The sequence below is a fragment of the Pseudoalteromonas sp. SCSIO 43088 genome (assembly GCF_023650795.1).
In the GTDB taxonomy this organism is placed as follows: domain Bacteria; phylum Pseudomonadota; class Gammaproteobacteria; order Enterobacterales; family Alteromonadaceae; genus Pseudoalteromonas; species Pseudoalteromonas shioyasakiensis.
In genome coordinates this window covers 1,456,544-1,687,229 of the sequence record NZ_CP072675.1, presented here as the reverse complement: position 1 = coordinate 1,687,229, position 230,686 = coordinate 1,456,544, and the positions used below count along the sequence as shown (strand labels likewise).

At 41.6% G+C, this 230,686-nt stretch carries 215 protein-coding genes, 10 tRNA genes, 3 rRNA genes and 5 pseudogenes (2 of these 233 cut by a window edge); 81 read left to right on the top strand and 152 right to left on the bottom strand.

What is annotated here, in order from left to right; genetic code table 11:
• The 45 genes from J8Z28_RS07875 to J8Z28_RS07660 all read right to left on the bottom strand — a co-directional run.
• Positions 1–280: the 5' portion of an LPD38 domain-containing protein gene (locus J8Z28_RS07875; RefSeq protein WP_250660249.1), read on the bottom strand. Its footprint begins 10,961 nt before the window's first position; only the first 280 of its 11,241 coding nucleotides appear in the window; it begins with the start codon at positions 278–280; its stop codon lies off the left edge, out of view.
• A 10-nt stretch (positions 281–290) separates the two neighbouring features.
• Positions 291–1,748 carry a hypothetical protein gene (locus J8Z28_RS07870; protein WP_250660248.1) on the bottom strand — a complete coding sequence of 486 codons (1,458 nt, stop codon included), beginning with the start codon at positions 1,746–1,748 and terminating at the stop codon, positions 291–293.
• 9 nt (positions 1,749–1,757) lie between these two features.
• Complete coding sequence (locus J8Z28_RS07865) at positions 1,758–2,015, bottom strand: hypothetical protein (RefSeq protein WP_250660247.1); 258 nt, start codon at positions 2,013–2,015, stop codon at positions 1,758–1,760.
• A complete protein-coding gene (locus J8Z28_RS07860; protein ID WP_250660246.1) occupies positions 2,015–2,464 on the bottom strand; it encodes a hypothetical protein in 450 nt (149 codons plus the stop codon). Before J8Z28_RS07860 ends, J8Z28_RS07865 begins: the two co-directional genes overlap by 1 nt.
• Positions 2,465–2,466: 2 nt before the next feature.
• Complete coding sequence (locus J8Z28_RS07855) at positions 2,467–3,108, bottom strand: hypothetical protein (protein ID WP_250660245.1); 642 nt, start codon at positions 3,106–3,108, stop codon at positions 2,467–2,469.
• Positions 3,105–3,431 (bottom strand): hypothetical protein, encoded by a 327-nt coding sequence (locus tag J8Z28_RS07850; RefSeq protein ID WP_156426434.1) that lies wholly within the window; start codon positions 3,429–3,431, stop codon positions 3,105–3,107. The genes J8Z28_RS07855 and J8Z28_RS07850 overlap by 4 nt, the downstream gene beginning before the upstream one ends.
• Before the next feature lie 137 nt (positions 3,432–3,568).
• On the bottom strand, positions 3,569–8,710 hold the full coding sequence (locus tag J8Z28_RS07845; RefSeq protein ID WP_250660244.1) for a phage tail tip fiber protein: 5,142 nt from the start codon (positions 8,708–8,710) through the stop codon (positions 3,569–3,571).
• On the bottom strand, positions 8,710–10,335 hold the full coding sequence (locus J8Z28_RS07840) for a hypothetical protein (RefSeq protein ID WP_250660243.1): 1,626 nt from the start codon (positions 10,333–10,335) through the stop codon (positions 8,710–8,712). Before J8Z28_RS07840 ends, J8Z28_RS07845 begins: the two co-directional genes overlap by 1 nt.
• Positions 10,336–10,378: 43 nt before the next feature.
• A complete protein-coding gene (locus J8Z28_RS07835) occupies positions 10,379–10,708 on the bottom strand; it encodes a hypothetical protein (RefSeq protein WP_250660242.1) in 330 nt (109 codons plus the stop codon).
• A gap of 7 nt (positions 10,709–10,715) precedes the next feature.
• Positions 10,716–11,351, bottom strand: coding sequence for a hypothetical protein (locus tag J8Z28_RS07830; RefSeq protein WP_250660241.1), 636 nt, complete (start codon positions 11,349–11,351; stop codon positions 10,716–10,718).
• 61 nt (positions 11,352–11,412) lie between these two features.
• Positions 11,413–11,808, bottom strand: a complete 396-nt coding sequence (locus J8Z28_RS07825; RefSeq protein ID WP_250660240.1) for a DUF4376 domain-containing protein — start codon at positions 11,806–11,808, stop codon at positions 11,413–11,415.
• Positions 11,801–13,078, bottom strand: coding sequence for a reverse transcriptase/maturase family protein (locus J8Z28_RS07820; protein WP_250660239.1), 1,278 nt, complete (start codon positions 13,076–13,078; stop codon positions 11,801–11,803). Before J8Z28_RS07820 ends, J8Z28_RS07825 begins: the two co-directional genes overlap by 8 nt.
• Positions 13,075–13,431 (bottom strand): diversity-generating retroelement protein Avd, encoded by a 357-nt coding sequence (gene avd / locus J8Z28_RS07815; protein ID WP_250660238.1) that lies wholly within the window; start codon positions 13,429–13,431, stop codon positions 13,075–13,077. Before avd ends, J8Z28_RS07820 begins: the two co-directional genes overlap by 4 nt.
• A 65-nt stretch (positions 13,432–13,496) precedes the next feature.
• A complete protein-coding gene (locus tag J8Z28_RS07810) occupies positions 13,497–15,047 on the bottom strand; it encodes an SUMF1/EgtB/PvdO family nonheme iron enzyme (protein WP_250660237.1) in 1,551 nt (516 codons plus the stop codon).
• 1 nt (position 15,048) lies between these two features.
• Positions 15,049–15,702: a phage adaptor protein gene (locus tag J8Z28_RS07805; protein ID WP_250660236.1), complete on the bottom strand. Its 654-nt coding sequence runs from the start codon at positions 15,700–15,702 to the stop codon at positions 15,049–15,051.
• A complete protein-coding gene (locus tag J8Z28_RS07800; protein ID WP_250660235.1) occupies positions 15,702–16,262 on the bottom strand; it encodes a hypothetical protein in 561 nt (186 codons plus the stop codon). The genes J8Z28_RS07805 and J8Z28_RS07800 overlap by 1 nt, the downstream gene beginning before the upstream one ends.
• 2 nt (positions 16,263–16,264) lie before the next feature.
• Entirely contained in the window at positions 16,265–16,714 is a 450-nt protein-coding gene (locus J8Z28_RS07795) for a hypothetical protein (RefSeq protein WP_250660234.1), read from the bottom strand.
• Between the two features lie 79 nt (positions 16,715–16,793).
• Complete coding sequence (locus tag J8Z28_RS07790; protein WP_250660233.1) at positions 16,794–17,174, bottom strand: hypothetical protein; 381 nt, start codon at positions 17,172–17,174, stop codon at positions 16,794–16,796.
• A gap of 57 nt (positions 17,175–17,231) precedes the next feature.
• A complete protein-coding gene (locus J8Z28_RS07785; RefSeq protein WP_250660232.1) occupies positions 17,232–18,446 on the bottom strand; it encodes a N4-gp56 family major capsid protein in 1,215 nt (404 codons plus the stop codon).
• Positions 18,447–18,457: 11 nt separating this feature from the next.
• Positions 18,458–19,495 carry a hypothetical protein gene (locus J8Z28_RS07780; RefSeq protein ID WP_250660231.1) on the bottom strand — a complete coding sequence of 346 codons (1,038 nt, stop codon included), beginning with the start codon at positions 19,493–19,495 and terminating at the stop codon, positions 18,458–18,460.
• 336 nt (positions 19,496–19,831) lie between these two features.
• On the bottom strand, positions 19,832–20,554 hold the full coding sequence (locus J8Z28_RS07775) for a RyR domain-containing protein (protein WP_250660230.1): 723 nt from the start codon (positions 20,552–20,554) through the stop codon (positions 19,832–19,834).
• A gap of 2 nt (positions 20,555–20,556) precedes the next feature.
• On the bottom strand, positions 20,557–22,650 hold the full coding sequence (locus J8Z28_RS07770) for a portal protein (RefSeq protein WP_250660229.1): 2,094 nt from the start codon (positions 22,648–22,650) through the stop codon (positions 20,557–20,559).
• A 3-nt stretch (positions 22,651–22,653) separates the two neighbouring features.
• Entirely contained in the window at positions 22,654–24,387 is a 1,734-nt protein-coding gene (locus J8Z28_RS07765; protein ID WP_250660228.1) for a terminase large subunit, read from the bottom strand.
• Positions 24,387–25,109: a hypothetical protein gene (locus J8Z28_RS07760; protein WP_250660227.1), complete on the bottom strand. Its 723-nt coding sequence runs from the start codon at positions 25,107–25,109 to the stop codon at positions 24,387–24,389. Before J8Z28_RS07760 ends, J8Z28_RS07765 begins: the two co-directional genes overlap by 1 nt.
• Positions 25,109–25,381 (bottom strand): HP1 family phage holin, encoded by a 273-nt coding sequence (locus tag J8Z28_RS07755; RefSeq protein ID WP_250660226.1) that lies wholly within the window; start codon positions 25,379–25,381, stop codon positions 25,109–25,111. Before J8Z28_RS07755 ends, J8Z28_RS07760 begins: the two co-directional genes overlap by 1 nt.
• Complete coding sequence (gene lysC / locus J8Z28_RS21965; protein ID WP_502934620.1) at positions 25,374–25,616, bottom strand: Rz1-like lysis system protein LysC; 243 nt, start codon at positions 25,614–25,616, stop codon at positions 25,374–25,376. The genes J8Z28_RS07755 and lysC overlap by 8 nt, the downstream gene beginning before the upstream one ends.
• The gene (locus J8Z28_RS07750) at positions 25,507–25,992 is read right to left on the bottom strand and encodes a hypothetical protein (protein ID WP_250660225.1); all 486 of its coding nucleotides are present in this window, start codon (positions 25,990–25,992) and stop codon (positions 25,507–25,509) included. The genes lysC and J8Z28_RS07750 overlap by 110 nt, the downstream gene beginning before the upstream one ends.
• A complete protein-coding gene (locus tag J8Z28_RS07745; RefSeq protein WP_250660224.1) occupies positions 25,967–26,458 on the bottom strand; it encodes a lysozyme in 492 nt (163 codons plus the stop codon). Before J8Z28_RS07745 ends, J8Z28_RS07750 begins: the two co-directional genes overlap by 26 nt.
• A complete protein-coding gene (locus J8Z28_RS07740; protein WP_250660223.1) occupies positions 26,448–26,786 on the bottom strand; it encodes a Gp49 family protein in 339 nt (112 codons plus the stop codon). Before J8Z28_RS07740 ends, J8Z28_RS07745 begins: the two co-directional genes overlap by 11 nt.
• A 439-nt stretch (positions 26,787–27,225) precedes the next feature.
• Entirely contained in the window at positions 27,226–27,498 is a 273-nt protein-coding gene (locus tag J8Z28_RS07735; protein ID WP_250660222.1) for a hypothetical protein, read from the bottom strand.
• Positions 27,495–27,716 carry a hypothetical protein gene (locus J8Z28_RS07730; RefSeq protein ID WP_250660221.1) on the bottom strand — a complete coding sequence of 74 codons (222 nt, stop codon included), beginning with the start codon at positions 27,714–27,716 and terminating at the stop codon, positions 27,495–27,497. Before J8Z28_RS07730 ends, J8Z28_RS07735 begins: the two co-directional genes overlap by 4 nt.
• 275 nt (positions 27,717–27,991) lie before the next feature.
• Positions 27,992–28,561, bottom strand: coding sequence for a hypothetical protein (locus J8Z28_RS07725; protein WP_250660220.1), 570 nt, complete (start codon positions 28,559–28,561; stop codon positions 27,992–27,994).
• Positions 28,562–28,566: 5 nt separating this feature from the next.
• Positions 28,567–29,010 carry a hypothetical protein gene (locus tag J8Z28_RS07720; protein WP_250660219.1) on the bottom strand — a complete coding sequence of 148 codons (444 nt, stop codon included), beginning with the start codon at positions 29,008–29,010 and terminating at the stop codon, positions 28,567–28,569.
• Positions 29,001–29,348, bottom strand: a complete 348-nt coding sequence (locus J8Z28_RS07715; protein ID WP_250660218.1) for a DUF1364 domain-containing protein — start codon at positions 29,346–29,348, stop codon at positions 29,001–29,003. Before J8Z28_RS07715 ends, J8Z28_RS07720 begins: the two co-directional genes overlap by 10 nt.
• A complete protein-coding gene (locus J8Z28_RS07710) occupies positions 29,341–29,943 on the bottom strand; it encodes a DUF1367 family protein (protein ID WP_250660217.1) in 603 nt (200 codons plus the stop codon). Before J8Z28_RS07710 ends, J8Z28_RS07715 begins: the two co-directional genes overlap by 8 nt.
• Position 29,944: 1 nt before the next feature.
• Positions 29,945–30,268, bottom strand: coding sequence for a hypothetical protein (locus tag J8Z28_RS07705; protein WP_250660216.1), 324 nt, complete (start codon positions 30,266–30,268; stop codon positions 29,945–29,947).
• A complete protein-coding gene (locus J8Z28_RS07700) occupies positions 30,255–30,467 on the bottom strand; it encodes a hypothetical protein (RefSeq protein WP_250660215.1) in 213 nt (70 codons plus the stop codon). Before J8Z28_RS07700 ends, J8Z28_RS07705 begins: the two co-directional genes overlap by 14 nt.
• The gene (locus tag J8Z28_RS07695) at positions 30,464–30,886 is read right to left on the bottom strand and encodes a hypothetical protein (protein ID WP_250660214.1); all 423 of its coding nucleotides are present in this window, start codon (positions 30,884–30,886) and stop codon (positions 30,464–30,466) included. Before J8Z28_RS07695 ends, J8Z28_RS07700 begins: the two co-directional genes overlap by 4 nt.
• A 4-nt stretch (positions 30,887–30,890) precedes the next feature.
• A complete protein-coding gene (locus J8Z28_RS07690; protein WP_250660213.1) occupies positions 30,891–31,460 on the bottom strand; it encodes a hypothetical protein in 570 nt (189 codons plus the stop codon).
• Positions 31,460–32,395, bottom strand: coding sequence for a replication protein (locus J8Z28_RS07685; protein WP_250660212.1), 936 nt, complete (start codon positions 32,393–32,395; stop codon positions 31,460–31,462). The genes J8Z28_RS07690 and J8Z28_RS07685 overlap by 1 nt, the downstream gene beginning before the upstream one ends.
• Positions 32,396–32,456: 61 nt before the next feature.
• Entirely contained in the window at positions 32,457–32,681 is a 225-nt protein-coding gene (locus J8Z28_RS07680; protein WP_250660211.1) for a hypothetical protein, read from the bottom strand.
• Between the two features lie 2 nt (positions 32,682–32,683).
• Positions 32,684–32,893 (bottom strand): TraR/DksA C4-type zinc finger protein, encoded by a 210-nt coding sequence (locus J8Z28_RS07675; RefSeq protein WP_217874309.1) that lies wholly within the window; start codon positions 32,891–32,893, stop codon positions 32,684–32,686.
• A gap of 513 nt (positions 32,894–33,406) precedes the next feature.
• The gene (locus tag J8Z28_RS07670; protein ID WP_250660210.1) at positions 33,407–33,691 is read right to left on the bottom strand and encodes a hypothetical protein; all 285 of its coding nucleotides are present in this window, start codon (positions 33,689–33,691) and stop codon (positions 33,407–33,409) included.
• A gap of 2 nt (positions 33,692–33,693) precedes the next feature.
• Complete coding sequence (locus tag J8Z28_RS07665; RefSeq protein ID WP_250660209.1) at positions 33,694–34,221, bottom strand: phage regulatory CII family protein; 528 nt, start codon at positions 34,219–34,221, stop codon at positions 33,694–33,696.
• A 12-nt stretch (positions 34,222–34,233) separates the two neighbouring features.
• Entirely contained in the window at positions 34,234–34,440 is a 207-nt protein-coding gene (locus tag J8Z28_RS07660; protein WP_250660208.1) for a Cro/CI family transcriptional regulator, read from the bottom strand.
• A gap of 114 nt (positions 34,441–34,554) precedes the next feature.
• Here J8Z28_RS07660 and J8Z28_RS07655 point away from each other — a divergent pair, with 114 nt between their 5' ends.
• The 18 genes from J8Z28_RS07655 (at position 34,555) to J8Z28_RS07570 (ending at position 44,391) form a co-directional block, all read left to right on the top strand.
• Complete coding sequence (locus J8Z28_RS07655; protein WP_250660207.1) at positions 34,555–35,199, top strand: LexA family protein; 645 nt, start codon at positions 34,555–34,557, stop codon at positions 35,197–35,199.
• Between the two features lie 352 nt (positions 35,200–35,551).
• Positions 35,552–35,824: a hypothetical protein gene (locus J8Z28_RS07650; RefSeq protein ID WP_250660206.1), complete on the top strand. Its 273-nt coding sequence runs from the start codon at positions 35,552–35,554 to the stop codon at positions 35,822–35,824.
• Between the two features lie 4 nt (positions 35,825–35,828).
• Positions 35,829–36,755, top strand: a complete 927-nt coding sequence (locus J8Z28_RS07645) for a Rad52/Rad22 family DNA repair protein (RefSeq protein ID WP_250660205.1) — start codon at positions 35,829–35,831, stop codon at positions 36,753–36,755.
• A gap of 15 nt (positions 36,756–36,770) precedes the next feature.
• Positions 36,771–37,940 carry a DUF1351 domain-containing protein gene (locus J8Z28_RS07640; protein ID WP_250660204.1) on the top strand — a complete coding sequence of 390 codons (1,170 nt, stop codon included), beginning with the start codon at positions 36,771–36,773 and terminating at the stop codon, positions 37,938–37,940.
• A gap of 55 nt (positions 37,941–37,995) precedes the next feature.
• Positions 37,996–38,238 (top strand): hypothetical protein, encoded by a 243-nt coding sequence (locus J8Z28_RS07635; protein WP_250660203.1) that lies wholly within the window; start codon positions 37,996–37,998, stop codon positions 38,236–38,238.
• 16 nt (positions 38,239–38,254) lie between these two features.
• Positions 38,255–39,019, top strand: a complete 765-nt coding sequence (locus J8Z28_RS07630; protein ID WP_250660202.1) for a hypothetical protein — start codon at positions 38,255–38,257, stop codon at positions 39,017–39,019.
• On the top strand, positions 39,019–39,159 hold the full coding sequence (locus J8Z28_RS07625; RefSeq protein WP_250660201.1) for a hypothetical protein: 141 nt from the start codon (positions 39,019–39,021) through the stop codon (positions 39,157–39,159). Before J8Z28_RS07630 ends, J8Z28_RS07625 begins: the two co-directional genes overlap by 1 nt.
• Positions 39,160–39,169: 10 nt before the next feature.
• Positions 39,170–39,517, top strand: a complete 348-nt coding sequence (locus J8Z28_RS07620) for a YfdP family phage-associated protein (protein WP_250660200.1) — start codon at positions 39,170–39,172, stop codon at positions 39,515–39,517.
• A gap of 41 nt (positions 39,518–39,558) precedes the next feature.
• Positions 39,559–40,374, top strand: a complete 816-nt coding sequence (locus J8Z28_RS07615; RefSeq protein WP_250660199.1) for a DUF2303 family protein — start codon at positions 39,559–39,561, stop codon at positions 40,372–40,374.
• A gap of 50 nt (positions 40,375–40,424) precedes the next feature.
• Positions 40,425–41,081, top strand: coding sequence for a single-stranded DNA-binding protein (gene ssb / locus J8Z28_RS07610; protein ID WP_250660198.1), 657 nt, complete (start codon positions 40,425–40,427; stop codon positions 41,079–41,081).
• 10 nt (positions 41,082–41,091) lie between these two features.
• Entirely contained in the window at positions 41,092–41,724 is a 633-nt protein-coding gene (locus tag J8Z28_RS07605) for an MT-A70 family methyltransferase (protein WP_250660197.1), read from the top strand.
• Positions 41,721–41,951 carry a hypothetical protein gene (locus J8Z28_RS07600; RefSeq protein ID WP_250660196.1) on the top strand — a complete coding sequence of 77 codons (231 nt, stop codon included), beginning with the start codon at positions 41,721–41,723 and terminating at the stop codon, positions 41,949–41,951. The genes J8Z28_RS07605 and J8Z28_RS07600 overlap by 4 nt, the downstream gene beginning before the upstream one ends.
• Positions 41,948–42,130, top strand: a complete 183-nt coding sequence (locus J8Z28_RS07595; protein ID WP_250660195.1) for a hypothetical protein — start codon at positions 41,948–41,950, stop codon at positions 42,128–42,130. Before J8Z28_RS07600 ends, J8Z28_RS07595 begins: the two co-directional genes overlap by 4 nt.
• A gap of 12 nt (positions 42,131–42,142) precedes the next feature.
• Positions 42,143–42,454: a DUF4406 domain-containing protein gene (locus tag J8Z28_RS07590; RefSeq protein ID WP_250660194.1), complete on the top strand. Its 312-nt coding sequence runs from the start codon at positions 42,143–42,145 to the stop codon at positions 42,452–42,454.
• Positions 42,451–42,699: a hypothetical protein gene (locus tag J8Z28_RS07585; protein WP_250660193.1), complete on the top strand. Its 249-nt coding sequence runs from the start codon at positions 42,451–42,453 to the stop codon at positions 42,697–42,699. Before J8Z28_RS07590 ends, J8Z28_RS07585 begins: the two co-directional genes overlap by 4 nt.
• Complete coding sequence (locus tag J8Z28_RS07580; protein WP_250660192.1) at positions 42,696–42,992, top strand: hypothetical protein; 297 nt, start codon at positions 42,696–42,698, stop codon at positions 42,990–42,992. Before J8Z28_RS07585 ends, J8Z28_RS07580 begins: the two co-directional genes overlap by 4 nt.
• 7 nt (positions 42,993–42,999) lie before the next feature.
• Complete coding sequence (locus tag J8Z28_RS07575) at positions 43,000–43,221, top strand: hypothetical protein (protein ID WP_250660191.1); 222 nt, start codon at positions 43,000–43,002, stop codon at positions 43,219–43,221.
• The gene (locus tag J8Z28_RS07570) at positions 43,222–44,391 is read left to right on the top strand and encodes a site-specific integrase (RefSeq protein WP_250660190.1); all 1,170 of its coding nucleotides are present in this window, start codon (positions 43,222–43,224) and stop codon (positions 44,389–44,391) included.
• 261 nt (positions 44,392–44,652) lie between these two features.
• Here J8Z28_RS07570 and J8Z28_RS07565 read toward each other — a convergent pair whose 3' ends face one another.
• From J8Z28_RS07565 to lrp, 14 genes are all read right to left on the bottom strand, one after another.
• A complete protein-coding gene (locus J8Z28_RS07565; protein ID WP_250660189.1) occupies positions 44,653–45,186 on the bottom strand; it encodes a hypothetical protein in 534 nt (177 codons plus the stop codon).
• Between the two features lie 107 nt (positions 45,187–45,293).
• Positions 45,294–45,752, bottom strand: a complete 459-nt coding sequence (locus J8Z28_RS07560; RefSeq protein ID WP_250660188.1) for a hypothetical protein — start codon at positions 45,750–45,752, stop codon at positions 45,294–45,296.
• A gap of 220 nt (positions 45,753–45,972) precedes the next feature.
• A complete protein-coding gene (locus J8Z28_RS07555) occupies positions 45,973–46,545 on the bottom strand; it encodes a hypothetical protein (protein ID WP_250660187.1) in 573 nt (190 codons plus the stop codon).
• Positions 46,546–46,611: 66 nt separating this feature from the next.
• Positions 46,612–47,301 carry a hypothetical protein gene (locus J8Z28_RS07550; protein ID WP_250660186.1) on the bottom strand — a complete coding sequence of 230 codons (690 nt, stop codon included), beginning with the start codon at positions 47,299–47,301 and terminating at the stop codon, positions 46,612–46,614.
• Positions 47,291–47,767, bottom strand: coding sequence for a hypothetical protein (locus J8Z28_RS07545; RefSeq protein WP_250660185.1), 477 nt, complete (start codon positions 47,765–47,767; stop codon positions 47,291–47,293). The genes J8Z28_RS07550 and J8Z28_RS07545 overlap by 11 nt, the downstream gene beginning before the upstream one ends.
• Before the next feature lie 495 nt (positions 47,768–48,262).
• Positions 48,263–48,532, bottom strand: coding sequence for a hypothetical protein (locus J8Z28_RS07540; protein ID WP_250660184.1), 270 nt, complete (start codon positions 48,530–48,532; stop codon positions 48,263–48,265).
• A gap of 117 nt (positions 48,533–48,649) precedes the next feature.
• A complete protein-coding gene (locus tag J8Z28_RS07535) occupies positions 48,650–49,003 on the bottom strand; it encodes a hypothetical protein (protein WP_239964236.1) in 354 nt (117 codons plus the stop codon).
• 219 nt (positions 49,004–49,222) lie between these two features.
• Positions 49,223–50,533: an ABC1 kinase family protein gene (locus J8Z28_RS07530; protein WP_250660183.1), complete on the bottom strand. Its 1,311-nt coding sequence runs from the start codon at positions 50,531–50,533 to the stop codon at positions 49,223–49,225.
• A 139-nt stretch (positions 50,534–50,672) separates the two neighbouring features.
• Positions 50,673–51,977: a serine--tRNA ligase gene (gene serS / locus J8Z28_RS07525; RefSeq protein WP_054552975.1), complete on the bottom strand. Its 1,305-nt coding sequence runs from the start codon at positions 51,975–51,977 to the stop codon at positions 50,673–50,675.
• 9 nt (positions 51,978–51,986) lie between these two features.
• Entirely contained in the window at positions 51,987–52,373 is a 387-nt protein-coding gene (gene crcB, locus J8Z28_RS07520; protein ID WP_082389253.1) for a fluoride efflux transporter CrcB, read from the bottom strand.
• On the bottom strand, positions 52,366–53,703 hold the full coding sequence (locus J8Z28_RS07515) for a replication-associated recombination protein A (protein WP_250660182.1): 1,338 nt from the start codon (positions 53,701–53,703) through the stop codon (positions 52,366–52,368). Before J8Z28_RS07515 ends, crcB begins: the two co-directional genes overlap by 8 nt.
• 3 nt (positions 53,704–53,706) lie before the next feature.
• Positions 53,707–54,333: an outer membrane lipoprotein periplasmic chaperone LolA gene (lolA, locus tag J8Z28_RS07510; RefSeq protein ID WP_054561276.1), complete on the bottom strand. Its 627-nt coding sequence runs from the start codon at positions 54,331–54,333 to the stop codon at positions 53,707–53,709.
• Complete coding sequence (locus J8Z28_RS07505) at positions 54,333–56,825, bottom strand: DNA translocase FtsK (protein WP_058584806.1); 2,493 nt, start codon at positions 56,823–56,825, stop codon at positions 54,333–54,335. Before J8Z28_RS07505 ends, lolA begins: the two co-directional genes overlap by 1 nt.
• A 141-nt stretch (positions 56,826–56,966) precedes the next feature.
• Positions 56,967–57,446 (bottom strand): leucine-responsive transcriptional regulator Lrp, encoded by a 480-nt coding sequence (gene lrp, locus J8Z28_RS07500; protein ID WP_054552971.1) that lies wholly within the window; start codon positions 57,444–57,446, stop codon positions 56,967–56,969.
• 142 nt (positions 57,447–57,588) lie between these two features.
• Here lrp and ald point away from each other — a divergent pair, with 142 nt between their 5' ends.
• Positions 57,589–58,710 (top strand): alanine dehydrogenase, encoded by a 1,122-nt coding sequence (ald, locus tag J8Z28_RS07495; RefSeq protein ID WP_054561274.1) that lies wholly within the window; start codon positions 57,589–57,591, stop codon positions 58,708–58,710.
• 100 nt (positions 58,711–58,810) lie between these two features.
• On the opposite strand, the gene rluB is transcribed toward ald, so the two are convergent.
• The 4 genes from rluB to J8Z28_RS07475 form a co-directional block, all read right to left on the bottom strand.
• Positions 58,811–59,683, bottom strand: a complete 873-nt coding sequence (rluB, locus tag J8Z28_RS07490) for a 23S rRNA pseudouridine(2605) synthase RluB (protein ID WP_054561273.1) — start codon at positions 59,681–59,683, stop codon at positions 58,811–58,813.
• Positions 59,680–60,270: an SMC-Scp complex subunit ScpB gene (scpB, locus tag J8Z28_RS07485; RefSeq protein WP_054552968.1), complete on the bottom strand. Its 591-nt coding sequence runs from the start codon at positions 60,268–60,270 to the stop codon at positions 59,680–59,682. The genes rluB and scpB overlap by 4 nt, the downstream gene beginning before the upstream one ends.
• A gap of 130 nt (positions 60,271–60,400) precedes the next feature.
• Complete coding sequence (locus tag J8Z28_RS07480; protein WP_054561272.1) at positions 60,401–60,922, bottom strand: EF-hand domain-containing protein; 522 nt, start codon at positions 60,920–60,922, stop codon at positions 60,401–60,403.
• Between the two features lie 206 nt (positions 60,923–61,128).
• The gene (locus J8Z28_RS07475) at positions 61,129–61,560 is read right to left on the bottom strand and encodes a hypothetical protein (RefSeq protein ID WP_054561271.1); all 432 of its coding nucleotides are present in this window, start codon (positions 61,558–61,560) and stop codon (positions 61,129–61,131) included.
• Positions 61,561–61,803: 243 nt separating this feature from the next.
• Between J8Z28_RS07475 and xthA the strand changes: the two genes are divergently transcribed.
• Genes xthA through J8Z28_RS07460 form a run of 3 tightly spaced genes read left to right on the top strand, consistent with a single transcriptional unit; the run spans position 61,804 to position 64,054 of the window.
• Positions 61,804–62,613 carry an exodeoxyribonuclease III gene (gene xthA, locus J8Z28_RS07470; protein ID WP_250660181.1) on the top strand — a complete coding sequence of 270 codons (810 nt, stop codon included), beginning with the start codon at positions 61,804–61,806 and terminating at the stop codon, positions 62,611–62,613.
• On the top strand, positions 62,610–63,260 hold the full coding sequence (locus J8Z28_RS07465; protein WP_095209747.1) for an energy-coupling factor ABC transporter permease: 651 nt from the start codon (positions 62,610–62,612) through the stop codon (positions 63,258–63,260). Before xthA ends, J8Z28_RS07465 begins: the two co-directional genes overlap by 4 nt.
• Positions 63,257–64,054: a putative RNA methyltransferase gene (locus J8Z28_RS07460; protein WP_250660180.1), complete on the top strand. Its 798-nt coding sequence runs from the start codon at positions 63,257–63,259 to the stop codon at positions 64,052–64,054. Before J8Z28_RS07465 ends, J8Z28_RS07460 begins: the two co-directional genes overlap by 4 nt.
• Here J8Z28_RS07460 and yfbV read toward each other — a convergent pair.
• Complete coding sequence (gene yfbV / locus J8Z28_RS07455; RefSeq protein WP_054552963.1) at positions 64,051–64,497, bottom strand: terminus macrodomain insulation protein YfbV; 447 nt, start codon at positions 64,495–64,497, stop codon at positions 64,051–64,053. The two genes, J8Z28_RS07460 and yfbV, sit on opposite strands and share 4 nt — an antisense overlap.
• A gap of 290 nt (positions 64,498–64,787) precedes the next feature.
• Between yfbV and J8Z28_RS07450 the strand changes: the two genes are divergently transcribed.
• The 7 genes from J8Z28_RS07450 (at position 64,788) to J8Z28_RS07420 (ending at position 71,423) form a co-directional block, all read left to right on the top strand.
• Positions 64,788–66,002, top strand: a complete 1,215-nt coding sequence (locus tag J8Z28_RS07450) for an acetate kinase (protein WP_250660179.1) — start codon at positions 64,788–64,790, stop codon at positions 66,000–66,002.
• Positions 66,003–66,006: 4 nt separating this feature from the next.
• A complete protein-coding gene (gene pta / locus J8Z28_RS07445) occupies positions 66,007–68,163 on the top strand; it encodes a phosphate acetyltransferase (RefSeq protein ID WP_250660178.1) in 2,157 nt (718 codons plus the stop codon).
• 209 nt (positions 68,164–68,372) lie between these two features.
• A complete protein-coding gene (locus J8Z28_RS07440) occupies positions 68,373–68,765 on the top strand; it encodes an ACT domain-containing protein (protein WP_054552960.1) in 393 nt (130 codons plus the stop codon).
• Positions 68,766–68,768: 3 nt separating this feature from the next.
• Positions 68,769–69,266, top strand: a complete 498-nt coding sequence (locus J8Z28_RS07435; protein WP_054561267.1) for a PTS glucose transporter subunit IIA — start codon at positions 68,769–68,771, stop codon at positions 69,264–69,266.
• Positions 69,267–69,271: 5 nt separating this feature from the next.
• Positions 69,272–69,616: an ArsC family reductase gene (locus J8Z28_RS07430; RefSeq protein ID WP_054561266.1), complete on the top strand. Its 345-nt coding sequence runs from the start codon at positions 69,272–69,274 to the stop codon at positions 69,614–69,616.
• Positions 69,616–70,746 carry a succinyl-diaminopimelate desuccinylase gene (gene dapE / locus J8Z28_RS07425; RefSeq protein WP_250660177.1) on the top strand — a complete coding sequence of 377 codons (1,131 nt, stop codon included), beginning with the start codon at positions 69,616–69,618 and terminating at the stop codon, positions 70,744–70,746. Before J8Z28_RS07430 ends, dapE begins: the two co-directional genes overlap by 1 nt.
• On the top strand, positions 70,743–71,423 hold the full coding sequence (locus J8Z28_RS07420) for a M15 family metallopeptidase (RefSeq protein WP_250660176.1): 681 nt from the start codon (positions 70,743–70,745) through the stop codon (positions 71,421–71,423). The genes dapE and J8Z28_RS07420 overlap by 4 nt, the downstream gene beginning before the upstream one ends.
• On the opposite strand, the gene J8Z28_RS07415 is transcribed toward J8Z28_RS07420, so the two are convergent.
• Complete coding sequence (locus J8Z28_RS07415; protein WP_054561988.1) at positions 71,410–72,279, bottom strand: DMT family transporter; 870 nt, start codon at positions 72,277–72,279, stop codon at positions 71,410–71,412. The two genes, J8Z28_RS07420 and J8Z28_RS07415, sit on opposite strands and share 14 nt — an antisense overlap.
• A gap of 137 nt (positions 72,280–72,416) precedes the next feature.
• Between J8Z28_RS07415 and J8Z28_RS07410 the strand changes: the two genes are divergently transcribed.
• Genes J8Z28_RS07410 through J8Z28_RS07395 form a run of 4 tightly spaced genes read left to right on the top strand, consistent with a single transcriptional unit; the run spans position 72,417 to position 75,317 of the window.
• Positions 72,417–73,781: a COG3014 family protein gene (locus tag J8Z28_RS07410; protein WP_250660175.1), complete on the top strand. Its 1,365-nt coding sequence runs from the start codon at positions 72,417–72,419 to the stop codon at positions 73,779–73,781.
• 8 nt (positions 73,782–73,789) lie between these two features.
• On the top strand, positions 73,790–74,215 hold the full coding sequence (locus tag J8Z28_RS07405; RefSeq protein WP_054552954.1) for a YcfL family putative periplasmic lipoprotein: 426 nt from the start codon (positions 73,790–73,792) through the stop codon (positions 74,213–74,215).
• Between the two features lie 10 nt (positions 74,216–74,225).
• Positions 74,226–74,837: a penicillin-binding protein activator LpoB gene (lpoB, locus tag J8Z28_RS07400; RefSeq protein WP_055021126.1), complete on the top strand. Its 612-nt coding sequence runs from the start codon at positions 74,226–74,228 to the stop codon at positions 74,835–74,837.
• A 12-nt stretch (positions 74,838–74,849) separates the two neighbouring features.
• Positions 74,850–75,317, top strand: coding sequence for an outer membrane lipoprotein (locus tag J8Z28_RS07395; RefSeq protein ID WP_055021127.1), 468 nt, complete (start codon positions 74,850–74,852; stop codon positions 75,315–75,317).
• A 25-nt stretch (positions 75,318–75,342) separates the two neighbouring features.
• Here J8Z28_RS07395 and J8Z28_RS07390 read toward each other — a convergent pair whose 3' ends face one another.
• Complete coding sequence (locus tag J8Z28_RS07390) at positions 75,343–76,560, bottom strand: pyridoxal phosphate-dependent aminotransferase (protein WP_054552951.1); 1,218 nt, start codon at positions 76,558–76,560, stop codon at positions 75,343–75,345.
• A 93-nt stretch (positions 76,561–76,653) separates the two neighbouring features.
• Complete coding sequence (locus J8Z28_RS07385; RefSeq protein ID WP_058584795.1) at positions 76,654–76,998, bottom strand: Hpt domain-containing protein; 345 nt, start codon at positions 76,996–76,998, stop codon at positions 76,654–76,656.
• A gap of 129 nt (positions 76,999–77,127) precedes the next feature.
• Here J8Z28_RS07385 and J8Z28_RS07380 point away from each other — a divergent pair, with 129 nt between their 5' ends.
• Both J8Z28_RS07380 and J8Z28_RS07375 read left to right on the top strand, forming a co-directional pair.
• Positions 77,128–77,727, top strand: coding sequence for a tRNA-uridine aminocarboxypropyltransferase (locus tag J8Z28_RS07380; protein WP_250660174.1), 600 nt, complete (start codon positions 77,128–77,130; stop codon positions 77,725–77,727).
• Positions 77,727–78,503 (top strand): CLCA_X family protein, encoded by a 777-nt coding sequence (locus tag J8Z28_RS07375; protein ID WP_250660173.1) that lies wholly within the window; start codon positions 77,727–77,729, stop codon positions 78,501–78,503. The genes J8Z28_RS07380 and J8Z28_RS07375 overlap by 1 nt, the downstream gene beginning before the upstream one ends.
• Here J8Z28_RS07375 and J8Z28_RS07370 read toward each other — a convergent pair.
• Together J8Z28_RS07370 and dcd are read right to left on the bottom strand one after the other, a co-directional pair.
• A complete protein-coding gene (locus tag J8Z28_RS07370) occupies positions 78,469–80,964 on the bottom strand; it encodes an EAL domain-containing protein (RefSeq protein ID WP_250660172.1) in 2,496 nt (831 codons plus the stop codon). The two genes, J8Z28_RS07375 and J8Z28_RS07370, sit on opposite strands and share 35 nt — an antisense overlap.
• A 133-nt stretch (positions 80,965–81,097) precedes the next feature.
• Positions 81,098–81,685: a dCTP deaminase gene (gene dcd / locus J8Z28_RS07365; protein ID WP_055021131.1), complete on the bottom strand. Its 588-nt coding sequence runs from the start codon at positions 81,683–81,685 to the stop codon at positions 81,098–81,100.
• A gap of 281 nt (positions 81,686–81,966) precedes the next feature.
• Here dcd and J8Z28_RS07360 point away from each other — a divergent pair, with 281 nt between their 5' ends.
• The gene (locus tag J8Z28_RS07360) at positions 81,967–82,293 is read left to right on the top strand and encodes a hypothetical protein (RefSeq protein WP_055198712.1); all 327 of its coding nucleotides are present in this window, start codon (positions 81,967–81,969) and stop codon (positions 82,291–82,293) included.
• Between the two features lie 92 nt (positions 82,294–82,385).
• Here the strand turns inward: J8Z28_RS07360 and J8Z28_RS07355 are convergent, their stop codons facing one another.
• From J8Z28_RS07355 to apbC, 3 genes are all read right to left on the bottom strand, one after another.
• Positions 82,386–85,337: a TonB-dependent receptor gene (locus J8Z28_RS07355; RefSeq protein WP_250660171.1), complete on the bottom strand. Its 2,952-nt coding sequence runs from the start codon at positions 85,335–85,337 to the stop codon at positions 82,386–82,388.
• A 78-nt stretch (positions 85,338–85,415) separates the two neighbouring features.
• Positions 85,416–88,067, bottom strand: coding sequence for a glycoside hydrolase family 16 protein (locus J8Z28_RS07350; protein WP_250660170.1), 2,652 nt, complete (start codon positions 88,065–88,067; stop codon positions 85,416–85,418).
• Positions 88,068–88,388: 321 nt separating this feature from the next.
• Positions 88,389–89,468: an iron-sulfur cluster carrier protein ApbC gene (gene apbC, locus J8Z28_RS07345; RefSeq protein ID WP_250660169.1), complete on the bottom strand. Its 1,080-nt coding sequence runs from the start codon at positions 89,466–89,468 to the stop codon at positions 88,389–88,391.
• Between the two features lie 178 nt (positions 89,469–89,646).
• On the opposite strand from apbC, the gene metG reads away from it, so the two are divergent.
• Positions 89,647–91,671, top strand: coding sequence for a methionine--tRNA ligase (gene metG / locus J8Z28_RS07340; protein ID WP_054561252.1), 2,025 nt, complete (start codon positions 89,647–89,649; stop codon positions 91,669–91,671).
• A gap of 108 nt (positions 91,672–91,779) precedes the next feature.
• Here the strand turns inward: metG and J8Z28_RS07335 are convergent, their stop codons facing one another.
• Positions 91,780–92,595 (bottom strand): hypothetical protein, encoded by an 816-nt coding sequence (locus tag J8Z28_RS07335; RefSeq protein WP_250660168.1) that lies wholly within the window; start codon positions 92,593–92,595, stop codon positions 91,780–91,782.
• Between the two features lie 82 nt (positions 92,596–92,677).
• Positions 92,678–93,337 (bottom strand): signal peptidase I, encoded by a 660-nt coding sequence (gene lepB, locus J8Z28_RS07330; RefSeq protein WP_055021135.1) that lies wholly within the window; start codon positions 93,335–93,337, stop codon positions 92,678–92,680.
• 186 nt (positions 93,338–93,523) lie between these two features.
• Here lepB and J8Z28_RS07325 point away from each other — a divergent pair, with 186 nt between their 5' ends.
• Together J8Z28_RS07325 and J8Z28_RS07320 are read left to right on the top strand one after the other, a co-directional pair.
• The gene (locus J8Z28_RS07325; protein WP_250660167.1) at positions 93,524–93,982 is read left to right on the top strand and encodes a hypothetical protein; all 459 of its coding nucleotides are present in this window, start codon (positions 93,524–93,526) and stop codon (positions 93,980–93,982) included.
• Entirely contained in the window at positions 93,983–94,189 is a 207-nt protein-coding gene (locus J8Z28_RS07320; protein ID WP_054552938.1) for a helix-turn-helix transcriptional regulator, read from the top strand. It begins immediately after the preceding gene.
• 56 nt (positions 94,190–94,245) lie between these two features.
• On the opposite strand, the gene J8Z28_RS07315 is transcribed toward J8Z28_RS07320, so the two are convergent.
• The 4 genes from J8Z28_RS07315 to aceK are packed head-to-tail and all read right to left on the bottom strand — an operon-like array spanning position 94,246 to position 97,805.
• Positions 94,246–94,506, bottom strand: a complete 261-nt coding sequence (locus J8Z28_RS07315) for a DUF2999 family protein (protein WP_054561248.1) — start codon at positions 94,504–94,506, stop codon at positions 94,246–94,248.
• 53 nt (positions 94,507–94,559) lie between these two features.
• Positions 94,560–95,522, bottom strand: a complete 963-nt coding sequence (locus tag J8Z28_RS07310; protein WP_054561247.1) for a zinc-binding dehydrogenase — start codon at positions 95,520–95,522, stop codon at positions 94,560–94,562.
• A gap of 8 nt (positions 95,523–95,530) precedes the next feature.
• A complete protein-coding gene (locus tag J8Z28_RS07305; RefSeq protein WP_250660166.1) occupies positions 95,531–95,923 on the bottom strand; it encodes a hypothetical protein in 393 nt (130 codons plus the stop codon).
• Between the two features lie 52 nt (positions 95,924–95,975).
• The gene (gene aceK / locus J8Z28_RS07300) at positions 95,976–97,805 is read right to left on the bottom strand and encodes a bifunctional isocitrate dehydrogenase kinase/phosphatase (protein ID WP_250660165.1); all 1,830 of its coding nucleotides are present in this window, start codon (positions 97,803–97,805) and stop codon (positions 95,976–95,978) included.
• Between the two features lie 105 nt (positions 97,806–97,910).
• Here aceK and J8Z28_RS07295 point away from each other — a divergent pair, with 105 nt between their 5' ends.
• Entirely contained in the window at positions 97,911–98,858 is a 948-nt protein-coding gene (locus tag J8Z28_RS07295) for a LysR family transcriptional regulator (protein WP_250660164.1), read from the top strand.
• A 111-nt stretch (positions 98,859–98,969) separates the two neighbouring features.
• Positions 98,970–99,413: a hypothetical protein gene (locus tag J8Z28_RS07290; RefSeq protein ID WP_054561244.1), complete on the top strand. Its 444-nt coding sequence runs from the start codon at positions 98,970–98,972 to the stop codon at positions 99,411–99,413.
• On the opposite strand, the gene icd is transcribed toward J8Z28_RS07290, so the two are convergent.
• The 6 genes from icd to J8Z28_RS07260 form a co-directional block, all read right to left on the bottom strand.
• Positions 99,410–100,684 (bottom strand): NADP-dependent isocitrate dehydrogenase, encoded by a 1,275-nt coding sequence (gene icd / locus J8Z28_RS07285; RefSeq protein ID WP_250660381.1) that lies wholly within the window; start codon positions 100,682–100,684, stop codon positions 99,410–99,412. The two genes, J8Z28_RS07290 and icd, sit on opposite strands and share 4 nt — an antisense overlap.
• Positions 100,685–100,776: 92 nt before the next feature.
• Positions 100,777–103,458, bottom strand: coding sequence for a 7TM diverse intracellular signaling domain-containing protein (locus tag J8Z28_RS07280; protein ID WP_250660163.1), 2,682 nt, complete (start codon positions 103,456–103,458; stop codon positions 100,777–100,779).
• A 37-nt stretch (positions 103,459–103,495) separates the two neighbouring features.
• A complete protein-coding gene (locus tag J8Z28_RS07275; protein WP_250660162.1) occupies positions 103,496–105,760 on the bottom strand; it encodes a TonB-dependent receptor in 2,265 nt (754 codons plus the stop codon).
• Positions 105,761–105,902: 142 nt separating this feature from the next.
• A complete protein-coding gene (locus tag J8Z28_RS07270; protein ID WP_250660161.1) occupies positions 105,903–108,134 on the bottom strand; it encodes an NAD(P)-binding protein in 2,232 nt (743 codons plus the stop codon).
• A 2-nt stretch (positions 108,135–108,136) separates the two neighbouring features.
• Positions 108,137–109,084 (bottom strand): acetoacetate decarboxylase, encoded by a 948-nt coding sequence (locus J8Z28_RS07265; RefSeq protein ID WP_152968920.1) that lies wholly within the window; start codon positions 109,082–109,084, stop codon positions 108,137–108,139.
• Positions 109,085–109,130: 46 nt separating this feature from the next.
• Positions 109,131–109,628, bottom strand: coding sequence for a dienelactone hydrolase family protein (locus J8Z28_RS07260; RefSeq protein ID WP_250660160.1), 498 nt, complete (start codon positions 109,626–109,628; stop codon positions 109,131–109,133).
• Between the two features lie 723 nt (positions 109,629–110,351).
• Here J8Z28_RS07260 and J8Z28_RS07255 point away from each other — a divergent pair.
• Positions 110,352–111,212 carry a TIGR02285 family protein gene (locus J8Z28_RS07255; protein ID WP_250660159.1) on the top strand — a complete coding sequence of 287 codons (861 nt, stop codon included), beginning with the start codon at positions 110,352–110,354 and terminating at the stop codon, positions 111,210–111,212.
• Positions 111,213–111,272: 60 nt separating this feature from the next.
• Here the strand turns inward: J8Z28_RS07255 and J8Z28_RS07250 are convergent, their stop codons facing one another.
• The 6 genes and pseudogenes from J8Z28_RS07250 to rnm all read right to left on the bottom strand — a co-directional run bounded on the left by J8Z28_RS07250 (position 111,273) and on the right by rnm (position 116,106).
• Positions 111,273–111,851, bottom strand: a complete 579-nt coding sequence (locus J8Z28_RS07250; protein ID WP_054561236.1) for a YceI family protein — start codon at positions 111,849–111,851, stop codon at positions 111,273–111,275.
• Between the two features lies 1 nt (position 111,852).
• Positions 111,853–112,407, bottom strand: a complete 555-nt coding sequence (locus tag J8Z28_RS07245; protein ID WP_054552924.1) for a cytochrome b — start codon at positions 112,405–112,407, stop codon at positions 111,853–111,855.
• A gap of 286 nt (positions 112,408–112,693) precedes the next feature.
• Positions 112,694–113,545: a GNAT family N-acetyltransferase gene (locus J8Z28_RS07240; protein WP_250660158.1), complete on the bottom strand. Its 852-nt coding sequence runs from the start codon at positions 113,543–113,545 to the stop codon at positions 112,694–112,696.
• Between the two features lie 243 nt (positions 113,546–113,788).
• Positions 113,789–114,625 (bottom strand): segregation and condensation protein A, encoded by an 837-nt coding sequence (locus J8Z28_RS07235; protein WP_250660157.1) that lies wholly within the window; start codon positions 114,623–114,625, stop codon positions 113,789–113,791.
• Positions 114,626–114,633: 8 nt separating this feature from the next.
• Positions 114,634–115,238 (bottom strand): annotated as a pseudogene (locus tag J8Z28_RS07230) (L-threonylcarbamoyladenylate synthase).
• A gap of 28 nt (positions 115,239–115,266) precedes the next feature.
• Positions 115,267–116,106 (bottom strand): RNase RNM, encoded by an 840-nt coding sequence (rnm, locus tag J8Z28_RS07225; RefSeq protein WP_055021150.1) that lies wholly within the window; start codon positions 116,104–116,106, stop codon positions 115,267–115,269.
• Positions 116,107–116,630: 524 nt separating this feature from the next.
• Between rnm and J8Z28_RS07220 the strand changes: the two are divergent.
• From J8Z28_RS07220 to trpA, 6 genes and pseudogenes are all read left to right on the top strand, one after another.
• Positions 116,631–118,200 (top strand): annotated as a pseudogene (locus J8Z28_RS07220) (anthranilate synthase component 1).
• Entirely contained in the window at positions 118,200–118,805 is a 606-nt protein-coding gene (locus J8Z28_RS07215) for an aminodeoxychorismate/anthranilate synthase component II (RefSeq protein WP_250660156.1), read from the top strand. The pseudogene J8Z28_RS07220 and the gene J8Z28_RS07215 overlap by 1 nt, the downstream one beginning before the upstream one ends.
• Positions 118,806–118,814: 9 nt before the next feature.
• Complete coding sequence (trpD, locus tag J8Z28_RS07210; protein WP_054561229.1) at positions 118,815–119,834, top strand: anthranilate phosphoribosyltransferase; 1,020 nt, start codon at positions 118,815–118,817, stop codon at positions 119,832–119,834.
• The gene (gene trpCF, locus J8Z28_RS07205; protein WP_250660155.1) at positions 119,827–121,191 is read left to right on the top strand and encodes a bifunctional indole-3-glycerol-phosphate synthase TrpC/phosphoribosylanthranilate isomerase TrpF; all 1,365 of its coding nucleotides are present in this window, start codon (positions 119,827–119,829) and stop codon (positions 121,189–121,191) included. Before trpD ends, trpCF begins: the two co-directional genes overlap by 8 nt.
• 7 nt (positions 121,192–121,198) lie before the next feature.
• Entirely contained in the window at positions 121,199–122,383 is a 1,185-nt protein-coding gene (gene trpB, locus J8Z28_RS07200; RefSeq protein ID WP_058584825.1) for a tryptophan synthase subunit beta, read from the top strand.
• The gene (trpA, locus tag J8Z28_RS07195; RefSeq protein ID WP_250660154.1) at positions 122,380–123,192 is read left to right on the top strand and encodes a tryptophan synthase subunit alpha; all 813 of its coding nucleotides are present in this window, start codon (positions 122,380–122,382) and stop codon (positions 123,190–123,192) included. Before trpB ends, trpA begins: the two co-directional genes overlap by 4 nt.
• Before the next feature lie 61 nt (positions 123,193–123,253).
• On the opposite strand, the gene J8Z28_RS07190 is transcribed toward trpA, so the two are convergent.
• Both J8Z28_RS07190 and J8Z28_RS07185 read right to left on the bottom strand, forming a co-directional pair.
• Complete coding sequence (locus J8Z28_RS07190; protein WP_054561226.1) at positions 123,254–123,826, bottom strand: type 1 glutamine amidotransferase domain-containing protein; 573 nt, start codon at positions 123,824–123,826, stop codon at positions 123,254–123,256.
• A gap of 137 nt (positions 123,827–123,963) precedes the next feature.
• Positions 123,964–124,233 carry an HU family DNA-binding protein gene (locus tag J8Z28_RS07185; protein ID WP_054561225.1) on the bottom strand — a complete coding sequence of 90 codons (270 nt, stop codon included), beginning with the start codon at positions 124,231–124,233 and terminating at the stop codon, positions 123,964–123,966.
• A gap of 194 nt (positions 124,234–124,427) precedes the next feature.
• Here J8Z28_RS07185 and J8Z28_RS07180 point away from each other — a divergent pair, with 194 nt between their 5' ends.
• Both J8Z28_RS07180 and J8Z28_RS07175 read left to right on the top strand, forming a co-directional pair.
• Entirely contained in the window at positions 124,428–125,015 is a 588-nt protein-coding gene (locus tag J8Z28_RS07180) for an inner membrane-spanning protein YciB (protein ID WP_250660153.1), read from the top strand.
• 58 nt (positions 125,016–125,073) lie between these two features.
• Positions 125,074–125,712, top strand: a complete 639-nt coding sequence (locus tag J8Z28_RS07175; protein ID WP_250660152.1) for a CPBP family glutamic-type intramembrane protease — start codon at positions 125,074–125,076, stop codon at positions 125,710–125,712.
• Between the two features lie 60 nt (positions 125,713–125,772).
• On the opposite strand, the pseudogene J8Z28_RS07170 reads toward J8Z28_RS07175, so the two are convergent.
• Positions 125,773–127,199 (bottom strand): annotated as a pseudogene (locus J8Z28_RS07170) (sodium-dependent transporter).
• 175 nt (positions 127,200–127,374) lie between these two features.
• Between J8Z28_RS07170 and J8Z28_RS07165 the strand changes: the two are divergent.
• From J8Z28_RS07165 to J8Z28_RS07145, 5 genes are all read left to right on the top strand, one after another.
• A complete protein-coding gene (locus J8Z28_RS07165) occupies positions 127,375–127,674 on the top strand; it encodes a YciI family protein (RefSeq protein ID WP_054552909.1) in 300 nt (99 codons plus the stop codon).
• Positions 127,675–127,825: 151 nt separating this feature from the next.
• Complete coding sequence (locus J8Z28_RS07160; protein ID WP_054552908.1) at positions 127,826–128,077, top strand: PepSY domain-containing protein; 252 nt, start codon at positions 127,826–127,828, stop codon at positions 128,075–128,077.
• A gap of 2 nt (positions 128,078–128,079) precedes the next feature.
• Positions 128,080–128,754: a response regulator transcription factor gene (locus J8Z28_RS07155; RefSeq protein ID WP_054552907.1), complete on the top strand. Its 675-nt coding sequence runs from the start codon at positions 128,080–128,082 to the stop codon at positions 128,752–128,754.
• Positions 128,748–130,103: an ATP-binding protein gene (locus tag J8Z28_RS07150; RefSeq protein WP_250660151.1), complete on the top strand. Its 1,356-nt coding sequence runs from the start codon at positions 128,748–128,750 to the stop codon at positions 130,101–130,103. The genes J8Z28_RS07155 and J8Z28_RS07150 overlap by 7 nt, the downstream gene beginning before the upstream one ends.
• 146 nt (positions 130,104–130,249) lie before the next feature.
• Entirely contained in the window at positions 130,250–130,489 is a 240-nt protein-coding gene (locus J8Z28_RS07145; protein WP_250660150.1) for a hypothetical protein, read from the top strand.
• 47 nt (positions 130,490–130,536) lie between these two features.
• Here J8Z28_RS07145 and J8Z28_RS07140 read toward each other — a convergent pair.
• Positions 130,537–131,575 (bottom strand): annotated as a pseudogene (locus tag J8Z28_RS07140) (AI-2E family transporter).
• 152 nt (positions 131,576–131,727) lie between these two features.
• Between J8Z28_RS07140 and J8Z28_RS07135 the strand changes: the two are divergent.
• The 3 genes from J8Z28_RS07135 to J8Z28_RS07125 all read left to right on the top strand — a co-directional run bounded on the left by J8Z28_RS07135 (position 131,728) and on the right by J8Z28_RS07125 (position 133,889).
• Entirely contained in the window at positions 131,728–132,318 is a 591-nt protein-coding gene (locus J8Z28_RS07135) for a hypothetical protein (protein WP_250660149.1), read from the top strand.
• Between the two features lie 63 nt (positions 132,319–132,381).
• Entirely contained in the window at positions 132,382–133,287 is a 906-nt protein-coding gene (locus J8Z28_RS07130; protein ID WP_250660148.1) for a M14 family metallopeptidase, read from the top strand.
• Positions 133,288–133,472: 185 nt separating this feature from the next.
• The gene (locus J8Z28_RS07125) at positions 133,473–133,889 is read left to right on the top strand and encodes a hypothetical protein (protein WP_054561218.1); all 417 of its coding nucleotides are present in this window, start codon (positions 133,473–133,475) and stop codon (positions 133,887–133,889) included.
• A 37-nt stretch (positions 133,890–133,926) separates the two neighbouring features.
• On the opposite strand, the gene ccoG is transcribed toward J8Z28_RS07125, so the two are convergent.
• The 9 genes from ccoG to J8Z28_RS07080 all read right to left on the bottom strand — a co-directional run bounded on the left by ccoG (position 133,927) and on the right by J8Z28_RS07080 (position 145,583).
• The gene (gene ccoG / locus J8Z28_RS07120) at positions 133,927–135,309 is read right to left on the bottom strand and encodes a cytochrome c oxidase accessory protein CcoG (protein ID WP_250660147.1); all 1,383 of its coding nucleotides are present in this window, start codon (positions 135,307–135,309) and stop codon (positions 133,927–133,929) included.
• Between the two features lie 151 nt (positions 135,310–135,460).
• Positions 135,461–136,867, bottom strand: a complete 1,407-nt coding sequence (locus J8Z28_RS07115) for a sigma-54 interaction domain-containing protein (protein WP_054561216.1) — start codon at positions 136,865–136,867, stop codon at positions 135,461–135,463.
• A 111-nt stretch (positions 136,868–136,978) separates the two neighbouring features.
• Positions 136,979–137,536, bottom strand: coding sequence for a YceB family lipoprotein (locus J8Z28_RS07110; RefSeq protein WP_054561215.1), 558 nt, complete (start codon positions 137,534–137,536; stop codon positions 136,979–136,981).
• Between the two features lie 54 nt (positions 137,537–137,590).
• Positions 137,591–140,272, bottom strand: a complete 2,682-nt coding sequence (locus J8Z28_RS07105) for a DUF349 domain-containing protein (protein ID WP_250660146.1) — start codon at positions 140,270–140,272, stop codon at positions 137,591–137,593.
• The gene (locus J8Z28_RS07100; RefSeq protein WP_054561213.1) at positions 140,262–140,543 is read right to left on the bottom strand and encodes a YeaC family protein; all 282 of its coding nucleotides are present in this window, start codon (positions 140,541–140,543) and stop codon (positions 140,262–140,264) included. Before J8Z28_RS07100 ends, J8Z28_RS07105 begins: the two co-directional genes overlap by 11 nt.
• A gap of 1 nt (position 140,544) precedes the next feature.
• Entirely contained in the window at positions 140,545–140,871 is a 327-nt protein-coding gene (locus J8Z28_RS07095) for a hypothetical protein (RefSeq protein WP_054553080.1), read from the bottom strand.
• Between the two features lie 151 nt (positions 140,872–141,022).
• Positions 141,023–142,525 (bottom strand): alanine/glycine:cation symporter family protein, encoded by a 1,503-nt coding sequence (locus J8Z28_RS07090; protein WP_054561212.1) that lies wholly within the window; start codon positions 142,523–142,525, stop codon positions 141,023–141,025.
• A 285-nt stretch (positions 142,526–142,810) separates the two neighbouring features.
• A complete protein-coding gene (locus J8Z28_RS07085) occupies positions 142,811–143,938 on the bottom strand; it encodes a M14 family metallopeptidase (protein ID WP_054561211.1) in 1,128 nt (375 codons plus the stop codon).
• Positions 143,939–144,140: 202 nt separating this feature from the next.
• Entirely contained in the window at positions 144,141–145,583 is a 1,443-nt protein-coding gene (locus J8Z28_RS07080) for a glyceraldehyde-3-phosphate dehydrogenase (RefSeq protein ID WP_054561210.1), read from the bottom strand.
• Positions 145,584–145,757: 174 nt separating this feature from the next.
• Between J8Z28_RS07080 and J8Z28_RS07075 the strand changes: the two genes are divergently transcribed.
• Positions 145,758–146,564 carry a DUF2989 domain-containing protein gene (locus J8Z28_RS07075; RefSeq protein WP_055021158.1) on the top strand — a complete coding sequence of 269 codons (807 nt, stop codon included), beginning with the start codon at positions 145,758–145,760 and terminating at the stop codon, positions 146,562–146,564.
• Positions 146,565–146,628: 64 nt separating this feature from the next.
• On the opposite strand, the gene ihfA is transcribed toward J8Z28_RS07075, so the two are convergent.
• The 8 genes from ihfA to J8Z28_RS07035 form a co-directional block, all read right to left on the bottom strand.
• Positions 146,629–146,928, bottom strand: coding sequence for an integration host factor subunit alpha (ihfA, locus tag J8Z28_RS07070; protein WP_002960690.1), 300 nt, complete (start codon positions 146,926–146,928; stop codon positions 146,629–146,631).
• A 2-nt stretch (positions 146,929–146,930) separates the two neighbouring features.
• Positions 146,931–149,318 carry a phenylalanine--tRNA ligase subunit beta gene (pheT, locus tag J8Z28_RS07065; protein ID WP_250660145.1) on the bottom strand — a complete coding sequence of 796 codons (2,388 nt, stop codon included), beginning with the start codon at positions 149,316–149,318 and terminating at the stop codon, positions 146,931–146,933.
• 15 nt (positions 149,319–149,333) lie between these two features.
• Complete coding sequence (gene pheS / locus J8Z28_RS07060; protein WP_054552893.1) at positions 149,334–150,314, bottom strand: phenylalanine--tRNA ligase subunit alpha; 981 nt, start codon at positions 150,312–150,314, stop codon at positions 149,334–149,336.
• A 77-nt stretch (positions 150,315–150,391) separates the two neighbouring features.
• Positions 150,392–151,102: a DnaA regulatory inactivator Hda gene (gene hda / locus J8Z28_RS07055; RefSeq protein WP_250660380.1), complete on the bottom strand. Its 711-nt coding sequence runs from the start codon at positions 151,100–151,102 to the stop codon at positions 150,392–150,394.
• Entirely contained in the window at positions 151,102–152,157 is a 1,056-nt protein-coding gene (locus J8Z28_RS07050; protein WP_054561206.1) for a DUF2066 domain-containing protein, read from the bottom strand. The genes hda and J8Z28_RS07050 overlap by 1 nt, the downstream gene beginning before the upstream one ends.
• A 548-nt stretch (positions 152,158–152,705) precedes the next feature.
• Positions 152,706–152,820: ribosomal RNA gene (gene rrf / locus J8Z28_RS07045) — 5S ribosomal RNA — on the bottom strand.
• A gap of 188 nt (positions 152,821–153,008) precedes the next feature.
• Positions 153,009–155,891, bottom strand: a 23S ribosomal RNA gene (locus J8Z28_RS07040).
• 281 nt (positions 155,892–156,172) lie between these two features.
• A 16S ribosomal RNA gene (locus tag J8Z28_RS07035) occupies positions 156,173–157,713 on the bottom strand.
• Together the 16S, 23S and 5S rRNA genes form the textbook arrangement of a ribosomal RNA operon.
• A gap of 591 nt (positions 157,714–158,304) precedes the next feature.
• Between J8Z28_RS07035 and J8Z28_RS07030 the strand changes: the two genes are divergently transcribed.
• Positions 158,305–159,723, top strand: coding sequence for an alanine/glycine:cation symporter family protein (locus tag J8Z28_RS07030; protein ID WP_250660144.1), 1,419 nt, complete (start codon positions 158,305–158,307; stop codon positions 159,721–159,723).
• A 17-nt stretch (positions 159,724–159,740) separates the two neighbouring features.
• Here the strand turns inward: J8Z28_RS07030 and J8Z28_RS07025 are convergent, their stop codons facing one another.
• From J8Z28_RS07025 to J8Z28_RS06965, 13 genes are all read right to left on the bottom strand, one after another.
• On the bottom strand, positions 159,741–160,187 hold the full coding sequence (locus J8Z28_RS07025; RefSeq protein ID WP_250660143.1) for a hypothetical protein: 447 nt from the start codon (positions 160,185–160,187) through the stop codon (positions 159,741–159,743).
• 159 nt (positions 160,188–160,346) lie between these two features.
• Positions 160,347–160,433: transfer RNA gene (locus J8Z28_RS07020), tRNA-Leu, on the bottom strand.
• A gap of 35 nt (positions 160,434–160,468) precedes the next feature.
• Positions 160,469–160,542: transfer RNA gene (locus J8Z28_RS07015), tRNA-Cys, on the bottom strand.
• Positions 160,543–160,560: 18 nt separating this feature from the next.
• Positions 160,561–160,636 (bottom strand) — tRNA-Gly (locus tag J8Z28_RS07010).
• Between the two features lie 112 nt (positions 160,637–160,748).
• A tRNA-Leu gene (locus J8Z28_RS07005) sits at positions 160,749–160,835 on the bottom strand.
• 39 nt (positions 160,836–160,874) lie between these two features.
• Positions 160,875–160,950, bottom strand: a tRNA-Gly gene (locus J8Z28_RS07000).
• A 59-nt stretch (positions 160,951–161,009) separates the two neighbouring features.
• Positions 161,010–161,096: transfer RNA gene (locus tag J8Z28_RS06995), tRNA-Leu, on the bottom strand.
• Positions 161,097–161,130: 34 nt separating this feature from the next.
• Positions 161,131–161,204 (bottom strand) — tRNA-Cys (locus J8Z28_RS06990).
• 12 nt (positions 161,205–161,216) lie between these two features.
• Positions 161,217–161,292 (bottom strand) — tRNA-Gly (locus J8Z28_RS06985).
• 139 nt (positions 161,293–161,431) lie between these two features.
• On the bottom strand, positions 161,432–161,977 hold the full coding sequence (gene pgsA, locus J8Z28_RS06980) for a CDP-diacylglycerol--glycerol-3-phosphate 3-phosphatidyltransferase (protein ID WP_054564017.1): 546 nt from the start codon (positions 161,975–161,977) through the stop codon (positions 161,432–161,434).
• Positions 161,978–162,020: 43 nt separating this feature from the next.
• A complete protein-coding gene (uvrC, locus tag J8Z28_RS06975) occupies positions 162,021–163,844 on the bottom strand; it encodes an excinuclease ABC subunit UvrC (RefSeq protein ID WP_055022410.1) in 1,824 nt (607 codons plus the stop codon).
• An 8-nt stretch (positions 163,845–163,852) separates the two neighbouring features.
• The gene (gene uvrY / locus J8Z28_RS06970) at positions 163,853–164,503 is read right to left on the bottom strand and encodes a UvrY/SirA/GacA family response regulator transcription factor (RefSeq protein ID WP_250660142.1); all 651 of its coding nucleotides are present in this window, start codon (positions 164,501–164,503) and stop codon (positions 163,853–163,855) included.
• A 108-nt stretch (positions 164,504–164,611) separates the two neighbouring features.
• Positions 164,612–165,763 carry a dicarboxylate/amino acid:cation symporter gene (locus tag J8Z28_RS06965; protein ID WP_054553767.1) on the bottom strand — a complete coding sequence of 384 codons (1,152 nt, stop codon included), beginning with the start codon at positions 165,761–165,763 and terminating at the stop codon, positions 164,612–164,614.
• Between the two features lie 215 nt (positions 165,764–165,978).
• On the opposite strand from J8Z28_RS06965, the gene J8Z28_RS06960 reads away from it, so the two are divergent.
• The 3 genes from J8Z28_RS06960 to J8Z28_RS06950 all read left to right on the top strand — a co-directional run bounded on the left by J8Z28_RS06960 (position 165,979) and on the right by J8Z28_RS06950 (position 170,075).
• Positions 165,979–168,312 carry a carbohydrate binding family 9 domain-containing protein gene (locus J8Z28_RS06960; RefSeq protein ID WP_250660141.1) on the top strand — a complete coding sequence of 778 codons (2,334 nt, stop codon included), beginning with the start codon at positions 165,979–165,981 and terminating at the stop codon, positions 168,310–168,312.
• Between the two features lie 198 nt (positions 168,313–168,510).
• On the top strand, positions 168,511–169,479 hold the full coding sequence (cysK, locus tag J8Z28_RS06955) for a cysteine synthase A (RefSeq protein WP_058583732.1): 969 nt from the start codon (positions 168,511–168,513) through the stop codon (positions 169,477–169,479).
• Between the two features lie 155 nt (positions 169,480–169,634).
• Positions 169,635–170,075, top strand: coding sequence for a hypothetical protein (locus tag J8Z28_RS06950; RefSeq protein WP_055022408.1), 441 nt, complete (start codon positions 169,635–169,637; stop codon positions 170,073–170,075).
• Between the two features lie 74 nt (positions 170,076–170,149).
• Here the strand turns inward: J8Z28_RS06950 and J8Z28_RS06945 are convergent, their stop codons facing one another.
• On the bottom strand, positions 170,150–170,449 hold the full coding sequence (locus tag J8Z28_RS06945; RefSeq protein ID WP_054564021.1) for a DUF6172 family protein: 300 nt from the start codon (positions 170,447–170,449) through the stop codon (positions 170,150–170,152).
• 173 nt (positions 170,450–170,622) lie between these two features.
• The gene (locus J8Z28_RS06940; RefSeq protein WP_250660140.1) at positions 170,623–171,138 is read right to left on the bottom strand and encodes a VC2046/SO_2500 family protein; all 516 of its coding nucleotides are present in this window, start codon (positions 171,136–171,138) and stop codon (positions 170,623–170,625) included.
• A 112-nt stretch (positions 171,139–171,250) separates the two neighbouring features.
• Here J8Z28_RS06940 and J8Z28_RS06935 point away from each other — a divergent pair.
• Together J8Z28_RS06935 and J8Z28_RS06930 are read left to right on the top strand one after the other, a co-directional pair.
• Positions 171,251–171,335: transfer RNA gene (locus J8Z28_RS06935), tRNA-Tyr, on the top strand.
• 49 nt (positions 171,336–171,384) lie between these two features.
• Positions 171,385–171,469 (top strand) — tRNA-Tyr (locus J8Z28_RS06930).
• On the opposite strand, the pseudogene J8Z28_RS21910 reads toward J8Z28_RS06930, so the two are convergent.
• Both J8Z28_RS21910 and J8Z28_RS06925 read right to left on the bottom strand, forming a co-directional pair.
• Positions 171,433–171,654 (bottom strand): annotated as a pseudogene (locus tag J8Z28_RS21910) (pentapeptide repeat-containing protein); the annotation flags it as partial. The gene J8Z28_RS06930 and the pseudogene J8Z28_RS21910 overlap by 37 nt on opposite strands.
• A gap of 18 nt (positions 171,655–171,672) precedes the next feature.
• The gene (locus tag J8Z28_RS06925) at positions 171,673–172,353 is read right to left on the bottom strand and encodes a M48 family metallopeptidase (RefSeq protein ID WP_250660139.1); all 681 of its coding nucleotides are present in this window, start codon (positions 172,351–172,353) and stop codon (positions 171,673–171,675) included.
• A 102-nt stretch (positions 172,354–172,455) separates the two neighbouring features.
• Here J8Z28_RS06925 and J8Z28_RS06920 point away from each other — a divergent pair, with 102 nt between their 5' ends.
• Positions 172,456–173,436 (top strand): ion channel, encoded by a 981-nt coding sequence (locus tag J8Z28_RS06920; protein WP_062566990.1) that lies wholly within the window; start codon positions 172,456–172,458, stop codon positions 173,434–173,436.
• Here J8Z28_RS06920 and J8Z28_RS06915 read toward each other — a convergent pair.
• On the bottom strand, positions 173,433–174,503 hold the full coding sequence (locus J8Z28_RS06915) for a GGDEF domain-containing protein (RefSeq protein WP_054564025.1): 1,071 nt from the start codon (positions 174,501–174,503) through the stop codon (positions 173,433–173,435). The two genes, J8Z28_RS06920 and J8Z28_RS06915, sit on opposite strands and share 4 nt — an antisense overlap.
• Positions 174,504–174,640: 137 nt before the next feature.
• Here J8Z28_RS06915 and J8Z28_RS06910 point away from each other — a divergent pair, with 137 nt between their 5' ends.
• Positions 174,641–177,970: a PAS domain S-box protein gene (locus J8Z28_RS06910; protein WP_250660138.1), complete on the top strand. Its 3,330-nt coding sequence runs from the start codon at positions 174,641–174,643 to the stop codon at positions 177,968–177,970.
• Complete coding sequence (locus J8Z28_RS06905; RefSeq protein WP_054564026.1) at positions 177,967–178,956, top strand: response regulator; 990 nt, start codon at positions 177,967–177,969, stop codon at positions 178,954–178,956. The genes J8Z28_RS06910 and J8Z28_RS06905 overlap by 4 nt, the downstream gene beginning before the upstream one ends.
• 12 nt (positions 178,957–178,968) lie before the next feature.
• On the opposite strand, the gene J8Z28_RS06900 is transcribed toward J8Z28_RS06905, so the two are convergent.
• Positions 178,969–179,370 (bottom strand): VOC family protein, encoded by a 402-nt coding sequence (locus tag J8Z28_RS06900; protein ID WP_250660137.1) that lies wholly within the window; start codon positions 179,368–179,370, stop codon positions 178,969–178,971.
• Entirely contained in the window at positions 179,363–180,010 is a 648-nt protein-coding gene (locus J8Z28_RS06895; protein WP_250660136.1) for an HD domain-containing protein, read from the bottom strand. The genes J8Z28_RS06900 and J8Z28_RS06895 overlap by 8 nt, the downstream gene beginning before the upstream one ends.
• A gap of 135 nt (positions 180,011–180,145) precedes the next feature.
• On the opposite strand from J8Z28_RS06895, the gene J8Z28_RS06890 reads away from it, so the two are divergent.
• Positions 180,146–181,336, top strand: coding sequence for a class I SAM-dependent methyltransferase (locus tag J8Z28_RS06890; RefSeq protein ID WP_250660135.1), 1,191 nt, complete (start codon positions 180,146–180,148; stop codon positions 181,334–181,336).
• Here J8Z28_RS06890 and J8Z28_RS06885 read toward each other — a convergent pair.
• The 6 genes from J8Z28_RS06885 to J8Z28_RS06860 all read right to left on the bottom strand — a co-directional run bounded on the left by J8Z28_RS06885 (position 181,333) and on the right by J8Z28_RS06860 (position 192,624).
• Positions 181,333–181,629, bottom strand: coding sequence for a PilZ domain-containing protein (locus tag J8Z28_RS06885; RefSeq protein ID WP_054564030.1), 297 nt, complete (start codon positions 181,627–181,629; stop codon positions 181,333–181,335). The two genes, J8Z28_RS06890 and J8Z28_RS06885, sit on opposite strands and share 4 nt — an antisense overlap.
• 8 nt (positions 181,630–181,637) lie before the next feature.
• The gene (locus J8Z28_RS06880) at positions 181,638–182,051 is read right to left on the bottom strand and encodes a response regulator (protein ID WP_284693434.1); all 414 of its coding nucleotides are present in this window, start codon (positions 182,049–182,051) and stop codon (positions 181,638–181,640) included.
• A gap of 73 nt (positions 182,052–182,124) precedes the next feature.
• Positions 182,125–186,015 carry an ATP-dependent RNA helicase HrpA gene (gene hrpA, locus J8Z28_RS06875; protein ID WP_055199449.1) on the bottom strand — a complete coding sequence of 1,297 codons (3,891 nt, stop codon included), beginning with the start codon at positions 186,013–186,015 and terminating at the stop codon, positions 182,125–182,127.
• A 213-nt stretch (positions 186,016–186,228) separates the two neighbouring features.
• Positions 186,229–187,119: a peptidylprolyl isomerase gene (locus tag J8Z28_RS06870; protein ID WP_250660134.1), complete on the bottom strand. Its 891-nt coding sequence runs from the start codon at positions 187,117–187,119 to the stop codon at positions 186,229–186,231.
• Positions 187,120–187,210: 91 nt separating this feature from the next.
• Positions 187,211–190,897 (bottom strand): autotransporter assembly complex protein TamB, encoded by a 3,687-nt coding sequence (tamB, locus tag J8Z28_RS06865; RefSeq protein WP_250660133.1) that lies wholly within the window; start codon positions 190,895–190,897, stop codon positions 187,211–187,213.
• Positions 190,897–192,624, bottom strand: coding sequence for an autotransporter assembly complex protein TamA (locus tag J8Z28_RS06860; protein WP_055021503.1), 1,728 nt, complete (start codon positions 192,622–192,624; stop codon positions 190,897–190,899). The genes tamB and J8Z28_RS06860 overlap by 1 nt, the downstream gene beginning before the upstream one ends.
• Before the next feature lie 171 nt (positions 192,625–192,795).
• Here J8Z28_RS06860 and J8Z28_RS06855 point away from each other — a divergent pair, with 171 nt between their 5' ends.
• Positions 192,796–193,128, top strand: coding sequence for a ribonuclease E inhibitor RraB (locus tag J8Z28_RS06855; RefSeq protein WP_054564034.1), 333 nt, complete (start codon positions 192,796–192,798; stop codon positions 193,126–193,128).
• Between the two features lie 25 nt (positions 193,129–193,153).
• On the opposite strand, the gene radD is transcribed toward J8Z28_RS06855, so the two are convergent.
• The 8 genes from radD to J8Z28_RS06815 form a co-directional block, all read right to left on the bottom strand.
• Positions 193,154–194,899 (bottom strand): DNA repair helicase RadD, encoded by a 1,746-nt coding sequence (radD, locus tag J8Z28_RS06850; RefSeq protein WP_250660132.1) that lies wholly within the window; start codon positions 194,897–194,899, stop codon positions 193,154–193,156.
• Positions 194,900–194,967: 68 nt separating this feature from the next.
• Positions 194,968–195,273: an H-NS histone family protein gene (locus tag J8Z28_RS06845; RefSeq protein ID WP_054564036.1), complete on the bottom strand. Its 306-nt coding sequence runs from the start codon at positions 195,271–195,273 to the stop codon at positions 194,968–194,970.
• Positions 195,274–195,383: 110 nt separating this feature from the next.
• Positions 195,384–197,807, bottom strand: a complete 2,424-nt coding sequence (locus J8Z28_RS06840) for a PAS domain-containing hybrid sensor histidine kinase/response regulator (protein ID WP_250660131.1) — start codon at positions 197,805–197,807, stop codon at positions 195,384–195,386.
• 8 nt (positions 197,808–197,815) lie between these two features.
• A complete protein-coding gene (locus J8Z28_RS06835; RefSeq protein ID WP_250659387.1) occupies positions 197,816–198,766 on the bottom strand; it encodes an IS30 family transposase in 951 nt (316 codons plus the stop codon).
• A gap of 68 nt (positions 198,767–198,834) precedes the next feature.
• Positions 198,835–200,631, bottom strand: coding sequence for a transporter substrate-binding domain-containing protein (locus J8Z28_RS06830; RefSeq protein WP_250660130.1), 1,797 nt, complete (start codon positions 200,629–200,631; stop codon positions 198,835–198,837).
• 243 nt (positions 200,632–200,874) lie between these two features.
• Positions 200,875–203,541: a TonB-dependent receptor plug domain-containing protein gene (locus J8Z28_RS06825; RefSeq protein WP_054564038.1), complete on the bottom strand. Its 2,667-nt coding sequence runs from the start codon at positions 203,539–203,541 to the stop codon at positions 200,875–200,877.
• A 291-nt stretch (positions 203,542–203,832) separates the two neighbouring features.
• The gene (locus J8Z28_RS06820) at positions 203,833–205,773 is read right to left on the bottom strand and encodes a S9 family peptidase (protein ID WP_054564039.1); all 1,941 of its coding nucleotides are present in this window, start codon (positions 205,771–205,773) and stop codon (positions 203,833–203,835) included.
• Positions 205,774–205,888: 115 nt separating this feature from the next.
• Entirely contained in the window at positions 205,889–208,552 is a 2,664-nt protein-coding gene (locus J8Z28_RS06815; RefSeq protein ID WP_055021501.1) for a TonB-dependent receptor, read from the bottom strand.
• Between the two features lie 641 nt (positions 208,553–209,193).
• Between J8Z28_RS06815 and J8Z28_RS06810 the strand changes: the two genes are divergently transcribed.
• The 3 genes from J8Z28_RS06810 to J8Z28_RS06800 all read left to right on the top strand — a co-directional run bounded on the left by J8Z28_RS06810 (position 209,194) and on the right by J8Z28_RS06800 (position 213,427).
• Complete coding sequence (locus J8Z28_RS06810; protein WP_055021500.1) at positions 209,194–210,369, top strand: DUF547 domain-containing protein; 1,176 nt, start codon at positions 209,194–209,196, stop codon at positions 210,367–210,369.
• 68 nt (positions 210,370–210,437) lie between these two features.
• Complete coding sequence (locus tag J8Z28_RS06805) at positions 210,438–211,583, top strand: DUF547 domain-containing protein (RefSeq protein WP_055021499.1); 1,146 nt, start codon at positions 210,438–210,440, stop codon at positions 211,581–211,583.
• A gap of 53 nt (positions 211,584–211,636) precedes the next feature.
• Positions 211,637–213,427 carry a 2OG-Fe(II) oxygenase family protein gene (locus J8Z28_RS06800; protein WP_250660129.1) on the top strand — a complete coding sequence of 597 codons (1,791 nt, stop codon included), beginning with the start codon at positions 211,637–211,639 and terminating at the stop codon, positions 213,425–213,427.
• Between the two features lie 40 nt (positions 213,428–213,467).
• Here J8Z28_RS06800 and J8Z28_RS06795 read toward each other — a convergent pair whose 3' ends face one another.
• From J8Z28_RS06795 to J8Z28_RS06785, 3 genes are all read right to left on the bottom strand, one after another.
• Positions 213,468–215,114 (bottom strand): tetratricopeptide repeat-containing sulfotransferase family protein, encoded by a 1,647-nt coding sequence (locus J8Z28_RS06795; RefSeq protein WP_250660128.1) that lies wholly within the window; start codon positions 215,112–215,114, stop codon positions 213,468–213,470.
• Between the two features lie 76 nt (positions 215,115–215,190).
• Entirely contained in the window at positions 215,191–218,049 is a 2,859-nt protein-coding gene (locus tag J8Z28_RS06790; RefSeq protein ID WP_250660127.1) for a TonB-dependent receptor domain-containing protein, read from the bottom strand.
• A gap of 255 nt (positions 218,050–218,304) precedes the next feature.
• Positions 218,305–220,653: a DNA polymerase II gene (locus J8Z28_RS06785; protein ID WP_055021495.1), complete on the bottom strand. Its 2,349-nt coding sequence runs from the start codon at positions 220,651–220,653 to the stop codon at positions 218,305–218,307.
• Positions 220,654–220,803: 150 nt separating this feature from the next.
• On the opposite strand from J8Z28_RS06785, the gene dinG reads away from it, so the two are divergent.
• From dinG to J8Z28_RS06745, 8 genes are all read left to right on the top strand, one after another.
• On the top strand, positions 220,804–222,879 hold the full coding sequence (gene dinG, locus J8Z28_RS06780; RefSeq protein ID WP_054563655.1) for an ATP-dependent DNA helicase DinG: 2,076 nt from the start codon (positions 220,804–220,806) through the stop codon (positions 222,877–222,879).
• On the top strand, positions 222,879–223,655 hold the full coding sequence (locus tag J8Z28_RS06775; protein ID WP_055021493.1) for a TSUP family transporter: 777 nt from the start codon (positions 222,879–222,881) through the stop codon (positions 223,653–223,655). The genes dinG and J8Z28_RS06775 overlap by 1 nt, the downstream gene beginning before the upstream one ends.
• Entirely contained in the window at positions 223,656–224,264 is a 609-nt protein-coding gene (locus tag J8Z28_RS06770; RefSeq protein WP_054563653.1) for a primosomal replication protein, read from the top strand. It abuts the gene before it with no gap.
• On the top strand, positions 224,261–225,154 hold the full coding sequence (locus J8Z28_RS06765) for a histone deacetylase family protein (RefSeq protein WP_250660378.1): 894 nt from the start codon (positions 224,261–224,263) through the stop codon (positions 225,152–225,154). The genes J8Z28_RS06770 and J8Z28_RS06765 overlap by 4 nt, the downstream gene beginning before the upstream one ends.
• A gap of 46 nt (positions 225,155–225,200) precedes the next feature.
• Positions 225,201–225,473, top strand: a complete 273-nt coding sequence (locus J8Z28_RS06760) for a late competence development ComFB family protein (RefSeq protein ID WP_055199425.1) — start codon at positions 225,201–225,203, stop codon at positions 225,471–225,473.
• A complete protein-coding gene (locus J8Z28_RS06755) occupies positions 225,470–225,628 on the top strand; it encodes a YbaM family protein (RefSeq protein ID WP_082401733.1) in 159 nt (52 codons plus the stop codon). Before J8Z28_RS06760 ends, J8Z28_RS06755 begins: the two co-directional genes overlap by 4 nt.
• A 72-nt stretch (positions 225,629–225,700) precedes the next feature.
• Positions 225,701–226,588: a DMT family transporter gene (locus J8Z28_RS06750; protein WP_250660126.1), complete on the top strand. Its 888-nt coding sequence runs from the start codon at positions 225,701–225,703 to the stop codon at positions 226,586–226,588.
• 69 nt (positions 226,589–226,657) lie between these two features.
• Positions 226,658–226,900, top strand: a complete 243-nt coding sequence (locus tag J8Z28_RS06745; RefSeq protein ID WP_054563649.1) for a hypothetical protein — start codon at positions 226,658–226,660, stop codon at positions 226,898–226,900.
• 15 nt (positions 226,901–226,915) lie between these two features.
• On the opposite strand, the gene J8Z28_RS06740 is transcribed toward J8Z28_RS06745, so the two are convergent.
• The 4 genes in view from J8Z28_RS06740 to J8Z28_RS06725 are tightly spaced (at most 5 nt apart) and all read right to left on the bottom strand, a layout consistent with a single transcriptional unit that may run on beyond the window.
• A complete protein-coding gene (locus J8Z28_RS06740) occupies positions 226,916–227,572 on the bottom strand; it encodes a tRNA (adenine(22)-N(1))-methyltransferase (protein ID WP_054563648.1) in 657 nt (218 codons plus the stop codon).
• Entirely contained in the window at positions 227,572–228,501 is a 930-nt protein-coding gene (locus tag J8Z28_RS06735; RefSeq protein WP_250660377.1) for a class I SAM-dependent methyltransferase, read from the bottom strand. Before J8Z28_RS06735 ends, J8Z28_RS06740 begins: the two co-directional genes overlap by 1 nt.
• A 5-nt stretch (positions 228,502–228,506) precedes the next feature.
• Positions 228,507–230,501, bottom strand: a complete 1,995-nt coding sequence (uvrB, locus tag J8Z28_RS06730; protein WP_054563646.1) for an excinuclease ABC subunit UvrB — start codon at positions 230,499–230,501, stop codon at positions 228,507–228,509.
• A protein-coding gene (locus J8Z28_RS06725; RefSeq protein ID WP_250660125.1) for an MATE family efflux transporter crosses the window boundary here: on the bottom strand, positions 230,498–230,686 show its final stretch. The gene runs 1,191 nt beyond the window's last position; only the last 189 of its 1,380 coding nucleotides appear in the window; the start codon falls outside the window, past its right edge; its stop codon occupies positions 230,498–230,500. The genes uvrB and J8Z28_RS06725 overlap by 4 nt, the downstream gene beginning before the upstream one ends.

Sequence of the window (230,686 nt, the reverse complement as noted above, 5' to 3'; positions counted from 1 at the left end):
TATCGCCATTAGCATCTTCGGTTATGAATTGTTTGTTTAGCGACTCTCTACCGCTTTCTGACATTGTTTTTTGCTGTTCGTCAGACCAATCATAAAGTGATTTAGCTATCCCCTCTGCACCAACAAAATCAAATATACCGCCCATGCCGCTAAGCGCACCAGCTTGGAATGAGTCTGCGGCATCACCTAAAAGTCCATCGTTAAGGGTAGCGTTTTGCTTTTCCTTTTCAATTGCTGGGACTGATTCTACAGGTGTTTTTTCAAAATAATTATAGGCCATTTCGTTCTCTTTATTTTTTCTCAGAAGGTTTCTTGGTTAGCCAATCTAGCGTAGGTGTAATAGCTTTATCGCCTATATACTCGCCAATATCGCCAAGTGTGCCAGGCAATGAGCCAACAGTTTGACCGGTCTGCGTTAATACGCTATCTAGGTGAGACATATCTGAATAATCAATTCGCTTTGCTTCATTTTTATACATGCCGCCGAGTCCATCTCTAAACCCATTGATAAAGCCGGGTTCCGCCAATCCATTATCTGGCTGTCTTGGGCCCGCTGATGAAGGGCTTGCTGATCCATTTAAAATTGAGTTTGCAAGACTTTCTTTTTTTGCTTTTGCTTTTTCCGCATCGTCATTATTGCCGCTTGATGAACCTGTTTTGGGGTTCTTTTCTTTTGGCGCGTCTTTGCTCTTAATTCCGTAAGCTTTATTAAGCTGTTCTATTCTTTGTAGATATATGTTTTTAACTCTCTCTACAGCTTGCTGCCTTTCATCATCGCTTGCGCCCAGGCTGCTATCAGACTGTATTTTTGCAAATGCCTTGGTCATATCATCTTGAATTGCACTAAGCTTTTTTTGATAGTTCGCTTTAGACAATTCGCCTCTGCTGCCAAAGCTAACGCCCATTTGTGAACCCATCTTGTCCCAATATTCTGGCCTTTCCATCATATCTGCCATTGTCGCTGCTGAGTTGACAGTTCCAACAAGCTCTTTAGGTGTAAAAGTCAATACAGGATCATCGCTCTGCGACGTGCGCCCTTTAGTCATCGGCTTTTGTTCTTTTGCGCCGTTTTCATACGTCACTTGTAAAAGAAGTGCCACGCTGCCATCCTTGCGCTCTGTTGGAACAAAGCCTGCAAAATTAACGTCAGCGATTTTTGAGCCAACGACTTCATCATACTGACCTACTGACGCGCTTATTTTCTCTTTAAATGCTGTATTGAAAAGGTTTACGAATGTGGGGTCGTTTACTTTTGATAGCTGGCCTGTTTTAATTGCTTCGCCCAGCATGCCATGCAGTTGCTTAACGTTTGCGCGTAAATCGGGATCTGTATATCGTCTTGGATCTTTCGTTGGGTTTCGCTTAAACACTTCTTCTAATGTTTCTGGTATTTCCCCGTATTCACGAAAAGCTTGCCAACCTAGCGCTATATCACCTTGATCTTTTTTATATTGCTGTTGTTGAATTTGGTAATTTTGCTGCCATTCGCGCTCTCCTTGTGTGTTTTTTAGTGTTTTATCACGATAGTCCATTAAAGAATTTAGCTCTTTATCTTCTCGCGCTGACTTCTCTTCATAGCGCTGCTGCTCTATCTTGTCTTGTTTGGCTTGCCGTTCTAACTTATCTTGATAGCGACGTTCGTCTCTTTCGTCTAGCTGGCTCAGTCTATTTCGCTCGAACTCGTTATTTTCATAACGCTCAACCATGTCAAAGCCACGTAATAGGCCGTCTGAAAATGCACCTGCCATAACTCCCCCTTATAATGATGCGGCTGCAAAACCGATTACAGCACCAATAGCAGCACCCCATGGCCCGCCAGCCGAACCGTAAGTAGCCCCAGCATACGCCCCCGCCATAGCCCCAGTTCCAGCAGCACTAAGTTGAGCATTTTTCTTTGACTGCTTTGCCTGATCATTTGCAAGCTCTCTATCCTGCTCCATATCTGCAAGTGTTTTAAGAGACTCTGTTGATTTGGCCTTAGTGCTTTGGCCTGCGTTCATAATTGAGTAAGACATTAGACGTTTCCTATATCTGCAAGTGATTTGGGCGCACCACCTTGCCCGGTTAGTATTTTGTTTTGCAGATCATCAACTGAACTGCGCGTTTCATTGTTCACAGATGCCGTTGTGAGGCTTTTGAGCAGGTTGTTATTGTTATTATCTTGCTTGCTGTCTGCTGCGCTAACACCAAAACGTGCTAGCTGCCGATCCTCGCTTTCTTTAGCAATCTTGAAGTTGCTATCAATGTTCTGCTGATTTCGTTCAAGCTGTTCTGTTAATAGCGAATCATCCGTTGCTAACGAAAATAATTTTTCTTGCACAGGGAGGTAACGCTTTTTGTAATCTTCGAATTGTTGGCGAGTTAAATCTGCTAACGCATCTTGATAGCGCCCCGTTCGAATTTGGCTTGAATCAACTGCATAAAGATCAAATGGGTCATCTGTTGTTGCTGGTGTGTCTGCCATATTTAGCCGCCCCCAATTATTGATTTATGTATATCGCTGACGCTCGCAGCGTTTTTGTTTTGAGAAGATTCGCTCCCGCCTTCAAGTGGAGAGCCTTTGTAATATCTAACACCCGCCCCTATCGCAGTACCTGCAGCGCCAATCACATTATCTCTTTGCTGTTGTGCGATGCTTGCATCATTGAAGGCTTTACGCTGTGAGCTTTGTGCAATGTCAGTTAATGTTGCTGTCGCTTCTTGAGATTGTCCTTGGCCCATCGCCATTACATTGCTCATTTTGTCTATATATCGTTCTTGTCCTGCTACCTGTGATCGTGCTGTGGTGTCACTTGATACAACTGATTGCTTGTCGCTTAAGTCGCTCAAAGTGCCTTTAAATTTACCTGAATTTGGATTAACACCACTCGCAGCTAAATTCGTGGCGGTATTCGTTCTTGCACTAGTAAATGCTTTTTGACTGCCAAGGTTTGCACTTTCAGCAATATCTGAATAAACAGTGTCATCGTTCGCTTCTTTAGCGTCATCAATAACCATGTTTTCAAATGGGACTATGCTATCTTGGTAATAAGCCCATTCTTCTGCATAGACTTTTGCGAGCTCTTTCTCGTATTCAGTCTCTTTAATATCCCCGCCTGATTTACTCATGCTTTACAAACCTCTAAAAAATGCCGCCAGACAACTAAACCGTCACGCACACAAAATCGACGCCAACCATAAGCCGGTGCGACTTTATTAAAACCTTTACGTGCTGTTGAAAACTCTATGAAGGATGCCCGGCCACACTTGGCAAGGCGAATGATGTGGTAGAGATACCGGTTGATTGCATCGCCCCCATGACAGGAAGCAACGCACACTTGGATATACTCATGTTTCATTTGTGAGCGCGGCCTCAAAACAACGAAGCCATCGGGTGCCACAAACAAAAAAGCCCACTCATTTGAGCAGGCTTTATCTATTTCATTGAACAAGTTGGGTTCGTTCGCCGTGTTACCTATTCGCGTTATTGGCTCTTTAAGCCGGTCACGGTGGTTGGCCCATGACGCACACTGCAGATACGATTTGTCCATTATGTAAAAATACTAACCTATATTGGGGGGTTTTGCCATTAACTAATCGTTGAGCCATCTTTGAAGGTTTGGCAGATAATACTTTGCGCCGGCGCGTTAACTGTCTGCGTTCCTTCAGTTGATGTTTTCTTGATTTTCAATGTTACTGTTCTGCTAGAGTTCGCTGGTATTGTTGCCGCTAATGTTTTAGTTACCGCAGTTCGCGTTCCATCACTTCCGCTGAAAGCATGCGTATATGAGTCTTGTGCGCCGCTGAAACCTGATACATATAGCAACACCTCTGCTCTTGGTGGAACGCTGTAACCATGACTACCAATAATCTTAATTCCACTTACTGTAACACTTCGGGCAAATGGCAAGCTTGCTATCGTAAAACTGATCACCGTGTATTCTTGGCTATGAGTTGTAGCGTTAACATTAGATGATGTCTTAACCCTTAGATCAGTTACATCACCTTCTATGTTAGCAGCGTAAACAGTTCCATAGAAACTGGCATTATTACCAAACAAAGTGTTGATATAAGCCTGATCTATTTGAGCACTGCCAATCGCACCATTTGCAATATATGTACTAACATTTGAGCTCAGGATTTTACTAAGTCCTGCAAACGGACCTAGTACGGGTTTCCCCGTTATTTCGTCATAGTCAAGGTAGCCTGTTAGCTCATTGAAAGAGAGTGAGTTTTTTGCAGCTAGAGTTCCAAGTGTGGGCTTCCCTCCTAACTCACTGTAATTTAGTGAGCTTTTACTCGCAAATGTCCCTAGTCCTGTCACTTTAGATGATGGTATAGCCCCTGTAGACGACATAACTACATTGCCACTACTATCTTTTATAGTGACTGATTCAAGAGTTGCGCTTTTAGCTAGCATATTACCATTAGGATCAATCGAGAAATTGTTACTTCTTGCTCCCGTACTTGGATTATAGTTTATAGATGGAGAGCTTAACTGAGAGCCTACAACTACACGGTTTGATAGCAACTCATCGGTAACTAAGCTTTGAATAAATGCTTGGTCAATTACTGCCGTATTTATAACTGTTTTGCCGTCAGAAACAGCAAATACAGGAGTTAAGTTAGTAGGATCTTGATCTGTTATAACAGCAAACTTCGCGCCCTTCACCGCAAATATAGGTTCCACACCATCATTTACAAGGCCAATACTAGACTGCAAGCCGTTAACATTCGTTTTAACTCCCCAAAGCGATGAAAAAACACCTTCGTTTGTCGCGACTGTTTGACTAAGTGTTTGCAGGCTAGCGCCAACGCTTGAACCGTTAGTATCTTCAATTTGTGATTTTAACGTTGTTGTTGCAGTGCTAATAGCGTTGTTTGCTGCTGTTTTTGTGTAGTAGTTGTTATATAAATCCGCGCCTATGCTGCTACCAGCCTGATCTTCTATGGTGCTTTTTAATTGCGTTGTCGCTGAGCTAATGGCGCTATCAGCTGCGGCTTTCGTATAGTAGTTCGTTTGTAAATCAGCGCCGATACTATCACCGTCAGGATCTTCCATCGCTGCACGCAACGCAAGATCAGCACTTGCAATTGCTTCGTTTACACTAGCGCTTGTAAGGTAGTTGTTTATTAAATCTGCTTTAACGTCACCTACATCACTATCAAGCTTTAATAAGTCTTGTGCTGTGGCTTGCGCCTTTGTAGCAAACGCTGTTTGCAGTTGGTATAAGCCTGCGTTGCTTTCATCTATAGCCGTATTCAAAGCAAAAACACTTTCAGACAGAGCTGTTTGCTCATTAGCAAGCACACGCTGATTGAGGATTAAGTCAGCCTCGGCAAATATCCGTCTTTCACCTTCTAAGTCATTAGCAAGCGCGTTTTCGATAATCGCTTGTGCACTTGGTTCAAACTCGGCTCTTAACTGTTGGCTGGTGCTTGCACTGGCTTCTACTGCGTCCGCTTTTGTTTGAAAATTATTAAAGAGCGTTGCGCCTAAGCTATCCCCGTCTGGATCTTCGATTAAGCTTCTTAACGCAGTTGTTGCACTTGTTATCGCTTCAGCTGTCGTTACCGATGTGTCGTAGCTGTTCAATAATGTTGCTGATACGTCGTCTATGGATGACTCTAGTCTGGTAACTTCTTTAGCTGTCGCTAGAACGGTTCCAGCAAACGTTTCCTCTAACCTATATAGCTCTGCTTGGCTGTCTCCAAATTCAGATCTCAATGCAAAAATAGATTCAGCAATAGCCCCCTGCTCATCAACAAGAGCTTGTTGTTTTGATATTATTTCTGCTTCAAAAAGAAGTCTTTGACTGTTTGATTCATCATTCGCCAGCGCGTTTTCAATGGCTGCATGGCTTAATGGGTCCATTTCAGCCCTGATTTGTGTATTTAACTCAGCAAGCGCGCCGTCTGTATCAGTCTTGGTGTAATACTTAGTAAATAATTCAGCACCTAGACTCTCACCGTTAGGATCTTCGATGTCACTTTTTAACGTTGTTGTAGCTTGAGCAATCGCGCTATCTACAGCCACGTTCGTATAGTAATTATTTTGCAAATCAGCTGTGACCGCCTTCAGTGTTTCGTTATCTCCTTCCTCAATGGTTTGGTTTAGTTCAGATCTTAACGCTGTAACACTATTTGCAATCGCTTCATTAGCCCCAGCAATAGTGTAAACACTATCAAAAATATTAGCTTCTAAATCATCAATACTGCTACTCAGTTGAAGGGACGCTTCGCTTATGGCGTTGTCTATTTCTGTTTTTGTCGAATAGTCGCTTAATAATATGGCGCCAATGCTATTTCCATCAGGATCTTCTATTTCACTTTTTAAAAGCTGTGTCGCTTGACTTATAGCGCTATCTGTTTCGATGCTCGTATAATAATTGTTTTGTAAATCTGCGGAAACTTCACCTATATCGCTATCTATTGATGATCCCAGCGCTGTAACAGCCGTGCTAATAGCGCTTTCTGCTTGCGATTTTGTATAAAAGTTTTGATAAATGTCAGAACTTGTGCCGTTTATGCTTGATTGTAATCGCGTTTCAGCTTGGCTTATGGCTTCTTCAGTATCAACCTTTGTAAGATAATTTGTTTCTAAGAATGCTTTGTTTTCATTTATCGTACTAAGTAGTTGGAACGTGCTTTGTGCACTTGCTGCCAAGCTATCTGAAAATGACTTGGTTAACTCTGTTATGCGAGCGCTACTGTCATTGAATTGCGACTCAATAACAGTTAATGACTCTGCAAGCGCTTTTGTCTCATCCGTAGTAACTTGCTGTTGCTGTAGAATGTTGGCCGTTATAACTTGTTGTTTGCTGTGTGCTTCATCATTAGCTAGCGCATTATCAATAACAGCTTGTGCCAGCGGGTCAAACCGGCTGTTCAATTCAAAAATAGAGCGCGATATAGCTGCTTCGGTATCTGCCTTCGTAAAATAGTCAGTGAAAAGTGTTGCGCCTAAGCTGTTGCCTTCTGGATCTTCAATTTCTGACTTTAACAATTGCGACGCTATAGTGATTGCTTGGTTGGTTTCAGTTTTTGTAAAGTAATCGCTAGTTAATGTCGCACTTATCTCACCGTCGATTTGTGATTTTAGCTGTGTAGTTGCTTGGCTTATCGCACTATCAGTCTCAGTGATGGTGTAATACTGAGTGTCTAATGTCGCAAGTATGGCACTCTCAGTCTCTTGCCCTGCTAACTCAATAGCAGACTCAAGATTTGTTGTTACCTGGCTTAACGCGCTATCTGTGTCGGTTTTGGTGTAGTAGTTCGTCTGTAGCGTAGCCCCTAGCCCGTCACCTTCAGGATCTTCAATCAATGACTTAAGCTGAACGCCATAAGCGGCTATCGCGGTATCAGTTTCAGTGCCTGTGTAATAGTCGCTGTTTATTAGTGCACCAAGGCTGTTGCCTTGAGGATCTTCTATGTTTGCCTTGATTTGCTGTGCTGACAGGCTTATCGCGCTATCAGTGTCGGCTGCCGTGTAATATTGAGTATCTAATAAAGCGCCTACACTGGTACCGTTAGGATCTTCGATTTCTGCCTTGAGCTCATTTCTTGATGTTGCTATGGCTTGATCAGCGGTTGCTTTTGTGTAGTACGTATTTGATATGTCAGCGCTTAATGATGTGCCATGCTCTTCTATTTCTACACGTATTGTTTCAGCCGCTGCCGCTATCGCTTCATTGGCTTCTGTCTTAGTTAAAAACTCGGCCTCTATGCGAGCGTTCATGTTATCAAGTTCAGATTCGAACAAAACAAACTTAATAGCATTGTTTTGCCAATTCTCGTCGTTAATAAGCGCAGCATCGATTAACTGTCTTGCTAAATCATCGTTGCTTATTTCAATTGACTCAACTCTACCTTTAGCTTCTTCAGCGGTTTGTTTAGCGCTTTCTGCTTCTTGGCTTAGCGCGTTAATAGAGTCGTTTATGCTAGGTATTTCAACTTGTATATCACTAATAGCATCTTGAATATTAGGTATATCAATTAAAAACTGATCGACGTTAGTGCGTAAATCAGCAATATCAATTTCAAATTGGTCAATATCAACTTTTAGTGCAGGTATCTCTTCTAAATATATATCGCTAATGGACTGTTCTATTGCAGGTATAGAATCGATAGCTGAGGTAAGGAAGCCTCCCAAGTGAGACTTTTCAATCAAACCGCCTATTTCATCTAGGATCATTTCGGCTGATTCTTGCGTTACAACTTTTAAACCTGCAGCGCCTTGTGTTGGCCCTTTCATATCAGCGACGTTTACAAAGCGGACCCAGTAAAAATACTCAGCTCCCATGCTAACAGAATCACTAAATACGTCAGCCACTTCTGTTGCTATTAACGTGGCGCTGCTAAATGAATCTGTCTCACTACGCCATATTTCTGCATAAGCATGCCCGCGATAGGTTGGGTGATCCCAAGTAAGCGCTATAAATGTAAAGCCGCCGGTCCCAGTTAAATTCACAGGTTTATGAGGACGCTCAACCCCGCCGGCTGTAATAGGCAAGCCGCCATCATTAGTATTTCCATTTTTAGCACTTTGACGTAACGCCGCCATTTTCATCTGATCAAGGTTAACCAGATCCTTTACTAGCAGTGCTCTATTCTCACCACTGCCACGTTGCCCTGTAAGCAACTCTATATTTTCAGCCAGCGCACTTTGAGTTTGCTTGTCATTTTGGCGACCAATACCTGGGAAATCACTTCTCTTCAACTTCTTTGCCATTAAACAGCAACCTCGCGCATTGTTGTTGCAATTGATACGCTGTGTATAGTGCCACTTCCATAAGCCTCAAACGCCCATGAGTCGCCGCGTGTTGGGGGCAACCTAAATGCTGTGTTAGGGATTTGGCCGGGCTCAAGGTGTAGCACCTCAGTCTCGTCTGCAAAGACGCGTAGACCAGACTGACTAAGATCTACTCCTTTTACCATGCCGCAAGCAAAGCTAATATCTTGCGCCTCAAAGTCCTTAGACCGCCATTGATAATCCATTAGCGCAGGGCTTGACTCCCACTTACTAAGGTTTCCACCTTGGCATGTGTATAACGCATCATCAATTAAGCTGTTAAACCCACAATCGGCGGTTGCTGTAAAATGCCTAAAATCGCCAGTGTTTGGGTCAAATATAAAGCCTTTGTCTAAATCCTCTCCATAAAAAGCTAGATATCGCCCCTCTTGCTGGTACGCTTCAATTGTCTGAGGATCATACTCTTGCCATTGCTCTCGAGTAATAACTTGATTGGTTAGCATGCTAAGGCCACTTGTTGACAGTGAAATTAAACCGTCTGGACTCGCGTAAATAAGTGAACCATTAACAATGACCGCTGATCGCCCACTTACACAAGCTTGGTTAAACTCAAGTTTTTGACCTGCCATTGCGCTGGGTGTAATACCACTAAACAAATAAGGGTAACCTTTAGTAAGTACTGCTAATGTATTTCCAAGCGCTGCTACAGTCACAATTTCATGTTCTGTTGTTTGCTGATAGTCACTCGGCCAAGCGTAAGGTAAATAGGCCTCGCTAAAGCAAACGGTGCTGTCAAAAAAGCCAGCTAAAATACCGTTAGCCATTGAAGTTAATCCGATCATATCTTCGTTTGGCATTTCAAAGTCATATGTATCAAGCGATGCGCCTAACTGATCGCCTTGAATATCATCGGTGAAAACGTTTTGTGAGATAGGTATTTCAGCTACAAATAGATAGTCAGCTGAACCGCCGCCAGTTGCTGTTCTGTAAATGCGCCTATGTGTGATGTTTGATACGTTTACGTTTGGTGGGGAGAATACCAGTGATACATATGTTCCTTCTTCATCTGGGTATTTAATTTCAATCCTTTGCGATGCTTCACCAGGTGGACCTTCTTCACCTGCTGCAGTGACATAGGTGTGCGTGTAATAGCGAGTTTCGTCATCATTAGGGTCTATAGTTGAACCATCTTCATTCTCGTCAATCCCCTCAGTTACAGATGCAATGATAACGACTTCTGGTGCTTGCACCCCAAGCCTGTATGCTGATGCAGGCATGTTTGCACCTTCAAATATTTCATTCGTTGTCACTTTGGGATATCCATCGCCAGTAAAGTACACTCGCTGCCAAGGGTCATCAGTAATGGGACTTGGTACCGCGTGAACCTCTTTATCCCATGCAAACCAATATTGATTTAAGTGCTGGTAAATAGTTTTAGCAGTATTTATAACGGCAATACCACTTAAGGCTGGACGTTTTAGCGGTGATAGGTTGCCATTATCAAAATGGCAACCAAATGCTTTTGAGGCTGATTCGTTAGGAAGTAAACGCGGATCGAGCTTAGGCCGTTCACCGGCAAAAGTTTTTACAGTGATTGCAGGCATAGTATTCGCTTATGAAAGTTGAAACTTGGTAGAGGTTGGTGAGTTACTGGTTTAATTTGATAACTTTACTTTCCCATTTATGAGCACGTTGACAGTGGTTATCACCATCAAAAGGTTTTGCTAGCACATCAATTATCCGCATCTGTAAGTAATACCGTTTATCGTTCCTTAGCCGGTAACTTCGTGCCGAAATAGACTCTAAATTAGTGCCATGGCAAATATTGCAGATAGTGATATCAATCCCATATAAGCCATTAAAAGCCCAGCGGCAACCAATCACTGTAAATACCGTTAGCAATATAAACGGCACGATAAAAAAAAGGCCACATAAAATGTAGCCTAATAACGTTCTTACTGTTTTAAGGAAATCCATATTTCACCTATTCAAAGAAAGCCTTTCTAGCCATAACAAACTGCAAGCCAAAGTTTTTAAACTCAGCTTCATCGACCAACGTTAAAACCTTAACGCCCTGTCGCGTTTCTGCATTAAAATTTACAGGGAAGAACTCGTTTTCCGATCCAAGCTCTTTAGCAAGCTCTAAGGCGCTTTTTAAAGCCGACAACCCATTTTGATTTGACTCGTTTAATGACACTTGGACACCTTTGAACTCAATACCTATTAGCTTATTTATGTGCTTCTGATATGGCTCTAACACTTCTGTAGGCGTCATTAATGGCGGCCTTTCGGGTGCTTCTGGTAGCGGTAATGGCTGAACGCTAATCACCTCACCTTCTTCATTTTCATAGGGTACAGGTAAGTTCTCGTTATGATCTTCAATCTCAATCAGATCAATTAAATAATTAAGATAAAGTTCAGCCCAGTCCCATTGCAGAATTTGTGCATGTAACTCAGCAAACATATCTAAGTTATCTATTTTGCCTTTAGATATAAGGTCTGGAATATTTTTAGCGATCGGACGCTGGAGCAAGGTTGGCAGACCTTGCTCGTTAAGAACGGGCTCTTGTTCGTCATCGAGGACTATAAAATCAAGTATTGGTTCAAGGTTATTTGTCATTTTTAATCCATCCAATTGACTCAAGATAACGTTCTAAGTGTTTTTAATGTTGTTAGCATAGCTATTCCTGCTCACCTTGCGCCCAAAACTCGGCTTGTCTCGCTCCCGCTAAGCGCAAGGCTTTTGCAAGCTGCTCTTTTGTTACCATGACTTCCTCATTATTCGCCAGCACCCAGCCAATTGTTTCACCTTCTTGCATAGAGAATGACGCGCGATTCATTCGGCCTTGGCTTGCTTCGTCACCGTCAAACACCATGCCATCAACTTCTACTGTTAAGTTGTCCAATTGCTTTTGACGTTGGTGCTTAAATAAAACTCTTTCCACCGTTTCTTTGTTTTGTTCATACTCCTTCATTGTCCGTATGCTTTCTTGAGCTTCTTCGCTTAACCCTAATTCACTCATGTAGCTTGTTGTTGTGTCTGTGTGGTACCGATTATTGTGCAAGTATTTAAACATTTTCACCTCTTTTAAATGATTGGCTGAGTAGCTTTTTGCGCAAGTTGTAGCTGCTGGCGTGGCTTGCGTGGCCTATCCATGATTGAATTGATTGGTTTATTTCGGGTAAATTTATTTGGTAACTTGCATACTGCCAATGAAATTTTTTAAGCTTGGCTTTGATGCTTTTCACGCTGCTTTTGCGGAGCAGTCGGTGCGTTGAGTAAATTCTATAACCTAAAAAATCAAGCGGCCTGCCGCCCTTGTTGGCGATTGGAAAGACCTGTGTTTTATTGTTTGTTTTTAGCCTTAAAGCGCTTTGTAAAAAGCTTTGCATAGCCACTCTCTGGGCGTGCAAGTAGCGCTTGCAGTGGTGCATAACCACGAAATCATCCATATATCTTATGTAGTTTTTGATTTTTAGTGTGTGCTTGGCAAACCAGTCAAGCTCATGCAGGTACACGTTAGCAAATATCTGGCTGGTTAAATTGCCCAGCGGCATGCCAACACCTGGGCTGTCGCTTGGGCTTGCGTCAATAATGTAATGCAGTAGCGTTAATGTCATCTGGCATTTAATTTTATTGCTCAATAACTGCTTTAATATTTCATGATCAACGCTTGAAAAATACTTGCTTATATCAGCTTTTAGCGCGTAGGCCACGCCATGCTTGCGCTCTATTTTTTGAATCTGCCTTTGCGCTACATCAGCGCCTCTGTGCGCGCCTTTGTTGTTTCGGCACGCATATGAGTGATGAATAAATGTTTTATCGAATAGTGGCTCTATAACATTAAAGATAGCGCGATGAACGACGCGATCGCGAAAATTAGGTGCTGATATTAGTCGGCGCTTGGGCTCAAAAACATAAAAGTGGTGGTAGCTAGATAGCTCGTACGTTCCCCAGTTGAGTTCGTTATATAGATTGATAACGTTTTCTTCTAGGTTATTAAAAAAGTTGAGAGTGGCCGGAGAGTTGGCCTTGCCTTTTCGGCATTGATACGCTGAGTTTAATATATTCTCATAGCTGACGATTTTACTAAAAGTGCAGCCGGTTGACGCATCAACCGGCTTGTTCAGTGTTTCAGCAAGCGCTGAGGTTGCAGCATCCTTTTCAAAGTTGCACTGGCACAACCCCGTGAGGTCGGTACTTCTGGCGTTATCAAGAGCTGGACGGAAACCAATATTGCTATTCGCATTCGTGCGATCGTTGTTGAAGTTGAGTGCTCCAAGCCCGGCATTGGACGTGTTGTTCCAATTGCCACCGCGATACGGCATACGCTCCCGCGTAATCATAATGCTGCATCCTTGTTTTTCATCTTAACAGATTTTACCCATCCGCCAAGCATCTTGCCTATTTCAATGAGCTTTTCGCTCCATATTTTATATTTTTTAGTGTCTAGGTAGCGCATATCCTTGGCTGTGCGTATCATTCTTTTGAGCATGGTTAGCTCTATATCCATATCGGTTAACGTGGTCTTTTTGTGGTATCGCTTAAATGCAGTAATAATAAGGCGCTGCAGTGCAAGCATGCTGCGGCGTATTTCTGCGCCCATAACGTGCGTTTCATGCTTTGGGAATTGCTTTAGTGCTAAGTAGCCGTAAACCATCATTTCGCGTGTTTTTTCTTCTATTGATAATGCGTACATTTACCTAATCTTAAAAGTGAAGTTGATTGTGCTGCGCTATCGCGCAGCGTTCAAAGTTGCGAGTATCAAGACTCAAATAAAGCTGGACGGAAACCAAAAGAGCTACCCGCACGCGCGCGATCGTTGTGGAAGTAGAGTGCCCCAAGCCCGGCAGCGGACGTGTTGCGCCAACGGCCACCGCGAGACGGCACACGCTCCCCAAAGTTTCGACTGTAGAGTGTGCCGTTAAACAGTGCGCCGTCGGCAGGCTCGATACCCATTTGACGCATTAGCAGATTTTCAACGTAAGAAGAGCCCTTGCTCATAGTGCGCCAAGTGTTTGAGTTTGAAAAGTTGCCGCTGCCATTATCGCCAATGTCACCCCCTTGATTTGTTATTTGACTATTTAAAACTACACTACCACCCGATGAGCCACTCGAGTCAAAATAACACTCGTGCGCAGGCCAGTCGCTCTCAGGCATGTCGGGGTTGTTATCGAGCGGTGCAAATATTTGACCCTCCTGTAATTTAAGCTGATCTTGCCATTCCCACACGTTGCCGACCATATCGAACACGCCAAATTGCGTGCCGTCGTGGCTCCATGATGCAGGGCCTGTGCCTGTGTAGCTGGGCGCTGAGTGGCCGGTGTCGCCTGGTGCGTAAGCTGCCGAGGCTCGAGTGGCAACTTCGTGCTTTGCATCGTATGCTCGACCGTAATTTGTATCGCCGCGCGGCTGATCGCCAAATGCTAAGCCCAGATACGCCACTGCAAGCCATTCAATATTTGCAGATAAATGCCAGCCTGTGCCTTTGTTTGTGCACAGTGATTTTGCGGTGTCGTAATTTACATATGTTCTTGGCTGCACGCCTGATATAACACTGCACCCGCCATTCTCGCCAGCGCTGGCAATGTATTTTGCATACCAAAAACCACGCATTTGCACACCGTTTTTAATAAACGCAGGAAACACGCCTGTTCCTAGCTGTAAATCAACACCGTGACGGTCAATAATGGCTTGGTTAACGTCCTCGCTGTTAAACTTGGGTATCCAAACCATGACATTTGGGTTGCCCTGGGCATCATATTTTACCGTGTTTTTACCGCTGCTCGCCGCCTCCACGGCCTCACGGTAAGCGGTTTGAGCGCGAGTTTCTACAGCATCTCGCGCTGCGTTCCATTCCGATCTTGCAGTGCTGGCAGCCTGCTCTGCATCATCAATCATTTGGTGCGGAGTTTTTATTGCTTGCTTTAAGCCGTGACTATCGGTTAATTCTTCGGTTGCATTGTTAGAGTTAAGCCAAGTGCGTAATTCATCTAAAAACAATTGCTTTTGATTAAACTGTACTGATATTTGACCCGCTATGCGCGTGAGTATAGTGCCGGAAGTATTTCGAACAATTGCGTAATTTGCAGCATTCTCTGTACCGCCCTCATAATCACGATCTAAAGTAATACTTGTATCGCTGTTTACCGCTGTTACTTCATACCAAGTTTTTGCGTCACGCGTAAAAATATCGCCAACCGCAATTGAAATAACATCATTTTGCCAATTAGTGCCAACACCTGTAACTGCTTGCTGACTGTTTGTTACATTTACTGTTCCAACGCGATACCACGCGCCTGCGCTTGCTGTCATCTTACTGCCCCTTCTGTTGACCCATCATCGCACTATCAGCTTGGTTCTTTTGCCCCAGCTGATTTTCAAACGCATTTAAATGCATAGTGCTCTTGTTAGGATCTGCGGCATATTCAGCGTCTTTCATATAAGAGCGATATAAAATCCATTCAATAATGGCGTTAACATAAATATCATCGAGCGCTATTACTTCGCTTGCATTGTGAGCAGTCATATTAATTGACGCCGGCGCCTTTGAATAAGCGAGTGTTAATTCAACACCAGCTGTTACACCAGGATAAACATAAAAGGTTTTTGGCACTCGTTCGTCATAAATATAGAGCTGGACTTCTGCGGCATCAGTTCCTGCGTACCAGTTCTCATGATTATCATCTAATACTTGTCGATTGTATGGGCCGCGAATTGCTTTACCCGTGGCATTGCGCGTAATATCGATTAGTCTCAATGCGTCAGCTGGTAACGATTGCTTAGTGCCTTCTACGCATGCGAAATCATCAATATCAACACTATATGAGTCAGGTCGGCGTAATACGATTGCACGTTGAGCATCATTCAAGTAGTTCAATAGCTCGTCTTCAGGCCATCGAACAAAGCCCGGATCATTTAGCAGCTTATTAACTCGCGTTATAATTTCTTTTGAAGTGACAATAGCCATTAGTAAAACTCTCTTGGTTTAGTTGGTCGCTGTTCGTCCAGAGCATTTATAGCTTCTCGGTAGGCAAGACGATAACCGTCTATAAAATTCCGGCGGTAGTGCTCTGAAAAATTTATATCAGTCCATTGGGTGTTAGGCATTTTCATAAGCGTTGACGCTGCGCCATCGGCAAGATAATCAGCGTACTTGCTGATAAGCGTTTCATTTGCGTTAAAATCATCAGGCAGTGAAAATAGCGGTGTTATGTAATAAAACACACGAAAAGCAGGCGTATTTGTTGTTAAATGAACTTCACCACCAACTGATACGTTGTAATCAATACCGCGCTCTAGCTCATGGCCCTGTGCATCTAAAACAAAATTAACGCCGCCAAACGAATGATCATCATCAATGGCTAGTGTTGCAGCGTCACCTTGATTGAATTGTTGTGAACGGGCCAAATACAAAGACTCTGCACAAAACTTTTGATATGCACGCTTAAGGTGATCAAGCGCAAACTTTTCAAGAACGCCACCGCAACGCTCTCTTACAAGTGGGATCAAGGTAGACAGCTGAGCCATGATTATTCCTCGTTACCTTCTTCGCTTGTTAAAGCACGGAAAGCATCACGAACATTTTTGCGATAGTCATTTACTGGCTTTTTAGGGCCTTCTACTTCTAACTCATGCGCAACAACAAATGTATCAAGTTGTTTAGAGCTGTACTTGCCTAGATCAACTTCTTCACCATCAACAATAACAACCATGTTTGCGTCAGCTTCTGCGCGCTTAGCCGCTTCTTCTGCTTCAAGGCGCTCTTTTTCTTCAAGCTTAGCAATCGCTTCTTGTCGAGCTTTAACACCTTCTAATTGAGCTTCCTTAACCCACACTTCGGGAAAATCAAGAAATCGACTTGCAATATCCGACTCTACAGATACAGGCTCGAAACGTTTGAACTTTAATCGCGTACCGCAAACCGTGTCTTTTTTTTCGGCTTTTGGACCGATATAAACAATGCTAATTTTTTCAGCCATGATAATAACCTTAATAAAAAGCCCTGATATTTCAGGGCTTTAGTTGTCTTTAGTGATTGTATTTAATGTGAGTTGTGTATTAGTAACCTTTAAATCGGTACTCTAACTGCACAATCACTTCACCTGTTGCGGCACCTGTGCCTGTGTTTTCGATTACTAAATCACTTGGTCCAGTATCACCAATATAAACAGGCTTAACAGGTGTCATATCAGTACCTGCAGCAACCGCATCTACAACTGACAATTCAGTTTCCGTACCTTTCGCATCAACAAGCTTTGTGGTTAGCTCTGTGTTAGCGCCAAGCGCGCCATTGATAACGCGAACGCCTGTTACTTGCGTGCCAATTGGCAGCTGATCTGCTGCGATGACTGTTGAACCAGCTGCTAACGATGCAAGTGATAGCGTCATTACATGCAAAGACAAATTGCCTTGCGCACCTTTATAAAATGTTTCTTTCATGATCTTGTTCACTTATTCAAGTTAAAAATAAAGCGGACCATAGTCCGCTAAAGTTGATTAAGATAACGATACAGCTGTATCAAGTACCATTGTGCCGTAGTCATTGACTCGACCGTTACGGTCAGCAAAGCGCACTTTCTTACAGCCATTCATCCATACAATCGCCGTTTCATTAGCGTTGTCGTGGTCTGTTTTCTTCGTGCTCATGTGGAAGTGAGTGCCAGACTCAGCTTTACCGTAAGCATTAGCAAGCGCTTGACCACCAAGCAAAATCGCGCGATCAATGTCAGTGCCCGCTGTTACTTGTTTGGTTGTCGCTAACTTGTCATTGTTTGAAACAGTGACAGTATCGCCTGCATAGAAACGCACCGGTTTACGATATTGGCGAACTAGAATGTTACGCCACATGATCACATCACCTTTAAACACCGGGTGATTGAAGCCGCGACCACGAGCCATAGCGCGAGCCATAAGCTCTTGCATTTTCTTCTCTGTCGCACTCGCCCATAAGTCACGCCATTGGCGCGGGGTTACGAACAAGAGAAAGAAAGGAGACTCATTTGCCATTTCATCTTTTTCAAACTCAATGTGCTTCATTGGGTTTTGCTGTTCTTCTAAGATCAGCGCAATATCATCCAGCTTTTCAATTGTCATAATGTCGGCTGAATCGATGCCTTCAAACGTTGACGCATCACCACCAAAGATATGGCGGTCATACGTTGGCGCTTGAATGTCGTTAACCATGATTTCGTTAAATTCTTCGTGATCGTCCAGCGGAACAATAATATCGCTAGGATTGAAAGAACCACGCGCACCTGCCAGGTGATACATTGCAACTTCGTCTTTTAGGTCATTGTAGTAATTACCTAAAAGTGTTTTAGCAGTGCTTAGCAAGTCGTGCTTGGTACGCTTCTGGCTCATTTTGCCGCCAGAATCAACCATCTTACGGCCTTGATCAATGCGCAACTCAAACACTGTCTTGCTTAAGCTTTCGCCTCGGCCTTCCAGTTTCTTGTCGCCCATTGTCGGTAGGCCGTTAAGGTTGTGGAATAAATCCATTTCAACCGTATCGCCGGCTTGTGACTCTAAATCACGGATCATGACAATTGGCGCGCCTTTTTCGGTTTGCTTCTTGCCGTGATTGGCATCTTTCTTAGCTGATTGTGGAGCGGCACCGGTCAACATATTTACAAATGTATTTTGACGGCGGGTGTGCGTGAATAGAGCTGCGCCAAACGCTTTTGCAGCTTGTGCTCTAGTGATCGTACTCATTGTTTAATTTCCTAATATAGAAATTCCGACGCTTCGGATAGCAAGTCCGCGATCTGCGCTTCTGTCATATTTGACATTTCATCAGTCATCGTTGCTGCGTCTTTATCGAGCAAACCTGCGTTTGCGCTTAAGTCGCTTGCTTGTGATCCTAAGTCAGTCGGAGAATTGGGGATTGCAGCAGTTGGCACACCGCTTGGCTTCGGTTTATATTGTTCGCCAAACGCTGATTGCACGCGCTTTTCTACTTCTGCAAAGCGCTCTGCTACTGATTTGTTTTTAAACGATGGGTCATTTGCCAGTTTTTCGTCGATAACCTGGGCCATTTCCCACTTATCGGCATCGCTATCGCGCCAAGACTTTAAATGCTGTGAGCTTTCAAACGCTGTTGTTAACTCATTTCCTGCATTTGCTGTCACTTGTGCTTGTTGCTGGCTGGCGTTGTGGCTTCGTACTTGCTCAGCAAGCGCGCTTACCATTTCGCCTAGTTCTGGATATTCCTCTTTGATACGCTCCATGAGCTCAGGATCTTCAAGCATTTGCTTAGGTAATTTGCGTGCGTCGATACCCGCATCTTTTAACTGGCTACTGTGTAATTCAGCTAATTGCTTGGTTTCTTCGTACTTGCTTTCAAGCTCTGCTTTTTCGTCGGCTAATCGCTGGCGTTCCGCTTCCGCATCTGCCGCACGTTTACGCGCCTGCGCTAAAACATCATAAGGCAAGCTGTGTTGCCCGTTCTTGCTTTTAACATCAGTCGCTTCAACGTAATACTTGCCGTCGATTTCAACATAGCCCTCTGGCGCATCACCTTTTTGCTCGCTTGCTTCGGTTGACGATTCCGGTTTTACGTCTGTTTCAGCTTGCGCTTTGCTTTCGTCCTGCTCGGCTTCTGCTTCCGCTGCAGGTGCTTCTTTAGTGTCTACTACAGGCTCGCTTTTTTCGCTGCCATCTTCACCACCAAAAAGCGTATCACCATCAATATCTACTTCGGCCAATGCCGCTTCGATTTCTTCTGGTGTGCCGTTTTCTAAAATATCGTCGAGATTATCCACTTATGACTCCATCACTATTTGACACATAGCTGCGAAAATTAAAGTTGTAGGCTGTACGCTGCCTTTGCGAGTTGTTGTGCATCGCACAAAAAAGCCGCCTTGGGTTTCCCTAAAGCGGCTTAATCTCTGCGTAGTACATACTTAATTGGATTTATTACCGATAAGGTTTCCGTAACCTCACATCAACACTTCCCCAGCTAATTACATAAACTGGTTTACGTTGCTTAATGCTTTGATTTAATGATTCTGGCTTGAGTTGTTTTGCTTGATGGCTTTCCACTGGCTTGAAAGCCGGCATTATGAACTTTAAAAATAAGTGTTTTAATAAGTTCATATTTAGCCCTGAATAGCTTGTTTAACTATGGTGCTAAAAATAAAGTCTTTCGCTTGCTGTTCTACCGGTAGATGATGGAACGGGACCATACAAGGGTGCTCTTTTTTATCGGCATCTTTAACCTTGCCATATTTCCAACCTTGAATAGCTTTTTCTGCCATCCAGCTATCATGTGAAGCACTAGCCGGTGCGTCAGGGTTAAGGATATGAAAAGCAACACCTTTGATTGCTGAATCAATCTGCCATTGTGGTGCCATTTCCCAACTTGGCTGCTCTTCACGAAGCGCTTTGCAATAAGCTCGGTTTACTTCATGGCACATTTTAGCGATTGCTGTCACCTGGCCCATATGCTCTTTTGGAATGCCCAGCTCTTCCGCGCCTTCAAAATCAGCAAACTCAATTTTGCTATATCCATCTTCAAAAGCTTCTTTAGGGCTAATTGAAACATAATCATTTTCATAAAGTACTAGATAATCACCTGCTACTGGCTTGTATCTAGCAGTCAGTTCCGTGCTTGCTAAATACGGCAGTTCAACATCAGTACCAGGTATACCGATAATTAAAGAGAGTTCTGGTTGTTCCTCTAACTTAGCTACTGATTTAATTTCAGCTGCCTGTACCACTTTGAAGCATTGAAACTCGGCCATTACTTCACGAATATGTACTGTTGCGCCATCATTACCGCACACTAAAACATTAATTAAATCTTCGGTTTGCTCGCTCATTATTACACCTGTATTGCGTCTAGTTGCTGTTGTAAGTTTGTTTGAATAGATGACTTGAGCGCTGCCACTTCTGCACGTTTCTTTTGTACCTCTGCAATAATATTTTGCGTTTCGGCTTGGATCTTCTCGTCTTTCACGCTCTCAGTTTCAGCTTTCTTCTGAATTTCATTGATGCGCGCTTCAAGCTGTTTGTTTTCAAGTACGATTTTTTGTACTTTCTGCTGAATTTCTTGCTGCTGTAGCTGCTCCACTGCCTGTTGCTTTTCTGCTTGTGCTTGCGCCTGTGCTAATTCTTCCTCGCTCATATCTTCTTTGGCTTTTGGAATGTTTAACGCTTGGCGTAGGGTTGAAAGAAATTCCTCTTTGTTTGGCAGATCCATTAGCTCTACAAGCATTGGTAAAGTTGCCGCTTGCGCTTCTGGTGGTAACTGGCTAATGGTGTTAGTTAGCAATGTAGCCTGCTGCTGTCTGTATGTAGGCGTAGCTTTCACTGGTGCCAGTGCCATGTGACCGCGCCAGCGTGCTACATCATTGTTGCGCTTGCCGTCCATGTTCGGCTCATTGATCACAATTGCTCGGCGCTTTGCTTTATCTTCACGATTGACAGTAACTTCAACATTATTCTGTGGCTTAAGATCTTCAATGATATAAGCAAGTAATAACTCGCCTACTTTGTTTCGTGAGTAATGGAAATTATCGTTTATTTCAGCAAGTGTTGTTGTGCCTTGCTCTACCAAGTTGGCAATAGCTACACCACTTGTTGCGTTACTGTCTTGGCCCAACATAGAGTTATACACGCCAGCACAATCTTGTATCAGCTTCATATCATGCTGCATCAAGTTAAACTGTTGCGCTGCTATGCCTACGTCGTTTTGAATACTTAGCGCATCACTGGCCTTGCCTTTGTTCTTTCGCTCAGGATTAAGCTTGATGTAGCCATCTGGTTTTTCGACCTCTTCTTTTAATCGGCTATCTGATAACTGTGTCGCATCTTCGTCGGCAATTACCCGCCTTGCTTGTAACAAGTAATTCAAGCGTATCACTCGCGCATTAATACCGTCTTGCGCAGGCATCATGCGACTGACTAAACCATAAGGTTCGCCGCTTGCATCTTTTTGGTAGCCGATGAATGGAACAAGGTTAAACATGCCGCCAGGCGCTTCACTCGGTCTATCAATAATACGATGTGGACCAATAAACCATGCCTCGCGTACATTAGGGAACGCCGCATATTCAAGCTGTACTTTGCCACTTTGTACTGCTGCTACATGCGCTGTGTTGTTTTTATCAAACTCAATAACGCGACCATCAGGCAGTCTAATGATGTGAGCACGTTTCCATACTTTGTAGTAAATAACCTGAAGCAATACACGCTTGCGGGTTGTATCTAACCATTCGCTTGTTGCTCTGTTCCACCCTTGCGCATCACTCCATGCTGATTGTAAGTCGTGGCTTTCAGTGTGTTCTTCGTCTAGCGTGCGTAAAAAGTCATCCCAATGATTAACAGAGTGCTTTAATATCTCTTTGTGCTCAGGGAATGTTGCAATCGCTTCGTCTAAATCAAGCCATTTGCGACGCATGATCCAGCGTGCATCGCTCCTATCTGCTTCAACTGAATGAAAGTCCCACCAAACCTCACGACGATGAATAAACTTAATACGATATGGCGCAGCAAAAGGAATAGGGTTCTTTGTTACTTCTACCCAACCAATGCCCGCTTTTAATTGGCTTGCATACGCATCAGAACAAGCACGATCGCCATTCGCCAAACGCCAATAGTCTTTAAACTTCTCATTAAGCGCTTTTGCTAGTTCTTCGCCTTGCTCGTCATCAGCTGAAACCATCAAGTCAGAACGTGATCGCGCTTCAAGCCCAAGTACACCGTCAATAGTTGGACCAATCATGTTGTGAACAATGTCTGGCTGGTTTCGCTTGCGCAATACGTCTTTTACTGCCGAGCTTAGTTGATCACCGTCATAGTACGCGCACGCTTTAGTAGCAGGTGTTCGCCAGTCCGGTTGTGAGTCAATATCGCCAAGGATCGACAAAAGCTTATCAAGCGTAAAGCCGTCTTTTGTTTTCGCGTAATCAGCCATTAATTATACTGCCATCCAATGATTAGGGTTGTGTGGTGCGGGTCTGTTATCTTTAACTAGTTTCTTAGGCATACGTACCAGCATTTCTTGCGCAATCATGTAACTCATAACTTGGTCATCAAATCCGCCTGGTTGCGCGCCCATTCGTCCTTTTTTATCGTAAACAAAGGTGTTTAGTTCGTTGGCTGTTCCTCGCCAAACAATACCGTCTTTGTCGTGAGTAAGTAGTTCATCTAGGCCACTTGTGAGTATTGGCTTTGATTGTGCGCTGGTATGCCAGCCTACTTTTTTGGTTTCTTCGTCCGTATCTTCACGATCAATATGTTCTTCCGTGTAAATCCTGCTGGTTGGGTAAATTTCAACTAACTCTTGCAGTGTTGCGTGACCGTGGTTGTTTCGCTCAACCCCTATAAACGCCTTGTTATACATCAGGCCAATATGTTTGTTGATATGAGCAAAGCGCTTAGGATCTATATGACCAAACCAGTGCGCCACTTGTCGGCCGTCTGATTTTGCGCATACATCTAATGAGCTGCGATCGCCATGTTCAAGTCCTTCTGCAACATCGCTTCCGATCGCATATTCTTCGTCATCGTCTGGCAGTTCCCAAACGAGCAAGTAACCTAATGTTGATTGTGCTAGCTTGTCAGCTGCTTTAGATGATAGGTCCACTTTGCCATTCATCTTTTTGAGCTTGCCTGTATAGGGCTCAATCTCATAAACAATAAGAGGCTTTTTGCAACGGCCTTCAACACGCATTAAGTCATCACTAGCAAATACTTTGCGGCCTGAAGTCAAAAACGCTTCCATTGGCGTAGATGGAAACTCTTGCTTCATTTTGTCTTTCATCGTGCGTTCCTTGCCGATATACCAGCTTTTTTGCTCGTCGCTTAGCGTAATACCGTTAGCGAGCTCGACGGATGCAAAATACTTATCTTGTGATTTTGTTAGCTTTAAGCCGCCGGTTGGTACAGGAGCGATATATTTTGGATCTTCAAACCATGGAAAAAAATGAAACTTAAAATTTTGCCTGGTTAACGCAATGCCCGACTCAAGCAACTCCATTGCCTCGCATGACATATCGAAAAAGTTACCTGCTGCGCCCTCTGCTGTAGACTCAACGAATATCAATGAGCCATCGTGCACAGCGTTAAATGAGCCGCTTTTAACTTCCTCTGCCCGTAATGGGTATTGAGCACATATCTTGCCGTATTCTGATACGTGTAACACCTGAAGCGTACCGGAGCGAAACGACACCGCGACACGTACCCAGCTATCATTATTAAACCAAATGCCAGTGCCCGTTTTACTTTTAATCGAGCGCTTGCCTGTTTTTAGCCAGCTAGGTAGCCGTTCGTATGGGTAAAGTATCTTGGACGCAAATATTGCGCTTGCTTCGTCTTTACCTTGAGCAATAACGCCACACTGCCTGTTATCGTTAAACATAGCGTGATCAAGAATAAAAACTTGAATAGCTGTACTAAAGCCCAGCTGACGTGCTTTTAAGATGATGTTTAAAAACCACATCGTCATAAACAACATGGTTTGTGCTAACCGACAACGAAATAAAACCTCTTGGCCCTTTTCGTTAGCGATAATGTAGAGATTGTTTAGTCGCCACCACCAACAGTCTAAATAAGGCTCACAACGCTCTAAGAGTTCTACATCATCTAAGGTGAAGCGTTCTTCTTCAGTTAACCAGGTGCTTTTAGGGTATTTAGCAAGCTTTGGTTGCATTATTCACTTACCACCTGATCTAAGCCGTCAGTACGACTATCAATGAAGTTATCAAGCTTACTTGTTCCGCCCGCTTCTTTACGTGCTTTGGTCGCTTCGTGCTCTGCAATTTCTGCTTGATGCTTGCCACGCTTGGTAGCATTAACAAGCGCTTTTGTTTGCTGTGATATTCTCGCAGTTTCAACAACCAGCTTGCCGCGCGTCAGTGAATCAGTTTCGAGCGCTGATAGCGTTCTAACAATCGACTCAACACGGCCTACATTTTTATCTAACGCTTGCTCTGCTTTAAAAAGAGACTCATACATGCGGACTTTTAAGTCAGGATCGTCTAAATCAGGATCGTCGAGCGTCTTATTTATGCCATCAACTGCTTGCATAACCATGTGTATGCGAGCACGACACAAGTCAAGCTCATGATCCAGCGTTGTCGCTTCGACTAGATTGTTTATCTCGTCCTTGTAATATTTTGTGTAACCGCCATGCCTGTAGTTCGGCGCATCTTTACCAGACGCAACTTTTCGTTTTTGTTTTTTTGGCGTTTGTTTCGGCTTGGTTGGCTTTGGGTCTGCTTGTCGCTTCCGCTCTACAGCGACTCTTGCTCTTATGTGTTTGCGTGCCGTGTTATACGTTAATCCGTGTTTTTCGCAAAACTCAGTAACAGATATGCCAGTTTTAACGTGCTCATCTTGAAATAATGCGTTTAAATCCGACCATTTTGACACTACTGATCACCGCTGTTTACCTTGCACTCAGCTAATGCTTGTTCATCGTCACGCACCAGTTCTCTCATACGTGCCTTATGGTACTCAGCATCTTCACGGCGCTTTTGAAGCTCAAGCTCGTGCTTTTTGCTCTGATAGCGCCAGTTCATCAGGAATGTAATCACAGTAAATAAAATACCAAGCGCCAGCGCCATGTTGTTAAGTGACAATAAACCGCCGACACCAGTGCCGATACTTGCAGTGTAGCTTGCTGCTGCTGTTGATCTATCCATTATTAACTTCGCTGGCCCATTGTTTAATTCGTTTAATGTTTTCATTGCATTTGTCTATGACATACTCTAAATACTGCGCATACGCTAACAACGTCGCATTACCTGCTATTTGTTTGTGGTCAACGCTACAGTTTGATAGATATTCTTCCGGCGGTGCTAGGTACACGTACTCTGTCTGTACCACCGTCCTTGTCACACTCACTGGCTCTTGCGTACTTGAGCAAGCGAACAGCATCACAAGGAACGCTATCATTAGCCCATGTTTTAATTGCTTCATCGCTCGACTCTCGTAGTTTGTTAATTTCAGTTTGAGTTTTGTGCAAGCTGCTAGTTAAAGAGCTTACTTCCAACTGATAAGCATTATTTAAGCGCGATAATGTATTGCGCTCGCTTATCAACTTGGCATTTTGTTTTTCGGTAAGTTTGACGCTTTGAGTTAAAAACTCGGCTTGCATCGTGAGATTGTCTATCTCTAGGCTTTTTGTTGTTATTTTTTTGTTTGCTTCTTTTAATTCGTTTTCAATAATAACAATCTGATATGTTGCGTAAGCGAGTGCCGCCAATAGAGCGACGATAGTCACCCTTTCAATGCTGCTGAACAGTTTTAACATTAGTGACTCCATCCAGGCACATTGCGCGCTCTTTTTCTCTGCGAGTGATTAAGCCTGGTAACTTTTGACCTTTAGCATAAATCCAGCGCGCCAACTCATTACAAGCGCCAATGCGATCACCGCGATTTAGCTTGCTTAGCAATGTGCTGCTGCGGAAATTGCCTGGACCAACATTGTAATGAAATGACAAGTAAGCAATGTGCTCGCCTTGGCTTAGATTGACGCTTACCACGCTCATTAACTGCGAGTTGTGCTTAGCTAAGTCGCCTGCGAGTAAATTTAAACACTCGTCCTCTGTGTACTCTTTGCCAACTACTGCTGTTTGTGTGTGTCCGTAACAAGTGGTTGCAATGCCAACAGGATCAACATAGCCGGTTAACTCTTGGCCCTCAAATGTCGCAACTGTTACACCAGCTGCCGCAAGAACCGCAGTTAAGCCCAGCGCTGTTAGTTTGCTAGCTTTCATTACTGCTTACCTTTTTCGCTAGCAAGTAACCTTCCAGTTCCCACAGTTTATCTTTGCACATAGCTGCACATTTCTCAGTGCAATACTTAGCGCCAAGCTTTTTGTTAAAGTTGCGTTTATCAACACAAGCCATAGTTGCTGTGGCTAAAGTAAAGTCAACCGCTCCCATAGTAATGTAACCAGTGACAATAGTTGTTGTCGTGTCTGCTACTAGCTGAACATCATACTTAACTTGATTCATCAGACTTTCAATATGATCGGGCGAGACTTTGGGATAAATAGATCCATTGCTTTCAAAGTCATTGCACATTTCTTTATCGCTAGTCATAACTCAACCTTTCGCCCACAAAAAAGCCCGACCAAATGATCGGGCAAAACGGAACAACACATTTTAAGCAAAAAAAATCCGCTCAGTCATAAACTAAGCGGATTTCTTCAACATGGAAAATACTATATCAGGATTGGGGGGTTTGCAAGTTATCCATGGCTTGTAGTTTTGCTATCCCAAATTGAGCCAGTACACGGAAAATATAAAATAAAATGGATCAAAGGAGTTAAAAGATCAAATTTTCCCTGATCCCATCTCTAAAAATAGACCGCTTCAACTTGTTAACTTATAAAAATCAACAACTTAAACAAGGTCGGTACATTTATTTTTACTGCCGAATAGACCAAAAAAAAGCGCGAAAACATTAAATTATCGCGCTAAATCGGTCTTTTTGGTGGTCAATTGGTCGGTTTTCGTTTTCAGATTAATAGATAGACCGTTATTTTTGATCTATATCTTCGTCTAGCTGAATAATGAGCTTTTTTATCTTGGTGCTTAACACAGAGTTATCGCCTTTACTTTCAATGACTGCTACTTTTAGATGGCAAACCATTTCTACAAATGCTGATTTTCTTATTTCAGCATGATCACTCATATACTGATTGCAGAACGCATCAAGCACTGCTTCAATTTCTGATAGTGCTGATTCAGCGTTATGTCGTTTCAAAATATGTAAAATGCCGTATTCATCTACTAGCTTTGCTTCTGTCATACTAACTCCCACTTAAAAGTGTGCGGCCCTGTCATTACCCTTTTAAAAGTTAACCTAGTTATAGCTAGCTTAGATATATCTTCATTAGGGTTAAATGACTCTAATTGATTCGGTTCGTAATCTACCTCGTAAAAGTCAGGTTGTTCATCAGTCCAATGCTTAGGGAGTTTGTCTTTTATCGCCTTAAGCTCTTCGTTACTTAAAATTATATTGCTCATGCTTATCCCTCTTGACCTGAATGCTATTAAGAGCCCATACATCTATGCCGTATTTTTGATCTCTACGCTCTCTAATGTCCATGTGTTAACGCCAAAAATATTACGTCTAACAAAAGTCACCGTACTCTGTTGCATATATGTTGTTTTAACATTGGCGTTCTTACTGTTGACTGATGGCTCCAAAACGTTATGCAGTATTATTTGAATAGAGTCATAACTAAACGTATCAGGATCCGGCAATCGATTAACTGCGTTTGCCAATTCTGCTGCTGTTATCATGCTGCGTTGTCGTCCTCTGCCATTTTTTCGTGAATATTTTTAAATATGTCTCGCTCCCACTCGCTTATTAGCCTTAAAAGCTCCTTGGTCACTTCATCATGAGCACAGCTGTAGCTTTTGTGGTTGATACCGATTATTTGGCACCGGCTTCTTTTTGATATTGGTTTGCGTCCTCTGCCATGGCAATGTGTGCAAATTTCTGGATTTAAACTTGTTGCTTTCTCACCTGGCGCTAACCCACTGCCATCACATTCACCACATACCGGCTGTACGTGCTCATACACTGCTGACATTACCAGGCCGTTTAATGTGTCTGGCTTTATCTTGTACTGCCGTATCTTGATAAAAAGCGTTGCATGCATAGTTAAAGAACGCACTACACGCTTTAGCCTTGTTTCTTCACCAACATATCTAAAGTAGGCCCAGCTAGTCTGACAAGGCGGTAAGCCCGCTAGTGCGTGGGCTGCCGATCTCCAATCTATGACGTCTTGACCACTGCCGCCAAACGTACCAGTTAGATTAAGTGTTTTAGTTGTTAGTTTTGCTAGTAGTTTGATCGGCTGCATTCTATTTACCCCCAAAGCGCAATCATTGCTGCGTCACGTTTATCTTCGTTTGTGCGGCCTTTCCAGCCTGTGATCTTGTTGAAATAATTGCCGTCATTTTTAGCTTGGCGTTTTATTGGCCCCTTTAGCGGTCTTACTTTGATTACTTTGTAGTTGTGGCTTTCTAGCAGTTCGCATATAAGTCGGGCCACAGCTTTACAGCCGCCAACGTCTTGGCATATTTTTTCGCGTATCGCTCGTTTGTTCTTAGCCTTCTCGCCAAACAGCGGTTTTATCATGTTTGGATCTTCGACTTTTACGACAATTGTGTCTTTTGGTCCTGCTGCGTCTAAATACTCGATTAAATCAAAAAGCTTTACCGTTGCTAGGTCGATAATCTGTTTATTAACTACTATGGCTATGCCGCTTTTATCTGTGTCTGGATCTATGCCTACGGTTATTATTTGCATGCGCTTGGAACCTCTATTAAGCCTTCTTCCAGCAAGATGACTTGCGTTCTTAGCATGCCCTCGTATGCGTTTAGCCGAATTAAACGCTGATCGCCTAATGATGTCCGTCCGTCTATTGCGTCATGGCAATGTGAGCAAGCATAAGTCGCATGAATATCATCACATTTTTGCGATATGCCCGAACCACGACCAACATGGGCTAATACTGTTGTTGATGGATCAAAGTTACATACGCCTGGTATGCGAACTTGACACTCTTGGCCCTTGGCGCTTTCGCGTATTTTCTTACTAAAAACTGGTTTTCTTTTTATAAAGCTCATGTTGTTCTCGTTATCCAAGTGCTATTAGTTGATGTGCTGCATATTCTGCTTCTTCTGGATCATCGAATGTTTTTGATAAAACAAAATTCCAGCAAACAGTGAACGCCTTTTTGTAAAACTCTCTAAATTCTTCGTCGCTCATTGAATTAAAATTGATTGATCTAGTTACTCGCTTTGCTCCTTTCGGTGTCATAACTAAATCAAACAAGCCAGCTTCTTCTTTTATCCATTCGTGCAGTGCTTCCTTGCTTTTGTGTGGCACTTCTACTGTGCTAGCACGCTTGGTTTTAAGGTTAGATAGATACGCATTGAAAAATGTTTTAAGGCCGCTTGTCTCTGCGCCTTGTAACTCTGCGTATCGAATAACGCTAGTTAACACCGCTTTTTCACTGCTTCCTATCAAGCCGCCAGTTGGTTGCCAATAGTCAAGCGTTAAAGCGATAAGTCCGGCCCAATAGCGACGATGATAACCAAGAGCGCGATCGCTCAACCTAACGGCGTTCACTTTATAGCCTCGGCCCGGTCGCCAATTACTCAGAGTGTCAAAGTCAGCTTGTGTTGCTGCTTCCATCAATCCGTCTTGGCGCTTAACTAGCGTTAATTCGGCTGGCATTTTAAGCGGCCTTTTCTTTTTGCGGCTGCGTTTCAGCTTCTTGCTTTTGAACTTCTTGCTTCTGAACTTCCTCTCTATGAGCAAGTTTTAAAACCTCTGCCGTTACAGATAACAATGCGTCGCGCTCTTCTAGGGACAAATTATGGCGCTCTATGAACACGGTTGAAAAGTGAATCATTAACCCTGCGGCCTTGTTAGTATTGGGCTGTACGCCATCTTGAATATCTTTTGCTGCAATCCCCTTGGCCGCTGATGAAAAACCATCGCTGATCAGTTCGCCGGTTGGTGATAGTTGCTGTAATGTGCTTTTCTTAGTTGCTGGCATTAGTTGTTTCCTCTTTGTTTAAAATTTCAATTTCACAGCCGCCGTGTAAATTAAATTTACGGCCAGCTTTTCTGCTTAAGACTTCTGTGCAAACGTACAAGTCAAAGCCTGGTGATTTGTATGAAACGCTTTTCTTGTACGCTTTACCGTTTCGCTTCAATATAAATTCAGTGCCACCCTCAATATCACGTAACTTCATGCTCTCACCGCCTTGAATATTTGCTCTAACGAGTCATTGAGCGAATAACCTTGCGTTGGCGGCACCTTGCTTGATGTAAAATTGCCTGGTGTTGCTTTTACGTTTTCAATACGTCGAGCTGCTTGTCTGTTTTGGCTGTGTGTTTTATTGCGCTGTGCGTGTTTGGCCTTAGCCGCTTCTTTCTGATCCTTGATGTATTGCGTAACACTAGGTACTCCAACCTGCTTTGCAGCCTCGGTCATAACTCTGTTACCTGCTGCCGTAGCTAAATTGATTTGTCTCGGTGTTGGATTGCGAACACCGTCTAACATCGCTGCTTTAGCTTTTCGTGCATCGTTAACCACTGACCAGTAGCTATCCCCTAAAATCTCTTTTAGTGCTCGAATAAATTGCTTTTGGTCTTGTTCGTAGGATTTCATTGCTCTATCCCACGTACTTTAGGTAAGCCGGCGGCGCGTTATGCTCAATCTTTAACGGTATCGGACTTAATTCATTTTTGCCGTAAAGATCAGCAAGGATTGTGTACTGTTCCTTAGCCATTTTTTGCCATGCGCTATCAGCAATGTTGGCTCTAGCTGCAGCGATTTTTTGGTTTAACCAGTAAACTAAAGGCTCAGACCATTCTTTGTCCTTTCCGTAGTTTTTAATTCGCTGCTCGTTTATCTCAGCCATACACTGCGCAAGTGTTGGCATGCCGCGAGATTGCAAGCATAAGATTTTGAACTCGATAGGATTAGGCGCGTACCGCTCACTTGTCGAAAGTAAGCGGGCCATTTCAAGCGCTGCACGAACATGCTTAGCAATGATCCCCATACCGTACAGCTGTTTGGCATATTCGTTTGCAAACATCACCAGGTTTCCGCGCCAGTTAAAATCGCTGTTTGGGTAGTATGCTTTAAGCGATGGCAACACTTCGTCGCTGATCAGTTTTACAAGAACGTCATTGGCTTGTCGTTTGTCGGTCTGGTTTATTTTTGATATTTGAGTATTCATCAAAGAACCTCGTCATCGTGTGGTGTTGGTATGTGCGCGACTGATTGCTGAAGCGCTGCCAGTTGATCGCCAACGTTCCCGTTTTGCCGCTGGCTGAAATGGCTTGGCGCATAGTTATTTTGATTTGAATTCGCTATCCAGTTGTATTTGAAACCCTGCCAATTTCTAGTTATGCACTCAGACAAACAATCATCAACGCTAATGCCGTTATCAAAAGCTATTGTGAGTTGGTTGCCAAAAGTGTTTATCACTGTCTGGCTTAGTGGCGCCTTCTTTGCTTTTCGCATTGCAACCCAATCATCAAAAATTTGTTGTGATGGCATTTGTGGCCACAGAGAAAAATCAAATAATTCGAGCGGGCTTTTTTTGGTACTTTTTTTATTATTATCTTTTGTATTAGTTTCTTTTCTTATGTGGCAGTCATTTTCGACTAGTTTTTTAGTCGTTTTTGACGAGTCTGCTAGTCGTTTTTGACTAGTTTTAGAGTCGTTTTTAACTAGTCGTTTTTGACTAGTTTTTAGTTGTTTCTGACTAGTCTCAATTTCAACCCAGTCACTCACAACAGGATTCACACCTGTACTTTTACCATCGCGGACCAGCACTTTTTTTGACACCAAACCTTTTATAATTTTTCCAATGTTTGTACTGTCAATACCAGTCAAATTACTAAGCTGAGTATTCGTGATCCAATCTACTTTTTTCTGCCAACGAAACGTTTTACCAATAACAGCAAAAATTATTTGATACTCACGCGCACTTAGCTTCACTGGCGGATTAGCAAGCGTGTCCGTTAGTTTTTGCGCAAGCCTGTCGTAGCCGTTTTCAATATCAGCTTTCACATACCCACCATCTTTATGTTCATGCCGTACCACTTGATTGCATGTTGGTTCATCCTGCGATACAGGGAACTTGTAAATTTCTGCTAAATTAGCCATACTTACTCCTGTTATTACTGAACCCGCTATCCTGCCTGTCAAAGCTGATGCGGGTTTTGTTTTATCTGCGAGTTACATCAGCCTTTGTTGTAGCTCGCGCCTTGAATTCTTTTGCTTTATTCAGTTTTCTTCTTCCAATAACCACGCAACCAATTAAGTTAATTACAAAAGCCATCACAGCTAACATGGCTAATAAATCAGAAATTGTTTCATGTTTACTGGCGAGAGTACTTATCACCATCAGCAGCACCCCAATGCTTATAGAATGACGAACTATAAAGCTCATACTCAACGCCTAAATTGGCGTCTTTGTATTTCTTGAAGTTCAGCGCATCCAATACACAAATTCGTTTTAACTGCCTTTCTACGCTCTTCAGGAATATCAGCACCGCACTCAACACAATCTAATGACTCTTGAATATCTTCTTGTTTTAAGTTCGCTAACTGTCTTTCTTGTTCTCGCTCTATTTCAATTTGAGCACTATCAGCTGCATCCATTACGACTCCATTAACTTCTTGAATAAGTTTTAAAAAACACACATTCTGTATGTTCGCTATAGGCGGTAGCGACAGGGAGAGTTAGTCTATTGGCTTGCACAGGCCGTTGCCCTAGACGTGATTAGGGACTAATAGACTCCCCCTCCCTTGCCTCCGAGTTTGCAAGGCTCGGAACTCGTCGGCCAAATTTTCATTGGTCGCTGAGCGCTCGGCGACTTGTGATGGAGTGAGATTTCTCATGAAGTTTCAAGTCTCTGTTAAGATCACTGTAGATATCTCTAAAATTATCTATGCATTAGCATCGATGGTTTTAGCGCTATACACTGCAGGGCTCTTATAAGAAAGTCCTAGCCACCCACTAACGGTGGCTAGGCACCCTCACCATTGCTAACCTTTCACAGTTAACACATCACAAACTGCCAATTTTAAAGCGCCCTTTTGTCTGCTAGCATGCAAGTGCGAATCACAAAAACCCAACACACAAAAGGACTAAACATGTCAAATATTGATCACTTACCACCTGTGCTCTGCCCGGTGTGCAAAGCAAAATTCAATAAACCGCCTAGTTGGTTTCATGACCAGTCGGTGTACATTTGCCCCTGTGGGTATGAAGTCCCAATAGATAATGCGATCAAGGCGCACTTCGCCATGCTCGCAAAACAAATCTCTGAATTCCCTAAGTTTTGATTCAGGCCATTCAGCCCATTTAAGCTCCGTTGCAAAAATGGGTTTATCAACCAGATGCAACCAAGGTGGCGGCGTATCTTCATTAATAAAACTCATGAGCTCGTCACTCATATTCAAGCCACCTTCAATGATGTAGCTTTCACTGAATCCGGTTCATTTGGATCAGGACGAACCATTTGCTCGAGCTCAGCTGTTACATGCAAAATAGCTGTAATAGCTTGTTGTGCTCGCTTTTGAATAACATCGAAATTTGATTCGGTAATAACGCCGTCAGAACGTGAAATGTGAACAGCTCTGGCAAAGTCACCACACCCAGCTTGTAACTGAAGTATTTGGTCTGCTAGCTCTTCATCTGATAAGCCAACATCAGGCAAATCCACAACTGTTTTACCTACGCTAAATGCCCAGGCTTCTAGTGAACGGTAGTCTTGTGTTAGGTCTGACATTGCAATAATTTGTCGATACCCAAGAATGTGTGTATCGCAACTATCATCTAGCTTACTTCTTAAAACGGTTGGGTTTACGCCCATCTGCCTAGCAAGCTCAGCAATGTTGTAATCATTTTTAAAACTTTCTGCTGCTGCCATTGGGCATCGTGTAACAGGCGCATGAGCACACGTACCTTTCTTTGATAAAAGCATTTATATTCTTCCTTATGCTGCGGTATCAGGTTGTTCATCTTCGTACAGAGACAGATCGACTTTTAATTGGCCGCCTGTAATAAGTTGAAGCTCACATGCTCTGCCTTTTGGCAATCGCCCTGCCTCTACCCAGGGTGTGATCGCGCCGCGAGTTAATTTTAAAGCTCTGGCTAATGCCGCTTTAGTTTTGTAGTAATCGATAGCGTCTTGAGTTTTCATAAAGCGCTCCTTGTGTTTCGTCTTTGTATAATAGGTTATACAAAAGAATTGTTCAACACAAACAAACGAACTTTAAATACAATGTATAGATAACTAAACATTTTCAGGTCACAAATGAGCTTTTCAGAAAGATTAATTTCTCGCATGAATACTTTAGGGGTCAAAGGTAGTGACCTTGCTCGACAGCTTGGCACTGGCAGAGCATCTGTTAGCCACTGGAGGACAGGACAGGCCGTACCTTCAGGTGAAAATTTATTGAAGCTATCCAAAGCTCTTCGTTGCAATGCAAGGTGGCTGTCTACTGGCGTTGGGACACCTGAAGGGGCCGTTGAATTAGAACTTGGCCCTGATTTAAGAGGAAGAGCTCCTCTTATCTCATGGGTTCAAGCTGGAAAGTGGAAAGAAATAGACATGGAAAGCTTGCGACAAGCATCTGATATCAGTTTTTATCAGCATACTGCCAATGTTAGTGATGATGCCTTTGCACTTCGTGTTAAAGGTGACAGCATGACCAGCTTTACAGGCGGAAAATCAATACCCGAAGGCTCTGTTATTATTGTCGATCCAAATATGCAAGCGGAGCATGGAAAAGTAGTAGTTGCTAGATTAGAAGAAAGTGACGAAGCAACTTTAAAGCAGCTTGTTGTAGACGGTGGCACAAAGTATTTAAAACCCTTTAATAATAGCTACCCTACTATGCCCATTAACGGAAACTGCACAATTATTGGTGTAGTCAAACAAGTGATACAAGATTTTTAAAGGTGATACATGAAAAAAGGACTTACCATAAACACATTGATAATTTTAACTGCCTCATTTATGTGATTCATCTAGTGACACTGTATATATAAAACCTTGCAAATATAAGTGATTGCACTTCAAAACTATTTTCTATAAATGACCTGTGTGCACTAAGCTTACAGGTTAGCCAATACCCTCATTACGTTTTCTCCCTTTAAAGAAAAGCTTTTAACAAAGCAATCTCGATCAGTGGCTTTTTAAGTATCTTCCGGCTATCTTGTATAAATAATTAAACAAACATCTTGACTGAAACGTATAATTACCTATACTGAACTTAATTATTTAATAGTTTATACAAAAAGGTATCAACATGGATAGCAACACTAAACAACATAAACAGTCTGTTGAATTGGCATTACACCGCTTAATTTCAGCATCACTTACTTTCGCACTAGCTAAGCACACAGCTTGCGTGAATATTTCACCAGCTAATGATGTGGTTTCAATATTCATAAAAGACGAGTCAAAAGAGACTGTTGCCTTAGAAACCATCTTGCTAAATGCGAAAGATTCAGCTCAAAAAATCAATACAGTAACTGACGAGCTTAATCAGCTTAACTGCCCTCTAGATCTAGTGAGCTAAGACCATGGACGCTAAGCAAATATTCCAACGACTAGCCGACCCTTTCGAGCCTGAGCATTTAGAGTGGCGCGTACAAGCCAGTGGCATTTCATTTCAAGGTAATCCTTGGGTTCGTGCCATTGCTTATGTTGATAACCGCGCCATTCAAGCGCGACTTGATGAAGTTCTAGGCCCAATGAATTGGCGCAACGAATACGAAAAAACAGAAAGCGGCTATTTATGTGGCTTATCTATTCGTGTTGATAACGAGTGGATCACTAAGTACGACGGCGCTGAGTTTACATCGATTGAAAAACTAAAAGGCGCGTTGTCTGGTTCAATGAAGCGCGCAGCTGTTCAGTTCGGAATTGGACGCTACTTATATGCGCTAGAAGCGGATTACGTGACTGTAATTGCAAAAAACGATGCCGGCCAAGATGCGCGAGAAGATGGTTTTTACGCTCGCGTCTACAAAGATAACCGCAACAAGCGCAAACAAGATTCAATCGAGTGTTATTGGTTCCCGCCTGCCTTGCCAACATGGGCTTTACCGAGGGCGGACCTTAACCCTTATCTGGAAGCAATTAAAGAATCTAACTCGCTTAGTGAGCTTAAAAAAGTTTACGAAACTGCGCGTCGAGCAGCAGAGGCGTTTAATAAAATAGAATTGCGCAACAAAGTGAACGCACTAACAAAAGCTAAAAAAGCAGAACTTGAAAAGCAAGCAGAGCAGCAAGCAATCGAAAAAAGCAAAGAGTTTCATTCGTGGCTTATTCAGCGAATCAGTGATCTGATTATCAACGCTGAAAACGAATCAATTTTAAACCTTAACCATAAAAAATTGCTTCAAGAGGTTAAGGGCCATTGTAGAGCTAACAAAATTGACGCAACCAATTTTGTTAGCCAGGTAAACGAAGCGCATCAACAAGCACTAATCAACCTAAGAAACTAAATGGAGCATAGCACCATGACTACATCAAAGCAAAGCACTGCAACAAACCTAGTAGAAGTTGTTTTTCAGCAGGACCTAACAAAGCAAGGTTTAGCAGATTTACGCAAGAAGTACCCTAAATCATTCACGTTAAACATGAAAGATGATGGCGACTTTAAAGAAGCTCGTAAAATCCGCACTGAACGTAACAAGCTAACCAAGGCAATCAATGATCGTCGTATTAGCTTTACAAGCGAGCTAAAAGGCCACGGCGACGATTTAATTTCTAAAGTTAACGAGATTTATGATCCTATCGTCATCGCATTTGAAGAAGAAGATAAGCACCGCAAAGAAGAAGCGGCCAGAATCAAAGCTGAGCATGACGCAATGCTTGAAAAGCAACGATTGGAAATTGCCGACATTAAAGGCTTTATTCAGCAATGCAAAGGTAAAGACTCACAATACATTGCTGACGCACTTGAATCTGTGGATTTAATTGAAACAGACGTTTTCCATAAGGACGTTATTCACGAAGCTATCGACACTAAAAAAGAAGTGATCGACACGCTTAATGAAATGTATCAAACAGCAAAAGCGAATGAAAAAGTTGAAGCTGAACGCGAAGAGCTACGCGCACAACAAGCGCAACTCGAAAAAGAGCGCACCATTGAAAACCGCATTAACAACCTGCGCAACAATCCAATGGAATATTTAGGCAAACCAAGCCAAATGATCCAAGACCGCATTACTCAACTTGAGAACTACACGCCAAGCGCTAATGATTTTGGTCCACGTTTAGATGAAGTTATCCAGCTTCAAGCACAGGTAATTCAGCAATTGCGCATGATGCTTACACAAGCCAAGCTGGTTGAAGCCGCGCAAGTTCAAACACAAGCAGAAAATGCTCCACAAGAAACCACTCACGAAGCAGCGCCGACCTACGAAAACGAGCCAGTTAGCGATACGCAAACAACGGCTATTCATACTGAGCTGGACGAAAACGCCCCGCTACTCGGCAGCACTATTCACTCTGACGTTTTTGAAAGCTCGAAAGAAATCACTGGCTATCAACCGTTGCAAGTATGGCCTAGTGATCAAGAGCGTGCAGAAAGCGACGTATTAGACAGTGTATGTGATCAGCTAGAAGTAGCGGAAAGTCACATTCTTTTCTTAGAAGCAGAATTAAACAAAGCGCTAGCAGCTTAATACATTCTCCAACCACGGCAGCGCCTACGGGCGCGCCTTTATCAAAGGTATCAACATGGGTTCAGTAACAAGAATAGCGCAGCACAGAATGAACGAGCACTTACGCACAAAAGACATTGTGATCGGCGCTGCATGCGTAAAAGCATCAAAAGTCGATGATGTGGAAGTATGGGTTTTACCTGGCTGCAAAGTCACTCGTAATCGAGCAGAAGCGGTAAGTGTATGTAAGAAAATGCACGCGATGATCTTAGAGTTTGGCGGTATCAAACCAACAGAAAAAGCTAGCCGAGCGGCTTAAACAATAAGGAATAAAAATGAGTAACGAAACAAAAGAAGAATTTACACCAACAATCGATCCAAGTAGTACAACAGTACAAGAAATGTTCGGTCGTATTTTAAATGAAAAAATTCAAGCCGGAGCGCTTGAAGTAGCCATCAGCAAAAAGGTCGATTCTCTTATAGAGTCAACCGCAGATGATGTTTTTCGTAGTTACAGCGATTTAGGCAAAGCTCTAAGAGAAAAAATGACCAAGGCCATCATGCCTCAGTTAGAAAGTATAGGTGACTTGCCGACGTATCACGACTTTGTAATAAACCGTTTAAAAGTTGCAGCACAAGGTTTTTATGACTCAAGACTCACCGAGGTTCTTGATAAAGAATTTGCAGAAATATTGGCGGAAGTACCAGAAAGCATAACGCTTTCTTACATCGTTAATTCGCTACTTGAAGAAGCACAAGAAGATAATGAAGCAGAAGGAGAAATAACCCTAATTATAAACGACGCCAATTACTCATGGTCTGAGCCGGGTAACTCGCTATCAATCTACATTGATAAACAAGAACACCAAAGTGAACATGATTGCTCGTTTTATCTGTACTTAAGCAAAGATAAAGAGACGGGTAAATACGATATTTTAAGAGTTAAAGTTGATGATAAAAAGCCAGGTGAAACTCTATCAATGGGCCGCTTATATCGAATGGAAAAAATATTATTTAACGTGTATGCAATGAAAGGCCAAATAGAGCTTGATCGAGGACTTGATCCCGATGACTACGATACTTCTTGGAGTCACTACTAATGCACGATTACATGGCATTAATTGGTAATTCTTCTCGTGCTTGTGATGCGAGAAAGAAAAAAGACTTTTTAAAAATGGCGATAGTAAACGGCGCTCGCGTAGTTGCTGTTGCTGTAGTTGTAATTTTAACGACAAAGTAAGGTGACGAAAATGGCACAAATCAAAACAGACGTAGATGCGTTTTTCTCTGAACTTGAAGCAGGCGCTTTTAAAGCAAAGCTACAACACATGCTAAGCGAAGTGGCTTTAGGGCAAGTTATTCACGGCGGAAAAAACCGCAAAGGAAAAGTAAATATTGAACTTTCATTTCAACAGGTCGGTGACAACAACCAGGTAATGCTATCAAGCAAGGTGTCATTTACAGCATTAACAAAGCGTGGGGCAAAAGCGGAGACAGCTACCAATGAAACACCTTTTTATGTTGGCAAAGGTGGTGTTCTAACAATTGAGCAGCCGAAAGAAGAATACAACGGCCAATTTTCACTGGTTCAACAGTAATCAGCAATCAATTTCAAAACAAACCAAAAGGTAATTAAGTTATGTCATTAGACAAATCAGCTATTCAACTAATCCAAGAGTCTGCAAATATTCCGTCGTTATTAGCGCAAATTAGTGCAACAAAAGTCCCCGTTGCTTTAGTGCCTGACAGCTTCAGAGTTCAGGACTTAGAAAAATACATGCCATTTAGAGCAAGCTATCGCTTGAATTTTAACACGGCCCTACCATCCGACTTCTTTGATTACGCGCAAGAGTACGATAACGATAACGCAAAGTGCTTTATTGATCCCGAAAGCATGAGCGCGTCATTAATATTCGACCTCGGCAACGAAGATCAGCCAGAGCATCAAAATCACACAGCGAATTTGAACTTGAAAAGAACAGAAGCTTACCGAGCGTTGTTAAGCATAGCTGGCGCAAAGTTAAGCCAGAAAGAAGCCGGTGATTTTATAGAAGATTGGGCCGACCATCTAAATATTACAAGTACGGCTGGTGAAGTTATGACACCAGCTCAAGCCAGCAAAAAACTGCGTGACTTAACAATCGAAGCAGCAAGAAGTATCAATTCTAAAGTTGATGACTTTGGCTACCAAGCCAGCGCGCTAGATAGTGTCGAAGCAAAAAACAGTGACGCATTGCCAAGCTTCATTGACTTTAAATGTATTCCCTACCAAGGCTTAGGCGAAACAACTTTCCAGCTACGTTTATCAATACTTACAGGCAGTGACAAGCCTCTCGTTTCCCTGCGCGTTATCAAACTCGAATCCAAAAAAGAGGATATGGCAAACGAGTTTAAGGCATTGGTTGTTGATGGCTTCAAAGATAACCTGCTTCAAACATTCATCGGCACTATTTAAACCTTTATTTTAACTGGCCCTTATGCGAGGGCCATAACAGGAGAATAACAATGGCTCGCGGAGTTAACAAAGTCATCTTGGTTGGCAATTTAGGACAAGATCCAGAAGTACGTTATATGCCTAATGGCAATGGCGTGGCAAATATCAGTTTGGCTACAACTGATAGTTGGAAGGATAAAAATACAGGTCAATTGCAAGAGCGCACAGAATGGCATCGCGTCATTTTGTTCGGGAAACTTGCTGAAGTAGCTGGTGAATACTTGCGTAAAGGTTCACAGGTTTACATTGAAGGCCGCTTGCAAACTCGCAAATGGACCGACCAATCAGGCCAAGAAAAATACACAACAGAAATCGTTGTTGATATGGGCGGACAGATGCAAATGCTAGGCGCTCGCGGCGGAGATCAGCAACAAGGCGGCTACAACAACCAGCAACAAGGCGGTTATAACAACCAGCAACAAGGCGGTTATAAAAACCAACAGCAAGGTGGTTACAACAATCAACGCCAGCAATCAGCACCAAGGCAGGGCCAGCAGAACTCGCAGCGTACTCAGCAAGGCGGTTATAACAACCAGCAACAAGGCGGTTATAACAACCAGCAACAAGGTGGGCCACAAAACCCAATGGAGCCACCTATTGATTTTGATGATGATATCCCGTTCGCGCCAATCGGCTTGCAGTACCCTGCTCTATTGATGTGTATGTAAGGAAGGCCCCATGTTTGAACAATTTAAAGGCAATAAATTCAACCTTATATACGCTGATCCCGCTTGGTCATTCAGCAATAAAAAGACAGGCGGAAGCATGAAAAGCGGAGCTGAACACCATTATAAATCGACTATGACGGTTAATGAGCTGAAAGCAATGCCTATCAATGATATTGCGGCAGATGATTGCATATTAGTTATGTGGTGGGTTGGCTCAATGCCACAGGAAGCTTTAGACGTTGTTAAGGCATGGGGCTTTACTCTAAAAACAATGAGCGGCTTTGTCTGGAACAAACTTACTGTAAATAACAATCCAATGTTTGGCATGGGTTTTTGGACTCGCCAAGGCAGCGAGTCAGCAATTATCGCGATCAAAGGCAAGCCCAAAGTAGCTAGTCGGTCTGTTCGAGCGGTAGGCAACTATGATGCTGCAAGCCTAGATGAATTATTAGGTTTTACGGTTTTTAGTGGTGCGTACCCTGTCGGTTTACACAGCGAAAAACCTAACGAGTTTAGAGACGCATGCGTTGAGCTAGCCGGTGATGTTCCTCGCATAGAGTTGTTTTCTCGTAAGCGTATTAAAGGCTGGTCTGTTTGGGGTAATGAAGTGGGCAAATTAAATAAAAAGGCGAAAGCGGCATGAAGCCAAACATTAAACGCCGAGCGCATAACTGGTTTGCGCTCAATAACAAAGAGGGCTTGTCCATGGCAAAGAATCAGTATAAATGCCAAGTTGATGGCGTGCTAGGCAAAGTAGGAAAAGCTTTTGCCCTGTGCGGCAAGTCTGGTGTGAATGGCAAGTGTTCAGCGCATGGCAATTATAAATGCGAACACAAAATGAAGGTAGCAAAGAAAAAGGTGAAAGCATGAAAAAAGTAAAAGTAAAGTATGTTGTCGAGGCTGAACAAGAAATCGAGTGGCCAGAAGATGAGCTAGATCTTCTTACTGAAGACAACCTTATTTGGAACTGTGATGTTGAAGAAGCTCGCTCCACAAGTATCACTGAAATATTAAGCGTAACCATTGACGGTGAAGCGCATCAGTTTTAGCAAGGTGAAAGCATGAAAAAAGTTTATATCGCAGGACCAATGACGGGCATTAAAGATTTTAACCGCCCTGCCTTTTTTGAAATGGCAAAAGAAATAGAGTGCACAGATGCTATTGCTTTAAATCCAGCCATATTACCTGGCGGACTAGAACAGTCCGAATATATGGATATATGTTTTGCAATGGTACGTGCAGCCGATGCGGTTGTATTTCTTGATGGATGGGAGGGCAGCGAGGGTGCGCAGGCTGAGTATGCCTATGCTAAAAAGCTTGGGTTGCCATTATATCAATCAGACTTAAACCCTATGGTTAAGGCGGTAGCATGAGTAACGGTGAAACGCCGGCTATGCCTGTTAAGGTAGTTACAGGTGCCGGCACAAAAACAAGCAAAGGCTTAACCAAGCGTGAAATGTTCGCTATGCATGCAATGCAAGGCATCTTGTCAAATTCAGGCGGTGTTATTCAGGCTAACTCAAGAAGCGGCACAAGTTGGTGTAATTGTGATGCGTCAGGGTTGGCGCAATGGTCACTAGAATGTGCTGATGCACTTTTAGCAGAGTTAGAAAAATGAAAAAGCGCCCAACTTGCAAGCAGTACCTAACGCACTTATTCCAACAAATGCGAATAGCAATGCCTGATAAACCAGGCGAACCAGTAAAGCTATTTCAGCTTTACATGAATGATGTGATGACAGAGCCAAAGATACGTATTTACTACAGCACTGTTAATGGCCGGACTTATTACGATATGGAAATACCAGAACAAGACGAAGATTTTGCAGAGCGTTTAGAGATAGTGGCAGGACATATAAACAGTGCCATCTATTTGGCTGCAAACCCGATTGATAACAAGAAAACAGCATAGGTGATTTATGAGTAAAGCAAAACTGATGAAAGCCCGTAAGTGGGCTGAACAACACTTTTCGCCCGAGTCGATGCCTAATCAGCGTTGCTTGCGCAATTGGGTAATTGAAGGCACAGTGAAAGGCGAACTAATTGGCCCTGGTCAACATGCCTATATCTATGATGACCAAGTACCGGGTTCAATCAGTAAGGCACATTCGAAAGCACTTGAGTTAGCGGCGAACAGTTAAATGGCACCAAGGAAACGAAATAACAATAACAGGGATCTCCCTCCCTACTTATACTTTGAAAGCGGTAAAGGCTACCGCTTAACGCTTACTAATGGTGAGCGCAAAGTTATCAGTAAGAATAGAACGGAAGCTATAATAATAGCAACTGAGTACAACCGCTTAAAACGTGCTTCAATGCTTGATGTGATTTTGTCTAGTGATAGTAAATCGTCACCGCTTGCTGAGCACTGCGATGCGATCCTTGAACGCATGATCACAGACAAAGAGCCAGGCAAAAGCCTACTTTCAACATGGAATAACGATATGGCGCGCGTTAAAGGCTTCTTTAACATGCCTGGCAACCAGATTGATCTTGGCACAGTAACCGACTATATGGACGAATTTCACGGCAAGGCCAGCAACAACGTATATAATCGAAAGCTAGGCTTTCTGGAATTAGTCTTTGACTATGCTAAAGACATAGGAGAAATGAAAGAAAATCCAGCCAAGCTTAAAATTAAACGGCCAAAAGAAGCTAAAAAGCGTAAGGCGCTTGATGTTAAGTCTTTTTCATTGATCCGTGAAGCTGCCCCGCTCTGGCTTAAAACCGCAATGGATTTAACACTGCAAACAACACATGCAGTTTTAGAAATATCACGAATCGAGTACAAGATAAAAAAAGCCGAGCAAGGCCGATGCGGTTGTATATGGTATGACGAACCAACTATCGTTGCTGGTGATGTTATTTATGGTGAAATAGCAATTCACCGCCAAAAAACCCATAAGGCCGAAGCCTCGCATGTAGTTATACCAATAGGCCAAACCATCAAAGACATTATCGACGCCAGTCGAGATAATATAGCTTCACCTTATGTTGTTCATAAGCTGCCTAAGAGCAGGTCCAACCCAATGAGCAAAGAGGTAAAACATATCACTCAAATTGTTAGTCACAACATAAGTAGAGAATTTTCAAATGTTCGAGATCAGCTTGGCTTGTTTTCTAATTTGCCAAAAGAAGAACGTCCAACTTACCATGAAATTAGAGGCATGGCCGCACGCTTAATTGAAGCGCAAGGCATCAGCCCTCAAGAAAGAATGGGTCATTCAGATAGTAAATCTACAAAGATTTATACAAGCTTTGGAAAGGGCATTGAGTGGGTTCAAGTGCCTCACATCAAAGTTCAGATCTAACAGTGTTTATAGATAAAAAGCCTGTGGTAAAATAGATCCTAAGTTATTGATTTAATTAAATGCGCCAAATGCGTTTTTTGCACTTTATACACTGTTTAAAAATACAGTTAAATCAATATAAATACTTTTAATACAATGACTTAGTTAGTTTCAGCTTGTTAACATGGGGTGTCAGGGGTCGCAGGTTCAAATCCTGCTATGCCGACCATTTTTCCTTATCCCTATCAAAAACTTACATACTATTCTTAGTTTCTATAAAATCTAAAACGTCAATAACGTTGAAAAGCTATACACTAATTTACCATCAACAGCCTCATGATCTTTAGCTACAAATTGTGCTGTCCAGCCTTTGTTATCACTTGAAACTAAACCTGAAGAATGCAACTGACAAAAGAGTTGCTCTAAAAATAATGATTGGTAACTAATTAAGAAATCTTCTAACTCAGGTTTACTTTTTGAAACTGGAATATTTATTTTTGCGTTGTAAATAGCGTCAATGGGTTTTGGTTTATAAGCATTGAATTTAGTATATAAATAAGGATTTTGATTGATAAATGAATCGAGTTCATCTCGCTCGGCTTGTTGTAAATGATAAACAAATGTTGAATCACAGCATTCTGTTGCAAAGGATCGCTTATAAGAGTCGTTTACAAAGCGTGAAGAGAAAACCACAGTTCTAGGTTTGTTAGTTTGACTTTGAATATCAAAATCATTGAGTTCTAGAATTCGATGAACTCTCCATATCCCTGAACCATAGCTTCTGACCCAATCTCCGACCTTTATATTATCGCCCATACTTTCCTTGATGCCTAACGCCGTGATAAACGGAACAAAATAGCAGGCTACAATTTGGAGCAGACACTGCCTGATGTTTTGTGTTCGATTTAATTACCTTGTTAAGGTTATAAAGCACCTTTTTTGATTGAGTGTGCTTCAAGTTCTTTTGCTATTAAATCTCGATCTATATCTTTAGGTAATAAAAATGTAATATCACTATCATCTGTAAACTTAAAAACTATGCCGTCAACAATAAAACTATACGAAGATATTAGCTCCCAAGGTATCGAAGTTATATTATCTGCTTTGATTCTAATAATACCTTTGGGGCCGGAATCAATTTTAACTGGTGACAGCCACCTGATCGTATACATGCCCCAAGCTAAAATGAAACCTCCTACAGGCGCAATCCAAATTGTTTTAACAAGATGATTGATAAAGTCATCTTTAGTCAACAGACTTACAACTGCCAAAAAAACGAAAAACAACGTCCAAATAAGGTAGCTGATTAAGATCCCTTTTGAAATGAGGCTATATTTTTCTTGATTTTGGATTGATTTAACCCAAGGTTCAGTCCACTTCATTGCCTGATTGTAACCCTAACGCCGCATAGAGGGCGGATAAAGCTGGCTATGCAAGCACTTTACTTTTATGAAATAAAAAAGCAATTGTGAACAGACGAAGGACGGCTCTATAAAAGAAAGGCCTTGGTAACACCCAGTTAGGGGCTGATTAATGTTTGGCTAAAATGCATAGGTAGCGAAACCGAACCAAGCTTTAGCAGCCCCATGCTTAAACAGCTTGTTAGGTTTTACACTTCTTTCGAATTACATTTACGCCTTTATTTTCCAACTGTAAATTTGTAGCTTTGTCTAAAACTTGTAAACCGTTAATAGGTAAAACTTGATTACCGTTTGAGATAACTCCTACCTTAGTTGGACACTCAGACCAACTAACGGAATTAACCATTGAATACGTTTTACCTCTCTCAGGTGTAAATATATATTTTGATGTACATTCATAGCCATTAACGGGGTGTATTAAACCAAAAGCTACAAAAATAGGTTTTCCAGATGCTACTTTTACAGTTGCAGGGTTTCCTAACTTTAACTCTGTAGATACCTTAATATCTCCAGCGTAACCAAAGGTGCTATTTGCACCTTCGCGTGAACACAGCTCGTAAATAATTGCGGTATGGGGATAAGGAGCAAGCCCAAAACCATCTGTTTTTTCATCAGTTTCCAGCTGTAAATAGGCAATATCAGAACCTATTGGTTCAATATATTCAAACAAGGCTCCTGAAAAACTAGCACCTTGTTCAGTGCTTGCACACCCTACAGTAATAATACAAAAAGTGGAGAGAATAAATTTTTTCATGTTGGGTCCTTTCTTTCCGTAAAACCTAACGCCCAATGAGAGCCAGCGTACGACTTTAGTTGCTTGTTAGGTACACTTAGCATTTTTACATTGCATTAAATACTCATGCTTCAACTGTGGTAACGCTTGCACACCATAACCTTGTAGCCAACTAGGGAAAGCTAACGCGCTATTTGTTGGCAATTCTACTTCTATCAGATTGCCTTCGGTGTTAATCAAATCTGCTCTAATAGCCCAATAATAACCGTTAGTACCCCAAGGGTACTGAACTAATTTAGTAATTTTAATAACAGTACCTTTTGATAAGGCCGAAATTATTGAGCGCTGTTTCTCAAAAGCTAACTTAGTAAATAGCTTGGTATCCCACTCTTCTTGAGCTGATTTATATGCCTGATAGTTGGTAGGTGTTTTAGAGTATTCGCTGCCCGAATCAAAAGCTTGTATTCCAGTACACCATTCTGTTGATTGGATAGACGCATTGATGTCCGCGCACCTTGCTTCGTATAAAAAGCCATCTTTAACTGTTTGGTAATAACTTCCTATAAAGGAAAGCGCTATTGGATCATTAGTCTTATCGTGTACAACGACGCTACAGCCAGAAAGTATTGATAGCAAAAAAAGAGCTAGAAATTTCAAATTCACCCCCTTTGTACCTAACGCCGTATAGAGGGCGGATAAATCTTGGCTAAAATTAGCGACGAAAAGGCGCAAGTCAAACTTTTTGTGCCCACCCTTAGTGCGATTGTTATATTGCATTGTAAACCATTGGCTCACAAGGCTTTGATTTATATTCACAATACCGATATTCAATGGTTACAATGTGAGCGACAGATTGCTCTTTAGATACTTGAGTAAATAAACCATTCTTTAATACATAAAATAGCTCATTTTTATTAGCTACTACTTTAAGTTGATTCCATTGACCAGCACCAACCAAGTTTGAATTGTGATTAAAGCGATATTGTATAGTTGCATCTTCGGCTAATGTAATTGAACTGTAGGCTCCAAAATATAGCTTACTATTAATGCCGTTAACTTTTACTTGTTGGTAAGCACTCGGTTCTTGGTATGCAACAGGAGATATTAGATATACGATTGTACTTTCGGTACTAGCCAGAATAGGAAATTGATACTCAGCTGATTTGGATTTTAAAATTTCAGCAGGAATTCCAACGCAAGATATTAGTGCCGAAGCGACTAAAATAATAATTAGATTACGCATAGCCCCCCTTGCAATATAACGCTTGCCGTAAACGGCACAAAATAGCAGGCTAAAATTGGCGACGAAGAAGCACAAGCCTGCTGTTTTGTGCCCACGGTTTAACGGCCTTGTTAAGTGTATATTACATTCTGTTTTTAAATACTACGGGTGTGATCAACATAGTTATCAAAACAATAAAACCAGCGACTAACCCAATATTTTGAAGGTAACTGACACCAGAAAAGAATAATATTATTGCTATAGCGAAAATGCCTATTTGAGAGAAACCTATAGCACGCCTCTTTCTAGCATTACCTTGCCCATGAAAAAGCCAAATCAAGGTGACAGGTAGAGATACTAATAACAAAATAAGTAGTAGGTATAATGCCCCACCTCCTCCGTGTGTCACCTCAACCTCCTATACACATATCGTTTGCTTAGCAGGCTAAAATTAGCGACGAAGGAGCGCAAGCCTGCTGTTTTGCGTCCTTTGGTTTGGGCACTTGTTATGTGTTTTTATTCAGATTTTAAACCAGACAACTTAACACTTTCACCTTTTGAAATTGACTTTGCTTGGTCTAAAGTAAACTGAAACCAAAATTCAGTGCGATGCTCATCGAAATAACTAAAGCAGAACTCCAATTCATCAGCGTCAAAGCCACCAACAAACGATGGAGACTGAAACATATCGCTCGACTCTATTTCAAGCCATTGATGAGTTGAGTAGTCTTGGTTAACTATCTCAATACAAATAGATTTTAATTCATCTTCAATTGGTATATCCATCACTGACCTATTAGAGCCAAAGCCCGCATAATGAGCGGATTAAGCTTGCTAAAATTAGCGAGGAATGAGCGCCAGCCAAGCTTTAGACGTCCATTCATTGATGCGTTTTTATGTGCTTTATTTATACCTACATACTTGAGTAGCACTAATTTTATGACTTACCACTTGGGATGAATCAGTCACTGCAAAGCGCAAAAACAAACTGGTATAGCAATTAGGGTCTATCTTGCTTTTTAATCTCTCTAATTCGGCTGAATTTGAATCACCACCAAAGTTTTTTTGCATATCATTTTTCATAGCATGAGCATTTAGCCAAACTTCTAAATCAGAATAGTCAGTAGATGCTTGAAGTTGGGCGCCAATTTTTACATTCCACGCGTCTTTCGCCTCTTTGATTGCTTGAATATCAATATTTTGTTGCTCTGAGCATCCGAAAAGAATAATCAATATCAAAAGCAAAGCGACACGCAACGGAAACCTCCTAGCACATAACAATTTTATAGTGCGCTCGTCCCGTATCTTTCTGCCGATGTTACGCGCATGTATAAATAAGTCTATTAGTAACAAATAACTTAAGGCATCGCCAACCCTAATTTTTTTTATTAGTACTTAAAGATATTCAGAAAATACGCTCGTCACTCATCTTGGGGCAGAAAAAGTTACCCAAACCCCGTTCAATTACTTATCACTCTATGCTTCAAAATCCTTAAAAATACTGTTCACATTCACTTTTGCGCCTAGCTTTGCAGCGATTAAATAGAGGCCTGCTAGTTTTCTGTGTACGAACAAGGCATCTACGGGTGGTGCGTGCCAATGTTCTGAGGCGGTGCTCATTTTAAGGCCGAGTTCTTTTATGCGTTTTGGTAAGTCGCTGTTTGCAAAATCATACTCACCTTGGTGGCGCAGTGGCTCGCAGGCGAGTAGAAATATATCGACGACATTATCTATATATTCTTGAGCAAGCCCTTGTTGAAAATAGCCAATTTGCTGTGCAGCTGTTGCCACACCTGCCCTATCATTATTAATCGCACCTGATAATAACTGTAAGTAACCAGCACTAATATGCTGAGGTAGTTCGCGAGTGGCACCAAAATCTAAAAGCACTAAGCGTTGATTGTCGATTTGATATTGATAATTGGCAAAGTTTGGATCTGTTTGAACTAGTTTAAAGCTAAATAATTCACGTAAAAATAGGCTGAGTAACTGTTCAACCGCTTTATTACGTAGCGCTTGCTCGGTGTTTGCCAGTTCATCTAGCTCTTGTCCTTCAACAAAACTCATGACTAATACTTGAGAAGAACTAAGCGAATCTACTACATTAGGAATAAGGTAATTGTCATCACCCTTTAAACACTCGCTGTAGCGTTTTAAATAATTAGCTTCTAATTCGTAGTCAGCTTCGTTTATAAGCTGTTGTTTTGCTTCATCGATAAGAGGCTGTATTTCTACCTCTTTGGGTAATAAGCCACTGAGTTTCAGAAGGTAAGCTAAGTTATCAACATCACTGGAAATGCCTTTTGCAATACCGGAGTATTGCACTTTAACTGCTAACTTTTCGCCCGATTCTCGATAAGCAATGTGCACTTGCCCTATTGATGCCGCAGCAAATGGTCTGAGTTCAAAGTGCGATAATTGTTCTAGCCACGCATCACCCCAATGCTCTCGCATTACTTTAACAAGCTGCTTTTGTGGCATGGGCGTCGCTTCTGCACGCAGTCTTGCTAAAATTGCAGATAGCTCAGGAGTGAGTAATTCACCACTATCCATGGATAACAGCTGCCCCAATTTCATTGCAGCCCCACGCAGATTTGCAAGCTGCTCTGCAAAGCGCTGAATATTTTTTGGCTGTAACAGTAACTCTTGTCGTGATGTTTGCTTGCCCGTCGCCCAAGCTTTTGTGCCTTCAAACAACATATTACCTGCGACTTTACCAGCTAAAGAGCCAAGCCGAGCAGCGCGTGAAAATCGTGATGTTGGCACAGACTTTTGTTTATTACTCATATTGCTTCACACTATTAACTTTATGCTTTGAATACGTTAATTGTTCAGGTTTAGATCCACTTTATATTTTAATAGATTTTAGGCAACAAAAAGGCCGCATAGTTTCCCGATGCGGCCTATAAACTCAATAGCATTAAAATTATTTAATAACTTCTAAGCCACCCATGTAAGGGCGTAATACTTCTGGTACCACAATCGAGCCGTCTGCTTGTTGGTAGTTCTCTAAAATTGCTACCAGTGTACGACCAACCGCTAAACCTGAACCATTTAGTGTATGAAGTAGCTCTGGCTTTTTCTCGCCTTGACGACGGAAACGCGCTTGCATACGACGCGCTTGGAAATCAACCATGTTTGAACATGATGAGATTTCACGATAGGTGTTTTGTGCAGGTAACCATACTTCTAAATCGTAAGTTTTTGCTGCGCCAAAGCCCATATCACCCGTACATAAAATTACTTTACGGTATGGAAGTTCTAATGCTTGTAAGATTTGCTCAGCATGGCCTGTTAGCTCTTCTAACGCTTGCATTGAATCTTCTGGTTTTACTAGTTGTACTAATTCAACTTTGTCGAATTGGTGCTGACGAATAAGACCACGTGTATCACGGCCATAGCTACCTGCTTCACTACGGAAACAAGGCGTATGCGCTGTTAAACGAATTGGTAAGTCGCTTTCGTCGTAAATTTCGTCGCGAGCACTGTTCGTAAGCGGTACTTCAGCTGTAGGAATTAAGCTAAAACCTGGTTGTTGCTGACCGTCGTCATCCACTAAACCTAAGGTGTGGAATAAGTCACCAGCAAACTTAGGTAATTGGCTAGTGCCGTATAAGCTTGCGCTATTAACAAGGTAAGGCACATACATTTCTGTATAGCCGTTTTGCTCTGTGTGCGTATCAAGCATGAACTGCGTAAGAGCACGGTGCATACGTGCAACTTGACCGCGCATAACAGTAAAACGCGCGCCACTGATTTTAACGCCCATTTCAAAGTCTAGGCCGTTTACGTCTTGACCAACATCAACGTGATCTTTTACTTCAAAGTCGTATGACTTAGGCGTACCCCAGGTTGAAATTTCAACGTTTTGATCTTCGTCTTCACCTACTGGAACAGACTCATCAGGTAGGTTTGGAATAGCAAGCGCAATTTGCTTAAGCTCTTCAAGTACTGCGTCTTGCTCTGCTTTAACGCTGTCTAGTTGGTCGCCAAGATTACTTACTGAATCAAGCAGCTGTTGTGCTTTTTCGTGCTCGCCTTTCGCTTTTGCTTGGCCGATAGCTTTGGAACTTGCATTACGCTCGCTTTGAAGTTCTTGCGTTTTTACTTGTAATGTTTTGCGTTTTTCTTCAAGTGCAGTTACCGCTGCAGTATCAAGTTCGTAACCGCGTGATGCTAAACGTGCAGCCGCTTGTTCGATATCTTGACGTAAATATTTAGAATCTAACATGTTCGATTTTTAACCTTTTTGCATTACCAGCTGAAGGCCCAGCCAAGCCATAAATATACACACCACCACGTTTAAGGTGATATTGAGGGCCATTTTAAAAAAGTGACCTTGTTGCAAGAGCAACAACGAATCCATTGAGAATGTTGAAAAGGTGGTCAATGCACCTAAAAAGCCAATACCAATTAAGGTTTTAGCGGGGCTAACAGCGATTATTTCTTTTTCAATCAAGCCGTATAAAATGCCCATTAACAATGAACCAAGAATATTAACTGTCAACGTGCCAAAAGGGAATCCCCTACCGAGCAGTTTTAGCATGGTTTCGCTAAGAAAATAGCGTAAACATGCCCCTGAAGCGCCACCCATTGCAATCATCATGTAAAGTTTCAAACTATTCATAACGTTTAATATCACTTTGCTCGTTGCGCTGAGTTAAATAGTCCAGCTTTTGTTTTATTTTTTGTTCAAGCCCACGGTCAGTTGGGAAGTAATACTGGCGATCATTAATTGCCTCTGGGAAATACTTTTCACCTGCAGCAAATGCCCCCTCTTCATTGTGTGCATAACGATATTCAGCGCCATAACCCAAATCTTTCATTAAGCTAGTTGGTGCATTGCGTAAATGCTCTGGCACCGGATGGCTCGGCTCATTTTTAGCATCTTGCAGTGCTTGATTAAACGCCATATACACAGCGTTACTTTTCGGAGCACTGGCTAAATAAATGGTGGCTTGTGCAATAGCGCGCTCACCTTCACTAGGGCCAACACGTTGAAAAATATCCCACGCGTTGAGTGCCACTTCCATTGCTCGCGGATCTGCATTGCCAATATCTTCTGTAGCAATCGCTAATAAACGCCTAGCCACATAAAGCGGGTCGCCGCCCCCTGCTAAAATACGGCAGTACCAATATAAAGCGCCATCAGGTGAACTACCCCGTACAGACTTATGAAACGCTGAAATCAAGTCGTAAAACTCATCGCCGCCTTTGTCGTACTTAGCTAAGTGAGTTGGTAGAACTTGGCTTAAAACATGTTGATCAACTAGGTATTTACCCTGCTGCTCCGTGGTTAAATCAACCGCTTGTTCTAACAGGTTAAGCACTTTACGCGCATCGCCATCACTTGCTTGGCAAAGCGCTTGCTTAGCGTTTTCGGCAATTTCAATGTGTTTTTGGCTAAGCTCTACGTCTTCACGTAAGGCGCGTTCAATTACGTTAAATAAATCGGCTTGCTCAAGTGCTTTTAAAACATACACACGGGCACGAGACAGTATCGCGTTATTAAGTGCAAATGATGGGTTTTCGGTGGTCGCGCCAACAAAAATAAAAGTGCCGTCTTCAATATGTGGTAAAAATGCATCTTGCTGGGATTTATTAAAACGATGCACTTCGTCTACGAATAATAAGGTTCGTTGCCCTCGCCCGGCAAGGTTTGCTTTTGCTTCGCTTACGGCCTCACGAATGTCTTTTACACCCGCTGTGACTGCCGACATTTGAATAAGACTGGCATCGGCATGATTTGCAATAATCTGCGCTAAGGTGGTTTTACCAACGCCTGGCGGCCCCCACAAAATGAGGCTGTGGCATCGACCTGCAAGAATCGCTTGGTAAAGAGGTTTATCGGGGCTTAAAAGGTGCTGCTGACCTATGTAGTCATTGAGTGTTTCGGGTCGCATGCGCGCCGCAAGTGGGCGCACATCAGGACCAAAATTAAATCCGAGATTACTCAAGCCTTAATCACCTTGGCTTTGGTCGTCAACTTCAACGCCTTCAGGAATGGTAAATTCAAAGGTTTGAGTTGCAAGTGCTTCGTTTACTTTGGCATCTTTAAAGGTAAATAAAGACTGTTGACCAGAGGTATCTAATACTGTCAGTGATGCTAGACCTTGCTCTTGAGCATTAAAGCGAATGTCTAACTTTTCAACTTGGCTCTCAACGCCTTTATTTGGCGTGACGCTGAAACCTGCATCGGTTGCCACAACTTGGTATTTAGCCCATTGCTCTGGATCTTTTGAAGTCAACAATACAAACGGAGTTGAATCAATCAGGCTGTGGGTATTCATAATCGTTACTTGCTCAGCAAAGCTGTCGAAGTAATACGTTTTGTCGCCATTTGATACAAACAAGGTATCGTCTGGGCTTTGCTGTTGCCAGCGAATCATCATAGGTTGCTGAAGGGCTATATTCCCCTCACCTTGCATAATAGCTTCGCCTTGCGAATCGGTAACCTGCTGTGAAAACTCTGCTTTAAAACTTTTAATCGCAGCCAGTTGTTGTTGCAACGCTTCGCTGTCGTCTGCAAAACTTTGACCGCTTAATAAACAACCCATAATTAGGGCTAGGTATTTAATTTTTTTCATTAATTTGCTCCACCATTTGGCACTAAGACTTCGCGGGCACCGTTGTGTCCTGGTGCGCTAACAATGCCTGATGTTTCCATTTGTTCAACTAAGCGTGCTGCGCGGTTATAACCTACACGAAGCTTACGCTGTACACTCGATACCGACACTTTGCCGGTTTCAATTACAAATGATACTGCTTCATCGTAAAGCGGATCTGACTCTTCATCACCGTCTTCACTGGTTTCTCCTGGTAGTAAAATTTCTTCTGTGGCATCGCCACTTAAAATTTCATCAATATAATTTGGTTTGCCACGTTTTTTCCAATCGTCTACAACCGCATGTACTTCGTGGTCGTCAACAAACGCGCCATGCACACGCACTGGTACACTGGTACCCGGCGGTAAGTAAAGCATGTCACCCATACCAAGTAAGTTTTCAGCACCTTGCTGATCTAAAATGGTACGCGAGTCAATTTTACTTGAAACTTGGAACGCCATACGGGTTGGAATATTCGCTTTAATCAAACCGGTAATTACGTCAACCGATGGGCGCTGTGTTGCTAGCACTAAGTGAATGCCTGCAGCACGGGCTTTTTGCGCGATACGTGCAATCAGCTCTTCCACTTTTTTACCCACGATCATCATCATGTCGGCAAATTCGTCAATAACCACCACAATACTTGGTAGTTTATCTAGCTCTTCAGGGCCATCGGCCATGCCGTCGGTGTCTTTAAACAGTGGATCTAGAATCGGTTGACCCGCTTCTTTGGCATCCAACACTTTCTGGTTGTAACCTTTTAAATTACGCACACCAAGTGCCGACATAAGCTTATAACGACGTTCCATTTCGCCTACACACCAACGCAATGCATTGGCTGCTTCTTTCATGTCGGTAACAACTTCACATAATAAATGAGGGATGCCTTCGTACACAGAAAGTTCAAGCATTTTCGGGTCGATCATGATCATACGAACATCATCAGGGCCCGATTTGTACAGTAAGCTTAATATCATTACATTAACGCCCACTGACTTACCTGAACCTGTGGTACCCGCAACAAGTAAATGTGGCATTTTGCCAAGGTCAGCGCATACCGGCTCGCCAGCAATGTCTTTACCTAACACCATAGTCAGTGGTGATGGATTTGATTCGAACTTAGGCGCATTAATAACTTCGCTTAAACGCACTATTTCACGGTGTTTGTTTGGTAGTTCTAAACCTACATAGGTTTTACCTGGAATAACTTCTACTACACGTACGCTTACAGCAGACAGTGAACGTGCTAAATCTTTCGCTAAGCCAGTGATTTTAGCTACTTTAATACCCGGCGCTAAATCAAGCTCAAAACGCGTTACAACCGGACCTGGGTAAACACCCACAACCGCAGCTTGGATGTTAAAATCAAGTAATTTGGTTTCAACTAGACGCGAAATACCATCAAGCTCTTCTTGAGATAATGGGTTTTTCGCTTTATCTGGGCGGTCTAATAAATCAAGTGATGGTAACGGGTTTGTAGGCGGCTGCTCTTCAAGCAGTGCTTCAAACTTTTCTTTTGCCGTTGGCGGTGGCTCATATGCAGGTTTTGGCTTAGGCATAGGGCGTGCAGGTGAAACAACCGTTGTGACAGGTTTTTCTGGCTCAACAACTGGGCTCTGATCAAGCGCATTCAGTGCCGATACGGTATCGAATGATTCATCATCAAGGGCACTGAAACCAATTTCTTGGTCAAGAATATCGTCTAGTTCATCAAAGCCTTTAAAGTCATCATCGGCTTTTTCAGCAGGCTTTTGCTTAGGCTTAGTAGGCTTTGGTTCTTCTTCATCCGCATCATTAAAACTAATAGCAGGCTCGTTTTCTGGCTCTACAAAGTTAGCGTCAGGCTCTGTAGTGGCAATATCTTTAACGGCTTCTTTTTCACGATGTAGCCACGCAGAAAATTGCTCACGTAAAAAGTAGAATGCTTTCATTACCCACTTGCCGACAAAATCGACAAATTGCACCCACGAAATACCGGTTAATAGGGTTAAACCAGCAAAGAAAAAACAAAGTAGTAAAATTGAGGTGCCGGTAAAATTAAAGGTAGGCATCATTGCTGTAGCAATAACATCCCCCACTACCCCACCAGATGAGAAGTTATAAATATCATCAAAATTAATGCTGCTGATAGCTGTCGCTGAAGTAATAAACAGCGCAAAACCAATAACACGTAAGGCAAGCGTGGTGTAATCTAGCTGGAAAATACGGTGTGGCTGTTTAAACAATAAATAACCGAACAATTGAATGGCAACAGGCACTAAATAAGCAAGCCAGCCAAAAGTGAGTAATAGGATATCTGCAACCCAAGCTCCCGCTGTGCCGGTAATATTCTTAACATTAACAAATTCACCGGTTTGCGACCATGAAGGGTCCGCAGGATCAAAACTGATTAATGCACATAAAATAAATACTGCAGCAAAGGTGCTGATGATTAGCCCCGTTTCTAACAGTCTTTGAACACCATTTAGGCGCATAGCTCCCTATTCCTTATTATTCTTTACTGATCGATTAGCAGTGAAATACCTTAGCAGGAAATGCCGTTTGATGCACTTTATCTTAGCCTTGATGGACTGATAATGAACAAGTTTTTGTTACTCAATATGTATTTTAACAGTTTAGGCAATATATGGGCGAATAATGACCCCTTCTTCACCTTTTACTTCTTCCATTACCACATAAGTTCGGCTTTCACTGACATTTGGTAGTTTTAGTAGAATATCACCCAGTACATTTCGATATTCCGACATATCATTTACACGTGTTTTTAATAAAAAGTCGAAATTACCCGATACTAGATGGCACTCGATTATTTCGTCGTGCTTTTTAACTGCAGCATTAAACTCTTCGAAAACATCTGGTGAGGTTTTAGTGATGGTTACTTCTACATAAACCGACAAACCTTGGCCAAGTTTAGCAGGATCCACTACTGCTTTATATCCGAGTATATACCCCTCTCTTTCGAGCTTTTTTACCCGCTCCAAACAAGGGGTGGCACTTAGCCCTACACGCCTTGCCAGCTCTACGTTAGAGATCCGACCATCGAGCTGTAATTCCATTAAAATTTTACGGTCTATTCTGTCGAGTAATTGATGCATAAGCCAAACCAGAGTTTTGCACTGTTTAAAATGTATTTTTAGATTATATCACTAGATTGGCACTTAAAAAAGGTGAGACACACTGGCTGGTCATGAATATAATAGTCAAAAATTTTATCCCGTTCTATTAAGGCGAAAAACTATGATTATTGGTGTACCTAAAGAAATCAAAAACCATGAATACCGTGTAGGTATGGTTCCTGCGAGTGTTCGTGAACTAGTAAACCATGGCCACCAAGTGTTTGTTGAAACTGATGCTGGTATGGGCATTGGCTTCACTAACGAAGATTATGTTGCAGCTGGTGCTGAAATTTTACCAACAGCAGCAGACGTTTTTGCTAAAGCTGAAATGATCGTTAAAGTAAAAGAGCCACAAGCTGTTGAGCGTGCAATGTTACGCGAAGACCAAATTCTATTTACTTACCTTCACTTAGCACCGGATCTTCCACAAACTGAAGACCTAGTTAAAAGTGGCGCAGTGTGTATCGCTTACGAAACAGTAACTGATTCACGTGGCGGTTTACCTCTTCTTGCTCCTATGAGTGAAGTTGCTGGTCGTATGTCTATCCAAGCTGGTGCACAAGCGCTTGAAAAATCAAACCACGGCCGTGGTATGTTACTTGGTGGTGTACCAGGTGTTGAGCCAGCTAAAGTTGTTGTTATCGGCGGCGGCATGGTTGGTCGTAGCGCAGCGCAAATGGCTGTTGGTCTAGGTGCTGACGTTGTTGTTCTTGACCGTAACATCGACGTACTACGTGCATTAGACGCACAGTTCGGTAATAAAGTTAAAGCTATCTACTCTACTGCTGACGCACTAGAAAAACACGTACTAGAAGCTGACCTTGTGATCGGTGGCGTACTAATCCCAGGTGCAGCAGCGCCTAAACTAGTAACAGCTGAGCACATCAAAGCAATGAAGCCTGGTTCTGCAATCGTTGACGTTGCAATCGACCAAGGTGGTTGTATCGCAACTTCTAAAGCGACAACTCACGCTGATCCTACTTACATCGTTGATGACGTTGTTCACTACTGTGTTGCTAACATGCCAGGTGCTGTTCCACGTACTTCTACGTTTGCACTTAACAACGCAACATTACCGTTCATCATCAACCTTGCTAACAAAGGCTATAAGAAAGCGCTTCTTGACGATGCAAACTTCTTAAAAGGCTTAAACGTGATCAAAGGTAAAGTTACATATAAAGAAGTAGCTGAAGCTTTCAACATGGAATATGTTGACCCACGTACAGCTGTTGAAAATGCTTAATTAGCATTGTGAAACAAAAAAAGCAGCGATATCGCTGCTTTTTTTATGCCTGTTTGCAAGTGTGAAGTGTTCTACTTGCAAACAAGTTTGAAAATAGTTTTTAACGACGCTTAGTTTGTTTAGCGCGTTGATTGTGCTTTTTAACCGCCTTACGGATTTGGTTAATTTTAGCACGCTTGTCTTTACGCTTTTCAGGAATAACCGACAGCTTAGTTTGCGTTTCGCGGCCTAGTTGTACTGTTTTACGTAAATAGTTAACCGTGTCTAAATCAAGCTCAGCCCAACCACCTTGTGGCAAGCGCTTATCAAGCTCTAACTTACCGTAACGAATACGGATAAGACGCGATACTTCAACATCTTGTGATTGCCATAAACGACGTACTTCGCGGTTACGACCTTCTGTTAAAGTCACATTGAACCAACGGTTGATACCTTCACCACCCATAGGTTTGATGTTTAAGAATTTTGCAGGACCATCTTCAAGCTCAACGCCTTTTGTTAAATTGCGTAGCGTTTCGTTAGTCACTTCACCAAACACACGAGCTGAGTACTCACGCTCTACTTCGTAGCTTGGGTGCATTAAACGGTTAGCAAGTTCACCATCGTTAGTAAACAGCATTAAACCAGCGGTATTAATATCTAGTCGGCCAACTGCAATCCAACGTTCGCCATCAACACGTGGTAGGCGATCAAATACCGTACGACGGCCTTCAGGGTCTTTACGTGTACATAACTCGCCTTCTGGTTTGTTATACATAAGCACACGACAAATACGGTCGGCTTTGTCTTCAATTTTTACCACGTGACCATCAACACGAATTACATCGGTTGCTTCAACACGGTCGCCTAAACGTGCCACTTTACCATTCACGCTCACACGGTTAGCATCGATGTATTTTTCCATTTCACGACGTGAACCCACGCCAGCACGGGCTAATACTTTTTGTAACTTTTCAGTTTCTACATTACTCATTCAGATAGTTCTCTCACAGAAGGATCGCTCAATAACTGGTTGATTTTACTCTCCTGAAGTTCAGGTAACGGCGGTAATTCATCTAAACCAGCTAATGAAAAATAATCTAAGAAAGCGGATGTTGTGGCATACAACGCTGGGCGCCCGGGCACCTCTTTATGGCCAACAACTCTAACCCACTCTCTTTCTAATAAGGTTTTAATAATTCCTGAGCCAACAGCGACTCCCCGTACTTGTTCAATTTCACCACGGGTAATGGGTTGTCTATAGGCAATCAAGGATAAAGTTTCTAGTAGTGCTCGTGAGTATTTAGGTGCGCGCTCTTGCCATAAGTTTGCCAGCCAAGGCGCTAAACTAGCGCAGGCTTGAAACCTGTAACCGCTGCCTACTGCAACAAGCTTAATGCCTCGGGTTTGATAATGCGTTTGAATTTGTTCAATTGCATTATTAATGCGCGGCATAGATACGCTTAAATCAGCTAATACTGTCTCTTTTAAATGACGTTTAGACACAGGTTTTCCAGCAACAAAAATCGCGGCTTCTATGATTTCGACTAACTGTTCATCACTGATACGTTTTGTGGCCATCGCTACTAAAGGTCATTTTAAATCACTAACGCTCTATTATGACAGAAGTCGGCCAAGGTTGGAAAAATTATTGTAAAAAAGCCAGTGTAAAACACTGGCTTTGGGGGATATTTATGAATGAATGTTGAAATTAGCTATTTTTAACCATTTCAAGGGCATCATCTTCGGCAACGTCGCTACCATATTTGCTAATGTAATTAACAAACTCAGTGCGGCTTACACGCTTATCTTTGTTGCTATCCATATAGCCAAAGTGATTTGCGATATCGTCGTCATCGGCTTCTTCAATAGAAACATAACCATTTTTGTCGTTATCTAACGATTTAAAGTCATTTTCGATTGGGTCAAATTTAGCGATTTCAGCTTTAAATGCTGATTCAGATACCTCACTATCAGTTGCTACCTTGCCTGTATTTAACTGCATATATGCATTAAACTCAGTACGGCTGATTTGCTCATCCATATTAGTATCGATATTTGAAAAATGATCCCAAATTGCATCATCGTCAGCTTCTACCTTAGAGATATAACCGTCATTGTCATTATCTAGGCTGCCAAAATCGCTGTCGATTTTTGCTAAAGAGTTACTTGCAGAACATGCTGAAAGGCTTAAAGCTGCTAAAATTGTTGATGCTAAAGTTAACTTGTTCATAAGACATTTCCTTGTAGTCGATTAGATTCACTTCGACTGTTACAAATTGAATGCCAAAATGCCTTATTGGCTAAAATCAAGCACTTACAGCCTGGTTAAGTTGGGATTAAGCCTATTATTTAGCAAGCTTTTCATAGAGTGCTGTAATTTTTTCATAAAAAAAGCGCTCCGAAGAGCGCTTTTTACAAATAACAAAAATGCCGCTATTAGATAGCTGCGTTTTGGTAACGCTTAACGAAGTCTGTTACTGCTTCACCATTACATTTTAACGTATTTAAGTTACCAATTTTTTCACGCACAGGTGTTAAACCTTTTTTAAGTGCAGTGATGCAAAGTTGAGTTTCTTTTTGCTCATTTTTAGCAAACACTTCAACAGCTGCTTTTGCTGCTTCTTGTGATTGTGCTTTTTTAGCAATTTCACGGATGTCAGTGCCGTTACATAAAATGCTTTTTGAAAAACGTGACATTGAAATGCCATGCTTTGCTGCTTCTTTACGTGCAGCGGTAAACCCTTCGTTCGCACTTAAGCTACATAACTTTGATTCAATACGGTTATCAGCTGAAAAGTAGTGCGGGTTGCTTGCTAATGAGCCAAATGAGATACATGCAAGAGAAAGCATCACTAATTGTTTTTTCATGGTTTACCTTTAAATAGTACATAATATGAACGGATGGTTTGCGCGCATTATATAAACAAAAATCAGTAGATCAACTGAATTATTTATTTAATTTAATAATTAATAGTGAGTTAACAATGTTTTTAAATTAAGCAGCAATTGATCAACATTTACCCAATTTGATTTTCGTAATTAGCTCATGAATAAGCCCTAGTTTGATGATAGAATTGCGCTAAACACTGAAACAAAAATAATAGGTGCACCATGAAGGTAATCTCATTTAACATTAACGGCCTGCGCGCTCGTTTACACCAATTGCAAGCCGTAATTGATAAACATCAACCAGATATTATTGGCTTACAAGAAATCAAAGTACATGATGAGGCCTTCCCTCTCGAAGATGTGCAAAAAATGGGTTATCACGTTTATTTTCACGGTCAAAAAGCGCATTACGGCGTGGCTATGTTATGTAAACAAGAGCCGAAATCAGTAGTTAAAGGCTTTGCAACCGATACCGACGAATCACAGCGTCGTATGATCAGTGTTACCGTGACACAAGAAAATGGTCGTGACCTAACGGTGATGAATGGCTACTTCCCGCAAGGGGATAATATTGCCCACGAAACCAAATTCCCTTATAAGCGTCAATTCTATAAAGATTTAATGACTCACTTAGAAGATAACCACACGCCAGAGCAAGATGTTATTGTGATGGGCGACATTAATATTTCACCGACCGATCTCGACATTGGTATTGGTGAACCAAACCGTAAGCGCTGGTTAAAAACAGGTAAGTGTTCGTTCCAACCTGAAGAGCGTGAATGGTTAAGCAATTTATTAAACTGGGGCTTTAAAGATACCTTCCGTGAACTTTACCCAGAAAAAACTGAGCAATACTCGTGGTTTGATTACCGCTCAAAAGGTTTTGATGACAACCGCGGTCTACGTATTGATGTGATCTTAGCAACCCATGCTCTTGCTGAACGTTGTGTTGAGTCTGGTATCGATTACGAATTACGTGGTATCGAAAAACCATCTGATCATGCGCCAATTTGGTCAACATTTAACGCATGATAGACACACTGCAATGGCAGCTCCCTTTGTGGAGCTGTGTGGCTCTAATACTTTGGCTCAGCTTTGATAAGCAAAGCGCATCACAATTATTGGCAACGCCAATAAGACAAGTTGGTGTGCTCGCATGTGCTTTAGTACTTGCGGTACTGTGGCGCATTAAAGCGGGGATATTGCCAGGTCTCGAATTGCATATTTTAGGGCTCACTGCAGTGACCCTAATTTTAGGTTGGCGACTGGCTATTTTTGCAAGCCTTCTTGCAAGTTTACTCTTGGTATTAGTCGCTCAGTTGCCAGTATCAATACTGCCAGTGCATTTATTGTTTACTGCTTTTTTACCAATTACATTGAGCTATTTGTGTTTTGTGCTTTGCTATAGCTACCTGCCGAGACACTTTTTTATTTATATCTTTTTATGCGCGTTTTTAACCGCTGCTGTTATCGCCTGTATTAAAATACTTACCAGCGGTGTGTTTTATTACTTGCTTGGTGATTACAGTTTTATTGAGATTTCAGAAAACTATCTGATTCTGTGTGCCATAATTTGGTTTCCTGAAGCAATGCTCAATGGCATGGCCATTACCTTGATGATCACATATCGCCCTCATTGGGTTAAAACCTTTTATGATAAGGACTATTTAGACTCATGAGTCTTCACTATCACTGCCCGCTTTGCAAACTTGAACTTACTCTAAACGACAAAACTTACCGTTGTGACAACAACCACAGTTTTGATATCGCCAAAGAGGGTTATGTCAATTTACTTCCCGTGCAAAATAAAAAGTCTAAACAACCAGGGGATAATCTTGAAATGGTGCAAGCTCGCCGCACTTTTTTAAGTGCCGGACACTATTTGTTTTTACAGCAAGCTTTAGCAGAGCTAGTGGCATCTCTCGAACCAAGTTCAGTGATTGATTTAGGCTGTGGTGAAGGCTTTTACACTCAAGCAATTGCAGCGCAGTCGAGTGCTGATGTATATGGTGTTGATATTTCTAAACCCGCGGTAAAATACGCCGCTAAGCGTTACGAAAATGCGCATTTTAGTGTCGCGTCGATTAGCCAAGCCCCTTTTGCAGATGCGCAGGCTGATGTGCTTGTTAGTGTGTTTGCCCCTTTATTTGCACAAGAACTTGCTCGCCTTGCCAAACCGCAAGCTAGTTTAATTGTTGCAAGCCCTGGCCCTTGGCACCTTAAAGAGTTAAAAGCGTTTATTTATGCTGATGTGAAACCACATACAGAGATAGAACCACCAGCAGGCTTCAGCAAAGAGTCGATAAACTTGTTAGAACAACAGGTGCTGTTGTCGGTCGATGAGGTTAAACATTTAATTATGATGACGCCGTTTGCGTGGAAGTTTCGCCCAGAACATTGGCAACAGATAGAGCAACAAGGCCCACAAAAAGTAACGTTATCGTTTTATGTGAGCCAGTTTATTCGCGATTAGAAGTGTTCTTTAGTGAAGGCTTTATCCATTTTTTCGAACATATCTTTTAATAATTGAGCTAAGTCAGTGTAGCGTGGTTTTTCAGTCGTTAATTGTGACTGATAACCATGCGCTTTCATTTTACTGTGCAACTCGGTATACCAGCTTAACATTGCTGGTTCTAAACGCGTTTCTGCACGGCGGCCTAGCCACAACAAACCTTGAAGTGGTAGTGATAAAAAGAAAAGCGCGATAGTGATAGCTTGTGGAAAATAATCACTACCTAAGTAATTCACTTGCATAAATACGGTCAGCATTGCCAATATTGGCATCACTGTAATTGCCAGATCAGTGGCCTTGATCACTCTAAATTCGGCAAACAATGGAGCGAGCTCTTGTCGCATCGGCCATTTTTTAGCGTACTGACGACCTGTTTGCACTTGTGACATGACACCTTTTTGCATCATCACTCCTAGGGTTTTCAACTTGTTTCACAACCGAGTGTAACACACTCCCGGATACAATCCCTGCAAAACCTGTCCTAGTTTTAATACCAAATTAATGGTTAGGAGACTAACGTTTAAAGTCTAAATGAGATAAAATGTTATCGGCTTAAGTCAACCAGACTTTAGTATAATTACAGCCTAGCTTTGTTAAGTGTAGCAACAAAATACTTATTTACTATACTGGCAAAGAATTCTAATTATCAAGCCTTAATATACACTGACTGATATCGTACTTTTAGGACCTAGCTATGTCGACGCCCCTTTGCTCACCACAACATGTTTTAGTACTGAACTGTGGTAGTTCAAGTTTAAAATTTGCCATTTTAGATGCCGCCACTTCTGACGAAGTTATTTCTGGTTTAGCTGAGCGCCTTGGCTCAGACACCCCTTCAATCAAATATAAATATAATGGTGAAAAACAACTTATTGAGCTTGCAAAGGGCCAAGCCCACGATGCAGCAATTGCTGAGCTTGTGAAGCTAGTTAATGAGCTAGGCCTTGCAGATAATTTAATTGCTGTGGGTCATCGTGTTGTGCACGGTGGTGAGCATTTCACCGAATCTGTGCTTATTGACGATGATGTACTTGCAGCTATCGAAAAAACAGCCGCACTTGCTCCACTTCATAACCCAGCCAACTTACTGGGCATTCGCACTGCACAGCAAGCGTTCTCAGCGCTGCCACAAATTGCTGTATTTGATACGGCATTTCACCAAAGCATGCCAAATATTGCTTACTTATACGCCCTACCTTACTCGCTTTATAAAGAGCACGGCGTAAGACGTTATGGGTTCCATGGCACGAGCCATTATTATGTTGCAGGTGAAGCGGCAAAAATGCTCGGCAAAGAGCGCGAACAAACCAATGTGATCAGTGCACATTTAGGTAATGGTTGTTCGGTATGTGCGATTAAAGATGGTAAGAGTGTTGATACCAGTATGGGCCTTACACCGCTTGAAGGCTTAGTGATGGGTACCCGCAGTGGTAGTATCGACCCTGGTTTATTCACGTTTTTAACCCAGCAACTAAATTATTCAGTACAAGAAATTGATGACTTACTTAATAAGCAAAGTGGCTTATTAGGTATTAGTGAACTATCAAATGATTGTCGCACTATTGAAGAAGCCGCCGTTGAGGGCCACCCGCAAGCGAACCTTGCACTCGATATTTTCTGCTACCGCTTAGCAAAGCAAATCGCCGCATTCTTAGTACCTGTACAACGCCTTGATGCACTTATTTTCACCGGTGGTATTGGTGAAAACTCAGACATCATTCGTGACAAAGTAATAACTCAATTAGGCTTTTTAGGCCTTGAGTGTGACGAAGCTGCAAACTTAGCGGCACGTTTTGGTAAAGAAGGCTTAATTTCAAAAGGCCAAGCGCATGCTAAAGCGTTTGTGATCCCGACTAACGAAGAATGGGTTATTGCTAACGATGCAGCCCGCATTGCAAAGGAGGGTTAAGTATATGGCACGTAGAATTATGTTGATCCCTATTTCGACTGGGGTTGGTTTAACATCTGTTTCTGTTGGTTTAGTGCGTGCACTTGAGCAAAAAGCGCTTAAAGTGAACTTTTTCAAACCAATTGCACAGCCACGCTCTGGCGATACAGGTCCTGAAAAGTCGACGCAAATTGTCACCCATGGCTCGCCAATTAATCCGCCGACACCATTTGAGCTTAGCTATGCAGAGCAAATGATTGGTGATGGTAAAGGCGACGATTTACTAGAAGAAATCGTAGAGCGCTTTGAAAGCACCATTAAAGAAGACGAAATTGCTATTATCGAAGGTATGGTTCCAACACGTCGTCAGCCTTATGCTGGCCGTGTAAACCGTGAAATCGCGCAAACACTGGGTGCTGATATTGTTTTTGTTTTAACACCTAGTAACGATAGCAACGACCAAATTGAAGACCGTTTAGAAATTGCCTCAGGCAACTATGGCGGTGTTAACCACCCTCGCGTGCTAGGTTGTATTTTCAATAAAGTTAATGCACCTTTAGATGACGAAGGTCGCGCCCGTGCAGACCTTGTTGAAGCCCATGAGCCTGAGCAACTTGAAAACGAATTAAACCGTTTAGCATCACTGCCTATTTTCAGAAAACACCCATTTAAGTTATTAGGTTCAATCCCGTGGGATTTCGACCTAGTAGCGCCGCGTGTGCGTGATTTATGTGAATACCTAAAGGCCGAAGTTATTAACGAAGGCGACATGGCTCATCGTCGTTTACGTCGCGTTACTTTCTGTGCTCGTACTGTATCGAATATTTTAAGCCACTTTACCCCGGGTGCATTACTAGTTACTCCGGGCGATCGCTCTGATGTACTCGTTGCCGCTTGTTTATCAGCCATGAATGGTACCAAGCTTGGGGCTATTTTATTAACCGGTGGCTTTAAACCTGAAGATCGCATCATGAAATTATGCGAACAAGCTATGAATACCGGCCTACCAATCCTGGCAACACAAGAAGATACGTGGCGCACGTCTTTATTACTGCACAACTTCAATATGGAAGTACCGTGCGATGATGACCAACGTATCGACAAAGTAAAAGATCACAACGCTAGTAACATTGACTCTGACTGGTTAGACAGCCTGGCACAAAGTGTTGGCCGAACTCGTAAAATGTCTCCGCCAGCGTTTCGCTTCTTACTAACAGATAAAGCCCGTCAAGCGAAGAAAACGGTTGTTTTACCTGAAGGTAATGAGCCGCGCACGATTAAAGCCGCAGCAATTTGTGGTCAACGTGGCATTGCAAAAACAATCCTACTTGGTGACAAAGAAGAGATTTTACGAATTGCTGAGCAACAGGGTGTTGATCTTAACGATAACGTAACCATTGTTGAGCCAGGTGATGTGATCAACGACTACGTTGCGCCTATGGTCGAAATTCGTAAAAACAAAGGTTTAACAGAAGTGGTTGCTCAAGAACAACTACTTGATAATGTTGTACTCGGCACGATGATGCTTGAGCAAGGCAAAGTAGATGGCCTTGTGTCGGGTGCTGTTAACACTACAGCGAATACGATTCGCCCACCGCTACAGTTAATTAAAACTGCACCGGGTTCATCGTTGGTATCATCAGTGTTCTTTATGTTGTTACCTGATCAAGTTCTGGTATACGGTGACTGTGCTATCAACCCTGATCCAACGGCAGAGCAACTGGCCGATATCGCGATTCAATCAGCGGATTCAGCGGCCGCGTTTGGTATTGAACCTCGTGTTGCAATGATAAGCTACAGTACGGGTACCTCGGGTTCAGGTGCTGACGTAGAAAAAGTGCGTGAAGCCACTAAGCTTGCCCAGCAAAAGCGCCCTGATTTAGTAATTGATGGCCCGCTTCAGTACGACGCTGCAATTATGGAAAACGTAGCACTTAAGAAAGCACCAGACAGCCCGGTTGCAGGTAAAGCAACAGTGTTTGTATTCCCTGATTTAAATACGGGTAATACAACTTATAAAGCCGTACAACGTAGTGCCGATTTAATTAGTATTGGCCCAATGCTTCAAGGTATGCGTAAGCCGGTAAATGATTTGAGCCGTGGTGCATTAGTAGACGACATTGTTTACACCATTGCCCTTACAGCGATTCAAGCTAAGCAAGTTGAAAGCTTAGAAAATTAACCCTTCAAAATTTAGGCTAATTTATAAAACCTTTATAAATTAGCCTATTAGCTTCTTTATACGTACCTATTCCCATATTTATCCACAGATTCTGTGGACAACCTCAATAGCGATATTGAGTAAAACCTCAGCAATCAAAATTATTGCGCTTTATCTTAACTTTGTTTACCTATACTATAAATTCAAAGGCTTCAAAGATAGGATCGCAGATGTCAAAACAAACGTTACAACTTCATAGTGAAGAACTTACCATTCATAGTTTAGATGTCGATGCGACGATTGATCCTGCCTTACTCCAACAAGCTATTTTCTTTATTGCAAAAACGGCTGATGAGCTGTCTATTGTTTGCCCTAGTAGTTTTCAGCTCGACAGTCTTGATCAAGAAACCGACTGGCAAGCACTTGAAGTTATTGGCCCACTTGGTTTTTCGTTAACTGGTATTATGGCGAATATTTCTGGCGTGTTAGCAAAAGCGTCGATCTCGATTTTTGCTTTATCAACCTACGATACAGATTATGTATTGGTGAAAAAGCAAAGTATGGCAAAAGCCATTACAGCTCTGAAAAAAGACGGTTACCATGTGCTAGGTGATGTTAAATAAGCCATGACTAACGAAGTTCAATACTTACCCGAACGCAGCCTCAGAAAAGCACGCTGCATGGCCATTAAAAGCCCATTTACTGGGCGTGTAAAAAGCATTAGCGAACACCCTGAGCCATTTTTTCGTTTTGCCACCCTTGGCCCAGGGATTAGTGTTGAACTAACTAGCCACAACATCATCGCGCCATTCGATGGCACCCTATTACAAGTTAAAAATGCCGGTAAAGAATACATTTTACAAGCAAAAAACGGTTTAAAAGTTTTATTAAACTTATCGTTTTCATCGGTTGAAGAACATATCAACCACACCAATATTGCTAAATTAAACGGCAGTAAAATTAGCAAAGGTGAACGATTAGCCTATTTTGATTTACGCGAGCTGAGCAGCCCTATGCTTGGCACACTGTGCGTTCTCAATAGCCAACACCTTGGACCCCTATATTATTCACTATCTCAGGTCACTGCTGGGGTAGACACATTACTCACTGTAACTAAAAAGTAGAATTTATGACTATCATGTACGGTATCAGCAATTGCGATACAATCAAAAAAGCCAAGAAATATTTAACTGATAACAATCAAGAATTTACTTTCCATGATTACCGTAAAGACGGCATTAGTGCTGAGCTAGTTAACGAATTTGCAGCGCACATTGATTGGCAAGATTTAGTTAATAAACGCGGCACAACTTACCGTCAATTATCTGATGAGCAAAAGCAAAACCTAGATAAAGAATCTGCATTAGCATTGCTGGTTGAGCAACCTGCGATGATCAAGCGCCCGGTACTTGTGCATAACGGCCAATACCACTTAGGTTTTAAAGCAGCTCAATACGATGAGATCTTTGCCTAATGACTCACCCTGTTATTGAACTTGCTCAAGCGCTTATTCAGCGTGAATCAGTAACGCCTGAAGATGCTGGTTGCCAAGCGTTAATGAACGAACGCCTTAAAAAACTAGGCTTTAATATTGAATCACTGTTTTTCACTGATACCTTGAATACTTGGGCTCGTAAGGGAGATGCGTCACCGCATTTTTGTTTTGCTGGTCACACTGATGTTGTACCAACAGGTCCTGAAAAAAATTGGCAGCACCCGCCTTTTTCTGCACTGGTAAAAGACGGTATGTTACATGGTCGCGGCGCAGCCGATATGAAAGGTTCACTGGCTGCCATGGTGGTTGCCACCGAGCGTTTTGTGGCTAAGCACCCAGATCATAAAGGGTCAATTTCGTTTTTAATTACGTCTGATGAAGAAGGCCCGTTTATCAACGGCACAACCCGTGTTATCGATACTCTTGAAGCACGTGGTGAGAAGATTGATTTATGCCTAGTTGGCGAACCATCTTCACGTGATGTACTTGGCGATGTGGTAAAAAATGGACGTCGCGGTTCATTAACTGGCTTTTTAACCGTGAAAGGTGTGCAAGGCCATGTTGCTTACCCGCATTTAGCGCAAAACCCGATTCATTTAGCTGCTCCTGCGTTAACTGAGCTGAGTCAAACCGAATGGGATCAAGGTAACGAATTTTTCCCTGCAACCAGCTTTCAAGTTTCGAATATTAACGGCGGCACCGGTGCCGGTAACGTGATCCCTGGTGAGCTTGAAATTCAATTTAACTTTCGCTTTAGCACTGAAGTGACTCACCAAGAACTACAACAGCGAGTCGTAGAAATTGTTGAGAAACACAACCTGAATTACGAGCTAAATTGGATTGTTAATGGACTGCCGTTTTTAACCGATCATGGTCCGTTAGTTGATGCCACCGTGCACGCTATTAAGCAGGTGACTGGACGCGACACCGCGCTTGAAACCACCGGCGGTACTTCTGATGGCCGTTTTATTGCGCAAACGGGTGCCAAAGTCATTGAGCTTGGTCCACGTAATGAAACCATTCATAAAGTAGATGAATGTGTTAGCACGGATGATTTAATTCAACTAGCTGATATTTACGAAGTCATTTTAGAGCAACTGCTTACATGAACCAAACCGAGCTTAAACAATGTGCCACGGGGTTAAGTAGCTCACATTTAGTTGAGCTACAAAATCATCGCTTGCATCGTGATATTGTCGATGATTTTGTAGCTCTGCAGCAAGGAGCAAAACAAGCAGGTATTGATCTGACAATTGCCTCAAGCTTTCGAGACTTTCATCGTCAAAGTGCTATTTGGAATGCTAAATTTCAGGGCCTTCGATCGGTTTACACCCTAAAGCAACAAACGGTAGATTTAGAAAGCCTAAGTGATACTGAAAAGTGCCACGCTATTATGCTTTACTCAGCACTTCCGGGGGCAAGCAGGCACCACTTTGGTACCGACCTCGACATTTACGATACCCGCCCTATTGACGATGATTACGAGCTACAATTAACGCCTGATGAGTATTCGCCCACAGGGCCCTTTGCCAAGCTTGCTGCATGGCTTGACGATAACCTAGAAAAGTATGGTTTTTATCGCCCTTACCAAGAATACAAAGGTGGAGTTGCCCCTGAGCCTTGGCATATCAGCCATATCGGTGTATCAGCTAAGATGATAGAGTATTTGTCAGTTGCAACATTACAGCAATGTATTGAACAAAGTGAGCTTAGCGGCAAGCAAGCAATACTAGCCGAACTAAACACCCTATATGAACGCTACGTATTAAATATTAATACGCCCTAATTTTAGCCATTAAAAACACCAGTACAGCGCCAAGAATTAAGGCGCTGGCTACAACTAAACGCGCTGTTAATTGCTCATCTAAAACCACCACCCCAGCTAATGTGGCAAGCACAGGCACGGTTAGCTGCACCACCCCTGCTTGGCTACTTTTAAGCCTAGGTAGTGCAATGTACCAAATGCTATAGCCAAGCCCAGATGCAAGCGCTCCTGAAGCTATCGCCAAATAAACCCCACTCGCAGTAATACCTTGCCAATCAACCATGGCTAGTAAGACTAAAATTGGCACAAGTATTAAACTTCTTAGAAAGTTAAAGCTGGTTGCTTGCAAAGGTGAGCTGCATGATTTTCCGCGAATACTGTAAACACCCCATGCCACGCCACTTAACGCCATGAGCATTGCTGGCATGAAAGAAGGCACTGTGGCTGAGGGCAGCATTAAGTAAATAAAACCCGCAAAAGCAACAAACAAAGCCCCCCACTGTACTTTACTGAGTGGCTCTTTATTTAAAACACTATGGCCTATCATGGTTAATTGTACTGCCGAAAATAAGATAAGTGCGCCTGTGCCTGTGTTTAAATCAACATAGGCAACTGAAAAGCACAGCGCGTAAACAAATAAACTAAGGGCACTGATATTGTTACCTTTATCGGTTAAAGGTTTAGCTGATTGTGATTTTGTTTGCTTTAGCTTTGTTTGCCATAAAAGTAAGCCTAGTAACATAAACGCTCCACTTGCTAAGCGAATGGCAGTAAAACTTAACGGATCTATATCACCACTTTGTAATGCCATTCGGCACAGCAAAGAGTTGGCTGCAAACGCACAAAGTGCAATCAAGGTATACAGTATGGTGCTCAACAAATGAGTTATCCTTTTGGTTTTAAAAAAGATAAGACCTAAAATTAGACAATTAACTTACGATTTTTTACATAATTTATCATAGAAGGTTAAGCCGCGTATGCTAATCTCAGTACATTGTTTAAAAGGAGTGTTCAGTGCATCGACGTTTATTTATTGGAGCTGCTTTACTGTTATCTGGTTGCAGTACCATAGGTATTACTGATCTATTCCAAGATTATGCGACGCAGCTAAGACCTGTGCGCCAAGCTGTTTCTCAAAATAACATAGCAAGTGCTCAGCAGCTTTTGCCAAGTAACAGCCGAGGCCATAGTAACTATTTATTGAATCAGCTTGAAACGGCCCGTCTTGAGTTTTTGGCTAAACAAAATTCCGAGGCCAATGAGACCTTTGAAGCTGTTTATCAAAATATGGAAAAAAAGCGTCAAGCAGCCAAAGTACAACTAAGTTCAGGCCTTGAGCAAACAAATTCATTATTAACCAATGACTCAGTGATTGGTTATGAGCCAGCAGCTTATGAAATGACCATGCTGCATAGCTACAAAGCACTGAGTTATGTATTTAATAAACAACTTGAATCTGCATTAGTTGAAGTTAGGCGTGCTAATAAAGTGCAAGAAGATGCACTTAAAGACAATCAAGCCGCACTTGATGAACAAGCAGAAAAGGCAGCCGAAGGCTACCCTGATATGGCCGAGCTAATTGGCAATGTTAAAAATGGCTTTCAAAATGCCTTTACGTTTTATTTGTCTGGCCTACTTTATGAGGCAGATAAACAGTTTGATGATGCCTATATCGATTATAAGAAAGCACTCGAAATAAATAGCGAAAATAGTTACTTACAGCAAACAGTGTTACGCCTTGCCAATAAACAAGGGTTTGATCAGGACTTTGAAGAATTTAGCAAACGCTTTGGCAAGCTAAAGCAGACTCAAGCAAACACGGGCCAAGTAATTGTAATTGCAGAGCAAGGTTTGATACCAGCAAGGCAAGAGTTTCATTTACGGTTACCCATTTATACCTCCCGTGGTGATGCACGCTTTTACAGTATTGCGATGCCAGTTTATCGCGATGCGCCCTATGCGGGCAGTGATAAAACCGTGAGTCTTGGTGGCGAAAATTTGCCACTGACGCCCATTGTTAGGCTTGAAGCGTTGGCAGCAAAGACGTTAAAAGATCAAAGTGCTGGCAGAATAACCCGCCAAATTATGCGTTTGGTTGCGAAAGAAAAGATGCGTGCAGAATTGGCAAGAAGCGGCGGCGATGTCGGTAATATTTTAGCGAATATTTATAACATTGCATCAGAGCAGGCTGATACGCGAAGCTGGTCGACTTTACCTAGTCAACTGAGTATTGCGCAGCACGCGATGCCAGCAGGTCAGCACGCTTTAACCGTGCCAGGGCATGGCGAAATAGACTTTACGGTTAGTAAGCAAGGGTTAACCTTGATTTTTCTAACCTCTATAAATAACTACTACGACACACATGTTGTACAACTCTAGGAGCAATGATGAAATACTTAGTGCCACTATTAACCATTTTACTTGTTGCGGCTTGCTCCTCACGCCCTACCACTTCTGGCATTGGTGTTGAGCAGGCATCACAACAGTATAACCAACAACTGATTGTTAATAACCCTGAACTTGGCAAGAAATTAGCCATTACAGATGTAAAAACACGCCAAACAAATGGCTTAACAGATGTTGTTGTGACACTGGCAAGCCAGTACAAAAAGTCTCAATACTTACAGTATCAATTTACTTGGTATGACGCTGATGGCTTTGTTATTCGCGGCAATCACTCACCTTGGCAACCTATTACATTATTTGGATTTGCTAAGACCCAATTACCGGGCCTAGCCCCAACAGCAAATGCTGTCACCTTCTCGCTTGCAGTGCGTGAAGTGTCAACAGAAGCACAAGAATTTGAAGATTAAGGATACTACAATGAAATTACTTTCTGTTAAGTCGGCTGCGGCCGTTGCAATAACAAGCGCTTTGTTGCTGTCTGGTTGTGCTAACAAAGCCGTTGTTAGCTATGGTGATGCGCAAGCCGTAGAAACCACAGATATCAACTTTGGTTCAACGGATCTACAAAAAGTAGCAAGCCAAATGACAGACTCGTTACTTGCTTCACCTGTGGTTGGTACCATGACAGCAAATACCCGCCCTATCGTGTTTGTTGAGCGTATTAAAAACAAAACGAGCGAGCACATTGATACTGAATCAATTACTGATTCAATCTCAACACAGTTATTACGCAGTGGTAAGTTCCGCTTTGTTGATATGACCCGCGTTGAAGCTGTGCGCGAACAACTTAACTTCCAAAACGTTGACCCACTTGTAAATCCAAATACCGCTATTGCCTTTGGACAGCAAGTGGGTGCGCAATACATGTTATACGGTAACTTATCGAGCATTGTTAAATCAAATGCTGACAAGGCTGATGTGTATTATAAATTCACTATGCGTTTAATGGATTTAAAAAGCGGCCTAGTTGAATGGGCTGATGAAACTGAAATCCGTAAAACACGTGAGAAATCAACTTTTGGCTGGTAGTCAGGAGGGTTTATGAAATACCTAGTAGCAATCCTAGCAAGCTGTTTATTACTGAGCTCGCCAAGTTATGCTGACTATCAGCGTAACAAAGCAGTACCTGTACAACAGGTGTTGTTTGGCTCAGTACAGTCAGTGCGAACCATTACTGAACAAGAACTGGTCAGAGATAAAACCAACGGCTGGGAAACGTTTGGTGGTGCGCTTATTGGCGGCGTTATCGGTAACCAGTTTGGTGGCGGCAGTGGCCGTACTGTAGCAACCATTTTAGGCTCAATGATTGGTGGCTCTGTTGCCCACAACCGCCAACAAAACAGTCGCGTTATACAGTATCAGCTCGTTGAATTGATGATCAAAGTAGAAAGCGGCGAACAATTTATGGTTGTGCAAGATAAAGACAACCAAATGCTGTTCAACCAAGGTGATAAAGTACGTTTGGTGTACCTCACCGATAACACGGTGCGTGTTGATAAAGCTTATTAAAAAAGCGAGCCTCGGCTCGCTTTTTTTAGCTTTGTCGATAATCAGCAAAGAATCGCTGCATCTTGCTCATGGCTTCTGTTAAATCATCTTTGTTTGGTAAAAATACCAATCTGAAATGATCAGGATCAGGCCAATTAAATGCGCGACCATGCACTAATAAGATTTTCTCAGCTTTGAGTAAATCTAAAATCATGCGCTCATCATCTTTAATATTAAAGTGCGCCGTATCCACTTTCGCAAAAGCGTAAAGCGCCCCTTTAGGCTTTTTACAGCTAATACCATCAATGGCATTTAAGCCACGCCATGCAATATCACGCTGCACATACAATCGACCACCAGGGTTTATCAAGTTATCGATTGACTGCACACCGCCTAAAGCTTGTTGAATAGCATACTGAGCAGGCACATTGGCACATAAGCGCATTGATGCCAGCATATCTAGGCCACGGCTTAAGTCGTCCATCATGCTAGTACGACCGCTTAACACCATCCAGCCCATACGCAATCCCGCAGCGCGGTACGTTTTTGCTAGGCCATTAAAGGTGATAATTGGCACATCATCACACAGCGCACCAATCGAGCTGTGGCTGACACCGTCATACAAGATTTTCTCGTAAATTTCATCGCTCAGTAACAATAACTTGTGCTCGCGAGCAATATTGATAAGTTCCATCAACAGATCATCACTATACACCGCCCCTGTTGGGTTATTCGGGTTTATAAGCACCAACGCTTTGGTTTTTGAGGTGATCTTCGATTTAATATCAGCAATATCAGGGAACCAATCTTGTTCTTCATCACATAGATAATGCACAGGGTTACCTCCTGCTAATTTAACCGATGCAGTCCATAGCGGATAATCCGGTGCAGGAATAAGCACTTCATCGTCATTATCAAGTAATGCTTGTGTGGTCATTTGAATTAATTCGCTGACCCCATTGCCGATATAAATATTATCGACATCAAGATTAAATAATCCGCGTTGCTGATAGTGTTGATAGACAGCCACACGGGCTGAGTAGAGGCCTTTAGAGTCACAGTAGCCTTGGGCTGAATATAAGTTACGAATGATATCTTTGTGCATATCTTCAGGCATATCAAAGCCAAAGGCAGCTGGGTTGCCAATGTTTAGCTTTAATACTTTTTGCCCTTCGTCTTCCATTTTTCGAGCTTGTGCAAGCACAGGCCCACGTATGTCATAACAGACACCGTCTAGTTTGTGACTCTTTTTGATTTGTGACATGGTTACCTCTACTAATTAGCCTTAAGACTAACCCAGTAAGGGGCCACCACGCCAGAGGATTATTGCGGTTATAACTGAAATAAATTCAAGTTTTTAGCGAGTAGCGAACCAAGCTTGTAATTTTTCTACAGAACCTGAAACTTGTTCATCAAGGGTTTGTGATTTTTCTTGTGCAGTGGCTACATCACCTTGGTTCAAGGTCAGTTCAATTTCTTGCGCAAGCGATGATAAACTTGCAGCACCAAATTGAGCTGCATTTGATTTTAAACTGTGTGCATGCCTTGCAGCTGCTTCGTTATCTGAACCAAGATTTGCAAGTACTTCAGAGCCTAAACGCTGAAATTCACTACAACAAAAGGTCAAGGTGTCGGCAAATTGGTCACCTAAAAGTGATTCCATCCCTTCCAGTGCACTCTCATCAATTGTGATTGTCGTCATCTTTATCCCTTAATCAAAAACGTAATTATATAAATCGCAACTTTAGCCGTTCATAGCTAAAAAGCAAACCTGCTTTGCGAGTTAAGCTCATGTATACTAGGCATAGTTTTGATTTACACCTGAGTTCGTATGGCTAGAGAATTGTGCTCACATTGTGGCTTTTCAGTTAAAACCTGTTTATGTGATTCAATAAGCATAATCAATAATAAACTAAAAATCATTATATTACGCCACCCTAGTGAGGAAAAAGTTACTAAGAACACCGCTAATTTACTGAATTTAGGCTTAGATAACTGCCAAATCATTGCAGGTGAGTCAGAACAAGACTTTTTACAGCTCGCAACATTGCCAAAAGCAACAACTGCGGTACTCTATCCTGCTGATAATGCATTATGTTTAGATGAACACACTGCCACTACAGATGCTTTCAAACAGTCTTTAACTCATTTAATTGTGATTGATGGTACGTGGAAAAAAGCCTACAAAATGCTGCAATTAACTCCAAGCCTTCAGGGGTTTCAGGCTGTGAGTTTTAAGCAAATACCACAAAACAAATACGTCATTCGTAAAGCACCACGCGCAGATAGCTTATCAACTTTAGAAGCAGTGGCTCATAGCCTTAAACTGATTGAAGGCCTTGATGTAACACCGCTATACAGATTATTAGCAGCACTGGTCGATAAGCAAACCCAACATATGCCAGATGATGTTATGGCACGCTATTTATAATGCGTGTATCAAAACGGCTTAGTGCCGGTTTTCACCGTCAGGGACCAGATTATCGCTTTGATGATCAGGTCGATTTTGACGATATTCGCGATACCTTTGGTTTTCGTACCATGGTGGTTGGCAATTGGGTTAATAAGCAAGAGCGGCTATTAGCGGCGAATTTAATTTACGATGCCTTAGCTGATCTAGCGCAAATACTGACTTTACCCCCAACGGCAATAGGCCTTAGGGGAAAGCTTAATTTTGCCTTTGGTCATAGTGGCCAAAAAGGTGTGCAGGCTCATTATAATGCTCACAGTCAAACCCTTGCGCTAGCAAAAAATGCCGGTGGTGGCGCTCTGGCACATGAATGGTTTCATGCGTTTGATCACCATATTTGTCAGCATTTATTTAAGAGCAGAAAGAGTATGCAATTTTGCTCAGCACTGTGGCTCGAACAGTCACCAGATTTGAGTCATCCACTTAATCAACACTTAAATGAGTTTTACCATCAGGTATTTTTAGACACCTCAGGTGAAAATCCAAATGCGTTCGTGAAGCAATCTATCGCTTTTGATAGGCAAGTAAAGCAACTTTATATGAGTATGCCTGAAGAACTAGCGGCTCGCTGTTTTGAAAAGTGTATTGCCATGCACCCTGATATAAAAAATAGCTTTTTAGTGAGTGGGTTATCGACAAGTGGCTTAATCTACCCAGATGAGCAGCATACAATGCGCTGCTTTTCAGCACTGCTGAATTACTTTAATCAGTTAGGTTCGCTGTTGCATCAAGGCTAATTTCAACTTTCTGCACCTCGCTTATCCAAGTTAAGTAATCATCTGCACAAAGCGGTTTTGAAAAATAATACCCTTGTCCAAATTGGCAGCCATAACTTTGCAGCATTGCTAGGCTTTGCTCATCTTCAATACCCTCAGCAACAACATGTGCACCCAAAGTAGTGGCGATGTCACAGGTTGCCCGGCAAATACTCTGATCGTTCACTGAAAATGGCAGGTTTAACACAAATTGTTTATCTATTTTCACCTCATCAAAGCCTAGCTGGCTCAGATAAGCAAGCGATGAGTAGCCGGTACCAAAATCATCAATTGCTAGCTTTAAACCGATTAAACGATAGTCATCAAGTGTCGCTTTGATCTTTTTACTTTCCTCCAAAGTTGCAGATTCTGTAAGCTCCAGCATCACAGATTCGGCACGCACTTTTTGCTCATTTAAAATAGTGATTAAAAGCACGGGTAAGTCTTTATTTAATAAATCTTTTGCTGAAATATTAATAGAAATAACGTGATCGGGTATTAGTTTGCAAAACTTCGCTTGCCATTCAATGCCCCTTTCAACGACCCACTCTGTAAGCTGATTGATCACCCCTGCTGACTCTGCAATTGGAATAAATACATCTGGGCTTACTTCACCAAATACAGGATGCTGCCATCGCAGCAATGCTTCACAGCCCACTACTTTGCCTGTTTTCAAACATATCTGCGGCTGAAAGTGTAAGCTGAGTTGGTTCTCATCAATCGCAATTTTAAGTGCAGCAGCAATCGATAACCTTTGCTCAGAAAGGCGTGCAGTTTCTGAATCGAACATGCGCCAACGTTCACCTTGTAAACGCTTTTCAGACATAGCTTGTATCGCACATTGCAAGATTTGTTTCGCGGTATTGCCATGCATCGGGTAATAGGCAACCCCAATATCAACACTATCAACTAAATTAATATCTTCATGGGTGAGCCCTTCTTCAAAGACCCCATGGATCAAACATGCAAACTGCTCTATGTGACTTAGCTCAAGCTCGCCCATAATTAAACAGCCAAACGTACTGTCATCAACGTGAGCAAGCCACGCGCTTCTGCTTGCTTGAATTTCAAGCTTTAGTGCACTCATACTCTGTAGCTGAGTATTTAAGATACTTAATCTTTCATTGATACAAATATTGGCTTGCTCAAAACCAAATGTAGAGCGGGCATTTGAAAGTACATGAGGTTTAAATAATAAAACTGAAAAGTGTTGTTTCTGCGATACTTTCTTCACCATTTGCGCGAGTAAAAACTGCTTATTTGGTAGCTTAGTATCTGCATCATGTAACATGGAGTAGCTAAACGCTGAGATTTGCTGGCGATCTTTTAATAACAGTACGGAACATATCGCAAGTGATGCCATAAGTAAGATTGTGTTATGAACACCATGGTAACCAATGCCAAAGCCATTCCAGATAAATAGACTCAGCACTTGAATAACAATAGTTAAAAGCATAAAAACACGCAGGTGAGTACGGTTGTTTTTACGCTTAATCAAACTATAAAAGATTACAGAAGCAAAGCACAAAAAGCCCAAACAGCTGACTATAAAAAGCCACTGACGATTAAACTGAGGCAATAGTGATGACAACACGGCTGCGCTGAGTAAACAAACCATCATAGCTTGCCAAGCCTTTTTAAACGTAACTGTATAGGTATGGATCGCTAGAAAGTGATATAAAAAATAGCTTACAAAACATAATGCAAACTCATTAACAGGCCATTTTGCTTCCCAATCTAAACCATCAACAAGATAGTTTATTAACCCGTTATCAATCAAAAATCCGATACAAACCAACACGAAGTACGCATCCAACACCAAGTATTTTGGTTGCTGCGATACAAAAAAATAGACAGCACATACAAACATACATAAAACTAGCACACCTAAAATTGCGCCATAGCTTAAAATTATTTGATGTAAATTGGTTTCAAATATTTTGGCTGAAACCACCCCAACTTCTATCGTCAGTGCCCTATCGTGCTCAAAGTTAACCAATGCCCAGCGATGGCCCTGGCTATGCTCTATTAACCAGTGCGGTCGAACATTTGATAAGCTTTCGAGTGAAGCGAGTCGCTGATTATTGGTAGCCTGATAGTTTTCATCTAAAAGATAAAATTTAGCCCAGGTTAAATTAGGCTCACCAAGATAAACAACGTAATTATTATTGTCGGGTAGTTGGAATAAATCGATTATTAACCAATGAGATGTTTGCGGGGCAAGGCGAATAGAACTGCTTTCGAGTGCATTCAGCTTTTTAGCATTTTGTAGTGATTGTTCCAAGGATTCACTTAATTTGGCAAGTGGCTCAGCGGAGTCAAGCAGCCAAACTGACGCACTATCACTGGCAGCAAAAGTACTTACGCTGTGTAACAACACACAACACAGAAATACGAGCAATTTTTTTATAACCCGATGGACTTGCTTTCCAATAAAGTGCATTTTAGCTCCGTGCTTTAAACACCAGCTAAAAGTATGGGAGGAATACGCTTAAATTGCCAATTATGAAGGCTTTAATTAGGTAAAAAGTTCAGTAACAAAATGTTATGTGGCCCGAAAGCCACACAAACTCTAATTATTTATTATCATCACTGATACGACTTGCAACCGCCGAATTTTGATCTTTATATTTTGCGTCTTTACGAACGTTGTATGGGTTTTCAGCAGGGCTTGTCATGGTTTCAAAGCTCATGGCACCAATTTTCATCATTGGGCGAAGCGCCAGTGGCAATTTGCCTGAATTATAAAACTCTAACACGATATTACCAGACCAACCCGGATCAATACGATGTGCTGTAACATGAACCATCAAACCAAGACGTGCTAACGATGAACGACCATCTAACCAACCAACAATATCTGCTGGTAATGTGACTTTTTCATGGGTGATAGCCAGTGCCAGTTCACCTGGGTGGAGGAAAAATGCTTCTTCTTCAGCAAGCACAATCTCATCACTCATGATTGATTCCATCGCCTTATTTAACTGATCTTTTGGACCACTTAAGTCAACATAGGCTGCGGTATGATCTTGGAAAACTCGAAACTTGTTGCCCAACCGCAAGTCTACCGTCACACCTGAAATCATTTCTTTACTCGGTGTAGGCTCTATAACAATGCGGCCTTCGTCAATATACTGCTGAATATGGGTATCTGATAATCTCATTTATTATTCTACCTAATACAACTTAAACATATGATTTTAAGTTGAAAAAACACGCTAAGCTCTAGTTGAAACACAACAAAAATCGAGTGTGTATCAGTAAAGCCAAATGGGGTGGCTATAGTGTGCCATATATTACACAAATCATCAGCGTGTTGCGCGAATAATTCTCAACAAAATAAGATAAGCCATCTCAGGTAATAAGATCAGTGTTTTCTGATTTATCTGAAGTACTGAGTTTTGTTTTAATGCCCCGACTATAAGGAGAATGAGGATAAGTTGTTATGGATTACGTCATTTTATCCGTAATAACATTGCCAGCATGCGTTGCCGCTATTTTAATTGCCAAACATTACGCTAAAAAGCACGATTTATGGCATGGCTTTCTCGTTTTTATCGGTTCATTACTTTTAACTAGCTGGTCGGTGGTTGGCTTAGTTGCAAACGAAACGTTCTTTTTCCCACTGCCTTCATTACTCACTATTGTCTTTTACTTCTATTGTTTCGGTGAAACCGATATTGTGTTTATGCCTAATTTATTAATTAATCCTGGCATTGCCTTTTTTTGCTATTTTTCGAGTTACTTCTTTTCTCGCAAGAAACCTTTCTAAACCCGTGTTATTAATTGTCACTTTTTGAAAATCACGTTTTTAATAAAAAAAGCCGCTCATTGAGCGGCTTTTGTTCCTTTGGGGATCACATATTAAAAGCTATAACGGGCACCGATTGTGTAACGTGGTCCGTATTGACGAGCAAATAAGAACTGCTCTTCGTAACGACCGTAGCCACGCTCAGTTTCGTTATTAAGGTTTATACCTTCAAAGAAAACAGTCATGTTTTCGTTGATGTCGTAGTTAACACTTAAGTCCCATTGACCGTAGGTATCGCCAAATTGTGGGGGCGCATCAGATGAACCTTGCGCTTGACCAACACCAATTAAGTATGAGTCACGCCATGCGTAAGTCACTTTTACTGATAAGCCATCTTTATCATAGAAGGCTTGGAAGTTCGCTGAATCACTTAAACCCGATAGTGGAGCTTGCTGAGTTAAACTTGCTACATCAAATTCAACATCACCATCTACAAATGTTGCGTTGACACCTAAACCAAAGCCACTTTCACCAAATAAGTGTTGAACAGCAAGTTCAAAGCCATCAACTGATTTGCTATCAGTATTTTGTGGCTGAGAAATGTTCCATACCATCAGTGGATCTGAACTCGTTGGCTCAATGGCACCGTCCGCATTACCATAACCTAATGCCAGCATTTCATTGAACACAGCGTCACTCGTTGCCTGCTCGCCACGTGCTTCTACAGATGCCACAGCTTCAAGGTAACGAGGACCATTTAAGATATCGTATAGACCTTCAATGGTTGTTTCAGTGATTTGCGTTTGAATAAAGTTATCTACGTCTTTTTTGAAGTAACCAACTGACGCATAACTGCCTTCGCCGTAGTAGTACTCAAGTGATAAATCGAGGTTAGTTGATTCAAATGGCAATAGGTTAGTATTACCTTGGCTACCTGTACGCGAACCTGGTTTAGGGCTACCCGTTAAGCTACGACCACCAGCCAAATTACCCAGCGGCGCACGTGCCATGGTTTTACCCCACGAAACACGACCAACAAGCTCGTCTGTAATTTCAACTTTTACGTCAATGTTCGGCAACCAAATATCGTAGTTACCTTCTTCTTGATAAAAGTTATCTGTACCGCCAGTTTCGTACTGCATGATCCACTCAGATGCACTTACCCAATTAACTTGACTTTCAACACGTTGACGAACCGTACTGGTCACATCAGTTTCTTCATAACGAAGACCTGCGTTAATCTGTATGAAGTAATTAGCTACATCGAACTCCCATAAGCTATTCACATAAAAGCTTTGCGTTTTCTCTTCTACGTAGCTTTCACTGTCGATACCATCATAAAATGGGTCAATTGAGTATTGATTATCGCCCAATAAGTCTTCATTTAAATAAGCAAGTTGACGAGCTAACGCTTCTTCAAAGCTATAGGTGTAGTAATAATTAGGCTCAAGGGCACTACCACCACCAGCGAACTGGTCTAGCATGTCGCCAGTATCATTATAAGTGAACATGCCATCTGGGAAGATTTCTGTGAATGAAGGGTTAAAACCAGGGCCCCCACGTAAGCCACTCCAAGCGGTAAATCCACCCATAGTTTGCTTAGTATTTGCAGCACCGAATTTCACTTTAACAAGCGGAATTTCAAAGCTTTCATTGAACCAGGTTGCATGAAGCTGAGCTTGCTCAACATTAGACTCACCTGGTGAGTAAATAAACTGACTGAAGTTTGAATCTATCTCACTTGGGTCTAGTACTGTAGTACCATTGTTCCAATTAACGTAGGCATGCGGAACCTCACCAGTGCGATAGTCATATACTTTGCTCTGTAACTGGTCAGAGCCAAGAATGATTTGACCATCAGAACCTAAGCCATCATCTGCGCCGTTATCTGTTTCGTTTTTCGAATCATGATAATCGAACTCAACTTCCCACTGGTCATTGATTTGCCATTCTAGGTTTAAACCAATTGAACGTGCTTTAACTTCTGTAGTGGCACGGCTTGCGGTGAATGAACCATCATTACCACTGATATCGGCATAAAGCGCTGTGCCATTTTCATCAAGCTCATAACTATTGATGTTACTGCCAAACTCATTCCAAATACCCCAACCTGCAGTTTCAACACCGGTGATTGCACGACTTGCTGTGTAATCAACCGTTGCAGTAAAGCTTTCAATTGGCGAGTACTGTAAAGTTACTTGGCCATTAGTACGCTCACGTTCAACATCAGCAATACTGTAGTTCATGTCTTTCGGGAAGAAATGATTACCGACACGGTTGCCTTCGCTATCTACTGCACGTGGGTCAATGTAGTCACCTTCATCAAGAGTTGGTAAGTCAACATTGGCCTGCCAACCTTGAATATTGGCACTTTGCTGTTGAAAATCACGTTCTTGATGAGAGAATGATGCCGCAAAACCAAATGTATCATCAGCATAGGTATTGCTGTACATCGCTGAAAACTCTGGCGTTAGATCATCACCTTTTTCATTTGACGAGTCATGAATAGCTTTAATAGACGAGCTAAACTTTTCGCCTGGGCTATTTAATGGGCGAGTTGTAATAATATTTACAGTAGCGCCTAGACCACCACTTGGAACATCAGCTTGACCTGATTTCGCTACTTCAAGTGCACTTACACCATCAGCGGCAATATTCTCAAGGGCGTATGAACGTGTATAACCCGTGCCTGGCATTTGACGGCCATTCAACATTACTAGGTTAAACTCAGGGCCAAAACCACGTACCGTAATTTCGCTACCTTCGCCGTTTGAACGGCTCACTGATACACCGGTAATACGCTGTAATGATTCAGCTAAGTTAGTATCTGGGAATTTACCCATCTCTTCTGCTGAAATCGCATCAACAACACCTGTTGCATCACGTTTCATATCCATGGCGCGGATCATACTGCCACGAATACCTTTAATTTCGATAACTTCAATATCGTTATCAGCTTTCTCTTGCTCATCCTGTGCATAAGCCGACATAGTGCCTAGCCCTGCGGTTAAAATCATCGCAACTGACGCTGCAAGAGGTGTTTTAATAAATTTTGTGCTTTTCATGATATACCTGCTTTTGCAATATGTTGTCATGGATACTGGGTGCTGTAATCAGCACCCATCACTTGTTGCCAATCTTAATTACGGGTTTGCAATAACTGCATTATCAATACGGTAAACCGCACCTTCACCCATACCCCATGACGGGAACACCATAACAACGTCGATTGCACTAATATCAAGACCTGCACTTAGTAAATCGGCAAGTGTATAAGTATAGGTTTGCCACTCACCAACCACAGGCTCGACACCTTCTTGGCTTGCACTCAACGCAAGCTCCACAGCTTGACCTGCATCGTTTGATTCAATTTTGAATAACCACTGAGCATCTTGGTCGCTGGCGTTTGAAACTATCTTCATCTCAAAACGAACCACACCTTCAGATAATAAGTGTGATGCATCAAAGCTCACGCCATCATCAGCTAAAAACCCCATTACCGTAGCGGTAGAACCAATTTGAAACTCTGCCACAGAGCCATGAGTTTCATCGTCAGTTTCGACTGTTGGCGTGCTACCAGCACAACAATCCCAAATGCTCCAGTGATCAGCCACGTTTTCGGCAAACAGCGTCAGCTCTGATGCTGCCGATTCTTGCTCTGGTGCATAAATGCGAGCATTGTCGACACGGTAAACTGCACCTTCACCTTGGCCCCAAGCAGGGAAAATCATGATTACATCAATAGCACTTACATCTAAACCTGCGTTTAATAAAGTACTGATTGGGAACGTGTATGTTTGCCATTCACCAGCAACAGGGTCAACACCTTCTGAGCTTGTGTTAAGGTTAACTTCTACTGCTGTTGCACCTTCATTAGACTCAACTTTTAATAGCCAAGGCGCATCTGGTGTTGATGATAAAGAGGTGATCTTCATCTCAAACTGCAGCATGCCGTCATCAACCAATGCTGATGCATCAAACTGCGTACCACTACCACCTGATGAAGTACGGTTAATAAAGCCCATTACCGTAGGAGTTGCACCAATAGAGAACTCTGCAGTAACACCGTGTTCTTCGTCGTCGACTACTTCAACAGGTGTTGAACCACCACAACAATCCCACAGCGGCCAATCAAGATTAGTTTCATCGGTGAATAAAGTTAATGAAGGTAATGTTGTTGTGCCGCCATTGGTAATTTCAACATTATCAACACGGTAAACAGCACCCTCACCTTGACCCCATGCAGGGAAAATCATGATTACATCAATTAGTGATACGTTTAAGCCCGCATCAGCTAATGTTTGCAGTGGGAAGGTATAAGTTTGCCATTCACCGGCAACTGGGCTAACACCTTCTGTACTTGCACTTAGGTTTAGCTCAACGGCTGTCGCGCCTTCATCACTTTCGATTTTAAATAACCAAGGTGCGTCTGGCGTTGATGGTAAAGACGTTACTTGCATATCAAAAGTCACATAGCCGTCTTCTAACATTGCACTGGCATCATAAGGTGACGCTTCACCGTTTTCATCGGTAATAAAGGCATCACGGCTAATAAAGCCATTTACAGTAGGTTCCGCACCCACACTAAATTCAACCACATTACCACGGTCTTCATCTTCAACTAACCCTGGCGTTGTGCCACCACAACAGTCCCATGCAGGCCAGTTAGGGTTAAAACTGCTATCAAAAATAGTCAGCGGCGTAACAGTGCCATCACTTGGTGGCGTTGGAGCAGGAGCTGCGCCTTGCACTAGTGCATCTTCTAAATTGTCATAACCTGGGCGAACTGTTTCACAGCCTTTACCTGTGTCTGGATCTTGAGCACATTCATAAACACGTACATAGTCAACTTCAAAAGTTTGACCATTTTCGAATGCAGTTGCATCAATACCAAGGGCATTAACATTTTCAGGCCAATCACCGCCAACAGCAAAGTTTAAGATTAAATAAAACTCTTGGTTAAATGGCGCAGCGTCCCAGAAAGTTGTTAACTCACCAGTTGTTTGATCAAAGTACTCTGTGTACCAACCCTTATGTTTAAGAGCCAGAGCTTCACCGTCAGCGTTATAAAGTAATTCTGACTGGCGCTGTGTTGCATATAAATAATCATCTACGTACCAACGAATTTCACCCTCTTGCCATTCAATAGCATAAGTATGAAAATCATCGGCTGGATTTGAATCTTGCGCGAAGGTGTACGCTTGACCACTACTGTCGTTATTTGGCCACGCTTGACCATAATGTAACGTGCCGTAGATATTTGACTCTAAGCCATCATCATTTTCGACTTTTAAATTCACTGATTCTAAAATGTCGATTTCACCTGAACGAGGCCACTCACCGTAAACTTCGTCGGTTGGCATCATCCAAAACGCCGGCCAAGAACCTTGACCGCTAGGTAGTTTTGCTCTTACTTCAAAACGGCCATATTTAAAATCGGCTTTGTAGCGAGTATTGATACGTGCAGATGTATAAGGCTTTGCAGCACCGTCTTCTGCAGGCAATGCAACGATATTAAGAATACCGTCTGCAACAAAGGCGTTTTCTTCACTGTCGGTATAACATTGTTTTTCGTTATTACCGCCACCTGCACAGTCTATTTCGAAATTCCATTTGTTGTCATCAATGGCATCGCCGTCAAAGTTATCTTCCCAAACCATCACCCAATCTGAAACTGGTTCAGTTGGATCGACAGTATCTATTTTTGTATCTGTGGCAGAGCCACCGCAGCCAGCTAAAGTCGCTACAGAAAACGCCATTGCTAGTTGTGTTAAGTGTGTTTTGAATTTGTTCATTGCATTGAACCCTAACATTATGTGTTTGTTAGTACTCAACTGATATATATAGAGTATAGTTTTAATCAGTCAATTGTAAGCGCTTACATTGACAGGCAAATAAAAAGACCTAACAATGTAAGCGCTTTCATTAGAGTATGTCACGGTTATTAAAACGTCAATAAAATATTAACATTTACTGCAACTTTGTTTTTCGACATATTTCACGAAAATGCAGGCTATATGCGACTAAAAGTGGGGTTAGATAGCAAAATTTAGTACAAAATAATCAATCTGGATTTTGTTAACAAGAAAAACCCACTAACAAAATCTTTGCAACAATCAATCTTCAGTAATGACAATTTCAACTGCGCTTGTGTGCGCCTGTTGATAATACAAGCTACTAGCAAGCACGCGTGCTGCAGTTTTGTAGGTTTCACTTATTTGAGCCTCGTTGTCTTTGGCAATTAAATCGCCCTGCTCCGAGCTTTCACGAATTTCAATGGCCAGCGGAATATTAGCCAGCACTGGTACACCGTGACGATGTGCTAATTTTACGGCACCATCTTTACCAAACACATGATTAGGCTTACCACAATGACCACATAAGAAGTAGCTCATGTTTTCAATTAAACCAAGCACAGGTACGTTCACTTTATTGAACATAGCAATGCCCTTTTGCGCATCGGCTAGCGCTAAATCTTGAGGCGTGGTAATGATCACTGCACCACTGGCTGGCACTTTTTGGCTCATGGTTAATTGAATATCGCCCGTACCTGGAGGCATATCAACAATTAGATAATCAAGCTCACCCCAAGCGGTTTCGTTCATTAACTGATTAAGTGCTCCCGATGCCATTGGTCCGCGCCAAACGGTCGCGTCATCACTTGGCACTAAAAAGCCGATCGATTGCGCCTTGAGGTTATGCGCTTCAAAAGGAAGTAAATTTTTATTATCTGCTGTTTTCGGCTCTGCCCCTTGTAGACCTAGAAGCAAAGGAATAGACGGGCCATAAATATCAGCATCGAGAATACCCACTTTGGCACCCTCTTGTTCTAAAGCCGAGGCAAGATTCACCGCCGTAGTTGACTTTCCTACGCCGCCCTTACCTGAAGCAACGAGCACAATATGTTTAATTTGCTTAAAACTATATGTGCTAGGTAATTTCACTTTAGCACTAATTGACACAGGCACTGATAGTTTATCAGCGACAAATTTTTCAATCTCAGTGATTTCGCCCACGCCAGCAAAAGGTAGGCTTAGTTTTACCTGCCAGCTTTTATCGCTGTTTTGATTAAGCTCTTCGAGCCAATCTTGCTCAATACCAATGGCAAATGCGCTACTACGGTAGGCGGCTAAGGCTGCAATGATAGGTGCTTTTTCAGCCGATTTACTTGAGAATAGTTTTGACAGTCCAAACATAGCAATAAATTAGCGTTTCTTTGATGAAAAGTGCTGCGGAATTATGTAACATTCAAGGCATTAAAACCAGACAATTAGATAATATCATTGCTTTGAGTTGTCTATGAGCAACTCACAATGAATTAAATAATGATATTCGAGCATATTTGCATCGAACTAATCTCAATTCGGAATGATTATGGCACAGCGAAAGATCCTGATTACTAGCGCATTACCTTATGCCAATGGCCCGACTCACTTAGGTCATTTACTAGAATATATCCAAACTGATATTTGGGCGCGTTTCCAAAAACAACAAGGTCATGAAACCTATTACGTTTGCGCGGATGATGCTCACGGCACACCAATTATGCTTAATGCGCAAAAGCAAGGGATCACGCCAGAAGAGATGGTTAAAAACGTGAGTGTTGAACGTCAACGCGATTTTGCTGATTTCAACATTGAATTTGATAACTATCACAGCACGCACAGTGAAGAAAACCGTCATTTCAGCGAGTTAATCTACAACCGTTTGAATGAAGCGGGTCACATTAAAAAGCATACTATTTCTCAACTTTTCGACCCAGAGAAAGGTATCTTCTTACCAGACCGCTTTGTAACGGGTACTTGCCCAACGTGTAAGTCAGAAGATCAAAACGGTGACAGCTGTGATTCTTGTGGTGCTACATACAGCCCAACTGAGCTTATCAACCCACGCTCTGTAATGTCGGGTGCTGAGCCAATCTTAAAAGATTCTGAGCATTACTTCTTCGACCTACCTGCTTTTGAAGACATGCTTAAAGAGTGGTTACACTCAGGTACGATTCAACAAGAAATGGCGAACAAGCTTGATGAATGGTTTGCAGATGGCCTACAGCAGTGGGATATCAGCCGTGACGCACCTTACTTTGGTTTTGAAATCCCAGGTGCACCGGGTAAATACTTTTACGTGTGGTTAGACGCACCTATTGGCTACATGGCGAGCTTTAAAAACCTGTGTGATAAAAAAGGGATTGATTTTGATGCATTCTGGAGCGAAGACTCAGATGCAGAGCTTTACCACTTCATTGGTAAAGACATCATCTACTTCCACAGCTTATTCTGGCCGGCAATGTTAGATGGTGCAAAATTCAGAAAGCCAACAAACGTTTTTGCTCATGGTTTTGTGACTGTGAATGGCGCGAAGATGTCTAAATCAAAAGGCACTTTTGTTAAGGCGCGTACTTACCTTGATAACCTAGATCCTGAATATCTTCGTTATTACTACGCGGCAAAATTAAACAACGGCATCACTGACCTTGATTTAAACCTTGAAGACTTTGCACTACGTGTTAACTCAGACTTAGTAGGTAAAGTAGTTAACATCGCAAGCCGTTGTGCAAGCTTCATCACCAAGAAGTTTGACGGTAAGCTTAGCGACACCGTAATGGACGAAGCACTATTAAGTGAGTTCCAAGCAGCCTCTGCAAGCATCGCAAATCACTATGAAAACCGTGATTACAGCCGTGCAATTCGTGAAATCATGGCACTTGCTGATAAAGCAAACCAATTTATCGACGCTAAAGCGCCTTGGGTATTGATTAAAGACGAAACAAAACAACAAGAAACACACGATGTTTGTTCACTTGGCTTAAATATGTTCCGTATACTTATCACTTACTTAAAACCTGTTCTTCCAGGTATGGCTGCAAACGTTGAAGCCTTCTTAAACGACGGTTTAACATGGCAAGGCGCGCAAACAGCGCTTGTTGGTCACGCAATTAATAAGTTCAAACCGTTAATGCAACGTGTTGAAATGGATAAAGTAAATAAAATGATTGAAGAATCAAAAGAAAGCCTAGTTGCTGAAAAAGACAAGATTGATCCAAACAGCCCACTAGCAAAAGAGCCAATCAGCCCAGAAATCGAATTTGATGATTTTGCGAAAGTTGATTTACGCGTAGCAAAAATTGCTAAAGCAGAACACGTTGAAGGCGCAGATAAGCTATTAAAACTAACCTTAGATTTAGGTGGCGAAACGCGCCAAGTATTCGCAGGTATTAAATCGGCGTATGCACCAGAAGACATTGAAGGCAAGCTAACGGTAATGGTCGCGAACCTTAAGCCTCGTAAGATGCGTTTCGGTATGTCTGAAGGCATGGTATTAGCTGCAGGCCCTGGCGGTAAAGAAATTTATATTCTTAACCCAGATGAAGGCTCAGAGCCTGGCATGCGTGTAATGTAATTACACAATTACTAGCTAATATAAATACTAGTTGATATAAAAAACCGTTGTGTTTCAGACACAACGGTTTTTTGTATTTAATGAATGCTTTAGATTAATGGTGTTAGCTTATGAGCTTGGGCATGCAGGATACTCAGTCAGTACTTGAGTAATTATTTGCCCAAACTGCTGGTGTTGTTGTTCGGTAATAGCAAAAGCAGCATTGTAAGCTAGGGTATCTGCAAGCTCACCTGTTATGACTTCATAAAAAGTCATCGCGGTCAGTAAGTGCCCTGCATCTGAAGCATGATTGCCATCTGTACTGTAAAAATTAAGCTCAGGTAATGCAGCGATTGCTTTATCCCAAACTAAGCCGATTGGTGCAACACAGCTTACCTCTTTTTCGCTAATCGACAAATGCAATTGATAGACAAGCTCCCCTTCTTTGCCATCACCTCTTTGCGGATGCTCAGGAAACAAAATAGGTGTAATTTCCAGCTCTTTTGCACTGGCAATTAAACGCTCAGCCTCACTTGTAGAATAATTAACAGAGCCAGACTGAGAATACTTTTGACCTTGAAAAATAGCATGGCTCCAATTGGCTTGCTGCAGCTTTTCAACATTGCCCGATGTGCTCACTATCTCATCTAAAAAGCGACCACTGACGGTAAGAGTTGAAACTTGAGCATTGGTTAACTCACTGGAAATAAGCTGTTCAAGCAAATCCCCTAATCTAGCACTATGGCTATTGCCATAAATAATAATTTTATAGTCAGCACTACCACTGTTATCGACAAGCTCAACACCTGTATCCGGTGTTGAGCTGTTAGTGTCATCAACTTTTGTAGGTTCGTTTTTTGAGCTCGAACCACATGCAACCAGACTGATCGAAAAGACGAGTAAAAAATAACATCGAATTAATCTCGCAAACTTATCATTTATCATACTTTACCTTTGGCTTATTATTTTTATGTCGTTAATATTGAAACATAAAATTATAAATTGCCAATTTTTGTACGATTTTTATCTAGGGTGCTAAGTACAAATCATGTAAAACTCGCTCTTTTCGAGGTAAGTAATAATCATCATAATCAAGTGACACTATGACTCTTTTAGCTTTGCCTAATAACTCACTGCGAGGCACTAAACCAATCACTCGTGAGTCTGCACTATTATCACGGTTATCACCCATCGCTAGATACATATCCTTTGGAATTACGACAGGGGCAAAATGCTGCATCACCGAGGGCGTTTTTGATACCACAATAGCGTGCTGAACACCGGCAAGATTTTCAATCAGTGTTTGCTGCTCATGCTCATCATCAGTTAATGCGTAATCAAGTGCTTTACCGTTAATGATCAATTTATTATCGACTAAAGTCACTGTATCGCCCGGCACACCAATAACCCGCTTTATTAAGCGATTATTTGCAGCCTTAGAATCAAATACAATAATATCACCGGCTTTTGGCTCATCTGTGCGCATTAGCGAAATATGACTAAATGGCACACGCAGATCATAAGCCATTTTATCCGTTAAAATACGGTCCCCTTCAATGATGGTCGGATTCATAGAACCTGTTGGCACTTCATACCAATCAGCCACTGCACTTCTGAACACACTCATCAAGCAGATAAATAAAATCAATGAGCGGTTATTTTTCCATACCTTTAAAAGCCAGTTCATATTCGTTCCTAATTTGTTGTTTGATTCATTAGGAGTCTGTGCGGTAGGAATTAGTTCTCAACTAAATGTAACGAAATACGTCAATGATAAAAATACCATACATGGTGTTAAAAATATTTGACATATCGAGCAATGAGTAGTTTACTTAACACCAAGTCAAATATTTTTTACATGGGGTGGAAGAAAATGAGCTACAAAGAAATGACAATTTGGGGCACCTTGGTGGTAACCATAGGCCTTTTAAGCTATTACCTGTTAGGCATTAATTCACTACAAGCTGCAGGTGAGCTTAGCCAAGATACTATGGTGTCTTATTTGTATAAGGTTGTCGTGGTTGCGGTGATCTTAGAGATCATTATGCAATCTGTGCTTGCAGGCATTAAACACAAAGAAGCAGACTTAGGGGATGATGAGCGTGATAAGCTCATTGAGCTAAAAAGCACCAAACTTGGTCACTGGTTCTGCTCTGCAACTATCTTAATGTGTGTATTTTTAGCGACGCAAATTGAGCGCGTATCTGGACGCATGCTGTTACCTGAGGTCTCTGATCTATATAATATTATGCACTTTCTTATTATTGGTTTTTTAGCCAGTGAAATTATTACTATTGCCAGCAAAGCGTATTTATATCGAAGAGACAGCTAGATGACAAAACAGCTCAGTAATACCATTCGGGAACTTCGATTTCATCACAACGAAATGACTCAGCAAGCATTGGCAGAGGCAGTTGGCGTTTCAAGGCAAACTATAGTAGCAATTGAAAAAGGTAAATATTCACCCTCGCTCGAGGTGGCTTTTAAGATTGCTCAACTGTTTGATAAGAAACTAGACGACGTGTTTTCGTATCAGTAATTAACAAAAAAGGTTAGCCAAAGAGCTAACCTTTTTTAAATTCGTATCATTTAATTTTATGACTGCTGATTTTTGAACTGTGCTTTGGCTTGCTCAACTTCATCATCACTGATACCCACTGATTCAGCCGCTTCTTTAATAAGGTGTGGCTGCGTCATCACTAATGCCATCAATTGTTGAAGCTTTTCTGGTGGGATACCTAACTGTTGGACTAGACCCATTGCCATCATTGGGTTTTCCATAAACGCTTGAAACAGCTCACGCACTTTCTCGTCACTTACATTGTGCTCTTTGAGCATTGCAATAATAGGGTTCATATTAACCTTTACTTTTAACTACTAATAAAACCAATAATATGGGCAAATTGATGTTATTCAACTAACATCACCACTTTTCCCGAGTTTTCGTTGTTATCTAAAATACGGTGAGCCTCATTCGCTTCTTGCCAATTTAAGGTTTTATAGATATTGCAATCGAACAGCCCGTTGGCCAAGTCATCATAAAAGCGCGAAATAAACTGCTCTTTTAAATGACGTTTAAACTCAATTGAACGATTACGCAAAGTTGATGCATGAAAGGAAATACGTTTGCTAAGCAGCCTTGCAAAGTCAACCTCAGCAAAGCGCGCATCTAAAAAGGCTAACATCACAATTTGGCAATCCATTGCTGCAACGGCAGCATTTTTATTTAAATAGCTTCCTGAGACAGGATCAACAATGGTATTGGCCTGTAAATTATTGGCTTTGAAGTACTCTACAAAATCAGTGGTTTTATAATTAATGGTGTGATCTGCACCAAGCTGTTTGGCATGCTCACACTTTTCATCACTACCTGCGGTGATCACCACTTGAGCGCCTGCGCGTTTTGCCATTTGAATTGCCGCCCCACCGACACCACTAGCTCCCGCATGGATCAGTGCCGTCTGCCCCGCTTTGAGCTGACCAAATTGAAATAAGGCAGAAAAAGCCGTTAAGTATACTTCACTGATAGCAGCGCCTTGAGCCATTGTCATTTCATCTGGTAACGGCATTACTTGTGCAGCATCAACTGCAACATACTCGCTGTAAGCACCGCCCGCACACAAGGCAAAAACGCGTTTATTAAGCCAATCTCCCGATACTGCACTGCCTTGCTCAACAATGGTACCGGCGCATTCTAACCCTAGAATTTCACTGTCACCTTTGGGCGCAGGATATTTACCTTGTCGCTGTAAACAATCTGCCCGATTAACGCCGATTGCTGCAACAGCAATAAGAACTTCGTTATCTTTTAGGGCTGGTTTATCTGTTTGCGCAAAATGTAACTGTGAGTCTTCGTGCTTAATATAACGCATATCACCTTCTATTTAATTCGTTGCCAGATCTCAGCTTCGACTAATTTGCCATTTTCATACAAGGTGTGGTGCCACAAGTCACCTTTTATTTTGTAATCAAATGCCATGGTCTTACCAAGTAGTGAAGGTACATTACCATAGGAAAAAGTTTCGATAAATTGCTGGTCTTGCAAAACATATTTGCCGCCACCAGCATAATGAAAGTTGCCTTGCTTTTGGGTGATATAGCTAAAATGACTGGGTGTAATCAGTTTAACAGAGGTAATTTCTGGCGCTTTTGCCGTCACATAGCCGTCATTGGTTGCATATTTGCCTTCAACAAATTGCCAGCTACCTAATAACGGATTGGCGCATACCATAGACGAAATAAATAAACTCGATAATAACAGTGTGTTTTTCATAGTGCGTTCCTTAGCAATTTTTTCAATAGCATACGCTAACACTATGTTCCTATTAAACAGTTATAGGTTGAGATTTTTTCATTTGAGCTCTCATCGATGAAAAGCGCCAAGACTGCTTATAAGGATAAACATCAAGCAATTGCCCATCGTTTATCGCAGTTTGTAATTGCTGCCACATCGTGGCAGTGAAAATATCTTGATGTGCAGCATTGAAGTGATCAAACGCTCGCTTATTAGCGCTAAAAAATACTTTAAACTGGCTCGGAAATACGTCGTTTTCTGCGATATCAAAGTAGCTTTCGCTGCTGAGCTCATCTAATGAGTCATCGGTTTTTGGCAGCTCTCTAAATTGACACTCTGTCATCGGACAAATTTCATCGTAGTCATAAAACACCACTCTTCCCCAACGGGTTACACCAAAGTTTTTCATCAGCATATCACCGGGGAAAATATTAGCCCCCGCAAGCTCTTTTATCGCTTTACCGTAATCAACCATTACTTGCTGCAGTTTTCGCTCATCACAGTCGTTTATATACAAATTAAGCGGCGTCATTTTTCGCTCTACATAAACATGGCGCAAAATAAGTGCATTACCCGAAATCACAAGGCTGTCACCAATTTGCTGTTGCATTGTTTGTATGAGCTCTTCACTAAATCGGCTTAAATCAAACGCTAAATAACGAAATTCGTGTGTATCAACTAGCCGGCCTACTCGGTCGGCTTGTTTAACAAAGTCGTACTTGGCCATTACTTGTTGTTTGGTGGCTGTTTTTGGTGCACTAAATTTATCCTTTATTACCTTGTACACATAATCTGAGCCTGGGGTGGTAAATACCAACATCACCATGCCCGGCGTACCCGGCGCAAGTGTGTACTTATCGTCAACGGGGCTATTACGGGTGGTATCAACTTTATAACGATAAAACTCGGTTTTCGCGTGTTTGATAAAGCCAATGGCATTAAACAGCTCAAAACGTTGCTTATGAGGCATTAAAACACTGAGGTAATCAACATATCGGGCGGGTTGGTCAGTGTCGACCATAAAATAAGTACGCGCAAAGCCAAACAACAAGCTGAGTTGATCAGCTCCCATCATCACAGCATCAATGTGAAGACCTTTTTCACTGTTTAATAGCGCAATCGCAAATGGCATGTTATCGCCATTTTTAGCAATACAACGACCTATGATGTAGCACGCTTTATTTCTGAAAAACAATGAATTAGCGTATTCAATATAGCCATCGTTGAGAGCAAGCAGCTCATAAACTTGTGGGCATTGCTGTTTCGCTCCAGCAATCAAGGTGCGCTGTAACATAGCAACATCATTAGTAAAATCAGCGTATTGTGATCGAAACACATGGCGCTTGATCAAGCTACTAATCGCACTTTCAAAGCCATTTTGCAGGGAAATGCGGCTAACCAATGAATCAAAGGGTCTTGGCCCCAGTTGATAGCGCGCTTTTAGTACAAACAAGTGCACATTGCGAATTTTTCGTGAGTCCCAAATTGCACCGAAGGTTGAGTTAAAAAAGGTATGAGCAATGGGCTGGTTTTCGTGGCTTTGCACCATGTCTGCGTATATTTGTTTGGCTTGTAACCAAAGCGCAGGGTCGTCTACTTCGCTATAAGCAATAATTTTTACCGCTTGACTTACCTTTTTGACTTGCCCTTCGTAAACTTGCAATCGCGATTTCATAGCCCCTTGAACTTGATGCCACTGGCGCTGTTCAAAACGACTTTGGGCGCCGAGAGTAATATTTAAAAACTCTGCAAACATAGCCTCAAAGCCAGCATACACCGCACGGGCAAGCTTAGTCGCTACGACCTGATTTAATTGTTCGCTGTGTGATTTAACAGCCAAATGTGAACTTTGCTGTGGCATTATTTTTATCGCTTATGCTGATTATTTTAGTCGCCTTGTTTACACACAATAGCAAGCGCGCTTTAATTTAGGTAATTAATAAAGATAATAAATAAGATTGATCAAATGAATATTAGGCACGTCGACCTCAACCTATTAGTGTATTTAAATGTCCTCATTGACGAACAAAGTGTGTCTAAAGCCGCCAATAAACTAGCTTTGACTCAACCTGCAATGAGTAATGCCCTTAAACGTTTGCGTGATTTATTTGATGATCCATTATTAGTGAGAGCCGCTGGCACAATGACGCCAACGGCAAAAGCGCTCAGCCTTAAACCTGAAATAGAATCACTGTTAAAAATGGCTGAGGAAATTACTCAGCCAAGTGAGGTATTCGACCCGAACACAGCGAATATTACGTTTCGGATCATGGCAAATGACTATCTTGAATCAACCCTTATTGCGCCGTTTATCACCCAGCAGCTAGCAAAAAATCCGGGGCTTAATTTTGATATTTTGAGCCCAAGCGATGTTAACCTTCAAGATATGGAAAAAGGCACCATCGACCTTGCCATTAATCGCTTTAACGGCCTGCCCCGCTCATTCCACCAGGCAAGCGTGTGGCGCGACAATTACTGCTGCTTAACACACCCAGACAACCCTTACTTACAACAGCAAAACCTCGAAGGCTACCTTGCTCAAGAACACATTTGGGTGAATCGGGCTGGTTGGGGCGTAGAAGCGGCCGTAACGAATAAATCAGGCAGCCAAAAACTCGGCTGGGTCGATGAGGCATTATGGCAACTAGAACAAACCCGCAATATTCGCGTATTCACCCGCCATTACATGGTGGCGAGCCTACTTTGCCAATCACCTCAACTCATAGCAACATTGCCCCGTCGCCAAGCGATGTTATTAGCAAAACACACTGATTTGGTAATAAGTCCAGTGCCATTTCAAATCGTGCCTATTGAAGTAAAAATGTTATGGAGCCCTTTGCTACACCACGCAAACCCGCACCAATGGCTGCGTAGAGAGCTACTTGCCTTTGCCAGTACCGTGGCTGATCGTTAAAAACAGTATAATATTGATAAAATCAATATCAGTTATTGAAAACAACAATTTCATTAATAATGAGTGAAGGGCTAGAGTGAAGTTAAGCACATAAACAAAGAGAAAATGATTATGGAAACTTCAGCGCAATTCACTCAACAGGACGGCCTTTACATCAATGGTCAATTACACTCATTCATCGAGCAGCAGCTTTGTAAAAAAAGCGATTTAGCCTGCGATGAGATTTACCAAACACTGGCAACAATGGTTGATGAGTTTGGTTGCCAATGCCGTAAAACCAAACATCAAGATGATGATGTTCTACAAGCAGAGACACTGTTAAAAGCGTATAGCACAGTACGTACTCACCCGCACTGTCATGTTGATGCACAAACAACAACTGCAGTGTTAGATGAATACTGCTGCCAAGTACCAGCTATTTTAGTGGTTGCGTTAATGGATACATTAACAGGCATGACAAGCAATGAGCCAGGTGCAGAGCACATTTACCAACGTGCAGCACAGTTAACAGGTAAACCATGTGTCTACGCAGTTAAAAGCGCCAATGCCGCTTAATATGGTTCATAATTTGAGTTACTTATTCGCGCGATGATGCTTGTTGCAAAATCACTGCAACTAAGCATCGTCGCATCGGCTACTAGGTTAGCCAAATCAAACGTCATTTCATTTGCGCTAAGCGTCTGCTCTAGGGCTTTTTCTATTTTATTCGCCGCTTCGTGCCAGCCCATAAAACGTAGCATCATAACCGCACTTAAAATACTGCTTGTTGGATTTGCAGTGTCTTCCCCGGCAATGCGATTAAATGTGCCATGAGTCGGTTCAAAAAAAGCCACTTCATTATTTAAGTTTGCCGCAGGCATTATACCCACCCCACCAACCTGTGCGGTTAGCATATCAGCTAAGTAATCGCCATTTTGATTGGTTGTTACCACCACATCAAATTGCTCTGGGGTGAGCAGCGCTTGTTGTAGCATGTTATCGGCAATGACTTCTTTGATAATTAAATCATCTTGCTCGTCACGTTTGATCACTAACCAACGACCATTTTCATGAGCTACAGCGTTAAACTCTTGCTCAGCAAGGGCAAATGCCCAGCGTTTAAAGGCGCCATCGGTAAATTTAAGTACATTGCCTTTGTGCACCACAGTCAGTGATTCACAGTGCTCTTTAAGGGCAAAGTTGAGGGCGTAACGCATTAGTCGCTCTGCCGCCTCTTTCGAGCTATTTTTAATACCAATACCGCATTGGTTATCAAAACGAAGTCGGGTGACACCCATTTCTTGGCACAAAAAATCAAGCATACGTTCGTTATCAATACTGCCAGCCTGCCACTCAATGCCTGAGTAAACGTCTTCTGAGCTGTCGCGTATTACGGTGATTTGAGTTTTTTCAGGCTCTTTTAAGGGCGATGGTAAATGCGGATAACTGCGAATAGGCCGCATGTTAACGAATAAATCCATCTCATGACGAAGAGCCACATTTAAAGAGCGAAAACCACCGCCGAGGGGGGTTGTTAATGGCCCTTTTATGGCAATTTTATACTGTCTAACGGCATGTAGGGTTTCTTGCGGGAACCAGTCGCCATCGTAAAGCGCAGCTGCTTTTTCGCCATTGAACACTTCCATCCAATGTATTTGTTTATCGCCTTGATAAGCCTGATTCACTGCAGCATCAACAATATCTCGCATTACCGGGCTGATATCTTGACCAACACCATCGCCTTCAATGTAAGCAATAACCGGGTTATCAGGAATATGCCATTGACCCTTACTATCGATAGTAATTTGCGCGCCATTCGAGGGTACTGAAATGTGTTGATACTGCATCATGCCTTCCCAGCAAGGTGTTTTAATAATATTAATATCAAGAAATAGCTAATTTGTCTGTGCTTACAAAGAAATAGCCGCTATTCAAGCAATCAATGTGTTACCTTGGTAAATTCATTTTCCATTGCATTAAATAATGAGCCAATTAACTGGGTATCCAAGGTTACAGTATCCTCTTTTAAAGCCGTATCGACAGCCACTGCTTTTACATACAGCATTTCACACTCAAACATATTAGCCGCACCTTTGAGCATATGAACATTTCTGCTTAAGCCATCAATATCCATGTTTTTATATTGCTCGCGCATTTCTCGATATTGTTCTTCAAGGCCCTTTATATAATCATCTTTAAGCGCCTGAAACTCTTTTTCTGGTAATTTAATATCAGCTAATTCATCGCAATCTAAGTAACTGGCAATTTTATGACTAAACGCATTTCTATCAATTGGTTTGGCTATTAAATCATTAAACCCTTGCTTCATATAACGGGCAATTTCATGCTTCATGTTATTAGCTGTAAGTGCAACGATAGGAACGCTCACTCCTGTAGCTTGCATCATCTTTAATGCTTCTTGACCGTCCATAATCGGCATTTGAATATCAAGCAGAATAAGATCAAAACTCTCTTCTAGGGTTGCTTGGACTGCGTCTTTGCCATTTTCAACGGTTGTTACAGTCAGTCCCATACGCTCTAATATTCGCGCAATTAAACGTCGGTTGTCTGGGTGGTCTTCGGCGAGCAATACCCTGCCCTTTAAGTTCTCTGGTGCATCAAGCTTACTAAACGGTGAGGTTTCAACAAGTTTCACTTCACTCATGTCATTGAGCCAACGTGTATTATCTGTGGTGTACACCGACATAGTGAAAATAAACTCACTGCCAGAACCTACATTACTTTTAACGCTGATATCCCCATCCAATTTTTTGGCGAGGCTCTTTGAAATATTAAGGCCAAGACCAGTGCCGCCATATTGCCTAGAAATACTTGAATCCGCCTGATAAAAGGCACTAAATAAAGCTTGTTGCTCTTTGTCTGTCATGCCAATACCGGTGTCTTTTACGCTTATCGACAACTTATCGTTATGACAGCTTACCGTTAAAGTTATACGCCCAACTTGAGTAAACTTAAGGGCGTTGGTTGTTAAGTTTAATAAGATTTGCCTTAACCGACTCGGATCGGTAATTAGGTAGTCTGGCAACGGGAACTGATAATCAACACTGAACTTTAAGCCCTTATCACGAATTTGCTTACCAATGAGTGATTCAATATTGGCAATCGTTGCAAACAGGTCTGTTTCGACTAAATCTATTTCTAGCTTGTTGGCTTCAATCTTCGACATATCGAGTATATCGTTAATTAACCCAAGAACATGGCGACTATTTTGCAAAATAACCCCAATACCATGGTTGCGCTCATGAGGCTTAATGTCCCCGAGCATAATGCCATCTGCATAGCCAATAATTGATGTCATTGGGGTGCGAATCTCATGACTAATATTCGCTAAAAAGCGACTTTTAGCTTCATTCGCATCGCGAAGCTCAGAGGCAAGCTCTTCAAGCTCCAAGGTTCTTAAATGTACTTTTTCTTCTAGATTTTTATTGAGCTCTACGTTGTCATCGTGAAGCAGCCTAAACTTATCGGCCACAGCAAACGCCAGCAACATGGCGTCCATGGCTGTGCCTATCAACCCCAATAAATATAAATTAATGGAAGTAGCTGGCAGCAAGCCTAAATTAGTTAAATTACCGACCATATTCGGTAGCATCATGGCAATGTAAGCCAGCACAAAATAGCGTGCAGGCTTAAAGCCAATGAGCATACAGCGAATACCTATGTATAAGCCTAAACATAAAGCTACACCCGTTACTAACGTTGACCAATAAAAACCAAAGCTTGGCCATAAAATACAAAACGGAATACCCAGAGTAGCGATTACACCCACCGTCAGGGATAATTGCGCCAGTTTGGGAAATGTCTCTTTAAGTTTGAGTAAGTTGTTGTAAAACAGAATATTGGTTAAGGGGGTGAGGGCAAAGCCGAGCCAATGAAGATGAGGATTATAGTAACCAAACAGCTGATCAGAAATATGGAAAAAATGGCTCCAAGCAAACACCCAGGATGCAGTAAATAGCGCGTAGTAAAGGTGTGTGACATCACGGGAAACCATGTAAATTAATAAGTTATATAAACCAAGTGCAATCCCCACCCCAAAGCACAGCATCATGATCATATTTTCGACGGTTATGTTCTGAAAATAATCTTGATATGGGGTTAATACCAGCTTTGCGGGAGTATAAAAGTAGTCACTCTCAAAATAAGTGATAAGCGTATATTGCTTACCTTTTTCAAGAGATAAGCGATTACCATAGTGAAAAGCAAACTGATTCGGCTCGACCCCACCGGTTACAAAGTGCTGTATCGGGGCACTTGGATCAGTTATATCGTAAATGCGGCTTTCTATTTTCGAAACCAAGGTGTTATACGGGTAGAGCACTAAATCTTCGATATCACTTAGATTTTCAATTTCAACAATTAACCAATAGCTACCGCCAACCGAGCTTATTCGAGATTGCGGTTTTTTGCTTGCTCGCCAAGCATCAATCGCAGCCACCGATTGCGGAAACATATTATCGTTTGCCGTAAACACTTCACCAACATCATGAAGGTTTTGCTCAGCTACAGCGTCGGTGTAGACAAACGTATCTTGTGCATTCGCCGAAACACTTAATAAAACCACAAACAGCAGAGTGCTAAAATACAGCTTTAACCGCATTCACAAAACCCCTGTACCAGTGTGGAGGTGGCAACGACTAGAATTGCAGTGAAACATCAAAGCCATAGCGACGCCCTTCCCCTTTAAAGTCTTCAAGCATGCCTAGGAACGAACTTAAATCGAACTTTAACTGACTGTATTCAGTATCAAATAAATTTTTGCCCCATAAAGTAAATGACCAATTATCAACATCATATTTTAGATGCGCATTAACAATGCTAAAGCCGTCTTGGCGGGCATAAGGGTTCATGTTCTGATCAAAATAAAACTCAGACTGATAATCGTAAATAATGTTGGCCGATAACGGATATGACGCCAAGCTGGTATCATATTTTAATCCCGCTGATACATTCCATTTAGAAGTAAATGGTAGTTGGTTATCGGTAATACTATTGCCAAGTGGGTCAACATATTCTTCAAACTCAGCATGAGGGATATAGCCAACTGAAAGTAGCATGGCTAATTGCTTAGTTGCTTGGTAATTGATTTCAGTTTCAAGACCGTAAATAGTTGAATCAGCGACATTTTCAAGCAACTGCACAGGAGGCATTTGCGGTGTTTCTGACGCTTGGTTCATAAACACTTGTTGGTCGTTATAGTCATAGTAAAACGCCGCCCAATTCATTCTAAGTTGCTTGCCAGGCCAGAACGACTTTAAGCCAATTTCATGGGCATTTAAGCGCTCTTTGCCATAGTTTGCCAAGATTGCTTGTTCTTCAGATGACAAAAAGCCGCCGTTGTAGCCACCACTTTTACTACCATTAGCAAAACGATAATAAAGATTGCTTGCATCTGAATAGCGATAATTAACGGCAAATTGACCAGTAAAGCCATTGTCTGATTGCTCATCGGTAACGCGATAAAATGGTACAAGCACTCCGTCTAAGTCATTCACATCAACCACCGCATTTAACGTGGCGATTGAGTCATATTCAAGTGACTCATAGTCATATCTAAGACCGGCTGTGATCATCCATCTATCTGCGACAGGCACTTCAATTTGGCTAAATACAGCCAAATTTTGCATCTTGATTTCGTTATCGTAGATAAAGGTCGCGGTTAAATTTGTCGGTAAAATACCCCGGAAATCACGCAAAATATCATTTAGATTATCTTGCTCAATCGTCTCATCGGCAAAATAAACACCACTGGTGAGTGTGTAATCAGCAAATTCGTTTAATAACCTGAATTCTTGGCTTAATAGTTGGGTATCTAGCCCTAATACTCCTTCGCACAAACGAGCTGGCGAGCCATCGCAGTTAAAAGCATGGCTTCTTTCTAAATCGTTAAAGCTCGAGAGAGAAGTGAATGTACTTTGCTCGTTTAAATGCCAATTCACTTCGGCGATAAAACCGTAGCCATCAGATTTATGAGGTGAGTCGTTATTGACACTCACAGCAAAGAAGTCATCACTGCCATCATTAAAACCAAAGTTATCAAAACAGCGTGTTGAGCCCGCATCTGCTGGTGAACACAGCTCACCCGTTAAAGGGTTCGCGACAATACCAATACTACCAACTGGCTGGGCAATACCATCCCAATCTTCAATATGCGCTTGCAGGTAAAGATCAACGTCATCCCACTCAGACAAAAAAGACACTCGTGCATTTTTTTGCTCCATGCCTGCTGTTGGTGAGTCTGCATAGGTATTTTTTGTTGAATATTCGTAGTCTTGATAGTTAACAGCAATACGCATTGCGCTGGAATCTGAGAGTTGCTGGTTCCACATACCATCGACGCTGGTGGCATTGTTATTGGCAACACCTAATGTTAGCGAGCCATAGCTATCAAACTCAGGGCGATTTGAGCGTATAAGTATTGCACCACCGGTAGAATTACGACCAAACAAGGTACCCTGCGGGCCGCGTAAAATATCGAGTTGTTCAATATCGTACAAGTTAACAATTTGATTATTAGCAGACCCCACCGCAACGCCGTCAAGATACATGGCAACAGGTGAAGTATTCGCCGTATTATAATCAAGTAACCCCACCCCACGGATGCTGACAGCGGGAGGCGTCCCCTCTGCAGCGTTTTGGGTAATTTTAACGTTTGGCGCAAACAAACCAATTTCAGTTGAATCTTTAAAATGCTGAGCTTTTAAAATTTCGCCATTCACTTGGCTTACCGCCACACTTACGTCTTCAATTGCTTGAGGACGCTTTTGTGCATAAACGCTAATAACTTCCATGTCTTTTTCAGTCTCAGCTCCTTGTGCAACAGCGCTTGCCATTACACATGCCGCCAAGCTGGTGCTCGACAACATCATAAACTTAGGATCTTTAAGAAAAGGACGCTTCATTGGCTTTTAGACCTTAAAAGAGGGAAACTTGTTAAATTGTTGTAATTTAGTGGTAAGTATAGACCAAACAATAGATTAAAGTCGCATATAAATCATGTAATTTCATGACTTATACGCATACTTTTTTACAGCTTTATTCACACTAACCTTTTTCGAATGCATGCTCTCCGCTGATTTCGCTTGGCCAACCACATATTGCCCGCGCTGTTTGCATACCGGCCATCACAGCAGCCTCAACACAGCCTGCATTAACCCCGGTTTTTATCCAGTCGCCAGTGATGCGCAAATTAACAAACTGACTGCCATCTGTAGCCAGGCGGTATTTACTCGAATCAACCACAGATAAGACATAGCGCTCACTGGGATCGACATTGACGCGCCAATATTGCTGCTCAAGAACAGGTAAAATGCTATGCGGATCACTGTAAAATACCTGCCAATCAAACTTGTTATCAATATAGGCTTCAGGCCAAAGTGCCCGCATATCTGCGCTAAACAAATTATGCATATTCAATTTTACTTCGGCTTTCATTTGCTCAGGGAATTGATGTGCACTGGCAGGTGGGTAGTTTTCGCAGCTAAACGCACTGCAAAAATAGGCAATGTTCACTGGCGCATTTTCACTTGGCCAATCTTCTTTATCGAGTAAGTTACCCATTGCCGCCCAGGTATCAAACGGCTCGACAAAGCCACTTAAAATAGGCCCTTCGTGAGCAGCATTAGTTTGCGTAAAGCCAAGTTGTGGGTCGGTTTTATTCAACCATACTTGGCAAGCCTGAGTCGCCACACTTTGAACTTTTGTTGCTTGTTGAGAAAGCGCGTAATCTACAGCTAAAAGTTCAGAGGCAACGTGTTCAAGAGAGGCAACCGATACACCTAAAATCAGTGTATCAAAATCAATACCATGGCGAAGCGTCACTGTTGGCAAGGGGGTGCTAAAGTGTTCTTGATACACCTCGGGCCAATTGCTCCAAAATGACTCTAAATTAATTTGATATTCTTGCAATAAGTGCGCTTGTTCAGGGCTGATTTGCTCATACAGTGGCTCACTTGGCCAGCATGGCAGCTGTTTTACATCAATGAGCGGGTCATAATCTTGGCCAACTAAACTCACCTGTTGGCAAAGCTCAATTTCACTCACCAGCGGCTCACCTTGGGCAGTTTGCCCAGCAGATAAGTTAGTTAACTGATGGAAAAACTTAAACTTAACACCGCGCTGCTTTAAAAGTTCATAAATTGGTCCGAAAATAACATCGCCCATGCCTGCTTGCATTTTCCACATCACGCCGCCTTTATAGCAAAGACCTATACGTAGCATAGCAAGGGCGGCAACGCCGGCTTCAACATTGGGTTTACTAAAGTCACCTTTAGGGTAAGCGAACACCAAATCATAAAAGCCGCGCACTGGCGCTGAATCGACGCTGTAAGTTTTATTCGCACCATTTTTTTCGAGCCACTGACGAAAATCGTAGCAATTAATGACACCAAAACCGTCGCGATATACTTTGTCTTTAATCAGTCCTGTGAGCATTGCAATCGCAAGATCGGCACAAATATAAAGTCTGCGCAGCTCTGGGTTGTCATCTAGTAGATCAATAACTTGGTCTTTAAACCAACGTTTTAACTTTCTGACGATGTACCAAATCACCAGCCGATCGGCCTGCTTATCTGTATGGGTAGCCTGCTTTTCGGTGAACTGCAGCAAATGAGTTATCAATGTTCGTGGGTTCGAGGCAATTTCAGTTGCACCTGCTTCAATATCATCAATAAACTGCTTTGCACCATCCAAATGGGTATCAATGTCTGCTTTGATTTCTTGATACATGTGTTTGAGTAACGATTGATCCCGTGATTTTTTAGTCACTAAAATGGTTTTAGCATCTTGCTGCTGACAAACATGCTCAATGCCTTCGGTCCACTTTTTTAGCCATGCTAATGTCATGGTAACAAAGTCCCACACTGTTATATCTAGGCTGCCATCAGCGGGGTTGCCTTCAACGGTAGGAAAATCTATCGGCCAAGTTTGCCATTCATTATCAATAAACTCTTGTAAGGCAATAAAACTGTGTGGTTTAAATGCCTGCTGCCAAGTAGCTAATGAACAACTTGCAGGTCGATTGAGTGAGTTATACACCCCTTCTAAGGTGCGAAAGCTATTCACATAGGCGCCAAACCAAACATGTAAACCATGCTCTTCGATGCGCTGTCCAAAATGGACGTTTCGGCCACTCGCCCCTTTACCGCCAAGGCGCCAACCCTGTTGATAAACGGTAATTTCGCGCTGGCTTTGCCAATTAGCTTGCTCGGTTAAATACACTGCCGCAGTCATCGCTGCAACACCGCCACCAACAATGGTGATTTTTTCTTTTTCCATGGTTACCCCTGTGCTGGTAACAGTTGTGTTGCGCCAAGCTGGTCAAAATCCATATTGACGTAAAAAGGTAAATGAACTGCTTGTTTGCCAAGTGCGATGCCAAACATGTCATTCAAAGGAAAGCTCGCAAGAGCTTTTACATCCAAACTAAAATCATTGTGTAAAAGTTTTAATTGGTGAATTTTTTTGATTAACGATGGTGAGTGAACCACGCTTTGATAAACGGCTTTATCTCCTTGGCCATCGGGAAATTGTTTAAACAAAATCTGATCCATCTGCGGATGAATAAACCCGTCTAACAATTGTTTAAGAAGCGATAAATCAATGCCTTTAATTTGCGCATCAAACAAATCGGTAACGTGTTTAGAAAAATGCGATAAGTTATCGAGTAGGTTTTCCTTGGTACTTGCCTGTGTTTGCTCAATGGTTAATAGCTCATGCATTGCTAATTTAGAGTCTGGGTTAAACACATCAAAACATTCTAAAGAAATACTAAAGGCGCCCGCATCACTCACAGTCGCAGGCATTTGATATTCACAGAGGTATTTATTGTAGCCCCAGGCTTCTCGGCCATTAATCAAAGCATAAATGTTATTGACGCTAATAAATGCCGGATACCAATATAAATGGCTAATATCACCATCTTGCATTTTTGCTACCGGCAGCCAAATAATAATATCGGTTTCTTGCATCCAGCCATGCTCTGAAAACGGTGGCGTTAATGAAGAAATTTTTTCGATATCAGTGAAGGTAAGTAAACAAGTACTCCCTAACACATTAAACGAGGTTGATTCGGTTGCTAGTAGATTTAAAGTTGCATCAACATAGTACTGCATTTTTTGCTCGCAGCCAGACACAAAAAAACCATACATTTGCGCGTTGATCATTCGACAAGGTGGTTTAGCAACCGGGTTAGATAAGAAGTGGCTGTAATTTGTTTGGTCCGTCATAGTCATTACTTATATTGTTGTTTAGTAATGACTATAGACCAGTTTTTTAATCGTTGGGGACAAGTTCTGAGTTACAACACTCTTTTAATAGCTGTTCGGTAAATTGCTGATAACCGAGCTGATTAAAATTCTCAGATAGCGGGTTCATAAACCCATGACCATAGTCGGCTATTTCACAGCTCACCTTGGCTTTACTTTTTAATGAAGCAATCACTGGCTTAATATCAAAATGCTCTTCACTGTGAGGAAAAATAAATCGACAAGGAACGTTAGCCTCAAGCTCTAGGTGATGTCTAACTTGTGATGGATAAAAGGCAATAATTTTTTTAATAAATGAATTTTTTAACTCTGCTTGAGCTCGCCAAACGGCAGCTGCGCCTGCACTAAATGCAATAATCGTGGTTGGCTGACGAATAGTAGCCATTTTTAAATGTACTAGCTCAAAATAACTGTCATGGCCGCATTGAGTCATAAAATGTTGATATTGAAACTGCTCATTTATGGGGAGCTGAATTTCCCCCATGTAAGGGTCACTAAGACTCACTTTACCACGAAGCTGCTGAGCAAGCAGCGATAAATGCGCGCTGTTTTACCGAATATATCTGATACCAAAAGGTAATTCATAAGCATACTTCTTATTGTTATTTTGTGCCTAATCACAATACGCCTGTTTCTGTTAAACATCCAGAGATTATTTTTGATGTTTAAAAAATAAACCTTGCGCTTAATTGATTCTTACAGTACTCTGATTGTCTGGTTTTTAGAAACCACGCGGTTAACCCCTTACCTTGATCCAGTAATTCCCGCATATTCGTATAAATACTTGCAGCTTGTTCACTAAATGACATTTTGATGAATTTTCAAATCATCACCAAACTGTCACAAACTTAGTCGACACTGTTAGCAAGACAACAAATGTCGGTCTGTATTTTTTTAAATGCCTATTAAAGCTCTACAGACACAGACAAAAGAAAAAGTGAGTTTTATTATGTCATATAAATACAACGGATCTTTGATCCAGATCGCACATCCAGTGCAATCAATCTCGGTAAATAAACAGCGTGTAATTTTTAGTGACACGCAGGGCTTAAAAAATGCCATCTTCCAAAAGGCTAGTGATGCACGCCAATTTGTGAAGTGGTTAAAAGCCAACTAAACCCTACCGATAAACGCCAGCCAACAAGCTGGCGTTTTAGTTTTCACCACCAGCCACATAAGCCTATATTCCTGCTACACTTATATTTTAGTTCCTAAATAGGTAGTAACTATGCGTAGTTTGTGGTCTATTTTACTATTACTTTTTTGCTTGCCAGCTTATGCAAATAAGCAACCTAAAGCCATTGAGTGGATCATGGTTGATTTTGCCCCCTACTACATCATGCATGATAAATATGAAGGCACAGGTCGTGATGAAAGTGTGATCAAATTATTAGAAAAAGCACTGCCTGAGGTTTCATTTAAACGCACTTTATTGCCAGCCAGTCGTGCTGTGCATGAACTATCAAACCCACAAAATAATTACTGTATGCTGTCGTTATATCAAAGCGAGCACCGCAAGCAGCATATTCAGTTTACTGAACATTCATCAACTGTTGGTTTGTCGCCGTCTATTGCAATACGTAAAGAGTTAGCAACAAAACTTAAGCTAGACTCAACAAAACCTGTGTCACTTAAATCATTACTAGCCGAAAACCTTGCTTTAGGGGTCTCTATGAGCCGCTCTTTTGGAGCAAATATCGACAAAGTTATTAACGAAAGTCATGACGCTAATATTATCTCACGCCCCGGCAGAGACACCCTCGCAAGCCTAACTTATATGCTACAAAAAAAGCGTATTGATATATTACTTGGCTACCCTAGCGAACATTATTACTTGGCTCATTCCATGGGCTTTGAAGATGACTTAACTCAACTATCACTTACTGAAGCTCCGGCGTTAAGCATTGGCTATATAGGCTGCACTAAAAACAAGCAAGGTGAAGTAACGGTAAAATTATTAGATGAAGCTCTTGAGAAAATCGCTCATACAGATGCTTTTCATGATGTTTTAGTTCGCTGGCTACCGGATAATTTGCAGCCCATTTTAGAAAAGAGATTAAAAGATAGAAACGAAAGTGCCGCTCATTAAGCGGCACTTTTAATTTTACCAACCCACAGTTATGCGAATTGGCGGTCGTATTAACGGTGCTTACTTACGTACACCTTCAATGAATAAACCAATATCAACATGGGTTGAAGCCGGACCAAGGTTGTAGTCAATACCATAGTCAGTCAATTTAAGACTTGTTTCGCCTTCAAAACCAACACGGTAACCACCCCACGGATCTTTACCTTCACCAATTTTGTCAATTTCAAAAGTAATGGTTTTGGTTACACCATTTAAGGTAAATTCACCTGTAACATCTGCTTCGTCACCGTCTTCATCAAACTTGATTGAGGTACTTTTAAATGTTGCAGTTGGGTATTTATCAACATTTAAGAAGTCTTTACCGCGTAAGTGCTTGTCACGCTCAGCATGGTTTGAGTCGATGCTTTTAGTATCAATCGTTACATTGATTTTAGATGCATTAGGCGCTTTATCGTCATAGCTAAAATCACCTGAGAAAGTATTAAAACGACCATGTAACCAGCTGTAACCTAAGTGCTTAATTTTAAAAGTTACAAATGCGTGTGCACCGTCTGTATCAATAACGTAGTCAGCTGCATTTGCGTTTGCTGTTGAGAAAAGTGCAGCACTGAGTGCTGTGCCTAATAGTAATTTTTTCATTTTAATCATCCTTCAATGGTTTGATCATTCTAATTAAGGTTTTATCTTTATCGATAAAATGATGTTTTAGTGCCCCTAAAGCATGTAAAACAACCACAGCTATTAGCCCATACGCGGCATAAAAGTGAATTTTACCTGCAATATCTTCTTGGTTTGCGACCGACTCGGGTAATGCCGGTACAGCAAATAAATTAAATACTTCAATTGCACGGCCATCAGCCGTAGAGATTAAATAGCCAGATGTCACAATGACAATTAAAGCTAAATAAATTAGTTTATGGACTGAGTGTGCAACTCGATTCATTGCTTTTGAACTACCTGCAACAGGCTCAGGTTGGGTGCCTAATAAGCGCCAACCAAAACGAAACAACAATAATGCCGCTAAGGTAATACCCACGCTTTTATGCAAGTCCAAAGAGCCTTTGTACCATGCGTCGTAATAAGTTAGCTCAACCATATAAACGCCTAAGCCAAACAAACCAAACACCCCAAGTGCCATTAACCAGTGCACTAAGATGGCCACCCAGCCATAACTTGACTTTGAATTCTTTAACATACTCATTTCCCATGAGAATCGTGAAACTAGATACATCTTAAATGACGGCTTATATAATGAAAATAGCGTAAAACGAACAGCTTCTGTGCATATATGCACACCTTAGGGGAAAGGGTAAAGTTGTAAGGGGAAAGGAAAAAGACAAAAAGGTGCTAGGTGCTAGGTGCTAGGTGCTAGGTGCTAGGTGCTAGCAGTAGTATGAATACTCGTTGATAAAAGCGTCTAATTCTTAACGTGATAAATTTTTAGTTTTCTCACAACCGATTAATCGCTCACCCCAATAAACTCAGCCGATTTCAAAAGAAGTAACACCGAAAATACGGTTTAATGGCAAACTCGGAGAGTCGTTGGTATACATTCTGGCAGTTTCAAATGACACCTGCATATTGTACTTCTGTGCTAAAGCGACAGCAGCTTGATTGATTTCTGGCGTATCAAGGAAAATAGCGTCAGATGCACTCACTTTAGATTTTAAAGCAAGGAACAAAGGTTCGGCCAATTCTGGTGAGTCGGCAAATAAAGGGCCAATTTTAAAGCCATTCTGACATTTGCGAATTACCCCGTATCCTGCCAATTTCCCATTGCTCATTACGCCCAACGCGTCGCTCTGGGGTTGGTTTAACCATGCTTTAGTAAAGTTTGCTCTATTAGCAGGGAAAAAAGCCTGTTCGTATGCGTCAATAATTTCGAATGGCACGGCATTAAGATCAACAATATCTGAATTTTGTGGTGAACTACCACCACCTACTCCTGCAAAACGGATATTGCGATAGGCCAGATTAAAACCAGACTTTTTGTAGTTCTCTTGCTGTTCCACCACGCCATCAAGGCCAATATTCAACCCTTTAAGACGCTTTAACGCGGCATTCCAAATTTGTATGCCGTAACCTTTGCCACGGTAATCAGGTTTAACAATGTAAAAGCCGATAAAGCCAAATGCATCGTGGTAATTAATGGCAGAAATTGTAGCGATAGGCTCATCGTCTAGAAAACCAACCAGAAACCCTTCAGGATCAGCTGCAAAGTAACACTCTGCATCATTAAGGCCTGGATTCCAACCTTCTGCTGCAGCCCAATCAATCATGAGTTCGACTTCCTTCTTGGTCATGGTTTTGATTGTAAAGTGTTTACTATGCATCTGCTTTCCTTATATTTTCAGTTTATACCAATTCGCTTAATTAAGTGATCTATTTTGAGGCAATAAAACCTCGTTGATAGCAAGGCAAAAATTTCGTTATTTAGTTGTTCTAAATCAGAAATTTTTAACGCAGATAGCGACAGGTTTAATCCCTCAAAATGATTAAGTATTATTGCGGATTGGTATTACTATGACAGCTAACTTAAGACTTACCGCTTAAAGCTTAAAGCTATTAACCTCCAGCTATTCGCCTTCTTCCACCAAACCAACATAAATCTGGCTATTGGCATCTACCTGAAAGCAGCTGATCAGGTTTTCTTTCACCAGCTCTAACATTGCGATAAAGCTAACGACAACACCACTTCTGCCCTCTTCTACCGTAAAAAGACTACTAAAAGGTAGCTGTGATTGAGCTTCTGAGAGTTTATCTAAGATTAAGCTCATCCGTTCACGGGTCGATAAGGCTTCTGCGGTAATATGATGGTGTTCAAATGTTTTGGCTCGGGCCATAACGTCGCTTAGCGCAACTAACAGGTCTTTCATGTCAACGTCAGGTAACAGTACCTCACGTTCACTGAATTCTGGCACAAGTGCTTCAGCAACAAAGATATCGCGGCCTTCGCGAGGGATCTCATCAAGATTTTCTGCGGCTTTTTTAAATTGTTCGTATTCTTGTAAACGTCTTACAAGCTCAGCTCGAGGGTCTTCTTCCTCTTCAAGCTCTTCATGTTTTGGTAGTAATAATCGTGATTTAATTTGTGCTAATAACGCCGCCATCACAAGGTATTCACCAGCCAGTTCAAGCTGAAACTCGCTCATCATTTCAACATAACTAACGTATTGCTCTGTAATACTAAAAATAGAGAGCTCTAATACATCGAGTTTATGTTTTTTTATTAAATACAGAAGTAAATCGAGAGGACCTTCAAAGGTTTCTAAAATGATCTCTAACGCATCGGGTGGAATGTATAAGTCTTCAGGTTTATCAACCACCGCTTTGCCATGCAAAAAAGCCAGTGGCAGCTTTTGCTGTACTGGCTCTTGTAAATTATCTGGCGCGTCAAGCTCTGGGCTAGTCAATGAAGTCTCTACTCAAATGGTTTAGTATCACCACAACCCACACGTAAGATTTCGATATCATCATCCGACAAGTCAATTACTGTGGTTGCCTGTTCAGGAAGATAACCACCATGAATAATTAAATCAACTTGCTTTTCAATGCGATCGCGAATTTCATCAGGATCAGCCTCGGTATATTGCTCACCCGGTAAAATTAAAGAGCACGACATTAACGGCTCACCTAATTCAGCCAATAAAGCACAGGTGATTGGGTGTTCGATAACACGAATACCAATGGTTTTTTTTCTTTTTCGTTTAATAAACGCTTTGGTACTTCTTTAGTGCCTTTAAAGATGAAAGTATAAGGCCCAGGGGTGTTATTTTTAATTAATCTAAATAACTGATTATCAACACGAGCATAGGTAGATAGCTCTGATAAGTCACGACAGACCAAAGTAAAGTTATGGTGTTTTTCAATACCACGAATACGTTCGATGCGCTCTTTTGCTTGCTTATTACCAATGTTACAGCCAAGTGCATAACCCGAATCGGTTGGGTATACGATAACACCGCCCTGCTTGATAATATCAACCGCTTGGCTGATTAAGCGTGGTTGCGGATTATCTGGATGAATATGAAAAAAACTGACTCATTACACGCTCCTATTGCCCTTCCCATGCTTGCCAAACCCCTTGGCAATCTTTTGGTAAGTATAAATTTTTACCTAACTCCAACCAACTGGTCGGAAAATGAAAATCTGACCCTTGTGACGCAAGTAAGCCATATTCACGACTCAGTTCACCTAAAAACTGGCGCTCACTGGGTGCTTGCTGTGGTTGTGCAACTTCCATCGCATCGCCACCTGCGTCTTTAAACTCAATAATTAACTTACGTAGCCACTTGTTAGACATTTGATAACGCCCAGGATGAGCAAGAACGGCAACCCCACCGGCTTGGTGAATGGCAGCAATTGCGGTTTGCATATCACACCAACTACTTGGTACATAGCCTGTTTTTCCTCGCCCTAAGTACTTTTTAAATACCCCAGGAAAGTTTTTAGCAACACCACGCTCAATCAGCGCTCGGGCAAAATGCGCTCGTGTGATCTGTGCGTTTTCAGCAAATGTTTTTGCTTGGTCGTAAATGCCTTCAAAACCATTTTTAGCAAGGCGACGACCGATCTCTAAAGCGCGCTCTTCACGCTTGGCTTGTTGCGCCTGTAACAATGACAACAGTGCGTCATTTTCATCATCAACATTTAAACCAACAATATGAATTTCAAAGCTTTCCCATTTTGTTGATACTTCAACGCCAGCAATTAATTTAAGCGGTAAATTATCATCTGCAATGACTTGGCGAGCTGGTTTTATCGCATTTAATGTGTCGTGATCGGTAATTGCAAACACATCAATGTTTTTCTCAACCGCGCGGTGTAACAATTGCTCGACTGATAGCTGACCATCTGAGTATGTGGTGTGGCTATGTAAATCGTATTTTATCAAAGGGAAAGACTGCTTTACGTAAGTTCTTGAATCAATGATGTGAGTATAACAAAAATTTAGTGCCAAGGCGTGATTATCTTTTTAGGTTAGACATATATACCCTCATAAATGGGCAATTGCGATGGGTAAATGCCGAACTCGTACTAATATGTAAATTAATGCTTGACAGTATCGGCTCAGGTACGCTTTACTGTATGCACTTTCAGACACGTTAAATAAGCAATAACAATGAACAAAACAATTCAAATCACAATTTGGTGGTGGCACTCGTAACTAGCGGGTGACGAATTGTCGTGTCTAACGATTTCAAAACCCGCTCATGTAGCGGGTTTTTTTATATCTAAATTTTAAGGTTTTATTATGAATTACATAGCAACTCTTACACATCATTGGTGGTGGCGCCTGGCTTAGCGGGACGGTAAGGGTCTATCTAATTTATAGGCATTTTTATACGAACCCCGCCAAGCATAGCTTCGCGGGGTTTTGTTTTTTAAAGAGTTTTTGGGAATGAGGGAGAATGAGGTTTGATTTTTAGTCATATAACAACGACACCGGGTGAAGTAACCAGTATCACTCAAGTGCGCGACTACATCAGTAGCCCACTTGCGTTATACAGTTTACTCGATAAGCCTAATTCACTGCTGTTAGAGTCTGCTGAAATTGATTCTAAAGACAGTGTAAAAAGTCTAATTTTGGTTGACTCAGCGCTACGTATTGTTTGCCAAGGCAAACAGGTCATACTCACTGCACAGTCAAATAACGGCAAACAATTACTGCCTTATTTACAAACTCATGTGCAAAACTGCTCTGCTGAGCTTGTAGAAGACACATTAACGTTAACCTACAACGAAGTCGCAAGCGACATTGATGAAGCCAGTAAATTAGTAGCAGATAACGCATTTAGCGCGCTACGTAGCTGTATTAATAGTATTAAAAGCACCACAGATAACCCATTTTCTGTGTTCTTAGGCGGTGTATTTGCCTACGATATGGTTGCTAATTTCGAAACTCTTTCTGATGTGCCTGACGGCGAAAACAGCTGCCCAGATTATGTTTTCTACCTAGCCGAAACGTTAGTTGTCATCGACCATCAAGCAAAAACAACCGAGCTAATTGGCAATGTATTTAACGGCCCTGAAGTTCATGCTAATTGCTTTGAGGTTGGTCAACAATTAGAGCGTTTAAATGCCGTATGTGACAACGCACAAAGCTACCAAGGGCAAAAGCAAACCGGCTCAAACCCAATTTCTGTTGATGTTAGCGACGAGCAATACTGCGAACATGTCATCAAGTTAAAAAACAACATCGTTGATGGCGATATTTTCCAAGTTGTTCCATCACGTACTTTTTCTCTCGCCTGCCCTGACTCACTTCATGCTTACAGCCAACTAAAACAACAAAACCCAAGCCCATATATGTTTTACATGCGCGATGAAGAGTTCGTGTTATTCGGCGCATCACCCGAGTCAGCCCTCAAATATTGCGCAGAGAGTAAACAAGTTGAGGTATACCCAATTGCTGGTACTCGCCCTCGTGGCAAGTTTGCTAACGGGCAAATTAATCCAGACCTAGACAGCCGCATTGAGCTTGAACTTCGCAACGACCAAAAAGAACGTGCCGAGCACCTTATGTTAGTTGATTTAGCACGAAATGATGTAGCCCGTATTAGCGTACCAGGCACACGTCACGCTAAAGAGTTATTAAAAGTAGACCGCTACTCACAAGTGATGCATTTAGTTTCACGCGTGGTGGGTACTTTAAAACCTGAACTCGATGCGCTGCATGCTTACCAAGCTTGTATGAACATGGGCACCTTAGTGGGTGCACCTAAAGTACGCGCTGCTGAGTTAGTTCGTCAAACCGAACAAAAACGCCGCGGCAGCTATGGAGGTGCAGTGGGTTATTTAACGGGCGATGGCGCCATGGATAGCTGTATTGTTATTCGCTCTGCGTTTGTTAAAAACGGCACGGCCTACGTACAAGCAGGTGCAGGTGTAGTGTTTTGATTCAGACCCACAATCAGAAGCCAATGAAACCCGCGCTAAAGCACAAGCTGTGATCACTGCGATTCAATCGACTTACGAGGCACAATAATGACGACAACATCAGCCTATAAAATCTACTTTTTAGATAACTTTGATTCATTTAGTTATAACTTAGTCGATGAACTTTCTATGTTAGGGTGCCAGTTAGTGGTATACCGTAATAACATCAGTGCACATAGCATCTTTGACAAAATGTGCCAAGAAACCGTACCTGTGTTATTAGTACTTTCACCCGGCCCTGGCGCACCATCTGATGCGGGTTGTTTAATGGAACTCATTGAACTGTGTAAAGGCCGCTTCCCTATGCTGGGCATCTGTTTAGGGCAGCAAGCACTAACACAAAGCTACGGTGGGATTATTGGTCATGCAGGTGAAACAGTGCATGGCAAGTCATCAATTATTGAGTTGACTGAGCACCCTGTATTTGCAGGTATGGGCGATAAAATGCCGGTTGCTCGTTATCATTCATTAATGGCAACCAAAGTCCCTGATGACGTTGAAGTAATTGCTTGTTATGAAAATATTCCAATGGCAATTTACCATCAACAAGATAATGCCCTTGGCTATCAGTTTCATCCTGAGTCAATTTTAACGCCAAATGGCGCATTGCTATTACAGCAAAGCATTGAATTTTTAACCGCACGCGTGCAGTAGAGGAATAACATGGAAGCAACAACTCAAACCCAGTTAAACCAATTATTAGCAAAGCAAGATTTATCGTTTTCGCAAGCAACTGCATTGTTTGACGCCATCATGAATGGCAAGCTTAATGATATTGAATTAACTGCAGCACTTATCGCCCTAAAACTAAAAGGCGAAACAAGTGATGAAATCGCCGGTGCTGCAGCATCAATGCGCGCCAATGCAGTGCCATTTCAAACCAGCAAAACCTTGCTTGCCGATAGCTGTGGTACCGGTGGCGATGGCTCAAACACAATTAATATTAGTACCACGGCTGCTATTGTTGCCGCCGCTGCGGGCATCAACATGGTCAAACATGGTAATCGCAGTGTGTCGAGTAATTCGGGCTCTGCGGATTTACTAAAAGCCTTGGGTATCAATATTGATATGAGCCCTGAGCAAGCTGCCCGTTGTTTAGAAAATACTGGCTTTACATTTTTATTTGCACCGCATTATCACAGTGGTGTACGCCATGCGATGGGCGTGCGTACGGCCCTTAAAAGCCGCACAATTTTTAATATTTTAGGGCCACTGGCCAATCCTTCTGCCCCTGAGGTGCAATTACTTGGTGTTTATGACCCTTCGCTGTGTTTACCAATGGCCGAAACCTTAAAAACCCTTGGCACAAAACGCGCTATGGTGGTTCATGGTGCAGGCACTGACGAAATTGCCTTACACGGGACAACCAAAGTGGTTGAACTTAATAACGGTGAACTGAGCGAATACACGCTAATAGCGAGCGATTTTGGTCTTGCAAACTATTCACTTGAACAACTAGCAGGCCAAGGCCCAGAATATAACGCAAAAGCAAGCTTAGCGATTTTACAAGGTCAAGGTGAAATGGCGCATAACGCAGCCATTATAGCCAACGTTGCCGCTCTTCTTTATTTAACTGATAAAGCAAGTGATTTAAAAGTAGCCGCAGACCAAGTAAGCGAATTATTAGCATCAGGCAAAGCGATGGACACATTGAACGCAATTATTGAGGTAAGTCATGGCTAACGTGTTAGACAAAATTGTTGCCGACAAACGTATTGAATTAGAACAAAGAAAAGCACAGCGCCCGCTTGAGTCATTCATTAGCGAGGTTGTGCCAACCAAGCGAGACTTTGAAGGCGCATTAGCAGCAACCGGCACGCAGTTTATTTTAGAATGTAAAAAGGCCTCACCGTCAAAAGGGCTTATTCGTGAACCATTCAATTTAGAGGAAATTACATCGGTTTATAAAAAGTACGCAACCTGTATGAGCGTACTAACGGATGAAAAATATTTCCAAGGCAGCTATCAGTACCTTGAGTATGTGCGCAGCCAAGTTGAACAGCCGCTTATTTGTAAAGATTTCTTTATTGATGAGTACCAAGTTTATTTAGCACGCTTATCTGGTGGTGATGCCATTTTATTAATGCTCTCAGTCCTTGATGACGAGCAATATTTAGCGCTTCACAAAGTGGCTGATTCTTTAAATATGTCGGTACTCACTGAAGTTAGTAATGAGCAAGAAGTCAGTCGTGCTCTTGCACTGAATGCCAGCCTTATCGGTATTAATAACCGCGACCTTCGTGATTTAAGTACTGACCTTGCAACAACAGAGCGTTTACGTCAGCTTATCCCAAATGACAAAGTAGTGATCTCAGAGTCGGGCATTTATACCCATAAAGATGTAAAACGCCTTGCACCATTGTGCGATGGCTTTTTAATTGGCAGCTCTCTGATGGCTGAGCGCGACTTAGAGGCCGCATGCCGAAAAGTCATTTTAGGTGAGAACAAAGTGTGCGGTTTAACCCGTTCACAAGATGCGATGGCAGCCTACGCAAGTGGAGCTGTGTATGGTGGCTTAATTTTTTATCCTAAGTCACCGCGCTATGTTGATATCGACTGTGCCAAGCAAGTTACGCAAAGTGCCCCACTCGCGTATGTGGGTGTGTTTGTCAATGCACCGCTTGAACAAGTGGTCGATTATGCACAAAGCTTAAAATTAGCTGCAGTGCAATTACATGGCGATGAGAATAGCGAATATATTCAAAGTCTCAGAAAGCAATTACCGCTTGGCTGTGAAATTTGGAAAGCCCAAGCCGTTAAAGGTGAATTACCTAAACCGCTTGAAGGGGTTGATCGCCATTTATACGATACTTACAGCAAAAGCCAAAAAGGCGGCACAGGCGAAGCATTTGATTGGTCAGTGCTAGAGGCGGCAACCGTGCCGTTTATGTTAGCCGGGGGTTTAAACCCAGAAAATATCCATGCAGCGCTTTATCGCGGTGCTAACGGCCTTGACCTAAATTCTGGCGTTGAAGCGTCAGCGGGTAAAAAGTGCCAAACAAAATTACAAAATGCGTTTTCGCATATCAGAAATTATTGAGGTTAGAATGCAAAATCCAGCTTATTTCGGTGAATTCGGTGGTATGTTTGTACCACAGCTGCTTGTGCCAGCACTCAAGCAACTAGAAGCAGAGTTTAATAAATCACAAAACGATCCAGCTTTTCAGGCTGAGTTTGAAAAACTATTAAATGAATACGCAGGTCGCCCTACACCATTAACACTGACACGTAACTTAGTTAAAAACCCTAAGGTAAAACTGTATTTAAAGCGTGAAGATTTACTGCACGGCGGTGCGCACAAAACCAATCAAGTACTTGGTCAAGCACTCCTTACCAAACGTATGGGTAAAAAAGAAGTGATTGCAGAAACAGGTGCCGGCCAACACGGTGTTGCAACGGCCCTAGCCTGTGCCCTACTTGGCTTAAAATGCCGTATTTACATGGGTGCAAAAGATGTTGAACGTCAGCAACCAAATGTATTTCGTATGAAACTAATGGGCGCAGAGGTTATTCCTGTCACAGCGGGCTCTGGCACCTTAAAAGATGCCGTAAATGAAGCCCTGCGTGACTGGTCAGCAAATTATAAAGATGCTCACTACTTACTAGGCACTGCAGCAGGCCCTCACCCATTCCCAACCATGGTACGTGAGTTCCAAAAAATGATTGGTGAAGAAGCAAAACAACAAGTGCTTAAAGCTGAAGGTCGCTTACCGGATGCGGTGCTGGCTTGTGTAGGTGGGGGTTCTAACGCCATTGGTATGTTTACAGACTTTATTGATGAGCCAAGCGTTAAACTAATTGGTGTAGAGCCTGCTGGTAAAGGCTTAGATACCCACCAGCATGGTGCAACCTTATGTAAAGGCACCAAAGGCATTTTACACGGTACCTATACCTACATTATGCAAGATGATGATGGTCAAATTGAAGAGTCTTACTCTGTATCAGCAGGTCTTGATTACCCTGCTGTTGGCCCACAACATGCTCACTTGCATGAAACTGGCCGTGCTGAGTACGTTGGAATTAGCGATACTGAAGCGCTTGAAGCATTCCAACTACTGGCTAAGAACGAAGGGATCATTCCAGCACTTGAATCAAGCCATGCCCTAGCATATGCCCTTAAATATGCCGAGCAACAAACCGAAGACACTATTTTAGTGGTTAACCTAAGCGGCCGAGGCGATAAAGATTTGGCTCACGTACACAGTGTTTTATCAGAAGGAGGCGCACTATGAGCCAGACTAACCGTTACGGACAACTGTTCGCCACATTAAATGAAACCAACCAAGGTGCTTTTGTACCCTTTGTTACGATTGGCGATCCTAATAAAGCACTGAGCGTAGAAATCATCAAAAGCTTAATTGATGGCGGCGCCGATGCCCTTGAGCTAGGTATTCCATTTTCTGATCCGATTGCAGATGGCCCGGTGATCCAAGCGGCCAACATTCGTGCACTTGATGAAAACATCAATACCCAAGATTGCTTTGATATCATCAAACAAGTGCGCCAGTATAATGCTGATATTCCAATTGGCCTGTTATTGTATTCAAACTTAGTGTTTAAACGTGGCATTGAGAAGTTTTATCAAGATGCTAAAGAGGCCGGTGTCGATTCAATTTTAGTGGCTGACGTGCCGCTACATGAATCAAAGCTATTTCGCCAAACAGCAATGAAAAATGGCATCGACCCAATTTTTATTGCTACACCGAATGCTGATGATGACACTTTACGAGAGTGTGCGTCATATGGTCGTGGTTACACATACCTTCTTTCACGCGCAGGTGTAACAGGCACAGAAACCAAGGCACAAATGCCAGCAGATTCATTAGTTAAAAAACTAAAAGATTACCATGCTTCACCGGCATTACTTGGTTTTGGTGTATCAACACCAGAAGATGTTAAATCAGCTCTTGAGTCAGGAGCTGCTGGTGCGATTTCAGGCTCTGCGGTTGTTAAAATCATCGAGGCAAATCTTGATGATCAAGCAGCAATGCTAACTGGTTTAAAAGAGTTTGTAGCTAGTATGAAAGCAGCTACAAAGTAAGTTTGTTTTATTACTTAAAAAAGGGCCATAAAGGCCCTTTTTTGTACTTAACAATTTATGATTAATGATGGCGGTGCACACCCTCTTTAATCTCTTCTATGAATTTTCGATTAAAGGCTTCCAGGTCGGCTGGGCTTCGGCTTGTGACTATACCCTCATCAACACATACTTCTTGATCAACCCAATTAGCTCCTGCATTGATCAAATCTGTTTTGATACTTGGGTATGAGGTTACTTTGCGCTCCCGTAGTTTGTTAATTTCAGCTAATAACCATGGACCGTGGCAAATCGCGGCGATAGGTTTGTTTTTACCGGCACTGAAAAAACCATCAACAAAGGCTTTTGCTTCGCTATCTTGACGTAACGTATCTGGGTTGAATAAGCCACCAGGCAGAAGTAACGCGTCATACTCTGCAGAGTCTGCTTCGCTGACTACACGGTCAACACTGACTCGCTCACCCCATTGGTTTTCATCCCATGCGGTGATATCGCCACGCTCAAGTGACACAACTTCGACAAGTGCACCAGCTTCTAATAATGCGCTTCGTGGTGACAATAGTTCGCTTTGCTCAAAACCATTGGTTGCAAGAATGGCAATCTTTTTACCATTCAGTTGGCTATTTAAATTTGACATGTTATCTCCTTATTTAGGTAAACCTAAATGATTAACAGCAGACAACATGCCAAACTTAATGCATTGAAAATGTTGAATAAATTTTCAGGTGTTCTATTTATGCTCTGTAAATACTACAACAGATTTGCAAATCCTGCTTATAAACCGTCTTTGAGTGCTTTAGCAGGTTTAAAAACTGGCTTGTTAGCGCCTTCTATTTCAATTTCTTCACCGGTTTGTGGGTTGCGTCCTTTGCGTGCTGGGTAATAACTTAGAGCAAACGTACCAAAGCCATTAATTTGCACTTGGTCACCCTCAGAAAGAGACTTTTCGATAGCATTTAACATGCTGGTTAAGGCAGCTTGAGTGTCTTTTTTTGTTAATTCACTGTGGGCAGCCATTTGCGATACTAACGCGGCTTTATTCATAAAAAGTGCTCCAAAATACGCCGCTTAATCATCTGAGGTTAAGCGGAAAAAGATAAGGTAAAACAACCTAAACGCAGGTTTAGGCCAGATTGGCTCGGGAGGCTAAGCTTTCAGGGCTGTTAAGTCAACCTTGTATCTTGCGTGATAACTTGATACAACCCAGTATCTTTTTAAATTAGAGCATTTATAAATTTATGCATGCGATTATTGAATACATCCCGCTGATTTTATTTTTTGCGGTTTTCAAGTTAGTTGATATTTATTGGGCAACAGCCTTGCTGATGCTAACCACCTTAATTCAAGTTGCTTACTGTTATTTTAAAGATGGTAAAGTGCCGACCCGTCACTGGGTGTTTTTTGCCATAGCGGTGGTGTTGGGTACCCTCACCTTAGTGTTCCACGATGAGCAGTTTGTTAAATGGAAAGCCACCATTGTGTATGCCATTTTCAGTGTTACTTTATTAGTAAGTCGCTATGTACTTGGCAAAAACCTAGTGAAAAAAGCACTTAGCTCGATTTTAGAAAATGCCTCTGAGAGTAAACAAGAAATCAACGTACCTGAAGCGCTCTGGAATAAGCTTAACCTATTTTGGGTTGCCGTGACTGCAGGTATCTCGGCGCTGAATATCTACATTGCCTATAACTTCTCGCTCGATTTTTGGGTTAACTTTAAAGTGTTTGGCTTAATGGGCATTACCTTTGTTTGCGTGTTAGCAACGATCATCACCCTATTCAAATACTTACCTGATGATGACGAAGAGAAAGATCCAAAGCAATCTTAATGTCATAAATCTGTCGTCTTAGCTTGTTAGCGTAAACAAAAAACACGCTGAGACGACATTGAACGCTAACCAATACCGCTGGCTTGAATTTACCCTCATATTTGTTTCTATGCCGCTATTAGGCTTCTTTCTTCGTGCCTACCTCGCTAACTGGCTTATTCCTGCCCTTATTATTTTAATGGCCGTGTGCGGCATGTTGCTTTTATCTGATCCCCATTTTAAACGCTTTCGTTTAACAAGCCTTGGGCAATTTAGTGCGGTAAAACGTCGCTTATTTAGTTTCTTCTTTTTAGGGGCGCTATTCTCTGGAATGTTTTACGGCATTATGAATCAAGAAAACTGGTTTTCACTGCCACGAAACTCATTTAACGATTGGCTAATGTTGTTATTGCTCTACCCCATTTTATCGGTGATGCCACAAGAGCTTATTTTTAGAACCTATTTTTTCCATCGTTATAAACGCATTATGCCAAGTAAAACAGTGCGTATTATTGTCAGCGCATCAGTGTTTGCGTTGGCGCATATTGTCTATGCAAATGTATTGGCCGTACTGTTGGCATTTTTAGGAGGGCTGTTGTTTTCTTATACGTACGCGCAAAGCCGCTCAACCTTCGTGTGTGTGATTGAACACAGTTTATGGGGACTGTGGATGTTTACCCTAGGCTTGGGTGATGTGCTTGATGCCGGGGCCTTTTAAAATAAAAAGGTAGGTATAAAAAAGCCGCGCAAAGTGCGCGGCTAAGTATTGAACTGGTTTTTAAAATCCGAAAATACTAAATGCAAAAAACTTAGTGGCCACCGTATTTACAAAGATTAGTAATAAAATGGCAGGGATAAACGTTGATAGCGAGAAGTTCACATACTTCTCTGTGAAGCTGCCAATATAACCTTCACAGCCTTGGCTTAGCTCTGCTGATAAGTTCGCTTTTTTCCAACGATACATAACGAATAAACACACCATTAAACCATTAAGCGGTAAAATTGTGTCGTAAAACACATCATAAACGATATCAAATAAGCTCTTATCTGCACCGCCATAGCTAACAAACTTTGTAAGCGAGTCAACCATACCAAATGACATGGTACATAGCACAGTCAATACACCTGTAGATAAAGTTAAGATAGCCAGTGCTTTTTTACGGCTGATACCTTTGCGGTCACTTAATGTTGCAGTTGGCACCTCTACAATTGATACAAGTGACGTAATTGCAGCAAAAAAGACAAGTAAAAAGAATACAAACGCAACAATTGATGCACCCACGTAGCCAATATCAGCTTGTAACGCTAATAAAATTTTTGGTAGGTAGACAAAAATCATCGATACTGACGAGTCAGATAAAGTACTTGGGTCAGTATCTGGGTTAAAACTGAAAATAGCTGGAAGCACCATTAGACCAGCAATAAATGCCACCATCGAATCAGTGACAGCAACCATTTTTGCACTACCAACAATATCGTCTTTCTTAGAGATATACGATGCATAGGTCATTAAGATACCCATACCTAGTGACAACGAGAAAAACGCTTGAGCTAATGCACCATTTAATACGCTGGCATCCATTTTTGAAAAGTCAGGCACAACATAGTACTTAACACCTGCCATTGCGTTATCAAGAGTTAGTACGTAAACAACCAATGCGGTGAGTAGTACAAATAAAGCTGGCATCATAAACTTAGCCGCTTTTTCAATACCTTCTTTAACACCGCCCACTAAAATCAAGTTAACGATGATGGCAACCACGGCCATATAACCAAACACGGTGTAGCTATTGATAAAGGTGCCAAAATTATCTGGCTGGGCCAAGGCATCTAGATTACCAAAAGCGGTTTGCGATAAATAACCGAAAATCCATACAGTGATCACCATATAAAAAACAGCAATCATAAATGGCGTTAATACGGCTAAAAAGCCAGCAAAGTTCCATTTTGGATCATTGCCCGCTAAAAAATTTGTATGAACCAAGTGGATCTTTTTGCGCTTTTCGACCCATGGCCATTTCAGCCATCATCACTGGCAAAACAGATGAAAATGACAAACAATGCATAGACTAAAAGGAAAGCACCACCGCCGTTTTTTGTAGCTGAAACAGGAAAACCCACTAAGTTTCCGATACCTACAGCAGAACCGGCTGCCGCTAAAATAAAACCGAGGCGGGAGCTAAAATGCTCGCGTTTTTCGCTCATTTAAAAACCTTATTATTATTTTCTCAACCCAGCGACTCTACCAGTGTTACACCGCGTATTTCAAGCTTTATAAGTTAAAGTTATATGGGTTTGTGTAAAGATTATTACGCGAATAATCTCTCGTCTATTGCTAAGAATATGCTACTATTTTTTAAAATAACATTGAGAACACACCATGCTGTATATGATTTATTCAACTGATGTTGAAAATAGTTTAGAAGCTCGCAAATCTGCACGCCCTGCTCACTTAGCACGCCTTCAAGAATTAGACGATCAAAACCGTTTATTTACGGCAGGCCCATTGCCAGCCATTGATAGTGAAGATCCGGCTGACGCTGGTTTTACTGGTTCATTAGTGGTTGCTGAGTTTGAGTCGTTAGAAGCAGCACGCGAATGGGCTGCAAACGATCCGTATATTGCGGCGGGTGTTTACGACAACTCGGTCGTAAAACCATTTAAAAAAGTATTTGGTTAACCTCTGAACTTAACTGAATCAATAATTCAGTGTTTGTTCACGGCTTATTAACTAAGATTTGGCTATTGAATTACAGAATTTAACGTAATTACTTGAATTTTAGTTAATTGGTTAATTAAACTAAATGGGTCTGGTTTAGGAGTTCCCCGTCATGCGCATATTATTAGCCTTCAGTTTTAGTCTTTTATTTGCATTATCAAGCTTTCATGCTGATGCCAATAAGAAACAAGCCCAAGAGGTGACTAAAAAGCAGGCTGTAACGATCGCCAAAAAATCTGAAGACGGCCGAACCCTAAAAATCACAGAGCAAGATAAAGTATTTACCGTAAGAATTTTAAAAACGAACGGCCACGTGGTTGATGTCCATGTGAACAAAAAGACTGGCGAAGTGAAAAAGGATTAAGAATGCGAATTTTAGTAATTGAAGATGATTTACACTTAGCAGATAACCTTCGTAATGCCCTAGAAAAAGAGCGTTACAGCGTTGACCTTTGTCACGATGGTGAAGCTGGTTTATTCCATATTACCGAATACCCGCTAGATATGGCGGTAGTCGATTTAGGCTTACCAAAAGTAGATGGTATTGAATTAATTACCAAAGCACGTGCACAAGGTATTACCATTCCTATTTTGATTTTAACGGCACGTGACCGTTGGCAAGATAAAGTAGAAGGCTTAGATGCAGGTGCAGATGACTACCTAACTAAACCTTTCCACGTTGAAGAGCTAATTGCCCGCTGTAATGCGCTTATCCGCCGTAGCGCAGGTAAAGCAAACCCAGAAATGACAGCTGGCCCAATTAAAATTCATACTCGCTCACAACAAGTATGGGTTAACGATAAAGAACTTAGCTTAACGGCGTACGAATACAAAGTTTTAGAGTACCTAATGGTTAATCCACAAAAGGTAATTTCTAAATCTGAACTAACAGAGCACATTTACGACCAAGACTTCGACCTTGATTCAAACGTAATTGAAGTTTTCGTATTGCGTTTACGTAAGAAGCTTGACCCTGATGGTACCCTTAACCCAGTTGAAACATTACGCGGCCGTGGTTATAGGCTAAAAAGTCAGTGGTAGCATCGCAAATACCGCTTAAAGTAAGGCAAGGATTTATCCTTGTCTTTGTTTTATTAGTCGCCCTACCAATTCTGTTTTTCTCAATTGGTAAGGCTTACTACGCCTCTTTGGTCGAAGCGACCGAAAAAACCCTCGAAGCTCACTTATATTCATTAATTTCTGAAGTTGATTTCACTGAACGCGGCATCGTTATGCCAAGTACTATCTTAACGCCAGAACTAAACCGACTAAATTCAGACACCTACGCGATGATTTACCGCGGTGACTTACCGGTTTGGTATTCTGAATCGGCGACCAATATCAATTTTATTCCTGATAACTTTGAAGCCCCTGCAGGCTCTGCTGATTTTCGCCGTGTTGAATACAACAATACCGTGTACTGGCAGTTAACGCTTACTGTTATTTTAGAGAACATTGACCAATCAGAGCATGCACGTTTTATTTTATTAAAGCGTAATGATGCCCTACTGAGGCTGATGGATGGCTTTAAGCAAACACTCGTAAATTGGATGTATGTCATGGGTGTGGCCATTGCTGCGCTAATGGCAATTGGTTTTGTTTGGAGTGCAAGGCCACTGCAACGACTCGATAAAGAAATTAAAGCCATTGAGTCGGGTGATAACCAACAAATTAAAGGTCTTTACCCGGTTGAACTACAAACCATTAAAGCCGATTTAAACTTATTGCTTGAATCGCAGCAGCGCCAAAAAGAACGTTATCGCGCGTCATTAAGCGACCTTGCTCATGCATTAAAAACACCTTTGGCAGTGCTTAAATCTAGCCCATTGGCCAATGATGCGGATGCACAAGAGCAGCTAGACCGTATTAATGTGATGATCGAGCACCAGTTAAAGCGTGCTGCAACAGGTGCGTCTGACACCTGGAAGAAACAAACCCATATCAAGCCTGTTATTGATTCAATCTTAAGCGCGATGAGCAAGGTTTATCGCGACAAAGATATTATATTTACCTCAGAGGTTAGTGAAAAAGACTATTTCTTGGGTGATAAAACAGATTTGATGGAACTACTTGGTAATTTAATCGATAATGCCTGTAAAGCTTGCCGTTCACAGGTCGATATAAAGGTTAAGCAGAACAAAAAGTTATCGCTCAGTATAAGTGATGATGGCCCAGGTGTTCCTGAGCACAAGCGTGAATCATTACTAACTCGCGGTACCAGACTCGATACCTACGAAAGCGGCCATGGTGTCGGCATGGCTATCGTGTCGGATTTAGTCAACTCGTATAATGGCACATTAACCATTAAAGATGCAGAGAAACTAGCCGGCGCTGAGTTTATATTAGAGTTTAATTACCATGATAAAAAAATAAAACATCAATACTCGTAAAAGGCAGCTTTTTAGCTTTAATTGCAAGTGCATCGCAGGCTCAAGCAGAACAAACGTGTGAGCTTGCGAGCAACAATACCGATGACACAAAACGCTATATTCAATGTCTAGATCAAGTTATCGCCGATATTCAGCGTGACCAAAAGATGTGGATTAATAAGCTCACTATGGATCTTGAGAAAATTAAAGAAGATACCGGTAACAGCCAATTGCTACCGATTTTTAATCGCAGCATCAAGAACCAAGAACGTTATTTAGAAGACAGCTGTCGTTGGCGTTATTTACAAAAAATGCCAAATGGTACGAGAGCCGCTATTGCCTACAAGCAATGTGAAATTGAGATCCTAAAAAACCATGTGCAGGTTTTACAGCGACCTCTAAAGTGATAACACATAAACATATTGAAAAGTAAAAAGGCGCTTAAGCGCCTTTTTTAATCTTCAAGTTTTAGCTCTTCGCCATTGCCAAGCAAGGTAGCAAGCCATCGCCCTTCTTGACTAGTCTCTAAGGCTATTTTAACTATCATGGTCAATGGAACTGATAACAGCATACCCACGGTCCCCATCAGCCAGCCCCAAAAAATCAAGGATAAAAACACCACCAGCGTCGATAAACCCAGCCCTTTTCCCCATAAAACGCGGCTCGACGATATTACCCATCACCGTGTTTATAACTAAATAACCACCAGCAATAAACCCTGCAACCAGTGGGCCTTGAGTGATCAAAGCAAGTAACACAGGAGGCACCGCAGCAATGATAGAGCCAATGTTAGGGATATAATTAAGCATGAACGCCACTACACCCCAAAGTACAAAGTAATCAACATCAAGTGCCCAAAGCATAAAGCCTGCAAGCATACCTGTGCCTAAGCTAACCAGCGTTTTAATAGCCAGATAAGAATTAATTGAATCTAAGAATCGGTCAACCTGCTGCATTTTCATTTCAGGATCATCCAGTGCTAAATGCACTTTTTTACTCAGCATAGGTCCTTCAAACAACATGAACACCACGGTTAGGATGATCAAAAACAGGTTAGCCATCACGCCACCGAGGCCTGTGAGCATGTTGGTTGCAACATCAATCATTTTGCCCGGATCGAATAAAGAAATAATCTGTTCTTTATCAATCAGGATGTTATAACTCGCTGCAACATTAACCACCCAGACAAATTCTTCTTTTAGTTGTGCTTTGTACTCAGGCAGCTTTTCAGAGAAATCGGTCATCGATTGCCCAACCAATCCGGCAAGGCTTATCCCTACACCAACAATCATCAACATAACAAACACAACAGCAATCCCTTTAGGGATACCGTATTTGGCAAAGAAACGAATTAAGGGATTACAAATAATGGCAATAAAGGCTGCCAACACAAATGGGATAACAATCACACTTGCGGCTTTAATACCCGCTAAAACAACGACTAAAGCGGCAAATATCACTAAACTTTTATTTACACCAGTCAGGCTCGACAAAATAAAATCCTTGTTAGTTTTTTTATCAGTGTAAGTGAAATACGCCGCAAAAGAAATCACAAAGCAGCTGGCACAATTAATGCTCATTATACGTGCATAATTTGAACAATTTATGATACATATAAGTAAGCGTGCTTTAAAAGGAGCTTTATATGGCACATTTATCCGAACAAGAAATCTCTTTTTTCAACCGTTTATTCGAGGCTGAACGGACTGATGGCGATCCAACCGATACAAAAATGTCTGTTAGGCTTAATTTGCCTGATAAATTAAATGGTTTACTTACCAATGCCAAACTGACACTACTGGCTGAAGTAGGGATTTATCAGTTGTGGTTTCCGCTTGAATTTAGCAAGGACGAGAATGGCCAACTGATCCCTGTACTTAGCGCACCAGAAGTAATAGATACCAAAGGCATCGAACGCAGCTGGCGTACGCCAGATCTTGAAATACACACCGAACAATTTCAAATATTGTCTTTATCAAGTACGGGCGTGTTACTCAAGCCGAAGCGTCAATCACCCGATCTTAATAAAGAGATACTGTTGGCATTTAATTTACCTAGTGAAGAACACGTTATCCTTAGCGTAAAGCTAATACGAACGACCAGTAAAGGGATTGCCGGAAAAATAGTGAAAGTGTGTCAGGGTGAAGATGCACTGCGTAAATACTTATTTGAGACCCATAAGCACCATCATGCAAAGCTGTACGAGCAAGGTAACTTTACTACTGAGCTTATCTAGTTGCAGTAGCTTAACAGCTTAGCTAAGCTTGGCGTTTTGCAGCAAGTCACAACAAGGTATTTTATGAGTTACCCTATTGGAACCCCAGGTAAACCGTGGAACGACGCAGATAAGAAAGCATGGTTTGAATTACAGTCAGTAAAGCGTAGCTATTTAGATGATGTTGTATCGCAACTAAACTCTTTATCAAGCGATTTCAATATTGAGCAATATGGCGCATTGAGTTACGACAGCGACAAATACCCACTTTACATTTTAAAGAGCAAGCAATGGCAAGCTAATAAACCGGTTGTGCTGGTTACCGGTGGTGTTCATGGTTATGAAACAAGTGGTGTGCATGGTGCTTTAGCGTTTGCTAAGAGAAGTGCCAAAGACTACTTTGCTGACTTTAATATTTTAGTGGCTCCGTGTATCAGCCCTTGGGGTTATGAAACGATTAACCGCTGGAATCCAAATGCCACGGATCCAAATCGCTCATTCTATGCAGATAGCCCAGCTGAAGAGTCTGCAGCAATTATGCAGTATTTAGCCGACAACGCTATTGCACCTTATGTGCATATTGACCTACATGAAACGACAGACACTGATAATAGTGAGTTTCGCCCTGCTCTAGCAGCACGTGATGCAACGACCCATGATAACTGGAACATTCCTGATGGCTTTTATCTTGTCGCTGATAGTGAGCGTCCGCATGATGCATTTCAAACAGCGATTATAAAATCAGTTGAGAAAGTAACCCACATCGCACCAAGTGATGAGAATAACCAGTTGATTGGTGTGCCACAAACTCAATTTGGTGTGATTAATTACCAAGCGAAAAAACTGGGGTTATGTATGGGCTTAACCGATGCAGAATATGTCACAACAACAGAGGTTTACCCTGATAGCCCACAGGCAAATGACGACATTTGTATTGATGCACAAGTAGCCTCAATTACCGGTGCTTTGAACTATACTGTTAACAAATAGTTAGTTATATTTTAAATCTGGGGTGAATGATTTATCCACCCCAACCTTAAATAACTAGATAAAATTTACACATATATAAATTTAATGAAAAAGTTATGTTTTTTGAAATTTGTATACTAAATAACTAGACACATACATAGAATTGTATAAAATTCGCGCTCTTTTTAATTCAAAAGGGAAGCAAATTGGAATTTAAGAATCACTATGGCAGTGTCAGTATCATCACTGATGGTCCAATTATTATTGGGCAATTTTCTGGTAATATTAACGCACGTTTGGTCAATGACTTTGCAGTCGATTTAAAAAAGCATATTTCTGCTTTAGCTGGAAAGCCGTGGGCATATATTAGTCATTCTACCCAATTACTTGCTACCACCCCTGATGCTGAACGTGGTTTCACGCATTTATTTCGTGCTCTGCAAGGCACTAACTGTATAGCCACCGCTTATATGTTTAGCTCGTCTATTGTGCTTAATCAGATGAAACGCATCATTGCACAAGCGCAATCACCGATTCAAATAATGGACTGTTTATTTGATGATTTAGACAGCGCTAAGGCTTATGTGCTTAAGCAGCTCGAATTTGCAGAAATGGCTTGTTAAAAACAAGCCATTTTCGTTTCTGGAGCCGTGATTGAGGTTAATCTCGGTAAAACTTAGTTTCTTTAGTTATTGCGATATCAGCATCTTCTAATGCTTGAATGTGAAAACTGATAGGCGTTACTTTTGATTTCAGCTCGTAGCCATCTGCAACCACAGTGACAGGCACACGCTTCATCTGACCTGCCTCAACAGTTATCGTTTCAGGCACTTGTAAGCTTGCTTCTTCAATACCACTGATGCCAATTGAATAGCTCAAGCTATGCTGTGTTTTGTTGATAATTGATAAGGTATATGGGTTTTCTACTAAGCCTTCAAAATTTACACGGTACAGGGCATTACGGTCACGAATGACAGAAGCCTCAATAGGTGTACGTATTGCCATCCACACAACCATGCCAACGACAAACAGCGCTGTTAAACCACCATAGCCAAGCAGTTTTAACCTAAATGGATTGGTCGTTTTGCCTTCCATTTGTTTTTCAGAGGCGTACCTGATCAGGCCTTTTTGATAGTTGAATTTTTCCATCGTGCTATCGCACGCATCAATACATAAGCCACAGTTTATGCATTCATACTGCAAGCCATTACGAATATCGATACCGGCTGGGCATACTTCAACACATAGGTTACAGTCTACGCAGTCACCTAAGCCTAACTCTTTAGGATCGGCTTTACGTTTACGCGCACCACGAGACTCCCCTCGCGCTTGATCGTAGGTAACAACTAACGTGTCTTTATCAAACATTACTGATTGAAAACGTGAATAAGGGCATGCGACAGTACACATTTTTTCACGTAAGAATCCCGCATTGCCATAGGTACAAAAAGCAAACAGGAATACCCAAAAGCTGACGATCCCAGACATTTCTAAGGTAAATAAGCTCATGTATAGAGACTTAGCAGGGATGAAATAAGCCATAAATGACATAGATGTAAGCAAAGAGATCAACAGCCAAGCTGCATGCTTAGTGATTTTCTTTTGCCATTTACTCACTGACCAATCAGCTTTATCAAGTTTAATACGCTGATTACGGTTACCTTCCACTTTATGTTCGACCCAAGTAAACATCAGCATCCAAATTGTTTGTGGGCAAGTGTAACCACACCAGACACGACCTAACCAGTTAGTGACGAAAAACAAAGCAAACGCCCCTGTCATAAATAACATGGCTAAGATCATAAAATCTTGTGGTAATAACGTTAAGCCAAATAAAGTAAATTTTTGGCTGGCTACGTCGAGTAAAACAGCTTGACGGCCATCATAGGGGATCCACGGAATGGCGATGAACGTCAGCATTAGCACCCAGCCTAAGTAACGGCGGATACGTTGGAAATACCCCTTTTGCTCACGAATATAAATTGGCCCTTCTTGGTTGTAGGGCTTGATGATTAAGTCTTGCTCTTTAATATCAAATTTCATTTTGCTACTTACTTTTGTGTCGGTAATAACCTGACAGAGCAACAATCAGGCCAACACAAATTAAAAGTAAGTCATTGATATTAAATGGTTAAATTTATATTTTTACATTCAAAAGCACGATATATCGCGAATGCTCGCGGTATATCACGAATCAACGCTTTATCGCTAGCTTTTTCATCTTTGATCTAAGGGTACTTTCTGGCAGGCCCAGCAAGGTTGCAGCACCATTTTCACCTGATATTTGCCCGTTACAGCGTTTTAGCACCTCACAAATATGCTGCTTTTGTACAGCATCAAGAGAAACCACCTGCTCATTTGATTGCTCGTTACTCAAAGGTGCAGACAGCTGTAATACAGCTTGCTTAGACAAAATAGCTTCACGCTCAAGGATATTTTGTAGCTCACGAATATTACCTGGCCAATCATAATTAGCCAATTTAGTGAGTGTTGCTTTGCTTAGCCCTTTTAACTGTTTACCTAAGCGCTTGTTTAACTGCGTAATAATATTTGCTGCAAGTAGTGGAATATCTTCCTTGCGTTCACGAAGCGCAGGCACACGAATAGGAAACACATTTAGGCGATAATACAAGTCCATTCGAAAGCTACCCTGCTCAACCATTTGCCACAAGTTACGATTTGTTGCAGCTAACACTCGGATATCGACTTTTAAAGTCTGACTACCACCGACACGCTCAAACTCTTGCTCTTGTAGGACCCGCAGTAATTTACTTTGCGCCTCTAATGGCAGCTCTGCCACTTCATCTAAAAATAAAGTGCCTTTATCAGCCAGTTCAAAACGCCCTTTTCTGCGTTCATTAGCGCCAGTAAACGCCCCTTTCTCATGACCAAATAACTCAGACTCAATTAAGTTGGCGGAAAACGCCGCGCAGTTTACTTTTATGAAAGGTTGCTCAGCACGATTGCTCAAGCGGTGAAGGTTTCGTGCCACCAGCTCTTTACCCGTGCCGTTTTCACCTAAAATCAAAACCGTACTATTGGTTTGGCTTACCAAGGTAATTTGCTCGAGCATACTTTGAAATGAATGACTTTGCCCAACTAAGCCAGAGTCTTGCCAATCTTCATTTAACTCTGAAATCAGGTAAGCATTTTCAGCTTGTAGCTGCTCAGATAAGTGCTGAACTTGTGCTAAGGCATCACGCAACGCCACTTCTGTTTGCTGTTGTTTGGATACATCGCGAAAAATCGCGACTGCCCCAATCAAGGCACCATTTTTATAAACTGGCGTTGAAGTATACTCAACAGCAAAATAGCTTCCATCTTTACGCCAGAATACTTCATCGTTTACATGACGGTGTTTGCCATCGAACATAGTGCAATATATTTGGCATTCATCCGCCGGGTATGGTGAGCCATCTTTACGAGTGTGATGATGATATTGATGTATTTTTTTGCCAAGGAGTTCGTCTGCTTTCCAGCCTGTCATGCGCTCCGCAGCAGGGTTTACAAAAACTGCATTACCCGATAAATCGAAGCCATAAATACCTTCACCTACGGCATTTAGCAGTAATGTGGGGTCGTTTAAAAATTCCTTGATCATAGCTACCACTCAATTCGCGAAATATCACGAGCAATTATGACAAGGTTGAACATGCTTAACAAGCAATTACAAAAAAAGCGGCTAGAAGCCGCTTTAAAATATCAAATAGTTTTACAGTGTGGGCACTAAAATAATTTCACCCTGAGATACTTTCATATCTAATGGTAGTTTGCTCAACAGTGCGACTTTAGGGTCGTTCATATTTAGCTTATAGACAGGGTTAACCGCTAAAAAGCCGTTAATCACTTGCATTGCTTGGTCATCTAATAAGTTTAAGCTGCCCTTAAAACCCGCGGTGTCGATTGTTGTATCAACCAGTTTTACATTACGTAAAAAGACCGCTTTTTTCTCGCTGTCATAAAATGGGCTGCCTTCAATTTGTAGTTTTAAGCGTACTGGATACTTAAGCGCAAACGCTTTGATAACAGCACTAGAATCAGCTCCTAAAACCACCACATCACGCTTATCTGGGCCAACATTGACACTCAGGTCGTTTACTGCAAAATCAACTGGTAAGCCCATCAGCTTAATCTGTTCACTTAGTTTTGGTAATTGATTAGCAAGTGCTGCTTCAATCTCAGAATTGGTAAACGAGTAAACAGACATCCCTTGGTCTGTACTTTTACATGCTCCTAAAAATAAACAGGTAAGTAGTAATAAAATTCTCATTGTTTTCCTCAAAAACACACGGAAAAAAACCGCTTTAAAAAGCGGTTTTATTCGTTAAATTGCAAATATTGCTTTAAGCCTTGCTAGTGTGTCAGCTGAAACTGAACCCTCACTGACTGCAAGTAATTGCTTTAAGTAATAATAAACATCTGCGTGCTCACCACGGTGTTTATCATCTAACATCGCAACTTGCTCTGTCATACGTAACTGACTATCGGCCGATTCTACGCCTGCCAGAATTTCGATACGAGTTAACAGCTGCGCAGCGTTTAGCCTAGTTGTTAATGAAGCTTGAAACTGTGAAGGCAGTTCACTGTGGCTCTCAAGAGCAGCAAATAAAGCCGTTAACTTAGACTGCTCTGCTTGCTTACTGATCTGCGCTGTTTTTGCGCTAATCGCTGCCTCTAACTGAGTCACGCGTGCCGATAATGCTTTTGAGTACTCAAGCTCTGCAAGCTTCACTGTTAAATCTTTAAGCTGTGCAAGGTGCACCACGGTCTCAAGTGCAGACTCAAGCTCACTTAATTGCTCTGCGGCAACTTCGTCATTTTGTTGCTGAACTTGCTTTTGCTGTTCAAACTCGGCACTGCGCTTAGCAAAGGTGTCGTCATTAACTCGTCTGAATTGCTGCCATAAAGTGTTTTCAGCTTTCATTCCAGCAAAGCCAATAGTCTGCCATGTTTGTTGAAGTGCTTTTAGCTCTTGGCACGCAGCAGCTAAATCATCGCTTTGCGATAACTGTGTTGCTTGCTCAACAAGTACAGCTTTTTGCTCAGCATTTGCTTTATGAAATGCAGCAAGTTGACCTTGAACTTGTGATTGCACAGCTTTAAATTGCGCTTGTAGTTCACGATATGTTTTAGGATCGACGTTACCTGCAGAGCGCCACGCTTTAGCGGTACGGTTAAACTTGCTTTCAAACTGCTTCCAATCAAACTCATCAGAAGAGGTATCAAGATCTGTTAACTGCTGCATTTGCGAGATTATTTCAACGCGCTGTGCTTTAGCTTGCTCACGTTGTTGCTCTTGCTCTGCGAAATACTCACGACACGGCGCAAACAGTAATTCAATTTGTTGATCGAATAACTCACCTTGTTGCTTTTCTGCATCAGTATCTAAACGCCCTAACTCATTCCAACGACGACGTAACTGTTTAACTTGCTCTGCGCGTTGTTTAGGGTCAGTGCACTCGGTTGCAACAAGTTCATTTACTTCAACAAGTAATGCCTCACGCTTTGGCGCTGATGCGTATTTTTGCCAATCTTTTGCTTCTGCTAATTGCGCTTCTAAATCAGCTTTCAAGCTATTTAATGGCTGCTTGTAATAGTCTGTAAGTGTTGCGTATAGCTCTTCAAAACCTTTAAACACACCAAAGGCAACATTAAAGCGACCTTGGTCAATTAAGCGTTTTACATCACGAGCTTTACGCTTCGCTGTTTGTTGATTTTTCTCAAACTTATTCGTCAGCGGTGCCATCGCTTGCTGCCAGCTGTTTACTACTTCAGCTAAATTGGCTTTAAAGCGACCCTGTAAACGACTAGGAATACTTGCCAGCTTTTTGCGTGCTAATTTTTGCTGTTGCTCAAACTGCTGTTTTAGCCCGTCAAACTCGCTTTCGTCTTCGGTTGTCGCAACGATATTTAATTGATCAAATGCCTCTTTAAACTCAGCAATAGCACTAACCAGTTGCGGTAACTGTTCGACTTGGTTAAATAAATTTGTTAAGTGCAGTTTTACATCACTAACATGTTTGTTCTCAGATAAGTTCGCCTCTGCTAACGCATCTTTTGCCTCTGCAACTTTTGCCTCGAGCCAATCTTGCTGAATTTGCTCTGGCGTTTCTAAGCCTAATTGCAATGCATTTTCAATTTCTTCGCCAATTGCTTCAAGACTTGCCAGTGCTAATACCTGACGTTGTTGTTCAGCTAACGCTTGCTGCGTTGCTTCATGCTCTTTACTTAAAACTGCAATATGAGATTCAAGCTTTTGCGTAATCGCTGAATATTTCTTATCTAACGTGCTTACTTGCTCATCGCTCAGCCATTTTAGTTCGATAGCTTGCCACTGCTGTAATAACTCAGCATGTTGCATCGACACTAACTGAAAGTCATTTTTATCACGAAGCGCATTAAGCTTTGCTAATACTACACGTGTATCAGCTTCTACTTTGGCAGGCATTTCTATCGCTAAGCGTTCATTGTCAAGATGAGTCGCCAGTTGTGTGTGTGCCTCACCTTTTGCATGTTTTAATAGTGATTTAGCAAGTTGATGATTAATCACAAGCTCAACAAGTTGCAATTGCAGCTCTTCACGGCCTTCTTTAAAAGCTTTATCAATTAAGCTTGGGTTTGCTAAACGCTTTAATAACTTAACGCGAACTTGAAGTTCTTTTTCTGCAAAGGCGAGTTTCTCAAGAGTTTTGACTGGTGCATAACGCTCAATAAATTCATTTTTGATATTTGCATCTAGCTGGCTATCGGTATTTAAAACCGCTTGGTTAATATGCTGTTCTGCAACGTCTTTAAGTGCTTGGTCTTGCTTGTATGCTTGCCACCATAAAACAATATCGTTCACTTTGTTTAATGCTTTTTTGCGGATCTCAGCTGAGCTGTCTTCAAGGGCAATGCTATTTAAGATGCTAAGGTCACGCTCTGTATCAAGACGTTCTACCGCAGCTAAACGCACTTGGTTTTTAGGATGCTTCCACTTTGGAGTAAACAGGTGTTTAAAGATCATTTTCACTAAACCTAGCTATTTCATTTTCTGATGCGAATTCTTTTTGCAATTGAGCTTTGCTCTTTTGCACCATTTCACCATTTGCGCCAATGGTAAACTGCTCATTGCTTTGCGAAACTTTAGCTTGATAAAGCATCACGAGTTGAACGGTTTGTTGTTTTTGTTCTTCAGACAAAGGAGTGCCGTCAGGCCACTTACCCGTTGAGGCACCATACTGAAGACGTTCAAATACTTCTGGGGTGATATTTTTAACGATGTGATCAATATTCATGTTACTTTTTCTTTTTTAAAACAACTAAATAGATGCGGCTTACAAGATACCACACAAAACCTACTGCCATTGCCGATGTATAGGCATACCACTCAAGAGACTTTGCTTCGGGGTGCATAAAGTAATAACAGAAAAAGCCCCCTAAAAATAAAATCAGTGCGAGGAAAGACTGATTCATAAACTTTTGTTGTCTACGAATGCGCGTTTCTTTTTGCATTTGCTGCAATTGCTCATTGCTTAGATCGGTGACTTGGCATTCACAATGCGGGCATTGCTTATGTTTGTCAGATATTGATTTTGCACACTGCGGGCAACTAATAATCGCCATATCTTTCTCCATACTACGCATAAAAAAGGCGCCTTTAGGCGCCCTTTATTGTACTTGTTTTATGAGTCGATGTCTTATTTGAATTTCATTCATTTGTGAAGATTCGAAAACCTGCACAACTAAATTCACTACAAAAACTCAAAAACCTGATTTATTGTTTCTGTTTCGCCTTTTCAGCTAGACGCTTTTCCCAGAAAGTCGCATTTTTAATGCCTAATTTAACTGGATCAAAAGTGATTTCGCCACCGGCTTTCTTTTGATCTTCGTAATCACGTAAGCAGTTAAGGGCAGGTTTTGCGACAAAGAAAATAGCCAAAATACCGACAATGTTGATCCAGGCCATTAAGCCTACGCCAATATCACCAATATTCCAGATATAACCAGAGCTGTTTACCATGCCGTAAGCAACCATAAACATGATGACTAGCTTAACAATAACCAGTGGAATATTGCCTTTGAAATAACGGTTTAAGTAAGCAACGTTCGTTTCAGCAATATAGTAATAAGCAAGAATTGTGGTAAATGCGAAGAAGAATAAAGCAATACCAACGAATGCTTCACCAAAGCCACCAAATACACTAAATAATGCCATTTGTGTGAAAGCAGCAGAGCCTACTTCTGTTGCAGCATCAACGTTTTGCACAATGAATTGACCTGCAGGTAACTCACCCACAATGTTGTATTGTTTAGTGATTAGAATCATTAACGCCGTTGCTGTACAAACAAAAATGGTATCAACATAAACAGAAAATGCTTGCACTAAACCTTGTTGAGCTGGGTGATCAACTTCAGCAGCTGATGCTGCATGTGGACCCGTACCTTGACCTGCTTCGTTTGAGTAAATACCACGTTTAACACCCCAACCAATAGCAGCACCAAAGCCTGCTTGCGCGGTGAATGCATCAGATAAGATCATTGAGAAGATACCTGGCACTTTATCTAGGTTTAAGAACACCACGATTAAAGCTAACACGATGTAACCTAGTGCCATAAATGGCACCACGATTTGTGTGAAGTTTGCGATACGTTTAATGCCACCAAAGATGATAAATGCAAGCACAATTAAGATGATTGCAAGAGCAACAAGCTTAAAGCTACCTACTTCACCAAAGCTGGTGCTAACCAATGTGCCTTCACCAAAAACTTGTGTGAATGCATTACCTACCGCATTCGCTTGAACGCCCGGAAGGAACACACCACAAGCAATAATCGCCGATACTGCAAATAATACGGCTAACCACTTTTGCTGTAAGCAGCGGTCGAAGTAAAATGCTGGACCACCGCGATATTGACCATCTTCTTCTGATTTATAAATCTGACCAAGAGTTGACTCGGCATACGCAGTACTTGCGCCAAGGAACGCAACTATCCACATCCAAAAAATCGCCCCTGGACCACCAAAGCCGATTGCTGCAGCAACCCCGGCAATATTACCGACACCTACACGGCCTGATAACGATACAGCAAGTGCTTGGAAGGAAGAAATACCCGTATCTGAATTATTAGAGCTAAGCAATAATTTACACATTTCTTTAAAATGTCTAACTTGTGCGAATCGGGTTAAAACGGAATAAAACAGACCTGCACCTAGACATAAATAAATGAGTGCACTACTCCAAATTATGTCATTAACGGCGCTTACTAAAGCTTCCATGGATATCCTCTATGATTATATTTTTTATTGTTAGTTACGATACTCAGCGTGAGCTTGTGAGAATGCGCGACACGATGACTGTGAGAAATAAAAATGAGATTTTGTTACTTCACAGCTGAACATATTGAATATTAACTTAAACCCACCAAGTTTGTTAACAGTTAATTTTCAATATGCTAAATGTACCTACCTCGTTTACATTTGATGCATCCTGCTCTACACCGTCATTTTTCAGTCAACAGATACAATTACGGGCATCAGTTTTGCTGATGCCCGTAAGGTTCGTTATCTTAATTTATCAACCACGTTAACGATAGCCGCTAACGTATCTTGACCAAATTGATACGAGCGACGGTCTGACCAGCCGTAATCTGGATCTGGTAAATCATCGTTATCTTTAAATGGCATCTCTACCGTGTAAGCTAATGCATTAAATTCATGCGCGACAGCAGAAGAACCGACAGTTAGGTTAGCCTGGCCCGGCTCATCTTTTGGATAACCATGTTCGTCTTGGAACTCAGGCGTCACAGTTAAAAGCGCAGCTTTAAAACTATCTTCTAACTCTTTTAAGCGATCATCGTAGCCTGGGATACCTTCACTACCCGCAACAAAGTTATAAGGAATTGCTTCGTCACCATGAATATCTAAGTGCATATCAAGGCCCGTTTCACGCATTTTGTTAAGCACTAAGAAAACTTCAGGGCTATTTTCCATGCTCGGTGTTTGCCATTCACGGTTCAAGTTAACGCCTTTAGCGTTAGTACGAAGGTGACCACGCACACTGCCATCTGGGTTCATATTTGGCACGATGTAGAATACCGCTTTAGATAATAGTGCCGCTGCATGTGGGTCTTCATCATCAAGTAATTTATGAAGTAAACCTTCAACGTACCACTCAGCCATAGTTTCGCCTGGGTGCTGGCGCGCCGTGATCCAGATTTTTTTCTTCTCACTGCTAGGAATACCCACACGTAAAACACTCATGTCACGACCATCAAGGGTTTCGCCTAATGTTTCTAATTCACAAGCATGCTGGCTTTGTGCCCATGCAAGTAAATCTAAGTGACGGTCATAGCTGTATGGCGCAAAGTAAGCAAAGTACATGCTGCTACACTCAGGCTCTACTTCAAATGATAGTGTGCCGTTTGCGTACTCTGATGGTACACGGAACCAAGTTTGACGGTCGTATGATGCAACCGCATGATAACCTTCCCAGCCATCAGGGTATGCTGAGTTCTCTAGGTTATTAATGTGTAATTTATGGTTTTGAAACGCAGTTGTTTCAAGACGAAAGTGAAACCACTGGAAAAAATCAGACTGATTGTCTTTATTGATTTCTAATTGAATATTCAGTGGATCAACGGCTTCAATAACCTTGATATTACCACTGTCAAAATTGCTGGTGATTTTCATTCTATAAACCTATTGGTTAAAAATAATTCTTAGCTATTCGCTTGTTAGTTAAGAATTAAGTCAACGCTCTGTAGTTAGAACGTTTTGTTAGTAATATGGTGTAGACCCTTAACAGCCTATCACATGCTGAAAATTTGCAAAAACTTTCACGACTAAAAAAGCCAGCATAATGCTGGCTTCTAGATTCTTTATAACTTAGGTATTAGCGAGGTAAGCTTGGGAAAGTTACTTCAGCCATATCACGCATACAGCGTACTACCTGACAGCTATAACCAAACTCATTATCGTACCAAACGTAAAGTACAACGCGGTTGTCATCTACGATTGTCGCTTGTGAATCAACAACACCTGCGTAACGGCTACCTACTAAGTCAGTCGATACGATTTCAGTAGACGCTGTGTAATCGATTTGATCACGAAGGTCTGAATGAAGTGCTGTTTCACGTAAGAACGCATTTAGTTCTTCAACAGTTGTACCTTTTTCAAGATTTAAGTTCAAGATAGCCATTGATACGTTTGGCGTAGGAACACGGATAGCGTTACCAGTTAGTTTACCTTCAAGCTCAGGTAAAGCTTTAGAAACCGCTTTTGCAGCACCTGTTGAAGTGATAACCATGTTAAGTGCAGCAGCACGGCCACGACGCTCAGCTTTGTGGTAGTTATCAATTAAGTTTTGGTCATTTGTGTAAGAGTGAACTGTTTCAACGTGACCGTTTTTGATACCAAACTTATCGTTAAGTGCTTTTAACGTAGGGGTAATAGCATTGGTTGTACAGCTTGCTGCACAGACAATCTTATCTTCAGATTTGATATCTTGGTTGTTTACACCGTATACGATGTTTTTGATGTTACCTTTAGCTGGTGCAGTTAATAATACTTTTGCTGCGCCTTTTGCTTCTAAGTGCTGGCCAAGGCCTGCTTCGTCTTTCCAGATACCTGTGTTATCAACAACAAGTGCATTCTCGATGCCGTAAGCTGTGTAATCAACTTCGCTAGGAGAGTTAGCATAGATAACTTGAATGTAGCTACCGTTAGCTTTAATTGCATTGCGCTCTTTATCAATTGTGATTGAGCCATTGAATGGACCGTGGATAGAGTCACGGCGAAGTAAGCTTGCACGCTTTTCTAAGTCGCCGTCTTTACCGCCACGTACAACGATTGCACGTAAACGTAGGTCTGCATAAGGACCTGACTTTTCGATTAATAGACGAGCTAATAAACGACCGATACGACCGAAACCGTATAACACAACATCACGTGGCTCTTTGCGCTCTGAGTTTGCGATTTCTGCTAGTTCGTCAGTTAAGTATTCTTCAACTGAGCGACCTTTCGCAGCATCGTTAAACAAATAACCATACGCTAGTTTACCAATATCGATACGTGCTGAGTTTAAGTCCATTTTGCTAATTGCTTCTAAGAAAGGGAAGCTTTCACGTAAACGTAGTTTTGTACCTTCAAACTGAGCAACTGTTTTGTGTGCTTTGATGATATCGATTGTACTGGCATTAACGAGAGGACGGCCATATACAGCGATTTCGATACCACGATTACGGTAAAGTCTACCAATAATAGGTTGCATACTTTCTGCGTAATCTTGACGTTCTTGCCAGCTGCTTGTGTATTCTAACTCGTGAGATGAGGTCATTTTTTTTACCTAATTAAACAATTTTGAACGGATAGCCTTAAAAAATGTGTTGTGATTTGAGAGCAACACATCTCAGGCAGGGGTATTCTAATTTAAACTCGAACGATTCTCCACTGTTACAGAACAAATCATTGCGCTAGAATAAAGTAGTACAAATTAAGTAGAGGTTAAGGAATGTTATTAAGAGCAAGCGTGTTGCTTGGTTTATTGGCATTAGCAGGCTGTGAAGATCCGCTTACACTAGCGAAAGTGTGCGACGAAACACCTGGCTTCTGCAGTGATTTAAATAAAGACAGTCACTGTAAAGAGCAACGTGCCGAGGTCATCATTCAACGTTATGTTGAATATAAGTCACCAACAGACGAAAACAAATACCAGTTATTAAAAGACTTTGAGAAATACGATCAATGTGTATCGCTTGCCGCCAAGATTGAGCACATAAAACTAAAAGAAAAAACCACGTCTCGTGTTGAAGGTCATTTAACAAGCATCAAAGAAATGACTCGAATTTTTCAAGATACCAAAAATACTGACCACCCAGGTTTATTGTATTACCATTGGTCGCGTAATAACGACCAATCTGCGTTAACTAAATTGCTCGCCCTGGAAGAAAAGCAAGATAAACGGGTGACTGAAGATGCCGAAATGCAGTTTTTCTTGGCAAGCTACTACGTGAAGTTTGATGATGAAAAAACCATTGATTTGCTCTACAAAACGCTAGAGTTAAATAAAGCAGGTGAAGCACCCAATCCTGAGATCTACCCTACTCTTGTGAGCTTATTCTACAAACACGAAAAGTATAAACATGCCTACACCTTTGCACGTGTAGCACAATTATCAGGGTATGAAGATGTCGATATTTTACCTATTGAGCATCAACTCGCTGCCGCAGGCAAAAGCCTAGACAGCTTAGATGATTTAGCACAAAAAACCTACGACAGTATCCAAGAAGGAAGCTTCGTATCACCACGCGGGTTTTGATAATTCCAACTCGCTAATGTGCAGTGCTCAGACAAATAAAAAAGGCAGCTAACGCTGCCTTTTCTTATTTTGCTTTGCTTGTGCCAACTTCTACACGAGTTTTTAGCTTTTGACCTGGTCTAAAAGTCACAACTCTGCGCGCCGAAATAGGAATATCTTCACCTGTTTTCGGATTGCGGCCTGGACGTTCTTTCTTGTCTCGAAGATCAAAGTTACCAAATCCAGAGAGCTTAACCTGCTCGCCTTTTTCTAGCGCTGAGCGGATTTCTTCAAAAAACGCTTCAACTAAATCTTTGGCATCTTTTTTATTGATCCCGAGTTTTTCAAATAGGTGTTCAGCTATGTCGGCTTTAGTAAGCGCCATATCTAGTCCCTCAACGATGCGTTAAATTGTTCGGCCAGTGCGGCCACCACATTATCAACTACTTGATTGATATCTTTCTCTTCGAGCGTTCTATCAACCGCTTGCAGTGTTAGAGCAATCGCCAAACTCTTATAATTTGGCTCAATACCTTTGCCCTTATACACATCGAATAAGTTTAGGTCAACCAATTGATTTCCGCCAACTTTTTCTATGACATTTAAAATATCGCCAGATTTTACGTGATCTTCCACTAAAATCGCGATATCACGGCGGTTTGACGGGAATTTCGACACTGCCACTGCTTCTGGTAATTTTCTTTTTTCTAGTGCAGACATTTCGATTTCAAACACAAATGCTGTGTTGTTGATATCTAGTGACTTTTGCACCTGTGGGTGCACTGCACCAAAGAAACCTACTTTTTTACCATCAACATAAATAACGGCTGATTGGCCTGGGTGTAAGCCATCAGACTGCTCTGCTTTTATCTCAAAACGTGATGAATCATTGCTAATCGCTAAAAGTGCTTCAACATCACCTTTTAAATCATAGAAATCAACGCTACGCTTCTCTTGAACCCAATGTTCACCGTGTGCAAGACCTGAGATTACACCACCAATGACAGCAACTTGGTTTACACCGTTTTCAGCATTTTCGTCACGTAAGAATTTTAAGCCGTGCTCAAATAAGCGTACACGTGGTTGCTGACGGTTTTGATTATAAACTAGAGACGCTAATAGACCCGGCATCAAGCTCACGCGCATTGCCGACATTTCAACCGAAATTGGGTGTGGCAATACAAGCGCATCACTTTGCGGGTGTAAAATTGCTTGTGCTTTTGGATCAACGAAGCTGTAAGTAATTGCTTCTTGGTAACCACGAGTAACAAGCGTATTGCGGAATTTAGTAACCGCAACATGTGACTCGTCATGGTTAGTCATTTTTAATTTGGCAGTTGGTGCAACGTTAGGAATACTGTTATAGCCGTAAACACGCGCAACTTCTTCAATTAAATCTTCTTCGATACGAATATCAAAGCGATAGCTAGGTACGTCAGCACTCCATACACCATCAACAATTTTCACGTCTAAACCTAAACGCGTTAGGATGTCAGTTACTTTTGCATCATCAATGTGGTGGCCAATAACACGGTCTAAACGCTCTCGACGTAAACGTACTTCTGTTACTTTTGGTAATTTGTCAGTTGCGACTGCTTCAACAACTGGGCCTGCTTCACCGCCAACAATCTCAAGAAGTAATGCTGTCGCACGTTCCATTGCATCTTTTTGCAGTGCAAAATCGACACCACGCTCGTAACGGTGTGACGCATCAGTGTGTAAACCGTAGCTACGTGCTTGACCAGCAATAGCGACAGGGTTAAAGAACGCACTTTCTAATAAAATATCTGATGTTGCTTCAGTTACACCTGATTTTTCACCACCAAAAATACCTGCAATAGCAAGCGCTTTGTTGTGATCAGCAATAACAAGCGTAGACTCGTTTAGTTTAGCTGTGTTGCCATCTAACAGAACTAACTCTTCACCCGCGTTTGCGCTACGTACTTTAATACCAGCTTCAATTGCATTTAAATCAAATGCGTGCATTGGGTGACCTAGCTCTAATAACACGTAGTTTGTTACATCAACAACTGGGTCAATTGAGCGAATACCACTGCGACGAAGCTTCTCTACCATCCAAAGTGGTGTTTCTGCATCAAGGTTAATACCTTTAATTACACGACCTAAATAACGAGGACAGGCTTCATCATTCACAAGCTCAATCGATACTTTGTCATCAATCGTTGCAGCAACTGGTGCGATTTCAAGTGTGTTTACATCAACACTGTTAAGTACGCCTACTTCACGCGCTAGGCCTTTAATACCTAGGCAATCACCACGGTTAGGTGTTAAGTCAACATCAATAATGTTGTCGTCTAGGCTTAAGTACTCACGTAAATCTGTACCGATTGGTGCATCACTTGGTAATTCCATGATGCCATCACCTTCTTCGCTGATACCTAACTCAACGAATGCGCACAGCATACCGTGTGAAGGTTGACCACGAAGTTTGGCTTTTTTAATTTTGAAGTCGCCAGGTAATACAGCGCCAACTGTCGCAACAGCTACTTTTAAACCTTGACGACAGTTAGGTGCACCACACACGATATCAAGTAGCTCATCACCACCTACGTTTACTTTAGTTACACGTAATTTATCAGCATCTGGGTGTTGACCACACTCAACAACTTCACCAACAACAACGCCTGTGAACTCTGCTGCTGCAGGCTCAACACCGTCAACTTCAAGACCAGCCATTGATAACTGTTCCGAAAGAGCCTGTGTGTCGATTGCTGGGTTAACCCACTCTCTTAACCACTTTTCACTAAATTTCATTTTATATCTTCACTCTTAACGGAACTGGTTTAGGAATTTTAAATCGTTTTCGAAAAATGCACGTAAGTCATTTACGCCGTAACGCAACATAGTCAAGCGCTCTACACCCATACCGAATGCGAAGCCTGTGTATTTTTCTGGATCAATACCCACTGATTTAAGAACGTTAGGGTGAACCATGCCACAGCCTAATACCTCTAACCACTTGCCGTTTTTACCCATAACATCAACCTCAGCTGATGGTTCAGTAAATGGGAAGTAAGAAGGACGGAAACGAATTTCCATATCTTCTTCAAAGAAGTTACGTAAAAAGTCGTGCAGAATACCTTTTAACTCAGTGAAGCTTACATCTGTATCAACCATTAAGCCTTCCACTTGGTGGAACATTGGCGTGTGTGTTTGGTCATAATCGTTACGATAAACACGACCTGGTGAAATGATACGTAGTGGTGGCTGCTCGGTTTCCATAGTACGGATTTGTACGCCACTAGTTTGTGTACGTAACACAAGCTTAGGGTTGAAATAGAAAGTATCGTGATCAGCTCGCGCTGGGTGGTGCTCAGGAATATTTAGCGCATCGAAGTTATGAAAATCATCTTCAACTTCAGGACCTGATTTAACCGCAAAACCTAACTCACCAAAAAAGCTTTCAATACGTTCAATAGTACGAGTTACTGGGTGTAAGCCACCTGTTGGCATAACACGACCCGGTAAAGTTACGTCGATCGTTTCTGCAGCTAGTTTCTCTTCAAGAGCCTTACTTGCTAGTAACTCACGCTTTTCGTTAATGGCTGTTTGTACTTCTTGTTTTGCTTGGTTAATCACTTGACCCGCTTCTTTACGCTCTTCAGGGGCAATCTTGCCTAGCGTTTTAAGTAAGCTGGTGATTTCACCTTTTTTACCAAGGTAATTAACCCTGATATCTTCTAGTTGCGCGATTTCATTCGCACTGGCGACTGCCTCAAGTGCTTGCGCTAAAATATTTTCTAAGTTCATTGAGTACCTGGTCTTTCACAGAAGGATTTTTGTAATAGCTAATGATAACTGAAAGCAAGGACTAGATTCTAGCCCTACTAAAGCTTTAACGTTGATTTTATAAAAGGAATTGTTAATTTTCTTTGTGCAGCCATTGAGGCATGGTCTAGTTTGTCTAAAACGTCTAATAATGCACGCATATCGCGGCTTAATCGCGTTAATAAAAAGCGCGCACATTCATCAGTTAGTTCAAGACCGCGCATATGAGCACGGCGTACGAGGGCTTCCGCTTTATCATCATCGCTCATAGAGCGAATTTGTAATGTTGTGCCCCACTTCAAACGCGATACTAAATCAGGAAGATTGATATGCAGCATGTCAGGTAATAAATCAGCTGTGACCACAAGGTATTTACCCGGCTCATTAAAGCGATTAAAAAAGTTAAATAATCCTTTCTCCCATGCATCGTTGCCTGCCACTAAGTGCACGTCATCGATACATAACACATCAAGATTTTCCAGACCTTCAAGCACAACAGGACCATAATCAATCACTTCACGCATTGAAAGTAACATGGTTGATAAACCATGCTCTTGGGCATGAATACAGGTCGCGTACAATAGGTGGGATTTACCAGAATCACCTAAACCGCATAAGTAGGTATATTGAAATTTATTACTGAGCTTTGTGAACGCATCTTTAAGATGACTCACTTCAAGAGAGTTTTCGCCACCAAAATAAGAAGTAAATGTTTCATCATCAGGCAAAGTAACTGGCAATGCCATTTGCATTGGTTCTTGCACTGCGATTAAAGCCCCTGCCACTGATATTCAAGTTCGTCGCTATTCACCACTTGATAAAAATCTCGCGGGTCTTGATAGGCTTTAAAGGCACTATCAAGTTCTAACGCTTTTCTAAAGTCGTTCATGCTGCCAGTATGATTAACTATAAATTGTACGGTATCAGGCGTACGTACAGATATCACAGCGCGAGTAACAACACTTAAGCTCTCTAAACGGCGTTTAGCAAATTCAATATCAACAAAGTTATTAATACCTTTAAGATAGAAAGTTGCTGTTGCAAGTTGGCCAATCATTGTTGGATCAATGGCATATTCTGCTGCTAAGCCACCTGCTAAACTGTCAATCATATCTGCAACAATTTGCTGCTTATCACCCATCAAGCGATTAGTATCGAATAATTCTGCATTAGTGAAACGCCAATCTAGGATCCAGGTTTCTGAATCAGCTTGTTGATACATTCTTGCAGTAATACTGCGCTCTGCACTATAACGACTCGATGCCCGCTCTACGGGTTCAGAGAAATTACCCCATACTTCTGGTATACCAACAATAGCGCGGTCTTGTAAATCAAGTAATGGCACAACCACAGGTAAACCACGACGACCTGCTTTGTCGTATATAAGCTGTTCAAGCTGCGGATAAGACTCTTGAGTCACCAGTTCACGGCGCCAGTTATCTTCAATGCCTAACCAGATAGCCACTAAAGGACGACGTGTCCCCCACAATGGCAAGCCAAGATCTTTGATTAATGCATTAATCTTATTGGCTTCAAACTTAACAACCAGATTTAAACTGCCATCAGCTTTTTCGTCATATTCGAATTTGAGCATGTAATCTGAAATGTCACGCGTGCGCTGTTTAGCAACAGGGTTTTGATCTGCTGATGTATCACCACTCACTTTCACCAGCACATTTAGCAGTGCTTCACGGCTTGCTGCCAAACGAGCATCACGTGATTTGTCTGCAACTTTAAGGGTATCTTGATATAAGTTAGTCACCTCAACAGCGAAAGTTGAAGCACTCGAAAATAATAATAATAAACAAATAAGTAATCTAGACACAGGCCATTAGTTCTTGCTTTTAAACTGATTTGATCCTAAATCAAAGCCATAAACAAAGCAAAGTTAATTTAATGAACAGTAGCTGAGCAAGTTCGTGAGTCACAAGTTGGGAGTTAGCGAGGGGAAAGTTAGCGAGGGGAAAGTTTTAATGTCTGGCGTAGTTGGGTATAGCGGAGCGAAAACAAAAACATCACAGAGCTATCAGCTTTCAACCGTCAGCGATCAGCCGCGAGGTGGAGGTGTTTGGTGCTGCGTCTCCCTCTGACGGAGGCTCTAGGCTCTAGGCTCTAGGCTCTAGGCTCTAGGCTCTAGGCTCTAGGCAAAGTGTACTTGTAGGAATGGCTTTAGCCATTAATGTGTTTGTTCTGGTCTAGATTCGGCACTGAAGTGCCTCCTACGCGGGTTGTTGCTGAGGGAGTATCTGCACTAAACAACCCCACAGTTCAACTGATGGCTGACAGCTGACCGCTGATGGCTGATGGCTGATAGCTGACAGCTAAAACGCAAAAAAGCCCGACTCTTTCGAATCGGGCTTTCTTTAATTTGGAGCCTGGCGATGACCTACTTTCACATAGCAGCTGCTACACTATCATCGGCGCTGTTTCGTTTCACTACTGAGTTCGGCATGGGGTCAGGTGGGTCCAAAACGCTATTGTCACCAAGCAAAAGGCGTGGAAAGGATTCTCGACAAAGCGCGTAGCGCTTACGAGTCCTTTGCGCAAGGTGAACTGATTTCGCATTAAGCGTTGCGGTTCACCCTACATAAATCTGGAATTCTGATATCAAGTAAAATCTACTTTAGTGTCTTAACTTCTGTCTGTTACGCTGTCATAAAACGCGTTTGGCGTTGTATGGTTAAGCCTCACGGGTAATTAGTACAGGTTAGCTTAATGGCTCACACCACTTCCACATCCTGCCTATCAACGTTGTAGTCTTCAACGGCCCTTCAGAGACTTTAAAAGTCTAGTGAGAACTCATCTCGAGGCCTGCTTCGCGCTTAGATGCTTTCAGCGCTTATCAGTTCCGAACGTAGCTACCGGGCAGTGCCATTGGCATGACAACCCGAACACCAGCGGTTCGTTCACTCCGGTCCTCTCGTACTAGGAGCAACCCCTCTCAATTCTCAAACGCCCACGGCAGATAGGGACCGAACTGTCTCACGACGTTCTAAACCCAGCTCGCGTACCACTTTAAATGGCGAACAGCCATACCCTTGGGACCGACTTCAGCCCCAGGATGTGATGAGCCGACATCGAGGTGCCAAACACCGCCGTCGATATGAACTCTTGGGCGGTATCAGCCTGTTATCCCCGGAGTACCTTTTATCCGTTGAGCGATGGCCCTTCCATTCAGAACCACCGGATCACTATGACCTACTTTCGTACCTGCTCGACGTGTCTGTCTCGCAGTTAAGCTGGCTTCTACCATTACACTAACCGTACGATGTCCGACCGTACTTAGCCAACCTTCGTGCTCCTCCGTTACTCTTTGGGAGGAGACCGCCCCAGTCAAACTACCCACCAGGCACTGTCCGTAACCCCGATTAGGGGCCAACGTTAGAACATCAACACTACAAGGGTGGTATTTCAAGGACGGCTCCACAAAAACTAGCGTTTCTGCTTCAAAGCCTCCCACCTATCCTACACATGTAGGGTCAATGTTCAGTGCCAAGCTGTAGTAAAGGTTCACGGGGTCTTTCCGTCTAGCCGCGGGTACACAGCATCTTCACTGCGATTTCAATTTCACTGAGTCTCGGGTGGAGACAGCGTGGCCATGGTTACACCATTCGTGCAGGTCGGAACTTACCCGACAAGGAATTTCGCTACCTTAGGACCGTTATAGTTACGGCCGCCGTTTACCGGGGCTTCGATCAAGAGCTTCGTCCGAAAACTAACCCCATCAATTAACCTTCCGGCACCGGGCAGGTGTCACACCGTATACGTCATCTTGCGATTTTGCACAGTGCTGTGTTTTTAATAAACAGTCCCAGCCACCTGGTCACTGCGGCTCCCGTCCGCTTAAAGAGCAAGTCTCATCACAGATAGGAGCGTACCTTCTCCCGAAGTTACGGTACAATTTTGCCTAGTTCCTTCACCCGAGTTCTCTCAAGCGCCTTAGTATTCTCTACCTGACCACCTGTGTCGGTTTGGGGTACGATTCGGTATAATCTGAAGCTTAGAGGCTTTTCCTGGAAGTATGGCATCAACAACTTCACACCCGTAGGTGCTCGTCTCGTGTCTCAGTCTTAAGAGTCCGGATTTTCCTAAACTCTCAACCTACTCACTTTCACATGGACAACCAACGCCATGCTTGTTTAGCCTGCTCCGTCCCCCCATCGCAATTATACCAAGTACGGGAATATTAACCCGTTTCCCATCGACTACGCCTTTCGGCCTCGCCTTAGGGGTCGACTTACCCTACCCTGATTAACATGGGATAGGAACCCTTGGTCTTCCGGCGTGCGGGTTTTTCACCCGCATTATCGTTACTCATGTCAGCATTCGCACTTCTGATACCTCCAGCATACCTCCCGGTACACCTTCAACGGCTTACAGAACGCTCCCCTACCACTCAAACATAGTTTGAATCCGCAGCTTCGGTGCATAGTTTAGCCCCGTTACATCTTCCGCGCAGACCGACTCGACCAGTGAGCTATTACGCTTTCTTTAAAGGATGGCTGCTTCTAAGCCAACCTCCTGGCTGTCTGGGCCTTTCCACATCGTTTCCCACTTAACTATGACTTTGGGACCTTAGCTGGCGGTCTGGGTTGTTTCCCTCTTCACGACGGACGTTAGCACCCGCCGTGTGTCTCCCGGATAGTACTTTACGGTATTCGGAGTTTGCAAAGGGTTGGTAAGTCGGGATGACCCCCTAGCCTTAACAGTGCTCTACCCCCGTAAGTATTCGTCCGAGGCTCTACCTAAATAGATTTCGGGGAGAACCAGCTATCTCCCGGTTTGATTAGCCTTTCACTCCTAGCCACAGGTCATCCCCTAACTTTTCAACGTTAGTGGGTTCGGTCCTCCAGTTGATGTTACTCAACCTTCAACCTGCCCATGGCTAGATCACCGGGTTTCGGGTCTATACCTTGCAACTATACGCCCAGTTAAGACTCGGTTTCCCTACGGCTACCCTAATCGGTTAACCTCGCTACAAAATATAAGTCGCTGACCCATTATACAAAAGGTACGCAGTCACCCTCGAAGGGCTCCTACTGCTTGTACGTACACGGTTTCAGGTTCTATTTCACTCCCCTCACAGGGGTTCTTTTCGCCTTTCCCTCACGGTACTGGTTCACTATCGGTCAGTTGGGAGTATTTAGCCTTAGATGATGGTCCACCTATATTCAGTCAAAGTTTCACGTGCTTCGACCTACTCGATTTCACTTAAGATGCATTTTCGTGTACGGGACTATCACCCTGTATCGTCAAACTTTCCAGAATGTTCCACTAACACATAATAAGCTTAAGGGCTGGTCCGGTTTCGCTCGCCGCTACTTCCGGAATCTCGGTTGATTTCTGTTCCTACGGGTACTTAGATGTTTCAGTTCTCCGCGTTCGCCTCTTACACCTATGTATTCAGTGCAAGATACCTGCAAGCAGGTGGGTTTCCCCATTCGGAAATCCTAGTCTCAAGCGCTTTTTACTAGCTTGACTAGGCTTATCGCAAGTTAATACGTCCTTCATCGCCTCCAACTGCCAAGGCATCCACCGTGTACGCTTAGTCACTTAACCATACAACCCAAACGGGTCTTTGTTAGTGACAGCTGTTAACTTCGCCAGAAGTTAATTCATCAAATAATGATGAGAATACTAAAGTAGATACCAATTAATCTTTCGATTAATGGCATATTTTTACTTTTGAAAACTCTTTATAAATAACAATGTTATCTATAAGAATTTTAATATCAGCTTTCCAAATTTTTAAAGAGCATATTAATTAGTTAAACCAAAGCGGCTTAGCTAACTAACAATCATCTGTGTGGACACTACGAACAAATAAGTTCTAAATCGTATAAGGAGGTGATCCAGCCCCAGGTTCCCCTAGGGCTACCTTGTTACGACTTCACCCCAGTCATGAATCACTCCGTGGTGAACGTCCTCCCGAAGGTTAGACTATCCACTTCTGGAGCAACCCACTCCCATGGTGTGACGGGCGGTGTGTACAAGGCCCGGGAACGTATTCACCGCATCATTCTGATATGCGATTACTAGCGATTCCGACTTCATGGAGTCGAGTTGCAGACTCCAATCCGGACTACGACGCACTTTAAGTGATTCGCTTACCCTCGCAGGTTCGCAGCACTCTGTATGCGCCATTGTAACACGTGTGTAGCCCTACACGTAAGGGCCATGATGACTTGACGTCGTCCCCACCTTCCTCCGGTTTATCACCGGCAGTCTCCTTAGAGTTCCCGACCGAATCGCTGGCAACTAAGGATAGGGGTTGCGCTCGTTGCGGGACTTAACCCAACATCTCACAACACGAGCTGACGACAGCCATGCAGCACCTGTATCAGAGTTCCCGAAGGCACCAAACCATCTCTGGTAAGTTCTCTGTATGTCAAGTGTAGGTAAGGTTCTTCGCGTTGCATCGAATTAAACCACATGCTCCACCGCTTGTGCGGGCCCCCGTCAATTCATTTGAGTTTTAACCTTGCGGCCGTACTCCCCAGGCGGTCTACTTAATGCGTTAGCTTTGAAAAACAAGCCCGAAGACCCGAGCTTCTAGTAGACATCGTTTACGGCGTGGACTACCAGGGTATCTAATCCTGTTTGCTCCCCACGCTTTCGTACATGAGCGTCAGTGTTGACCCAGGTGGCTGCCTTCGCCATCGGTATTCCTTCAGATCTCTACGCATTTCACCGCTACACCTGAAATTCTACCACCCTCTATCACACTCTAGTTTGCCAGTTCGAAATGCAGTTCCCAGGTTGAGCCCGGGGCTTTCACATCTCGCTTAACAAACCGCCTGCGTACGCTTTACGCCCAGTAATTCCGATTAACGCTCGCACCCTCCGTATTACCGCGGCTGCTGGCACGGAGTTAGCCGGTGCTTCTTCTGTAAGTAACGTCACAGCTAAGCGCTATTAACACTTAACCTTTCCTCCTTACTGAAAGTGCTTTACAACCCGAAGGCCTTCTTCACACACGCGGCATGGCTGCATCAGGCTTGCGCCCATTGTGCAATATTCCCCACTGCTGCCTCCCGTAGGAGTCTGGGCCGTGTCTCAGTCCCAGTGTGGCTGATCATCCTCTCAAACCAGCTAGGGATCGTCGCCTTGGTGAGCCATTACCTCACCAACTAGCTAATCCCACTTGGGCTAATCTTATGGCGTGAGGCCCGAAGGTCCCCCACTTTGGTCCGTAGACATCATGCGGTATTAGCAGTCGTTTCCAACTGTTGTCCCCCACCATAAGGCATATTCCCAAGCATTACTCACCCGTCCGCCGCTCGACGCCAGAGGTGCAAGCACCTCTTCGTTTCCGCTCGACTTGCATGTGTTAGGCCTGCCGCCAGCGTTCAATCTGAGCCATGATCAAACTCTTCAATTAAAAGTTTTTTGAAACCGAAGTTTCGTGCTCAATGAATTCTGAATTTTGATTCTTTCGAATCGAATTGACTGTGCTGAAACAAGTAAACTTGTTTCCGTTGGTCACTCAGTTCAATTGAGACTCTAAATTTGTTTGCGTCATCTAGCGAACTAGAATCTGCTGTTAGAACTCAATCTGTACGAGTGCCCACACAGATGATTGCTTTATATTGTTAAAGAACGTTGCGACGCTGTCGCTAGGGATGCGTATAATACATCCTTAATTTTTCGAGTCAACACTTAATTTTAAACTTTCTTTTTAGACCGTTTTAAACCGAAGTTTTACTTAACTCTGTGTCACTTTGTTCAGCGCTTTTCATTGCTGCCCGCCGTGTCAGTGGACGCGCATTATAGGGATGCGAGGAATTAACGCAAGCACTTTTTGAAGGTTTTTTTGATTATTTTCAACTTAACCAGATACCCACCAAGTGCAAACAAGTTACCCACAAACAACTGTGGATAACTGATGTTTTTTAGCAGAATAACTAAACTCTCCTCGCTTGTTATGGTAACTTGCGCCGCAGATTTTCCACTCGCTCACAAGGCAAGAAAAATGACAGACATTATAAATAGTATAAGTGGTCTCCTTTGGGGTCACATTCTGGTTTACCTTTTAATAGCTGCGGGGCTATTTTTCACTCTTCGACTCGGTTTTATTCAATTCACTCAATTCCCACATATGATCAAAGTGATGTTTCAGAGCCGCCAAGGTTCTGGCGATGGCATTTCTTCATTCCAAGCATTTTGTACTTCTTTAGCTGCGAGAGTAGGTACGGGTAATATGGCAGGTGTTGCCGTTGCACTTTATTTAGGCGGTGCCGGGGCAATTTTCTGGATGTGGCTTATTGCTTTAATAGGTATGGCGACAAGTTTTGCCGAGAGTACTCTTGCTCAGGCATATAAAACCGTCGATGAAGATGGCAACTTTCGCGGTGGCCCTGCTTATTATATGGAATATGGTTTGGGCAAACGTTGGATGGGTGTGATCTTTTCTCTTTGCCTTATTCTTGCTTTTGGCTTGGTATTTAATGCTGTTCAATCAAACTCTATTGCTGCTGCATTTAATGTTGCGTTTGGTATTCCAAACTATGTTGTAGGTATCGGGTTAGTATTAGGGTCAGGCATTATTATTTTTGGTGGCTTAAAAACTATTTCACGTTTTGCAGAAATGGTTGTGCCATTTATGGCGCTGGCTTATTTGTTAGTTGCACTTTATGTGTGTGCCATGAACTACGATTTATTACCGGACGTATTTATGCATGTTATTAATAGTGCCTTTGGTATCGAGCAAGCGGGTGCGGGTGCAATAGGTTATGGTGTAATGCAGGCCATGATCCAGGGTATTAAACGTGGCCTATTCTCTAATGAAGCTGGTATGGGTAGCGCTGCAAATGCTGCTGCAACGGCAACACCTAACCCACCGCACCCTGCCTCACAAGGTTATGTACAAATGCTCGGCGTATTTGTAGATACAATTATTATATGTACTGCAACTGCAGCCCTTATTTTATTATCACAACAGCTTATACCTAATTCAGGTGTAACTGGCATTGCGTTAACACAAGCTGCCCTTGAAGAACACGTTGGTAGTTGGGGTGCGATATTTGTTGCGATTGCAATTTTGTTTTTTGCATTTACCTCGATAGTTGCTAATTATTCTTATGCCGAAACCAATTTATTGTTCTTAGAGCATAACCATGCTTCGGGTATGTTGATATTCCGATTATTGGTACTTGGTATGGTGATGTTTGGTGCGCTTGGGGAATTGCCACTCGTATGGACCCTTGCGGATGTTTCGATGGGTTTAATGGCTATTGTTAACGTCATCGCTTTATTTATGTTATCGGGCGTCGTTATTTGGCTCGCGAAGGATTACAACACACAACGTAAGGCAGGTAAATTACCTAGTTTTGATCCTTCGCAAAACAAAAAACTAGATCAAACCATTCCTAAAGGCGCATGGCGTAAATAATCTAGTTAAGTAAATTCTTATTTAGGGAGCGTTTGTGCTCCCTTTTTTGTATTTGCTAACTTTTCAAAAACAGACAATATGAATGTAATTTGTTGCTCGTTAAGTTTGGACTCAAGCTCAGTAACAAGCTGATCTTTAATTTGCGCTTTTAATGCTTGTTTTTGTTCTGCGGTTAGTAATGGCTGCGATTGTTGCTGATAAGATTGCACAGCAGTGAGCATATCCATCAGCACGTCATTATCAAAATCGGTTAGCGCTGCTTTGGCATTACTAATGGCTTGTTCTGATTTATCGAAGACAGTCGATACTTTATCGACAAGCACGCTCACCTCATGAATTTTCAGTACATCGTTAATGTTCGACATAATAATCGCAACAGGAATGAGTACTAATGAGATCGCTAGACAAAGCCCAAATACGGCGCCTACCCAAAACTGATTTAAGCCACGTTTAAATTGCTCCATTATCTTTCCTTGATCCTATTTATTGATTAAAACTTGAAACGCGTTAGCTGTTTTAAAAAGACTAAGGAAACTATAAAGCTATTTTGGCAATAAAAAAATAATTTGATGAGATTATAAAAAGAAATATAAATGAAATAGAGAAGAGGTATTTTATGTAAATGGTGCCCGGGGCCGGACTTGAACCGGCACGCTGTTACCAGCGAGGGATTTTAAATCCCTTGTGTCTACCAATTCCACCACCCGGGCATCGGGCCGCTCGTAAGAGCATGTGGAGTATTATATGGAGGCGGAACCCGGAGTCGAACCGAGGTAGACGGATTTGCAATCCGCTGCATGGCCACTCTGCCATTCCGCCTTATCGCTTCCAAATAATTGGAGCGGCACACGAGGCTCGAACTCGTGACCTCAACCTTGGCAAGGTTGCGCTCTACCAACTGAGCTAGTGCCGCAAATTTAATTCTGTCAGTATTTTTACCGTTGGTACACAACCTTGAGGTTGCGATGATAACGTTCTGGCAACTGAACTAGTGCCGCAAATTTTTAATTAGTTACCACTAAAAATGGTGCCCGGGGCCGGACTTGAACCGGCACGCTGTTACCAGCGAGGGATTTTAAATCCCTTGTGTCTACCAATTCCACCACCCGGGCATCGGGTTTGCTATTTAAAGCAAGTGGATAAAGCTAATATGGAGCGGCACACGAGGCTCGAACTCGTGACCTCAACCTTGGCAAGGTTGCGCTCTACCAACTGAGCTAGTGCCGCATCATATTAACTCTAATATTATTTTTATAACTACATTTGGTATTGTAGTTAACCACAAATGGTGCCCGGGGCCGGACTTGAACCGGCACGCTGTTACCAGCGAGGGATTTTAAATCCCTTGTGTCTACCAATTCCACCACCCGGGCATCGGGTTGCTCATAGAGCGCGTGGAGTGTTGAATGGAGGCGGAACCCGGAGTCGAACCGAGGTAGACGGATTTGCAATCCGCTGCATGGCCACTCTGCCATTCCGCCAAATTAGATAATTGGAGCGGCACACGAGGCTCGAACTCGTGACCTCAACCTTGGCAAGGTTGCGCTCTACCAACTGAGCTAGTGCCGCTTTCTTTATCTTGGGGGCTATGCCCTCTCAACACGGACGCATTCTACAGAGATTATTAAACGCGTCAATATAAAAAATGCTAGTTTTGAACTGTTTGCTTATTTTTTATCTAAAACGGTGTGTAATTAAACGTTTAGGATCAATTTTTGGTCAATTCTGACCATGCCGCTATTAAATACTGCAACATAGAACTAAGCGTTAAGAATGTTGCGACGTACAAAAGGCCATAACTTAAGTAGATCATCCATGTATCAAACTGCCAGATCAAACCAATAATGGCTAGCATCTGTGCTGCAGTTTTAAACTTACCCATGTTTGATACAGCTACGTTGTCACGTTTACCCTGCTCTGCCATCCATTCGCGTAAAGCAGAGATAACAATTTCACGGCTAATAATAACTAATGCTGGAATAGTCATATACAAACTTTGGTAGTGGCTTGATAAAGCAACCAGTGCTGCACACACCATTACTTTGTCGGCAACCGGATCTAAGAACGCACCGAAAGGCGTTGACTGATTTAAACGACGCGCTAGATAGCCATCAAGGATATCTGTGATTGACGCAAGCCAGAAAACAAACGCAGCTGCGAAAAACGCCCATGAGAAAGGCAAATAAAATATCACCAAAAAAATGGGGATAAGAAAAAGTCTAAAGGTTGTGAGTGTGTTTGGAATATTCCACATAACTACTTGGAGATGTCTTTTTTTTACTATATTCGCACGAAGGCTACGCCTTGTCATGCAAATGATTAAATATCTTTTCAGCCATTTCAGGGCTGATCCCAGGAACTTGTTTTAATTGGTCTATATTAGCAGCTTTTACCCCTTGCATGCCCCCTAAATATTTTAATAATGCTTGTCGGCGCTTTTGTCCTACACCGGTAATCTCTTCTAACAATGATTGTGTACGTTGTTTTTGTCGTTTATTACGATGCCCTGCAATGGCAAAACGGTGCGACTCATCACGAATATGCTGAATTAAATGCAGCGCTGGTGCATCTGAATCAAGTGGTATTGTTTTACGTCCGCCATCAATTAATAGCGTTTCTAAACCTGGTTTCCGACTGGTACCTTTTGCAACACCCACCAGCAATGGTATTTTATTATGCGGCCAGTTTTCAAAATATTGCTCAGCACGAGATAATTGACCTTTACCACCATCGATAAAGATGACATCTGGAATTTTGTCTTCATCGACCACTTTGTTGTAGCGTTTATTAAGTGCGAATTCCATCGCAGCATAATCATCACCACCGGTGATGCCGGTAACATTAAATCGACGATATTCTTTATTATTAGGCCCTTGCGAATCAAACACCACACAACTTGCTACCGTGTTTTCACCCATTGTATGGCTGATATCAAAACATTCCATGCGATTAATATCATCTAGGCGTAATGTTTCTTTTAATTGTGCGTAGCGTTTGTTGATTGAATCCTGCGTGCTTTGCTTAACACTAATGCTGTTAAGTGCATTTTTATTAGCAAGCTTTAAATACTGTGCCCGCTCACCGCGATTAGCAACTTTTAAACTCACTTTACGTTCAGAGATTGCCGTAAGCGCTTCGCTTAATGGCTCACTTTCTTCAATATTAAACGGTAATATAATTTCTTTAGCAATACGCCCTGTTGCACCGGGAGCTAGATAATATTGGCCTAAAAAAGAAGTTAGAATTTCTTCTTCACCTGAGTCTTTTGGCACTTTAGGAAAATAAGTTTTACTGCCTAGCACTTTGTGGTCGCGGATCATTAATAAGTGAACCGCATTCAAACCATTTAAATGCGCAAAGCCTACTACATCCATTTCGGCATGGTTACCTGAAATAGATTGTTGCTCCTGCATTTTTCGAAGCAACATGATTTGGTCACGCACTTTGGCCGCAAGCTCAAATTTAAGTTCTTTACTTGCTTGCTCCATTTTAGTAACTAAATCGGCAATGACTTCATGAGATTTGCCCAACAAAAACTTGCGAACAAAATCAACTTCTTGTTGATATTCTTCATCGGAGATTTTATTAACACACGGCGCTGAGCAGCGTTTTAACTGATATTGTAAACATGGACGGCTTCTAGCTCGGTAATAAGCATCTTCACATTGGCGAACTGGAAAGATTTTTTGCATTAAACGCAAACTTTCAGATACCGCTCCCGCACTTGGGAATGGGCCAAAATATTCGCCTTTAATTTTTCGGCTACCACGATGAAAAGCAAGTCGCGGGTGCTTATGATCAGTTAAAAGAATATACGGATATGACTTATCATCTCGCAGCAAAATATTGTAACGAGGCTGATATTTTTTAATTAGGTTATTTTCGAGTAATAAGGCTTCGGTTTCAGTGTTGGTCAGGGTGACTTCAATACCGCAAATATTACTTACTAATACACGCGTTTTGCTATCAGTTACATTACTACGGAAGTAGCTACTTACGCGCTTTTTTAGATTTTTAGCCTTACCAACATAGATAACTTGCCCTTCACTATCAAGCATTCGGTAGACACCGGGCTCACTTGATAGTGTTTTTAGAAAACGGGCTGGTTCGAAATCAGACATTGAGCAAATTAATGCGAGCTATCAATGTCGATCATTTTATGACGAATTGCTAAATGGGTAAGTTCAACATCACCCCCTACATTTAGCTTTTCAAACATGCGATAGCGATAGCTATTCACTGTTTTTGAACTCAGGTTCAAGCGATCCGCAATATCTTGCGCTTTCTCACCTTTAGTGATCATCAGCATGATTTGCAGCTCACGCTCAGACAAGCTCTGGAATGGGTTTTCATCTGTGCGACCGCTTACCTGGGCAAGGGCAATTTGTTGTGCAATTTCAGGTGCAATATAACGTTGCCCTGCATTAACCGCACGAATGGCGTTAACCATTTCATCAGAGCCGGCACCTTTTGTTAGATAACCGTGAGCACCAATTTGCATTACTTTGCTTGGGAATGGATCTTCACAATGCACAGTAAGCACAATAATTTTTACATCTGGGCAATAACGACAGATTTTTTTTGTCGCTTCTAAACCGCCAATACCTGGCATATTCATGTCCATCAACACGATATCAGGTGAATGTTGACGGCAAAATTGCACCGCTTCTTCACCGGTTTTAGCTTCACCCACCACTTTAAAACCACGAACATCATCAAGTATACGTCTGATCCCTGTCCGTAAAAGTTCATGGTCATCAACTAAAAGTACATTAATCAATGGAACACCCTCAAATAACCCAAATAGCTGCTTTCGCACAGTTTAATGTGCCACATTAGCACAGAAAAAGTGAAACGATAAATCAAAATATCGTTTCACTAATTAATTTTAAGCTGATGCTTTCTCGCTGAAACGATCAACCCATAGGGCAATGATACCATCACCTGTTACATTACAGGCAGTACCAAAGCTATCTTGTGCTAAATAAAGTGCAATCATTAATGCAACTGCACCTTCATTAAAACCAAGCATACTTGTTAAAAGACCCAATGCCGACATAACAGCCCCACCTGGTGCGCCAGGGGCAGCAATCATTACAACGCCTAGCATCATAATAAATGGCAACATACCAAATAACGATGGTACATCCATATTCGGTGATAAGAACATGACAGCCATTGCACATGTCACAATCGTAATTGTTGAGCCCGATAAATGGATAGTTGCACATAAAGGTACTGTAAAGTTAGCAACATCTTCTTTTACGTTATTTGCTTTGCTTGAGCGAAGTGAAACTGGAATTGTTGCTGCACTCGACATTGTACCTAAAGCAGTAAAATAAGCGGGTAGCATATTTTTTACAAGCTCTAAAGGATTACGCTTTAGTAAAAGGCCTGTAGATACATATAAAACAGTAAGCCATAGCCAATGCATAATTAATGCAGCTAGCAAAACAATACCAAATGTTTGCAGCGTATCAACCACGGTGCCAGCAACTGTCATTTCCGCGAAAACACCGGCAATGTAGAAAGGTAACGCAGGAATAATTACTTTTGCTAATAAGCCATCAATCACATCACGGCCCTGATCAGATACTTTCTTTAACGTATCAAGCTGTAACTGGCTCATACCAATACCAAAAATGAATGCCGCAGCAAGTGCTGTCATTACACTCATAAGAGGTGGAATTTCTAGATCAATAAAGCTGCCCACTTCGGTAGCAACTTCTGCTTCAAACGTTAAACCGCCATCAAACAATGGGATCATAGCGCTGACAAGTAAAAAAGCTAAGGTTCCAGCAATAACGGTTGAACCATATGCAAAGCCAACAGTTTTTCCTAACAAGTGGCCTGACCCTTTTGGTAAACCAGCAATACCTGATGCGATAAAAAATAAAATAATTAACGGGATGGTAAAGGTGATCAACTGACCTATTATTTCTTTTACTGTGTAAAGGAGTTCAACACCTGTTAGTGGCACATATAAGCCCACTAAAATACCGGCAACAATACCAGCAATTAATTTTAGAATTAAATTCATAACGATCACTTCAATTTTTAGGTGGTAATCTTTTACCACGTTTTAGTTTACTTTTGTTATAAAACAGCCAAATTAACGTTTAACTGCGCAAATTACCACCACAGCTTGTTAGAATCTAATTTGAACGTAAATATATGCGCCCTGTCGCGTTGCATTTGTTAACAAAGTTGCAAATTAATAACATGCTCGCAGTTTTGAATACCCGTATAGTGCTTATGTATAAATCAATGTTAAGTGCCGCTCTATTAAGCGTGCCTTTTACCAGCTTGGCCACCAGCCAACCCGTCACCCTTCCTTTTATTGCAGAGCAGGCAACAATTGACGGCCAGCTCAATGAGCCAAGTTGGCAACGTGCCAAAAAAATTACCATAGACAACATTACTTGGCCTTATGAAAACAGTAAAAGCCCAGTTACCACCCACGCTTATGTTTATGAAGATGGCGAAACACTTTTTATTGGCTTTGAAGCGAATGATCCAAACCCAGAACTTATTCGTGCTTTTTACCGTGACCGTGACGCAGCCTGGGATGATGACCTAGTCGGGCTAAAAATTGATTCATACAATAATTCTCAATTAGCCTATCAATTTTTTATTAACCCACTTGGTGTACAACAAGATTCAATAGAAAACGAACTGACTAAACATGAAAGCTCATCATGGGACGGTATTTGGGATAGCGTCGGTGTTATTCATGATAAAGGCTACACAGTTGAAGTTGCCATTCCATTACGCGTATTGAATTTTGACGACAGCGTAGCAAGTAAGACTATGGCGATGGAGTTTTTACGCTTTTTACCGCGCAGTGAACGATTACGTATCTCAAATATGCAAATTGACCATGGTAACAACTGTTGGATTTGCCAAATGCCAAGTTACCAAGGCTTTGAACAAGCAAAGCAAGGCAATAACGTGGCGATTATTCCATCTGTGGTGCTTGGCAAAAATGAGACTCGTGAAATTGATGGCGCACAAGTTGATGACTGGGAGTCAGAGAACAACACTGAAGCCAGCCTCGATGTTAAATGGGGGATCACCCCAGATATCACCTTAAATGCGACGATTAATCCTGATTTTTCTCAGGTTGAAGCGGATGTAGCACAATTGAGTGTGAACAATAATTTCAGTTTATTCTTCCCAGAAAAGCGTGCCTTCTTTTTAGATAACGCTGACTACTTTGCCTCAACACTTAACCTCATTCATACCCGTAATATTGCCCAGCCAGATTACGGCACGAAAATCACCGGCAGCAAAAATGGCCATACATTTGCCGGCTTCATTGCCAATGATACGCAAACCAATGTGCTGATCCCGGGCAATTTAGGCTCATCTCTTGTCGCCCTTGACGAGAAAAGTGAAAACGGTGCCCTGCGTTATCGATACGATTTTGAATCTGGGTTATCACTCGGTTCAACAGCAACACACAGACAAAGTGATGATTATAAAAACACGGTTTACAGTATTGATAGTAAATACAAACCAACAGTGAACGATGTTTTCTTAGTGCAAGTATTAAAATCACAAACACAATACAGCCAAGATTTTATCGATGAGTTATGTGATGGTGATAACTGCTTACAACCCGAGCAAGTAATTTGTGAATTAAATAGTGACTGCGACTATAACGAAGGCGTACTTCGTGTTTTAAGTAAAGAACAGCAATCGGGTACTGGCTACTACCTAAAGTATCAACACGACGAGAAGTACTGGCGTGCCTTCGCAGATTATAATTACCGTGATGCTGATTTAAGAGCTGACTTGGGCTTTATCTCACAAGTTGATTTTAAAAAGTTTACGACTGGTGGCGAATACCGCTGGTATGGCGATAAAGGCAATTGGTGGAATCGCGCTAACCTTTACGCCGATTGGGATATTACCCATAACGAAAATAACGAACTTCTTGAGAAAGAAGCACAAACTAGTTTTTCAGTCAGCGGCCCGTTACAGAGCTTTTTTGAGGTTTCTGTTGAGCACCGTAACCGCACTGGCCTTCGCCACGATAAATCACGTTTAGATATTGACGGCAACACAGACTTGTTTAGCGAAAATGGCGTTGGTTTTTACAGTGACTTTAAACCAAAAGCAGGGGTATTTGCTTCTTTATATATGTACACAGGTAATGCCGTTGATTTAGCGAATAACCGCGTTGGTGATAAGTTCCATATACGCCCTGTGCTGAATATGAACCTTGGTAAGCATTTTGAAGTGCGTTTACGTCATACTTATGAGCAGCTTGAAGCCGATGGCAGTGAAGTATTTACCGCCAACTTAAGTGATGTACGTTTTACTTACCAATTCAACGTGAATAGCTTTTTACGCCTTGCAGTCATTTATACTGACTTAGAACGCAATCAGGCTAATTACATTGATGATGTAGATAGCCAATATAAAAAGTTAGCCACTCAGCTGTTGTATTCTTACAAGCTGAACCCGCAAACGGTATTCTTTGCTGGTTACTCAGATAATGGCTATCAAGATGATGAGCTATCATCAATTACTAAAGAGCAGCGTACGTTATTTGCCAAGTTTAGCTACGCTTGGTTACTCTAAGAGCCTATTAGCGCACCTTTTGGTGCGCCCTCCCCTTTCTTTGTTTGCTTATTCCTAAATGCTATAAGCCTATTCGCTATATGTTATAGCCAAACTTTACTTTCGTTTTTTATTCACCACAGTAAAGTGTGACTATTACAGATCACTAGCCATAGCTAGTTGATCAACGATTGAATAAATTGCTTCCAAGGGAACACTATGTCTAACATTTTTGAAGATAATTCATTAACGATTGGTAATACACCAATTGTAAAGCTTAACCGCGTAACCTCAGGTAATGTTTTTGCTAAAGTAGAATCACGTAACCCAAGCTTCAGTGTTAAATGCCGTATTGGCGCTTCAATGATCTGGGAAGCAGAAAAGTCAGGTGTATTAACTAAAGAAAAAGAGTTAATCGAGCCGACTTCAGGTAACACAGGTATCGCCCTTGCTTTTGTAGCTGCTTCTCGTGGCTATAAGTTAACCCTGACTATGCCTAACACAATGAGCTTAGAGCGTCGTAAATTATTAAAAGCCTTAGGTGCTAACCTAGTTTTAACTGATGGCGCTAAGGGTATGAATGGCGCGATTGAAAAAGCAAAAGAAATTCAAGCCAGTGAGCCTGAGAAATACATTCTTTTACAACAGTTCGAAAACCCAGCTAACCCTAAAATTCACTTTGAAACAACGGGCCCTGAAATCTATGAAGCAATGGACGGTAAAATTGATATCTTCGTAGCAGGTGTTGGTACTGGTGGTACTATTACGGGTGTTAGCCGTTACCTTAAACTAGAAAAAGGTTTAAATGTACAATCGGTTGCTGTTGAACCAACTAACTCTCCAGTTATTAGCCAAACCTTAGCTGGTGAAGAAGTTAAACCAGGCCCTCATAAAATCCAAGGTATCGGTGCAGGCTTCATTCCTGGCAACCTTGATTTAGAAGTTGTAGACGCTGCAGAGCAAGTATCAAATGAAGATGCGATTGCTATGGCTCATGAACTGATGAAAAACGAAGGTATTTTAGTGGGTATTTCTTCTGGTGCAGCAGTAGTTGCGGCAAAACGCCTTGCTGAAAAACCTGAGAACGCAGACAAGAACATTGTGGTAATTTTACCAAGTGCGACTGAGCGTTACTTATCTAGCCCATTATTTGCTGAAGAGTTCAGCGATAAAGAGCTAGTTCAGTAGCCACTAAGAATCACTTAGTTGTTAAAAAAGGATGCAGACATGCGTCCTTTTTTATTACCTAAAATAAATAAAACCAATAATTTTACCGAGTTAACTTTACATCATGCTCATTTAGTCACACACTTAATTTTAAGTTCACTCGAAAAACTACAACAATGAAAAATATACTTTTAACTATTATCCTTCTAAGTAGCAGCATTCTTTTCGGTTGCGGTTCTGAAGACGCACCAAAGGGCGAAAAAAACACCCCAGGTAATGTAGCGACTCTCTATTTTGATGCTTTATACAACCAAAACGATTTAAATCTTGCTATGGAATATGCCACGCCTAAAATGGCGCGAATTATGAAATCTTATGGCACCGCTGGGCAGTTCGCTCGTAACCTGGTTAATATGCAATACGATGAAGTGGTGATTGAAGTCGATATGACTAACATGAGTCTACGCGAACAATATGGCGATAAAGCTAACATCAATTTGATTTTTACGGGTTATTTTAATGGTAAGAAAATTGATGATATGCGCAGTGTGAAAATGATGCGTAAAAAAGGCAAGTGGTACATTGAAAAAATTAATGCCGATCCATTTGCGCGATAATTAATTACGAAAACTAAAAAAGGGCCTAAAGGGCCCTTTTTTTGAAAGAGTATTACTGCAGAACAGTATGGATATTACTCTTCGTCAAACTCTTGATGTTGACGCTGTGCAGGACGCGCTAAGATTTCAACGTAAAACGATGTAAGCTGTTTTGCTTCGATATCGCTAATACATTTATTAATCTCTGCCACGTGAACGACATTGGCCTCATCCGCTGATTCACCAAACTTACAGTCAAACGCCCAATAGTCGGCGCCTGCTGGGAGTGTTTTATTACGCTCACGTTTTAAGTATTTTTTTACTTCGTGCTTGGCTGCATCAACCATACGAGGATATTTAATTTTCTCGTGGTTTAGCGTGAATGTTTTCTTCATTATAGTCCTAGTAACTTGGTTCAATGACAATGGCATTAAGCCATAGGCTGCTATTATAACAAGCACATCTTAATTTAGCTGTACTTTTTGCAGTTTTACTTAAATATAAGTCTATTCTTAGCTTATTCTTAGTGTATTCGAAGTCTATGACATTTCGATTAAGCCACTTATACCTAAGCTGTAGCTAAATGAAGAGGTTGATGTATCACCTCGTCAGTAAGGCTATCATAAAATGCAGCTGCATCGATTTGTTGGCGCTCAACGGGTGTATTTTTTTCATAAAAGCGTTTTCTTACTGCAGGCTCACAGTTATCAATCACTTCTAGCGGCACATGCTGCTTATCATCACGAACATTCAGTGGCTCTGGATTTAAACAATGACGTAATCTGATGTCTGATAAACCACCTTGCAATAGTCTAAGTGCATTTTCTTGCCCAATCAGGATATCAAACTGTTCGGGAGCTAATGGTTGTGTGGGGCCTGCACCTAACTCGGTGCGCAAAGCAGATTCAGATATTTCAGGATTGCTTAATTCAGTTTTTGGCAGGTGAAACTGACTAAAATCGAGCGCATCATGAGAAAGCATTGCTAGTAATAAAGCAAATTCTCCAGAGCGGTGCTCGTGAACACTTTTATTTAGACGATTATCGAGTTGGCTCTCTGTGAGCAACAAACCATCAATTTGCATAGTCTTTAGCCAAATAGTTTCTTGATTAACCAGTTATCGGCATTTATGCATTTTTCTTTAGTTTTTTTCTTTACTTAAATAATAAGTTTGCTATTATCAGCGCCGTTGCATTGGAGGGGTTCCCGAGCGGCCAAAGGGATCAGACTGTAAATCTGACGGCTCAGCCTTCGCTGGTTCGAATCCAGCTCCCTCCACCACTTTCCTTCTTAGAAAAGTGGGGCCAAATGCAATAGTAAAAATTTGTGTGGAGGGGTTCCCGAGCGGCCAAAGGGATCAGACTGTAAATCTGACGGCTCAGCCTTCGCTGGTTCGAATCCAGCTCCCTCCACCACTCTTTACTCTTTCTAGCTTTACTCTTTCTAGCTTTACTCTTTCTAGCTTTACTCTTTCTAGCTTTACTCTTTCTAGCTTTACTCTTTCTAGCTTTACTCTTTCTAGCTTTACTCTTTCTAACTTTACTCTTTCTAACTTTACTCTTTCTAACTTTACTCTTTCTAACTTTACTCTCGCTAACTTTACTCTCGCTAACTTAAGCTACCAACTCAAACTACTTCCATTTGCTTTTAACCATTGCTCGGCTTTTTTATAATTTGGATAAAACTGGTTCACACGTTGCCAAAACTTAGCGCTATGGTTCATATGTAAAAGATGCGCAAGCTCATGTACAACCACATAATCAATCACCCAGGTTGGCGCACTTGCTAAATGTAAATTAAAAGTCAGCTCGCGGCGTTTATTACAACTGCCCCAACGACGTTTATAATGTTGAATTTTAAGCTTTGTCGGTAATGTTTCTGACATCTGCAAACAATAATCATGAACACGCATTTCAATATAGCTCTCAAGCTTTTCATGTAAAAACTGCTCAAGCAAAGCTAGGTAGTTAGCTTCTTGATGTTTGACGCGTGATGATATTGATAAGGTAAGCTGAGACTGTGCATCTTGTTGCCACATGCTTTTCGGGCCTTTAGCGAATACTATCGGCACGTTTTGCCCAAACAACTTAATAGTGGCGTTTACTAATGGTAGTTGACGGCGTTCAGCATGAATGGATTGTTTTGCTATTTGTTCAGCGACCCAATCTTGCTTGGTCTTTAACCAAGCATCTATTTCAGTTTGTGGAACATAAAAAGGCGCATAAACGGTCAATTTCTGCTTGGCAACTTTAATTGCGACGGTTGTTCTGCGCTTACTACGCTTTAGGGTGTAATCCAACAAAGGTCAGCCAATTCGATTAATAAAAATAAGAGATTCCATTTTACCCTGCTAAATAGCTGCTAATCTATAAAGATGACTCAAAAATAAGTTTTCACCTTTATGCCTGACAAACCATGTTGTAGTTATACCTCACCAACAGGTAACAAGTGCCAAGAAACAGATATGGGCTCTGGATTTTGCTTTTGGCATGATAGTAAATTTGATAAATCAGGGCTAGATCTAACCCAAAAATTAGAGCGCTATGCAAAAAAAGGTGGCTTATTAGAAGGCCTGCAATTGCAAAGAGCGAACCTTTCAGGACTTAACTTAATAAAGCAGGATGACGAAGAAGGTTATGATCTCTCCTATTGTAATTTTTATCGTGCGAATTTAACGGGCGCTCACCTATTTAATAATAAAATCGCCAATGCTTCATTAATGAAAGCTAATTTACATAGCGCGAGTTTGCATTACTGTGATTTAAAAAATACCAACTTACTAGGTATTAAGCTCAACGACAGCAGAATTGATAATATCGAATTGGGTAACCAATTATTACAAGAAGCGGCTGCATTTAAAGCTCGTAAAAATAAGCAGCATGATGAAGCACGAGACTTATTTGAGCAATCTGAAGAAATATATCGCAATTTAAGAAAAGCCTCTGAACATCAAGGGCTTTTTGAGCTCGCCGGTAACTTCACCTACAAAGAATTAAGAATGCGTCATGCGCAATACCGAAAAGGCTCAACCAAGCAAATTACTTCTAGCTTTATAGATATGTTATGTGGTTATGGCGAAAAGCCCGAAAATGTCATTCGCTTTAGTCTGTCACTCATTATTTGCTGTGCATTTTGTTATTTCTTATTCGGGGTTAGTTATCAAGATTCTGTGATGCAACTGAGCTTTGAAAACTCATTTCAAAGCAATTTGTCGGCCTTACTGAATAGTTTTTATTTCAGCGTGGTGACTTTTACAACGCTTGGCTATGGTGACATTACGCCAATAGGTTTTTCGAGGTTAATCGCAGCCATAGAAGCATTTTGTGGTAGCTTCTCGCTCGCTTTATTCGTCGTTGTTTTTGTAAAGCGCATGACTCGCTAACGCATGATGTATGAACCCTTATGCTCTTTTGCCTGATACATTTTTTTGTCGGCACGATTAATTAACTCTTCAGCATCTACTGTGCTATCAAGCGGTGCTGCAATAAGACCAAAGCTTAAATGCAGCTCAGGGTATTGTTGTTCAAATGCGGCTATAAGTTTTTCGCAAATACTAAAAGCGCTATCTAACTCGCAATCAGGTAAAATGATACAAAACTCATCCCCTCCATAGCGGCACGGTATATCAATCTCGCGAATATTTTCAAGTAAGTATTGCCCTATATATTTAAGGACTTCGTCGCCTTTTAAATGCCCTTGTGTGTCATTCACTGACTTAAAGTCATCAAGATCAAAATAAACAACCGTTAATGGTGATTTGTGACGTCTGGCTCTGGCAAGGTCGCGTTGTAATAGCTCTTGCATGACACGCCGGTTGTAGAGGTTGGTGAGTGGGTCGAGTTTAGCGAGTTTCTCTAGTTCTTGAGTGCGCTGAGCAACTTTTTCTTCAAGGCCTTTTGCATACACTTCGGTGCGGCGTTTCGCATTTTCAATTTCGCCCACTAAGCTGTCGATATAAGTATCAAAGACCAAGGTCGTATCAAAGTAAATTAATTTATCAATGATGTTAAGGGTATGATTTAATTCTTCTTGATCGCTTATTGTGGTGCGAAGTACATTAAATATGAGCTCTTTTAAAGTACAGACAGCCGATAAGTAAAGCTTAGGTTCAACACCAATACGCTTATGCACCATACCAATCCGTAAGCGGTTATTAACATACTCATGTTCGTAACGACCGCAAAATAAATCGATTATATACTGCCTTTGCGCATCTCTGAGTCGTGTTAAAGTATCCGCATCACCAATTAATAACGAAATTTCATCTACTTCAGTTTGTTTTTTATAAAACTCATTAACCACATTTTCAATGGCTGATTCTATAATGGGCTTGTAGTTTAATAATGATGAGAGACTGTTTGAAGTCAGCCCTAATAAACTCATTCTGTGCTGAATTTCTACATCATTAATTTGCATTTGTTCAACTAAAGTTTGCTCGGTTCTTCTCATCTACCCACCTCGAACTACTCCTTTTTAATTAAATATAGCCAAGGTTTTGAATCCTACGTACTTAAGTGATAGGTTTTTCTCTAAATTCAGAACAATTTGTATTAGACTGCTATTACAAGCCGTTTCAAAAAAATATTATGCTCGCGAAATTTTTTATCACCGATCAAGACCCCAGCTTAATAGTGAGTGGCGTTTACGATCCAAGCTTAGTTGCTCTTTCTATTGCTACGGCTATTTTTGCTGCTTATTTTTCACTTCATATCATTGATTTAGCAAATAGAACCCAATTTGATTCGTACCGTAAATTAGGCAGTGCAACAGGTGCTTTGGTGATGTCAGGTGGGATTTGGAGTATGCACTTTATCGGCATGCTGGCTTTTTCATTATGCACCACCGTAGAGTACGACCCTACACTGACATTTTTTTCATTTATTCCTGCATTTTTAGCCTGCTATACCGCATTTTCATTTTTGAAACGCAAAGATTTAAAGCAAATACCAACAACAATAAAACTACTCATTGGCTCTGTATTACTTGGCTCTGGCATTGGTGCGATGCACTACTCGGGCATGGCCGCCATGCAAATGAGTCCGCTGCTTCGCTACGACCCGGCTTGGTTTGCAGCATCAATTGTGGTGGCTGTTGCATTATCTTTTGTCGGCTTATATGCGCGATTTCACTTAGGCGAGCACTTTAAAAAGCTTACGGTGTTACAAACCCGCATCATTTGCGCCATTATCTTTGGCTTTGCTGTAGCGGGTATGCACTATATGGGAATGGCCGCCACCCGCTTTGTTGCAACCTCACCTTTGTTATCTGAAAACGTTCAAACGTCGCAACTTACTTTTATCGCCATTAGCGTTTCATTTGCTACCGTATTATTGACTGCTCTGGTTGGGATTATTAACGGCATGGTGCGTTTTCGCTTATTACTGGCAGAAAAATCAGCAGAAGAGTCGCGCTTGGATGCCATTTTAGGCACTGCAATAGATGGCATCGTAACAATTAATATTCATGGCATTATTTTAAGCTTTAATAAATCAGCAGAAACTATTTTTGGTTGGCGCCAAGACGAAGTGCTGGGCAAAAACGTAAAACTATTAATGAACGACGATATAGCCGCGCAACATGATGGTTACTTAGCTGATAGTAGCAGGCATGAAGTTAAAAAAGTGATTGGCGTTAACCGTAATGTGTTTGCGAAGCACAAAGATGGTCATTTATTTCCTATTCGACTTGGCCTTGGTGAAGTAAAACAGCCTAACGCAGAAACACTGTTTGTTGGCTTTATAACCGATTTAACAGAGCAACGTGCACTACAGCAAAGTCTCGAAGAAAAAGAGAAACAATATCGTACCTTAATGAACAATACCCCAGGCGCTGTATTTCGTTGTTTGTTAGATGAACACTGGACGATGAAGTTTATAAGCCCCAGTGTTTCTGACTTAACAGGTTACAGCCCTGAAGAGTTTACCGATGGCACAGTTACATTTGCTCAAATCATTAATAACGATGATGTAGCGCATATTGATGAAGTTATGGAAAAAGCCATAGCTGAAAAAAACCAATATGCGGTTGAGTACCGCATTCGCCACCGAAATGGCAAAGTTGTGTGGGTTTTAGACCAAGGAACAATTAACGAAAATAGTGATTCTGAACAAAAGTGGATCGATGGTGTACTTATCGATATCACCGCTCGTCACGAATATGAAGAATCACTCAAAAAAGCAAAACAAGAAGCTGAAGCCGCAGCACAAGCAAAACAATCATTTATGGCAAACATGAGCCATGAAATACGCACGCCAATGAATGCAATAATCGGCTTTAGCGACATATTAATGGATAGTCCTCTTAGTAAAGAGCAACAAAAACATATTATTACCGTCAATAAATCAGCTCGCTCACTGCTGCATTTGCTTAATGAAGTACTAGATTCTGCAAAGTTAGAAAAAGGCAAACTCGATATTCAGGCAGAGCACTTTAACTTACAAGCCTTGCTCGACAATATCGTCTCGACTTTTTGGCTTGAAGCGAAGCGTAAAGATATTCTGCTTGATTTGATTATCGCTGATAGTGTTGCGCCTATTTATATTGGCGATGAGTCTCGCATTCGCCAAGTGATGAATAATCTCATCGGGAATGCAATTAAATTTACCGAGCAAGGGTCTGTCACAATTACGGTGAGTCAAACTCAAAATAAACAATTGTTTTTCGAAGTACAAGACAGCGGTATTGGCATAGCCAAGCACCGCTTAGATGCTATTTTCCAGCCATTTGAACAAGCCGACGGCACCATGACACGCCGATTTGGTGGCACAGGTCTTGGCACCACTATTAGTAAGCAGCTTGTTGAGTTAATGGGTGGTTCAATTGGTGCTATTAGTGAAGAAGGTAAAGGCAGCTGCTTCTACTTTAGCCTTCCTTTACAGGAAGGTGATATCAGCCAAGTCGATACCCTAACTTGTAATCAATTAAACTTACCAAAACTTCGCATATTAGTGGTTGATGACATTGAGCAAAATGTTGAGCTACTGAACATTTTATTATCGCAAGCTGGGCACACCATCAGTACGGCTCACAATGGTCTTGAAGCCATTGCAGCATTTGAACAGCAAAGCTTTGATGTGATTTTGATGGATATACATATGCCGGAATGTGATGGCATTACGGCCTGTAAAGAAATCCGCGAAATAGAGAAAATCAGATGCTTAAAAATTACACCTATCATCGCGTTGACGGCGAGTGTTTTACAACAAGATAAAATTACTACAAAGCAGGCCGGTATGAATGGCTTTGCAAATAAACCCGTTGATATTAACCAGCTGAACCATGAAATTGCGAAAGTGCTTGGTTTAGAAGTAAATAAAATCACTAACAATAAAGTCGGTGATGAGAAAAAGCACATCAACTACGACAAAGGTGTTTTGATGTGGGGAAGCAAAGAGAAATTAAATACGGAAATTGGCTTATTCCTAAGCAATCATCAACAGAGTATTCTACGACTGAAGGATCAGAAACTCAGTGAAGACGAACAAAAAGCAATTTTGCATACTCTTAAAGGAGTCGCGGGTAATTTAGCACTAGCAAAATTATTATACTTGTTATCAAACGCTGAGAAAGAACGTGAAAAGGAAAGCTTCCCTACACTCATTGCCGAGTGCGAACACGAATGGCAAACGCTGATTGCATTACTTGCAGAACAGCCGCAGTGTAGTTCACAACAGCAACCCATACACGAAACGTCGCTGGGCGCATTTATTAGCCAAATTGAGGCACTGCAAGCGCAAGCTGAGCATGCAGAGATAGACGATGATTTATTAAGCCAAGTGCAATCCCAAGCACCGGCAACCTACCAAGATCAGGTTGTTGAAATTTGTGCGCATTTTGAAAACTTTGACTTTGATGCAGCAAGCACTGCTTTATCAGCTTTAAAGCACACTCTCCAAGCTGCTAAGGAACACCTATGACGCAAATCTCAGAACGTGCAAGAATTTTGGTCGTCGATGATGAACCAGCCAATTTAAAAGTGATCCGTGAAGTACTCGCTAACGATTATCGCTTATCGTTTGCAAAATCTGGCGAGCTTGCTCTTCAGCTTATTGAGAATGAACCTCCTAAGTTGATTTTGCTCGATATTATGATGCCAGATATGAGCGGTTTCGAAGTCTGTAAAGTGTTAAAAGCAAACCCTAAAACTGCTCATATTCCTGTTATCTTTGTTACCGCACTTTCTCATGAGCAGGATGAGTCTGAAGGCTTTGCTCTAGGTGCAGTCGATTATATTACCAAACCAATTAGCCCTGCGATTGTCAGGGCGCGGGTTAAAAATCATTTATCATTAGTGCAAGCTGAGCAACTGCAATTAGCCCACATTGATTTGATCCAACGTTTAGGCCGCGCCGCAGAATATAAAGACACCGACACCGGTGAGCACATTGCAAGAATGAGCCGCTACAGTAAAGTACTCGCCCTTGCCTATGGCATGAGTGAGTACGAGGCCGAGCAGCTTAAACAGGCAGCGCCTATGCATGACGTTGGTAAGATAGGCATTCCTGATTCAGTACTATTAAAGCCTGGGCGCTTAAACGAAAACGAATACGAGCACATGAAACAACATGCCTTAATCGGTGCGAAGATTTTAGAGAACTCAACTTCGCCGCTATTACAACTTGCGCATAAGCTTGCCCTTGAACACCATGAAAAATGGGATGGTACGGGTTATCCGTATGGCCTGAAAGGCGAAGAAATCAGTATTGAAGGGCGTATTGTCACCATTGCAGATGTGTTTGATGCTTTAACCTCAAAACGCCCTTATAAAAAAGCCTGGTCGGTTGAAGAAGCGCTCGACTTATTGAAAGACGAAGCTGGTAAGCATTTTGACCCGCAACTAGTTGATTTATTTATTGGTCAAATAGATAGCATCATAGAAATCAAAAACACTTATACGAGCTGAGATATTAAGGCCTCATTTGAGGCCTTTTTTAATTGCATCGTAATCATGCGAAGTAATTTCATGGCTATTACCAGCACAATCTTTAAAATACATTGAATAAGTAACACCGTGGTCAGCAACAAATGTTTTAACATCAAACTGAGCGAGATGCTCAAGCCATGCTAAAAACTGTGCTGCACTTGCGCCAAAAGCAATACCTTTGCTTCTACCGTCTGCTTCAAAGAGTGCTAAACGAATTGTCTTTGCTTGGTCCTCTAAGGTTAAAGGCCCTTTTCCTTCATCCCAAAAAGCAAGCTCTGGTACAACATTAAAGCCAAGTACTTGCTCATACCACTTTAGCGCAGCCGCTAAATCATCAACATTTAAGTGGCAATGATCAACACCACATAAAGATGGAATAGCCATGTTACTCACCAATTTCGGTTTTTAACTGCTCTAAAAATTCGAGCATGTAAGCTGTGCGTCGTTTAGCTTCATCTTTTGCCGATGGCGTGTTCATACTCTCGCTAATGTTTAACAGCTTAATGAAGAAATGATCGAGGGTGTATTTTGTATCGTCAGGTTCGCGATTTAAACAAAATGGATCGTCTTTATGATACAGATAACGACCAATTGAGCCCCCTACTTTCATGCAGCGACTCACACCAATTGCACCTAATGCATCCATTCGATCCGCGTCTTGCACAATTTGCGCTTCGACACTTTGGACTTTGATATTGGCACTAAAGCTATGTGCCGCAATAGCATGATGAATAGCACTAAAATACTGCTCAGGATAATTAATTGAGGCTAAAAAACTTAACGCCTTATCTGCAGCCATGGTCGATGCTTTTGCCCTGTCTGGGTGGTTTTTAGCAACTGCAACACAATCATGTAACCAAGCTGCGGGTAACACCACAGCCATTTCTGCCTGCTCGGCAATACATAATTGTTTTGCAACCCTCACTACTCGCTCAATATGACTAATATCATGTGCGACATCGGCATGGAGTAAAGACAAAATAAAGTCTCGACACTGAGTTTCTAAAGCTGCAAAGTCTATTTCTGGCTGCATATACTGGCTATCACCATTAACTGATTGAAATTATGCTTACTTTAGCGTGCTTACTGGATTTGTTCAAAACATTCATTGTATGTTTGCCAGTGCTTCATTAAACTATGCCCCCTTTTGTTTGACGCGAGAATCCCTATGTCATCTGCTATTTACCTGCAAGCTGGACGAGAAAAATCATTAAAAAGAAAACACCCTTGGGTGTTCTCAAAAGCCATTAAAAAAGTAAAAGGTAAGCCAGGACTAGGTGATACTGTCACTATCTATGACAATGACGGTAAGTTTTTAGCGATTGCAGCTTACAGCCCGCAATCACAAATACGTGCTCGCGTATGGAGCTTCGATCAAAACGAAATCATTGACCAAGCATTTTTTGAAAAGCGTTTGCGCCGTGCCTATGCTGCGCGCGAACAGGTGGTCAGCGAAGGCGGCTTAACGGGTTTTCGTTTAAGCGCTGCAGAGTCTGACTACTTACCAGGCATCACTATCGATAAATTTGATAATGTACTTGTGTGCCAACTGCTTAGTGCCGGTGCAGAGCGCCATAAAGGTGAAATTGTTGCTGCACTTATGGCCATTTTCCCTGGTTGCGATATTTATGAGCGATCAGATGTTGATGTTCGTACTAAAGAAGGCCTTGAGCCAATCAAGGGCGTACTTTGGGGTAAAGAACCAACAGAGCCAGTCGTCATTGAAGAAAATGGCTTAAAACTCGAAGTAGACATTCTTGAAGGCCACAAAACTGGCTTTTACTTAGACCAACGTGATAGTCGTGCAGCTCTTGAGCGCTTTGTTAAAGACAAAACAGTATTAAACTGCTTTAGCTACACAGGTACTTTTTCGCTTTATGCTTTGCGTGGTGGTTGTAAACACGTTACTAACGTCGATGTATCACAGCCAGCACTTGATACGGCTAAGCGTAACGTTGAGCATAACAACCTTGATTTGTCTAAAGTTGATTTCGTTAAACAAGATGTCTTTAAGTTGTTGCGCCAATACCGTGATGAAGGTGTGCAATTTGATACTATCGTTATGGATCCACCAAAATTTGCTGACAACAAAGCGCAATTAACCGGTGCTTGCCGTGGTTATAAAGATATTAATATGATTGCGATGCAAATCTTAAAACCAGGTGGCACTTTACTCACTTTCTCGTGCTCTGGATTAATGGAACAAAATTTATTTCAAAAAGTGGTTGCGGATGCAGCCCTTGATGCAGGTAAAGACTTGTTGATCATGGAGCGACTAAACCAAGCTGCCGACCACCCAATTGCTGGCAGCTACCCAGAAGGCTTTTATCTTAAAGGCCTGATCTGTAAGGTTTACTAGTTAAAACTTACAATTTCTAAACCGGCACTCAAGGAGCCATCTTGCTCCTTGGTTGCTCGTATCACACGGGCTGTTGCATCAAATGAGGTAATAGCCGTGCTAGTCGAAGCAATTAACACCCGATACAGACTGCCTATTTCTAAAACTTCATCAAGGTGAATTGCCAGCCCTGTTGCACTTAAATCAGTGCACATAGCCTGAATTTCTTCGCCATTAACAACATCTAATGGGATTAGTTTTGCAGGGGTATGAATTTGCATGCGGCGAAAGTCGCGTTTTTCCTCATGAAACATATGGCCTCCTATACCAGTGTTTTTATTTTCTCTATTAATGTTTTAACAGAAAAAGGCTTCACTACATAGGCGTCACACCCGGCATCAAACCCCGCTTTTTGTTCAAGCTCGGTTTCAAGGCCAGACACCATGACAACAGGAATTTGCTCTGTTTCTGGGGTGTTTTTTAGTAATCGGCAGGTATCATAACCATCTAAGCCCGGCATACAAACATCTAGTAGTATAGCATCTGGCGGCTCTGCAATGGCTGAAGTTAAAAACGATGCGCCTGAGTTTGCATAACTTAATGAGAACTCATCCCCAAGGCTTGCTTTGAGCATTTCAAAATTAAAATATTCATCATCGACGACCAAAATAGTTGGTCGCGGTCGATTTACCGTACGCTCAGGAACTGAGATCGGTTTTTCCTTTTCAATGCCCACATAATCTCCTTTTAGCATCTGTGTTTGTAACTTAAAGCAAGGAGGCGCTAACCTCATTGCTCATTCCTTAGTATTATAACTCACATTCTTTGATTGCGTTTAAAACACGTTTAGCAGATACAGGATAAGGTGTCCCTAGTGTTTGTGCAAATAAAGAAACACGTAACTCCTGTTGCATCCAAAATATCGCACTGATCTCTTCAGGAATTGGCATACCCTTAGGAATTTTATTAGCTAATTTTTGATATTGCTCAGCTACTTTTTCAAGCTCAAGCACACACAACCTATCACGATTAGGATCAACAGGGAGCTTTTCTAGGCGGCGTTCAATGGCTTTTAAGTAACGAATTAAATCCGTCATTTTTGCTGCGCCGTGCTGGCTAACAAAGCCTTTGAAAACTAAACTTTGTAACTGTGATTTAATATCACCGTGCGCTGTTATCATGGTTAAATCAACGCGTCCTTTCATACGTTTATTTAAGCCATGAGCAATACTTAGCACTTGCTCTACTTGGGTAGCGATCTCAACAACCGTATCACCAAGCTCACCGCGAATTTGCTCTTTCGCTTTTTCAAATGCATCTGCTGTGCGAATGTTGCCGTATTTAGTTAATAGGCTATCGACGGCTGCAGCGATACAGTCATCAATTAAGTCATTGACCTTACCAAACGGATTAAAGTACAAACCTAATTTAGATTTGTTTGGTAAGTTTTGTTGTAAATACTTAATTGGTGATGGCACATTTAATAACACTAAGCGGCGTAAACCTTGTTGGTGCGCTTGCTGTGCTTTGTGTTCATTATCAAATAGCTCAACCGCAGCTGAGTCTTTTTTATCCACCAGCGCTGGAAACGCCTTGATTTCATATTGACCTTGTTTTTTCACGTAAGAGCTTGGTAACTCGCCAAAGCTCCACTCAGTCAAATCAGCTTTTTCTATACCCTTGTCGGCTACTTTCGATAAGGTATCCGTTACCTTACCTTGTAACTGGGCTTTTAGTTTAGATAAATTTAAACCGCGAGCGAGTAACTTATCGTGTTCATCGCGCACTTCAAACTGTAAGCGTAAATGCGGAGCAAGGGTTGATAAATCCCATGCATCAGGCTCAACACGCACACCTGTCATACGTAATAAGCGAGTGCTAATTGCATCAATTAAGTTGCCTTGCATCGGCTCGATTGCAGCAAGTACCGCATCGGCGTAGTTTGGCGCAGGCACAAAGTTGCGACGAATCGTTTTTGGTAGCGACTTGATAAGCGCACAAATTAATTCATGTCTAAATGCAGGAATATGCCAATCAAAGCCAGTTTCTTGAACTTGATTTAACAGCGCTACCGGAATTTGTACCGCAACACCATCGACGGCTTGCCCTGGATCAAAGTGATATGCCAGTGGTAATAATAAGTTCTCTTGCTGCCAAGTATCTGGGTAATCAAACTCGGTAACATGATCAGCACCATGCTGCATTAATTCTTCTCGAGACATATGCAAAAAGCGTTTATCTTTTTGTTTTTGTCCTTTCCACCACTTATTAAACGCGGCACGATTATTTACATCTTGTGGAATTTTCTTGTCGTAGAATTCAAACAGGGTTTGTTCATCAACTAAAATATCACGGCGGCGAGATTTATTTTCAAGAACCTGAATATCTTCAATTAACTCTTGGTTATATTGTAAAAAGCCTTCATTTTGACCCAGTTCTTGCTCTACTAAAGCGGTGCGAATAAACAACTCGCGACTTACTTTTGGATCAATATTGCTGTATACACAGCGGCGCTTATTAACAATTAATAGGCCATACAAGGTTTGCTGCTCAAACGCGATAACTGCACCCGGCTTTTTCTCCCAATGCGGTTCACTGTAGCTGCGCTTTACTAAATGCTGTGCAAAGCCTTCAACCCATTTCAAGTCTATGCGCGCGTTGATGCGAGCATAAAGCTTACTGGTCTCAACAAGCTCTGCCGACATAATCCATTTTGGACTCTTTTTAAATAATCCTGAACCTGGGAAAATATGGAATTGGCTGTTGCGGGCGCCTTTATAAATTTGTTTTTCATCTTTAAAACCAATATGACTTAACATACCGCTTAATAAAGATTGATGAATTCGCTCGCTATCAGCAACATTTGTAGTGGCCTTCATGCCCATTTCATTACATACCGTTGATAGCTGATAAACAATATCTTGCCATTCGCGAATACGCATATAGGCTAAAAAGTCCTTTTGGCATAACTTTCTAAACTGGCTATTGCTCAATTCAGATTGCTGCTCTTCAAGGTAATTCCACAGATTTAAAAAGGCGATAAAATCTGAATCAGGGTCATCAAAACGGCCATGCTTTTCATCCGCTGCACCACGTTTTTCTTGTGGTCGCTCTCTTGGGTCTTGAATCGACAATGCCGCAACTATAATAATCACTTCACGCAGTGCACCTAAGCCATCGGCAGTCAGCACCATTTTAGCTAACCGTGGATCAACCGGTAAACGGCTTAAGCTTCTGCCTGATTTCGTAAGCTCAGTCTTTTTATGGCGTTTAGCTGGCTTAATTGCTTCGAGTTCTTCAAGTAGCGTTAAACCATCGTTGATATTACGGCTATCTGGCGCTTGCACAAACGGGAACTGCTGCATGTCGCCAAGCCCCAAACCAAGCATTTGCAAAATAACAGAAGCTAAGTTAGTGCGTAAAATTTCAGGATCAGTAAACTCAGGGCGCGAGTTAAAGTCTTCTTCACTGTATAAGCGAATACAGATACCCGCTTCGATACGACCACAGCGACCTTTACGCTGATTCGCACTGGCTTGTGAAATTGGCTCAATTGGTAATCGTTGTACCTTAGTACGGTAGCTATAACGGCTGATGCGCGCAGTACCTGGATCGATAACATAGCGAATACCCGGCACCGTTAGTGATGTTTCAGCCACGTTGGTGGCTAAAATAATATGACGACGGCTGTGCGGCGCAAAAATTCGGTTTTGTTCTGCGTTTGATAAACGCGAATAGAGCGGTAAAACATCCGTGCCTTTGAGGTTTCGCTTTGATAACGCATCAGCGGTATCGCGAATTTCTCGTTCACCATTCATAAAAATCAGAATATCGCCAGGGCCTTCATCGCACAGCTCATCAACGGCATCAAAAATACCCTGTAATTGGTCACCATCCGCTTCCATCTCATCTTTGTTGATTTCAGTGGTTGGTCTATAACGAACCTCTACTGGGAAAGTTCGACCGGATACTTCGATGATGGGTGCATCATCAAAATGTTTAGAAAAACGCTCTGGGTCAATCGTCGCTGAGGTAATAATAACTTTTAAGTCAGGACGTTTTGGCAGTAAATTTTTTAAATAGCCTAAAATGAAATCGATATTCAGGCTACGTTCGTGGGCTTCATCGATGATGATAGTATCGTACTGATTTAGGTATCTGTCTTGTTGAATTTCAGCCAGCAGAATACCGTCTGTCATCAATTTAATATAGCTATTGTCAGAAACTTGGTCACTAAAACGAATTTTAAAACCCACTTGTTGACCTAGCTCGCATTGCATTTCTTCTGCAATACGATTCGCGACACTTCGAGCCGCGAGTCGGCGTGGCTGGGTGTGGCCAATGTATCCATCAACACCGCGGCCAAGCTCTAAACACATTTTTGGGATCTGCGTCGTTTTACCAGAGCCAGTTTCACCGGCAATGATCACCACTTGGTTATTGGCAATCGCCTGTTTAATGTCATCTTTCTTTTGGCTAACAGGAAGTTGCTCTGGGTAGGTCACTTTAGGCAAGGCAGCCAAACGTTGCTCGCGCAATTGCTGCGAACGACTAATATCTTCTGCTATTTTTTGCGCTATGTTTGCTTGCTTAGTTTCATCGTTGATTTTTTTAATACCATGAAGGCGTTTTTTGAAGATGAATTGATCTTTGCGTAAACACGTTTTTAATTCGCCGAACAGCGGACCTAGGTTAACCACCCGATACCCTTATATTTCTTAACCAATAGACTGATATTGTATCAAATAATCTATCAGGTGGTCATGGCTTTATTTATGCCAATTCGCTTAATTAAGTGAACAGTTTTGAGGCAATAAAATCTCGTTGATAACAAGGCAAAAATTTCGTTATTTAGTTGTTCTAAATGAGAGATTTTTAACGCAGTTAGCGACAGATTTAATCCCTCAAAATGATTAAGTATTATTGCGAGTTGGCATAATCCTCTCGGTTGGAATTGGCATTGCACAAACATCGATGTAATCAGGGCTTTCAACAAACCACGCTTCTACTCGATTTTTACGCGCTTCGATGAGGTCTTTAAAGGCATTTGAGTCTGTTTTCATCACCCGAAATTCACTGTTATCTGTATCTTTAATATCTGCTAATACTTGCATATCTGTGATGAGGTTAAATGGCTGACCTTCAGTGGCTTTACGCTGCAATAGGTTAAAGTGCTCCATGCCTTCTAAAACACGACCAAACACGGTGATATTACGGTCTAAATAGCGCTGGCTATTACCGATGGTGACATAAAATTCGGTACCACCGGAATTAATATCATTACCGCGGGCCATAGCAAAAATTCCTGGGCAATGTACTTGCCATGTTTCGGTTTGGCCTTGGTTTTGTGCCACTGCAAAGCCGTTTAAAAAACCTGCTTTAGCGGCATAGCCATCAGGCCCTTTAAGCTCTGTAATCGCTAAAGGAGCCTCGGTGCGTAGATAAAACTCAGCAGGTAACCCTTTTTTGGCATTTTTAACAGGTTTACTTTCGCTGGCATCCCCGCCCTGCGCAACAAATCCTTCAACAAAGCGATACATACTCAGGCCTTGATAAAACCCTTCTTTGGCAAGCTGTCGCATGTTATTTGCGTGAATAGGCGCTAGTTTATCGTTTAGTTCGATATAAGCAGCACCCGTAGGTAAGGTTAATTTAATGACGTTTTCGGCACTGACTTTTCGCCACTCACTGCTATTTGCGGTTTTAATGATTTCGCCAGCGGAACGTTTTTGGCTTGTTTCTTTTGCAGTAATTGGTGCAGCTAAAACTACGCCAAGACACAGAGTTAATAGACTTAATTTCATTGTTATTATCTTTTAAGTAATTGACAATTCAGCCTATTAACTTATGCCCTAATAAGCAAGTAAAAGCGATGTTTGATCACAAGTAGAGCTATTAGTCCCAATCAAATTTATAAAGAATATCAACATTTTGATAAAGGCCGCTGGTGACCTCAATATACAATTGCGACAACAATTGATAACGAACTGCCACTTCACTTAGTGAATCAAAAATACCGACACTGTATTTTACTTGAATACCTGGTGTAACATAGCCAGATATTTCAACTTTGGTGTCATCCCCGCTACCGCTTGAACTTAAGCTAACATCAGACAAACCAAAGCTTTCACCAATTTTAGATACCACACCTTCACTACGGTTTACACCTTGGGCAAGCAATAACTGGGTGAGCATCGCATCGGTTGAACTATCTCCTTCATCAAGAGGTTGACCATTTAATAAATAAGCCAATGCTTGGGCTTGGTCCATCGCTGGCTCTGAGAATACTTTTAATGAAGGCTGTTCAACATTACCAGTTAAGGTAATACCCGCAATCACGCCATTCGAGGTGTTGTCTGGATTACGAATTGCCTTAATGTTCAAGTACGGTTTATCAATTGAGCCACTAAAGCCCACCTGACCGGTACGAATTTGCAAGTCTTGACCAAAAGCACGATAGGTACCTTGAACTAGGTTCAACTCACCCGTTGCTATCATCGGCGTAACTTGGTCCATGCTGATGTTTATGTCACCTTCAACTTTCGACTGTAAGCCAAACGAGTCAACGCGCACATCATTTTCAACCAACACCTTTAAGTTAATAGCATAATCAAAGGGAACTTTTTCTGACTGTTGCTGCTCAATATCAACAATGACTTCATCATCGCTGACTTGCACAGCACCTTCTGGTAGCTCTTCAATCGCAATACGTCCCCATGGCACGACGACTTGGCCATCAAGATTAAACGCATTATTTTTTAACGACATAGTTAAGTCTGGAGACACTTTAAAGGTGACATCTTGCTGAGCACGCACAAAAAACTCTTTACCGTTTAATCTCACGTCAACGTCCGGTAAATCTTGCTGCCAATCAACACCGCCAGATAAATTAAGCGCGCCCCCTTCCGTGTCTTTGAGCTCGCCAGTGAGCTTTGCACTTTGGTTATTAAAGGCAATGTTCACATAAGAGTTTTGCAGCGATACCGGTAAGGTTGCCCCTTCTAGATTGATATTTTCAACATCAAAATCACCATTGAGTAATGGCTCTTTTAAAGTACCTGCGATTGCTAACCGACCTTTTATGTCGCCTGTTAATTGCTCAAGTGAAGCTATAAAAGGGCGTAGGTTTGTTAACTCAATTTTCTCAATAACCAAGTCGCCCGCTAAGGTCTGTTGATTTTGAATATCATCAATGTTGAGCTCTGACGTCACTTTACCTAATACAGATGAATCAACTGTGGCATTAAGTTTACCCGTTTGCGCATCGCTCATTGCCGAGATATCTAAAACCTCTATCGGTAATTTATAAACATTTGCGTCATCAATTAAAGATGCTTCCAGCTGCTGAGTTTTGATATTGGCACGAATCGTTTTCAATGCACCATTATTCCAATTAGCAACAAACTCCCCATTTGCATCGCCTGTTACTTTCAAGTTATCAGGTAAGAAGTGTTTAAATTCAGCAATAGATAGCGCTGCAAGCTGTGCATTTAACTGGCCTAATTGCTCAGTTTGCTGCAAGGTCTCAAAGCATAGTTTTGAGTTATCACTTTGCCAGCAATGCGCGCCTACATTAAAGTCAAAGGTTTTGGTATTTACTTGGATATTAACCGGTTTATCAGTGCCAAAGCGTACCTGATTATCGGTAACAAGAATTTGGCTTAGCGCACCTTGCCAGGTCTCTTTATTAAATTTACCGTCTACATCAAATGATGCCTTGCCTTGATCTGCATCGAGTAAAAAAGTTAAATGATGATCTGTTTTATCGCCACTGGCGTCTAACTCAATTTGATTAATTTTATGCTCTGCGATCGATGCAGAATCGAGCACCAGTGACACATCCGTTTGCCAATCTGCTGCGTAATCAAATTGCCCTTTTAATGTTAAACCATCAACCTGAATATCTTGATAGCTCAATGTATTAAGGACTAGATTTAAATCAACCGTTGGCGCAAGACGCTCACCACGTAAGCTCAAATCAGCAAAACCCTTGCCTTGCATAGGCAAGATATCTTGACCACTTGCATCTAGACGCAATTTACCGTCTACACGCCATACGTCATCAACCTGTCCCGATAGCGCAATTTCATTTTTACCGCTTTTCACTTCAAGTTTTTTAAAACTCGCATGCAGGCTGCTATCAAGTTCAAAATCCGACAATAAGGTCACTGGCACTTCATTAACTGAACCATTTAATTGCGTGTTATCTAAGGCAAGCTGCCACTCACCTGCCTGTAAATTAAATGAACCATTAAATTCACCAGATAAATCACTGCTTAATGCATCCGTTAAGTATTGGGCTTTTAAGTGGCTTAAAACCCCTTTAAACTCGCTTTTTACCCCGTTCGACCAATCAACTGATGCGTTAATGTCTGCTTTACTGTCATTCGCATTGAGGCTTAACTGCTCAAGTTTTGCGTTTGTTAAACTACCGTGTAATTGCGATTTCACAGTCATTGCAGGTAATGCGTCTAACTGCGTTACTAGGCTCAAATCGACAGCATAAGCATCGGCGTGGCCTTTGGCTTTTAAATCAAAGTCCGATAATTGCAGCTGTTGTGTATCTGTCGTAATTTGCCACTTTGCTATCTGGCCTGTTAAATCAAATGGGTAATTTGTTTGTTTTAGGTTAACAGCCCCTTTTAACTCTGCTGGGTACGCTCCTTGCGTTACTAAATCTAACGTTAAATCCTCAAGCGGGCCTGAAAGCGATAACTTCGCTTGATGCTCAGTGCTTTTTACAGACACTGCTCCCTCAATTGTATTTTCACCAGAAAGCTCTGCCATTAAATTAGAGTGCAATTGCCATTGCTGATAACTTGCAGCAAGCTTTTCAAGATTAATATCGCTGCCCTTAGCAGACGCAACTAATTCAATATTTTCTACAAGCTGAGCCTCTTCAACACCATAAGGGGTTACAGCAACTTTACTGATTTGAAATTGCTTTAACTCAATATTAATCGGTAGCGTAATATCGAGTGATGGTAATGCTGGCAGCTCTGTTAATGGCGTTGATTTAGGCTGCTCTTTTGCTTCGTGTAGCATCACAGCAACATCAGCAATGGTCAGTGTATCCACTGTAATATCCGATTCTTCGCCGCGACCACTTAAGTTTAATTTGTTGACTGTTACATCGGCGCTCGGGTGCGCAAGATTAAAGCGATTAATTGCAACTCGCTTAACAGCAACTTTCATTGGTAAGTTGATTTGACCAGCTTGCTCAGCTTCAGGCTCAGCTTCAGTGCTCTGCTCAGTTGATGCAGCTTGGCTTTTAATGCTTAGATCAATCGACTGGGCGCTTAAATTATCTAGGCAGATACCATCACAACGCCACCAGAATAAATCAATTTTTAGCTGCTTTGCCTCAAGCTTGATGCCTTGATTTTCAAAGTGAACATCAAACGCATCGTTATATAAAAAACGACCAGATGGCAGGTTGATTTTTAAACCATCAACTAACTTATTCGCTGTGTATGCAATAAAGTGATTACCGGGCGCGGTGAATAGCGAACAAAACACAATAACTAGCAGACTTGCCAACGTGATTGATAGAACCTTGGTTATCTTTTTTAACATCTTCATTAGATTTCAGGCCCTATGGTAATACTTAATCGGGTACTTTTGCTTTCTTTTGTTAAACCCCAAGCATGGTCGATACGTACAGGGCCAACCGGTGTTAAATAGCGAAAACCAAAACCGGCACCAACTTCGACGCGATCACTAAAATCATTAGTCGCAGTACCACTATCGACAAATAAGGCTGCGCGCCAATGTTCAGCAAATTGATAGTTATATTCAACAGTGCCACTCATTAAATATTTACCACCAATTAGGCGCCCTTTTTCATCTTCAGGGGAGATAGATTCATAGGCAAAACCACGTACACTCTGATCACCACCGGCATAAAAACGCAGTGATAACGGCACATCATTTATATTATCGACCAACATGGCACCTAGATTGGCTCTTAAAAACAGCATATGGCGTTCTGCAAAAGTAGTTAACCAGGCATTTTGCAGTTGTAAGCGCAAAATATTGGTTGAAGACATCATATCTTTTAAACCAAACTCTACTGACATCATCCATTGATAGCCTTCATAAGGCGTTGTGCCCCCCTCGGTGTCTTTTTTGGCATAACTAATACCAGGCATCAGCATTTTTGCGCTTTGTTCTTCATCCCCTATTCGATAGGTCTCGTAATCGCGTCTTAGAAAAGCAGTACGTACCCAATCGTCATCAGTGAGCCACTGCCGCTGAAGCTGTCCCGTGAATATACGACTGTATAAATCATTGGTTAATTCATCTTCAAGCTTGTAACCCACAGAAAAGCGCCAAAGATCATCATTAGGGTCGTCAACTGGCACCGTATAGCCAAGTGAAATATCTTGCTGGCGCTCAGATACATTGAGGTTACTTTCTAAATAATGACCATCTTCGGTGATCCAAGGCTTGGTCCATTTGAAACGGACTTTTGGTCCAAGGTCAGTGCTATAACCGCCACCCACTTCATAACTATTGGCAGGTTTGTGTAATACATCAACGTTGACAGGCACTTGATTATTTTTACGTTTTGCAATATCTGCATACACACGAACACTGGCAAAGTAAGGGGTGCTCGACAATGCTAAGTTGTAATCAGAAATCTCGGTCGCATTATAAGGCTGACCTTGTTTAAATTCAGCCAGCGAACGAATGTATTTTTCGGCTGGAGTCTCACTACCAATTGTGATGTCACCAAACTGATAACGGGGCCCAGTATCGACATTGAAAATGACTTTTGCGCTATTATTTTTTAGCGAAACTGCCAATTTATGCTCATGCCATTTTGCATCAAAATAGCCTAAGTCTAATAGTTGGCTTTCAATACGTTTTCTTGCGGCTTCATATTTACCGTGATTTAAAAAGTCACCTTGTTTGATTTTGATGCTGTTGACGGCAGACATAAATTCAGCGTCATCTTTACCGGCACCCGTGATAGTCACGTTAATATCTGCAATACGGGTAGCAGGACCACGTTGAACATCAACAATTAAAAGCTGCTGAGCATCATCGAAACTAATTTTGATTACCGGCTTATAATAACCAAGCGCCTTTAAACTCATTTCAACTTGGCTTTTAGCGTGACGCCTTAATGCCTTAGAAGTTTTTTCATTGACCAGTTGCTTAATGTAAAGCTCAACGTTTTTTTCGAGATCATCACTGATCCCTTGAATTTTATAATCTTTAATAACAGTTGAGGCACTAATTGCGTGCTGGCTGTATGAAAAGCAGATAAACACAAAGACAAAAAAGAAATGCCGAGTATACAAAAAATATCCTTACTTTTTTGGAAGAGTCATAATCTAAAATGAGTACAAAAAGATACTAGCACAGTGCAATAGCCACTGACATAATTGAAATGTTAAAATTAGTACGCGTTAAACAATTATTTTCGCTACAATAGCGGATAATACCTAGATTTATAATGAATGAGCGACTAAATGCACTTCCCTGATGACGAAAACGGTCAATTATTAGCTGAAATTGCTGACGCTGGTGTCGATTTAACCAGTATGCAAACTATCGATTTCTATATTCTTTTTGAACAAAAGCCTGAAGCAGAAAAATTTGCTGAAGCAATTACAAGTGATGAACTTGCCCCTTCAACAGAGTTAGCCAAATGCCCAGATACAGGGGTGTGGGAAGTAATAACTCGTGTGAAGATGGTGCCAGATCACACCTTACTTAGCCAAACAGAACAATACTTAGAAAGCATTGCTAATAGCCATAATGGTTATGGCGATGGTTGGGGGTTGATGGCCGAAGAAGAATAAGCCATTCCACAATCTCGTAAGGGGATCAATTTAATTGATTCGCCTTACGAAAATTGCCCTGATAATCAAATAGCTTTTCAGCCACTTTCCAACCGTATTTTTTATTTTTACGCGCAATCACAAAATCGGGGGCAAGTAGTTGCTGTTGTAAATTGACAACCTGCTCAGCGCTTTGCCATTCAATTGGGGTAAAACCAAGTGCTGCTCGCTTACCAAACTGCTTATTAAAAATAAATCGTCCGGTGTCATTTGCTAAGTTAAATACCTCATCACAACTGGCTCCATCTTCATCATAATAGCTAATTTTAAGTAAACCTTTTGCGATCACCTGAGCTGACAAACCACTACACCTTAATACCAAGGCATCTTTTAAATTTAGTGCTTCTCGTAGTTTATCATCAGGGTCTGCCATCATGGCACCACAGGACTGACACTGCCTTGCAGCAATATCATTTTGTTCACCACACTGCTCACATTCTTTAAACCGAAAACGATAATCGCACTGTACTTGTTCTTCACCATCGTCCAGCAAGCCTTGGCAACGCCTACCAAAATGCTCAACTACTTTGCCTTCGCTGTCTGTTTTACCCCAAAAAATATTCGCAAATCCACAGCCTGGACACAGCACTTGAACAGGCTCATTATCACTTTGCGCTTTTTTACTGCCGACCTCAGGGTAAAACAAATCAAAGCCGTTACCTGCATAATCAATCACTAAGCAGTCTTTTTTTCCTTCGCTTAAACGAAGGCCTCGACCAACAATCTGTTGGTATAAACTGACCGACTCGGTGGGACGTAAAATCGCAATATAATCGACATGAGGCGCATCAAAACCCGTCGTGAGTACAGATACATTTACTAAATACTTTATTTTTTTTGCTTTAAATTGATTAATAATTCGGTCACGCTCGTTATTATCAGTATCACCCGTGATAAGTGCCGTACTATCCTCAGGTAAGTAACTGGTAATTTCTTTGGCATGCATTACGGTTGCTGCGAAGATCATCACGCCATGACGCTGTTCACTGTATTCTATAACTTGCTTGATAATCGCTTTTGTTGCGCGTGTATTATCTTTCAATAACGCATTCATATTCTCAATACTATACCGACCAAATGAATCACTCGGTAATGATGAAAAGTCATAATGGCTAATGGCTGCATCGACTTCATGGGGCGGCGTTAAATAGCCGTTCTTGATCATATAGCGCAGTGGTAACTCAAAAATACACTTTTTAAACGGTGCATCTTTATCACCTCTAACAAAACCATGATAGTGATGATGGTAAACCCAACCCATCCCCATACGAAATGGTGTTGCGGTTAAGCCAAGTACTTTAAGATTGGGATTTTGTTTTTTTAGACTCGCTATCACCAGCCCGTACTGGCTTTGTTCATCACCGCTTACACGGTGGCATTCATCAATGATCAACAAAGAGTAAGCATCAGTGAGCTTTTCTATATTGCGTGCCAGTGATTGCACACTCGCAAAGGTGACTTGCTCTGTTAAAGACTTTTGCTTTAACCCCGCAGAAAAAATACTCGCCTTAAAACCAAAGCTAATATATTTCTCGGCGTTTTGCTCTACTAACTCTTTAACATGCGCGAGCACCATAATCTTTTGTTTAGCAATGCGCGCAAGTTCAGCAATAACAAGGCTTTTTCCAGCCCCTGTTGGTAAAACAATCAGTGCGGCGTCATCTGTTTGTCGAAAGTGAGCAACCGTGCGTGCTACGGCCTCTTGTTGGTAGGGTCTAAGTACGTACTTCATGTTATCGGACTATAATCGACATAAAAAAGGGAAACATACGCTTCCCTTGATATTCTTTAAAGCAAAAATTAAGCGAGGTGTTTTGTTAAATCGACACCTTGGAATGCTTTAGGACGTTTGCCACGGCCTGTCCATTCAACAATTTCGCCATTAAATTCGATGCGGTACTTTGGTTTTACCTTAGTACGCTTATCTGTTGAAGCAACATCTTGTAAATCTTCTAATGTAAGTCCTTTTTCTTTTAGTAGATCGAGTACTTCTTTTTTAGCTTCTTGCTGTTGAGTATATTTCTCGATTGCTGTGTCAATTAGCTGTTTTGCTTTTTCTAATTCAGATAATGACGCAGATTTCACAAAAGATCGGATTTCTTTCATTGAGAGCTCTCTTAAGTATTAAAAGTTAAGTTAAATGTTCAACAGTAGCTAGTATATGTGGATTTAATGAAATAATCTATTCCATGTTTATTTTTTATCCTATCTATTTATTATAGCCATAGCTTTATTTTATCTATTACATCCCTTAACTCAGTAATTAATTGTTCCACTATTAATGTATCTTGCTGTTGATTAAAGGTATTTTCCGTTGTCACTATTAGCTCAGATAAAGGTGGGTATTGCAGCATAACAATAGCGCCTTTAAGTTTATGTATTGCAGCAGAAACCCTTTCTAAATTTTGAGCTTCCAAGTGCTCTTGTAGAGTATTTAAATCACTTTGCAAACTGTTAATAAATACGTCGGCAAGCATTTTCGCATCACTCTCATTACCAAAAACAGTTAACCAATGCTGCTTATCTTTTATACCTTGTAAACTGATATCAACGCCTTCACTGCTATTAGGCAAATCATTAGAGCTTAAATCTATAAACTCAGCTAGACGATTATATAATTCATTAAGTTTATAAGGCTTAAATAAAACACTATTCATTCCTGACTTTAATGCTTTGTTAAAACATTCTTTTGAATCATCAGCGGTAAAGCCAATAATTGGCAAATGTTTAAATTTTTCTTGGTTGCGTAATTGCTCCGTTAATTTAAACCCATCTAAGTCAGGCATATGACAGTCGGTTAGTAATAAATCAAACTGTCCTGTTTCAAGTGCTCTGAGTGCAGCAATACCATCATCAACCATCACTGCTTTGATACCGAGCTTCTGGCATTGTTTTTCGAGTAATAATTGATTTGTTTTATTATCTTCAGCAATTAATATTTGCCCATGTAACTGAGCATTTTGCGCAGCCAACCCCTCATCATTGCTGGTATGTACATTATCTAAAAGCTCTCTTAGAGTATCTGGATATAATGGCTCTGTAGGTAAAATATGACAGCTACAATTAGCCGGCCTATGCTCTTTTTTTGCACTTGCGACTAAAATGTAGTTGTTGTTTGCAGTACTGATTGATTGCAGCCAATTAGCGCCCCACAGCGTTTTAATATAGCTTTCATCAATAAGAATATTATCTTCCTGCGTAAATGCCTCTTTATCTATTGGCCAACTTAATTGGTGATGCTTTACACCCATATTAGCTAGATTATTTAATAACTGATGGTCTTGAGAACACACAGCCCAATTCACTGATACAGCCTGCAGTTTTTGTTTGCTGACGCTTTTAAGTGGCACAGCAATGTAAACATTGGTACCTTTACCAAAAGTACTTGAAATGGATATTTCACCTTGCATGGCTTCAACAAGTTGCTTTGCCAAGCTCAAGCCTAAGCCTGTACCTCCATGGCGACGTTGAATTGAGTTGTCAGCTTGCTCAAAAGGGGTAAATGTATGCGCCAACTGCTCAGCCGTCATACCTTTACCCGTATCTGATATTTCAACTTTTAAAGACTGCTTCTCAAATAACACATCGCAGCTTATTGAACCATTTTCAGTAAACTTCACAGCGTTATTTAAAACATTAGAGAGAACCTGCATCAAGTGGCTTATGTCAACAGAAGCTAAGGTATAAGCAGCTGTGCGCCATATCACGTTAAACTCAAGCCCTTTTTGCTTAGCTAGATATTCATGGGCACGCAAAACACGACATAAATGTGCTTCTAGGTCGACCTCACGTAATTCAACTTCAATATTGCCTGTCGTGGTATTAGCAAAATATAAAATATCATCCACTAATGTGCGAAGCTTGGTTACAGAGCTGTCAATGTGCTCAACGAGGTAATGCTGCTCTTCATCAAGCGGTGATGATTTTAACAACTCTATAAAGCCATTTACCCCAGACATTGGCGTTCTTAATTCATGACTCATAGTGGCAATAAAGCGGCTTTTTGCTAGATCAGCTTGATGTGCAAGCTGAGTAGCTTTACTTAAGTCTGCTTGTTGGCGTTTAAGTAAGCTGATGTCCAGCAAGATCCCGTTCCAACGCACACCTTGCTTATCGTCTCGTTTATTAATTTCAGCATTAGCAATATAACGACACCAAATTTGCTGGCCGAGATTATTTATCCGAAACTCAATATCAATCAGTTTGTTAAATTTTGTCGCTGCTTTAAAACTCTTGGCGATTTGCACGCGGTCTTCATCAACAATAAATGGCGAGATACATCCCGTCATACCGCGCTGGTTAATCATTCGTGAAGTGACACCTAATAAGCTCTGCGCGCCCTTACTTATATAGGTATAACACCCCTCACCATTGTCATAATACTCATACTGGAATACGCCGCCGGGTATGGTATCTGTGATGGTTTGTAGAAGCTGTTGAACTGACTGATTCTCACGTTGTAAATGGCGGTGCTCAGTAACATCAGTAAGTACTGTCATGATGCCAGCTAGTTCACCATCTAACCCCACATACGGCTTTTTAGTGTAAAGCAGCTCCAGTTCTTTGCCAGCTTTGTTAGTGTAATTAATATGCTGATTAATGACTTTGCCTGACGCGAATTCAACTCCGAAGTGCACCACTCGCTAAATTAAGCCGCCTTGCGTAATTCTTCGAATACGACTGCTGGCTGTTTATACCCCAGACATTTTCTCGGTCTGGCATTTAACGCTCGTTCAATCTCAGCAATTTGCTTGTCTGTTACCGTGCGTAAGTCAGTGCCTTTGCGTATGTATTGGCGCAGCAAGCCGTTAAAGTTTTCATTTAATCCACGTTCCCATGATGAGTATGGATTAGCGAAATAGATATCCGTTTTCAGTTTCTTTGCAACCTGTTCGTGGTCACAGAATTCACACCCATTATCTGCCGTTATGGTATGAACGTGACGGCGATAACGCCACAGCATGCCGACCATAGCTCGGCTCACATCAGCCGCGCACTTTGCTGGTACTTTACGTATCAGATACAGCTTACTTTTGCGCTCAACCAGGCTGACTATGGCTCCTGTCCCTTGCTTACCGAGAACGGTATCGACTTCCCAGTCCCCAAACCGCTTTTTCTTGTCAACAATCGCTGGACGGTGCTCAATGCCCACCCGATTCGGGATAATGACACGCTTCGCACGACGACCTTTGCGATATCGTCGATGACCTTGGCGTAAGTGCCTAAACAACTTGCCACCGCTCAATTTATCCCGTTGCACATAGCCGTAAATCCACGCATGACTCACTGAAAGCCCAATAATTCGACCCACGCCTGCAATTTGCTCGGGACTCCACTTTTGTTCTAATCCGAACTCAACAAAGGTGATGGTCTGCTTAGATAGACACGACTTTGCGGCTTGAACGCGCCTTTTGAGTGTCTTAGCCTGGGCGACTTCGGGTAGATAGTGATTTTCCCGGACCCTATTTCGTCTGACTTCTCGGCTGATAGTGCTATGACTGACTTTCAGGCGTTTGCCTATTTCACGATAACTAAAACCCTCGCGTAAGTAGGCTTCTATCTGGTATCTTTGTCCTTCGATCAACTGCTTGTAACTCATGGTAAATACTTCTGTTTGTTTGGCGACGATAGAGTACCACCAACAGGCAGTTGATCTCTTCTCACCGTTTAACCATGAGTGGTGCACTTATTATCTGAATTCGGGGAATTTAAACTTTGTTCATTTTGTGAAATTAGTTTTTTTACGACTTTAATATCGCCGCGCAGATATTGGTTATTTTCATCCCATAAGTGAGCAAAATTTTCTTTGTAGGCACGATTCCACATAACGCGTTTTTGATGCTGATCTTGAATCACCACCATAGTGGGTAAGTCATCAATGAGTTTTTGAGTAAAGTTAAGCTTAATCAATGCCACTTCTTCAGCTTCTTTACGCTTTGCAATTTCGCGATTAATAGTTAACCGCCAGCTAATAAAATAAATCACCGACACAGCGATTAAAATTAAAATAAGAATTGCCGTGGTATTCACTGTTTTGCGGTCGTAGCCACGTTCAATACTAAAAATGCCATGTCGGTTCACAACATGGCTAAAATCGTTGCTGGTCAATGTTTTAAATAAGCTGTCTAGCAAAGTCGCAAACTCTGAAAAGTGCTTATTCACTAAAAAATAAATAGGCTGGGTATACCGGTATTTTGGATTAATATAAAACTCACCAATATAGAATTGGTTTAACTGGTATGCCGCAATACTTTGCGGCAGTATCACAGCATCAATATTGTCATTTCTCAGTGCATAAAATAGCGTTTTAATTGAGTCAAATGATACCGTTTCAACGAGGTCATTCGTTACAAGCTTTTGCTTAGGGTCAGCAAACGCTTCTAAATAACCAATTCGTTTAGTTTTGCTTGCTCGTTTAGAGATTAACACCATCTCTAAACTGTAATGAGCTGGCAATGCTATCAACACCCCCTCATCAATTTTCGTGGGGTTCATGGTCGGAATTAAATCAATTTTATTGGCCAAAAAAAGTCGTTCCAACTCTTTCGAATTAGCCGCAGGTATATACTTAAACTGAAAGTCACTGCGCTGAGCTAAAAGCTCAAGAGTATCGTTTAAATAGCCGTCAGCTTCACCTAAATTACTTGTCGCATGAATTGGATAGAGACCATCGACAAAAGAAAATGTCAGTAAGTAATTATTTTCTTCTTTTTTATCAATACGGTTAAAATCACGCTTAAATTGACTATACGCTTTAGCGGCTAAATATTCTTCACTAGCAGAACTTTCCCATAGTTGTTTCGTGGTTGGTGAAATAGCGGCTAATACCGAATTAACTTGATTGCGTAATGCTGTTTTGTTTTTATTAAACATTACATGCAAGGTTTCGCTCGATAGCCAAACTGGGCTCACAACTTTCAGGTTTTCTTGAGAGCGATTTTTTAGTTGATGAGATAATACTGAGTAATCACCCATAAAGGCATCAAACGAGCCATCTGCTACTTTTTTAAAGGCGTCTTCGGGTTTTATAAAACGATTAATAAATAGCGCGCCATTTTCAACTAAATATTCACAATGTGAGCTACCCGTAATGCACACCCAACGTAAGCTCGCTAAGTTTTTCAAAGCATCATTTGCGATAGACTGATTTGCGACAATACCTCTTGGCGCTTCCATGAAGGGTGTTGAAAATAAGAAATGCTTTTTACGCTGTGCGGTTTTATTTAGGCCTACAGCAAAATCGATCTCACCAACTTTAAGCGCATCTAATAACTCATCTAAACTGTCGTAAACACGGTATTCAAGATCGGCTTCAGCCAAGCGAGCGATTTCATTACTATAACCAACAATAACACCCGAAAACTGCCCATCAGCATCCCGGGTATGGTAAGGAAAAAAATTATAGTTAACGATACCCGCTTTGAGTTGTGTGGCTAAGACATCGAATGAAAGACACAGCGTCAAAAACAACACTATGATTTTATGGAAATAACTCAACTGAAACATCGCTTTTATTAAGGTTTTTTAAGTATAAGAGCATAAATTGATTTAAACAACTGCACATAAATCTTACACAAGAGCTTAAGTAAATAATTAAACCTTAAAAATTAATTATTTTATAACTGTAAAACCTATAGTGAATTTGTTTATAAAAAAAAAAACCCTGCAAGCGCAGGGTTTTAATATACAAGTATTTAAATCGTTCGTTTAGAACTTAAATTTGAAACCTGCATAGTACAGACGACCAACTTGGCTATAAAGAGTATCGTCGTAGTCTAATTCAGAGTTCAATACTGGATCTTTATCAGCTAAGTTATTAACACCTAGTGTTAGATCAAGATTCCAAGGCGTTGCGTAAGTATAGTTAATATCGATAATGTTATACGAAGATAACTCACCAACTGCTTTGAACTTAGTACCTTCATCATTTGCATCTTCAGTTTCTTCAGCTGTAGAAGCAATATGGTTCCAATTTACGTTTAACATGTGAGCTTCGATATCCCATGTTAAGCCCCAGCTGATTCTTCTTTCTGGTAAGCCAGCACGGCCAATTTTATCAACGTTAGGGTAACCGATGATATCTGGCTCTTCATAGCTAAGTACTTCTGACCAAGCAAATTTAGAGCGAAGTAGACCTGCGCCACCTAAGTCAAATACTGCGTTAAGTTTGAAATCTAAGCCATCTGTAGAGAAACCAGGGATGTTAGCCATTGGTGCAGTAACAAGTAACGAACGACCAGTTGGATTACCACCACGGTCTACAGATACTTGGTCATAACCAGCAGCGTTATCATTTGGATCTTCAGGGTCACCTAAAAGACCAGCTAACTCAAGGTCAAATACGTCTTGTGTAGATAACGAGCTAACTTGGTTAGTGATTTCGATATCATAGTAATCAACTGACATATCGATATTATCAGTGATGTTATAAACCATACCGAAACTTACACTTTCTGATTCTTCAGGTTTTAATGAATCAGTGCCGATGAAGTAAGTTGTATGTTGTTGAGTACGACAATCAGAACGTGATGTACCTGCTGATGTACATACCACAACATCTTTAGCTGATGAAGCTGACTCTTGTGGTGCTTTATATAGATCTTCCAGCGTTGGAGCACGGAAACCTTCACCCCAAGCAGCACGTAAAACTAACTCATCAAATGGCTGGTATTTAAGTGAAACTTTAGGAACAAATGATGAACCTACATCGCTGTAATCATCATATCGAGCAGCTAAGTTTAACTCTAATGTGTCTACTACAGGGATTAACATTTCAGCAAAAACAGCTGATTCTGTACGGTCACCTGCCGCTGAACCACCAGCAGTACCAATGATGTTTTTCGCTTCGTTTTGAGCTTCCGCTTGGTCAAAGTAATCGGTTTCACGGTAGCTAGCACCAACATATAGGCCTAGTTCACCTGCAGGTAAAGTAGCTAACTCATTAAAGCTTACGCCTGCAGTTACTTCACGTAATGTACTACCAGAACGACGGTTACTATTTGCGGCGATATTAGCTAATTGAGTAGCATACGCAGATTGATCTGGGTCACGTGGATCCCAACCATCAATGATCGCATTTTCTACGCTTGGGCGATGAACATAGCCTTGACCCCACTCGTTCATTTCATAACGGTTATAGTGTGCATCTACATGCCAATCAAACACTTCACCCATACCATTTAGAGATGCACTCCAATCAGCCATGTTGCTAACTTGCCAAGTGTCACGTGAAGTACCTACGTTATTAAAGCGGTAATAACCACGGTCGCCTTCATTAACAGCCATTAAGCCTTTTTCTGTGTCTTCAGCAAGCGCAATAGGGAATGTAAACCAGCCTGCTGCAGGTGCGAAACGACCAAAGCTTTCATTACGCGAATGTAATGAACGGAAGTTAAAGATTAAATCATCATTGATGTCATAATCAAAGTTAACAAATACTGAGTCACGCTTTGTTGAAGCAGCGTCAGCAGCAACAGCAGTATAATCATAGTGACAGCCGTCGTCAGCAGGGAAATCTGGTGCATCATTATGATAAGCAAATGAATCACCGTACTGCGAACAGTCTTGACCAGTGATCATTGGGTTAAACTCAAATGTTTGCATATCTAGAATGTTACGGCCATACCAGCTTTGACCTGTTGTACCAGCGAATGTACCTGAGCCATCGTCTGTTGCACGTGAGAACCAACGATCACGAGCAAAAATAATATCACGCTCATCATGCTCATAGCTGAATACTAGGTTAGAGTTTTCTGATTTAAGACCTGTGATAATTGAGAATGATGACTCATCACCACCGCCATCACGGCTCGGAGTACCCATACGACCCTGAACTTGAACACCTTCAAAATCTTTTCTTAAAATAATGTTAACTACACCGGCGATCGCATCAGAACCATATACCGCAGATGCGCCATCACCCATAACTTCAATGCGCTCTACAGCAGCAAAAGGAATGGTATTTAAGTCAGCTGCACCACCACCCATAACAGGTGAACCTGGCATTTTCTTACCGTTAATTAAAACAAGTGTTCTTGAAGAACCTAAACCACGTAAGTTTACTGTTGCCTGACTTTGCGCAGTACTACCTGATGATGGTTGAATCGAACCAAATGAGTTAAATGTTGAACGGTTTAATACGTCTGCAACACTTAATTGACCTGAATTATCTAAAGATGCACGGTCGATTACAACAACAGGGTTTGCACCCTCAATGTCAGTTCGTTTAATACGTGAACCTGTAACTTCGATTCGCTCAACTTTTTCTACACCTTCTTCTTCAGCAGCAAAAGACGAAGCTGAAAATGCAGCAGTTGACGCTGCACCAAAAGCAATCGCTAAGCGAACTGCTTTTGAAACTTGATTATTTAACATTTGATTCTCCCTGGTCATATCCATGTTATGACTTTATTAATTTATTTTACCCCTCAAAGAGGTACTAGTACCTCATAAGGGAATTAAATACTAATATTAGGGACAACTTTTGGTCAACAGTTTTTTAACCATTGTTTTTCAATGTAAATTTTAAGTTTCAGGTGTATATAAGATTAAAGAAAAGTTTGATTACATATATTTCACATTAGTTTATATATTCGAAACAATAAAAAACCCAGAATAAGGTTTGAGCCTTAATTTCTGGGTTTTTTGTATTTTTTTGATAATTTATTATTTCAAATATCTAGCCAAAAACTTTTCCATTTTTGTGTAAAGCTCAACTTTATTTTCTTGCTTCTGAAAGCCATGACCTTCATTTTCTTTCATTATCCATTCATCATCTGACAAAATTACTCCTTTTTTTGCCAGTGCATCGCGTAAATCAGTTGCGTGTTGCTTAACTACACGCGGGTCTTTCGCACCTTGCACTATCATTAGTGGCGCTTTAATTTTATCAACATGTTGCAACGGTGACATTCGTTTCATTAGGGCTTCATCAGATGGATCACCAATCTGCATTTCAAGCACTTCACGTTGTGACTCCCAATGCTTTGGTAATGTATCAAATAATAAAGACACATCTGTTACGCCAACGTAATCTATTCCGCATTTATAAAGTTCAGGTGTAAACGCAAGGCCTGCTACTGTGGCATAGCCACCGTAACTCGCGCCATAAATACAGACCTTATTCGCATCTGCGATACCTTCTGAAACCAAATATTTAACGGTATCTGTAATATCATTTTGCATTTCAGCGCCCCATTTACCACCATAGCCCGCTTGCTGGAATTTGCGACCATAACCGCCAGACCCCCTAAAGTTAACTTGGACTGTGGCATAGCCTCTACTTGCAAAAAACTGGGCTTCAGGATTGAATCCCCAATAATCTCGAATTCCAAAGGGACCACCATGTGGATTTACGATAAGAGGTAGCTGTTTACCCGACGAGTTTTTAGGAATTGTGATATAACCATTTAATGTTAAACCATCTCTACTTTTGAATTCGATAGGCTGCATCGGCGACATCGCTTTAGGATCTATCCATGACATTGGGCTTAATAATGCTTTTAAGCTATTGTCATTTTTATTGAATAAATAATATTGGCCGGGATCAGTGTCACTCGCTGCATAGACAATATTGAGCACTTCATCATCAGAGCGACTAGTAATTGTCACAACTTTATCGGGAAATGCCTGCTTTAATGAGGTCATCATTTTTGCAGTCTGTTCATCGAAGTATACTTCTTCAGGGTATTTGTCATAAAAACTAATTGAAGTAAGCTTTTTACGCTTTCTCGAAAAGCTAAGCGATGTAACATCAACGTTATCATGGGCAAAAATTTGTTCGCCTAACTTATTCGTTTCTGGATCGAAATAAAAAACAGCTTTGGTATCACGACCTAAATCAGAAGCGACGAACAACCTTTTATTATCGAAATCAAATGCCAAAGGTTCAATATTTGCCTCTTCGGCATTGTACTCTCGTAATACTCTGAATTTTTCTTCGCCTTTTCCTTTATATAGTAAAGTACCTTTTAAACCTTCAATCGTTAAAGCGCCACGTACCTCACCATCATGATCAAGCATCCACCCCTGAACGTTACCAGGGTTCTTTGCAAGTAAGTCCATCTTGTAATTACGTTCGTGTTTACGATCCCAACGGCTGTCGATTGGCAGTTTATATAAATCTGGAGCAACAATGTTTCGGCCATTATATTGCACCAGAATATGCTTCGGATCATCTGGTAATAAATGCACAACTGATGCAGAGCGGATACCTGATGCGCCAACTTTTGATCCGACTAACTGCACGACCTTTGCACGTTTCTTATGGGCATCAATTGTATAAATACTGAATGCTTCATTACCATTACTGTCTAGTGTAAAAATAATGTCATCATTATTCGCCCAAGAGAAACTATTGATATCTTGCTCATCAAACTTTGTTATTGGCCTCGCATTTTTAAAACCATCAACTTCCATTACAACAATATTTCTACGCTCGTTAATTGGCGATAAAACCGCAAGGTACTTACCATTTGGAGAAAGTTGCAAATTAGAAAATTTAGGTGTTTTAAAGAAGTCCTCAATTGGGATGTCTTGCGTTTTGGAGCCGACACTCATAGATAAACTGAGCAAACTACTCAAAAGTAAAAACCATATTATTTTCATTTTAATATTCCCTTTAATTATGACGATAAATGTTTGGGTTATTTATAACTTAGTACTTTGCATAAAAAAACCCTGCTGTAGCAGGGTTTTAAGAGCTTATACTAATTATTTTAGCTTAGAATTTTTGTTCTAAACGAAGGTACATTGAACGACCTGTTTGATCGTATAATGACCAGCTTGAATCACGGTAATCACGGAAGCCGTCATACCAAGAAGGTGCTTTCTTATCAAATACGTTGTTAACACCTACAGAAATTTTAGTATTTGTTGGTGCAGTGTATGTGAACTGAGCATTATGCTTGAAGTATGAAGGAACGTCAGCAAGGTAATCAACACCCCACTCTTCGTTACCTGACTCTTGAGCGCCTACGTAGAACATAGTCCAAGAAGCACTGTAATCTTCATAAGAATAGCTAACACCTAAATCAGCTTTCCAATCTGGGTAATCTTGAAGACCAGCATAATCAAACGGTTCTGCATCTTTGTCTGCTTTCTCTTCAAATTCCATAACTTTTGAAACGTTTAGCATTACGCCAAAGTCACCGAAGCTAGTTTCATGCTTGTAGCGAGTTGAGAAATCGAAACCAGACGTTTGTAGTGATGCTTTATTGATATATCCTGTGTAGATGTAATCAATTTGGCCAGTACCATTAGCACGGTCGATAGCATCTGGTGTAGAACCTAAACCACCTTCTTCCTGTTCAATACGTAGAAGTTCAGTTGTGCTTACGTCATCGATACGGTTTTCGTAGCTGATATCGTAGTAAGTTAATTCTACTGCTAAGCCATCAACGATATCCCATACGAAACCAAGCGTCGTAGAGTCACCCGTTTCTTCAGTAAGGTTTGCATTACCACCGAACCATGTCGCTACTTGCTCACCAGCGTCAGAACAATAACCTTCTAATGATTGACCAGGGTTAGCATCACACCATGCTGTATCACGAACAGTTGGGAAGCTTAATGCATAAGACTGGAACATTTCGCCCATGTTAGGAGCACGGAAAGACTCACCCCAAGAACCACGGATTAATAATGTGTCAGTTGGGCGCCAAGTAACACCTACTTTTGGAACAACCTTATCAAATGTAGTGCTCTTTTCACCAAGGTTAGTCATACCTGACTGTTCGTATTTCTCATAACGACCAGCAACAGTTACATCAATTTCGTAAGGTAAGCTTGCTTGAATTTCCATGTATGCAGCAGTACGGTCACGAGTTGCATATACGTCATCGCCGCCTGAACCGCCTGAGATGAAACCATTTGCAGACTCAGGGTCAGATACTTGAGTGAAATCAATTTCTTCAAATTCAGCACCAACAACACCAGCAATAACGAAATCACCGTTATCAACGAATGTAGTAGACACTAAACCATCAATTTGTTGGCTTTCGTAACGACCTTCATAAGTACCTGTATGCGCTGCATATTGGTATAAGTCTGTAAGTTGAGTATTCCACTCTTCGTAACTCATGCCTGTAGTGTTAAGAATATCATATTCACCAGAGTCAATTGCGCTTTGTAACATTACGTCATTAACTAGGTTGCTACCAAAAACATTTGTTTTAGAGATGCTGTTTTGGTAGTTGATTTCCCAATCAAAACCATTACCGATATCAGTGAAGCCTTCAAGACCTAATACGATGTCTGTAGTTACAACTTCTGTTTTTGTGTCACGGTTACCAATTGGCACTGAACGCATGTAAAGACGGATATCTTCATCTTCAGGGTTATATTGGTTGTCAGCATCCATCCAAACTGCACCTGTAGATACCGGCGTACCTGCGTAACGTGAGTTTGTTTCGTTGAAACTTGCCATAGCACGACCAACTAGGCGAATGTTGTCAGTCAATTCATAGTTAAAGTTAGTTAAGAATGAGTTGTTTTCTACGTCTGGATAGAATTTTGTAACGTTACCGTAGTTATATAAACAACCACCAACGCCGTTCTCATCCATAGCATTTACTACGTCAGCTGTTTGGTCACAAAGCTCAGGGTTAGAGATATAGCTACCTGCACCACCGATTCGGTAGTTTGGAACATGGCTATAACCGCTGTACGCACCGTACGTAGGATCATCCATCGCCCAAATTTCTTTGTCGAAGATTGCATTGTCACGTGAGTTTTCATACGTGAAGATGATGTTACCTTTTTCAGATGTGTAACCTGAAGTAATTGAGAAAGTTTTGCTTTCGCCACCTTCAACTTTAGGTACTTCGTAATCGTATTTAACGCTTACGCCATCAAAGTCTTTCTTAGTAATGATGTTGATTACACCAGCAACAGCAGATGAACCATAAACAGCTGATGCACCATCGCGAAGGATTTCAACACGCTCAACAACAGCCATTGGAATGATTGATGTATCAGCCGATGAACCAGAAGATGAACTTGTACCAGGCATACGACGACCGTCTAATAATACAAGTGTCGCGTCAGAGCCAAGGCCACGTAAGTTAATGTTAGAAGAAGCTGCACCACCAGCACCATAACCAGATACACCTTTCCAAGAACCGAAAGAGTTAGAAGCAAGGTTATTTAAAACGTCAGCAACTGTAGGCTCACCTGAAAGGCTGATTTCTGCCGCTGATAAAACAGTAACTGGAGAGCTATTCTCTAGATCTACCTGCTTGATACGTGAACCAGTAACCTGGATACGTTCAACTTTTTCTGCGTTTTCTTCATCTGCAGCAAATGTGCTTGCAGAAAATGCAGCTGTAGAAGCTGCGCCAAAAGCGACCGCTAAGCGAACAGCTTTTGAAACTTTATTATTTAACATTTGATTCTCCCTGGACCATGTTATTCATGGAATATTTATAGTTATTCAAAAAAAATGCATATTAGGCAGTAATTTTGAGCTTTGATAATAATAATCGCCACTCTTAAAGGTCAACACTTCGCTAACTCAAAAGTTCAATTTTTAACAATAAATAAAACACTAACCAAAATAATAAAACATAATTAACACCTTCAAACCCCTTTAAATACAATAGACACAGCAACATTTACAACAGGTTACAAAGGTCAAAAAGAATTTAACTTTTTAGTATTAATATGGGTACTAAAGCAAAACCTGCCAATAGTTGCAATTTGCGCAATAAAACTCAGTACTGTTAAATGGCATTTTTTATCTTTAAAAATAAAAAAATAAAATTTTAAGACCTTACAGTTAAGATTAATCCACAACAATCATGGTCAAAATGGTTAACACGTAGAAGAAATGGACTTAATGATGCAAAAGTTAATAGAATGAACATTCTATTAACTAGCAACAACTAAGGGAAAGTTTAGAAAAACATTTAAACCCCTTATATTTTCTTAAGATAAACAAGTAAAGACAGAACAAATTCGGTACATATAAACTTGAAAAAATTGTAACAATCACTGATAGTAAGATTGTTAAAACAACAAGGAAAAATCATGTTTAAACAATTATTACTAATTGCATTTACTTTTTGCTCACTTTCATCGTATGCAAAAATAAATGAACTACCGGAAGAATTTTCAGACTTTAGCCTTAATCGAGATATTAAAATTTCGTATGAGGACCTTGATAACTTACTTGAAATGACAGTAATTGACATGGGAAAGTCGGACCGAAGTTCTCGTAAATCTCAATCCTCCATTGGCACGCGCATGAAATCACACAAAAACAACGACACTGCGCTTGAGGCCAATCGCTTTTTCTTCGAAGGTGTTTCTAAATCAGAGATAAAGGATGGCTTTCACAAAATTAGAGTTAGCTTGGAGAAGGTACCTAGCGAAGTGTCGCTGAATGATTTAAGCCTAGACGAGCAGTTAGCTTACTGGCTTAACCTATATAACACAGCCATGGTAGAAAAATTAATTGAGCACTACCCTATTCGCGATACAGAAGACCTTCTATTTGGTGATGATTCGATTCTAGAAGATGAGTTTTTAACCGTTGCCGGTTACAAACTTTCACTCAATGATATTCAACATAAAATTGTTTTTGAAAAATTTGGTAAAAAAAAGCCGATAGTTATGTATGGCTTTTATCAAGGTAACATTGGTAGCCCAAACCTTCGAGATGAAGCGTATAAAGGTAGCAAAGTTTACCATCAACTTGTTGAAAATGGAGAGGAATTTGTAAACTCAAATAGAGGCATGCAAATTAAGCGTAAAAATCGCCTTTATGTATCTAAATATTATGAGCAAGCTGAGTCTTTATTTTCAGATTTCGAAAGTGACTTACGTGAGCACTTAGAAGACTACGCTGAAGGTCAAATGAAAAGCGATGTTAAATACGCCAAACGCTTCAAAGTTGATATCGAAGATTGGAGTATTACTGATTTATATGGTACCGACCGTGACTATGGCGGATCTACATCAACTAACCCTGCAGCAATGCTTAATGCTGTTGTAAGCAACTCAGCTGTACCAATCGGTCCTGAAGGTAGTGGCTCGGGTATTGGAGCGGTTAATGTGAGTCATATTACAGATTCAATTATGATGCGCACCATGGATTTTGGTCGTTTTTCTCCTGAAATGTTAGAGAAAATCAAAAAACTTAACTTAAAGCGCCAAGACAACAGTGGCTCTGTTGAGATTAAAGATCTTGATTCAAACAATTAAAATTAAAACTAAAAGGCCGCTCGTCAAAAGAATGTGACGGGTGGCTTTTTCTGAACAGGGAGTTCGCTATGCTTAAACCACTCTTATTAATAACCGCAATTTTCTTTACTGCACACTCGTCAGCAAAACTAGACACTCTACCTGAGGAATTTGCCGATTTCGGCTTAGATAGTGATTTAACAATATCTTATGGTGATTTAGATCAGTTACTTAAAATCACGGTTATTGACTTAGGCCGCTCAGACCGAGGCTTTCGAAAAGGCCAATCAGGCATTGGCACACGTACGAGAGCACACAAAAATAACGATACAGCTTTAGAAGCAAATCGTTTTTATTATGAAGAAGTTGTAAAGGCAGACCTGAAAACTGGTTTTAAAAAAATACGTCTGAGCCTTGAACAAGTTCCTGAACAAATCCCACTTAATGAGCTCGTTTTATCTGAGCAACTTGCTTACTGGCTAAATTTATATACCACAGCATTATTAGAGAAACTCATTGAGCACTACCCTATCTTCAGTACTGAAGATTTATTATTTGGTGATAATTCATTACTTGATGAGGAATTTATTACTGTTATGGGACATAGCCTGTCTTTGAATGACATACAACACAACATTGTCTTTAAAAAGTTTGGCAAAAGTAAACCGATTGTAATGTACGGCTTTCATCAAGGGAATATCGGCAGCCCAAATCTTCGCCCAGAGGCCTATGTAGGAAGCAAAGTGTATTACCAACTAGCAGACAATGGTGAGGAATTTGTTAATTCTAACCGAGGTATGCAAATTAAAGGGAAAGATAGACTTTACCTATCCGTCTACTACCAGCAAACAGAAGCCTTGTTTGACGACTTTGAGCAAGATTTAAAGTCTCATATTGAACACTATACTAATGGCTCTTTAAAAGATGCTGTAGAGTCATCTAAAGGGTTTAAGCTTACAATAGATGATTGGCATATCGTGGATTTATATCGCACGCATAGAGCCTATGGCGCCTCTTCTGCTATTAACAGGGCTCCCCTAGAAGGTATAGGGGGAATGACATATGGATATCGTGCAGCAGACGGAAGCTATATCACCGATCCCTTAACGAAGCGGCTAGCTCAATTTGGTCGATACCCACCACAAGTTTGGAAGAAAATTCGTAAGCTTTATAAACAAAGAGAACGCATTAAAGGCACTGTAGAAATCAAAGACCTTGATGTAAATCAAGAGTAATATTTTACTTTACTGTACGCCCTGTTAACATAAAGCAAAAACAGGGTGTACGAGTGAATAATTCATTGCAAAGAGCTTTGCACGCATTCAATCAACAACAATATGTGCAGGCATTACAACTCCTTTCTTTACATACAAATAAAACCGCTGATTGGTATACATTAAATAGCTTATGTTTATCAGCTGTAAACAAAACCATAGAAGCTGAGCAGTGCTATTTACAAGGCCTTAGCCAATTTAGTAATCATGTTGGCCTTTTAGACAACTACACCAATTTACTTTGTAAACAAAAAAAGTATGCAGAGTGTATTCAGTTTTGTGAATATAACACAGCTTCTTTATCACTCGAAAAGCCACGACTTAATTACATTGAAAGCCTAATTAATCAAGATGAATTATTAAAATCCGAACATTTATTGAGCAAAACATCACCCTCGCAGAACACATTCGTTCGTTACCATTGGCTCACTTTAGAACTTTTCGAGCGCTTTGGTGACTTACAACGTATCGAAGAGTATTTTCAAACAAAATTGCCAGATCAATTAAAGGAGCAATTTCATTTCGTTTATAAACATGCTTGTAATTATCGAAATTTAGGTCAATTTGCCGAGGCCTTAGCGCTTTTGCAAATGCTTTTAAAACAGCAACCAAGTCCCGAGTTGCATTACATAGTTGGTTGTACATACTATGATTTACAGCAATATGAACAAGCACAAGCTCACCTTAAGGCATGCTTAGAACTTGCTCCTAACTATGTACCAGCGCATGAAAGCCTTAACAAGCTCTACTGGGAACACTCGCAGAGCCAATTAATGAGTTCATATGCTCAAACTTTCAAAAATTATGATGCAAACCCTGTTCTGATCCACTCTCAAATTGGCCAACTACTGCAACTAGATAAGCTGGAAGAAGCATTATTAGTAAGCAGTGATGCAACACGAAACCATCCACAAAATTTAGATTTACATCATGCACACAGTATAATTCTAGATAGAACAGGTGACGAAGAAAAAGCATTTTCACTCCTTCAGCAACTCGTTAAAGCAGCCCCACAAAATGCTCGTTACTGTATTGATTTAGCAAACTTTTACATACAACAAGGCGATTACAGCTCAGCGATCTCTCATTTAGAAACCGCAGTAAAATTTAACCCTCACAACCAAGAGCTTTGGGCATATTTAAGTATTGCTTGGCGACTATCAAATAATGATAAATATCACTGGTTAACTGACCTAGACAAATTCGTTAAAGTGATGGAGCTGCCTGCTCCGCCTGGTTTTAAGACCTTTGCTGATTTTAATAAGCAGTTGCAGGAGCTAATGATCAGCCTTCACACAAATAAACTACAACCATTAGATCAAAGTGTGCGCAGTGGCAGCCAAACACAAGGTCACTTGTTACACCGTTCAAACCAACTTATTGATTTATTTAAGTCATCTATGAATGAATGCATTAATCAATACCTGATGCAGCTGCCAGAGGATGCTAACCACCCTCTATTAGCGCGTAATCATAAACGCTTTGTTGCCAGAGGTAGTTGGTCGGTGAAACTAGAAGAAGGCGGTTTTCATGCTAATCATATCCACCCTCAAGGTTGGTTATCAGCGCCGAGCTATATTTCTATTCCTAATGAGATGAGTAAAGATGATGAAACTAAAAATGGCTGGCTTAAGCTAGGAGAAACCAGTCTTAACTTAGGTGAGCGTGAGTCTATAGCTCGTGAAATATGCCCTGAGGAAGGTCAAATTATTATATTTCCAAGCTATATTTGGCATGGTACATACCAACTAAAAAGTACTAGCCCTCGGCTAACTATTCCATGTGATATCATGCCCTTAAAATAATAAAAAAGACCATCTAAATGATGGTCTTTTTTATTACCAATTACTTATTTAACAGCGCTTTGGCATCTTGGTAGGATTTTTCATCGGCCTGTATGTGTTCAAGGTAATTTGCAAATCGTCCTGAGGATGACTTATAAAGTGGCTTTCTAACCTGCCATACACTCGCTGTACTTACAGTGCCAGATTTATTGTGAAATCGCTGGGCTTCATCAGTATATTCAAGCCCTAGAAAGCTAAACAGCTGTTCTAAAATCTGCTCGGGTGAGCAAACGAGCTGATCGTAATTCAGGGTAAAAATATCATTACTGAAACACGACTGCCAATGTGACTTAATACGTTGCTGCTGCTCATAGTGGTGTAGAGTATCACCTAGGGATACAGCATAGTTTAAGCTTGGACCCAAATGCTGGAAAAAAGCTGACAAGCTATTGTCTTTAATATCTCGCTCTGTCCAGATAATCTTAGCTTTTGGATAGAGCTGCTTGATAATATCTAAGTAAAGGTAATTTTCTGGGCGTTTATCTGTAACGTAAATAGCACCTTCGGCTCGAAGAGTTAGTTGCTCGTTATAACCATTTATAAACTCAGGATCTTTAGCCTTATTTGCAAGCGCCTTTTCATCACTAATTAAATTGAATAACGATGAATGTAAATAGGCAATCTCACCACCTGCTGCTATTTGCTCGTTAGAACTGATAATTTGTTCAATCAGTGTTGAGCCAGAACGAAACATACCGCAAATTATAATGGGTGTTATTGAGCTATTCGCTTCTTGCAGAGCAATATTACGCGCTAAGGTGTAGTCGGTTACCGCTTCAATAGACTGGCGATCATAAACTGGTAAATACTTTTTATTGTATTGATTAGCCTTTACATAATAATACCAAGCTTTCTGATAGTTTTTACAATCATTAAATACTTTACCAAGTGCATAATAAAGATCAGCACAGGCAATATCATCTGACTCTCGTTGTAATATAGCTAGGCATGCTTGTTCGTAGTTAGTCGCATCTTGTTCAGAAAATGTCTCGATGTCAGCCAGCCTTGCTTGTGCCATCGCGTTAAATGCATCTATTTTTAAAACCTGTTGAAAGCCTTTTTTCGCTTTCTCTTTATCACCAAGCTGTTCGTAAATATTTGCCAATGAAAAGTGAGCTTGAAGATTATTTTGATCATGACCAATCGCTTGTTGTAAGTAATGTACGGCATCATCAGGTTGATGTAATTGCTCATTATGCATAAAAGCAATTTCTATTAAAGCGGGTGCTTTAAACTGCTCAGATAATGTTAGAGCTTGTTCAAAGAAGCGCATCGCTGAATCGTGGTTATCAAGCTTTCTTTCTATTTTTCCTAGCTGAAAGCAAATATCAGCTTGCTGCGGATTTGCTGTGTATAAAGGTAACAGCGCGTTTTTCGCAATTTTGAACTCACCACAACTTATACTTAATTGTACTAAGGTCAGTACATAATCAAACTTTTTTGGAGCTATCGATACCAGTTTTTGGCAATAGGCAATGGCTGTTTCAGTATCTTGTTGCTGCATAGCAACTTTGAAAAGGATCTGTAACGCTTTTTCAGCAAACTCATTGTTATGTGTTAACGGTTTTAATAACTCAACCCCTTGGCTAACTTTACCTTGCTGAAGTAAAGCAACAGCTTGGGTAAACGCGTGTTGTTCTGATGTCATTGTTTCCCCATAATAAATGCTTCCCCATAAAAAAAGCGAGCCGAAGCTCGCTTTATCATACATTAATTAATTCAAATTAGAATTTTAATGAAACGCTTGCGTGGAAGTAACGACCTAATGTGTCGTAGTAACCAGCAACTGCGTTACCATTTGTAGATAATGTACCGCCAACTAGTGGTGGCTCTCTATCTAATACGTTGTTCACACCAACAAGTACACGAGTGTAGTCATTGATAGTGAATGAACCTTTAAGGTCAAGATAGCTTTGTGAGCTGATACCGTCTTGAACTAGTTCATCAGCACCAGTGTAGTCGTTAACACCACTGAAGAAACGCCATTTAGCAGTTGCTTTCCACCAGCTACCAGTGTCATAGCTTGCAGTTAGAACATGACGCCATTCTGGTTGTGGGAAACAGCCATTGTCTAGTGTATCAACACAGTCATACGGTTTACTTACACCTGGAATATCTTCATATTCTTTAGTCATCATGTAAGTACCGATTAGGCTTGTAGAAAGTGTACCACCGCCAATTTCCATGTCGTAGTTAGCACTTAAGTCGATACCTTCAAAGTGAATGTTACCTAAGTTAGTGTTTGTTGCTACAACTTGACCAGAACCAACCCATAAGCTGCCGCTACCAGGTGTACGTTCAATCTTGTCACAGAATTGTGCATCGCCTGTAAGACCACACTGACGAACGATTAACTCAGGGTCAATTGCACCGATTGCATCTTCAAGGTCGATATCCCAGTAATCGATTGAGAAGTTAAAGTCTTCAAATGGGTTACCAACAACACCTAAAGTGATTGTATCTGCGATTTCAGGGCGAAGCTCTGGGTTACCACCGAAGAAACCGTTGTACTGATCTGCAGGGCTCTTACCAACATTACCGTATTGTGACGCTGTTACACCTGTGTTAGCACAAGCTGCTTGACTAAGCTCTGGAGTTGCAGTCGCACATGGATCTACACCACCCCATAAGCCTTGGCTTTGTTGAGCGAATAGCTCACCGTTGTTTGCAGAACGAACAGCACGGTTGTAGCTTGAACGGATTTTCCAGTTCTCAGTTACGTCCCAGTTCATTGCTACTTTATAAGTAGGCTCTGAACCTGAAGTGCTGTAATCAGACCAACGATAACCTAAGTCAATTAATAGACTTTCAACACCTGTGATACCTTCAACGATAGGAACACTTAACTCACCGAAGAATTCAGTTACATCGTACTCACCGTTAAGGCTCTTAGTAGGACCACCTTGACCAAGTAATAGACCTTGCGCGTAAACTTCATCCGCCGTACGGCCGAATGTTTCTTCACGGTATTCAGCACCAAATACTGCAGCAAGTGGGTAATCTGAAGAAGGAAGACCAAACTCAAATTCACCTGTTACGAAACCACTTACGATGAATTGCTCTGTAACACCGTTAAGGATTGCAGTACCAGTTAGTGTGCCAGCTGCTTCAGCAGAAACACCTTGGTAAGTGAATACTTCGTAAGGAATACAGCCGTCAGTTGCCGCACAATCTTCACCATTTGCAGAAAGCGCAGTACTGATACGTGGACCGAAGAAGTCATTTTCGTATGCAGAAGATGAAGAAGTTGAACCATATTGCATGAACGCTTCATATGACCAAAGGTCACTGACTTCACCTTTACTACCTAATACTAGGCGGAATGAGCTGTGCTCAAGTTGGTTAACACGAGGACCACCTTCAACGTTACGCTTACCGATGTAAGTTGCAAATTGGTCACCAGAAGTTAGACCGAAACGGTCAGTTAGGTTTTGACGCTGTGCATCTGTAAGAAGCGGGCTATCATAATCGATAACATAGTTTTCATTGAAGAACGTACCTGATTCTGCGATTTGAGCAGAAGTACGGTCACGCATGAACATAGCTTCAATGAATGGGTGGAAGTTATCATTAACTTCATAGTTAGCAAATAAACCTAACGTGTGACGCTCATCCGGACGCATGAAGTGGTTTACTGGTGCGTAGTTATATAAGTTACCGCTTGAAGGAATGAAGCTGCTATCTGTACCAAGTGTCCAGTAATCGTAATCATCCCAATCGAAACCACCGTCGTCTGTTACGCCAGCGATGTAGAAGTTAGGAACTACCGCGTTACCAGAACCACCACAAGATGTACCAGTAGAAGATAATGCACATGACGAGTAATCACGTGAACCTTGGCGTAATTCATTTTGTTTGTTGTAAGTGAAGTAACCTACAGCATGACCTTTACCGCTATCGAATGAACCACCTAAAGTAGCAGAGAAATCAAACGATGAACCGTCAAAACCAGTGTTACCACTTTCGTATTCGAAACCTTTATCATCCATTAAACCTTGGATGTACTCGTTGTCATTATCGTGTTGATAAGCTGTTGAACCAAGGTTTACTTCGAAACCTTCGAACTGATCGTCCATCACGAAGTTTACAACACCCGCTACCGCGTCAGCACCGTAAGTTGATGAACCACCACCTGTCATAACGTCAACGCGTTTGATAAGTGCAGCTGGAATTTGGTTGATATCAGCAGATTGGCTGTAGATACCACCTGCTTGCATACGACGACCGTTGATAAGTACTAGGGTACGTTGTGAACCCATACCACGTAAATCAAGAGTAGCAGTACCAGAAGCACCATTTGATTGGAATGCAGTGCTTGAAGCTTCAAGTTGAGGCAAGCTGTTCATCATGTCTTCAACACGAGTGAAACCAGCTACTTCAATTTCTTCAGCTGTTGTAACTTGTACTGGGCTTGCAGTTTCAATATCAGTACGTTTGATACGTGAACCTGTAACTTCAATACGTTCAACTTTTTCTACTGCTTCTTCTTCGGCAGCATAAGAGTTTACAGAAAACGCAGCTGTTGAAGCTGTACCAAAAGCAAGCGCTAAGCGAACTGCTTTTGAAACTTTATTATTTAACATTTGATTCTCCCTGGACCACTATATTGTGGCTATATTTAGCATAAGCTTGTTTATTATTTGTATCGCATCAGGACTGCGACAAACAAATAATAAACAAATAAAACAAAATATCCAGCCCTTTATTTATAATTTTTTAATGAAGCAGCAAAAAGTTTACTTTTTCTTATTTTATGAACAAAAAACACACAAATAAGCGTTTAAACTGAGCTGAACAATCATTCATCGCAACAAAGAGTCAAAAAAATGTTAATTTTTCTAAAAAAGCTGTATCTGACGGTCACTTAGAGATGAAATTTTAGTACCCAAATCAACAACAATCATCTCAGCTATTGGCAACAATTGTTTATTAACATAAATGCCATAATCATATTTATGTTTACCTGTGTAGTACTCAGCGCCGTTAGCGGTGTAAACATATTCAATTATTTGACCACGTTGAAACGTTAGGTGGGGATTGTCAGCTAAATGCTGTTTCGCTGCTTTTACATGAGGAGGGATGTTTTTTTGATAATCAGTGAGATGCTGACCCAGTCGCTTGCGATAGGTTAGCTTAGAATCGAATTCACCTGCATAAAGTTTTTTAACATACCTATCAAAGGCTTGAAAAATAAATTCTTGTCTGTAATTTTCAGAAAATAATATTTCAAATAATTCCGTCTGAAATTCATGAGCAAGTTCTGTCCAATCACTTCTTACGGTTTCCATACCTTTGAAGACTAATTTTGAAGCGCCATTATTTTCGACTTTTCCTACATAACGCTTTTTTGAACCCATTGTTTTGCCTCTAATTGTGGGCATAAAAAATGGGCTATAGTGGGTTTCGTACTCAATTTCTAAAAAACTGTCTATTTTATAATCTTGCTGCAAAACCTGCTGCCAGCGTTTGTTAATTTTATCTGCCAGTTTCGTACCGATTTCATTACAGTTTAGTGAATTTAGATCATCATCAAGCTTAACAAAGGTTGAATCTGTATCACCATAAATGACGTTATAGCCCCACTCTTCTATCCATTGCTTAGTTGTTTGCATTATTTCATGGCCACGTAAAGTAATTGAGCTCGACAATCTCGGGTCATAAAAACGACAACCTTTAGAGCCAAGTACACCGTATAAACTATTCATAATGATTTTAATTGCCTGCGAGAGCATAGGCTGGTTTTTATCTTTGGCTATTTGTCTTGTTGCTGCAAGTTCACGAATAAGCTCAGGCAAATGGTGCTCAGTACGTGAAAACTGTGCTTGGTTAAAACCTTCGATTGCGTCATCTGGCTTTTTTAAACCTTCAATTAGTCCCAGAGGGTCTATACAAAATGTGCGCATTATTGATGGATAAAGGCTTTTGTAGTCAAGCACTAAGATATTCTTATATAGGCCAGGCTGCGATGACATGACATAACCACCTGGGCTGTCAAAACTTAAGCCATGATCGCCTAAATTAGGGGCTACATAGCCACTTCTATGTAGTAGCGGCAGATAAAGGTTAGTGAAGGCGGCAACTGAGCCACCCATTCGTTCTAATTCAAGTCCGGTGAGTTGGCTTCTCACAACAGCAAAATCGAGTAACTTAAGTTTCTCAAAAATTCGCAGCACTAACATGCAATCTTGTCTGTTGTAATTAGCAAGAGACAGTTTGTCTTCATTAAACTGGCGAATAATTTCTTCTAAGCGATTATCTGTGCTAATCAGCTTCTCTTCACCAAGTTCAATACTCGCTACATTAGCAAGGCTAAAACTATCGTAGTGATAGGTGGCGTTTTTTAGGGTATCAATACCATCTACAACTACTCGGCCAGGTATTGTAATACGGGTAAAATTACCTTGCCGCAGCTGCATTTTTTCTTTATTGCGGCCAAGCGGTAATTCGACACCGAGTGCTTCAGCGCGGGCATGTAAAACACTAAAGTCAAATTCAATCACATTCCAACCAATGATCACATCAGGGTCGACAGTTTCAATGTGTAAACAAAGCTGATTGAGTAAATCAATTTCATCCACACACCAATGAAGGTTAAATTCAAGTTCACTGGTATCTTGTGGCTGGCCTACCATCAACACTGTATCTATGTGTGCCCCTACTAGACCTATTGAAAATAGCACTCCTTCACCATTACATTCTATATCGAGCGACAAACTTGAAAAATGTGGCGTAAAATCGTTATTTTTTTTGAACTTAGTATCTGTTAAAACAGGATATGGATGGCTTTTTATTTGTATTCCCTGAGCCCAAACTGACCCTTTAATGAAACGTTCCATTAAAAATCTATCAACAGGGCGAATATCATCCTCATATACTTTTATATGCTGCGCTTTGAGTCGTTTCGCTGCATTGTAATAGTGCTTTAATGATGAAAAGTAACAAGAAACTACTTCTTGTTGCATAAAGCTCTTCAGTGCCACAGGTTTAATTTCACAAAAAATACCATGCTCTGAAAACACTCTATTCGCAGCGTCTATTTGAGATTCATTAATAAAGAACACTGCTTTTTGCGGTGTGCTTATTAGTTTTACAGGCCCTTGCTTAGATAAAATCCACACCACAATCGAAATGCCCTTAGCGCTATCATAGCATTGCGTGGAAAGAATAAAGCCGGAGGCTAACTGCATGTAATTAAACCTTTTTACTATAATTTAGGCATATTAGTTAAACAAAGCTAAGTTGATTAACTAATTAAAGTAACAAGTCGCTTGTAGTTGCCCAGTTAAATCTCTAAAATTCATTACTGTAATTATATACATACTTTAGGTTTTCTGGGCATGCTTTCTGACTCTTTAAAAAAAACAATTCGGCAAATTCATAAGCATGTTGCTGATAACCTCACCGATTACCGCCCTAGAAGCAGTCAAAACTACTTAGTTGCCGAGATAGCAAAAACCCTGGCTGGCGAGTATCACAAGAGCCAACGAATTTGTGTTATTGAAGCAGGCACCGGAACCGGTAAGTCACTGGCGTATTGTTTAGGGGCATTGCCTTTAGCGATGGCCAAGAAAAAGAAATTAGTGATTTCGACGGCAACCGTTGCCCTACAAGAGCAGTTAATTAGTAAGGAGCTGCCTTTTTTTAAAGAGCACTCTGGCCTAGACATCAAGTTTGATTTAGTGAAAGGTCGACAGCGTTATATCTGTGCACAAAAACTCAGTGCCGCTGTAAATGGCGACAGTCAAACGCAAATGGAGTTTATGCCGACCCTGTCATCGCCGCTTTCTGATATGGAAACCAAATGCTTAAAGCAACTTTATGATGCTTATTCAAAAAAGCAATGGCAAGGCGACCGAGATAGCTGGGCTGATACTATTCCTGATAAAGTGTGGAATTTAATTGCCTGTGATAAGCATTCATGCCAACGACAAATGCGCGCTCATCAGCTCTGCCCTTTTCATATGGCACGTCAGCGTCTTATGCAAATGGATGTGCTAGTGATCAACCATTCTTTATTACTGGCTGATCTTGATTTGGGTGGCGGTAAAATTCTACCTGAGCCTGACGATACAATTTATGTAATCGATGAAGCGCACCATTTAGCGCACATCACCCGCGATTTTTCTTCTGCTGCAGCAACCATTAAAGGCACCATAGACTGGCTCGACAAGCTGGTTAAATTTGCTGGTAAAATGGCCAATGTGCTCGTAGGTCAAAAAGCAATTGGGCAAAATTTTAAGCTCAGTGACAGTATCAATGATGCTGGTAAAAACTTAAAAGTGGTGCGTGATATTCTTGATAACGCAGACTTTAACTATAACAGTGATGACACCTATCGTTTTGAGCACGGTGAAATCCCAGCATCTTTACATACCAAAGCAAAAGATATTAGCGATGCCACCCTTGATGCCCTAAGAGCACTCAACAAGATGCACGATACCCTAGTGCAAGACGTAAGTGATGGCGATATAAAACCTTATGTGGCCGATCCAATCTTGGCTGAAAGTGGTCAGTACATTAATCGCTTAGAGTTATTAAACAAGCTGTGGTTTAGCTACGCCACAAAAGGCGAAGGTATTCCACATGCCAGGTGGATAAAACGCTTGGAATATAAGAACCATCACGACCATTTACTCAGTGATTGCCCTATTGAAGTTGGCTATTACCTAAAAGATAAATTATGGAATCAATGTGCGGGTGCCGTTCTTTGTTCAGCCACCTTAACTGCATTGGGTTCATTTGATCACTTTGCCTATGAATGCGGTCTTGCCAAAGAAGAAGGCGTAAAATACATAAAAGTCCCTTCTCCGTTTGATTACCCAAAACAAGCGACGCTACATATCCCTGCCAGCCATATTGAGCCGACCGATAAAGCGTTTAGCGACCACTTGGCTGAGCAGTTACCTAAGTTCCTTGATGATAAAAAAGCAAATTTAGTGTTATTTGCCTCTTATTGGCAGATGGATCATGTTGTTAAAACGCTTCGTAGCAAAGGAATTGAGGTCTTAGTGCAAGGTGAAATGTCTCGTGAAGCACTGCTTAAAAAGCATAAAGCCAATGTAGATTTAGGCCGTGCTAGCTATTTATTTGGTACTCAAAGTTTATCTGAGGGTCTTGATTTACCAGGTAAATACTTAGAAAACCTGGTAATTACAAAAATTCCATTTGCGGTGCCTACCTCACCAATAGAAGAAGCGCAGGCTGAGTTTGTGCAAAGTAAAGGTGGCAACCCGTTTCTTTCGATAACCGTACCTGATGCGGCAAAGAAATTAGTACAAAGCTGTGGTAGACTGCTGCGCAAAGAAAATGATCAGGGTCGCATTACTATCCTTGATCGCCGTTTAGTGACCAAGCGATATGGCAAAGCCATGCTCGATACCTTGCCACCTTTTAAAAGACAAATTGATTATTAATGTTTGAATTAGCTTTAGACCCAGCAACCTGGGCACTATTATGCGCAGTCGCACTGGCAGCGGGCTTTATTGATGCAATTGCAGGCGGTGGCGGGATGTTAACTGTGCCAGCGCTATTAACTGCAGGCTTACCGCCCCATCTCACCTTAGGTACCAATAAACTTGCAGCGAGTTTTGGCTCATTGACGGCCAGCGTGACTTATTTTCGTAAAAAGTTGTTCAACCCACGGTTTTGGGCTGCATCTATTTTAGCGACAGCTATTGGGGCACTCGTAGGCACTTTAGTGGTTGATTACTTAAGTATTGAATTTTTAAATAAATTACTACCGGTGGTGATTATTTTAGTCGCTTGTTACAGCTTATTTGGCAGTTTAAGTACAACTGAGCATAACGAGTTACCAAAGCTTGATAGCAAAACTAAAATTAAACAATGGCTACAAGGATTAGGGCTTGGTTTTTTTGATGGTTTAGCAGGCCCCGGCACTGGCACATTTTGGACAGCCTCAAATAGCCTATTATATAAAATGAGTTTGTTGCTTAACTGTGGCCTTGCCCGCTCAATGAACTTTGTTTCAAACTTTATTTCTTTGATCACATTCGTGGCGCTTGGCCATGTGAACTTTTTACTTGGTATTACAATGGGCTTTTTCTTGATGCTTGGAGCATGGTTAGGAGCACATTCAGCAATAAAGTTTGGTAGTAAAATGATCCGCCCAGTGTTTAACACTGTGGTTATAGTGTTAGCATTAAAGTTAATCTATGAGGCTTATTTATAAATGCAATCGACTGCTTTTGATAAACTACGTTCACAAATTGAAAGGCTCAAACAATTAGCCACACAATTTGATAAGGGTAATTTATTTGCTAAAAATCGCTATATGCAAGCCCAACCAAGTTTGTTTGATAAAGCCGTGTTTAGCACAAAAAGTATGAAGCTAGCGGACTACGTAAGCGAAATCGAAGATGAGCTTAACAGCTTGCCGCCTGCTGAGCATCGCCATGCTTACCAATATGCACTTGAGCGCATTACCCTTCAGGTAGAGGCGGTATTTAATGTGATCAAATCAACCCCGGTATGGGCTAAAGAAAATAAGTACAGTTTTAAGCCAAAAGCTAAACCACAGGTTTATAAACAAGCAGTTAAAAAAATCATGCAGTCATCCCATGAACTTTATGACGAACTAAAGCAAAACCATGAGTTTGAACGCCGCTTAGTATTGATGATCGAAGAGCGAAAACTAAAACTTGAAGCTGCAAATACACAGCAAGCAGCCGAAATTAACAAAGAAATACTCGCATTACACGCAAGACTTGGCCGTTGTCGTAAGGCAATTTCTGCCACTGAAGACAAAATTCAACAGGTCGAGAAACAGCAGCTGAGATAATGTTTTACTACCATCCAAGTTATTCAGCGTTAGCTTTACCTGAGCGTCACCGCTTTCCAATTGATAAATATCGCTTGTTAAAACAGCTTGTCAGCAACTTCATTGATGAACAGTATTTCATTACCCCACAACAAGCCACTAAAGCGCAGCTTACTCTGTGCGATAACCCCGACTATGTCGACGCTTTTTTAACTGGCAGTCTTGATAGCAAAGCCATTAAAAAAATGGGCTTTCCTTGGTCCACTGAATTGGTTGAACGAACACTTTACTCTGTTGGGGCGAGTATTCAAGGCGCTGAGTTTGCTTTGCAACGCGGTGCGGCTTTTAATCTAAGTGGTGGTTATCACCATGCTTTTACGGGCTATGGTAGTGGCTTTTGTATTTTTAATGACTTAGCGATAGCTGCTGCACACTTGATTGATACTGAGCAAGCCGACTCCGCATTAATCTTTGACTGTGACGTTCACCAAGGCGACGGTACAGCTGAAGTTACGCAACTACATCCTCAAATAATTAGCTGCTCAATTCATTGTCAGCAAAACTTCCCCCGCATTAAGCAGCAATCAAACTACGATTTTGCTTTAGAGCATGGCACTTCAGATACTGAATACCTAGAGACAGTCAAACAAGCTTTAGCTCTGACCATTAGACTCCACCAGCCAGATATCATTTTGTATAACGCCGGCGCAGACATCGCAACAGATGACGAATTAGGACACTTTCAAGTGAGTTTAGAAGGCGTGTATCAACGTGATCATTTTGTATTAAGCCAAGCGAAGGAAGCTGATATCCCAGTGTTTGCAGCTATGGGCGGTGGCTATCAACGCAATTTAAGCCGTTTGGTTGATGTACATGGCCAGCTTTTTAGGGCAGCTGTCGATTTATTTTAAAGCTTGGTATACACTAAAAGTGACTGTTTAATTAGGCTTATTTTGTATGAAAATGCATGACGACATTCACAACTACTATGAAAAATTAGTTGTCGAAGACATCACTAAGCGCAACTTAGAATCAACCTATAGTGATGATATTATGGCAGATTTATGCTGCACCGTATTAAACCAACTGCCTGCCCGCTACATCCGCTACGATGTCGATATGGAATTTTATTTACCACAAACAGAGCGCATTAAAATGGAGCAACAAGTGCAAACTGCTATCGATGTTGCCATTAGCCAAGTTGCTAAGAAAAAGGAACTAAAAGCATGAGCAGTGAGTTAGAAAGCGCACCTAACTATATAAAAATTGCTGTTGATCTCATTATGCTCTTAGAGCAAAACGACGTTCCCGCAGAAGATGTATTAGCGGCTTTAGAGATCGTAAAATCTGATTTTGAAAAAAAACTCCCACAATCAACTGATTAATAGTCCGAAAATGGCGAGTATTGGGGCATAAATTTGGTATGCTCAGGTTTTATAATTTAAGAATGTAAAACCATGTCATTGCCAAGTTTATTACGCTTATTCATCCTTGCTGCTATTTGGGGCGCTTCCTTCTTATTTATGCGCATGGCAGCGAATAGCTTAGGCCCTGCAGTATTAATTGAGTTAAGAGTCGGCTTTGCAGCAATAACACTGTTTATTTTTGCGCTGTACTTACGCAAGAAACTTGCGTTCGCGACCCACAAAAAGCATTTTTTCATTATTGGCGCGCTTAATTCCGCCATTCCTTTTTTATTGTTTGCCTATGCAGCACAAACAATTAATGCATCTACCTTATCCATATTAAACTCAACAACGCCAATTTGGGGTGCCATCGTGGGTATTATTTGGAGTAAAACAAAACCCACTAAAAGTATGTTGCTTGGCTTACTGTTGGGTTTAACGGGCGTGGCCATTTTGGTAGGTCAAAATAGCCTGACTATCGACAGCCAAGCTATCACGGCAATTGTTGCGGCACTGTGTGCTTCACTCAGCTACGCCATCGCATCCCATTACACTAAACATGCACCTAAGTTATCTGCTTTTGATAATGCCCATGGCAGTATGTGGACGGCGAGTATCATGGTGCTGCCGCTTATTTTTGTTATTCCTGCCAGAGAAATGCCAAGTAACGAGGTTATGCTTGGTGTGGTGGCACTCGGAGTGCTATGTACTGCAGTGGCATATATCTTGTTCTTTCGCTTGATTGATGACATTGGCCCAACCTCTGCGTTGACTGTTACTTTTTTGATTCCACTTTTTGGCATAGTGTGGGGAAATTTAATTTTAGATGAGCAAATTGGTCCCAATACCTTGGTTGGCGCACTCTGTGTTATCGCAGGTACTATGCTCGTTACAGGCTTTATTCGCATCAAGCCGTTTCTAAAACGAAACACCTTGTAACAGAATGCAAATTGCATTTTTAAATACAATCTATACTCTATTAGGTACTAAAAAAGGAAGGAGAAGTGTATGTCAGGTACTACCATGGTGGTGTTAATCGTGCTGATATCAGTTGGCTCTGGGGTAATTTATGATATGTATAAAAAACACCTTGAGTTTAAATCACGAACTTTAAAAAATTCAAAAGAAGCCAACGAACATGTAGCCGAAGTAACAAAAGAGCTGCAAGAGCTAAGAGAGCGAGTACAAACTCTCGAAGCCATTGTTACTGACTCTAGCTACAGCGTAAAACAAGAGATTAATAAACTTTAATTAAGTTAACTCTAATTAAGATAATAATGCACTGTATTGTTCAAGCACAGGCTGATAATAATCGGCGTCTTGATTTAACATACGTTGGTAATGAGCACATAACTGCTTTAAATACGTTTGGTGCTCTTTACTTGTTAGCTGCCACATTGAGTGCCCTACTCGCGTGATCGGCTGCGAAGATGACGCACTCATGGCAATAACTTCATAAAATCGTTTGTTTTCACACACCAACTGCTCAGAGACGAGCCCCAAGGGCAGTGTTTGTAAATAGCTACGAACTTGATAACTGTGATGCACTGGGCAAACAATAAAGTCGATATGCGTATTTGGCTGTTGGCTTACAATCTTCGCTAAGAACTGCACTAACAACTCACCACCCACTCCAGCAATAATAACAAGATGGCGTTTTTTAGGATCTGGTGAAATCATTGCTACATCTTGGCAATGTACCTGCCAACGGCCGCGTTGCTCTCTTTTAGCAAAACGTTCGAGTTTATCACTTAGTGCCTGCATCAACTCAGGCACAATATCAACAAAATGTATAAGCGGTGCTTTATCTTGCTGTAACAGCTCAATACCTAACAAACCGTGATCACAGCAACAATCCCAGATCTCGTCATAACCTGAATCAACCACATCAACGATGGCTGAAAGCCGTTTACTCAGTGTCATTAGTTTGCTGTTTTATAAACTAACGCTTTTAAGCTGCGATCACTGTCTACCTCAACAAAGCCATCAGTAGCTGCTAATCGCTCAACAAAACTAATTGCTCCTTGTGTATGATCGCTAATGAGATCTTTAAAGGCCTGCTCTGAAAGCTCAGGGCTATTGGCACACAGTAATAATTGGGTGTTTTCATTTAACAGCTCAGGTAAACGACGCAAGATTTTTTGATAATCCTTGGTCAATATAAAGCTACCCTTTTGAAAGCTCGGTGGATCAACAATGATTAATTCATACGGCGCTGATTTTTTTAGTTTACCGAATGATTTTAAAATATCGTGCGGAAAATAACTAACACCTTGAGCAAAACCATTTAACTGATGGTTTTGTTTACCTGTTCGCAGCACACCTTTATTCATGTCCATATTAATAACTTGGTCAGCACCACCTTGCATTGCTGCAACAGAGAAGCCACACGTGTATGAAAATAGGTTGAGCACTTTTGCATTTTTACTATTGGCTTGAACAAACTCTCGGCCACGGCGCATATCAGGGAAAATCCCAGTATTTTGGCGACTCAATAAATCGACTTTAAACTTAATACCATTTTCACTGACATGGTGCTCTTGGGGTAATTCACCAAACATCAGGGCATTACGAGTGTTAATGCCGCTACGTTGTTGGTAAACCAATGCACTTACAAGCTCTGGCGCATTCTGTTGCGCCCATTGCCACAGGGTATCAGTTAATTGGGCAAGCACTTGTTCATCTATTTCTTCATATGAAACTAAAAAAAGTGCTGGCGGATAAAAGTCTAAGTTTATGTGGCTCAGCTCAGCGACTGAGTGACCACGGCCATGGAATACACGACATAATTCATTAGCAGCAAGTGGAGCCTCTGCTAAGGCATTTAAAATGGCAGAAAAATCGTTTGTCATCATCTTTAGTTAATTAACTGTTGTTGTAATTCGTGAATTTCATCACGCACAGACGCCGCTTTTTCAAACTCAAGATCGCTAGCATAAGCATGCATTTTCGCTTCAAGGGTTTTGATTTGGCTAGCAATATCTTTCGCGCTGAGCACTTGTTTAGACTCTTTACGCACCAACTTAAGGTTATCTTTCGGACTTGCCTCTTCACCCACATCCATAATATCGGTGATACTTTTAACCAGTGCTTGCGGCTCTATACCATGCTCAAGGTTATAAGCTTGTTGTTTTTCACGGCGACGGTCTGTTTCATCAATGGCTTGTCGCATCGAGTTAGTTATGCGGTCGCCATAAAGAATCGCTTTACCATTTAAGTGACGCGCAGCACGACCAATGGTTTGAATAAGTGAGCGAGTCGAACGTAAGAAGCCTTCTTTATCAGCATCAAGTATCGCAACAAGTGAAACCTCTGGCATGTCGAGACCTTCTCGCAATAAGTTAATGCCCACTAACACATCAAACACACCGGCACGTAAATCACGGATAATTTCGACTCGTTCAACGGTGTCGATGTCTGAGTGCAAGTAGCGAACTTTTACATCATGGTCGTTGAGATAGTCGGTTAAATCTTCTGCCATACGCTTAGTTAAAGTAGTAACAAGTACCCGCTCGTTCACTTCAACTCGTTTATAGATCTCAGAAAGTAAGTCATCAACCTGGGTGCCCACAGGGCGCACTTCAATTTCTGGGTCTATAAGCCCGGTTGGACGAATGACCTGCTCAGCAACCTCCCCTGATGAGCGCTCAAGCTCAAAGTCACCAGGTGTTGCCGACACATAAATAGTTTGCGGCGCAATGGCTTCAAATTCTTCAAAACGTAATGGGCGGTTATCTAATGCCGATGGCAAGCGAAAGCCATACTCAACAAGATTTTCTTTACGGCTTCTATCGCCTTTATACATAGCACCAATTTGCGACACAGTAACGTGTGATTCATCAATAATCATCAATGCATCATCAGGTAAGTAATCTAATAATGTCGGCGGTGGATCGCCCGGTGTTCTACCTGATAAGTATCGCGAGTAGTTTTCGATGCCTGAGCAATAACCAAGCTCGGTCATCATTTCAATATCGTACTGGGTGCGCTGAGCAATACGCTGCTCTTCCACAAGTTTGTTGGCACTAAGTAGCTGAGCTCGGCGGTCTTTAAGCTCACCTTTAATTTTATCAATGGCATCAAGAATTTTTTCACGGGGAGTTACATAGTGGGTTTTCGGGTAAATAGTTGCGCGCACAATGTGCTTTTCAACAGCCCCTGTAAGCGGGTCAAAAATACTTAAACGTTCAATTTCATCGTCAAACATTTCCACACGAACAGCGTAAGTATCCGATTCAGCAGGAAATATATCGACCACTTCACCACGTACACGGTAAGTACCGCGGCTAAATTCAATATCGTTTCTTGTATATTGCAGCTCAGCCAGACGGCGCAGCATATCGCGCTGATCGACGGTTTCACCCACTTTCAGTAAAAGCATCATCTTCATATATGAGTCTGGGTCGCCCAAACCATAAATAGCAGACACCGAAGCCACAATAATGGTATCGCGTCGTTCAAGCAGCGCTTTGGTAGCACTTAAACGCATTTGTTCAATGTGTTCATTGATAGACGCATCTTTCTCAATAAAGGTATCGCTGGCAACAACGTAGGCTTCTGGCTGGTAATAATCATAATAAGATACAAAATACTCAACCGCATTATGAGGGAAAAACTCTTTCATTTCGCCGTAAAGCTGTGCAGCGAGCGTTTTGTTGTGTGCCATGATGATAGTTGGACGATTCAAATCATTAATAATATTGGCCATGGTAAAGGTTTTACCCGTTCCCGTAGCCCCTAATAATGTTTGATGCGCAAGCCCAGCCTCTAGGCCATCTTTTAACTGTGCTATTGCCGTTGGTTGGTCACCACTTGGCTGAAACTTAGAAACTAGTTGGAAATGGTCGCTCATGAATGACACTCCTTCATATATGACTCACTTAACCCATCAACTTCTTTGATAAACCATTTATAGGCAACCGTTGCAGTAAATAAGTTACCAATCGCCGCACCAATAAATAAACCGGTTAAGCCTGCAATTTCGCTGCCTATATAAGCAAAAGGTACATAAAAAACAAACAGGCGTACTACACTTAA

What these genes read in the sequence shown, in the direction of transcription:
- lolA (WP_054561276.1), bottom strand. Translation starts at nt 54,333, where the DNA reads ATGAAAAAAATTAAATACCTAGCCCTAATTATGGGTTGTTTATTAAGC.
- avd (WP_250660238.1), bottom strand. Translation starts at nt 13,431, where the DNA reads ATGTACGCATTATCAATAGAAGAAAAAACACGCGAAATGATGGTTTAC.
- J8Z28_RS07660 (WP_250660208.1), bottom strand. Translation starts at nt 34,440, where the DNA reads ATGAAAACTCAAGACGCTATCGATTACTACAAAACTAAAGCGGCATTA.
- J8Z28_RS07295 (WP_250660164.1), top strand. Translation starts at nt 97,911, where the DNA reads ATGAATATTAGGCACGTCGACCTCAACCTATTAGTGTATTTAAATGTC.
- J8Z28_RS07575 (WP_250660191.1), top strand. Translation starts at nt 43,000, where the DNA reads ATGAGTAAAGCAAAACTGATGAAAGCCCGTAAGTGGGCTGAACAACAC.
- J8Z28_RS07865 (WP_250660247.1), bottom strand. Translation starts at nt 2,015, where the DNA reads ATGTCTTACTCAATTATGAACGCAGGCCAAAGCACTAAGGCCAAATCA.
- J8Z28_RS06760 (WP_055199425.1), top strand. Translation starts at nt 225,201, where the DNA reads ATGAAAATGCATGACGACATTCACAACTACTATGAAAAATTAGTTGTC.
- J8Z28_RS06805 (WP_055021499.1), top strand. Translation starts at nt 210,438, where the DNA reads ATGCTTAAACCACTCTTATTAATAACCGCAATTTTCTTTACTGCACAC.
- J8Z28_RS07390 (WP_054552951.1), bottom strand. Translation starts at nt 76,560, where the DNA reads ATGTCACAAATCAAAAAGAGTCACAAACTAGACGGTGTCTGTTATGAC.
- trpCF (WP_250660155.1), top strand. Translation starts at nt 119,827, where the DNA reads ATGGCTAACGTGTTAGACAAAATTGTTGCCGACAAACGTATTGAATTA.
- J8Z28_RS07705 (WP_250660216.1), bottom strand. Translation starts at nt 30,268, where the DNA reads ATGCCAGCAACTAAGAAAAGCACATTACAGCAACTATCACCAACCGGC.
- J8Z28_RS06885 (WP_054564030.1), bottom strand. Translation starts at nt 181,629, where the DNA reads ATGTTTCATGAGGAAAAACGCGACTTTCGCCGCATGCAAATTCATACC.
- J8Z28_RS06815 (WP_055021501.1), bottom strand. Translation starts at nt 208,552, where the DNA reads ATGTTAAATAATAAAGTTTCAAAAGCTGTTCGCTTAGCGGTCGCTTTT.
- uvrB (WP_054563646.1), bottom strand. Translation starts at nt 230,501, where the DNA reads ATGAGCGACCATTTCCAACTAGTTTCTAAGTTTCAGCCAAGTGGTGAC.
- apbC (WP_250660169.1), bottom strand. Translation starts at nt 89,468, where the DNA reads ATGTTTGGACTGTCAAAACTATTCTCAAGTAAATCGGCTGAAAAAGCA.
- J8Z28_RS07545 (WP_250660185.1), bottom strand. Translation starts at nt 47,767, where the DNA reads ATGCGTAATCTAATTATTATTTTAGTCGCTTCGGCACTAATATCTTGC.
- J8Z28_RS07465 (WP_095209747.1), top strand. Translation starts at nt 62,610, where the DNA reads ATGATAGACACACTGCAATGGCAGCTCCCTTTGTGGAGCTGTGTGGCT.
- J8Z28_RS07100 (WP_054561213.1), bottom strand. Translation starts at nt 140,543, where the DNA reads ATGAATATTGATCACATCGTTAAAAATATCACCCCAGAAGTATTTGAA.
- J8Z28_RS07585 (WP_250660193.1), top strand. Translation starts at nt 42,451, where the DNA reads ATGAGTAACGGTGAAACGCCGGCTATGCCTGTTAAGGTAGTTACAGGT.
- lysC (WP_502934620.1), bottom strand. Translation starts at nt 25,616, where the DNA reads ATGCTGTTCGCTTGCTCAAGTACGCAAGAGCCAGTGAGTGTGACAAGG.
- J8Z28_RS07785 (WP_250660232.1), bottom strand. Translation starts at nt 18,446, where the DNA reads ATGAGTACGATCACTAGAGCACAAGCTGCAAAAGCGTTTGGCGCAGCT.
- J8Z28_RS07315 (WP_054561248.1), bottom strand. Translation starts at nt 94,506, where the DNA reads ATGAACCCTATTATTGCAATGCTCAAAGAGCACAATGTAAGTGACGAG.
- J8Z28_RS07275 (WP_250660162.1), bottom strand. Translation starts at nt 105,760, where the DNA reads ATGAAGCGTCCTTTTCTTAAAGATCCTAAGTTTATGATGTTGTCGAGC.
- J8Z28_RS07820 (WP_250660239.1), bottom strand. Translation starts at nt 13,078, where the DNA reads ATGATTACGCGGGAGCGTATGCCGTATCGCGGTGGCAATTGGAACAAC.
- J8Z28_RS07270 (WP_250660161.1), bottom strand. Translation starts at nt 108,134, where the DNA reads ATGGAAAAAGAAAAAATCACCATTGTTGGTGGCGGTGTTGCAGCGATG.
- J8Z28_RS06820 (WP_054564039.1), bottom strand. Translation starts at nt 205,773, where the DNA reads ATGAAAATAATATGGTTTTTACTTTTGAGTAGTTTGCTCAGTTTATCT.
- J8Z28_RS07810 (WP_250660237.1), bottom strand. Translation starts at nt 15,047, where the DNA reads ATGACAGCAAGCGCAGGCGCGTGGTATCGCGTTGGAACAGTAAATGTA.
- J8Z28_RS07215 (WP_250660156.1), top strand. Translation starts at nt 118,200, where the DNA reads ATGACGACAACATCAGCCTATAAAATCTACTTTTTAGATAACTTTGAT.
- J8Z28_RS07480 (WP_054561272.1), bottom strand. Translation starts at nt 60,922, where the DNA reads ATGAACAAGTTAACTTTAGCATCAACAATTTTAGCAGCTTTAAGCCTT.
- dcd (WP_055021131.1), bottom strand. Translation starts at nt 81,685, where the DNA reads ATGAGATTATCAGATACCCATATTCAGCAGTATATTGACGAAGGCCGC.
- J8Z28_RS06895 (WP_250660136.1), bottom strand. Translation starts at nt 180,010, where the DNA reads ATGCAGCCAGAAATAGACTTTGCAGCTTTAGAAACTCAGTGTCGAGAC.
- radD (WP_250660132.1), bottom strand. Translation starts at nt 194,899, where the DNA reads ATGAAGTACGTACTTAGACCCTACCAACAAGAGGCCGTAGCACGCACG.
- J8Z28_RS07750 (WP_250660225.1), bottom strand. Translation starts at nt 25,992, where the DNA reads ATGTTAAAACTGTTCAGCAGCATTGAAAGGGTGACTATCGTCGCTCTA.
- J8Z28_RS07185 (WP_054561225.1), bottom strand. Translation starts at nt 124,233, where the DNA reads ATGAATAAAGCCGCGTTAGTATCGCAAATGGCTGCCCACAGTGAATTA.
- J8Z28_RS07240 (WP_250660158.1), bottom strand. Translation starts at nt 113,545, where the DNA reads ATGCATAGTAAACACTTTACAATCAAAACCATGACCAAGAAGGAAGTC.
- J8Z28_RS06755 (WP_082401733.1), top strand. Translation starts at nt 225,470, where the DNA reads ATGAGCAGTGAGTTAGAAAGCGCACCTAACTATATAAAAATTGCTGTT.
- J8Z28_RS07845 (WP_250660244.1), bottom strand. Translation starts at nt 8,710, where the DNA reads ATGGCAAAGAAGTTGAAGAGAAGTGATTTCCCAGGTATTGGTCGCCAA.
- tamB (WP_250660133.1), bottom strand. Translation starts at nt 190,897, where the DNA reads ATGAAGATGTTAAAAAAGATAACCAAGGTTCTATCAATCACGTTGGCA.
- J8Z28_RS07505 (WP_058584806.1), bottom strand. Translation starts at nt 56,825, where the DNA reads ATGCGCCTAAATGGTGTTCAAAGACTGTTAGAAACGGGGCTAATCATC.
- lrp (WP_054552971.1), bottom strand. Translation starts at nt 57,446, where the DNA reads ATGCATCAATTACTCGACAGAATAGACCGTAAAATTTTAATGGAATTA.
- J8Z28_RS07325 (WP_250660167.1), top strand. Translation starts at nt 93,524, where the DNA reads ATGAGCTACAAAGAAATGACAATTTGGGGCACCTTGGTGGTAACCATA.
- J8Z28_RS07590 (WP_250660194.1), top strand. Translation starts at nt 42,143, where the DNA reads ATGAAAAAAGTTTATATCGCAGGACCAATGACGGGCATTAAAGATTTT.
- dinG (WP_054563655.1), top strand. Translation starts at nt 220,804, where the DNA reads ATGCTTTCTGACTCTTTAAAAAAAACAATTCGGCAAATTCATAAGCAT.
- J8Z28_RS07600 (WP_250660196.1), top strand. Translation starts at nt 41,721, where the DNA reads ATGAAGCCAAACATTAAACGCCGAGCGCATAACTGGTTTGCGCTCAAT.
- J8Z28_RS07620 (WP_250660200.1), top strand. Translation starts at nt 39,170, where the DNA reads ATGGCACAAATCAAAACAGACGTAGATGCGTTTTTCTCTGAACTTGAA.
- J8Z28_RS07685 (WP_250660212.1), bottom strand. Translation starts at nt 32,395, where the DNA reads ATGGCTAATTTAGCAGAAATTTACAAGTTCCCTGTATCGCAGGATGAA.
- J8Z28_RS07265 (WP_152968920.1), bottom strand. Translation starts at nt 109,084, where the DNA reads ATGACGGACCAAACAAATTACAGCCACTTCTTATCTAACCCGGTTGCT.
- J8Z28_RS07770 (WP_250660229.1), bottom strand. Translation starts at nt 22,650, where the DNA reads ATGGCTGATTACGCGAAAACAAAAGACGGCTTTACGCTTGATAAGCTT.
- J8Z28_RS07735 (WP_250660222.1), bottom strand. Translation starts at nt 27,498, where the DNA reads ATGACAGAAGCAAAGCTAGTAGATGAATACGGCATTTTACATATTTTG.
- pta (WP_250660178.1), top strand. Translation starts at nt 66,007, where the DNA reads ATGGCACGTAGAATTATGTTGATCCCTATTTCGACTGGGGTTGGTTTA.
- J8Z28_RS06855 (WP_054564034.1), top strand. Translation starts at nt 192,796, where the DNA reads ATGCACTTCCCTGATGACGAAAACGGTCAATTATTAGCTGAAATTGCT.
- J8Z28_RS07310 (WP_054561247.1), bottom strand. Translation starts at nt 95,522, where the DNA reads ATGCGTTATATTAAGCACGAAGACTCACAGTTACATTTTGCGCAAACA.
- J8Z28_RS07670 (WP_250660210.1), bottom strand. Translation starts at nt 33,691, where the DNA reads ATGAGTGACGAGCTCATGAGTTTTATTAATGAAGATACGCCGCCACCT.
- J8Z28_RS06810 (WP_055021500.1), top strand. Translation starts at nt 209,194, where the DNA reads ATGTTTAAACAATTATTACTAATTGCATTTACTTTTTGCTCACTTTCA.
- J8Z28_RS07025 (WP_250660143.1), bottom strand. Translation starts at nt 160,187, where the DNA reads ATGGAGCAATTTAAACGTGGCTTAAATCAGTTTTGGGTAGGCGCCGTA.
- J8Z28_RS07160 (WP_054552908.1), top strand. Translation starts at nt 127,826, where the DNA reads ATGCGCATATTATTAGCCTTCAGTTTTAGTCTTTTATTTGCATTATCA.
- J8Z28_RS07255 (WP_250660159.1), top strand. Translation starts at nt 110,352, where the DNA reads ATGCGTAGTTTGTGGTCTATTTTACTATTACTTTTTTGCTTGCCAGCT.
- J8Z28_RS07290 (WP_054561244.1), top strand. Translation starts at nt 98,970, where the DNA reads ATGGAAACTTCAGCGCAATTCACTCAACAGGACGGCCTTTACATCAAT.
- J8Z28_RS07095 (WP_054553080.1), bottom strand. Translation starts at nt 140,871, where the DNA reads ATGGCGATTATTAGTTGCCCGCAGTGTGCAAAATCAATATCTGACAAA.
- J8Z28_RS07795 (WP_250660234.1), bottom strand. Translation starts at nt 16,714, where the DNA reads ATGGCTGAAAAAATTAGCATTGTTTATATCGGTCCAAAAGCCGAAAAA.
- J8Z28_RS06940 (WP_250660140.1), bottom strand. Translation starts at nt 171,138, where the DNA reads ATGCAAATTGATGGTTTGTTGCTCACAGAGAGCCAACTCGATAATCGT.
- trpD (WP_054561229.1), top strand. Translation starts at nt 118,815, where the DNA reads ATGGAAGCAACAACTCAAACCCAGTTAAACCAATTATTAGCAAAGCAA.
- J8Z28_RS06750 (WP_250660126.1), top strand. Translation starts at nt 225,701, where the DNA reads ATGTCATTGCCAAGTTTATTACGCTTATTCATCCTTGCTGCTATTTGG.
- J8Z28_RS07825 (WP_250660240.1), bottom strand. Translation starts at nt 11,808, where the DNA reads ATGTTTAAATACTTGCACAATAATCGGTACCACACAGACACAACAACA.
- pheS (WP_054552893.1), bottom strand. Translation starts at nt 150,314, where the DNA reads ATGAACTTAGAAAATATTTTAGCGCAAGCACTTGAGGCAGTCGCCAGT.
- J8Z28_RS07755 (WP_250660226.1), bottom strand. Translation starts at nt 25,381, where the DNA reads ATGGATAGATCAACAGCAGCAGCAAGCTACACTGCAAGTATCGGCACT.
- serS (WP_054552975.1), bottom strand. Translation starts at nt 51,977, where the DNA reads ATGTTAGATTCTAAATATTTACGTCAAGATATCGAACAAGCGGCTGCA.
- J8Z28_RS07625 (WP_250660201.1), top strand. Translation starts at nt 39,019, where the DNA reads ATGCACGATTACATGGCATTAATTGGTAATTCTTCTCGTGCTTGTGAT.
- J8Z28_RS07645 (WP_250660205.1), top strand. Translation starts at nt 35,829, where the DNA reads ATGGACGCTAAGCAAATATTCCAACGACTAGCCGACCCTTTCGAGCCT.
- uvrC (WP_055022410.1), bottom strand. Translation starts at nt 163,844, where the DNA reads ATGTCTGATTTCGAACCAGCCCGTTTTCTAAAAACACTATCAAGTGAG.
- J8Z28_RS06910 (WP_250660138.1), top strand. Translation starts at nt 174,641, where the DNA reads ATGCTCGCGAAATTTTTTATCACCGATCAAGACCCCAGCTTAATAGTG.
- J8Z28_RS07380 (WP_250660174.1), top strand. Translation starts at nt 77,128, where the DNA reads ATGGCTAGAGAATTGTGCTCACATTGTGGCTTTTCAGTTAAAACCTGT.
- trpB (WP_058584825.1), top strand. Translation starts at nt 121,199, where the DNA reads ATGCAAAATCCAGCTTATTTCGGTGAATTCGGTGGTATGTTTGTACCA.
- ccoG (WP_250660147.1), bottom strand. Translation starts at nt 135,309, where the DNA reads ATGAAATTTGATATTAAAGAGCAAGACTTAATCATCAAGCCCTACAAC.
- J8Z28_RS07655 (WP_250660207.1), top strand. Translation starts at nt 34,555, where the DNA reads ATGAGCTTTTCAGAAAGATTAATTTCTCGCATGAATACTTTAGGGGTC.
- J8Z28_RS07375 (WP_250660173.1), top strand. Translation starts at nt 77,727, where the DNA reads ATGCGTGTATCAAAACGGCTTAGTGCCGGTTTTCACCGTCAGGGACCA.
- J8Z28_RS07250 (WP_054561236.1), bottom strand. Translation starts at nt 111,851, where the DNA reads ATGAAAAAATTACTATTAGGCACAGCACTCAGTGCTGCACTTTTCTCA.
- J8Z28_RS07540 (WP_250660184.1), bottom strand. Translation starts at nt 48,532, where the DNA reads ATGGATATACCAATTGAAGATGAATTAAAATCTATTTGTATTGAGATA.
- J8Z28_RS07790 (WP_250660233.1), bottom strand. Translation starts at nt 17,174, where the DNA reads ATGAAAGAAACATTTTATAAAGGTGCGCAAGGCAATTTGTCTTTGCAT.
- J8Z28_RS06825 (WP_054564038.1), bottom strand. Translation starts at nt 203,541, where the DNA reads ATGTTAAATAATCAAGTTTCAAAAGCAGTTCGCTTAGCGATTGCTTTT.
- J8Z28_RS07090 (WP_054561212.1), bottom strand. Translation starts at nt 142,525, where the DNA reads ATGGAAGCTTTAGTAAGCGCCGTTAATGACATAATTTGGAGTAGTGCA.
- J8Z28_RS07350 (WP_250660170.1), bottom strand. Translation starts at nt 88,067, where the DNA reads ATGAACAAATTCAAAACACACTTAACACAACTAGCAATGGCGTTTTCT.
- dapE (WP_250660177.1), top strand. Translation starts at nt 69,616, where the DNA reads ATGACTCACCCTGTTATTGAACTTGCTCAAGCGCTTATTCAGCGTGAA.
- J8Z28_RS06915 (WP_054564025.1), bottom strand. Translation starts at nt 174,503, where the DNA reads ATGAGAAGAACCGAGCAAACTTTAGTTGAACAAATGCAAATTAATGAT.
- J8Z28_RS06775 (WP_055021493.1), top strand. Translation starts at nt 222,879, where the DNA reads ATGTTTGAATTAGCTTTAGACCCAGCAACCTGGGCACTATTATGCGCA.
- J8Z28_RS07615 (WP_250660199.1), top strand. Translation starts at nt 39,559, where the DNA reads ATGTCATTAGACAAATCAGCTATTCAACTAATCCAAGAGTCTGCAAAT.
- J8Z28_RS07570 (WP_250660190.1), top strand. Translation starts at nt 43,222, where the DNA reads ATGGCACCAAGGAAACGAAATAACAATAACAGGGATCTCCCTCCCTAC.
- crcB (WP_082389253.1), bottom strand. Translation starts at nt 52,373, where the DNA reads ATGAATAGTTTGAAACTTTACATGATGATTGCAATGGGTGGCGCTTCA.
- J8Z28_RS07805 (WP_250660236.1), bottom strand. Translation starts at nt 15,702, where the DNA reads ATGGCTATTGTCACTTCAAAAGAAATTATAACGCGAGTTAATAAGCTG.
- J8Z28_RS07855 (WP_250660245.1), bottom strand. Translation starts at nt 3,108, where the DNA reads ATGAGTAAATCAGGCGGGGATATTAAAGAGACTGAATACGAGAAAGAG.
- rluB (WP_054561273.1), bottom strand. Translation starts at nt 59,683, where the DNA reads ATGAGTAATGTAGAAACTGAAAAGTTACAAAAAGTATTAGCCCGTGCT.
- J8Z28_RS07665 (WP_250660209.1), bottom strand. Translation starts at nt 34,221, where the DNA reads ATGCTTTTATCAAAGAAAGGTACGTGTGCTCATGCGCCTGTTACACGA.
- J8Z28_RS07725 (WP_250660220.1), bottom strand. Translation starts at nt 28,561, where the DNA reads ATGCAGCCGATCAAACTACTAGCAAAACTAACAACTAAAACACTTAAT.
- J8Z28_RS07565 (WP_250660189.1), bottom strand. Translation starts at nt 45,186, where the DNA reads ATGGGCGATAATATAAAGGTCGGAGATTGGGTCAGAAGCTATGGTTCA.
- J8Z28_RS07710 (WP_250660217.1), bottom strand. Translation starts at nt 29,943, where the DNA reads ATGCCAGCCGAATTAACGCTAGTTAAGCGCCAAGACGGATTGATGGAA.
- J8Z28_RS07830 (WP_250660241.1), bottom strand. Translation starts at nt 11,351, where the DNA reads ATGACAAATAACCTTGAACCAATACTTGATTTTATAGTCCTCGATGAC.
- J8Z28_RS07115 (WP_054561216.1), bottom strand. Translation starts at nt 136,867, where the DNA reads ATGATCAAGGAATTTTTAAACGACCCCACATTACTGCTAAATGCCGTA.
- scpB (WP_054552968.1), bottom strand. Translation starts at nt 60,270, where the DNA reads ATGGCCACAAAACGTATCAGTGATGAACAGTTAGTCGAAATCATAGAA.
- J8Z28_RS07835 (WP_250660242.1), bottom strand. Translation starts at nt 10,708, where the DNA reads ATGGATTTCCTTAAAACAGTAAGAACGTTATTAGGCTACATTTTATGT.
- J8Z28_RS07650 (WP_250660206.1), top strand. Translation starts at nt 35,552, where the DNA reads ATGGATAGCAACACTAAACAACATAAACAGTCTGTTGAATTGGCATTA.
- J8Z28_RS07245 (WP_054552924.1), bottom strand. Translation starts at nt 112,407, where the DNA reads ATGTTAAAGAATTCAAAGTCAAGTTATGGCTGGGTGGCCATCTTAGTG.
- J8Z28_RS07840 (WP_250660243.1), bottom strand. Translation starts at nt 10,335, where the DNA reads ATGCCTGCAATCACTGTAAAAACTTTTGCCGGTGAACGGCCTAAGCTC.
- lpoB (WP_055021126.1), top strand. Translation starts at nt 74,226, where the DNA reads ATGAAATTACTTTCTGTTAAGTCGGCTGCGGCCGTTGCAATAACAAGC.
- pheT (WP_250660145.1), bottom strand. Translation starts at nt 149,318, where the DNA reads ATGAAATTTAGTGAAAAGTGGTTAAGAGAGTGGGTTAACCCAGCAATC.
- J8Z28_RS07435 (WP_054561267.1), top strand. Translation starts at nt 68,769, where the DNA reads ATGACTAACGAAGTTCAATACTTACCCGAACGCAGCCTCAGAAAAGCA.
- pgsA (WP_054564017.1), bottom strand. Translation starts at nt 161,977, where the DNA reads ATGTGGAATATTCCAAACACACTCACAACCTTTAGACTTTTTCTTATC.
- J8Z28_RS07085 (WP_054561211.1), bottom strand. Translation starts at nt 143,938, where the DNA reads ATGAAAATCACCAGCAATTTTGACAGTGGTAATATCAAGGTTATTGAA.
- J8Z28_RS07155 (WP_054552907.1), top strand. Translation starts at nt 128,080, where the DNA reads ATGCGAATTTTAGTAATTGAAGATGATTTACACTTAGCAGATAACCTT.
- J8Z28_RS07130 (WP_250660148.1), top strand. Translation starts at nt 132,382, where the DNA reads ATGAGTTACCCTATTGGAACCCCAGGTAAACCGTGGAACGACGCAGAT.
- J8Z28_RS07580 (WP_250660192.1), top strand. Translation starts at nt 42,696, where the DNA reads ATGAAAAAGCGCCCAACTTGCAAGCAGTACCTAACGCACTTATTCCAA.
- J8Z28_RS07745 (WP_250660224.1), bottom strand. Translation starts at nt 26,458, where the DNA reads ATGAAAGCTAGCAAACTAACAGCGCTGGGCTTAACTGCGGTTCTTGCG.
- J8Z28_RS07320 (WP_054552938.1), top strand. Translation starts at nt 93,983, where the DNA reads ATGACAAAACAGCTCAGTAATACCATTCGGGAACTTCGATTTCATCAC.
- aceK (WP_250660165.1), bottom strand. Translation starts at nt 97,805, where the DNA reads ATGCCACAGCAAAGTTCACATTTGGCTGTTAAATCACACAGCGAACAA.
- J8Z28_RS06845 (WP_054564036.1), bottom strand. Translation starts at nt 195,273, where the DNA reads ATGAAAGAAATCCGATCTTTTGTGAAATCTGCGTCATTATCTGAATTA.
- J8Z28_RS07675 (WP_217874309.1), bottom strand. Translation starts at nt 32,893, where the DNA reads ATGGATGCAGCTGATAGTGCTCAAATTGAAATAGAGCGAGAACAAGAA.
- ssb (WP_250660198.1), top strand. Translation starts at nt 40,425, where the DNA reads ATGGCTCGCGGAGTTAACAAAGTCATCTTGGTTGGCAATTTAGGACAA.
- J8Z28_RS07800 (WP_250660235.1), bottom strand. Translation starts at nt 16,262, where the DNA reads ATGGCTCAGCTGTCTACCTTGATCCCACTTGTAAGAGAGCGTTGCGGT.
- J8Z28_RS07550 (WP_250660186.1), bottom strand. Translation starts at nt 47,301, where the DNA reads ATGCAATATAACAATCGCACTAAGGGTGGGCACAAAAAGTTTGACTTG.
- J8Z28_RS07460 (WP_250660180.1), top strand. Translation starts at nt 63,257, where the DNA reads ATGAGTCTTCACTATCACTGCCCGCTTTGCAAACTTGAACTTACTCTA.
- J8Z28_RS07080 (WP_054561210.1), bottom strand. Translation starts at nt 145,583, where the DNA reads ATGACCTCATCTCACGAGTTAGAATACACAAGCAGCTGGCAAGAACGT.
- J8Z28_RS06950 (WP_055022408.1), top strand. Translation starts at nt 169,635, where the DNA reads ATGAAAAATATACTTTTAACTATTATCCTTCTAAGTAGCAGCATTCTT.
- J8Z28_RS07740 (WP_250660223.1), bottom strand. Translation starts at nt 26,786, where the DNA reads ATGACTAGCGATAAAGAAATGTGCAATGACTTTGAAAGCAATGGATCT.
- J8Z28_RS06870 (WP_250660134.1), bottom strand. Translation starts at nt 187,119, where the DNA reads ATGAAATTAAGTCTATTAACTCTGTGTCTTGGCGTAGTTTTAGCTGCA.
- J8Z28_RS07640 (WP_250660204.1), top strand. Translation starts at nt 36,771, where the DNA reads ATGACTACATCAAAGCAAAGCACTGCAACAAACCTAGTAGAAGTTGTT.
- J8Z28_RS06735 (WP_250660377.1), bottom strand. Translation starts at nt 228,501, where the DNA reads ATGACAAACGATTTTTCTGCCATTTTAAATGCCTTAGCAGAGGCTCCA.
- J8Z28_RS07765 (WP_250660228.1), bottom strand. Translation starts at nt 24,387, where the DNA reads ATGCAACCAAAGCTTGCTAAATACCCTAAAAGCACCTGGTTAACTGAA.
- J8Z28_RS06945 (WP_054564021.1), bottom strand. Translation starts at nt 170,449, where the DNA reads ATGAAGAAAACATTCACGCTAAACCACGAGAAAATTAAATATCCTCGT.
- icd (WP_250660381.1), bottom strand. Translation starts at nt 100,684, where the DNA reads ATGCAGTATCAACACATTTCAGTACCCTCGAATGGCGCGCAAATTACT.
- J8Z28_RS06795 (WP_250660128.1), bottom strand. Translation starts at nt 215,114, where the DNA reads ATGACATCAGAACAACACGCGTTTACCCAAGCTGTTGCTTTACTTCAG.
- J8Z28_RS07135 (WP_250660149.1), top strand. Translation starts at nt 131,728, where the DNA reads ATGGCACATTTATCCGAACAAGAAATCTCTTTTTTCAACCGTTTATTC.
- J8Z28_RS07720 (WP_250660219.1), bottom strand. Translation starts at nt 29,010, where the DNA reads ATGCAAATAATAACCGTAGGCATAGATCCAGACACAGATAAAAGCGGC.
- J8Z28_RS07440 (WP_054552960.1), top strand. Translation starts at nt 68,373, where the DNA reads ATGTCAAAACAAACGTTACAACTTCATAGTGAAGAACTTACCATTCAT.
- J8Z28_RS07475 (WP_054561271.1), bottom strand. Translation starts at nt 61,560, where the DNA reads ATGAAAAAACAATTAGTGATGCTTTCTCTTGCATGTATCTCATTTGGC.
- J8Z28_RS06965 (WP_054553767.1), bottom strand. Translation starts at nt 165,763, where the DNA reads ATGAATTTAATTCTAAAATTAATTGCTGGTATTGTTGCCGGTATTTTA.
- ihfA (WP_002960690.1), bottom strand. Translation starts at nt 146,928, where the DNA reads ATGGCGCTTACTAAAGCCGACATAGCTGAACACCTATTTGAAAAACTC.
- ald (WP_054561274.1), top strand. Translation starts at nt 57,589, where the DNA reads ATGATTATTGGTGTACCTAAAGAAATCAAAAACCATGAATACCGTGTA.
- lepB (WP_055021135.1), bottom strand. Translation starts at nt 93,337, where the DNA reads ATGAACTGGCTTTTAAAGGTATGGAAAAATAACCGCTCATTGATTTTA.
- J8Z28_RS06960 (WP_250660141.1), top strand. Translation starts at nt 165,979, where the DNA reads ATGTATAAATCAATGTTAAGTGCCGCTCTATTAAGCGTGCCTTTTACC.
- J8Z28_RS07635 (WP_250660203.1), top strand. Translation starts at nt 37,996, where the DNA reads ATGGGTTCAGTAACAAGAATAGCGCAGCACAGAATGAACGAGCACTTA.
- J8Z28_RS07680 (WP_250660211.1), bottom strand. Translation starts at nt 32,681, where the DNA reads ATGAGCTTTATAGTTCGTCATTCTATAAGCATTGGGGTGCTGCTGATG.
- J8Z28_RS07305 (WP_250660166.1), bottom strand. Translation starts at nt 95,923, where the DNA reads ATGAAAAACACACTGTTATTATCGAGTTTATTTATTTCGTCTATGGTA.
- J8Z28_RS07695 (WP_250660214.1), bottom strand. Translation starts at nt 30,886, where the DNA reads ATGAAATCCTACGAACAAGACCAAAAGCAATTTATTCGAGCACTAAAA.
- J8Z28_RS06790 (WP_250660127.1), bottom strand. Translation starts at nt 218,049, where the DNA reads ATGTTAAATAATAAAGTTTCAAAAGCAGTTCGCTTAGCGCTTGCTTTT.
- J8Z28_RS07555 (WP_250660187.1), bottom strand. Translation starts at nt 46,545, where the DNA reads ATGAAAAAATTTATTCTCTCCACTTTTTGTATTATTACTGTAGGGTGT.
- J8Z28_RS07165 (WP_054552909.1), top strand. Translation starts at nt 127,375, where the DNA reads ATGCTGTATATGATTTATTCAACTGATGTTGAAAATAGTTTAGAAGCT.
- J8Z28_RS07110 (WP_054561215.1), bottom strand. Translation starts at nt 137,536, where the DNA reads ATGAGAATTTTATTACTACTTACCTGTTTATTTTTAGGAGCATGTAAA.
- J8Z28_RS07730 (WP_250660221.1), bottom strand. Translation starts at nt 27,716, where the DNA reads ATGAGCAATATAATTTTAAGTAACGAAGAGCTTAAGGCGATAAAAGAC.
- J8Z28_RS07395 (WP_055021127.1), top strand. Translation starts at nt 74,850, where the DNA reads ATGAAATACCTAGTAGCAATCCTAGCAAGCTGTTTATTACTGAGCTCG.
- metG (WP_054561252.1), top strand. Translation starts at nt 89,647, where the DNA reads ATGGCACAGCGAAAGATCCTGATTACTAGCGCATTACCTTATGCCAAT.
- J8Z28_RS07700 (WP_250660215.1), bottom strand. Translation starts at nt 30,467, where the DNA reads ATGAAGTTACGTGATATTGAGGGTGGCACTGAATTTATATTGAAGCGA.
- J8Z28_RS07595 (WP_250660195.1), top strand. Translation starts at nt 41,948, where the DNA reads ATGAAAAAAGTAAAAGTAAAGTATGTTGTCGAGGCTGAACAAGAAATC.
- J8Z28_RS06920 (WP_062566990.1), top strand. Translation starts at nt 172,456, where the DNA reads ATGCCTGACAAACCATGTTGTAGTTATACCTCACCAACAGGTAACAAG.
- J8Z28_RS06740 (WP_054563648.1), bottom strand. Translation starts at nt 227,572, where the DNA reads ATGACACTGAGTAAACGGCTTTCAGCCATCGTTGATGTGGTTGATTCA.
- xthA (WP_250660181.1), top strand. Translation starts at nt 61,804, where the DNA reads ATGAAGGTAATCTCATTTAACATTAACGGCCTGCGCGCTCGTTTACAC.
- J8Z28_RS07355 (WP_250660171.1), bottom strand. Translation starts at nt 85,337, where the DNA reads ATGAAAAGCACAAAATTTATTAAAACACCTCTTGCAGCGTCAGTTGCG.
- J8Z28_RS07775 (WP_250660230.1), bottom strand. Translation starts at nt 20,554, where the DNA reads ATGAGCGAGCAAACCGAAGATTTAATTAATGTTTTAGTGTGCGGTAAT.
- J8Z28_RS06835 (WP_250659387.1), bottom strand. Translation starts at nt 198,766, where the DNA reads ATGAGTTACAAGCAGTTGATCGAAGGACAAAGATACCAGATAGAAGCC.
- J8Z28_RS07335 (WP_250660168.1), bottom strand. Translation starts at nt 92,595, where the DNA reads ATGATAAATGATAAGTTTGCGAGATTAATTCGATGTTATTTTTTACTC.
- J8Z28_RS07870 (WP_250660248.1), bottom strand. Translation starts at nt 1,748, where the DNA reads ATGGCAGGTGCATTTTCAGACGGCCTATTACGTGGCTTTGACATGGTT.
- J8Z28_RS07370 (WP_250660172.1), bottom strand. Translation starts at nt 80,964, where the DNA reads ATGCACTTTATTGGAAAGCAAGTCCATCGGGTTATAAAAAAATTGCTC.
- J8Z28_RS06890 (WP_250660135.1), top strand. Translation starts at nt 180,146, where the DNA reads ATGTCATCTGCTATTTACCTGCAAGCTGGACGAGAAAAATCATTAAAA.
- J8Z28_RS06745 (WP_054563649.1), top strand. Translation starts at nt 226,658, where the DNA reads ATGTCAGGTACTACCATGGTGGTGTTAATCGTGCTGATATCAGTTGGC.
- J8Z28_RS06770 (WP_054563653.1), top strand. Translation starts at nt 223,656, where the DNA reads ATGCAATCGACTGCTTTTGATAAACTACGTTCACAAATTGAAAGGCTC.
- J8Z28_RS07280 (WP_250660163.1), bottom strand. Translation starts at nt 103,458, where the DNA reads ATGCGGTTAAAGCTGTATTTTAGCACTCTGCTGTTTGTGGTTTTATTA.
- J8Z28_RS07530 (WP_250660183.1), bottom strand. Translation starts at nt 50,533, where the DNA reads ATGAGTAATAAACAAAAGTCTGTGCCAACATCACGATTTTCACGCGCT.
- J8Z28_RS07145 (WP_250660150.1), top strand. Translation starts at nt 130,250, where the DNA reads ATGTGGATTAATAAGCTCACTATGGATCTTGAGAAAATTAAAGAAGAT.
- J8Z28_RS07860 (WP_250660246.1), bottom strand. Translation starts at nt 2,464, where the DNA reads ATGGCAGACACACCAGCAACAACAGATGACCCATTTGATCTTTATGCA.
- J8Z28_RS07360 (WP_055198712.1), top strand. Translation starts at nt 81,967, where the DNA reads ATGGATTACGTCATTTTATCCGTAATAACATTGCCAGCATGCGTTGCC.
- J8Z28_RS07405 (WP_054552954.1), top strand. Translation starts at nt 73,790, where the DNA reads ATGAAATACTTAGTGCCACTATTAACCATTTTACTTGTTGCGGCTTGC.
- J8Z28_RS07690 (WP_250660213.1), bottom strand. Translation starts at nt 31,460, where the DNA reads ATGAATACTCAAATATCAAAAATAAACCAGACCGACAAACGACAAGCC.
- J8Z28_RS07605 (WP_250660197.1), top strand. Translation starts at nt 41,092, where the DNA reads ATGTTTGAACAATTTAAAGGCAATAAATTCAACCTTATATACGCTGAT.
- J8Z28_RS06905 (WP_054564026.1), top strand. Translation starts at nt 177,967, where the DNA reads ATGACGCAAATCTCAGAACGTGCAAGAATTTTGGTCGTCGATGATGAA.
- J8Z28_RS07385 (WP_058584795.1), bottom strand. Translation starts at nt 76,998, where the DNA reads ATGACGACAATCACAATTGATGAGAGTGCACTGGAAGGGATGGAATCA.
- yfbV (WP_054552963.1), bottom strand. Translation starts at nt 64,497, where the DNA reads ATGCAAAAAGGTGTCATGTCACAAGTGCAAACAGGTCGTCAGTACGCT.
- cysK (WP_058583732.1), top strand. Translation starts at nt 168,511, where the DNA reads ATGTCTAACATTTTTGAAGATAATTCATTAACGATTGGTAATACACCA.
- J8Z28_RS07450 (WP_250660179.1), top strand. Translation starts at nt 64,788, where the DNA reads ATGTCGACGCCCCTTTGCTCACCACAACATGTTTTAGTACTGAACTGT.
- J8Z28_RS07190 (WP_054561226.1), bottom strand. Translation starts at nt 123,826, where the DNA reads ATGTCAAATTTAAATAGCCAACTGAATGGTAAAAAGATTGCCATTCTT.
- trpA (WP_250660154.1), top strand. Translation starts at nt 122,380, where the DNA reads ATGAGCCAGACTAACCGTTACGGACAACTGTTCGCCACATTAAATGAA.
- J8Z28_RS07430 (WP_054561266.1), top strand. Translation starts at nt 69,272, where the DNA reads ATGACTATCATGTACGGTATCAGCAATTGCGATACAATCAAAAAAGCC.
- J8Z28_RS07420 (WP_250660176.1), top strand. Translation starts at nt 70,743, where the DNA reads ATGAACCAAACCGAGCTTAAACAATGTGCCACGGGGTTAAGTAGCTCA.
- J8Z28_RS07075 (WP_055021158.1), top strand. Translation starts at nt 145,758, where the DNA reads ATGTTATTAAGAGCAAGCGTGTTGCTTGGTTTATTGGCATTAGCAGGC.
- J8Z28_RS07030 (WP_250660144.1), top strand. Translation starts at nt 158,305, where the DNA reads ATGACAGACATTATAAATAGTATAAGTGGTCTCCTTTGGGGTCACATT.
- J8Z28_RS07630 (WP_250660202.1), top strand. Translation starts at nt 38,255, where the DNA reads ATGAGTAACGAAACAAAAGAAGAATTTACACCAACAATCGATCCAAGT.
- J8Z28_RS07105 (WP_250660146.1), bottom strand. Translation starts at nt 140,272, where the DNA reads ATGATCTTTAAACACCTGTTTACTCCAAAGTGGAAGCATCCTAAAAAC.
- J8Z28_RS07180 (WP_250660153.1), top strand. Translation starts at nt 124,428, where the DNA reads ATGCATGCGATTATTGAATACATCCCGCTGATTTTATTTTTTGCGGTT.
- J8Z28_RS06785 (WP_055021495.1), bottom strand. Translation starts at nt 220,653, where the DNA reads ATGCAGTTAGCCTCCGGCTTTATTCTTTCCACGCAATGCTATGATAGC.
- J8Z28_RS07560 (WP_250660188.1), bottom strand. Translation starts at nt 45,752, where the DNA reads ATGAAGTGGACTGAACCTTGGGTTAAATCAATCCAAAATCAAGAAAAA.